The sequence below is a fragment of the Paenibacillus sp. 2KB_20 genome, from assembly GCF_052115765.1.
Lineage (GTDB): Bacteria > Bacillota > Bacilli > Paenibacillales > Paenibacillaceae > Paenibacillus_AQ.
The window spans coordinates 1-230,686 of sequence record NZ_JBFRHH010000002.1 but is presented as its reverse complement, the minus strand read 5'-3'; the positions used below and the strand labels follow the sequence as shown (position 1 = coordinate 230,686).

The 230,686-nt window shown below is 48.9% G+C and carries 234 protein-coding genes, 3 tRNA genes, 7 pseudogenes and 2 riboswitches (1 of these 246 cut by a window edge); of the genes and pseudogenes, 162 read left to right on the top strand and 82 right to left on the bottom strand.

The genetic code is table 11. From position 1 onward, the window contains the following. Positions 1–608, top strand: partial view of a nitroreductase family protein gene (locus AB4124_RS06925; protein WP_213646390.1) — the 3' portion only. The gene continues 19 nt to the left of window position 1, outside the view; 608 of the gene's 627 nt are visible here — the last part of the coding sequence; its start codon lies beyond the left edge, outside the window; its stop codon occupies positions 606–608. Between the two features lie 174 nt (positions 609–782). Then, positions 783–1,892, top strand: a complete 1,110-nt coding sequence (locus AB4124_RS06920; RefSeq protein ID WP_441971959.1) for a hypothetical protein — start codon at positions 783–785, stop codon at positions 1,890–1,892. A 123-nt stretch (positions 1,893–2,015) separates the two neighbouring features. Here the strand turns inward: AB4124_RS06920 and AB4124_RS06915 are convergent, their stop codons facing one another. The 6 genes from AB4124_RS06915 to AB4124_RS06890 form a co-directional block, all read right to left on the bottom strand. Further along, positions 2,016–2,450, bottom strand: coding sequence for a DUF6376 family protein (locus AB4124_RS06915; protein ID WP_076322354.1), 435 nt, complete (start codon positions 2,448–2,450; stop codon positions 2,016–2,018). An 81-nt stretch (positions 2,451–2,531) separates the two neighbouring features. After that, a complete protein-coding gene (locus tag AB4124_RS06910; RefSeq protein ID WP_441971957.1) occupies positions 2,532–3,029 on the bottom strand; it encodes a hypothetical protein in 498 nt (165 codons plus the stop codon). Between the two features lie 260 nt (positions 3,030–3,289). After that, positions 3,290–3,940 carry an amino acid ABC transporter permease gene (locus AB4124_RS06905; RefSeq protein WP_076322351.1) on the bottom strand — a complete coding sequence of 217 codons (651 nt, stop codon included), beginning with the start codon at positions 3,938–3,940 and terminating at the stop codon, positions 3,290–3,292. Positions 3,941–3,982: 42 nt separating this feature from the next. After that, positions 3,983–4,642, bottom strand: a complete 660-nt coding sequence (locus AB4124_RS06900) for an amino acid ABC transporter permease (protein WP_083397713.1) — start codon at positions 4,640–4,642, stop codon at positions 3,983–3,985. Between the two features lie 135 nt (positions 4,643–4,777). Then, a complete protein-coding gene (locus tag AB4124_RS06895) occupies positions 4,778–5,587 on the bottom strand; it encodes a glutamate ABC transporter substrate-binding protein (RefSeq protein ID WP_076322350.1) in 810 nt (269 codons plus the stop codon). 158 nt (positions 5,588–5,745) lie between these two features. Further along, complete coding sequence (locus AB4124_RS06890) at positions 5,746–6,519, bottom strand: amino acid ABC transporter ATP-binding protein (protein ID WP_339292264.1); 774 nt, start codon at positions 6,517–6,519, stop codon at positions 5,746–5,748. Between the two features lie 147 nt (positions 6,520–6,666). Here AB4124_RS06890 and AB4124_RS06885 point away from each other — a divergent pair, with 147 nt between their 5' ends. The 12 genes from AB4124_RS06885 (at position 6,667) to AB4124_RS06830 (ending at position 19,803) form a co-directional block, all read left to right on the top strand. Further along, entirely contained in the window at positions 6,667–7,848 is a 1,182-nt protein-coding gene (locus AB4124_RS06885) for an acyltransferase (protein ID WP_441971954.1), read from the top strand. A gap of 227 nt (positions 7,849–8,075) precedes the next feature. Then, complete coding sequence (locus AB4124_RS06880) at positions 8,076–9,725, top strand: glycoside hydrolase family 5 protein (protein WP_441971952.1); 1,650 nt, start codon at positions 8,076–8,078, stop codon at positions 9,723–9,725. Between the two features lie 20 nt (positions 9,726–9,745). Next, positions 9,746–10,210: a pyridoxamine 5'-phosphate oxidase family protein gene (locus AB4124_RS06875; protein ID WP_441971950.1), complete on the top strand. Its 465-nt coding sequence runs from the start codon at positions 9,746–9,748 to the stop codon at positions 10,208–10,210. A 304-nt stretch (positions 10,211–10,514) separates the two neighbouring features. After that, positions 10,515–10,715, top strand: coding sequence for a cold-shock protein CspD (cspD, locus tag AB4124_RS06870; protein WP_006207896.1), 201 nt, complete (start codon positions 10,515–10,517; stop codon positions 10,713–10,715). A 96-nt stretch (positions 10,716–10,811) separates the two neighbouring features. Beyond that, positions 10,812–11,048: a cold-shock protein gene (locus AB4124_RS06865; protein WP_071222231.1), complete on the top strand. Its 237-nt coding sequence runs from the start codon at positions 10,812–10,814 to the stop codon at positions 11,046–11,048. A gap of 187 nt (positions 11,049–11,235) precedes the next feature. Next, positions 11,236–11,409, top strand: coding sequence for a hypothetical protein (locus tag AB4124_RS06860; protein ID WP_179090623.1), 174 nt, complete (start codon positions 11,236–11,238; stop codon positions 11,407–11,409). A 342-nt stretch (positions 11,410–11,751) separates the two neighbouring features. After that, positions 11,752–12,741 (top strand): ABC transporter permease, encoded by a 990-nt coding sequence (locus AB4124_RS06855; protein WP_441971945.1) that lies wholly within the window; start codon positions 11,752–11,754, stop codon positions 12,739–12,741. A 31-nt stretch (positions 12,742–12,772) separates the two neighbouring features. Next, complete coding sequence (locus tag AB4124_RS06850) at positions 12,773–13,654, top strand: carbohydrate ABC transporter permease (RefSeq protein ID WP_441971943.1); 882 nt, start codon at positions 12,773–12,775, stop codon at positions 13,652–13,654. Between the two features lie 128 nt (positions 13,655–13,782). Continuing rightward, complete coding sequence (locus AB4124_RS06845) at positions 13,783–15,447, top strand: extracellular solute-binding protein (protein ID WP_441971941.1); 1,665 nt, start codon at positions 13,783–13,785, stop codon at positions 15,445–15,447. Positions 15,448–15,629: 182 nt separating this feature from the next. After that, positions 15,630–17,555, top strand: a complete 1,926-nt coding sequence (locus AB4124_RS06840) for a histidine kinase (RefSeq protein ID WP_441971939.1) — start codon at positions 15,630–15,632, stop codon at positions 17,553–17,555. Beyond that, complete coding sequence (locus tag AB4124_RS06835; protein WP_441971937.1) at positions 17,530–19,113, top strand: response regulator; 1,584 nt, start codon at positions 17,530–17,532, stop codon at positions 19,111–19,113. The genes AB4124_RS06840 and AB4124_RS06835 overlap by 26 nt, the downstream gene beginning before the upstream one ends. A gap of 135 nt (positions 19,114–19,248) precedes the next feature. Further along, positions 19,249–19,803 (top strand): hypothetical protein, encoded by a 555-nt coding sequence (locus AB4124_RS06830; protein ID WP_076322341.1) that lies wholly within the window; start codon positions 19,249–19,251, stop codon positions 19,801–19,803. Between the two features lie 138 nt (positions 19,804–19,941). Here the strand turns inward: AB4124_RS06830 and AB4124_RS06825 are convergent, their stop codons facing one another. Then, positions 19,942–20,094 (bottom strand): hypothetical protein, encoded by a 153-nt coding sequence (locus tag AB4124_RS06825; RefSeq protein WP_179090620.1) that lies wholly within the window; start codon positions 20,092–20,094, stop codon positions 19,942–19,944. Between the two features lie 184 nt (positions 20,095–20,278). Further along, positions 20,279–21,148 carry an AraC family transcriptional regulator gene (locus AB4124_RS06820; protein ID WP_441971935.1) on the bottom strand — a complete coding sequence of 290 codons (870 nt, stop codon included), beginning with the start codon at positions 21,146–21,148 and terminating at the stop codon, positions 20,279–20,281. 156 nt (positions 21,149–21,304) lie between these two features. Here AB4124_RS06820 and AB4124_RS06815 point away from each other — a divergent pair, with 156 nt between their 5' ends. The 12 genes from AB4124_RS06815 to AB4124_RS06760 all read left to right on the top strand — a co-directional run bounded on the left by AB4124_RS06815 (position 21,305) and on the right by AB4124_RS06760 (position 37,237). Continuing rightward, positions 21,305–22,696, top strand: a complete 1,392-nt coding sequence (locus AB4124_RS06815; RefSeq protein WP_430137933.1) for an MATE family efflux transporter — start codon at positions 21,305–21,307, stop codon at positions 22,694–22,696. Positions 22,697–22,849: 153 nt separating this feature from the next. Further along, entirely contained in the window at positions 22,850–24,208 is a 1,359-nt protein-coding gene (locus AB4124_RS06810) for an RNA polymerase sigma factor (protein WP_441971933.1), read from the top strand. 349 nt (positions 24,209–24,557) lie between these two features. Continuing rightward, positions 24,558–25,775 carry an asparaginase gene (locus AB4124_RS06805; RefSeq protein WP_441971931.1) on the top strand — a complete coding sequence of 406 codons (1,218 nt, stop codon included), beginning with the start codon at positions 24,558–24,560 and terminating at the stop codon, positions 25,773–25,775. Positions 25,776–26,092: 317 nt separating this feature from the next. After that, on the top strand, positions 26,093–27,133 hold the full coding sequence (locus tag AB4124_RS06800) for a LacI family DNA-binding transcriptional regulator (RefSeq protein ID WP_430202628.1): 1,041 nt from the start codon (positions 26,093–26,095) through the stop codon (positions 27,131–27,133). A gap of 331 nt (positions 27,134–27,464) precedes the next feature. Further along, complete coding sequence (locus tag AB4124_RS06795; protein ID WP_441971929.1) at positions 27,465–28,778, top strand: ABC transporter substrate-binding protein; 1,314 nt, start codon at positions 27,465–27,467, stop codon at positions 28,776–28,778. 80 nt (positions 28,779–28,858) lie between these two features. Further along, complete coding sequence (locus AB4124_RS06790) at positions 28,859–29,740, top strand: carbohydrate ABC transporter permease (protein WP_441971927.1); 882 nt, start codon at positions 28,859–28,861, stop codon at positions 29,738–29,740. Beyond that, entirely contained in the window at positions 29,733–30,563 is an 831-nt protein-coding gene (locus tag AB4124_RS06785) for a carbohydrate ABC transporter permease (RefSeq protein ID WP_076322332.1), read from the top strand. Before AB4124_RS06790 ends, AB4124_RS06785 begins: the two co-directional genes overlap by 8 nt. A gap of 16 nt (positions 30,564–30,579) precedes the next feature. Then, entirely contained in the window at positions 30,580–31,821 is a 1,242-nt protein-coding gene (locus AB4124_RS06780; protein WP_441971924.1) for a Gfo/Idh/MocA family protein, read from the top strand. After that, the gene (locus tag AB4124_RS06775) at positions 31,818–34,016 is read left to right on the top strand and encodes an alpha/beta hydrolase family protein (protein WP_441971922.1); all 2,199 of its coding nucleotides are present in this window, start codon (positions 31,818–31,820) and stop codon (positions 34,014–34,016) included. Before AB4124_RS06780 ends, AB4124_RS06775 begins: the two co-directional genes overlap by 4 nt. Beyond that, the gene (locus AB4124_RS06770; protein ID WP_441971920.1) at positions 34,013–35,287 is read left to right on the top strand and encodes a Gfo/Idh/MocA family protein; all 1,275 of its coding nucleotides are present in this window, start codon (positions 34,013–34,015) and stop codon (positions 35,285–35,287) included. Before AB4124_RS06775 ends, AB4124_RS06770 begins: the two co-directional genes overlap by 4 nt. 37 nt (positions 35,288–35,324) lie before the next feature. Then, positions 35,325–36,062, top strand: coding sequence for a glucosamine-6-phosphate deaminase (locus AB4124_RS06765; protein WP_441971918.1), 738 nt, complete (start codon positions 35,325–35,327; stop codon positions 36,060–36,062). A 14-nt stretch (positions 36,063–36,076) separates the two neighbouring features. Beyond that, complete coding sequence (locus AB4124_RS06760) at positions 36,077–37,237, top strand: N-acetylglucosamine-6-phosphate deacetylase (RefSeq protein ID WP_441971917.1); 1,161 nt, start codon at positions 36,077–36,079, stop codon at positions 37,235–37,237. A gap of 262 nt (positions 37,238–37,499) precedes the next feature. Here AB4124_RS06760 and AB4124_RS06755 read toward each other — a convergent pair whose 3' ends face one another. Further along, positions 37,500–39,500: a prolyl oligopeptidase family serine peptidase gene (locus tag AB4124_RS06755; RefSeq protein WP_441971915.1), complete on the bottom strand. Its 2,001-nt coding sequence runs from the start codon at positions 39,498–39,500 to the stop codon at positions 37,500–37,502. 303 nt (positions 39,501–39,803) lie between these two features. Here AB4124_RS06755 and AB4124_RS06750 point away from each other — a divergent pair, with 303 nt between their 5' ends. Continuing rightward, complete coding sequence (locus AB4124_RS06750; RefSeq protein ID WP_076322325.1) at positions 39,804–40,388, top strand: nitroreductase family protein; 585 nt, start codon at positions 39,804–39,806, stop codon at positions 40,386–40,388. A 101-nt stretch (positions 40,389–40,489) separates the two neighbouring features. Further along, positions 40,490–40,861: a hypothetical protein gene (locus tag AB4124_RS06745; RefSeq protein WP_213646409.1), complete on the top strand. Its 372-nt coding sequence runs from the start codon at positions 40,490–40,492 to the stop codon at positions 40,859–40,861. A 104-nt stretch (positions 40,862–40,965) separates the two neighbouring features. Here AB4124_RS06745 and AB4124_RS06740 read toward each other — a convergent pair whose 3' ends face one another. After that, positions 40,966–41,157 (bottom strand): hypothetical protein, encoded by a 192-nt coding sequence (locus AB4124_RS06740; protein ID WP_339269944.1) that lies wholly within the window; start codon positions 41,155–41,157, stop codon positions 40,966–40,968. 208 nt (positions 41,158–41,365) lie between these two features. On the opposite strand from AB4124_RS06740, the gene AB4124_RS06735 reads away from it, so the two are divergent. Beyond that, entirely contained in the window at positions 41,366–42,196 is an 831-nt protein-coding gene (locus AB4124_RS06735) for an aldo/keto reductase (protein ID WP_441971912.1), read from the top strand. A 96-nt stretch (positions 42,197–42,292) separates the two neighbouring features. On the opposite strand, the gene AB4124_RS06730 is transcribed toward AB4124_RS06735, so the two are convergent. The 12 genes from AB4124_RS06730 to AB4124_RS06675 form a co-directional block, all read right to left on the bottom strand. Continuing rightward, positions 42,293–42,877: a PadR family transcriptional regulator gene (locus tag AB4124_RS06730; RefSeq protein ID WP_441971910.1), complete on the bottom strand. Its 585-nt coding sequence runs from the start codon at positions 42,875–42,877 to the stop codon at positions 42,293–42,295. A gap of 4 nt (positions 42,878–42,881) precedes the next feature. Beyond that, positions 42,882–44,384, bottom strand: a complete 1,503-nt coding sequence (locus tag AB4124_RS06725; protein ID WP_441971908.1) for an MDR family MFS transporter — start codon at positions 44,382–44,384, stop codon at positions 42,882–42,884. Positions 44,385–44,630: 246 nt separating this feature from the next. Further along, positions 44,631–45,038 carry a VOC family protein gene (locus tag AB4124_RS06720; protein ID WP_441971906.1) on the bottom strand — a complete coding sequence of 136 codons (408 nt, stop codon included), beginning with the start codon at positions 45,036–45,038 and terminating at the stop codon, positions 44,631–44,633. Between the two features lie 271 nt (positions 45,039–45,309). Continuing rightward, on the bottom strand, positions 45,310–47,778 hold the full coding sequence (locus tag AB4124_RS06715) for a UvrD-helicase domain-containing protein (RefSeq protein WP_441971904.1): 2,469 nt from the start codon (positions 47,776–47,778) through the stop codon (positions 45,310–45,312). Between the two features lie 531 nt (positions 47,779–48,309). Beyond that, positions 48,310–49,563, bottom strand: coding sequence for an anti sigma factor C-terminal domain-containing protein (locus AB4124_RS06710; RefSeq protein WP_441971902.1), 1,254 nt, complete (start codon positions 49,561–49,563; stop codon positions 48,310–48,312). Then, positions 49,560–50,060 (bottom strand): sigma-70 family RNA polymerase sigma factor, encoded by a 501-nt coding sequence (locus AB4124_RS06705; RefSeq protein WP_430110630.1) that lies wholly within the window; start codon positions 50,058–50,060, stop codon positions 49,560–49,562. Before AB4124_RS06705 ends, AB4124_RS06710 begins: the two co-directional genes overlap by 4 nt. 203 nt (positions 50,061–50,263) lie before the next feature. Further along, complete coding sequence (locus tag AB4124_RS06700; RefSeq protein ID WP_076322314.1) at positions 50,264–51,025, bottom strand: stalk domain-containing protein; 762 nt, start codon at positions 51,023–51,025, stop codon at positions 50,264–50,266. A 55-nt stretch (positions 51,026–51,080) separates the two neighbouring features. Then, on the bottom strand, positions 51,081–51,305 hold the full coding sequence (locus tag AB4124_RS06695) for a hypothetical protein (RefSeq protein ID WP_441971899.1): 225 nt from the start codon (positions 51,303–51,305) through the stop codon (positions 51,081–51,083). Positions 51,306–51,476: 171 nt separating this feature from the next. Then, the gene (locus AB4124_RS06690; RefSeq protein WP_441972484.1) at positions 51,477–52,613 is read right to left on the bottom strand and encodes an ArnT family glycosyltransferase; all 1,137 of its coding nucleotides are present in this window, start codon (positions 52,611–52,613) and stop codon (positions 51,477–51,479) included. Positions 52,614–52,755: 142 nt separating this feature from the next. Next, positions 52,756–52,986: a hypothetical protein gene (locus AB4124_RS06685; protein ID WP_098741711.1), complete on the bottom strand. Its 231-nt coding sequence runs from the start codon at positions 52,984–52,986 to the stop codon at positions 52,756–52,758. A gap of 99 nt (positions 52,987–53,085) precedes the next feature. After that, positions 53,086–54,942 carry a bifunctional diguanylate cyclase/phosphohydrolase gene (locus tag AB4124_RS06680; RefSeq protein WP_430182992.1) on the bottom strand — a complete coding sequence of 619 codons (1,857 nt, stop codon included), beginning with the start codon at positions 54,940–54,942 and terminating at the stop codon, positions 53,086–53,088. A 265-nt stretch (positions 54,943–55,207) separates the two neighbouring features. Continuing rightward, complete coding sequence (locus AB4124_RS06675; RefSeq protein WP_076322309.1) at positions 55,208–55,825, bottom strand: DUF5317 domain-containing protein; 618 nt, start codon at positions 55,823–55,825, stop codon at positions 55,208–55,210. 296 nt (positions 55,826–56,121) lie between these two features. On the opposite strand from AB4124_RS06675, the gene AB4124_RS06670 reads away from it, so the two are divergent. The 3 genes from AB4124_RS06670 to AB4124_RS06660 all read left to right on the top strand — a co-directional run bounded on the left by AB4124_RS06670 (position 56,122) and on the right by AB4124_RS06660 (position 57,564). Further along, a complete protein-coding gene (locus tag AB4124_RS06670; RefSeq protein WP_076322308.1) occupies positions 56,122–56,325 on the top strand; it encodes a cation transporter in 204 nt (67 codons plus the stop codon). A gap of 190 nt (positions 56,326–56,515) precedes the next feature. Further along, the gene (gene nfsA, locus AB4124_RS06665; RefSeq protein WP_430137975.1) at positions 56,516–57,256 is read left to right on the top strand and encodes an oxygen-insensitive NADPH nitroreductase; all 741 of its coding nucleotides are present in this window, start codon (positions 56,516–56,518) and stop codon (positions 57,254–57,256) included. A 68-nt stretch (positions 57,257–57,324) separates the two neighbouring features. Further along, positions 57,325–57,564, top strand: coding sequence for a hypothetical protein (locus AB4124_RS06660; RefSeq protein ID WP_441971895.1), 240 nt, complete (start codon positions 57,325–57,327; stop codon positions 57,562–57,564). Positions 57,565–58,063: 499 nt separating this feature from the next. Here the strand turns inward: AB4124_RS06660 and AB4124_RS06655 are convergent, their stop codons facing one another. Continuing rightward, positions 58,064–60,382: a helix-turn-helix domain-containing protein gene (locus AB4124_RS06655; RefSeq protein WP_441971893.1), complete on the bottom strand. Its 2,319-nt coding sequence runs from the start codon at positions 60,380–60,382 to the stop codon at positions 58,064–58,066. 377 nt (positions 60,383–60,759) lie between these two features. On the opposite strand from AB4124_RS06655, the gene AB4124_RS06650 reads away from it, so the two are divergent. From AB4124_RS06650 to AB4124_RS06635, 4 genes are all read left to right on the top strand, one after another. Next, a complete protein-coding gene (locus AB4124_RS06650; protein WP_076322677.1) occupies positions 60,760–61,740 on the top strand; it encodes an ABC transporter permease in 981 nt (326 codons plus the stop codon). 32 nt (positions 61,741–61,772) lie between these two features. Next, positions 61,773–62,657 (top strand): carbohydrate ABC transporter permease, encoded by an 885-nt coding sequence (locus AB4124_RS06645; RefSeq protein ID WP_076322305.1) that lies wholly within the window; start codon positions 61,773–61,775, stop codon positions 62,655–62,657. Positions 62,658–62,725: 68 nt separating this feature from the next. Beyond that, the gene (locus AB4124_RS06640) at positions 62,726–64,276 is read left to right on the top strand and encodes an extracellular solute-binding protein (RefSeq protein ID WP_441972483.1); all 1,551 of its coding nucleotides are present in this window, start codon (positions 62,726–62,728) and stop codon (positions 64,274–64,276) included. 157 nt (positions 64,277–64,433) lie between these two features. After that, positions 64,434–64,610, top strand: a complete 177-nt coding sequence (locus AB4124_RS06635; RefSeq protein ID WP_076322303.1) for an aspartyl-phosphate phosphatase Spo0E family protein — start codon at positions 64,434–64,436, stop codon at positions 64,608–64,610. 32 nt (positions 64,611–64,642) lie between these two features. Here the strand turns inward: AB4124_RS06635 and AB4124_RS06630 are convergent, their stop codons facing one another. From AB4124_RS06630 to AB4124_RS06605, 6 genes are all read right to left on the bottom strand, one after another. Continuing rightward, the gene (locus AB4124_RS06630; RefSeq protein ID WP_441971890.1) at positions 64,643–65,458 is read right to left on the bottom strand and encodes a TatD family hydrolase; all 816 of its coding nucleotides are present in this window, start codon (positions 65,456–65,458) and stop codon (positions 64,643–64,645) included. Between the two features lie 79 nt (positions 65,459–65,537). Continuing rightward, positions 65,538–66,371: an ABC transporter ATP-binding protein gene (locus AB4124_RS06625; protein ID WP_441971888.1), complete on the bottom strand. Its 834-nt coding sequence runs from the start codon at positions 66,369–66,371 to the stop codon at positions 65,538–65,540. Positions 66,372–66,425: 54 nt separating this feature from the next. Then, complete coding sequence (locus AB4124_RS06620; RefSeq protein WP_441971886.1) at positions 66,426–67,181, bottom strand: ABC transporter permease; 756 nt, start codon at positions 67,179–67,181, stop codon at positions 66,426–66,428. Then, on the bottom strand, positions 67,178–67,471 hold the full coding sequence (locus AB4124_RS06615) for an MTH1187 family thiamine-binding protein (protein ID WP_441971884.1): 294 nt from the start codon (positions 67,469–67,471) through the stop codon (positions 67,178–67,180). Before AB4124_RS06615 ends, AB4124_RS06620 begins: the two co-directional genes overlap by 4 nt. A 91-nt stretch (positions 67,472–67,562) precedes the next feature. Beyond that, entirely contained in the window at positions 67,563–68,594 is a 1,032-nt protein-coding gene (locus AB4124_RS06610; protein WP_339269988.1) for an ABC transporter substrate-binding protein, read from the bottom strand. Between the two features lie 113 nt (positions 68,595–68,707). After that, a riboswitch (TPP riboswitch) is annotated at positions 68,708–68,819 on the bottom strand. Between the two features lie 171 nt (positions 68,820–68,990). Beyond that, a complete protein-coding gene (locus AB4124_RS06605) occupies positions 68,991–69,374 on the bottom strand; it encodes a VOC family protein (RefSeq protein WP_441971881.1) in 384 nt (127 codons plus the stop codon). Positions 69,375–69,610: 236 nt separating this feature from the next. Here AB4124_RS06605 and AB4124_RS06600 point away from each other — a divergent pair, with 236 nt between their 5' ends. Together AB4124_RS06600 and AB4124_RS06595 are read left to right on the top strand one after the other, a co-directional pair. After that, a complete protein-coding gene (locus AB4124_RS06600; RefSeq protein ID WP_441971879.1) occupies positions 69,611–71,149 on the top strand; it encodes a diguanylate cyclase domain-containing protein in 1,539 nt (512 codons plus the stop codon). A 205-nt stretch (positions 71,150–71,354) separates the two neighbouring features. After that, positions 71,355–72,389 carry an EAL domain-containing protein gene (locus AB4124_RS06595; protein WP_076322295.1) on the top strand — a complete coding sequence of 345 codons (1,035 nt, stop codon included), beginning with the start codon at positions 71,355–71,357 and terminating at the stop codon, positions 72,387–72,389. Between the two features lie 250 nt (positions 72,390–72,639). Here AB4124_RS06595 and AB4124_RS06590 read toward each other — a convergent pair whose 3' ends face one another. The 3 genes from AB4124_RS06590 to AB4124_RS06580 all read right to left on the bottom strand — a co-directional run bounded on the left by AB4124_RS06590 (position 72,640) and on the right by AB4124_RS06580 (position 76,841). After that, complete coding sequence (locus AB4124_RS06590; protein WP_441971876.1) at positions 72,640–74,943, bottom strand: glycoside hydrolase family 65 protein; 2,304 nt, start codon at positions 74,941–74,943, stop codon at positions 72,640–72,642. A gap of 92 nt (positions 74,944–75,035) precedes the next feature. After that, positions 75,036–75,686 carry a beta-phosphoglucomutase gene (pgmB, locus tag AB4124_RS06585; RefSeq protein WP_339269995.1) on the bottom strand — a complete coding sequence of 217 codons (651 nt, stop codon included), beginning with the start codon at positions 75,684–75,686 and terminating at the stop codon, positions 75,036–75,038. A gap of 120 nt (positions 75,687–75,806) precedes the next feature. Further along, complete coding sequence (locus tag AB4124_RS06580) at positions 75,807–76,841, bottom strand: LacI family DNA-binding transcriptional regulator (RefSeq protein ID WP_076322293.1); 1,035 nt, start codon at positions 76,839–76,841, stop codon at positions 75,807–75,809. A 616-nt stretch (positions 76,842–77,457) separates the two neighbouring features. Between AB4124_RS06580 and AB4124_RS06575 the strand changes: the two genes are divergently transcribed. After that, a complete protein-coding gene (locus AB4124_RS06575) occupies positions 77,458–79,155 on the top strand; it encodes an alpha-amylase family glycosyl hydrolase (RefSeq protein WP_430110669.1) in 1,698 nt (565 codons plus the stop codon). A 120-nt stretch (positions 79,156–79,275) separates the two neighbouring features. On the opposite strand, the gene AB4124_RS06570 is transcribed toward AB4124_RS06575, so the two are convergent. Beyond that, positions 79,276–81,543, bottom strand: a complete 2,268-nt coding sequence (locus AB4124_RS06570) for an ATP-binding cassette domain-containing protein (protein ID WP_441971873.1) — start codon at positions 81,541–81,543, stop codon at positions 79,276–79,278. A gap of 99 nt (positions 81,544–81,642) precedes the next feature. Here AB4124_RS06570 and AB4124_RS06565 point away from each other — a divergent pair, with 99 nt between their 5' ends. The 6 genes from AB4124_RS06565 (at position 81,643) to AB4124_RS06540 (ending at position 87,925) form a co-directional block, all read left to right on the top strand. Then, the gene (locus AB4124_RS06565) at positions 81,643–82,587 is read left to right on the top strand and encodes a helix-turn-helix transcriptional regulator (RefSeq protein WP_441971871.1); all 945 of its coding nucleotides are present in this window, start codon (positions 81,643–81,645) and stop codon (positions 82,585–82,587) included. Between the two features lie 249 nt (positions 82,588–82,836). Then, positions 82,837–83,511 carry a response regulator transcription factor gene (locus AB4124_RS06560; protein WP_441971870.1) on the top strand — a complete coding sequence of 225 codons (675 nt, stop codon included), beginning with the start codon at positions 82,837–82,839 and terminating at the stop codon, positions 83,509–83,511. Next, positions 83,508–84,896 carry a sensor histidine kinase gene (locus AB4124_RS06555; protein WP_379410813.1) on the top strand — a complete coding sequence of 463 codons (1,389 nt, stop codon included), beginning with the start codon at positions 83,508–83,510 and terminating at the stop codon, positions 84,894–84,896. Before AB4124_RS06560 ends, AB4124_RS06555 begins: the two co-directional genes overlap by 4 nt. 659 nt (positions 84,897–85,555) lie before the next feature. Further along, complete coding sequence (locus AB4124_RS06550; RefSeq protein ID WP_430110816.1) at positions 85,556–86,476, top strand: ABC transporter ATP-binding protein; 921 nt, start codon at positions 85,556–85,558, stop codon at positions 86,474–86,476. Then, entirely contained in the window at positions 86,473–87,189 is a 717-nt protein-coding gene (locus AB4124_RS06545) for an ABC transporter permease (RefSeq protein WP_441971867.1), read from the top strand. The genes AB4124_RS06550 and AB4124_RS06545 overlap by 4 nt, the downstream gene beginning before the upstream one ends. A 1-nt stretch (position 87,190) precedes the next feature. Then, positions 87,191–87,925, top strand: coding sequence for an ABC transporter permease (locus AB4124_RS06540; protein WP_430110679.1), 735 nt, complete (start codon positions 87,191–87,193; stop codon positions 87,923–87,925). Between the two features lie 89 nt (positions 87,926–88,014). On the opposite strand, the gene AB4124_RS06535 is transcribed toward AB4124_RS06540, so the two are convergent. From AB4124_RS06535 to AB4124_RS06510, 6 genes are all read right to left on the bottom strand, one after another. Further along, positions 88,015–88,881, bottom strand: a complete 867-nt coding sequence (locus AB4124_RS06535; RefSeq protein WP_441971865.1) for a hypothetical protein — start codon at positions 88,879–88,881, stop codon at positions 88,015–88,017. 34 nt (positions 88,882–88,915) lie between these two features. Continuing rightward, on the bottom strand, positions 88,916–89,998 hold the full coding sequence (locus AB4124_RS06530) for a Gfo/Idh/MocA family protein (protein ID WP_441971863.1): 1,083 nt from the start codon (positions 89,996–89,998) through the stop codon (positions 88,916–88,918). 150 nt (positions 89,999–90,148) lie between these two features. Next, positions 90,149–91,090, bottom strand: coding sequence for an AraC family transcriptional regulator (locus AB4124_RS06525; protein ID WP_441971861.1), 942 nt, complete (start codon positions 91,088–91,090; stop codon positions 90,149–90,151). Between the two features lie 275 nt (positions 91,091–91,365). Continuing rightward, positions 91,366–91,950, bottom strand: coding sequence for a TetR/AcrR family transcriptional regulator (locus AB4124_RS06520; protein ID WP_441971859.1), 585 nt, complete (start codon positions 91,948–91,950; stop codon positions 91,366–91,368). Positions 91,951–91,957: 7 nt separating this feature from the next. After that, positions 91,958–92,707, bottom strand: a complete 750-nt coding sequence (locus AB4124_RS06515) for an alpha/beta fold hydrolase (RefSeq protein ID WP_441971857.1) — start codon at positions 92,705–92,707, stop codon at positions 91,958–91,960. Positions 92,708–93,052: 345 nt separating this feature from the next. After that, positions 93,053–93,910, bottom strand: coding sequence for a glycerophosphodiester phosphodiesterase family protein (locus AB4124_RS06510; RefSeq protein ID WP_441971855.1), 858 nt, complete (start codon positions 93,908–93,910; stop codon positions 93,053–93,055). A 141-nt stretch (positions 93,911–94,051) separates the two neighbouring features. Between AB4124_RS06510 and AB4124_RS06505 the strand changes: the two genes are divergently transcribed. The 7 genes from AB4124_RS06505 to AB4124_RS06475 all read left to right on the top strand — a co-directional run bounded on the left by AB4124_RS06505 (position 94,052) and on the right by AB4124_RS06475 (position 105,141). Next, a complete protein-coding gene (locus AB4124_RS06505) occupies positions 94,052–96,217 on the top strand; it encodes an extracellular solute-binding protein (protein WP_441971853.1) in 2,166 nt (721 codons plus the stop codon). A 320-nt stretch (positions 96,218–96,537) separates the two neighbouring features. Next, complete coding sequence (locus AB4124_RS06500; RefSeq protein ID WP_441971851.1) at positions 96,538–97,617, top strand: extracellular solute-binding protein; 1,080 nt, start codon at positions 96,538–96,540, stop codon at positions 97,615–97,617. A gap of 110 nt (positions 97,618–97,727) precedes the next feature. Continuing rightward, on the top strand, positions 97,728–98,741 hold the full coding sequence (locus AB4124_RS06495; RefSeq protein ID WP_379410791.1) for an ABC transporter ATP-binding protein: 1,014 nt from the start codon (positions 97,728–97,730) through the stop codon (positions 98,739–98,741). Positions 98,742–98,757: 16 nt separating this feature from the next. Further along, positions 98,758–100,470 carry an ABC transporter permease gene (locus AB4124_RS06490; protein ID WP_430110699.1) on the top strand — a complete coding sequence of 571 codons (1,713 nt, stop codon included), beginning with the start codon at positions 98,758–98,760 and terminating at the stop codon, positions 100,468–100,470. Positions 100,471–100,856: 386 nt separating this feature from the next. Next, complete coding sequence (locus AB4124_RS06485) at positions 100,857–102,836, top strand: peptidase U32 family protein (protein WP_441971848.1); 1,980 nt, start codon at positions 100,857–100,859, stop codon at positions 102,834–102,836. 109 nt (positions 102,837–102,945) lie between these two features. Then, positions 102,946–104,253 (top strand): aspartate aminotransferase family protein, encoded by a 1,308-nt coding sequence (locus tag AB4124_RS06480; RefSeq protein ID WP_441971847.1) that lies wholly within the window; start codon positions 102,946–102,948, stop codon positions 104,251–104,253. A gap of 12 nt (positions 104,254–104,265) precedes the next feature. Then, entirely contained in the window at positions 104,266–105,141 is an 876-nt protein-coding gene (locus AB4124_RS06475; protein WP_441971845.1) for a UbiA-like polyprenyltransferase, read from the top strand. Between the two features lie 65 nt (positions 105,142–105,206). On the opposite strand, the gene AB4124_RS06470 is transcribed toward AB4124_RS06475, so the two are convergent. Then, positions 105,207–106,955: an alpha-glycosidase gene (locus tag AB4124_RS06470; protein WP_441971843.1), complete on the bottom strand. Its 1,749-nt coding sequence runs from the start codon at positions 106,953–106,955 to the stop codon at positions 105,207–105,209. Positions 106,956–107,299: 344 nt separating this feature from the next. On the opposite strand from AB4124_RS06470, the gene AB4124_RS06465 reads away from it, so the two are divergent. Beyond that, positions 107,300–107,560 (top strand): metal-sensitive transcriptional regulator, encoded by a 261-nt coding sequence (locus AB4124_RS06465; RefSeq protein WP_076322276.1) that lies wholly within the window; start codon positions 107,300–107,302, stop codon positions 107,558–107,560. A gap of 225 nt (positions 107,561–107,785) precedes the next feature. Beyond that, the gene (locus tag AB4124_RS06460; protein ID WP_430138049.1) at positions 107,786–108,799 is read left to right on the top strand and encodes an NADP-dependent oxidoreductase; all 1,014 of its coding nucleotides are present in this window, start codon (positions 107,786–107,788) and stop codon (positions 108,797–108,799) included. Between the two features lie 293 nt (positions 108,800–109,092). Here AB4124_RS06460 and AB4124_RS06455 read toward each other — a convergent pair whose 3' ends face one another. From AB4124_RS06455 to AB4124_RS06445, 3 genes are all read right to left on the bottom strand, one after another. Next, positions 109,093–109,584 (bottom strand): cytochrome c biogenesis protein CcdC, encoded by a 492-nt coding sequence (locus AB4124_RS06455; RefSeq protein ID WP_076322275.1) that lies wholly within the window; start codon positions 109,582–109,584, stop codon positions 109,093–109,095. Between the two features lie 126 nt (positions 109,585–109,710). Then, entirely contained in the window at positions 109,711–110,271 is a 561-nt protein-coding gene (locus AB4124_RS06450) for a TetR/AcrR family transcriptional regulator (RefSeq protein WP_441971841.1), read from the bottom strand. Further along, positions 110,268–110,987 (bottom strand): MBL fold metallo-hydrolase, encoded by a 720-nt coding sequence (locus AB4124_RS06445; RefSeq protein WP_430110712.1) that lies wholly within the window; start codon positions 110,985–110,987, stop codon positions 110,268–110,270. The genes AB4124_RS06450 and AB4124_RS06445 overlap by 4 nt, the downstream gene beginning before the upstream one ends. 229 nt (positions 110,988–111,216) lie before the next feature. Here AB4124_RS06445 and AB4124_RS06440 point away from each other — a divergent pair, with 229 nt between their 5' ends. The 3 genes from AB4124_RS06440 to AB4124_RS06430 all read left to right on the top strand — a co-directional run bounded on the left by AB4124_RS06440 (position 111,217) and on the right by AB4124_RS06430 (position 113,466). Then, on the top strand, positions 111,217–111,408 hold the full coding sequence (locus tag AB4124_RS06440) for a hypothetical protein (protein WP_076322272.1): 192 nt from the start codon (positions 111,217–111,219) through the stop codon (positions 111,406–111,408). A 137-nt stretch (positions 111,409–111,545) separates the two neighbouring features. Beyond that, a complete protein-coding gene (locus tag AB4124_RS06435; RefSeq protein ID WP_379410764.1) occupies positions 111,546–112,076 on the top strand; it encodes a sigma-70 family RNA polymerase sigma factor in 531 nt (176 codons plus the stop codon). After that, a complete protein-coding gene (locus tag AB4124_RS06430) occupies positions 112,069–113,466 on the top strand; it encodes a DUF4179 domain-containing protein (protein WP_441971838.1) in 1,398 nt (465 codons plus the stop codon). The genes AB4124_RS06435 and AB4124_RS06430 overlap by 8 nt, the downstream gene beginning before the upstream one ends. A gap of 116 nt (positions 113,467–113,582) precedes the next feature. On the opposite strand, the gene AB4124_RS06425 is transcribed toward AB4124_RS06430, so the two are convergent. The 3 genes from AB4124_RS06425 to AB4124_RS06415 all read right to left on the bottom strand — a co-directional run bounded on the left by AB4124_RS06425 (position 113,583) and on the right by AB4124_RS06415 (position 115,894). Then, on the bottom strand, positions 113,583–114,029 hold the full coding sequence (locus tag AB4124_RS06425) for a hypothetical protein (RefSeq protein WP_339270034.1): 447 nt from the start codon (positions 114,027–114,029) through the stop codon (positions 113,583–113,585). 146 nt (positions 114,030–114,175) lie between these two features. After that, entirely contained in the window at positions 114,176–114,559 is a 384-nt protein-coding gene (locus AB4124_RS06420) for a cytochrome-c oxidase (RefSeq protein ID WP_213646466.1), read from the bottom strand. A gap of 174 nt (positions 114,560–114,733) precedes the next feature. Continuing rightward, entirely contained in the window at positions 114,734–115,894 is a 1,161-nt protein-coding gene (locus AB4124_RS06415) for a stalk domain-containing protein (protein WP_441971836.1), read from the bottom strand. Positions 115,895–116,129: 235 nt separating this feature from the next. Between AB4124_RS06415 and AB4124_RS06410 the strand changes: the two genes are divergently transcribed. After that, entirely contained in the window at positions 116,130–117,203 is a 1,074-nt protein-coding gene (locus AB4124_RS06410) for a lactonase family protein (protein ID WP_441971834.1), read from the top strand. Positions 117,204–117,378: 175 nt separating this feature from the next. Here AB4124_RS06410 and sleB read toward each other — a convergent pair whose 3' ends face one another. Then, positions 117,379–118,038 carry a spore cortex-lytic enzyme gene (gene sleB, locus AB4124_RS06405; RefSeq protein WP_441971833.1) on the bottom strand — a complete coding sequence of 220 codons (660 nt, stop codon included), beginning with the start codon at positions 118,036–118,038 and terminating at the stop codon, positions 117,379–117,381. A 360-nt stretch (positions 118,039–118,398) separates the two neighbouring features. Here sleB and AB4124_RS06400 point away from each other — a divergent pair, with 360 nt between their 5' ends. From AB4124_RS06400 to AB4124_RS06385, 4 genes are all read left to right on the top strand, one after another. Then, the gene (locus AB4124_RS06400) at positions 118,399–119,475 is read left to right on the top strand and encodes a sulfate ABC transporter substrate-binding protein (RefSeq protein ID WP_076322263.1); all 1,077 of its coding nucleotides are present in this window, start codon (positions 118,399–118,401) and stop codon (positions 119,473–119,475) included. Positions 119,476–119,513: 38 nt separating this feature from the next. Then, positions 119,514–120,362, top strand: coding sequence for a sulfate ABC transporter permease subunit CysT (cysT, locus tag AB4124_RS06395; RefSeq protein WP_441971831.1), 849 nt, complete (start codon positions 119,514–119,516; stop codon positions 120,360–120,362). Between the two features lie 13 nt (positions 120,363–120,375). Beyond that, positions 120,376–121,239, top strand: a complete 864-nt coding sequence (gene cysW / locus AB4124_RS06390; RefSeq protein ID WP_076322261.1) for a sulfate ABC transporter permease subunit CysW — start codon at positions 120,376–120,378, stop codon at positions 121,237–121,239. A 145-nt stretch (positions 121,240–121,384) separates the two neighbouring features. Then, a complete protein-coding gene (locus AB4124_RS06385) occupies positions 121,385–121,606 on the top strand; it encodes a YezD family protein (RefSeq protein WP_076322260.1) in 222 nt (73 codons plus the stop codon). 299 nt (positions 121,607–121,905) lie between these two features. On the opposite strand, the gene AB4124_RS06380 is transcribed toward AB4124_RS06385, so the two are convergent. Continuing rightward, positions 121,906–122,817, bottom strand: a complete 912-nt coding sequence (locus tag AB4124_RS06380) for a hypothetical protein (RefSeq protein WP_441971829.1) — start codon at positions 122,815–122,817, stop codon at positions 121,906–121,908. A gap of 149 nt (positions 122,818–122,966) precedes the next feature. On the opposite strand from AB4124_RS06380, the gene AB4124_RS06375 reads away from it, so the two are divergent. Further along, entirely contained in the window at positions 122,967–123,950 is a 984-nt protein-coding gene (locus AB4124_RS06375) for an alpha/beta fold hydrolase (RefSeq protein WP_441971828.1), read from the top strand. A gap of 21 nt (positions 123,951–123,971) precedes the next feature. Beyond that, the gene (locus AB4124_RS06370) at positions 123,972–124,724 is read left to right on the top strand and encodes a MerR family transcriptional regulator (protein ID WP_076322257.1); all 753 of its coding nucleotides are present in this window, start codon (positions 123,972–123,974) and stop codon (positions 124,722–124,724) included. A gap of 392 nt (positions 124,725–125,116) precedes the next feature. Here the strand turns inward: AB4124_RS06370 and AB4124_RS06365 are convergent, their stop codons facing one another. Continuing rightward, entirely contained in the window at positions 125,117–126,007 is an 891-nt protein-coding gene (locus AB4124_RS06365; RefSeq protein ID WP_339270055.1) for a hypothetical protein, read from the bottom strand. 364 nt (positions 126,008–126,371) lie between these two features. On the opposite strand from AB4124_RS06365, the gene AB4124_RS06360 reads away from it, so the two are divergent. Beyond that, positions 126,372–127,004, top strand: a complete 633-nt coding sequence (locus AB4124_RS06360) for an NAD(P)-dependent oxidoreductase (protein WP_441971825.1) — start codon at positions 126,372–126,374, stop codon at positions 127,002–127,004. 66 nt (positions 127,005–127,070) lie between these two features. Further along, positions 127,071–127,911 (top strand): annotated as a pseudogene (locus tag AB4124_RS06355) (NAD(P)H-hydrate epimerase); the annotation flags it as partial. A gap of 294 nt (positions 127,912–128,205) precedes the next feature. Here AB4124_RS06355 and AB4124_RS06350 read toward each other — a convergent pair. Then, complete coding sequence (locus AB4124_RS06350) at positions 128,206–129,090, bottom strand: LysR family transcriptional regulator (RefSeq protein ID WP_441971823.1); 885 nt, start codon at positions 129,088–129,090, stop codon at positions 128,206–128,208. Between the two features lie 102 nt (positions 129,091–129,192). Between AB4124_RS06350 and AB4124_RS06345 the strand changes: the two genes are divergently transcribed. Continuing rightward, positions 129,193–130,395 carry an MFS transporter gene (locus tag AB4124_RS06345; protein ID WP_441971821.1) on the top strand — a complete coding sequence of 401 codons (1,203 nt, stop codon included), beginning with the start codon at positions 129,193–129,195 and terminating at the stop codon, positions 130,393–130,395. Positions 130,396–130,438: 43 nt separating this feature from the next. Further along, the gene (locus tag AB4124_RS06340; protein WP_076322253.1) at positions 130,439–130,765 is read left to right on the top strand and encodes a DUF6506 family protein; all 327 of its coding nucleotides are present in this window, start codon (positions 130,439–130,441) and stop codon (positions 130,763–130,765) included. Positions 130,766–130,941: 176 nt separating this feature from the next. Here the strand turns inward: AB4124_RS06340 and AB4124_RS06335 are convergent, their stop codons facing one another. The 3 genes and pseudogenes from AB4124_RS06335 to AB4124_RS06325 form a co-directional block, all read right to left on the bottom strand. Continuing rightward, on the bottom strand, positions 130,942–131,226 hold the full coding sequence (locus AB4124_RS06335) for a hypothetical protein (protein ID WP_441972481.1): 285 nt from the start codon (positions 131,224–131,226) through the stop codon (positions 130,942–130,944). Between the two features lie 212 nt (positions 131,227–131,438). Next, positions 131,439–131,894, bottom strand: coding sequence for a hypothetical protein (locus tag AB4124_RS06330; RefSeq protein WP_076322252.1), 456 nt, complete (start codon positions 131,892–131,894; stop codon positions 131,439–131,441). 56 nt (positions 131,895–131,950) lie between these two features. Then, positions 131,951–132,858: pseudogene (locus tag AB4124_RS06325) on the bottom strand (SDR family oxidoreductase). 537 nt (positions 132,859–133,395) lie between these two features. Between AB4124_RS06325 and ssuE the strand changes: the two are divergent. The 14 genes and pseudogenes from ssuE to AB4124_RS06255 all read left to right on the top strand — a co-directional run bounded on the left by ssuE (position 133,396) and on the right by AB4124_RS06255 (position 145,979). Next, positions 133,396–133,941 (top strand): NADPH-dependent FMN reductase, encoded by a 546-nt coding sequence (gene ssuE / locus AB4124_RS06320; protein WP_339270063.1) that lies wholly within the window; start codon positions 133,396–133,398, stop codon positions 133,939–133,941. Between the two features lie 60 nt (positions 133,942–134,001). Next, on the top strand, positions 134,002–134,592 hold the full coding sequence (locus AB4124_RS06315) for an AAA family ATPase (RefSeq protein WP_339270065.1): 591 nt from the start codon (positions 134,002–134,004) through the stop codon (positions 134,590–134,592). A gap of 289 nt (positions 134,593–134,881) precedes the next feature. Then, the gene (locus tag AB4124_RS06310) at positions 134,882–135,640 is read left to right on the top strand and encodes an AAA family ATPase (RefSeq protein ID WP_441971818.1); all 759 of its coding nucleotides are present in this window, start codon (positions 134,882–134,884) and stop codon (positions 135,638–135,640) included. A gap of 323 nt (positions 135,641–135,963) precedes the next feature. Further along, complete coding sequence (locus tag AB4124_RS06305) at positions 135,964–136,389, top strand: MarR family winged helix-turn-helix transcriptional regulator (RefSeq protein WP_441971816.1); 426 nt, start codon at positions 135,964–135,966, stop codon at positions 136,387–136,389. 82 nt (positions 136,390–136,471) lie between these two features. Continuing rightward, positions 136,472–137,890, top strand: coding sequence for an MDR family MFS transporter (locus AB4124_RS06300; protein WP_441971814.1), 1,419 nt, complete (start codon positions 136,472–136,474; stop codon positions 137,888–137,890). 311 nt (positions 137,891–138,201) lie between these two features. Further along, positions 138,202–138,999, top strand: a complete 798-nt coding sequence (locus tag AB4124_RS06295) for a DUF817 domain-containing protein (protein ID WP_441971812.1) — start codon at positions 138,202–138,204, stop codon at positions 138,997–138,999. A 165-nt stretch (positions 139,000–139,164) separates the two neighbouring features. Beyond that, complete coding sequence (locus AB4124_RS06290; protein WP_272914349.1) at positions 139,165–139,299, top strand: hypothetical protein; 135 nt, start codon at positions 139,165–139,167, stop codon at positions 139,297–139,299. 130 nt (positions 139,300–139,429) lie between these two features. Further along, a pseudogene (locus tag AB4124_RS06285) lies at positions 139,430–140,372 on the top strand (GNAT family N-acetyltransferase). Positions 140,373–140,583: 211 nt separating this feature from the next. Further along, on the top strand, positions 140,584–141,435 hold the full coding sequence (locus tag AB4124_RS06280; RefSeq protein ID WP_339270076.1) for a CPBP family intramembrane glutamic endopeptidase: 852 nt from the start codon (positions 140,584–140,586) through the stop codon (positions 141,433–141,435). Positions 141,436–141,453: 18 nt separating this feature from the next. Further along, a complete protein-coding gene (locus AB4124_RS06275; protein ID WP_339270078.1) occupies positions 141,454–142,062 on the top strand; it encodes a TetR/AcrR family transcriptional regulator in 609 nt (202 codons plus the stop codon). Positions 142,063–142,385: 323 nt separating this feature from the next. Beyond that, positions 142,386–142,787, top strand: coding sequence for an Rrf2 family transcriptional regulator (locus tag AB4124_RS06270; protein WP_441971809.1), 402 nt, complete (start codon positions 142,386–142,388; stop codon positions 142,785–142,787). Positions 142,788–143,023: 236 nt separating this feature from the next. Next, a complete protein-coding gene (locus tag AB4124_RS06265) occupies positions 143,024–143,665 on the top strand; it encodes a ThuA domain-containing protein (protein ID WP_430110770.1) in 642 nt (213 codons plus the stop codon). Between the two features lie 142 nt (positions 143,666–143,807). After that, positions 143,808–144,278, top strand: coding sequence for a DinB family protein (locus AB4124_RS06260; RefSeq protein ID WP_076322243.1), 471 nt, complete (start codon positions 143,808–143,810; stop codon positions 144,276–144,278). A 246-nt stretch (positions 144,279–144,524) separates the two neighbouring features. Beyond that, entirely contained in the window at positions 144,525–145,979 is a 1,455-nt protein-coding gene (locus AB4124_RS06255; protein ID WP_441971806.1) for an MDR family MFS transporter, read from the top strand. On the opposite strand, the gene AB4124_RS06250 is transcribed toward AB4124_RS06255, so the two are convergent. From AB4124_RS06250 to AB4124_RS06240, 3 genes are all read right to left on the bottom strand, one after another. Then, entirely contained in the window at positions 145,958–146,113 is a 156-nt protein-coding gene (locus tag AB4124_RS06250; RefSeq protein ID WP_430138141.1) for a hypothetical protein, read from the bottom strand. The genes AB4124_RS06255 and AB4124_RS06250 overlap by 22 nt on opposite strands. A 67-nt stretch (positions 146,114–146,180) precedes the next feature. Continuing rightward, positions 146,181–147,212, bottom strand: a complete 1,032-nt coding sequence (locus tag AB4124_RS06245; RefSeq protein ID WP_076322241.1) for a ribonucleotide-diphosphate reductase subunit beta — start codon at positions 147,210–147,212, stop codon at positions 146,181–146,183. A gap of 483 nt (positions 147,213–147,695) precedes the next feature. Then, a complete protein-coding gene (locus tag AB4124_RS06240; RefSeq protein WP_098741781.1) occupies positions 147,696–150,029 on the bottom strand; it encodes a ribonucleoside-diphosphate reductase subunit alpha in 2,334 nt (777 codons plus the stop codon). Between the two features lie 194 nt (positions 150,030–150,223). Further along, positions 150,224–150,456, bottom strand: a riboswitch (cobalamin riboswitch). A 368-nt stretch (positions 150,457–150,824) separates the two neighbouring features. On the opposite strand from AB4124_RS06240, the gene AB4124_RS06235 reads away from it, so the two are divergent. Both AB4124_RS06235 and AB4124_RS06230 read left to right on the top strand, forming a co-directional pair. Next, on the top strand, positions 150,825–151,130 hold the full coding sequence (locus tag AB4124_RS06235; RefSeq protein WP_076322239.1) for an MTH1187 family thiamine-binding protein: 306 nt from the start codon (positions 150,825–150,827) through the stop codon (positions 151,128–151,130). A 108-nt stretch (positions 151,131–151,238) separates the two neighbouring features. Then, positions 151,239–151,310 (top strand) — tRNA-Thr (locus AB4124_RS06230). 91 nt (positions 151,311–151,401) lie between these two features. Here AB4124_RS06230 and AB4124_RS06225 read toward each other — a convergent pair. The 3 genes from AB4124_RS06225 to AB4124_RS06215 all read right to left on the bottom strand — a co-directional run bounded on the left by AB4124_RS06225 (position 151,402) and on the right by AB4124_RS06215 (position 153,538). Next, on the bottom strand, positions 151,402–152,538 hold the full coding sequence (locus tag AB4124_RS06225) for a tyrosine-type recombinase/integrase (RefSeq protein ID WP_441971803.1): 1,137 nt from the start codon (positions 152,536–152,538) through the stop codon (positions 151,402–151,404). Between the two features lie 119 nt (positions 152,539–152,657). Then, entirely contained in the window at positions 152,658–153,074 is a 417-nt protein-coding gene (locus AB4124_RS06220; RefSeq protein ID WP_441971801.1) for an ImmA/IrrE family metallo-endopeptidase, read from the bottom strand. 20 nt (positions 153,075–153,094) lie between these two features. Then, positions 153,095–153,538 (bottom strand): helix-turn-helix domain-containing protein, encoded by a 444-nt coding sequence (locus AB4124_RS06215; protein WP_441971799.1) that lies wholly within the window; start codon positions 153,536–153,538, stop codon positions 153,095–153,097. Positions 153,539–153,729: 191 nt separating this feature from the next. Here AB4124_RS06215 and AB4124_RS06210 point away from each other — a divergent pair, with 191 nt between their 5' ends. The 20 genes and pseudogenes from AB4124_RS06210 (at position 153,730) to AB4124_RS06115 (ending at position 166,870) form a co-directional block, all read left to right on the top strand. Beyond that, the gene (locus tag AB4124_RS06210) at positions 153,730–153,930 is read left to right on the top strand and encodes a helix-turn-helix domain-containing protein (RefSeq protein ID WP_441971798.1); all 201 of its coding nucleotides are present in this window, start codon (positions 153,730–153,732) and stop codon (positions 153,928–153,930) included. Between the two features lie 20 nt (positions 153,931–153,950). Then, positions 153,951–154,133: a helix-turn-helix transcriptional regulator gene (locus AB4124_RS06205; protein WP_441971796.1), complete on the top strand. Its 183-nt coding sequence runs from the start codon at positions 153,951–153,953 to the stop codon at positions 154,131–154,133. 9 nt (positions 154,134–154,142) lie between these two features. Further along, positions 154,143–154,322, top strand: coding sequence for a hypothetical protein (locus AB4124_RS06200; RefSeq protein ID WP_441971794.1), 180 nt, complete (start codon positions 154,143–154,145; stop codon positions 154,320–154,322). Positions 154,323–154,331: 9 nt separating this feature from the next. Beyond that, positions 154,332–154,472, top strand: coding sequence for a hypothetical protein (locus AB4124_RS06195; protein ID WP_441971792.1), 141 nt, complete (start codon positions 154,332–154,334; stop codon positions 154,470–154,472). Between the two features lie 77 nt (positions 154,473–154,549). Continuing rightward, positions 154,550–154,822: an AbrB/MazE/SpoVT family DNA-binding domain-containing protein gene (locus AB4124_RS06190; RefSeq protein ID WP_441971790.1), complete on the top strand. Its 273-nt coding sequence runs from the start codon at positions 154,550–154,552 to the stop codon at positions 154,820–154,822. 27 nt (positions 154,823–154,849) lie between these two features. Continuing rightward, entirely contained in the window at positions 154,850–155,278 is a 429-nt protein-coding gene (locus AB4124_RS06185; RefSeq protein ID WP_441971787.1) for a hypothetical protein, read from the top strand. Continuing rightward, positions 155,275–156,480: a DUF2800 domain-containing protein gene (locus tag AB4124_RS06180; RefSeq protein ID WP_441971785.1), complete on the top strand. Its 1,206-nt coding sequence runs from the start codon at positions 155,275–155,277 to the stop codon at positions 156,478–156,480. The genes AB4124_RS06185 and AB4124_RS06180 overlap by 4 nt, the downstream gene beginning before the upstream one ends. Positions 156,481–156,637: 157 nt before the next feature. Continuing rightward, complete coding sequence (locus AB4124_RS06175) at positions 156,638–157,237, top strand: DUF2815 family protein (RefSeq protein ID WP_441971783.1); 600 nt, start codon at positions 156,638–156,640, stop codon at positions 157,235–157,237. A gap of 79 nt (positions 157,238–157,316) precedes the next feature. Further along, positions 157,317–157,922, top strand: a complete 606-nt coding sequence (locus tag AB4124_RS06170; protein ID WP_441971781.1) for a hypothetical protein — start codon at positions 157,317–157,319, stop codon at positions 157,920–157,922. After that, positions 157,919–159,865 carry a DNA polymerase gene (locus AB4124_RS06165; protein WP_441971779.1) on the top strand — a complete coding sequence of 649 codons (1,947 nt, stop codon included), beginning with the start codon at positions 157,919–157,921 and terminating at the stop codon, positions 159,863–159,865. Before AB4124_RS06170 ends, AB4124_RS06165 begins: the two co-directional genes overlap by 4 nt. A 132-nt stretch (positions 159,866–159,997) precedes the next feature. After that, positions 159,998–160,513: a hypothetical protein gene (locus tag AB4124_RS06160; protein WP_441971777.1), complete on the top strand. Its 516-nt coding sequence runs from the start codon at positions 159,998–160,000 to the stop codon at positions 160,511–160,513. A 119-nt stretch (positions 160,514–160,632) separates the two neighbouring features. Next, positions 160,633–160,803: a DUF6877 family protein gene (locus tag AB4124_RS06155; RefSeq protein WP_441971775.1), complete on the top strand. Its 171-nt coding sequence runs from the start codon at positions 160,633–160,635 to the stop codon at positions 160,801–160,803. A 20-nt stretch (positions 160,804–160,823) separates the two neighbouring features. Beyond that, positions 160,824–163,181 (top strand): VapE domain-containing protein, encoded by a 2,358-nt coding sequence (locus tag AB4124_RS06150; RefSeq protein ID WP_441971773.1) that lies wholly within the window; start codon positions 160,824–160,826, stop codon positions 163,179–163,181. A 252-nt stretch (positions 163,182–163,433) separates the two neighbouring features. Next, positions 163,434–163,730 (top strand): annotated as a pseudogene (locus tag AB4124_RS06145) (VRR-NUC domain-containing protein); the annotation flags it as partial. Continuing rightward, entirely contained in the window at positions 163,727–165,103 is a 1,377-nt protein-coding gene (locus AB4124_RS06140) for a DEAD/DEAH box helicase (RefSeq protein ID WP_441971771.1), read from the top strand. The pseudogene AB4124_RS06145 and the gene AB4124_RS06140, both read left to right, overlap by 4 nt. Next, the gene (locus AB4124_RS06135; protein ID WP_441971769.1) at positions 165,100–165,708 is read left to right on the top strand and encodes an RNA polymerase subunit sigma-24; all 609 of its coding nucleotides are present in this window, start codon (positions 165,100–165,102) and stop codon (positions 165,706–165,708) included. The genes AB4124_RS06140 and AB4124_RS06135 overlap by 4 nt, the downstream gene beginning before the upstream one ends. Positions 165,709–165,805: 97 nt before the next feature. Further along, positions 165,806–165,878 (top strand) — tRNA-Pro (locus AB4124_RS06130). Between the two features lie 133 nt (positions 165,879–166,011). Next, positions 166,012–166,272, top strand: a complete 261-nt coding sequence (locus AB4124_RS06125) for a hypothetical protein (protein ID WP_441971767.1) — start codon at positions 166,012–166,014, stop codon at positions 166,270–166,272. A gap of 127 nt (positions 166,273–166,399) precedes the next feature. Further along, on the top strand, positions 166,400–166,600 hold the full coding sequence (locus AB4124_RS06120; RefSeq protein ID WP_441971765.1) for a hypothetical protein: 201 nt from the start codon (positions 166,400–166,402) through the stop codon (positions 166,598–166,600). Between the two features lie 93 nt (positions 166,601–166,693). Beyond that, entirely contained in the window at positions 166,694–166,870 is a 177-nt protein-coding gene (locus tag AB4124_RS06115; protein ID WP_441971764.1) for a hypothetical protein, read from the top strand. 65 nt (positions 166,871–166,935) lie between these two features. On the opposite strand, the gene AB4124_RS06110 is transcribed toward AB4124_RS06115, so the two are convergent. Next, the gene (locus AB4124_RS06110; protein WP_441971762.1) at positions 166,936–167,160 is read right to left on the bottom strand and encodes a DNA-binding protein; all 225 of its coding nucleotides are present in this window, start codon (positions 167,158–167,160) and stop codon (positions 166,936–166,938) included. 614 nt (positions 167,161–167,774) lie between these two features. Then, positions 167,775–168,032 (bottom strand): hypothetical protein, encoded by a 258-nt coding sequence (locus AB4124_RS06105; RefSeq protein ID WP_441971761.1) that lies wholly within the window; start codon positions 168,030–168,032, stop codon positions 167,775–167,777. A gap of 95 nt (positions 168,033–168,127) precedes the next feature. Here AB4124_RS06105 and AB4124_RS06100 point away from each other — a divergent pair, with 95 nt between their 5' ends. From AB4124_RS06100 to AB4124_RS05945, 32 genes are all read left to right on the top strand, one after another. Beyond that, positions 168,128–168,337, top strand: a complete 210-nt coding sequence (locus AB4124_RS06100; RefSeq protein WP_441971759.1) for a sporulation protein Cse60 — start codon at positions 168,128–168,130, stop codon at positions 168,335–168,337. Between the two features lie 80 nt (positions 168,338–168,417). Further along, positions 168,418–169,131, top strand: coding sequence for a phage terminase small subunit (gene terS, locus AB4124_RS06095; RefSeq protein WP_441971757.1), 714 nt, complete (start codon positions 168,418–168,420; stop codon positions 169,129–169,131). Continuing rightward, on the top strand, positions 169,124–170,398 hold the full coding sequence (locus AB4124_RS06090) for a PBSX family phage terminase large subunit (protein WP_441972479.1): 1,275 nt from the start codon (positions 169,124–169,126) through the stop codon (positions 170,396–170,398). Before terS ends, AB4124_RS06090 begins: the two co-directional genes overlap by 8 nt. A 15-nt stretch (positions 170,399–170,413) precedes the next feature. Next, complete coding sequence (locus AB4124_RS06085; RefSeq protein ID WP_441971755.1) at positions 170,414–171,889, top strand: phage portal protein; 1,476 nt, start codon at positions 170,414–170,416, stop codon at positions 171,887–171,889. After that, positions 171,886–173,652 (top strand): minor capsid protein, encoded by a 1,767-nt coding sequence (locus AB4124_RS06080; RefSeq protein ID WP_441971753.1) that lies wholly within the window; start codon positions 171,886–171,888, stop codon positions 173,650–173,652. Before AB4124_RS06085 ends, AB4124_RS06080 begins: the two co-directional genes overlap by 4 nt. Continuing rightward, positions 173,652–173,855, top strand: coding sequence for a hypothetical protein (locus tag AB4124_RS06075; protein WP_441971751.1), 204 nt, complete (start codon positions 173,652–173,654; stop codon positions 173,853–173,855). The genes AB4124_RS06080 and AB4124_RS06075 overlap by 1 nt, the downstream gene beginning before the upstream one ends. A 65-nt stretch (positions 173,856–173,920) precedes the next feature. Further along, the gene (locus tag AB4124_RS06070; RefSeq protein WP_441971749.1) at positions 173,921–174,193 is read left to right on the top strand and encodes a hypothetical protein; all 273 of its coding nucleotides are present in this window, start codon (positions 173,921–173,923) and stop codon (positions 174,191–174,193) included. 127 nt (positions 174,194–174,320) lie between these two features. Continuing rightward, complete coding sequence (locus AB4124_RS06065) at positions 174,321–174,980, top strand: phage scaffolding protein (protein ID WP_441971747.1); 660 nt, start codon at positions 174,321–174,323, stop codon at positions 174,978–174,980. Between the two features lie 7 nt (positions 174,981–174,987). Beyond that, positions 174,988–175,926, top strand: coding sequence for an SU10 major capsid protein (locus AB4124_RS06060; RefSeq protein WP_441971745.1), 939 nt, complete (start codon positions 174,988–174,990; stop codon positions 175,924–175,926). Positions 175,927–175,944: 18 nt separating this feature from the next. Further along, on the top strand, positions 175,945–176,301 hold the full coding sequence (locus tag AB4124_RS06055; RefSeq protein WP_441971743.1) for a head fiber protein: 357 nt from the start codon (positions 175,945–175,947) through the stop codon (positions 176,299–176,301). Positions 176,302–176,316: 15 nt separating this feature from the next. Further along, positions 176,317–176,568: a hypothetical protein gene (locus AB4124_RS06050; RefSeq protein WP_441971741.1), complete on the top strand. Its 252-nt coding sequence runs from the start codon at positions 176,317–176,319 to the stop codon at positions 176,566–176,568. Next, positions 176,555–176,947, top strand: a complete 393-nt coding sequence (locus tag AB4124_RS06045; RefSeq protein WP_441971739.1) for a DNA-packaging protein — start codon at positions 176,555–176,557, stop codon at positions 176,945–176,947. Before AB4124_RS06050 ends, AB4124_RS06045 begins: the two co-directional genes overlap by 14 nt. 3 nt (positions 176,948–176,950) lie before the next feature. After that, positions 176,951–177,307, top strand: a complete 357-nt coding sequence (locus tag AB4124_RS06040) for an ABC transporter ATP-binding protein (protein WP_441971737.1) — start codon at positions 176,951–176,953, stop codon at positions 177,305–177,307. Further along, a complete protein-coding gene (locus AB4124_RS06035) occupies positions 177,307–177,732 on the top strand; it encodes an HK97 gp10 family phage protein (protein WP_441971735.1) in 426 nt (141 codons plus the stop codon). The genes AB4124_RS06040 and AB4124_RS06035 overlap by 1 nt, the downstream gene beginning before the upstream one ends. Before the next feature lie 9 nt (positions 177,733–177,741). Continuing rightward, on the top strand, positions 177,742–178,149 hold the full coding sequence (locus tag AB4124_RS06030) for a phage tail terminator family protein (RefSeq protein WP_441971733.1): 408 nt from the start codon (positions 177,742–177,744) through the stop codon (positions 178,147–178,149). Next, positions 178,146–178,334 (top strand): hypothetical protein, encoded by a 189-nt coding sequence (locus tag AB4124_RS06025; RefSeq protein ID WP_441971731.1) that lies wholly within the window; start codon positions 178,146–178,148, stop codon positions 178,332–178,334. The genes AB4124_RS06030 and AB4124_RS06025 overlap by 4 nt, the downstream gene beginning before the upstream one ends. 3 nt (positions 178,335–178,337) lie before the next feature. Continuing rightward, on the top strand, positions 178,338–179,654 hold the full coding sequence (locus AB4124_RS06020) for a phage tail sheath family protein (protein ID WP_441971730.1): 1,317 nt from the start codon (positions 178,338–178,340) through the stop codon (positions 179,652–179,654). A gap of 13 nt (positions 179,655–179,667) precedes the next feature. Next, positions 179,668–180,138, top strand: a complete 471-nt coding sequence (locus tag AB4124_RS06015) for a phage tail tube protein (protein ID WP_441971728.1) — start codon at positions 179,668–179,670, stop codon at positions 180,136–180,138. Positions 180,139–180,176: 38 nt separating this feature from the next. Beyond that, the gene (locus AB4124_RS06010) at positions 180,177–180,599 is read left to right on the top strand and encodes a phage tail assembly chaperone (RefSeq protein ID WP_441971726.1); all 423 of its coding nucleotides are present in this window, start codon (positions 180,177–180,179) and stop codon (positions 180,597–180,599) included. 241 nt (positions 180,600–180,840) lie between these two features. Next, positions 180,841–181,203: a hypothetical protein gene (locus AB4124_RS06005; protein ID WP_441971724.1), complete on the top strand. Its 363-nt coding sequence runs from the start codon at positions 180,841–180,843 to the stop codon at positions 181,201–181,203. Between the two features lie 58 nt (positions 181,204–181,261). After that, a complete protein-coding gene (locus tag AB4124_RS06000; protein WP_441971722.1) occupies positions 181,262–183,298 on the top strand; it encodes a hypothetical protein in 2,037 nt (678 codons plus the stop codon). Next, complete coding sequence (locus AB4124_RS05995) at positions 183,298–183,978, top strand: LysM peptidoglycan-binding domain-containing protein (RefSeq protein ID WP_441971720.1); 681 nt, start codon at positions 183,298–183,300, stop codon at positions 183,976–183,978. Before AB4124_RS06000 ends, AB4124_RS05995 begins: the two co-directional genes overlap by 1 nt. A gap of 4 nt (positions 183,979–183,982) precedes the next feature. Further along, on the top strand, positions 183,983–184,948 hold the full coding sequence (locus AB4124_RS05990) for an XkdQ/YqbQ family protein (RefSeq protein ID WP_441971719.1): 966 nt from the start codon (positions 183,983–183,985) through the stop codon (positions 184,946–184,948). A gap of 2 nt (positions 184,949–184,950) precedes the next feature. Continuing rightward, positions 184,951–185,313, top strand: a complete 363-nt coding sequence (locus AB4124_RS05985) for a DUF2577 domain-containing protein (protein WP_441971717.1) — start codon at positions 184,951–184,953, stop codon at positions 185,311–185,313. Next, positions 185,310–185,711, top strand: a complete 402-nt coding sequence (locus tag AB4124_RS05980; RefSeq protein ID WP_441971715.1) for a DUF2634 domain-containing protein — start codon at positions 185,310–185,312, stop codon at positions 185,709–185,711. The genes AB4124_RS05985 and AB4124_RS05980 overlap by 4 nt, the downstream gene beginning before the upstream one ends. Before the next feature lie 2 nt (positions 185,712–185,713). Continuing rightward, positions 185,714–186,793: a baseplate J/gp47 family protein gene (locus AB4124_RS05975; RefSeq protein WP_441971714.1), complete on the top strand. Its 1,080-nt coding sequence runs from the start codon at positions 185,714–185,716 to the stop codon at positions 186,791–186,793. Beyond that, entirely contained in the window at positions 186,786–187,373 is a 588-nt protein-coding gene (locus AB4124_RS05970) for a putative phage tail protein (RefSeq protein ID WP_441971712.1), read from the top strand. Before AB4124_RS05975 ends, AB4124_RS05970 begins: the two co-directional genes overlap by 8 nt. Next, positions 187,370–187,654 carry a ketopantoate hydroxymethyltransferase gene (locus tag AB4124_RS05965; RefSeq protein WP_339295933.1) on the top strand — a complete coding sequence of 95 codons (285 nt, stop codon included), beginning with the start codon at positions 187,370–187,372 and terminating at the stop codon, positions 187,652–187,654. The genes AB4124_RS05970 and AB4124_RS05965 overlap by 4 nt, the downstream gene beginning before the upstream one ends. A 3-nt stretch (positions 187,655–187,657) precedes the next feature. Continuing rightward, positions 187,658–188,920: a hypothetical protein gene (locus AB4124_RS05960; protein WP_441971710.1), complete on the top strand. Its 1,263-nt coding sequence runs from the start codon at positions 187,658–187,660 to the stop codon at positions 188,918–188,920. After that, complete coding sequence (locus AB4124_RS05955) at positions 188,920–189,189, top strand: hypothetical protein (RefSeq protein WP_441971708.1); 270 nt, start codon at positions 188,920–188,922, stop codon at positions 189,187–189,189. The genes AB4124_RS05960 and AB4124_RS05955 overlap by 1 nt, the downstream gene beginning before the upstream one ends. Positions 189,190–189,253: 64 nt before the next feature. After that, positions 189,254–189,715 (top strand): phage holin family protein, encoded by a 462-nt coding sequence (locus tag AB4124_RS05950; protein ID WP_441971707.1) that lies wholly within the window; start codon positions 189,254–189,256, stop codon positions 189,713–189,715. Continuing rightward, positions 189,712–190,332 (top strand): glycoside hydrolase family protein, encoded by a 621-nt coding sequence (locus tag AB4124_RS05945; RefSeq protein WP_441971705.1) that lies wholly within the window; start codon positions 189,712–189,714, stop codon positions 190,330–190,332. The genes AB4124_RS05950 and AB4124_RS05945 overlap by 4 nt, the downstream gene beginning before the upstream one ends. 156 nt (positions 190,333–190,488) lie before the next feature. Here AB4124_RS05945 and AB4124_RS05940 read toward each other — a convergent pair whose 3' ends face one another. The 4 genes from AB4124_RS05940 to AB4124_RS05925 form a co-directional block, all read right to left on the bottom strand. Further along, positions 190,489–191,370, bottom strand: coding sequence for a DUF3037 domain-containing protein (locus AB4124_RS05940; RefSeq protein WP_441971704.1), 882 nt, complete (start codon positions 191,368–191,370; stop codon positions 190,489–190,491). A gap of 1 nt (position 191,371) precedes the next feature. Further along, complete coding sequence (locus tag AB4124_RS05935) at positions 191,372–192,193, bottom strand: HipA family kinase (protein WP_441971702.1); 822 nt, start codon at positions 192,191–192,193, stop codon at positions 191,372–191,374. 915 nt (positions 192,194–193,108) lie between these two features. Next, entirely contained in the window at positions 193,109–193,867 is a 759-nt protein-coding gene (locus AB4124_RS05930; RefSeq protein WP_430110776.1) for a site-specific integrase, read from the bottom strand. A 194-nt stretch (positions 193,868–194,061) separates the two neighbouring features. Then, positions 194,062–194,574: a hypothetical protein gene (locus AB4124_RS05925; protein ID WP_441971700.1), complete on the bottom strand. Its 513-nt coding sequence runs from the start codon at positions 194,572–194,574 to the stop codon at positions 194,062–194,064. A gap of 110 nt (positions 194,575–194,684) precedes the next feature. On the opposite strand from AB4124_RS05925, the pseudogene AB4124_RS05920 reads away from it, so the two are divergent. The 3 genes and pseudogenes from AB4124_RS05920 to AB4124_RS05910 form a co-directional block, all read left to right on the top strand. Further along, a pseudogene (locus AB4124_RS05920) lies at positions 194,685–195,005 on the top strand (N-acetylmuramoyl-L-alanine amidase); the annotation flags it as partial. Positions 195,006–195,056: 51 nt separating this feature from the next. Next, on the top strand, positions 195,057–195,215 hold the full coding sequence (locus AB4124_RS05915; protein ID WP_441972477.1) for a stalk domain-containing protein: 159 nt from the start codon (positions 195,057–195,059) through the stop codon (positions 195,213–195,215). A 432-nt stretch (positions 195,216–195,647) separates the two neighbouring features. Continuing rightward, the gene (locus AB4124_RS05910) at positions 195,648–195,755 is read left to right on the top strand and encodes a YjcZ family sporulation protein (protein ID WP_430110786.1); all 108 of its coding nucleotides are present in this window, start codon (positions 195,648–195,650) and stop codon (positions 195,753–195,755) included. A 759-nt stretch (positions 195,756–196,514) separates the two neighbouring features. On the opposite strand, the gene AB4124_RS05905 is transcribed toward AB4124_RS05910, so the two are convergent. Continuing rightward, a complete protein-coding gene (locus AB4124_RS05905) occupies positions 196,515–196,916 on the bottom strand; it encodes a DUF4367 domain-containing protein (protein WP_441971698.1) in 402 nt (133 codons plus the stop codon). A 296-nt stretch (positions 196,917–197,212) separates the two neighbouring features. Here AB4124_RS05905 and AB4124_RS05900 point away from each other — a divergent pair, with 296 nt between their 5' ends. The 4 genes from AB4124_RS05900 (at position 197,213) to AB4124_RS05885 (ending at position 198,865) form a co-directional block, all read left to right on the top strand. Beyond that, a complete protein-coding gene (locus tag AB4124_RS05900; RefSeq protein ID WP_441971696.1) occupies positions 197,213–197,329 on the top strand; it encodes a stalk domain-containing protein in 117 nt (38 codons plus the stop codon). A gap of 360 nt (positions 197,330–197,689) precedes the next feature. Beyond that, positions 197,690–197,803: a YjcZ family sporulation protein gene (locus AB4124_RS05895; RefSeq protein ID WP_430110790.1), complete on the top strand. Its 114-nt coding sequence runs from the start codon at positions 197,690–197,692 to the stop codon at positions 197,801–197,803. A 550-nt stretch (positions 197,804–198,353) separates the two neighbouring features. Beyond that, positions 198,354–198,470 carry a YjcZ family sporulation protein gene (locus AB4124_RS05890; protein WP_430110792.1) on the top strand — a complete coding sequence of 39 codons (117 nt, stop codon included), beginning with the start codon at positions 198,354–198,356 and terminating at the stop codon, positions 198,468–198,470. Between the two features lie 179 nt (positions 198,471–198,649). Further along, a complete protein-coding gene (locus AB4124_RS05885; protein WP_441971693.1) occupies positions 198,650–198,865 on the top strand; it encodes a hypothetical protein in 216 nt (71 codons plus the stop codon). Here the strand turns inward: AB4124_RS05885 and AB4124_RS05880 are convergent. After that, entirely contained in the window at positions 198,862–199,023 is a 162-nt protein-coding gene (locus AB4124_RS05880; RefSeq protein ID WP_430110794.1) for a hypothetical protein, read from the bottom strand. The two genes, AB4124_RS05885 and AB4124_RS05880, sit on opposite strands and share 4 nt — an antisense overlap. A 168-nt stretch (positions 199,024–199,191) precedes the next feature. After that, positions 199,192–199,425: pseudogene (locus AB4124_RS05875) on the bottom strand (ATP-dependent DNA ligase); the annotation flags it as partial. 200 nt (positions 199,426–199,625) lie between these two features. On the opposite strand from AB4124_RS05875, the gene AB4124_RS05870 reads away from it, so the two are divergent. Next, positions 199,626–199,701 (top strand) — tRNA-Thr (locus AB4124_RS05870). Between the two features lie 91 nt (positions 199,702–199,792). Here AB4124_RS05870 and AB4124_RS05865 read toward each other — a convergent pair. Together AB4124_RS05865 and AB4124_RS05860 are read right to left on the bottom strand one after the other, a co-directional pair. Beyond that, the gene (locus AB4124_RS05865) at positions 199,793–199,915 is read right to left on the bottom strand and encodes a tyrosine-type recombinase/integrase (RefSeq protein ID WP_441972475.1); all 123 of its coding nucleotides are present in this window, start codon (positions 199,913–199,915) and stop codon (positions 199,793–199,795) included. Continuing rightward, entirely contained in the window at positions 199,870–200,544 is a 675-nt protein-coding gene (locus AB4124_RS05860) for a tyrosine-type recombinase/integrase (protein WP_441971691.1), read from the bottom strand. Before AB4124_RS05860 ends, AB4124_RS05865 begins: the two co-directional genes overlap by 46 nt. 121 nt (positions 200,545–200,665) lie before the next feature. Here AB4124_RS05860 and AB4124_RS05855 point away from each other — a divergent pair, with 121 nt between their 5' ends. After that, positions 200,666–200,776, top strand: coding sequence for a YjcZ family sporulation protein (locus AB4124_RS05855; RefSeq protein WP_379410644.1), 111 nt, complete (start codon positions 200,666–200,668; stop codon positions 200,774–200,776). A gap of 69 nt (positions 200,777–200,845) precedes the next feature. Here the strand turns inward: AB4124_RS05855 and AB4124_RS05850 are convergent, their stop codons facing one another. Further along, positions 200,846–201,619: an ATP-dependent DNA ligase gene (locus tag AB4124_RS05850; protein WP_441972473.1), complete on the bottom strand. Its 774-nt coding sequence runs from the start codon at positions 201,617–201,619 to the stop codon at positions 200,846–200,848. A gap of 261 nt (positions 201,620–201,880) precedes the next feature. Here AB4124_RS05850 and AB4124_RS05845 point away from each other — a divergent pair, with 261 nt between their 5' ends. Together AB4124_RS05845 and AB4124_RS05840 are read left to right on the top strand one after the other, a co-directional pair. Then, positions 201,881–202,942: a DUF4183 domain-containing protein gene (locus tag AB4124_RS05845; RefSeq protein WP_441971689.1), complete on the top strand. Its 1,062-nt coding sequence runs from the start codon at positions 201,881–201,883 to the stop codon at positions 202,940–202,942. A gap of 129 nt (positions 202,943–203,071) precedes the next feature. After that, positions 203,072–203,356 (top strand): DUF4183 domain-containing protein, encoded by a 285-nt coding sequence (locus tag AB4124_RS05840; RefSeq protein ID WP_076322235.1) that lies wholly within the window; start codon positions 203,072–203,074, stop codon positions 203,354–203,356. 545 nt (positions 203,357–203,901) lie between these two features. On the opposite strand, the pseudogene AB4124_RS05835 reads toward AB4124_RS05840, so the two are convergent. From AB4124_RS05835 to AB4124_RS05815, 5 genes and pseudogenes are all read right to left on the bottom strand, one after another. Continuing rightward, positions 203,902–204,036, bottom strand: a pseudogene (locus AB4124_RS05835) (tyrosine-type recombinase/integrase); the annotation flags it as partial. A 316-nt stretch (positions 204,037–204,352) separates the two neighbouring features. Further along, entirely contained in the window at positions 204,353–204,898 is a 546-nt protein-coding gene (locus AB4124_RS05830; protein ID WP_441971687.1) for a cupin domain-containing protein, read from the bottom strand. A 518-nt stretch (positions 204,899–205,416) separates the two neighbouring features. Further along, entirely contained in the window at positions 205,417–207,225 is a 1,809-nt protein-coding gene (locus tag AB4124_RS05825; protein ID WP_441971686.1) for a LamG-like jellyroll fold domain-containing protein, read from the bottom strand. Positions 207,226–207,451: 226 nt separating this feature from the next. Then, complete coding sequence (locus AB4124_RS05820) at positions 207,452–207,673, bottom strand: DUF6199 family natural product biosynthesis protein (protein ID WP_441971684.1); 222 nt, start codon at positions 207,671–207,673, stop codon at positions 207,452–207,454. A 62-nt stretch (positions 207,674–207,735) separates the two neighbouring features. Further along, positions 207,736–207,939, bottom strand: coding sequence for a hypothetical protein (locus AB4124_RS05815; protein ID WP_213646492.1), 204 nt, complete (start codon positions 207,937–207,939; stop codon positions 207,736–207,738). A gap of 306 nt (positions 207,940–208,245) precedes the next feature. Here AB4124_RS05815 and AB4124_RS05810 point away from each other — a divergent pair, with 306 nt between their 5' ends. Beyond that, positions 208,246–208,974 carry an N-acetylmuramoyl-L-alanine amidase gene (locus AB4124_RS05810; RefSeq protein WP_430110832.1) on the top strand — a complete coding sequence of 243 codons (729 nt, stop codon included), beginning with the start codon at positions 208,246–208,248 and terminating at the stop codon, positions 208,972–208,974. Positions 208,975–209,183: 209 nt separating this feature from the next. On the opposite strand, the gene AB4124_RS05805 is transcribed toward AB4124_RS05810, so the two are convergent. Continuing rightward, a complete protein-coding gene (locus AB4124_RS05805; RefSeq protein WP_076322226.1) occupies positions 209,184–209,516 on the bottom strand; it encodes a hypothetical protein in 333 nt (110 codons plus the stop codon). Between the two features lie 246 nt (positions 209,517–209,762). Here AB4124_RS05805 and AB4124_RS05800 point away from each other — a divergent pair, with 246 nt between their 5' ends. From AB4124_RS05800 to AB4124_RS05775, 6 genes are all read left to right on the top strand, one after another. Further along, positions 209,763–210,365 (top strand): DUF4352 domain-containing protein, encoded by a 603-nt coding sequence (locus AB4124_RS05800; protein ID WP_237566277.1) that lies wholly within the window; start codon positions 209,763–209,765, stop codon positions 210,363–210,365. Between the two features lie 230 nt (positions 210,366–210,595). Further along, positions 210,596–212,341, top strand: coding sequence for an ABC transporter ATP-binding protein (locus AB4124_RS05795; RefSeq protein ID WP_441971680.1), 1,746 nt, complete (start codon positions 210,596–210,598; stop codon positions 212,339–212,341). After that, positions 212,338–214,143, top strand: coding sequence for an ABC transporter ATP-binding protein (locus AB4124_RS05790; protein ID WP_441971678.1), 1,806 nt, complete (start codon positions 212,338–212,340; stop codon positions 214,141–214,143). The genes AB4124_RS05795 and AB4124_RS05790 overlap by 4 nt, the downstream gene beginning before the upstream one ends. Before the next feature lie 334 nt (positions 214,144–214,477). Next, entirely contained in the window at positions 214,478–214,777 is a 300-nt protein-coding gene (locus tag AB4124_RS05785; RefSeq protein WP_379410527.1) for a phage holin family protein, read from the top strand. Positions 214,778–214,890: 113 nt separating this feature from the next. Beyond that, positions 214,891–215,409, top strand: a complete 519-nt coding sequence (locus AB4124_RS05780; protein WP_430110847.1) for a DinB family protein — start codon at positions 214,891–214,893, stop codon at positions 215,407–215,409. A 188-nt stretch (positions 215,410–215,597) separates the two neighbouring features. Further along, complete coding sequence (locus AB4124_RS05775; RefSeq protein WP_202618862.1) at positions 215,598–215,756, top strand: hypothetical protein; 159 nt, start codon at positions 215,598–215,600, stop codon at positions 215,754–215,756. Between the two features lie 50 nt (positions 215,757–215,806). Here the strand turns inward: AB4124_RS05775 and AB4124_RS05770 are convergent, their stop codons facing one another. Together AB4124_RS05770 and AB4124_RS05765 are read right to left on the bottom strand one after the other, a co-directional pair. Further along, entirely contained in the window at positions 215,807–216,037 is a 231-nt protein-coding gene (locus AB4124_RS05770; RefSeq protein WP_071222107.1) for a hypothetical protein, read from the bottom strand. Next, complete coding sequence (locus AB4124_RS05765; RefSeq protein WP_076322219.1) at positions 216,038–216,613, bottom strand: 5' nucleotidase, NT5C type; 576 nt, start codon at positions 216,611–216,613, stop codon at positions 216,038–216,040. It lies immediately after the preceding gene. Between the two features lie 288 nt (positions 216,614–216,901). Between AB4124_RS05765 and AB4124_RS05760 the strand changes: the two genes are divergently transcribed. From AB4124_RS05760 to AB4124_RS05750, 3 genes are all read left to right on the top strand, one after another. Next, positions 216,902–219,154: an ATP-binding cassette domain-containing protein gene (locus AB4124_RS05760; protein ID WP_441971675.1), complete on the top strand. Its 2,253-nt coding sequence runs from the start codon at positions 216,902–216,904 to the stop codon at positions 219,152–219,154. Positions 219,155–219,452: 298 nt separating this feature from the next. Further along, positions 219,453–221,129, top strand: a complete 1,677-nt coding sequence (locus AB4124_RS05755) for a glycoside hydrolase family 13 protein (protein ID WP_441971673.1) — start codon at positions 219,453–219,455, stop codon at positions 221,127–221,129. Between the two features lie 39 nt (positions 221,130–221,168). Continuing rightward, positions 221,169–222,230 carry an NAD(P)-dependent alcohol dehydrogenase gene (locus AB4124_RS05750; RefSeq protein ID WP_441971671.1) on the top strand — a complete coding sequence of 354 codons (1,062 nt, stop codon included), beginning with the start codon at positions 221,169–221,171 and terminating at the stop codon, positions 222,228–222,230. 127 nt (positions 222,231–222,357) lie between these two features. On the opposite strand, the gene AB4124_RS05745 is transcribed toward AB4124_RS05750, so the two are convergent. Both AB4124_RS05745 and AB4124_RS05740 read right to left on the bottom strand, forming a co-directional pair. After that, positions 222,358–223,206 carry a DUF4179 domain-containing protein gene (locus AB4124_RS05745; RefSeq protein ID WP_339270117.1) on the bottom strand — a complete coding sequence of 283 codons (849 nt, stop codon included), beginning with the start codon at positions 223,204–223,206 and terminating at the stop codon, positions 222,358–222,360. Continuing rightward, positions 223,203–223,721: a sigma-70 family RNA polymerase sigma factor gene (locus AB4124_RS05740; RefSeq protein WP_430110857.1), complete on the bottom strand. Its 519-nt coding sequence runs from the start codon at positions 223,719–223,721 to the stop codon at positions 223,203–223,205. The genes AB4124_RS05745 and AB4124_RS05740 overlap by 4 nt, the downstream gene beginning before the upstream one ends. Positions 223,722–224,047: 326 nt before the next feature. Here AB4124_RS05740 and AB4124_RS05735 point away from each other — a divergent pair, with 326 nt between their 5' ends. The 5 genes from AB4124_RS05735 (at position 224,048) to AB4124_RS05715 (ending at position 227,965) form a co-directional block, all read left to right on the top strand. Beyond that, positions 224,048–225,298 (top strand): MFS transporter, encoded by a 1,251-nt coding sequence (locus tag AB4124_RS05735; protein WP_441971668.1) that lies wholly within the window; start codon positions 224,048–224,050, stop codon positions 225,296–225,298. A 253-nt stretch (positions 225,299–225,551) separates the two neighbouring features. Next, entirely contained in the window at positions 225,552–225,872 is a 321-nt protein-coding gene (locus AB4124_RS05730; RefSeq protein WP_430110863.1) for a PadR family transcriptional regulator, read from the top strand. Positions 225,873–225,942: 70 nt separating this feature from the next. Then, a complete protein-coding gene (locus AB4124_RS05725; protein WP_215163257.1) occupies positions 225,943–226,284 on the top strand; it encodes a DUF1048 domain-containing protein in 342 nt (113 codons plus the stop codon). Positions 226,285–226,453: 169 nt separating this feature from the next. Next, a complete protein-coding gene (locus AB4124_RS05720) occupies positions 226,454–227,215 on the top strand; it encodes an ABC transporter ATP-binding protein (RefSeq protein WP_076322210.1) in 762 nt (253 codons plus the stop codon). After that, positions 227,216–227,965 (top strand): ABC transporter permease, encoded by a 750-nt coding sequence (locus tag AB4124_RS05715; RefSeq protein WP_441971665.1) that lies wholly within the window; start codon positions 227,216–227,218, stop codon positions 227,963–227,965. Positions 227,966–228,054: 89 nt separating this feature from the next. On the opposite strand, the gene AB4124_RS05710 is transcribed toward AB4124_RS05715, so the two are convergent. Further along, positions 228,055–230,686: WIAG-tail domain (locus AB4124_RS05710; protein WP_441971663.1), on the bottom strand; the 2,632-nt coding region annotated here is incomplete at its 5' end.

The window sequence follows — 230,686 nt, the reverse complement described above, 5'->3', positions numbered from 1 at the left end:
TAATTAAGAGCCGGAGATCGGCTAATCTGTTTATGGAAGGGATTGAAATCCCGGATAAGGATTTGAATGATATATTTAATGAAGTTAAATATGCACCTTCGGCTTTTAATTTGCAGCATACACACTATGTTGTAGTTAAGGATCCCGATATCAAGCACAAAGTTTATGAAGCCGCCAACAAGCAGCATAAGATACTCACCGCATCGGCCGTTGTCGTTGTGCTGGGGAATAAGCAGGCCTACCGGGAAATCGGGAAAATGAACGAGGGCTTTCTGAATTTGGGCGTGATCGACAAGCTCGAATATGACATGACGGTTGAATCCGTCACGAACTTTTATGAAGCGGGTGGAGAATCCTTTATGAGGGATGAAGCCATTCGCAATGCCAGTCTATCCGCGATGCTGATGATGATGGTAGCCAAGGACAAGGGGTGGGATACCTGTCCGATGATCGGTTTTGATCCCGTGGCTCTGCAGAAGGAACTGGATATCCCGGATGCTTATGTGCCTGCCATGCTGATCGCGATCGGCAAGGAAGATGCAAGAAAGCCACGTCCCCGGGGTTACCGCAAGCCCGTACTGGAATTTGTAAGCTATAATCAATTTTAAATGATGCATGATATGAGAGGGAGCTCCCGCTGCAGGTCTTTAGATCTGACGGGAGCTTTTTTTCATCCGCTTTGATAAACATTCCTCTCCGTTTTGACGATGATGAATATAAAGAGATCGGTGCAGCGCCAATCCTAAATATGATTGTATTCATTATATATGGGGGTGAACGAAATGAAGACGAGAAAGCGGGCGTATCAGCGATCCGGACAGATCATAGTGCTGGCTGTCATGACAATTATGTTACTGGTGGCATGCACGAAGGAGGTGCCGGGATCCATACCGCAAAATAGATCGACTGCCGCCGAGTTGAGCGCAGGAGAAGCTGGGAATCCATCGGAAATGCCGGCAGCGGCAACGGTAAGCTCGCGTACGGCATTCCAGCCGGAAGATCAAAGCAATCACCAGGTTAAGCAAGAAGCGGAGTCGCCAGAGGGGGAGTCCAATTATGACCCGATTGAAGCAGTTCTCAATATGTATGAGGCGCTTCAGGCTAACGATTCGACATTATATTTCCGTTATGCTGACATTCCGAGCGTTCGTATGTCCCCCGCCAAGCTGAAGGTGTTATTCGAAGAGGCTGGCAAGCGTGAAGTGAGACCGGAACGGTTCAAGCTTTTTGATAGAGAAGGGCTGGATCGGGAGAGCCGTCAGATGTTAGCTCTTACGTACGGCAGCCAAGCCGAAATTGTACTGGAAGAGCTTAGTCAGGGCGATCATAACCTGTGGTTTGTGACGGCGTTTACGGATGGACTTAAAGTGGTAGAGCAATCCACGGTCTATCCCGGAGCCTACGAGCTTGGAAGAGAGGCGACAATGGAAGAACTTATCGCGATAGAGATCCAGCATACGGCTGAAGATAGGGAATTTCTTGCGGCAAAAGCGAAGCAGCCTGTATGGAACCCGGTGCAGACCGTTTCCTTACTGTACCAGGCAGCGCAGGCGGAGGATGCAGAAGCCTTTTATGAGATGTCCGGTGGGGGCGAGGGATACTTTTCGGGTCAGTACGCCCGGGACATGGTGGAATTTACGGAATGGATGAAGTCTTTTGAAAGCGTGCAGCATATTTCAATCGAATCGGTTCCGCCGGAGAATATGGCCGGGAGTTATAGAGAAGAATATAATAAAAGCTTTGGCGACACATGGCAATTCATTGTGGCTTGGGACCCGAAGCATGAAGCAGGCTACCAAGGGACATACTGGATTATGGCGCCTAGCAAAGACGGAATTCAATATGTGGTAAAGCAGACGCTTACCGCCAATCTGGAATCTTTTTTCAAGTGAGGAATGGAATACATACATAGCGAAGACAAATATAGCAGCGCCGCTCATGAAGTGAACGATGACCAAATCGGGTCACAGTTCAAGAGCAGGGCTGCTATATTATCGTCAATGGGCTTGGTTGAATTACGGCTGAAGATTTTGGAGCATATCCATCGTTTCGTTTATTTTAGTAATGGTTTGAACGATGTTGGAATTCTGGAAGTCGGTCACTCCGTTTTGAATTTGATCCATGTAGCCGTTGATGTCAGTCAGCAGCGTGTCATTTAAACCGACCAGCTGTTCATGGATGTTCTGCGCAAAAGCAGGGGCTTCAATGCCGTTAAACTCCGAGATTCGGGTTTTCATCGCTTCGAGTTCCTTGGTCAGCGTTTCCTTGGCATCTGTATTCGTAGCGGCTTGTTGGGCAAGCTCCGGAATAGACTCGGCAAATTGGGATGTTTCATTAATAAACGTGGTAGCTTCTTTTGTATAATCCAAAGAATTGTTCACGCTGTCCACCAAGGAGCAGCCGGAGAGAACTCCCAGTACAAGTGAAATCAACAATAATCTTTTGATCATTCTCATCCTCCTGTCGTCTAAACACAGTTCTTATACGTTGTATACGTATGGCCAGGAGAATGGTTGTATTTTTTTCGCGGATTAATATTTCCCCAGCAGCCAGCGAATAAGCTCAATCAAACCCGCCAGGATGCCGCCGGACCAGGGGCTTTCGACTGAAGGAGCGGGCTTCTTTGGCTGGATGCCTTTCCCCAGCGAAGTCACGTCAACGGAAGAGTAGGAACCGGTATTTCCGCATAGATGGGGCTTGAGCTTCTGCCCGTTTTTGTCGGCGAACACGATATATTCCTTGCCTGTTTCAAAGGATTCCCAGCCATTGGAATAAAGGGTGACGGTAGGGGAATCAGAATCTCCTTTCCACCATTCGGCAACCTGAAATACATAGCTGCTTTTGGATATATCGGCTTTAGGGTTGGACGAGGTCAACGTGCCCCTGAATACCGCATCCGAGGTTTTTAATTCTTCGGTAACCTTTCGAGGCTCCGCGCATGACAATGCGGATGCCGTGGAGTGATCTGCACCAAGCCATAATCCGACAGTAAGGGAAAGAGCGATCATGGCGAGAAACCCTTTTTTCATATCGACGCCTCCTTTCGGGATGATTATGTATTTAGACGAGGAGGGTTTCACCATTGTTGCAGCGTTACTTGGAAATAAATTCGACGCAAAATGGCTCCGAGGAGGATTAAGTATTGAATTCTTAGTTTCTGCCAGAAGCGCAAATACCCCGCAAGCCAAAATGGCTGCGGAGCAGAATTGAACCTGGGCGCGCGTATCGCGGGTCGATTGCTTTTGTCACGATCATGATTAGTGGTCCAGCATGTGAGCGGGAATAGCAGTTAGATCTGCTTTGCTTCCAGCCGTTTGGCGATGATGGACAGAAGATAATTCAGCGTGAAGTACAATAGCGACGCAAAAACAAGGGCGGGAATAACATAGTCATAGCTGGAACCGCTAAGAATTTGTACGTTGCGCATCAGCTCAGGCAGCGAAATGATCACGGCCAGCGAGGTGTCTTTAATGAGCGAGATGAACTGGCTCACCATGGGCGGGGACATCCGGCGCAGCGCTAGCGGGAGAATCACGTGCCGCAGTGTCTGCATATAAGAGAGACCCGACGCCCGGGCCGCTTCGATCTGGCCTTTATCCACCGATACGAGGCCGCTGCGGACAATTTCGGCGATCATGGCTCCTTCAAAAATGCTCAGGCCGACGACGGCCGCCCAGAAAGTGGGGATTCGAATCCCGGTCTGCGGCAGAACCATGCCGATGAAGAAAATGATCAGCAGCAGCGGCAGATTGCGGATTATATCCACCAAAAAGGCCGTTGTCCTCGACAGGAAGGGCGTTTTCGTATATCTCACGGTCCCGAGCACGGTTCCAATGATGAAGCTGAACACAATGGATAAGCCGGCAACCTGCACCGTGATCCAAAAGCCTTGAAGGAGATATCGCAGATTCGGCCAGGAGTACGCACCGATAAAATCCATCTCATGCCACCTCCTGTTTATTGGGCAAACTTGCGTTTAACGTCAATTGCTTCTCGCAAAGCGGCGCTCCATATAATGGACGGCCAGGCTAAGCGGTATGGTCAGGAGCAGGTAGAACAGGGCTACAAACGTATAGACGGGAATGCCTTTGAAGGTGCTCAGGTTAATCAGATCGGCATAATACATCAGGTCGAGTCCGGCGATAACGCCGAGGACCGAAGAATTCTTAACCAAATTGATCAATTGGTTGCCGATGGCCGGCAGTACGATTTTGATCGCCTGCGGAAGTATGATATAGCGCATATTCTGGATATAACTCAGCCCGGAAGAGCGGGCCGCCTCCGACTGTCCGGAGGGCACTGCTTGGATCCCCGCCCGAATGGCTTCGGCAATGAAAGCAGCCGTGTACACCATCAGCCCAAGCGTACCCGAAGTAAACGGGTCAACCGGTATGCCGAGAGAGGGCAGGCCCAGGAAAAAGAAAAAGACAACCACCAGGAGTGGAATGTTGCGGATAAACTCTACATAGATGGCACCAATGGCTTTCAGTATGCGGAATGGGGCAATCCGCAGGATGGCGATCAAGGTGCCTAGCACCAAGCTGCCGATCAGCCCAAGCAGGCTGGCGAGAATGGTCTGGCCCAGGCCAGCCATAAATTGATCCCAATGCTGGACCAGGATGTTAAAATCCCACAAGGTCAAAATGCCTCACCTCCAATGGGGGATGTTGATCGGGTGGCCGGTCAAAAGAAGCCAGGCAGTTCCGCCCCGCAAAAGGGAGGAACCTGATTGGAGCCATGATGCCTTAGGACCGGCCCGACCATTACATGCTTGCGGTTATTCCGGTTTCACGCCCATCCATTGCTCATACAATTTGTCGTATTCGCCGCTATCCTTCAGCTCCTTCAACAGCTCATTGACGGTTTTCACAAACTCCGGATTCCCTTTTTTGATGGCCATGCCGTATGGTTCATCCGTAAAGTTTCCGCCGACCAGCTCGAAGCTGGGGTCCTGCTGCTGCATACCGAGGAGGATGGAATTGTCGGTGGTCAGGGCATCGCCCTGTCCCGCCTTGAGTGCGGTGAAGGCGTCCTGATAATTCTCGAATTCGAGAATGACGGCGTCGGGCGCTTTCTCACGGATATTTTGCGCAGAGGTAGAGCCCTTTACCGTGAGCACCTTCGTATCCTTGTTCAAGCTTTCCAGACCCGTGATCGGGCTGCCCTTCTTCACCAGCAGGGATTGGCCGGCTTCAAAATACACATCGCTGAAGTCCACCTGCTCCTTGCGCTCCTCTGTTATGGTCATCGTGGCGATAATGATGTCGATGTCCCCGTTCTTCAGCATGTCGATCCGGGTTTTGGAGGTAACCTCCTTCAGCTCGACCTTGGTCTCGTCACCGAGAATCTTTTTGGCCAGCGCTTTGGCGATGTCGATATCGAAGCCCTCTACATTGCCGGTGGCAGGGTCCTGCAATCCGAACAACTTCGTATCATATTTCACGCCAGCTACAAGCTTGCCGCGTTTTTTGATCGCCTCGAGGGTATCCGTATTGCCGGAACCCCCGCACCCTGATGCCACCAGCATCATCACTAACACCAGAAGGGCCGCACTCCACCTGAAAGGCCTCGTAAATCTTTTCTTCATACACCAGATCCCCCTTAAAGATATGAATTCTCTGAACAAGCAAACTCCTAACGGCGCGTTGTCCGAGCATGGACTCCTTGTCTCTTGCGGCAGCCATCATGACAATCCTAAAAAGCAAAGCGGCAATTCCTTTTCCACCCCTACGCACCAAGTCCAGGTTAGTGATGCAGCAGGCGGCTCAGGAACGCCCGTGCTCTCTCTTCCCGCGGCTGATTGAAAAAATCGGAGGCGGGTGTATCCTCGATAATCCGGCCTTCGTCCATAAAGACGATTCGATCTGCGGCTTCGCGGGCGAAACCCATCTCATGGGTAACCACGGCCATAGTCATGCCTTGATGAGCGAGTGAACGCATGACATCCAGCACTTCGCCGATCATCTCCGGGTCGAGTGCGGACGTCGGTTCATCAAACAGCATAATCTTCGGATTCATGGTCAATCCGCGCGCAATCGCCACCCGCTGCTGCTGACCACCGGAGAGTTGGGAAGGATAGCTATCCGCTTTGTCCGCAATTCCGACTCGCTGCAGGTACGTCATCGCTTTTTCCGTCGCTTCCGCTTTGGACATCCCCAGCACCTTCATGGGTGCGAGAATGATGTTGTCGATCACCTTTTTGTGCGGGTACAGGTTGAAATGCTGGAAGACCATCCCGATATCTCGCCTAAATGTATTGATGTCGATCTTTCGGTTATGCAGCTTGACGCCATTAACGACAAGCTCGCCATCCGTAATGCTTTCGAGCCGATTGATACACCGCAGCAGCGTACTTTTACCGGAGCCGGAAGGTCCAACGATGACAACGACTTCCCCCTGGGAAATGGTTAGGTCGATTTCTTTCAGAACATGGAAGGTTCCGAAAAATTTGTTGACGCGGCTAAATTCAATCAGTAGAAATCCCCTCCTATTCATTTCGAATTGGACGCTTGCATGCATGTAAGCTTGTGACCTGTCTTGGTGCCAGGCCCTTTTTACACTGGTATGGCAAAGGGAGCTTGTTCCATGCCACTTTTAGGAAAATTTAGTATCCAAGCGGTGGGGAGTGAGATATAATAGGGGGCGTATTCATATGAAGGAGGCCACATGGATAAACGTGCAAAAATAACTGAAATCGACCTGGTTCGGGGCTTTGCGATGATGGGCGTGCTGATGGTGCATGCGACGTCGTTCGCCACAGTTCAGATGCGCGGGGACGATTTTTTTGGCTTGTATAACTTCCTGAACATATTCTCGAAGGTTGGAACGACGACTTTCATATTTCTGAGCAGCTTTGTGCTCTTCTATAACTATTATCACCGCCCGTTCAAAGGCCGTGACTTGGCACGGTTCTTCAAGAACCGGCTGATGTATATTCTGGTGCCGTATCTGCTGTTCTCGGTGTTATTCTTTACGGTGGCCTGGTATCATCGCGGGGGGGAGTCAAATCTGGCGGCAATGCTGGAGAGCTTCTGGCCCAAGCTGGCGACGGGGAAATCCTACACGCACTTATATTTCATCTTCATTAACATCCAGTTCTATCTGCTGTTCCCGCTCGTGCTGATGCTGCTGAAGCGATTCCGCGGCTTCGCGGCGGTCTGCGTGCTGGTCGGCATTGTACTGCAGTGGGTGTTCTATATCGGCAATGATGCCTGGTGGGACGTAACGAACCGGAACAGCTGGTCGCTGTCGTTTCTGTCGTATTATTTTCTCGGGGCATGGATCGGCATTTATTATGACCGGGTCAAGGATTGGCTGACTTCAGCGCAGCATGCCGCAAGACCGGCCCTGCGCAAGCTGGGCTGGGTCGCGCTCTGGGCGATATGGCTGGGCGCCGCCCTGGTGCATATCGGCCTGCGATACAATCAGCGGCTGCTAGGGACGGAATATCATCCGCTGCTCTACGATGCCTTCTGGAATGTGCATACGCTAACCACTGCCCTGGTCATGCTCCAGGTCGCGCTGGTATTCGGGAATAAGAGGGTATGGTGGTTGAACGGATTCAGACGGCTCGGGGTGTATTCCTTCGGCGTTTATCTGGTGCATCCGCTGGTCCTGCTCTTCTACCGGGACTTTCCTCCGCAGACGGAGAATTCCTGGCTGATGCTGGCTTGGTATGCCGGCGGGCTCGTCTGCGCACTGGCGGTTTCGTATGTGGTGGTCTACAGCATTAGCCGTCTCTGGAGCTGGACCTGGATCTTTTTCGGCAAACTGCCGGGCAGCTTGCGGACGGGAAGATCACCAAATCCTCCTGTTCCGGCTCAGCCGGTTACGGAGGTATCATCGTAAGTTCGATAAAGTGGAAAAGGCGCAATCTTCGCAAAGAGGAGAGCGCCTTTTCTTTTTGCCCGAGTGGCGATATTTCAGAATGATTCCCTGATTTTCGGAATGAGGCTTATCATCTCGGATGTCATGCTATATTTGGTTTGATACTCGGTCTGTGGGTGGTACGAAGACGTTGCTAAGTACAGGTCAATTACATTCGTTACAGACATGAAAAGCGAGGGAGTGCCAATATGAAGGATAGCGGAGATTCCTTAGTAAACGGTTTCATAAAGGCGGACGGCAAGCGCATAGTTAATGGAGATGGTCAGGAAATTCTGCTGCAGGGAGTCGGGCTTGGAAGCTGGCTGCTGCCGGAAGGGTACATGTGGAAGATGCCGGAGCAAGGAGATCGACCTCGGCGCATCGAAGGCATGGTTAGGGACCTGATCGATGAGGAAAAGGCGGCGGCTTTTTGGGAAGCCTATTATGAGCTTTATATCGCGGAAGCCGATATTCGGAAGATCGCTGCCGAGGGCTTTAACTCCATCCGGGTGCCGATCAATGCCAGGTTTATGATGGCGGAAGGACAGCAGCCGCCTTTTGTATATCACGAAGGCCATTTGAAGCTCATCGATCGGGTGATCGATTGGTGCAGGACGTATTCGCTGTATGTTATTCTGGATTTGCATGGCGCGCCAGGCGGACAGACCGGCGCGAATATCGATGATTCCGAGCGGGATTTGCCGGAGCTGTTCACGGATCGGCTGAATGTGGAGCGAACCGTGGCGCTGTGGCGTATGCTGGCAGAACGCTATAAAGACGAGTGGATCGTGGCCGGTTACGACCTGCTTAACGAGCCGCTGCCAGACTGGTTCAGCGAGTATCATGATCGGGTGATGCCGCTGTATAAGGAAATCACCGCGGCTATACGCGAAGTGGACAAGCGCCATATGATCATTTTGGAAGGTGTCCACTGGTCAACGGACTGGAGCATTTTCGACGAGAAATTTGACGATAACCTGATGCTGCAGTTCCATAAGTACTGGAATAATCCCGACACGGAGAGCATTCAGAAGTATCTGGATCTTCGCGAAGAATGGAATGTGCCGATCTTCATGGGTGAAGGCGGCGAGAACAACCCGCAGTGGTATACGGGCGCATTCCGGTTGTTCGAGGATCATAACATATCCTGGAACTTCTGGACCTGGAAGAAGATGAACACTCAAAACTCGCCGTTCTCGATCCGCATGCCGGAAGGCTGGGAGAAGCTGACGGGTTACCTGGAAGGCGGAGAGAAGCCCTCTTCAGCCGAAGCGGAAGCGATTCTGGGCGAATATCTGGATCATCTTCCACTGGCAGCCTGCGATGCTTATCCGAACGTATCCCGGTCATTGCTGCGCCGGCTGCCCATTCAGATTCCGGCAGAGTTTTACGGATATCGGGGTGAGGGTGTCTCTTATCATATTGAGGCGAAGGCCAGTCAGGATATCGGGTTCCGGGTTCATGACGGTGTTCCGATGCGGATGATGACGGGCAAGGCGGAGAAACCAAGCTACGCTCCGGAAGGCGGCAAGCCATGGATAGAGGATAACCTGGTATGCGTGCAGCTCCGGGAGGGAGATTGGCTCGCTTATGCTGCGAATTGCGCTTCCGCAGACGTTTTTCATCTGGACATTCGGGGACGCATTCCCGAGGGGACGGTGGATTTGATGCTCCAGATTGGGGATCGGGAGCCTGAGCTTATCTCCTTGTCGGACTCTGGCGAAGGACAGTGGCGCATCCATAGGGTGGCTGAGGCTATGCCGATTGTGGAAGGCCCAGTGGATCTGGTGTTCATGGTGAATAAGGGCCGAATCGAGCTGGATTGGCTGGAATTTACCGAAGCGCGTTTAAATTTATAAGTTGAAGGGGAGATGGCATTATGACGGAACAGGCCGCAATATCGGAAAGGCTGTACCAATGGCTGGATGGAAGTAATCTGGAATCGAAGCAGCACGAAGCGATGATGCTATTGAGCGCAACGGAAGATGGATGGCCGCATACGGCCATGCTCAGCGTGGGGGAGGTTTTGGCCTTAGACCGGAACCGGCTACGACTTGCGTTATGGCAGGGGACGACTACGACTGGCAATCTTCTTCGGTCCGGACAGGGTACGTTGGTGGCGATTCATGATGGAGCGGCCCATTATGTTCGGCTGCGTCTTCAAGGGCTTCCCGATCTGCCGGATGCCCGGCATCCGCTGCAGCGTTTTGAGGCCGAGGTAGTGGCTGTTCGCGAGGATATCGCGAAGTATGCGGATATTAAATCGGCCGTGAAGTTTCAACTGCACGACCCGGAAGAAGTCTTGCAGCGCTGGAAGGAAACGCTGGAGGAATTACGAAAGTAAACGTTTACGGCGTGAAAAACCTGCTCAAGATCTAGCTCCCGGCATATGCCGGGAGTTGTATATGCCTACTCATGCCTAATCGGAATGATGCCGAAGAAAATAACTTTAATTTTTCCGCAGAATCTTTTGCATTGGTATTTGCTATCGGCAGTAAAATGTGTTAAGATATGAATATCGAAATCGACCTGAATTCACATATTGTAGAGGGTTGTCATTTCTGGTAACCTTGTGCAATATGTGAATTTTTTTATTCCGTCTGCGAAGAAAAAAGGTCATGTAAATATATATCAAGGAGGATTCCCCCATGCAAACAGGAACTGTTAAATGGTTTAATGCTGAAAAGGGCTTTGGTTTCATCGAAGTTGAAGGCGGTAACGATGTATTCGTTCACTTCAGCGCGATCCAAGGCGACGGCTTCAAAACGCTTGACGAAGGCCAACGCGTTGAATTCAACATTGTTGAAGGAAACCGTGGACCACAAGCTGAGAACGTTGTTAAATTGTAATTACAATTGAAGACTGCCCTTAATGTGTGACATTAAGGGCAGTCTTCTTTTATACGGCGTTTCTATTTTCTAAGACGAGAATAAGGAGGAGCGTTCATGTATTCGCGTAAAAACTCGATGGAGAGTATTCCTGAAGAAATAACAGAAGTATGGGCATGCACGAAGGAAGACTGCAAAGGGTGGATGCGGGACGATTTTGCGTTCGACACGGAACCAGTATGCCATTTGTGTCAATCCCCTATGGTCAAAGAAACGAGAAGCCTGCCGCAGCTAGTTAATACCAATAAACAACAGAAATCTCTGGCTAAGGGGATTCAGATCGAGCGCAAATAGCAGCTAATACCTAGAGAAAGCGCTGGGCAAACACAAATTCTTCTTGAAGCTACCTTCGGATTTTATGGTAAATCCGTCTATTTCTGTTTCATTTGAAGGAGAATGGTTAGTAATATGTGTACCCTTTCGTTCTCATTCAGAATGATTTACAGCATAAGGGACGCAAAATTCAAAGGAGTGAAATGTATTGAACACGCAAACCGAGGTACTGAAGCGAAACATTGACAACATGATCAGCCAGGATAACCAAGGCGGCTTGAACGATCAGGAGAAATTCATCATGCAAAAGCTGATGCGTGAGAAATACCAACAGGAACACGAAAGCAAACAGGAACAACGTGAGGAAGACAAAGGGGAATAACTGGGGAACCGTTTGATATACTTGAGGATATAAACGATAAACGTCGCCGCGACGATCCAAGGGATCGCTTGTGGCGAACAATCGTTAGCAAGAGGGAAGGCATGAATGGCAGCTATGGAGGCTGCTGTTCATGCCTTTTTTTGTGCCAGGAATGAGCACGCACAGGGCACAATATTTCGTTTTTTAGGATGCATTTTTTCGTAAATGCCGAAGCCTACCCGAAAAATGAGCCCCTTGAAACGAAATCTGAAACCTTTCGTGCAGAGAAAGGACGATCTACAATATAAACATAGATAATGTAAAGGTTTTCAAAATGATAGGATCAACTTGGAGGTCATAACCATGCAAAATCAACTTCATGCCGATGTTTCCGAAACCGGTGTCGGTCCCGCAATGGAGCCTTCTGTACAGAAGAAGCTTGACAGAAAAAGATGGCTCAGAAAGCTCTATGGCCAACGACATCTTCAAATTATGGCGCTGCTCGGCGTTGCGTGGATGATCATCTTTAACTACATTCCGATGTACGGTGTCATCATTGCATTTAAAGAATTCAATATCGTGAAGTCCATCGGCGAAGCTCCATGGGTTGGACTTGAGCATTTCAAGGAGTTTTTCTCAGACGAGGACTTTACGAACGTGATGCGGAACACGCTCGGGATCAGCTTGCTGAAGCTGTTTATCGGATTTCCGCTTCCGATCATTTTTGCACTCTTTCTGAACGAAATCCGGTCCGTTCGCTACAAGCGGACCATTCAGACGATATCTTATCTGCCTCACTTCTTATCATGGGTCATTCTGGGCGGCATCCTGATGACCTGGCTGGCGGATATCGGGATTATCAACAATATCTTGCTGGCTCTGCATATTATCGATGATCCGATTACGTATCTGGCCGAACCGAAATACTTCTGGGGCATTATTATCACTTCGGATATATGGAAGGAGCTTGGGTGGTCCGCCATTATCTATCTAGCGGCCATAGCCAGCATTTCGCCTGAAATGTACGAGGCATCGACGATTGATGGCGCAGGTCGGTTTCAGAAGATGTGGTACATTACGCTTCCCAGTATCAAATCGACAATATCGATCCTCTTCATTCTTGCGGTTGGTGGTGTGCTGAACTCCAACTTCGATCAGATTTTGGTGCTCCGAAACACGCTGAACGAAAGCGCGAGCAACGTAATCGATATTTTCGTCTACCACACCGGGATGCAGAACGGACGATACTCCTACGCGCAAGCCGTTGCATTGTTCAAGTCCGTCATTGCGATTATCCTGCTGTTGATCGCGAACAAGGTGACCAAAAAACTGAACGACACATCACTATTCTAGCGAGACCAGCGAGAAGGGAGACGAATAATCCATGTTTAAACGCAGAACCAAAGGCGAAGCCTTCTTCGATATATTCAATAATTTCGGCATGCTGATCGTATGTTTTCTGACGATCTACCCGATCTGGTACGTGCTGGTGAATGCCTTCAATGACGGGCAGGACGCCATGCGCGGAGGGATCTACTGGTGGCCACGGGTGTTCAGTTTCGAGAATTTCAGCGCGGTGTTTCAGAGCTCTGGCATCATGACGGCAATGGGCATTACCGTAGCCAAAACCGTGATCGGCGTGTTCATTCACGTCCTCTTCACCGCCATGGTGGCTTATGCATTTTCGCGGAAGGGGCTGATTGGCGGTAAATTCTATATTCTGCTCGGAACGGTAACGATGTTTTTCGGCGGCGGACTGATTCCTTTCTATTTGCTGATCAAGGATTTAAATATGCTCGACAGCTTCTGGGTGTACATTATTCCATTTATGTTCAGTTTCTTCGATCTCATCATCTTCATGACCTTCTTCCGAGAAATCCCGGACGGTTTGGAGGAGGCTGCGAAGATCGACGGGGCTAACGACTGGTCGATCTTCCTCCGGGTCGTGCTGCCGGTATCCATGCCGGTTATTGCGACAATTGCGTTGTTTCACGGGGTGTTCCAGTGGAATGACTATTTCACTGGCGTCATCTACATCAACAATACGGATCTGCAGCCGATCCAGACGTATCTGTATAAGGTCGTCGCACAATCCAGCTCCAATCAGATGATGGCCCAGGTGCCAGGCGGCGTTGCCAAGACGGTCACCTCCCAATCGATCAAGATGGCGACCATGGTCGTAACGACGGCGCCGATCGTATTCGTCTATCCGTTTCTGCAGCGGTACTTCGTCAAAGGGATGATGATCGGCTCCATTAAAGGTTAATTCTCGGTGTCTGATCATGCAGCTTCCCTCTCCCGGGGGGAGGGGAAGTTCTTACAGGTAGCTTCTCTTGCCTAATTTGGCGGGAGTTCTATATAATCATATTTTTAAATAAGAAAAGGGGTAAACACATGAGCAAGATGCTTAAGCCAAAGAGCCTTCTGTTGTTGATGTTCGCACTGGTTATGGCCTTTACAACAGCATGCTCGTCCGGCGGTGATAATAGCGCGTCGGAAAAAGAGGAAGAAAAACCGGCAGAAGAAGTAAAACTGACCCAGGACCAGCCGGGATGGGAAGTCGACACATCCCCGATTACATTTGACTGGTACATCAACTTTGCCTGGTTCCCGAACAAATGGGGCGAGGACATTACTTCCCAATACGTAACCAAAAAGACGGGGGTTAATCTTAACCTGATTGTACCGGCGGGGAACGAAGCCGAGAAGATGAATACGATGATCGCTTCCGGTACACTGCCAGATTTTATTACGCTGGGGTGGTATGAAGACGCTGTCAAAAAGATGATTGAAGGCGATCTGGTCCTGCCGCTGAACGAATTGGCTGATCAATATGATCCGTATTTCTATAAAGCATCTGACCCTGCGAAAGTGTCATGGTATACCAAGGATGACGGCAACATTTACGGTTATCCGAATGCCTCCTCATCACCGAAGGACTATGAGAAGTTTGGCGACAACATCACATCGAACCAAACCTTCTTGGTACGCAAAGACATGTATGAGGCGCTGGGAAGCCCGGATATGCGCACACCGGAAGGTTTCCTGAAAGCGCTTGAGGACGCCAAGAAAATGTTCCCGAATGTGAACGGTCAGCCGCTCATTCCGTTTGGATTGCATGATTTCCATGAAAAAGGAAACAGCTCTTTGGAGGGTTACCTGCAGAACTTCCTTGCCATTCCACAGGATAAAGACGGGAAATTGAATGACCGTTCAACAGATCCGGAATATGTAAAATGGTTGAAAACCTTGCGTCTTGCTAATGAAAAAGGATTGATGTCTAAGGATATTTTCGTGGATAAACGTCCGCAGATGGAAGAAAAAATCGCACAGGGACGCTATTTCGCGATGCTGTACCAACGAAGCGATATGGCGAACCAGCAGAACGCGTTGTATGCAAACGACCCGAATTCCGTCTATATCGCTGTGGATGGGCCGGCTAACACCAATCTGGATCAGCCGACGCTGTCGGGTCCTTCGATCTCCGGTTGGACGGTAACCTTGATCTCGAAAAACGTAAAAGACAAAGCGCGTGCCATTCGCTTCCTGGATTACCTGATCTCCGAAGAAGGTCAGCGTGATACTTACCTTGGCGAGAAAGGCGTGACATGGGATACGATCGATGGCAAAGACCAATTCCTGCCAGAGGTTGCAGAGCTGTTGAACAGCGACCGCGGCGCATTCGACAAGAAGTATGGAGCATCCCATACCTTCTGGATGATGATGGATAACAACGTTACGCAGCCTTGGGCGCCTCCGGCCGTGGAACCGTTCAAGCAGATGGAAGACTGGACTCGTGGAAAGACCGAGAGCTTCTCACAATTTGATCAACTGGATCCGGATGCAAGCTCCGAGGAAGGCATCATCAACGACAAGGTGTTGAACGAGTGGGGTAAAATCCTGCCGAAGCTGATCTTTGCCAAAACGGATGCCGAGTTCGATCAGATTTGGAACGATTACCAAGCGAAGCGTGAATCGCTGGGGTTTGCGAAAGTGCAGGAATACAGACAGAAAGAATACGAAGAGAACGTGAAGAAGCTTGAGGAATTCTTGAAGTAAGGATCATCCGCTCAGGCGGATGAACAAAATGAAGACTCAAGGTACCCTATTATCGATTTTGTCGAAATAGGGTGCCTTTTGTCGCATCACGAGCTAATATAGGAGGGTATCCGATCGGCTGATGCAGCCTTACCATTCATGGCTCGGCTGCAGCCATACATAGAAAACGGGAAGTGACAGTCATGGTGACACGAATAAGATCGCTTATTCAATCGTTTACTTATTGGTTTGGCCGCAGGTCGATGCAGAGTCGTTTGGTTGCTGCGTATATCTTGATTTTGCTCATTCCGAGCATTATCGTATCGAACTATTTTTTCAAGCAGATCCGCGATACTTATATCAGTGATGCGCTCAACCAGAACTCGTTCCTGTTAGAAATTGAGAAGATGAACATGTTGAACCAGATTGAGGCGATTGAGATGGCCGCTCAGCTGGCAATTTCGGATGACGGGATCAAGGATTATCTCCGGATCAATGAAGAACCGGAGCCGGCGTGGTTAATCGATTTGGCTTGGGGGCCCTTCAAGGATATCCAACGGATCCAAACCAACAATCCGAATATCACGCACCTACGGTTATATACGAATAATTCCAATGTAACGGAAATGTGGCCTATCATTTTCCAGGAGAAACGGATCGCAAGCGAGCCGTGGTTCCCTAAGATCAAGGATTTGAACGGTGGGGAACTCTGGGTATTCAACTACAGCGATCCCGATATTCTGCAGCGTTACGCTGCAGATGCCTCCGAGGAGCTGCCGAAGGTGTCCTTGATTCGCCAAGTCCTTAGCGGGAGTTACCGTGGCGTGATCCAGGTGGATATGCTGCTCAAGCACTTTGCTCCGAAGACCTTTGCCGGCATCATGGATGAAAGCTCGCAGATGGCCATTGTCGATCAGGAAGGGCAGCTGTTCATGGACAGAAGCCAATCGTTCATGACCAGTCATGAAGGACTGCGGGACGAGGTGGCAATCCAATTCGCGAATCTGAAGCAGCAGGCGGGCGACTCCGAGGAGACCATGCATGCCCGCTTCAGTTTGAACGGCTCCTCGTACTTGCTGATTGCGACGCCGATGGAGCGGCTTCATGCCCATGTGCTGAATGTCGTTTCGCTGGAGGGGGCGCTGAATAACGTATCCAAGGCCCAGGGGCAGATCATAGCGGCGAACATCGTGCTGATCTTTCTGCTGTCGATCATTACGTACTACCTGAATTCCATTATCCTAAAGAGTCTGCGCCGTCTAACCGAGGCAATGAAGAGAGTCCGCAAGGGAGAAGTGACCGCGGCCATAGCGATCCAGGGCGGCGGGGAGGTAGGAGAGCTGGCGCATCATTTTAACAAATTGATCCGAACCATCAATGAACTGATTGCCCAGGGAGTACGCAAGCAAGCGGTGACCAAGGAAGCGGAGCTGCGAACGCTGCACAGCCAGATCGACTCCCACTTCCTGTACAACACACTTGAAAATATTAAGATGCTGGCCGAAATCGAGGGGCAGCGCACAATTTCAGACGCGCTGACCTCCCTTGGAGGGATGATGCGCTATAATTTCAAATGGTCGGGGGAGTACGTCAAACTGAAGGATGAAATTCGCCATATTCGCAATTATATTGATGTCATGAATATCCGGTTTGATGAGCCGATCCGGCTTGAACTTAACATTCCGTCTGAATTCATGGAGCTCGAGGTATTGAAAATGTCGCTGCAGCCCATCGTGGAAAATGCCGTCAAGCATGCCTGGCCCGAGTTCCCGGATCAGGAGAAGCGGATCAAGATCGATGCTATTGCCTGGGAAGAGAACCGGATCACGATTAACGTCACGGATAACGGCATCGGGATGGAGCCTTATCGGCTGGGCAGGCTGAGCGAGATTCTGCGAACGGCGGACAACGAGGAACTCCCCTCCGTAGATTACGGGCGAGGTGGAGTGCAGGCTGGAGGAATCGGACTTCGGAATGTGCACCAGCGAATCCGGTTGTTCTACGGGAATGAATATGGAATCGAAGTGAAGAGCGAAGAGGGGGAGTTCACGCAGGTGACCATGACATTCCCTAAGGTTCTGTTAACAGGAGGAGGCAGTGGACATGAGAAGTCTGATGATCGTGGATGATGAGAAGAATATCCGGTATGGGCTGAAAACGATGATTGAACGGGAATTCCCGGATCAATACGAGATCCGCTTGGCTGCCCAGGGGCAGGACGCGCTGGATTCCTTCCGCGAAGAACCGGCCGAGATCGTCATTACAGACATTCGGATGCCGGTCATGGACGGGATACGCCTCATTGAGGCGCTTGCTGGACTGGAAGAAACAACGGGTGTTAAACCCGTCGTTCTAATCCTGAGCGGATATGACGATTTTGAATATGCGAAGGCGGCGATCCGTTACCAGGTGAAGGAGTACCTGCTTAAGCCGATTCGACGGGATGAGCTGTTCGCTGCCCTCCGAAAGACAGAAGAAGCCTTGATCCGGCAAGCGGAAGTGAACAACCAGGTGGCCGCCAGTGAATTATATCTTCAGCAGCTGCAGACCCATCGGCTGAAGGAGCTGCTGGAGCTGCCCCAAGGGCTGGGGATGGACATGGAGGCTGCCGCGAGCGAAATCGGGTTTGAATCATTCGTGAAGCCATTCCGGGTAGCGGTGATGAAATACAAGTACGAAGACGGCAATTCCATGAATAAGGATGAGCTGAAGCAATTGATTGATAACATGAGGGCTTCAGTGGAAGGACGGATCAACGCTTGCTTTCTGGACAGCAAGGGGAGGGTCGTGCTCATCGGCAGTCCGGACGGGCAATTCGAGAAGCTGGCACGGCAGTTTACCGAGCGGGAGATGGACGGGCTCTTCGTTGGCATTAGCCGGGAAGGCTTCCGGATCGAAGATATCCGCATCTGTTACATTCAGGCGCTGACCGCCCTGAGCTATACATTCATCCATCCCAACGTCAAGCTGATGAGCCATGATGATATTCAGGGAGAACTGCGCACGTATCCGGTGCCGGAAGAGAGTATCCGCAAGCTGGGCAACATGCTCGGCACAGAGCGGGAGCGGGAGATCCAGGCGCTGCTGCTGGATATTTTTCATATCGGAGATATGCCGCATGTGGCTATCGATTATTTGGAGTTTGTCAGCAAGCGGATCAATGAGCAGGTGCTGGATGAGGTATTCCGTGTGTACGGGGAATCCATGGTGGAAGTGTTGAAGCTGTACCGAAAGGTGGGAACGATGGACAATTACCGTCATTTTCACACCTATTTCAGAAATCTGGAGCATTTACTGCTGCACGTGAATGAATATGTTAAAGGGATTCGTTCCGCCCACAGTGAGCATTCCGAGATCAAGGCAGCGGTGTGTTACATGGAGGAGAATTATCACAGGCCGCTGAACATGGCGATGGTCAGCAATTATGTGTCTTTGAATTATTCTTATTTCAGTGAAGCGTTTAAGGCCCATACGGGTGAGAACTTTGTGGTATATCTTAAGAAGCTGCGGATTACGAAGGCCAAGGACCTACTCCAGGACGGTGCCATGAAGCTTGCCGACATTGGCAAAGCGGTCGGCTTCGAGAACACCAAGCAATTCTCGCGCGTATTCAAAGAGCTGGAAGGGATCTCACCGCATGAATACCGGATCAAGGTACAAACGGGTGCGGGATTGCAGCATGAATAGTCCGGCTAACGTTTTGGCATGGTCCTGCCGCATATGTTGAATTGGCGGGATCGATTTTATTTTTTGCGCTGGCGACGATAGATCGCATCTCGTTTTATCCTTAATATGGTAAAATAGAAAAATCGGAGGTGCGTTATGTCGAAAGCAGCGAAATGGATCTGGGTATGGATTGTAGCATTGGTGCTGGTATGCACCGTGTTTCTGATTGAACATCAGAAGAAGATCGAACAGGGGACACAAATGACCTTGCAAAGCATATTGGGCACATCTCTATTTCAAATATGGAGTCATTACACCGACATTCTGGAGTTGAAGTCCATGCCCCTTCATGAAGCGCGCCTTGCAGAAGTACGGCTGAAGCTGGCAGCTATCGAGGCGTATTCCAAGACAGCGGATGAAGCCGTCCGTTCTCAGCTGCTTAACCCCATCGCTGCAAAGTTCCTGGCTCTGTCTGACAGCATAAGGGAGAGTTATGTGGAGAACGGGCGCTTCTCGGACGAAGATATCGAGAAATACGCGATTATTATGCGGGATTCGGAAGCATTGATTCCTCTGATGTACAAGGTCTATTACGTTTCGGAATCGGTTGAGGGGGGCGAAGTCAACCTGGACATCTCCGATTACGGCGAATTGGTAGCGCTTAACAACCGGTTAAAGCATGATCTGGATGGTTTTACTACGAAGAAGTAATTTAGTGAATCCAAGGACCCAGAGAAGAACGATATGGATGACAGAAAAAAAGACACCGGATCGGCTTTCCTGGGACATACCTGGAATTCGCGATCGGGTGTCTTTTCTATATGCAGGATTATGTAATCCCCATGTTATTTATTGAGCTGCAGTCTCTAATGTGGACAGCGTCATTTCCATTTTGCGGGTGATTTCTTTCTGCCATTTCACATCTCCAAGCTGGATCGCAAGGTTCAGCAGGTCTAGATAATCATCGATTTGCAGAGAACAGCGGCGGGAAGTCGTCTTCATAAGTCAATCGGCTCTCCTTTATATATAAACTCTCCAAGCGAAGCGTGTAGGAGCTCAAACGTCCATTCTCAACACATTCTCACTTGTCCGGTAATGATAATCATTATCATATGGCTAATTCTCATTATAAAGAGTTCCCGCACAGGTTGCAAGTCACTTTCTTAGATTTTTGCGTAAAAATGAATTAATTCATAAAGAACCGCTGCCTGTATTTACGCGGCGAGATCCCTTCCTGCTTCGTGAAACAGGAGGTGAAGTACGCTGCATGATTGAAACCGACCTCTTCAGCGACCCGGCTGATGCTGTAGTCCGTCTGCATGAGGAGCATTTTGGCCTGCTCGATCCGGTAGCGCTGCAAATATTCAACAGGCGAACAGCCGAATTCCTTCTGCATGCAGCGTGCGATATAAACAGGGTGGAAGTTAATGCGTTCGCCAAGATCCTGCACCTTGAACTCCTCACGGTAATGCTTCCGCAGATACGCCGCGGCCTGCTCGGCACAGGCAGAGGAAGGGGAGGACACCGGTGTATCCAGTGCGGCGGCCAGCTGTTCGATGAGCTCTTGGAACACCACCTGCTGCCGCCATAGAAATTTGGCCTGGTGACCGTACTGAACGAGCGAAGACATGGTAGCCAGGAGCTCCAGGGCCTTTTCCGGTTGAGGAAGGGTGCCAAATTGGGGGATATTAACGGAAAAATAGTTCGGCGTCATCGCCTTCAGCTCCGGAGCCTCTTCTCTTCTAGGCGTTTGGCAGGCCTCGTCCGCATGCCACTCCCCGGAGGTTTGGAAATGAAGCCAGTAATAATCGGTCTCCACCGTGCATCCCTTCGTGCCGAAATGATGCGTATCGGGACGCAGGATGAGGAACATGCCGGGTTCGATTTCATAAGGAATGCCATTCTCCGTGACATGGAGCTCCCCCTTCATGACCACGAGCAGGTCAAAGATACCGATGTTTTTACGGTTGGGATGTCCGCTGTGAATAGGAGCGCGGGTGAGCCCGCTATTGATATATTCCGGCAGCGGCGGAACGGTAAAATTCAGGATTGTCATAAGAAAGCCCTTTCGTGATTCTCGAGGTTTGAATTTTGATAGTTTTCGTTCGGAAAATGATATTATAACTCCAGTATACCATCTATAATTTGAGAAGGTTAAAGACCGTTTCATCATGAATTGTGTTTAACCCTTACATCATGGGCGGAGGTTGGAATGTTGGATAAAAACACAAACAAATTTACATTATGGGTTCTCGCATGGCCCATATTCATCGAGCTGTTCCTGCAGTTTTTGCTGGGAGCGGTGGATACATTGATGGTCAGCCGGATTTCCGATGATGCGGTTGCGGTGGTTGGCTTCTCCAATCAGTTGTTTCAGGCTATGACAACGTTGTTCATGACGGTTGCCAGCGGTGCCGGCATTCTCATCGCTCAGAAGATCGGTTCGCATAAAACGGGCGATGCCCGAACGATCGGCATCATGGCGGTGAGTGTCACCACGATCATCGGATTGGTGTGCAGCGGGATATTATTTGCGATGCCGGAGGCCATCGCTTCGGTCCTCCAACTGCCGGACCATTTGCTTCCGCTTGCCGGAACGTATATCTCCATTGTCGGCGGCGGGATGGTGCTGATTGCCATGATGGCTACGATGAGCACTGTCATCCGGAATACCGGCAATACGCGTGCACCGATGTATGTCGCGATCGGAATGAATATCATTCACGTTGTTATGAACTATGGGTTTATTTTCGGCGCTTTCGGGTTCCCGCAGTGGGGACTTACCGGTGTCGCGATCTCGACGGTGGTCAGCCGTCTGCTCGCTGTGCTCTTACTGCTGTATATATTCCTTCGTTCATTTGAATATCGGATCAAATGGAAGGAATTCCGTGTGTTCAACCGTCCGCTGTTCGGCGAAATTCTGAAGATTGGATGGCCGCTTGGCATCAATATGTCTTGCTGGGTGTTCACGCAGCTGATCATCTATTCCTTCATTGCAACGCTGGGCGCTGCCGAGCTGGCTGCGCGCACGTATATGAATACACTGGAATCCTTCTGCTTCTTGCTGGGTTCTTCGATTGCAATGGCTGCCCAGATTCAGATCGCGCATCTGTTTGGCGCGGGCCGGATCAAGGAGGCTTATCGGAGCGCGTATCGCGCGCTGGGCGTCGGGGCTGTTTATGTTGTAGTCAATGCCTTCCTTCTGTATGTGTTCGGGAAGCAGCTGCTGGGGCTGTTTACGGACGATAAGACGATCATTGCGATAGGCGCATCGCTCCTGGGCATGAATCTAATTCTCCAGCCGGGCAAAATGCTCAACATGGCCCTCGGCAACTCACTTAACGCCGTCGGAGACACGAGGTTTACGATGTATATTTCCCTGGGCTCGATGTGGCTGGTCGCCACCGTGCTCTCTTATGTACTTGGCATTCACATGGGATGGGGGCTCATCGGCATATACTCCTGCATGATTGCCGACGAGTATTTGCGGGGCGTGCTGTCCTTCTTCCGCTGGCGCGGGCAAAAACACCTGCGGAAGGCAGAGCGAGTCGAGCCGGTGAGTCATCAGGGGGCGTCAATGGAGCCAATGCCAGCGCAAGCATAATGACGGGCTATGATATGAAAAAGGATACTTCGGCCATGCGGCATCGGGGTATCCTTTTTTTGCCATACTATAAAAATAACGCATTCGAAAACTTTTTATCCGCATGGCGGGGTATTGTAAGTGATTGGCCAAGTGAAAGGAGGCAAGCACGGTGTGGTAAACGACCTTATACAACGATTAAAGATGGAATACAGCGATGAACTGTTTGAACAACTGTATCGGTTATATGCGGATCGGGCGATTCGAACGGCAACCGCAATCACCGGGAGTCCGGCAAGCGCCGCCGATGTGGTCCAGGAAACGTTTATCCGGGTTTACCGCAATCTGGAGTCCTATGATTTGAGCAGGCCCTTTGATCCGTGGTTCAACCGGATTCTCTATAACGAGTGCAACCGGTATTTGAAGAAACATGCGAGGGTGGTGCCTTCCGAGATTTCGGAGGAGAGGGATATTCCCTCGGAGAACGACACCTACGATTTTGACCGGCACGGCGAGGTATATGAGCTGGTGCAGCGGCTGGATGACCAGCACCGGATTCCCGTCATTTTGAAATATTTGAATGATGTTACCGAGAAGGATATCGCGAACATGATGGAGCTGAACGTCAACACGGTGAAGTCCAGGCTGTTCAAAGCGAGAAAGAAATTAAAGGAATGGATGCTGCAGAATAGGGGAGGGAATCAGCATGGGATCAGCATGGGACGTGATCCATGGGATCAAGAGATTGAAGACGGCCTGAAAAAGGGTACGGATGACGCGATGCGACATAAAGACGAGATTTGGATGGCGATCAAGGAGCGGATCCATAGCGAGCAAGCCCGGCGGCCTGCGGAAGCGGAGATTCCCTTCGCACCGCGGGAATCGAAAGGGCGCCGCCGTTCGGGACGAAGAGCGGCAGGATGGATTGCGGGAACCGCCGCTGCGGCAGCCATTGTGCTGACCGTCAGCTTCCAGACGGCACCGGTTCAGGCGTTTATTGATCAGGTGAAGGAATGGTTTGCTCCCCAGAAAACGGTCGAGCAGGAGCTTGAGGGCACGCCGGAAACAAGCGTAGATCAGCTGCATGAGGGTGCGGATTACGTCATTTACATTGATGAGAGCCGGTTTAAAATGGTTCATGAATCGGGCGTGGACCGCATTGAATTGAAGGAGAAGCCGACGGATGATCGCTATCCGGAAGTGTTCATGGAAATTTCGCAGGAGGGCATCGATCCAAAGACCGCCGCGGATCGGATCCAGGCGGAGCTGCAAGCGTATCCGAAGGTCGAGTCGAATTCGGTGGATGAACCGATTCAAGGCTGGGAAGTGCGTGCCGTTGGCGGAACCGGCGGCAAAGAGTGGGATGATCCGGTTATACGGTATTACGTATTTGATAACGGGCAGGGCGGCAGCTTTGTCGTGAAGCAGCAGTATTTCCTGGAGGCTTCCGAAGGCTTCGGTGCGCGTTTTCATAACATGATGAAGGAATTCCATATTACGACCAATACAAATGCAGAGTCTGACAGTAAGTAGATAGCTTCAGTTCATGATATAAACAAGGATAGTCCAATCGAATGATGAGAGGCTATCCTTTTTAAGTGATTAAAGATCGGTTAGAAGTGCTAGCAGATAACTATATGTTATGTTATATAACATTATCAAGGTCTAATGAATATATTGAGCACTCCCTAATTCTGGGATATATTATTTTTAATTTATTGAAAATTCCCATAAATCAAATGATAATGATGGATATCTTTAATTGGAAACGCTTTTCCTATTGCATGTTCGATTTGTTATATTAAATAACATTAAATAGAATAACTCTAACGAACACATGTTTTAATGTTATGTAATATGACATAAAAAGGAGAGTTCCATAATGAAACCAAAGTCCAAACGTCCTTTAGCGGTCTGGAGTACCGCTGCATTCACCGCTTTTGTTATTTCCTTATCTCCTCTTGGAACCTATGCGGCGGATGCTGTCACGGTGACGGAAGTGAAAGGAACGGTTAGTACGGCTGCACCCGTACAGACTCCTGCAACGCCGGGAAGGAATACGACGGTACCTCCTCTATCGGAAGCTTCTAAGCAATCGACCAAGCCGAACGTGCTGGTCATTGCGACAGGCGGGACTTTGGCAGGCCAATCGACGGATGCCACCAGTTTTCAATCTTATCGGGCGGGTACGCTGAAGATTGAAGATATGGTGGGCGAGCTTCCGAATACGGACAAGATTGCGGATATCAGCACGCTCCAGTTCGGCAACTCCGGGTCAAGCGCCTATACCATGGCGGATTTATACGATCTTTCCCGGACCGTCGACAAAGCGTTGGAGGTATACGATGGCGTCGTTGTGACGACGGGGACGGATACGATGGAAGAGATCGCGTACTTCCTCGATCTGACGGTGCAAAGCGACAAACCCGTCGTTATCACGGGTTCCATGAGACCTTGGACGGTGATTGGTTCCGATGCCCAAGCGAACCTGTACAACGCGATCAAGCTTGCCGGAAGCGGCCGTACGGAGTCCTTCGGCACGGTGCTGATGCTGAATGATACGATTCATCTGGCACGCGGCGTAACCAAGACCAATGACTACCGTACCGACACGTTCGAAACGCCTATGCTGGGCGCAGTCGGATATATCGATGACGAGAATATCCGTATCTACCGGGCTCCCCTCCGTGCAATGAAGGGGGAAGGTCAAGGCAAACCGGTGTTTGACCTGAGCAAAATCTCGAAAGGGGATCTGGCGAAGGTTGAAATTGCGATCTCCTATCAGGAAGCGGGCGGCGGTGCGATTAAAGGCTTTGTGGCAGACGGAGCCAAAGGCATCGTCACTTCCGGCACTGGTGCAGGCGGCATCTCGAAAGAGATGAGCGCGGCCCGCAAAGAAACCATCGAAAAGGGGGTGGTTTTCGTAACAACAACCCGTACAGGCTCCGGCAGCGTATACGGCGGCGGAGAGGGTATCATTTCAGGTGACAATCTTAGCCCTCAACAAGCCCGCGTTCTGCTGCTGCTCTCCTTGTCCTTTACGGATGATTTCAATACCATTAAGGGTTGGTTCGCAACCTACGGAACACCTGAAGTGTAATCATAGTTACTCTATTTGGCTACTCCTTATTCCTACTGAACCATGAAATTCCTTCCACCAATATATTTGCCGCCAGGGATAACCTGGCGGTCTTTTTTTGTTCGCAAGCACGAAGGGACAAATGGCTATTTGCGGCTGTCAGATTCAGCGGCTGAAAATAACATTCCTGCCAATCGGATTATAGCCGAGGAGTTCGGGATCAACCGGATGGTAACAGGGGCGTGAGCGTTGAGGATATTTTCATGGATTTATTGCTTTCTATGTCAGCTATTTGTATACTTTACAATAGTAAACGATTACTATAAGTGAGGGATCCTATGAAGAAGCCGACCACGATACATGATATAGCGAAGATGGCAAATGTTTCTTCGGCGACGGTTTCGCGCGTGTTAAGCAACAGCAGTTATCCTGTCAGCAAGGAGCTTAAAGAGCGCATCCAGCAAATCGCGAAGGAGTCCAATTATATTCCGAATATGCTCGGCAAACAGCTGAAGAAGAATAGCAGCAATACAATCGGAGTCATCATACCTTCTATTGTGAATCCATTCTATTCCTCCGTCATATTCGGGATCGAAGAGGTGGCTCGGCAGAATAGTTTTACGGTTATCGTATGCAATTCCCTGCAAGACCCGGCGCTGGAAGATGAATATTTAAGGACGATCATGGAGAAACAGGTCAAAGGCCTGATCATCTCCTCGATCTCCAAGGATAAGAGCCAGTTGACTCAGTTGATGAAGCTTGGACTGAACGTCATCGCCATCGATCAGAAGATCGACGAGGATAACATTAACCAGATAGAGTTCGACTATCACAAAGCCGGTTACATCGCAACCAAGCATCTGCAGGAGAAGGGGCATGAACGCATCGGTTACGTTACTTCAAAGCTGGATCGCCCAAGTCGCCGAAGCATCCATCAGGGTTATATGTCGGCGATGAAGGACGCGGGTCTCAAGCCGCTGGTGGTCGAGTCACCGACCGAAGAAGTGTATAATGCGATTACCGAATTCGATACGGGCAAGCAGCTCACGCAGAAATTGCTGGAGCATTCTTCGCCGCAGCCGACGGCGATTTTTGCATGCAACGACATGATGGCCTTCGGGGTGATCAACGAATTGTCACAGCGTGATATCCAAGTGCCGGAGCAGATTTCAGTTATGGGCTTTGATGGCATTGATGTGGGGCAAATGATTCATCCGCCGCTTACAACGATTAAGCAGCCCGATTACGAGATGGGGAAGATGGCCTGCAAAATGCTGCTGGATATGATGCAGGGCGACGACAGTCCGATGTTTGATGTTATGCTGCAGCCTAAATTGCTGGAGAGAAAATCGGTCCGGGATATCCGGGAAAACAAGTGAATACAAGGATGGTATAAAGCCCGGGCATCACTGCTCGGGCTTTATTTGTTTTCAGAATAAAAGATATCGATTACTAACTAATTACTTGTCCGTGTCTGAATCAACCAAGTGGGAAACAATTCCTGTAAAACCTCAGAATGCCTTATGCATCGCCTGAAGTCAGACTTATAAAATAAAAATAATCGATTAGAGCATAGAAAACTCTATTCAAGAAAGTGCTTACATGCTATACTCGTTACAGAAATCGATTACTATAAAAATAATGCCTTTTGGAATGAGTTGGAGCAGAAAACACGCAATCCTGTTTTTTAAACAAAAAGGAGGGTTTTCAATGTCAAAAAAGGTAAAGGTATTCACCCTGATGCTGGCGTTTATGATGATTTTCACGGCATGCTCCTCATCCGGAGGGTCAACCGACGGGGAAACTCCGCCGGGCGAACCGGGAGGCAGCAAAGACAAAGTGACGCTCAAGATTGGGCTTCCCGGCAGTTATGAGGTGACGAGTAAGGAAATTATCGATGGCTTTATTGCTTCCCATCCCCACATCAACGTTGAAATTCAAGAAGCGCCATGGGGGGACTTTACGTCCAAGATCGCCACGCAGATTGCAGGCAACACCATGCCGGACGTCTGGTTCCAAGAGAACGCCACCATACTTAGCTACGGACAGCGCGGTATAGCAGAGGATTTATCCTCTTACATTGAAGCTGATCTGAAGGCAGACGAATACATCGATGGCTTGTTCTCGGCCAAAACGCCTGAAGGCAAGATCTGGGGTGTACCTCACGGTATTAACCCGATTGCACTCGCGTATAACCAGGATGTTTTTGAGAAAGCCGGCGTGCCAGTGCCGACCGACGATTGGACCTATGACGACCTGATTGAGGCCTCCAAGAAGCTGACGATCAAAGAAGGAGACAAAACGAGCCAATTCGGATTTATCGGATCCTTTTCCATAACCAATGGCTGGTTCCCTTGGATCAAGCAGGCAGGCGGCTCTGCCCTGGACGATACCCTGACGAAATCGCGGTTTGACGATCCCAAGACTGCGGTCGGTTTACAGCAGCTGTATGATGGGCTGGACCAGGGATATTTTGCGGATATCGACTTTCTAAAAGCGAACGGCGGCGAGCTCGAAGTATTCGCAAGCGGCAAGGCTGCGATGTACTTCCTCCAATACAGCTTGCAGGTGAATATGAACGAGAGTTTTGCCGATACGAACTGGGATGTTGTCAAAATTCCGAAAGGCGTTGACGGCAAACGTTATGTTCCGATGGTAGCGAACACGTGGCTGGTCTCCTCCAGAGCGAAGCAGGAATCGAAGGATGCCGCCTGGGAGTTCCTGAAATATTACCTCGGCGATGAAGTGCAGGACATGATCGTCAAGACGGGATCCACGCTTCCCGTGAAGAAGTCGGCACTGGATCAATTGAAGAACAGCACAACCAAACCGCTGAACAAAGAGGCTTTCACGGACGGGATTAACGAAGGCGGCGTTACCCTGGATGAAAATGCTACTTGGAGCGAATGGCGCATTCTGGTGCAGCAGGTGGTCAATGAAATCATGGTAGGCAATGTCTCGGTTGAAGACGGCGTGAAAGATATTCATACCAAAGTTCAGGACGTACTGGACTCCAGTAAATAGCTTCATGGGATAAGAGCGGTGCAGTCTTGACGACGTATCGGGTTGCACCTCTCTTCCCGCTATCGAAAGGTAGGTGTGTCATGCAGAAACAAGGGTACTGGGGCTATATATTCACATTGCCGTTTGTCATTAATGTCGTGGTATTCCTCTTATTTCCGATTGTATTCTCCACATATATTTCCTTCACGGAGTGGGACTTGTTTAACGCACCGCGCTGGGTCGGGCTGGATAACTGGGTGCGTGTATTGAACAAACATGAATTCTGGGTATCCATCCGAAATGTCTTTATGTTTGCACTCATCTTCGTGCCGATTCAGACGATCATGGCGTTTGTGATCGCCTTTATGCTGAATCAGGCCATTCGGGCCAAGGGGTTGTTCCGCTTGTTCTATTTCCTGCCTGTCGTTACTCCGTGGATCGCCGGCGGCGTGGTCTGGGTGTGGATGTTCAACTACCAATACGGCGTCATCAACTGGGTGTTGGAATCCATCGGCCTTGATCCTGTGAAATGGATAGATAGCAGCAATTGGCTGATGGTCGTCTCCAGCATCGCGATTGTTCAGGTATGGAAGGGCGTTGGTCAATCCATGATCATGATCCTGGCTGGGATGCAAAATGTTCCAAAAGAGGTGCTGGAAGCCTCTCAAATCGACGGTGCCAACGGCTGGAAGCAGCTGACGAAGGTGGTGTTCCCGATGGTAACGCCGATGGTATATCTCGTCATGATTCTGTCCACCATCTCGGCGTTTCAGGCATTTGATGTGTTCCTCGGCCTGTTCGGTTCCATTACCACGGGAATTCCGGAACGGAACATGGTTCCGAACCTGCTAGTGTACCGGGATGCGTTCCTGCTCTTCAAAATGGGACCGGCATCCGCAACGGCCTGGCTGCTGTTTGTCATTATTCTAGGCTTCACCTTGTTTCAGAAGTATTTTGAGAAGAAGTGGGTGCATTATGACTAAGACTACTCACCCCTTACTTAAGGTGCTCATGTACCTGCTACTCATTGTCGGTGCGGTATTCATGGTGTTCCCATTCATATGGATGCTGTCCACATCGCTGAAAACGGTAGGCGCCATCTCGCAGATGCCGCCGCAGTTAATCCCGAATCCGATGAATTGGGATAACTATGTGACGATATGGAATAAAGTCGACTTCGGTCGATACACCCTGAACAGTTTTTTCATCGTCTCGATCGAGATGGTTGGATCCTTGATCTCCTGCGCGTTTGTGGCTTTTGGACTTGCGATGTTCACCTTCCGGCTGCGGGGGCTCATCTATATGATCATGCTGGCAACCTTAATGATTCCGTCTCAAGTGACCATGATCCCGACCTATTTCATCTGGAAGGAATTTGGCGCATTGAATTCGTATTACCCTTTGATCGTGCCCAGCTTTCTGGGCGGGGCGTTCGGTATTTTCCTGATGCATCAGTTTATCAAATCTTTGCCTAAAGAGCTGTATGAATCGGCTACGATTGATGGCTGCAGCCCGCCGGGCATATTCTTCAGAATTTATTTGCCGCTGTGCAAGCCGGCGCTGGCGGCGCTAGGGGTATTCACTTTCATGGGGGCGTGGAACAACACGCTGGGACCGCTGATTTACCTGCAAGACAAGGAATTATATACATTGCCGCTCGGCTTGCTCTACCTGAAATCGGAGAACGTCAACCAAGCGCTGCTGATGGCAGGGGCCGTCATTACGACGCTTCCAGTTGTCATCGTCTATCTGTTCGCGCAGAAGCAATTTGTTCAGGGTATCGCTTCGACAGGGATGAAGGGCTGAAGGAGGAACTTACGACATGAAGAAGTACGTACTGGTCGGCGCTGGGTCAAGAGCGCTGTATATGTTTGCTAAACCGATGGTAACCGATTGGAAGGGGAGCGTTGCCTTTGAAGGCGTGTATGATGCCAATCCGGTGCGGGCGCGCTTTCTTAGCGAGGAATGCGGGGGAGTTCCCGTATATGATGATTTCCACGGCATGCTTGCGGCTGTGAAGCCGGATGTTGTCATTGTGGCGAGCACGGATTACACGCACCATACCTATATCGTGCAAGCCTTGAGAGCCGGCTGTGATGTCATTAGCGAGAAGCCGATGACGATTGATGAAGATAAATGCCGTGAAATTTTGCAAGCGGAGCAGGATAGCGGTAAGAGGGTGACGGTTACGTTCAACCTCCGGTTTGCGCCTTATTTTGCGACCGTGAAGGAATTGCTGCTGCAAGGGGTCATCGGGGATGTCTACCATATTGATCTGGAGTGGTTTCTGGACCGCCGGCATGGAGCGGATTATTTCCGTAGATGGCATGCCGAGATGAAGAACAGCGGCGGACTGCTGGTTCACAAGTCCACGCATCACTTCGACATCATGAACTGGTGGATGAACAGCCGTCCTGTGGAGGTCCATGCCTTTGGAACGAGACGGGTGTATGGGGACGATCGGCAGGATCATGGAGAACGATGCCTTACTTGCCATCGGAAAGACGAGTGCGAGTTCTATATGGATATCGAAAAGGATCCGTTTCTTGAAAAATACTATCGCCAGGCTGAAGAAGTGGACGGATATTTCCGGGACCGGTGCCTGTTTGACAGCCGGATCGACATTTATGACACGATGTCGGTCAATGTCCGGTATGACAATAATGCGATGCTGACCTATTCCCTCGTCGCCTATAGCCCTTATGAGGGCTGGCGCGCTGCGATCAACGGCAGCAAAGGCCGGATCGAGGTCTCGAATATATACAGCAACGCGGATATGAAGCAAGGGGAAGCGAGCAGGATTCATATCTTCAGAACCGATGGCACGGAAGAGGTGGTCGAGGTCAATACATCGGCCGCCGGTCATGGCGGCGGGGATGCGAAGTTGCGCAAGGCGCTGTTCGAAGGCGGAATCGAAGATCCTCTAGGTCAACAAGCCGATAGCTCGGTAGGCGCCGAATCCCTTCTGATTGGTGCCACAGCCAATCGTTCCATTGCCGAAGCCCGGGCGATGAAACTTCCGGACGTTTCGCCGAAGTTTGTCAACGGGAGTTCACCGAGATGAACACCGTTCAGGAACTGGAGCAGTATATCTGCACATTATACGACACGAGGGATCAGTTGAAGGCGCATGTGTTTGAGCGTTCCGATGCCGCATTTGCAGCCGGGGATGTCATTCGGGATGCCATCGTCACACCCGAAGCGGCGAGAAAGCGGCAGGAGGAGATCAGGGGGGCTTTCCTGAGGTCCATCGGCGGGCTTCCTGATACGTTTACGTTTGCCAACCTGGAAAGGGAAGAAGGGACGTCATTCGTGGAGAGGATACAGCCTGGCGTTTCTTTGCCGAATGTATACACGAACAAGGCGGCAGGGCGAATCAGTAAAAAGGCAGAAGGGACTTCAGAGGGCGCGTCGCTCGTCAGGCTCCGTTCCGGGCGCGCAGCGGGAGAAACAGGTGATGATGGAGCGCAAGCCAAACATCAGCCTCCGCTTAATGCACATACGGCGGGTGTCGTTAGCGGAGACGGCTTTCAGGTAGAGAAGGTCATATTCGAGTCCAGTCCGGGGTATTATGTCACTTCGAATCTGTACCTGCCCGATCACCGGGAAGAACGTTCCGCGGCCGTCCTGTTTCTGAGCGGACACGAGCTGGGGGCGAAGCATGATGCCTATTATCAGCGCGTGATCCAGCACTTCGTTCGGGCCGGCTTGATTGTGTTGGCAATCGATCCGATCGGGCAGGGCGAGCGCCTTAGCCTTCATGATTTCGAAGATCGGAAAGGAAGCGTCATATGGGGAACGAAGGAGCATCAGCAATACGGCGTTCAGTGTCATATGCTCGGCGACAGCGTAGCCCGCTATTTCGTTCACGATGCCATGCGTGCCGTCGATTACTTATGCGAACGGCCCGATGTTGATCCGGCCCGGATCGGCGTAACGGGGAACTCCGGCGGCGGAACGCAGACGGCCATGATGATGGTTTGCGATGAACGCATTGCGGCGGCGGCTCCCGCCACATTCATCATGAACCGGCAGCTGTACATGCATGCCGGCGGCGTGCAGGATGCCGAGCAGGTATGGCCGGGTCTGTCCGGGCTGGGTTACGACCATGAGGATCTGCTTATCGCTTTTGCGCCGAAGCCGCTGATCGTGCTGGCGGCGGAGTACGATTTCTTCCCGATTGAAGGCACGCGGCGTACCGTGGAGCGAGGCAGACGCTTCTGGGAGCTGCTGGGTCAACGCGATGACCTGCAGCTTGTGACCGACGCCTCGACGCACCGCTATACGGACCGGCTGGCTGCGGCTGCGGCGGCATTTTTCGTCCGGCATCTTGAGGTGAAGGTTGCCGCCAGTCATGCAGTGAAGATAGAGGCGCTTCCGCCGGAACAACTGTGGTGCAGCCCCAGCGGTCAGCTGTACCGGGATCAGGTGGGTGCAATATCGATCCGGGACTTCAATGCCGATCGCTGCGACCAACTGGCCGCAGACCGGTCGCTGCTGCCGACGCAGCAAAGACAAGATCAAGCAAGGCAGTGGCTACAGGAGAGAATCTACGCCTCCCGCAAGCCTTGCGAATTGAACCCGCGCATCATTCGGCTGGGCGCAGTGGAGGGCCTTGAGGCCGATTATCGCCTGTGGTGGTCACAGGAAGGCATCATGAACAGCGGTTATGTATTCCGACTGGCCGGGGATATAACCGAACGAAAGCAGCCGCTGACCGTTGCGGTTTGGCGGGGAGGGACCCGGCGATTGAAGGATCACTGGGCCTGGATTCAGGAGGCCTGTCAATCCGGCCGCGCCGTACTGGTGCTGAATACGTCCGGAGTCGGTCCGCATGAGCCTTATCCGATATACGAAAAACCTGCGCATTCTTATTTTGGCGTGCTGCATAAGCTTGCCGATGATTTGATCTGGCTCGGGGACAGTCTGGCTGCGCTGCGCACGTACGATGTCCTCCGGTGCATGGAGGTCATCTCCCACTTTGATGAGTGGCAGGGGGGAGCGATCCCGTTCTATACCGTGGGTCGGGAAGGGCTTTACGTGCAGCTTGCCGCGGAGATTGATCGAAGAATCGGTGCGATCACGGCCATTCATCCTTTGAGCAGCGCAGCCGATCTGGTCAGGGCACGGCAGTTTGAGGAGGAAGAAGCGATGAGCGTTGTGTTTCCCGGCATTTTGAAGGTGCTTGATCCCTCCGAGCTGAACGAATCGGGGAGTATATCGCGGGCAACTAGAGGGAAAGGAAGTGGAAGGACATGAGTAAACCAAAACCATTAACGGTCACGCTGGTCGGAGCCGGCCTTCGCGGCATGATATACAGCGATTATGCGCTCCAGCGGCCTGAGGAGATGCAGATTGTCGCCGTTGCCGATCCGGATGAGGTGCGGCGAAGCCGCTGCCAAGCCAAGTACGGGATAGCGGATGAGCGGTGCTTTACGAGCTGGGATGAGCTTTTTGCTGGGCCCCGTCAATCGGATGCGGTCTTCATCTGCACGAGGGACCGGGACCATTATGAGCCGACGATGAAGGCGCTGGCCGCCGGGTACCATGTGCTGTTGGAAAAGCCGATGTCGCCGGAATGGCAGGAATGCATCGATATGGGTCGGCAGGCAGAAGATTGCGACCGTACATTAACGATTTGCCATGTTCTCCGTTATGCGCCTTTTTTCCAAGAGCTTAAACGTTTGATTGATGAAGGACGGATCGGTCGTCTGATGTCGATCCAGCACAATGAGAACGTCGGCTACTGGCACCAGGCGCACTCGTACGTGCGGGGATATTTCAATAACAGCGAGTCATCCAGCCCGATGATTTTGGCCAAATCCTGCCATGACTTGGACATCATGCAATGGCTGGCGGGAGGACAATGCCTGAGCGTTGCCTCCTATGGCCACCTGTCGCATTTTCGTCCGGAATCGGCTCCGCCTGGCGCGCCGAAGCGCTGCCTGGATGGATGCCCGGTATCCCATGAATGCCAGTACTATGCGCCGAATACGTATCTGATCGAGAATGCGGGTTGGAAGGGCGAGGCCGCGAGCAACGATCCGAGTTACGAAGCGCGTTACCAAGCGATGTTGGAGGGTCCTTTTGGCCGGTGCGTGTACCATTGCGATAACGATGTCGTGGATCACCAGGTCGTCAGCATGGAATTCGAGCATGACATTACGGCGGTGTTCACGATGAGCGCGTTCACGGAGAAATGCAACCGTACCATCAAGCTTATGGGGACTGAGGGCGAGATTCGGGCCACGATGGAAACCAACGAGATCGAGATCCGCCGCTTTGGCAGCGGCAAGCAGGAAATGATCCAACTCGTCGATCCGGAAGGACATGTAGGACATGGAGGCGGGGATATGCGTTTAATTGAGGATTTTGTGAAGTCGGTCAGATCCCAGGGGCAGCATAACAGCTCAACTTCTGCCCAAGCGTCGATACAGAGTCATCTGATGGCCTTTGCCGCCGAGCGTTCCCGCGTAGAGAAGCGCATGGTGAGGCTGGAGGAATTTATGAATAGCGACGTTCTGGCTTAAATTTACAACGCTGTACAACAAAGGAGGAATTATCATTATGCAATTAAACATATTGGAACATGCGGATCAAGCAGGTTTGGAGGCAGCCCGCGCTTGCGAGGCGATTCTCCGCGACACGATCGCGGAAAAAGGAAAAGCGCGCATCGTCCTGTCAACGGGCGCGTCGCAGTTTGAGTTTTTGTCGCAATTCGTGAAGCTGGATATGGAATGGGATAAGATCGAGATGTTCCATTTGGATGAATATATCGCGTTGCCGGAATCTCACCCCGCGAGCTTCCGTAAGTATTTGAAGGAGCGTTTTCTGAAATATGCGAACGTCGGCCAGGCATGGCTCATTGACGGGGAAGGAGATCCTGAGGAAACGGTGAAGCGGTTGAATGAAGAGATCGCCAAGGCTCCTGTGGATCTGGCCCTGATCGGTATTGGGGAAAATGCGCATATTGCCTTTAATGATCCGCCGGCCGATTTTGATAATGAGTCGCCTTATACCATCGTGAACCTGAGCGATACGTGCAAGAGCCAGCAGGTAAGGGAAGGCTGGTTTGCATCGAATGAGGAAGTGCCGAAGCAAGCGATAACGATGACAGTCCAACAGATTTTGAAGAGCCGCCATATCGTCTCGGTCGTGCCTCATCAGGCCAAAGCGGCTGCCATTCAGAATACCATTCAAGGCGCGGTGGACAACCGGGTGCCAGCTACCATCTTGAAGACGCATCCCAGCTGGATGCTATATCTGGATAAAGCATCGGCAGCGCCGATTTATCAATGGGCGTAGTTAGGGGGACGCCTATGTTGTGGCGTGGAAAGCTCCCGCATACCGGCGAATCGGTTGAGGTAGAGGCGGCGTTAGACGGACGGATCGCGGCTATACGCCGGTTGGGACAGAACGAAAAGACGGCGTTACCTTGGATCAGCAGCGGCTGGATCGATGTGCAGGTCAACGGCTTCGGGGGATACGACTTGAATGGGACCGTGACGTCGCCGAGCGATATTGAAGGCGTGACGCGTGCGCTGCATCGGCGAGGGGTTGCCGCATACTTGCCAACGGTTATCACGGGCAGTTATGACCGGATGCGTCAAGCATTTAGCGGGTTGTCCCGGTATGTCCAGTCCGGGGAGTTCGGAAGTGCCTCTATTGCCGGCATTCATATGGAAGGTCCATATCTATCCGGTGAAGACGGCAGTCGAGGGGCGCATCCGAGGGAGTATATCCGGAATCCGGATTGGGATGAGTTTCAGCGGCTCCAGGATGCGGCTGGCGGGCTTATCCGGATGGTGACGCTCGCGCCGGAGCGCGAAGGCTCGGTTCCTTTTATAGAGAAGGTAGTCAAGGCGGGCGTGGTTGTGGCGATCGGGCATACGATGGCTACAGGGGAGCAGATCGATCGGGCGGTGCAGGCAGGAGCGACGGTATCGACTCATCTGGGGAACGGTTCACAGACCGTTCTGCCGCGCCACCCCAACTATATCTGGCATCAGTTGGCGGACGACCGGTTATGGGCAACCTTTATACCGGACGGCCACCATCTGGCGCCCCCTGTGCTGAAAGCGATGCTGCGGGCGAAACGGGACAAATCGCTGCTTGTCAGCGATGCCGTCATGTTCGGCGGCATGGCTCCCGGACGGTACAGCAGCCTCATCGGAGGCGTGGTCGAGCTGACGGCAGACGGGCGCCTGTATACGGTAGAGAATCCGGCGATACTGGCCGGATCCGCTTCTTCGCTGGACGTTGGCATTGCGAATGCGATCCGCTATACGGATATGACGCTGGCGGAAGCGGTAAGCGCGGTCACCATCCGCCCGGCTGTAGTACTGGCTATGCCGCAATTGGGCGAGCTTACGATCGGGAATCCGGCGAACTTGACGCTGTTCGACTGCGATTCAGACGGATCGGACATGGCTATCCGGGAGACAGTTGTGGCGGGCGAGACGGTGTACGGTCCTATTTGATATGAGGGTGTAGGAGGCTGCGGGAAAATGAACAGCGTCCGCGAACAACACGTCCTGATTCTTGCAGGGGACTTGGAGAAGTGCAAAGAGTCACGCTCACCGATCGAGAAAGTCCTTTTATGGGACTTTGGGCAGCAAATCTGCTGCCCTCCAGCAGACTACAACTCTCTTTGGCCATCGTCTGGCGGAACCAATACAAAAAACCATCCTTATGCGAGCGATCATTGCGTTAGCTCGCACAGGGATGGTTTTTCTTTTGTTTTTATTTTTCAATATGCTCCACAAACCAACGGACGATATGACTCAAGCGTTTCACCCGCAGATGCGGATGGCCGCTTCGGGACAAGTTGTGATCCGCACCAGGGAAACGGATGAACTGAGTTTCCCGGCCGAGTCGCTTCAAAGCGATAAACAGCTGTTCTCCCTGTTCGATCGGGCAGCGGAGATCCTGTTCTCCGTGAAGGATGAGAAGCGGCGTATGGACGTCCTTCACGTAAGCGAGCGGGGAATGCTTCCACAGCTTCTCCAGATCGTCCCACGGATTGCCCCAGATCTGATCCTGCGTAAAGGTGTAGCCGATATCGCTGACGCCGTAGAAGGAGATCCAGTTCGATATCGAGCGCTGGGTTACCGCAGCCTGGAACCGGTCGGTATGACCGACGATCCAGTTGGTCATGAAGCCGCCGTAGCTGCCGCCGGTCACGCCAAGACGGGAAGCGTCGATATAAGTGTAGGTATTCACAACATAATCCACGGCTTCCATCAGATCCTGGTAATCCCGTCCGCCGTAATCTCCTCTAACGGTATTAACGTGTACCTGACCGTACCCGTGGCCACCCCGAGGGTTGGTGTAGAATACCGCATAGCCGGCTGCAGCAAGCAGCTGGAACTCATGCATGAACGTATGTCCGTACATGGCTTGCGGACCGCCGTGAATCTCAAGCACGGCTGGGACCTTGGTGCCTTCCGTAAAGCCGGCAGGCTTCATGATCCACCCTTGAATCGGCCAGCCGTCCGACGTCCGGAACGTAAAGGACTCCGGCGTGCTTAACGCAAGCTCGTTCCACAGCTCCTCGTTGCAGTTTGTCAGACGCTTCTCCTCGTTCTTAGCGATAGAGAAGCTGAACAGATCGCCAGGCTGCAGCGGGTCGGCAGCGGCGAACACCACGTTCTCCTCCGGTGTCAGAGCGAATTGGTACACCTCTCGTTCGCCCGATACGACCAGCTCATAGGATGAACCGTCCAGAGCAAAACGTCCAATATGAACACTGCCATCCTGGCTGAGCTGGATGTATACGGATTGGCCGTCCTTACTGAACAGCGGAGGCGTTCCGGCTCCGGCTCTCATGTCGCTGACCGCGGCGTGCCCCAGCTGAATATCCATGTCCGTGAAGAGCACGCGGGATTTTCCGCCCGATAGCGGAACCAGGTGGATTTTGGTCAGGGTGGCAAAACCGCAGCTGAGGTCGCTGGCAAGCATGAGCATATACTGCCCGTCCGGGGTGAATGCAATGGAACCGATCGAGAGGGTTCCATCCGTCAATTCGGTTACGGATCCGCTATCGAGGTCCATGACAAACACATCGCCCGTCAAACGAAAATCCGGATCCGGGAATTGCTCCGTGGCAAGGCAGGTGCTGTATGCGATGCGGGTGCCGTCCGGTGACCAGGCGAAGGCATGTATATCAAAATCTCCTTCTGTAATTTGCTTGCATTCTTCCGTTGCCGGATTTACGAGGTATAGATGATGTCGACGTTCATTCCACAATCCTGCGCCATCGGCTTTATATTTAATGCGATTAATGATTTTTTCCTCAGGGAGCTTGTTTTTGTCGTCTTTGTCTGATTCTTCGCTTTCCGTAGATTCGGCTGCTTCCGCCTCGCTTCTAACAAGTAGGCGTGCGCTATCCGGGGACCATTTAAAAGTGCTGACACCGTGCTTCATGTCGGTAACCGGCCTTGCTTCCCCGCCGTTGGCAGGCATGATCCATACCTGCGGCTTATCGCCCTTTTTGCGCAAGAAAGCAAGCTCCGACCCGTCAGGGGACCAAGCGGGTGCTGCATCCGCCTCGCCGGACGTGAAGGGAACATCCTGGTCTCCTTCTGCAGGAAGCAGGCGGATATGGGAACGGTAACCGTCGTACTTTTCGCTGACGGATTTATGTACATAGGCTATGGCTCCACTAGCTGGAGATACGACAGGGTCATTCACCCAGTGCATCCGGTACAAATCCTCTGGCGTTATGAGTCGCTTATCAGTCATGAATCATCCTCCTAATCTTCTTGTGTGAGTTAAACATCATTATCCCAGATAATGGCATGGAAATCTAGATGAAAAGTGAAAGGGGAAATGTGAACGTTTCGTACCAAATGCTAGTAAAACAGAGGGGAAATTACAATAATTCTAGATTGTAAAATGAAGCTCTAGTACTGAAAACAGCTCATTAATTTTCAACTGGTCAATTTAGAAGCGATACGGTGTGCTTTTTGTTATAATTGAGACAGGCTCTCAATTAGGAGTATGTAAAATAAAACCAACTATATATAGCTCAGGAGGAAATAAGATATGAACGTAAGTGAAGCTATCCGCACGCGCCGCAGCCTTGGCAAGGTCAAGCCTGACGCTGTACCGCAGGAATGGATTGAACAAATCGTAGAAGCGGGAACCTGGGCGCCGAACCATAAGCTCACGGAGCCGTGGAAATTCTTTGTCATGCAAGGGGAGGGCCGCGACGTGCTCGGCAACGCACTTGGTGACATTCAGGCGGCAGGTGGTGATGATACGAGTGAAGAGGCTGTAATTGCAGCACGCGAGTCAGGACGTACGAAGGCGTACCGGGCTCCGGTTGTTATCGGTGTGGCGGTCGAACCGTCCACGGACCCCAAGGTGATTGAACTTGAAGAGTACGGAGCGGTGTTTGCCGCTATTCAAAATATGCTCCTGCAAATTCATGAGCTTGGCTTGGGTGCAGTGTGGAGAACGGGCGAGCCGTGTTTCCATTCGCTGATGAATCAAGCGTTCGGATTGAAGCCTGAAGATAAAATGCTGGGTTTCCTATACATCGGATATCCGGATATGGAACCTAAGCAGGGGAAACGTCAACCGGCAGCGAACAAAACGGTATGGCTGAATAGTGCTGCAGACCTGTAGTTGATCTACCCTCCACCGCAAAAATCCGGTATAATGAACCCTAAGTTTGTCTTAAGGGTGTTACGGCATCCGGGCGATTGACACTAGGGGAGTGTACGGGAATGAAATTTCGGTTCAAGCAGTGGGATCTGGGGAGCAAGTTTATTTTTATAGCCACCTGTTTAGCGATAGCCTCTTTCTTTTTTAAATGGCTGGATATCGGCGTGGCTGCAGAGAATGGTTTTTTGCAGGGCGGCGTGTTTTTCATCGTATGTTTCATCTATCCATTTTTGAAAGTGGTCCGCGAGAAGAAGATGAACAAGCTGATTGCCTACATTTTTGCGCTGGTCGCTATATTTTTGACGATGACGTACGTGTCATCCAAAACCGTAGATTTCTTCGGCCAGACAATAAGAGGGGCGGCGGCAGGGCCGTATTTGTTCTTGGTGTCATGCGGACTGCTGAGCTTCGGTATTTTTAGACGCAGGTACTAGACTCGCTGCGCATGCTTTTGTATATGGCGTGATAGGAATGAAGGGCTGAACCCGGAGGCGACATACCTCTGACAGGGACGGCCCTTTTTCTATTTTGAGACAGATCACCACTGGGTGAGAAGGACAAAGCCGCTGATCGACACCGCGTAAATGATTAACAGCACCACGGCGTACTTTTTGGCACGGATGTTCAAGTTGAAGACGGCGGAGAGTCCGTTGTTGATTATATTTCCGATGAATAGAATGAGCATGAGCGCGAGTGCAGTGATCGCAACGATGAGCGTAGCGGTTTCCATGGGTTCGTGAATCCTCCTGTTTTAGCTGTTAATGGCGCATAAGATATATTCCATTGTAACGGACGAAGTTTAAACCCCGGTTAAATGAAGTTAAAAAATGAATGGAACCTGGCAAGTGGTGTAACGTTGAGCGGGATACTGGGATTTTGATATACTGGAGAAAGCGACTTTACAACCGCTGTATTACATCAACAGGAGGGATTTCAGAATGGCCAATCAAACTTTTACCGATGGACCTACTTTGAATGACGGCGTAAAAATGCCGTGGCTGGGTCTTGGCGTATGGAAGACCAAAGAAGGCGAAGAGGTTATTCAGTCCGTAAAATCAGCAATCGCTGCAGGGTACCGCAGCATCGATACAGCTGCCATCTACGGCAATGAAGAGGGCGTAGGGCAAGCCATTCGCGAATCCGGAGTTTCGCGGGACGAGCTGTTCATCACCACCAAGGTGTGGAATGATGACCAGGGGTATGAGAAGACGCTGCAAGCTTTTGAGACGAGCCGCAAGAAGCTCGGGCTGGATATCGTTGATTTGTATCTCGTGCATTGGCCGGGAAAAGATAAATACCTCGATACGTGGAAAGCATTGATTCATCTGCAAAAAGAAGGACTTGTGCGTTCCATCGGGGTCAGTAACTTCCAGATCCGCCACCTGCAGCATATCATCGAGGAAACGGGTGTCGTACCGGTTGTCGACCAAGTCGAATTGCATCCGCTGCTCTCCCAGAAGGAGCTGCTAGGGTATGCACGCGAGAATAATATCGTCCTGGAGGCGTGGAGTCCGTTGATGCAGGGCAATCTTGATCAACCAGTGCTCGCGCAGATCGCGGAGAAATACGGAAAAACCACGGCGCAAGTCATTCTGCGCTGGGATATTCAGAACGGTGTCATCGTCATTCCGAAATCGATTAAAGAGCATCGCATTCGCGAAAATGCGGGCATCTTCGATTTCGAGCTTTCGGCGGAGGATGTGGCAGCCATTGACGGCTTGAACCAAAACAAACGTTTTGGCTCCAATCCGGATGAAGTCCTGTTCTAAATTTCGCTTCCATATAAAAAGAGCGAGCACAACCCGGAATGAGGGAAGTGCCCGCTCTTTTTTACGTTATTTATCAGGATGGAGTTCCTCTTGCAGTTATCGTTGTTCTTCGAGCCCATCCACAGGAAACAAAGGTTCACCAATCGTACCGAGCTTTCCCTGTATTAGATCTTCGTGCAATCTTTTCAGCCAGTTCAGGTCGGTCTTGGCATGTTCATACATCCCGATCATCAGATGCTGGGCGCTGCGGGGGACGATATGTTGGTGTTCCACGTATAATTGATATGTCTGGTTCACCCGATGCTCTGTTTCCCGGATACGGGACTGCAGGATCGGGGCCAGAACGGCCGGGTCCGCGAGTCGCGAGAACGGCAGCGCAATATAGAGCGGGTGATGCACGGGCTCGATGTCCCTGAATTTTTTGAGCAGCAGCTGCTCAAAAAGCTTGCGTCCGGCATCCGTGATCCGGTAGATGGTTTTGTCCGGGCGGCTATCGCTCTGTATGGTTTCCACTGCTTCGATATATCCGCTCTCGGCAAGCCGGTCTACCGCGTAATAGAGAGAGCCCATCTGAAGCTTCGTATACTGATCCATGCCGCGATCCTTCATCTTGATCCGGATCTCGTACGGATGATGGTCTCCTTCCAGCAGCAAGCCCAGGATGGCCAGCTTCATCGACATGACATTAGGCTCCCTTAACCTTGGCAGGCACGGTCACCCGCTCGTTGCCCATCATGAGCACAAACACGAGAGCCAGTACCGCCGGCACAAGCGCCCACAAGAACGTATTCGCAATGGAATCCGCCAAGGAAGTCGTAATCTGTTCACGCACGTTCGGCGGAAGCTGCCCCATCACTTCAGGTGAAAGAACGGCATCCGCATTTAACTCGGCACCGGCCGGCGCGTTTCCTCCGGCTTCAGCAAGTCGGCTGTTAAGGCCGTTGCGCTGGATGATCCCGAAGATCGTAATCCCCACCGTCATGCCGAAGGAGCGAAGGAAGGAGTTCGTCGATGTTGCCGCGCCACGCTGTCTGGCATCAAAGTTATGGATGGAGGCCATGCTGAGCGTGGAGAACGAGAAACCGACGCCAAAGCCGGTCAGGACCATGAAGATCGTCAACAGGTAGCGCGGCGTATCCGGGCTTATCGTGCTCAGGCAGAAAATGCCTGTGATAAAGCACAAGACGGACAGAATCATGATGTTTCTAAACGAAGTCCGGGTCGTCAGCATACCGCCGCCTTGGCTGCCGAATACGCTCCCGAGCATCATCGGCATCAGAATGAGGCCCGAATTGGTTGCTGATCCACCGTACACGCCGCTAACAAAGATCGGGATGTAGATGGTTGCCACAATAAAGGTTGCTCCATAGAACAAGGCAACGATATTGCTCGAAGCAAACAGGCGTTTACGAAACATTTGGAACGAAATAATGGGTTCGGCTGCCCGGGTCTCTGCGAACAGAAACGCAATAAACAGAGCAATGAATCCCCCGAACAAGCCTAGAATTTGCGGTGAGTCCCATGCATAGGTTTGCCCGCCCAGTTCCAGACCGAACATCAGGCAGATGATTGCCCCTACAAGCGTTGCGGCTCCCGTCCAGTCAATCTTTTGCTTGGCATGGGAACGGGTCTCCTTATAGGAGGTCATGATGAAAATAAAGGATACGATCCCGATTGGAACGTTGACATAGAATATCCATTCCCAGCCGACGCTATCGGTAATAAAAGCACCCAGCAGCGGTCCCAAAATGCTGGAGGTACCGAATACGGCACCGAGCAAACCCGTCATTTTACCGCGCTTCTCCGGCGGGAACAGGTCAAACACGATGGTAAACGCAATCGGCATTAGAGCACCGCCGCCGATTCCTTGAATCGCCCGGTAAATAATAAGCTCTGTCATATTGTTGGCCATCCCGCAGAGGGCGGAACCGATCAGGAAGACAACCAGCCCGAATATAAAGAACCGTTTCCGCCCGTACATATCGGACAGCTTGCCGAAGATCGGTGTGCCGGCCATTACGGCAACCATGTAGATTGAGGTTACCCAGACGACTTGGTCAAAGCCCTGGAGATCGCGGATAATCGTCGATAAAGCCGTGGCTACAATCGTGTTATCGATGGCGGCCATGAAGATGCCGAGCAGCAGACCGGCCACGACCAATTTGATGTTGCTTTGTTGTGCATTCATGTTAAGAATACTCCTTTTCCATATTCAACTATGTACATATTATTCAAATTTGAATAATTCGGTGGTTATATTGTAGCCGGATTAACAGATGTTGGCAAGATGTTTAATGGCACTGCCTGTCTCTACATTCTGGACAAAAAAAACAAGGCCAACCCAAAGCTCACGGGATGACCTTGCAATAATAGGGAATCGGCTGCCGGGATGCCTTCGCGTCAAGACGCGCTGTTAGCTGCCTCCAGTTAATACTTAACAGTTCATCTGCGGCGATTTGGGATCCAACTGCATAAATTCGATCCGATTGCCGTCCGGGTCCCTGGCCCAGCACTGCCAGTTGAAGTCTTTTCCTTGGACCGGCGGGACGTCGAGTTTCACGCCCTGATTGCGGAGATGTTCCGCGATGCGCTCGATATGCTCCACCTCGAGGCAGAGATGGGAGAATCCGACGGGCCGTTCTACTTGCCCCGGTTTCTGTTGCCCACCGTAAAACAATTCGATAAACTGTCCGTCACGCACCTTAATGTACTCGATCCAGGGTTCACCTTGATCGTTAGGAATATCGAAAGCACGGGTGAAACCAAGAATATCACAGTAAAAATGCAGAGACTTCTCCATATCGGCGACATCGAACGCCAGATGGGCGATTCCTTTAATCATGGCAGCATTCCTCCTTGGTATGTATCAACGCTTAAGGATCAGGCGAGTTCATAAATCTATTGTAGCTTATTCTGTATACGCTTCCATATATATTTGAAAAATCGGAGGAATAAAACAATGGAGAGAAAAAGGACCGACCTGTTACGTTCGGTGAAGAACGATAAGGGGCGGTCCTTATTTGTATATTGGATAGCAGCCTACAAACACATGGATTAATGATTGCAAAATGATCGATGTAATTGTTTTCGGTGACTCCAGAAATTAGGCGTTCCTAGCGCCTCTGATGCACCGGAACTTCTTTACGCCCCTGTTTCATGGGCGACTGGCATAAAGGACAGGCCTTGCTCTCCCGATCCCGTGCGCCAGCGGCGATTCTCGCGTTGACTCGCTGCCAGCCTTTGCAATTAGCGCTGGTGCACAGCCACACGTCGACGATCTCCGTTGCAGCGGGTGCAGTCTGATGCTGTAAGCTGGGAGCGGAGCCTGAACCTGAACCTGAACCGATGCGTTGGCTCCTCTGGCTGGCAGTGCTTACAGTTGCCCGCCCAGCAGGTGAAGGCAAGGATGAGCGCTTGGCTGAGGTTGAGGTCTCTATGCGGACCGTACGCTTTGCCGTAAACGTCGATCGCGGCGTTGACCCGCCGCCCTTGCTTGGTATGCTGTTGCCTTGCTTGCTCTGCTCGTCCGTAACGAACACATCGCGGAAGAAGCGGGAAACCTCCGCTTTTCGCCCCCGATAAAAGCCAGGCGAACTGACAATCAATTCATCCCGAGCCCTAGTGATAGCGACATAAGCCAATCTGCGCTCTTCTTCCAGCGCATCCAGCGCCTTATCTTCTTTGTCCGACAGCGGACGCTGATCGTCCCTGCGCTCGGCGTCCAAAGCGGACGTATGCGGCAGAATGCCCTCGCTTGCCCCGATCAGGCATACCGAGGGAAACTCCAGCCCTTTGGATTTATGGATCGTCATTAAGCGGACAGCATCGGCATGTTCGTCCCGTTTCATGGCCGCCATTTCCTTATGAATGATGATCAGCCGATCGACAAATTCGACGAACTCAGCGATATCGCCAAAGCGTTTCGCTGAAGCCTCCAACTCATCCAGTCCTTCCTGAATGAATTCCTTATGGAGGGTGATCTCCTGCCGCTCGTCTGCCTCCAGAAACTTGTCATAGAATTGGCGCCTCATTTCCTGTACGGCCTGAAGGGGCTCCATCGCCTTTAGTCCCTTAATGAGCTTTGTGCGATCTCTAATATTCTCGATCTGGAAATCCTTGAGGCCAGGAAAGGATAGAAGATGAGATAGAGGGCCCTTCTTGGGACGCGGAGCATCCTGCTGCCGGATGAAAGCCATACCTTTGTCCCGGTTCATGTACAGCGTATGGAGCATGCCCTCCATGGCCGTGAAATTGCGTCGGTCCAGCGACAGCCGCAGATGGTCCATGAGCGGTTTGACAATCCACTGTTCGTAGAACAGATCTCCATTCTCGTAATGAATGAACGGAATCTCCCGCATCACGAGCTGTTCAAAGATAGCCCGGCTGTTGTTCGCGGTCCGGTACAGAATCGCATGATCGCGGTACTGCTTTCCGTGCTCCCGGACCTGCTCAGTAATATGGGTCAGCAGTTGCTCCGCTTCTTGGTCTGGATCGCCTGGACGAAGATACAGCGGCACGCTGCTGCTCTTGCGGGTCGAACGCAGTTGCTTGGGGCGGCGCCGTTCATTGACGCGGATAATTTCGTTCCCCAGCCCGACGATCGAGGAGAGAGAGCGGTAATTGATATCGAGCGTCACGACCTTAGCCCCGTGAAACGTCTGGTCGAATTCCAGGATGAATTCGTTGCGTGCCCCGTTGAAGCCGTAAATGGTCTGGTCATCGTCACCCACAACCATTAAATTGCGGTGCGGGGCGACGATTTTTTTGAGCAGCTCATAAGGCAGCAGTCCCGTATCCTGGAACTCGTCGACCATGACATAACGGTACCGCCTCTGAAGGGAAGCGAGCAGACCGAGATCATGGGACAGCAGACGATAGGACAAGACCAGAATATCATCAAAATCCATCTGGCCATGGTCTTCCTTCCACGCTTCATAACGGGCAAAAATTTGCCTTTGCTCGACTTCTGCAGGTGTTTTGACAGGCAGCTCGTCAAGTCCGGTCATACTCATTCGATGGGCAGACCAGAGCGATAGCAGCGTCTCAGCTTCGTAGCTATCCTGCAAGCCCATTTCCCGCAGAATGCGCTTCATAATAAATTGCTGATGTCTGGAGTTGCTCAGGATTTCCTGCTTGTAGCCACGGGTTCGCAGCAAGTACAAGAAGAAGGAGTGGAAGGTTCTGGCCGTTACTTTGGCGGCTTCGCTAGCCCGTAAGCCGGGAAGCGCCATGATGCGTTCTTTCATCTCGGCTGCCGCCTTGGATGAGAAGGTGACAAGCAGGATGGAAGACGGATCAATCTTCTTGGCCGCAATGAGGTAGCCTGTCCGGCTGACCAGCACGGAGGTCTTCCCGGAGCCGGCGCCTGCAAGCGTAAGCAGCGGTCCTTGGGTATGTCGTACAGCTTGGATTTGGGCGCGGTTCAGCAGCAGTCCCCGGGATTCCAAGCCGCGAAAAAAAGCCGCATCCGGCGCGTCATCGCTGATCAGGTCCTGGCTGTTCTCGAAGGAAGCCAGCTTGGCAAACGGAATATCCTGACGCTCTCCGCCGTATGGGCGTTTATAGAAGGGGATGGATGTCATGAAATTCACCAATCATTTCGTATTTCGATTATCGTCCTACCAGTTTACCGGATTCTCGGAGGTCTGGCAAAGCGCAGGATATGGATAAGAACCCCGGGATGCGAACACTTATGAATTCATGATGTGAATTTCAGAGGCGCACGCCAGAATTGCACTGATTTGCTTTCGACTCGTTTAGCCTGCCAGATCCGCGGATTCGAACGAAGCCGCGAGACTATATTGCTGAAGCGATGGAGAGGGACCGCCGAATCCGGGAGGAGCGGGAGAGGAAGCGGCAAATGGAGTTATGGTCACATGAGGCAAGTGCTGACAGCGCAGATCATTCATGACCTGAATCATTTATATGAATAACAAAAATCCCGGGCTCAAAATAGGGGAGTCCGGGATAGCTGTTGCCCTTATGTGATTTTGTACATCGTGAGCATGGCTTCCTGTGGTGCACGGTGCGTAGTCCGGGGGAGGCCTGGATGGCTGTTGACATTATTCATGTCAGCAAGCCTGTTGAAGTATACGGCATTCGCCAAAAGACCATCACTCGGTCCAATTCCACAGCCGCACTTCTCCGACCCGCAGGTCGCGGACCCAGGATACCTCACGCAGGGTCAACAGCTCCTTAACGGGGCCGGTAATGACAGCACCATAGAGACGAACGCCGTTCTTTTCCACGTAAGCTAACGAAGCATCTACGTCAACAAACGGAGCCACCCGGTCGGCAATCAGGTCATACTCTTGCAGCAGCCGCAGCGATTTGACGAAGTGCTCATTCCGCAATTCCCCGTCCCCATAGGTGTCTATTGAAGGGTAATGTCCGCCGCTGGACACGATTTTGCCAAACCAACCGCGTTTTTCTTCCTTATAGGAGGTAATCGTCAAATCGTCATGATGCCAGACGGGATAAGACGGAAAGCCGACAGGATCGGTGATTACTCCATTATGACCGCCGAATCGGTCATCCGGCCCGGTATCGACGGCAAACCAGACAGCCTCCATATCCCGGTTCTCGAGCTGCTTCAGCAGCTCGTCGGTCGAGAAGAAGCGGTTAAACGATACATAAGCCTCGGCCACGGTACCCTCTGGGAGTTTTTCAAGCCTGGACCAATCACCGCTCTTGGCGGAAGAGGTGCTAGCGTGCTGTTCTTTCGACTGTTCCTTGGGATCTTCTTCTTGATTTGCGGAAGAAGTCTCCGCAGAGCTATCCGGCCGGTAGAAAATCTGTGATATTCCCGAGCTGCCTTCTTTCCAGTCCATGTCGACGGACGGCAGCCCGAACAGGAAGTTCACGGTATATTCGCCGACGGTCACTCGTTCTGTCCCTACTTTCTTGTCTATATCCCCATACACTTCCTGCATGAAGAAGACTTTGCCCTGACTGTTGAGTCGAACGTCGATGTTAGGCTGGGATATCGAGATAGCGGAAGCGATGGCATCCCGATATTTATCGTTTCGGCTTGGGTCGCCGACACCGTAGAATAACGCTGTACCAATTGAGCTAAGGATGGATACAACCAGAAACACAGAAATAACCGTCAGCGTATTCGAGATTCGGGCCTTCCATTTGCCCCTGCGCACGATTCGCTTTTCTTTCTTGGGCGAGAGGCCGGTCTGATCGTCAGCGCGCTTGTGCAAAGCTCTATTAGAAATAGAGCTTGTGTTATCCATCATTTCATCCAGGTAAGCCTGGTATTCCTCCAGCTTTTCCATTTCCCGCTCTACTTCGATTTTTTCCTCGTCACTCAAATTGCCATCTGCGTAATCCTTCAGCCGCTGTTTAAATTCTTCGCTCATAGTGCCCCTTCCTTTCGTTTCATTTCCCGCAGCCGCTGCCTGGCCCGAAATAACGTGATTTTGATATGGGATAAGGTGAGGCCCATAATATCCGCCGCCTCCTGGTAGGAGAATTGATGGAAATCCACCAAGATAACCGCCTGCCGCTGCTTCTCTGGAATATCCGTCAGCATTTGCCCGATTTCTCTTTGGGCTTCTTGCTGAAGTAGGATGTTCTCCGGGGTATTGCGGTCGATCATCTGATCGAAAAAACCAGCGTCCCTCACGATGCTGCGGCTGGCCTTCCGCTGATAATCCACATAAGCGTTATGGGCAACCCGAAATAGCCATGGCTTGATTCGTTCTTCCTTCCAATCCTCAAGGAACAGGTAAGCGCGATAGAAGGTTTCCTGTACCAGGTCTTCCGCCGTATGGTGATCATAGGAGAGGGAGTACAAATAACGATAAACGTCCTTCACGTAATATTGATATATCGATTCCAGACTGTTCAGTTTCATGTCCTCCCCTCTAAGTAACACACGTTTAACCAGAGCATAAAGTTACACTTTCGGCTATAAAGAAATGAAGCAGCGATTGAGCCCCTTAGTCGCAAAAAACAAAAGCCCGCCAGATGAGCGGGCTTCCGATAGAATATGAAGTGCTGTAGAAAAGGGGGTTACCGTAAACGGTGGGACTCACGCGCCTCTGCAGTATTCGGAAATCACTTGCTATTCTTGTCTATGTAGGCCGTCAGCGTTTTGTATTGCTTGCTGTCTTTTTCGGCATAGTCCAGCGCTGTTTTTCCGGACGCGTCTTGGATGGAGGCATCCACTTTGTGCTGGTTCAGCAGCTTGTCGATGAAAAAGTCATTCTTGTGGATGACAGCCAGATGAAGCGGTGTCTGACCATCGAAATTTGGCAGGTTGTAATCAAGCTCACCAGCTTTTCCGTCCATCTGTACAAACGGGTCGTAGAGGGAGGAATCGCCGTTTAGAATCAAATAGTGCAGCAGGCCGTTGCCGGTTGCTTCGTCTTGGGAATACAACTTCGCTTCACCGGCAGCGATAACAATATAAATCTTTTGCATATTCAATTCGCCGTTCACTTCGATCAGCTTGCCAAGGTTTTTCACCAAATGGCGTTCTTGAGCAGGTGCTCCTTCGGACTCGGAAGGCGTAGTCGGGCCAACCGGGATTGCCTCTCCATTCGAGGATTTGGGAATAATCCCGATCTGATCGGCACCAACAGAGCCGACCTGATATCCAAGCGCTTCCGAGAAGTCCCGGACAGGGACATAGAGCTTGTTCTGAATGACAACGGGGGACTCGGACAGCTTGGCCTCCGAACCGTTGACCAGGATCTTGGAATGGGACGGTACGGCCTTCAGATAAACGGCAGCGCCAACAACCGTACCTGCTGTTAGTGCCACGCCGACGATTGCGCCAAGTGCAAAAGCAGGAATAGAAGAGAAACGTTTTTTCATAATATCCTCCCATGGCGGTATATGGACTTTTACACCATTATATACCAATACAGCGTTACCTCAATTGAATACTCGGATCCAACACGATAATTCGCTGTTCATTTAGCGCGGTGTGTAGCAGATCATCTTCCAGACTCGCCGCAACGCCTTGTTCATCGTTCATGCGATGATCCTGGCCTGAGCGATTCGAAGCATCCGTAAAGAAGAGTATGATGCTTACCGTCAGGACGCTTGCCACAGCGATGCTGAGAATGGTGATATACTTACGGTTTATTTTCATACCTGACACCTCTCTTGGCAGGGATATATGAAAACGAAGATATATTATAGACGTTTCGTCAGCCTGAAAGGTTCTAGAAAAATGTGAAAAAAACGCCTAAAGGCACAAGGTATAAGTGCTTTCAGGCGCAGAAGTTGCATGATGATGGAATGACAGGCTTCACGTTGAAACTTACTTACGAAGCAGTCGGGTTTTATGTGCATAGATAATCGCTTTGTCCGCGAGAAAGGCAGCGTAGAGGAGCAGGAAGACCGAATAAGGAAATCCGGTACCGTCGAGGCTCGGAACCAACCATTCGGCGGCAATAAAGTACAGCAGGGTCAACAGCACCGGGAGCTGCCGTTTCAGGTGGTATTTCCAAACCGACCAGATGACACCGGCAGTCCCGGCAAACAGCATGAGGAGACGGACGGCGTCCAATGCGGATTGCACGACCTTTCTGGCTTCCTCATTTCCGATCGCAGCCGCATATTTGGAGGTGCGGCCAGCAAATATGCTCCGGAAGAGATGAACCAAAGGGTTGCCTTCGATGTATCTCGATTCGAGCCACAGCGAGGCAAGGTTCCACGGACCGGACATATACATCAAACGATTGAAAAGCGGGATGTTCAGCCACCATGGGGACAAGATGAGTAAATAACCCGCGCTAATAAGAATGAGCCCGCCGGTTACAATTTTGACCGGACTGCGGTACTTGACCCAAAAGGCAATGAACAATACCGGGTACAGCAGCGCCTGAAGGTTGTAGCAAGCCATAAGCGCCGTAAGCGCGCCGGCAGCCGCGTACCAGCCAGCCTGCTTCAATTCAAGCGCTCCGATGACGGCGCAGACCAGAAGAAGCATTAGGGTCTGCATGGTCGTATCCGGCAGGATCAGCCGGACGGCGCCGTAAGCCGGCCAGAATAGCGCGTAGATCATGCATGACAGAAAAGCGATTCGCGTATTAAACATGTAGCGGGACAGCACAAAAACCAAGTAGACGGAAAATGCATGGAAGAGACATTGGAGCAGCTGGTAGGCAATCAGGGCAGCATCCATGCTTCCGAACAAGGCGGTAAGTCCGGCAATCATAAGCGGCACACCGGGCATGACGCTGGAGGCATGTTCTTCCAGGTCTCCACCGGGGTGGCTGATCATGGCCGCACTTTGGATATATCGTTCTTCGATTACGCTGCTTATGCTCGGGGAACGTTCATGAAGACCGGTAAGAACCAGCAGACATGACATAACCAGAACGGCAGCAATCAGTACCAGCAGCATCCTTCGCTGCACACGGTTTAACGTCCATATGGAAAACAAAGGGTCCACTCCACTCTGTATATAATCTCTAGGGTTCAAATCAGAATTTATACCCTTATATATTAAAGAATAAACGGTGAAATAAAAAGGCTCCGCCAAAACGGAGCCCATAAGTTCAAGTTACGCTGCAGCGACAAGATCTGTCCCACGATTAAAAGCCGCTGTGATACTTATCGTTACTGGATGAACGATCCTTTGACGTCCCGTCCCGCTGCTTCTCTTCCTGGCGCTCCAGCCTGGCGTCTTCCATCGGAATCGGGTCCACATGCTGTTCACTCTCAAACTTATCGAACAGGCTTTCTTGTTCCGTCGGGTATTGTTCAGGGTGATCCATGTTGCCGGGACCGTTGTGAAGCGGAAGATCCTTTTTCTTGTCAGCCACCGTTTCTCACCTCATTTTATCGTTGTGATACTACCTTTATACCTTATTTGGGGAAGTATCAAACATGAAGAGGCGATAAAGGGGAGGGGATTGGTTTCTTTAAGACGTCTCCGAACTGGCTGCAGGCTGCTGCTGCGCTTCTGCCTTAAGTCTTAAATAACGGATAAACAGCTCAACAAGCTCCGGATCGAATTGCGTGCCCGAGCAGTGGAGCAATTCTTCAATTCCCTCCTCGAAGGTTTTCGTTTGCTGGTAAGGCCGTTCCGTTGTCATCGCGTCAAACGAATCGATAATGGTCAGCATCCGGCACAGCTTGGGGATTTGGCTACCCTTGAAGCCGTGCGGATACCCACCGCCATCATATCTTTCATGGTGCAATTCGATGTAAGGAACCAGTTCCTTGAACTTCTCGTTCGTTTCTGCAATGCGTTTCCCCCAGCTGACATGCCGTTTGACGGTTTCCCATTCGCCGGCCGTGAGCTTGTCCCGTTTGTTCAAGATCCCCCAAGGAATCTCAAGCTTGCCGATATCGTGAATGAGTGCGCCGAGTACGAAATTGCGTCGCTCCACACTATCAAGCTCGAGCACTTCGCTGATATCCATGGCATAGCGGAATACCCGTTTGGAGTGTTTGAACGTATCCACATCTTTATACAAGAACAGCTTCAGCTGCTGCTCGATATCACGGACGTCTTCCGCGAAGTCGATCTCGGATTCTTTTTCGGCGCCGCTCCCGTATACATGCACATTATTCTTACCCTGCTTCTTGGCATAGTACAGCGCCTGATCGGCAAGCTCGACGAGTTGTGACTTGTCATGGATGTCAATCCGATAGGACGCAACACCAGCAGAGAATGAGAGACACCCCGAGGGAAAAATCTCGACGCCGTCAAAATAGGTATCGTTCAGTTTTTTGCGAAGCCTGTTAATGAAGGAGCGTGCTTTGTTGTCATCGTAACCCGGCATGAGAATCGTGAATTCCTCGCCGCCGAAACGGGAGGCTACCACCTCGGCCATTTCGGATTCTACCTTGAGGTAATTGCCGAGAAATCCGAGCAGCATGTCGCCTTTCAGGTGTCCGAATTGATCGTTGTATTTTTTGAAATCATCAATATCGATCATGGCCAGTGACAATGGCGTCTCATTGGTCTTGGCTTTCTTGATCTCGTCTTCCAGCAAATTTTCGAAATAACTGTGATTGTACAATCCGGTTCGTTGATCCTTGATGGCTTTCTCTTGTACCTGTTTATACATCGTGAAGAGCTGCTTGAAGGAATAGGATAGCATCACGCTGAGACCTATAAACAAGGTTAGTCCGAATACGCCGTTATGTACGATGAGTATGGAGAGAACCAGCGAAAGAATGAGCGTGCTGAGGTAAACTAGCAGTGTATCTTTCATGAAGGTTTTCAAAATATCATATAACGATCCCTTGTATAGAAGGTAGTAGTAGAAACCGACAAGGAAGACGTTGATAACAAAATAAACAACCAACGCTGCAACATACGCGCCAAATTGATTATTGTGAATAGGGCCTGCTTGTCCGCCTGCCATTTTGAAAATGAAGGAGGATCCGACGATCATCACGGTATACACGGAGAAATTAACAAAATGCTTCCAAAAGGGGATTTTTCTGTCGTAAAGCGCCATGGCAAGGGAGACGAGCAGGATGACGGACAGCGCAAAAGGTGCCCCATAGATAAAGATGCATGCCAGGTAAACAGAGGAATCCATGGACTGTAAATTACCCTCTGGCGGCAGCTGGAAGGTGAAGTAATTTAAGATGAGGGCGGCGCCTAACATCGCATAGACCCATACCCACTGTGAAGGAGTATAATGGAGAATTTCCCCTTGATGCACCAGCAGGAAGATGGAACAGCCCAGAAGAGAAAGAAAAACAAAATACAGCTGTCCCGCAAAGCCTTGAGAGAACCTAGGACGCTTAAATATGGACATAAATGATTTCTCCTCAATAAAAATCAATGGTGTATTCTCCACATTTTAAGGTATATTGCGATGCAAAACAACGAAAAAGATGTAAAAAAACAGGCTGAATTTTCCAGCCTGTTTCTTATGGAAGTCTATTATCCGAATCTGTAACCGGAAGTCAGAGCGACAACAACAGAAGCAACGATGATGGCATTCAATACGATGCGGGAATACTTGATTTTATCAGTTTTCTTCACAGTTCTCCCTCCTTTCCAGGTGGTATGATGTATGATTAATTTTGTGGTTCCACACGTTCATTGGTATCGGATTTGCGTATTAAGGTTTGAACAGGGGTATTCTTCCCGGAAGTCATTAGATGGACGATGTAGAAGAATATACCGACATTCATGATGATATCTCCGATACTGATCACCTGTGTTCTTGGGTACGGCGGGGATAACGGTATAATGTCTCCCAGGAACGGCAGGCGGGTAGAGGCGTCCATCAGATAGTGTTTGGTGATGACGGTGCTGTTGCTCAGCATGTCCACGTAATAAGGATCCAGAACGGAAGTGGCGCTCATCGATACGGGCATTCTGCCACCGTTCACTGCCATGACAAGGAAATTCAGAAAGACACCTGCCAAGATGCTGCCAAAACCTTTCTGATCCCGGTTTATCCAGAGAAAGATCATACCGGCGACGTAGATGAACATAAAGACGTAGCCGCTTGCGGCTGCCAACCAATCAGAGTTCACTTGAAAGCGGAATATCAGCAGCTGCACAATCAGGAGTATGGGGAAGATTAAGCCGCCCTTCAGACGGATCTTACTGAATTGCTGCAGTCCATGACGGAGTCCGCCACGTATCAGTCCGACAATTAATCCGAGTATAATGCCGTCAAATACCATGATAGAATTCCTACTTTCATAGTTCATTATCTCTGTAATTAATAGTTCGACAGCAAATTGGTAATTCCTTCAACAAAAATAAAATTTTATGAAAAAATTAGAAGGTCGGATAAAAAGCTTGTCCCTTCCTGTATGAATCTAATGATTTATGTATATTATAGCAGATAAAAAGGATAAATCTTCCTACTTTTTTCGTGTTTCTGTTGCAGAAAAGAGCAAATTATCGAACTTTACATACCTATGGGGGGTATAGTAAAGTTAAATGGTACAATATTATATGATAGGAGGACGACAGCATGAAACAAGTGACTTTGACAGTGGAAGGCATGTCCTGCAACCATTGCGTGAACTCGGTGGAAGGCGCGCTGAAGAATGCGGGAGCTTCTGGTAAAGTCGATCTTGCATCCAATACAGTGGCCGTAGAATACGACGAAACCAAGGTCAGCCTTGAAGCATTGAAAGAAGCGATTGAAGAGCAAGGCTACGATATCGTGTCCTAACGAAAGATTCCCTGGAACAATCCAAAGCCGCGAGCTTTGGCTAAAATAGGAGCCGGCTGCTGCTGAAGCGATCGACAGCAAGCCGGTTTTTTTGCGCTGCCAATCTCCTCCCGCGTGAACTTGCACTGCTCATGCCGAGGTTTCATAATAGATGAAACAATTCTTTCAGAGCCTAAGGAGTGGAAACTCGATGAATGATACCCTATCACTTCTGATGAACCATCGATCGATTCGTAAATATTCGGATCAGCCCGTGTCCGAGGAGCAGCTTAGGGCAGTTGTGGCAGCAGGTCAGATGGCATCAACCTCAAGCAACGTCCAGGCATACAGCGTGATTGCCGTTACCGATCCAGAGAAGAAGCAGCGGTTGGCCGCTTTAGCGGGAAATCAGGCGTATATTGTGGAATGCCCGGTATTTCTTGTGTGGTGCGCGGATCTGTATCGTTTGAAAAAAAGCACAGAGTCGCACGTGGTTGATCAAGAGACGTATGAAGATTCGACCGAGAATTTCATCGTGGCCACGGTGGATGCCGCTTTGGCTGCGCAGAATGCCGCGATCGCCGCGGAATCGCTCGGTCTTGGCATCGTGTATATAGGCGGGGTCCGCAACTCCATTGCCGAGTTCTCCGAGGCTTTGGAACTGCCGGAACTGGTCTATCCGGTATTTGGCATGTGCCTGGGCTACCCGGATCAGGAGCCGGGGCTTCGCCCTCGGCTTCCGGTGGAGGCTGTTTTGCACCGCGATAGCTATCATCGCGCGGCTACAGAGGAAGTGAAGAATTACGATCGAACCTCTTCCGAATACTTGTCCCAACGTACCCATGGCAAAAATAACACGCCGTGGTCGGCGCTTATGGCTAAACGCCTGGCAGAGCCGGTAAGGCTGCACATGAAGGACTTCCTGAAAGGGAAGGGTTTCATGGGGCGTTAGACATGAATAGAGAAAGCCGGTACGGCGCTCTCGTAAATTAATAGATAGAGGCGGGTACGGCTGCTCTCGTGGGAATACTCTTCGAGGGTACGGTGCTAGGAACTAAGCTCGGCCGCCTAACCGAACCCGGCCGCGGAACCAAGCCAGGCCGCGGAACCAAGCCAGGCCGCGGAACTAAGCCCGCCTCGGAATCAATCCCACGCCAGTGGGCTTTCGGAACCAAGCTCGGCTGGCGTGGGATTGGTGGAGTCGTAGACGCAATGCACCGTAGCTTCCAAGCCGAGCAGTGCACCGTAAGTTTGCCGTAGCTTCCAAGCCGCAAGCCGGAACGAGTTACGGCCCGGCAGTAGCAGTATCGGACAGCAGATCCATTATTTTCGCTATGGGCTCGTTTTTGCCGGATCTATCGGACACACGTTCCGTTAAGTAGGGTATAAGCCGAAATATGAGAGCCTTATTCGGTGAATAACGGACCTCATGTCCGCTACCATTCGAAAAATGGCGCTTTTGATCAAAATAAGGTCCGCTGAGTCCGCTAAAATGTGCAACTATTTTGTACATCGTGCGCAATGCTCCCTGTGCGCGATGCGTTGTTCGGGGCATGCTTGGATGACTGGTCGGCACTAAGCGTGCCGCCATGTACGACGCTGGAACGTAAGTCATAACACAGTACGGGGCTGTCCCAAAAGGTCATGAAATACGGACCAAGGGACAGCCCTTTTTCAGTGGTCTCCTTTATATGGAGATTGCTGATCAGGATCATGTGTCGGCAAATCTATCTTCTCCGCATGCTGAACCCAGTCTGATCTATTTGCCAATGCCCTGCTGACGGTATTGTCCGGGCGTGATCCCTTCAAGCTTCTTGAACATTCGATTGAAGTAGGGAGGCTGATATCCTGCAGCTTCCGCAATCTCGTGAATGCGAAGATCCGTGGTCAGCAGCAATTCTTTACAGCGGTTCATGCGTACGGTTGTCAGATAGTCTATATAATTCGTGCCCGTCATCTGCTTAAACGCTTTGCTCAGCTGGGATACGCTGACACCGGCTTCCATGGCCATGGTATCCAGGGACAGGTCTTGCATCCCGTTTTGCTCGATTTGCTCCAGTACGTTTTCGACCAGCGATTTCATGGAGCTGTTGAAATTTTTTGTTAACTGATCGAGGTAGGGTTCGATGATTTCTTTCTGGAACCAGGTCACGCAGGCCTTCGGATCCCGAAGCAGGGACAGCTGTTCCTGCAGATTGGAGAAATTGTATACCTGATATGGGTTTAAGCCAGCCTGCAGCATAGACCGGTGAACGCTTGTGATTAACCGCATGAGGCCATGGTGGACATGCCACTCCGAACCTCCCCCGGCCTGAAGCGCCGTTACGAAGCGGCTTAGGGAACGCAGCGCATCTCCCTGAAGCCCAAGATTCAAGGTGTGAATGAAATCCTGCTCCAATTCCAGCGGAAAGTCGATCCAGTCGTTTTTCTGGGAAAGCACGGTTTCTGCCTCCAGCAGCTGACTGCCTGCATCAAAGGATCGGTAATGCAGCGCCCGCTTGGCCTGTTCGAGAATATGGGGAACATCCGTCCAGGTTGAGCTTGGTCCTCCCAATACGATGGTTGCCGACATGCGGAGCGTATCGCGCAAAGCCCGCATGATCTGATCGCACAGCTCCCTCATCAAAAGCGACTGTTCATCGGCTTGATGGGAAGCCGGAACGATCAAGATGACGCCGAATGAGCCGTCGAAGAAATTGATGGGATGCATATACGCGCTTATGTCCTCTGCCAGCTCCTGGATCACGTTCAGGGCGGCATAGGTGAGAAGATGCTGATCGTTTTCCGTCAGAGGCGTCCGATCCTCCCCGTGGGTATGCTGCTGAAGCACGATGGCCGAGAACTGTTTATGGGTAATGTCAAGATCCATCTCTTGCAGCTTAAGGACGTATTCGGGCTCCGTCAGGTGGGCGGCTTGTCCACTCAAAAATTGATTGATATAAGCCTCCCTGATCGCGGGCAAGGACCGCTTCCATTGGCTTTGCAGCGTATCGTGCGAGAATCGGTACTGCTTCCACTCGTGTTCAATAAAATCAAGCTCATTGTATCGCAAGCTCGGTTTGGCCTGATCACCGCCAATCATATTCAGCATCTTGCTTATAGGACGATACATGCTCTTAGAGGCAACCCAGCTCACAGCCAGTGATGCCGCAAGCGCAAAAGCAAAGCAAATCAGAATGATATGGGTGTACGGCTTCGTTGGCGCAATGATCTTGGATTGCGGCGTGCCTGAAACATAGGTCCAATTTTGTTGCATTTTTTCAAATTGAACGGTGTTCACCAGCAACACATCTTGGTCCACCGGAACCTTCAACCGCAAATGATTCGCACTTCGGGCATTCTCCGGAAGCTTCAGCTGTTCCTGAATCGCGCTCATCGCTTTCGGCATGCTGCGGCTCATTCCCGACTCCCCGATGACGTGACCATGGTCGTCCAGCAGGAACGAGAGATTCTCGCTATTGCGAATGACGTGCAGCTTCGACGGATCAATATAGATGACGATCGCGCCATAGGGCGTATGACCGTTGAAGGGAAGTCGCATGACGAGCGCGTGGGAAGATTTATCCTTGTTAAAAGGCCGCTCCAGGTCATGGACCCAGAACATGTCCGAATCTCCTTCCATGAGCTTGTTGAAGCTTATCGCATCCTGTTCCTGATCCAGCGTCCGCAGGCCGATATCAGGCTCCATGATTTTGTTTTGCTTTTTGATATACAGATAGACCTGATCCACCAAGGGATCGGCATTCCCCACTAGGTTGAGCGTACTGAACAGCTCGTTTGTCTCCTCGACATTCGATACAAAGTCCATATCCGACAACGAAGGCTTGAAATGGGGCTTCACCACCATATTGAGGGCGTAGTGGACCAACTGGGTAAATTGCTCGTCTACTTGTCTCGCAGCGTCAACCAGGGCTTCTTCGTTCCGCTGCTGATATTGGTTAATCATATGCTGGTTGCCCACATAAAGGTAAACGGCCGTAATGGCCGAGATGGGGAGGCATGTTAACAACACGGCCAGCGCGATGCTTCTCCAATACATAATACCTTTGAAAACGGATTCATGATTCTGTTGCCTCATTACTTTAACCCCCTGTTGGCATAGACAAATCAAAGGCTTAATCAAAGCGAGCCGGTAAATGATTACTTCCTATCATAGCGAATGAGTGGATGAGTTGAAAAGATCATATCTTCCCAATTGAGGTTGGGACAACGTTATCGATTAACCGAAGCGGACGTTCATTCGTCGTGGAAAAAAAGTGCAATACAAGGAAACGAAAGGGTCCTCAATACCTTAGAGACAAAGCATTTCCCTGTGTTGTGCAGGAAGATACGGGCGATTGGAAACGGCGGAAAAAAAGTGGAATTGCAGGGAATGTTGCAAGCGTTTACATTAGAACTACATTCCGTGAACGGTATGTTGAACAAGATGACAAGGCTGAAAGTGAGGGAGTATCGATGAAAGCACAAGAAACCGTTCAGTCGGCAAAAGGAAGCGGGAGCCCCCCCATTCCCGTGAGATCCAAAACGAAGTGGGGGCGGATATGGTCGGATGTTTCGCGCGACAAATATTTGTACGTGCTGGCCTTGCCGGGTCTGATCTTTTTTATCATTTTCAAATATATTCCGATTACGAATCTCGTAATTGCCTTCCAGGAGTATTCTCCATACTTTGGGGTGCTCGGAAGCCCCTGGGTAGGGTTTGAGCATTTCACCCGGTTTTTCTCCAATCATGATTTCTGGATGCTGCTGCGTAATACGCTGGCGATCAGTTTTCTGAGCTTGATTTTCTTTTTTCCGGCACCGATCATTTTATCTTTGATGCTGAATGAAGTGCGAAACTCCTTCTATAAGCGGACCATTCAATCCCTGGTGTATATCCCCCATTTTTTATCCTGGGTATTGATCTACGGTCTAACCTACCTCATGTTCTCGCAATCGGAGGGCTTGTTTAATAAGTGGCTCATCTCCATGGATTGGGAGACAATCGATATTCTCTCCAACCCGAACTATTTCTGGGGTATGCTGACGGGACAATCCATCTGGAAGGAAGTCGGGTGGGGGACCATCATCTTTCTCGCGGCTATCGCTGGAGTAGACCCGCAATTATATGAAGCAGCCGTCATGGATGGCGCGGGCCGTATGAGACGGATGTGGCATATTACCCTGCCGGCGATGCGCAACGTGATCCTGATTCTGTTGATTCTCCGTCTGGGAACGATTCTGGATACGGGATTCGAACAGATTTATCTGATGATGAATGCACCTGTCACCAATGTAGCCGAAGTGTTCGATACCTATGTATACCGGGTGGGGATTCGGCAGGGTGAGTTCAGCTACAGTACGGCCATCGGATTGTTCAAATCGATAGTCGGCGTCATCCTGGTGGTCACGGCCAACCGGTTGGCGAGACGGTACGGTCAAGAAAGCTTGTACTAAAGGATTGGCGAAGAGACAAGGAGGAGAAAAACATGCATGAGAAAGGATGGAAAACCAGGCTGTTTGGTTTTGTGAATAACGGACTGCTGCTGATCATCGGTTTGGCAACGATATTTCCGATTTACTATACCGTTATTTTGTCGTTTACCGATCCGGTGGAATATTATCAACGAAGCTTGATATTATGGCCGCGGGTTTGGACGCTGGATGCTTACAAGCATTTACTGTCCAACGGATTGTTTGTCACCTCGATTTCCGTGAGCGTGTTCCTGGCTACGGTTGGCACGCTGCTCAGCCTGCTTGTTACCGGGGGCTTGGCTTATGCGGTGTCCCGTAAACGCCTTCGGTTTCGCAAGGCCATCATGATTATGATCCTAATCACCTTTCTCTTTACGCCGGGATTGGTGCCGCTGTATTTGGTCGTCCGCAATGTGGGACTCATTGACAGCGTCTGGTCGCTGATCTTGCCGAGCTTGACCAGCGCATGGTATGTGCTGCTCATGAAGGGATTCTTCGACAGCATTCCGGAAAGTCTGGAGGAAGCGGCGATGATCGACGGCTCGAATGATATCGGCGTATTCTGGCGAATCATTCTGCCGTTGTCGCTGCCGGCGTTGGTGGCGTTTGGATTGTTCTTTGCCGTCGGCTATTGGAATACGTACTTCAACGCACTGATGTTTATTAACGACCAGAAGATGTGGCCGCTGCAAGTATTGCTGCAAAATATGCTTGTGGACCCAACAACGATGGGATCGGGGAGCGGCGGCGGATTCGCCTTCCAAGTGAACCGTCCCGTCCCAACAGAAACGTTGAAGATGGCGGCGGTCGTGATTGCAACCGTTCCGATCATGTTAGTGTATCCATTCCTGCAGAAGCACTTCGCCAAAGGGGCGATGGTAGGCTCTGTCAAGGAATGATCCGATATACGGTCTAACTGCCATCATGATCAGTCAGACGAGATGTAAATTAAAAGGGAGGTCTAATGATGAAAAAAAAGGAAACCAAGCCGGGCAAGTCGTTTTTAAAAATGTCGGGGGTGCTGCTCTTGGCAAGCTCGCTCTTGCTTAGCGCATGCGGCAGCCGAGACGGAAGTGCACCGAGCGATAACGGAAGCGGAACAGACAACAGTGAACCAACCAGCATTACGATACAGACCCTGAATTATGCCACCGAATTCATAGACAACACCAATGTACTATGGAAAGAGCTCGAGAAACGCACCAATACCAAGCTGAATATTACGTGGCTGTCGCCGTCCACGGCCGAAGAGAAGATCAATGTCATGCTTGCATCCGGCGATCTTCCGGAGGTTACTTTCGTGGAAACGATGCAGAACCCGCAGCTGCAGAAAATGCTGAAGCAGGGCGTCTTCTGGGATCTGACGCCGTTTCTTAAAGACTATCCGAATTTGAACCGCGAAGAACTGAAGGAAATGTGGGAAATCACCAAGGTGGATGGCAAGAACATCGTCATTCCTCGTTATTATCCTAGCTATGGCGGCGGAGTGTTCCCGATGATCCGCAAGGACTGGCTGGATGCCCTTCAGCTGGAAACGCCCAAAACGCTGGATGAGTTCCATAACGTGTTAAAGGCTTTTAAGGAACAGGATCCGAATGGTAATGGACAGGCCGATGAGATTCCATATGCCGCAAATCCGGGGGCTCTCGCTTATATTTACAATATATTTAATGAAACGCAAGGGTCCTGGAAGCTTCAACCCGATAATACCCTGACTCCGATTATGACGTCGGACGAGTCAAGGGAGGCCATGCTGTGGATCAAACAGGCTTATGACGAGGGCTTGTTCCCCAAAGACTTCGCGATCATGAAGTTCTCGCAGGTGATGGATACGATGCGAAGCGCCAAGGCAGGGGTAGGGGGCATGTCCATGAACCATGCCTGGGTGACCGGCGAAGCCGTGAAAGGCGTTGACCCCAAGGCGGATCTAATGCCGCTTGCTTACTTGGAGAATGCAAACGGGGTGAAGTATACGCCTTCAGGATCGCCGTACTATGGAGTGTACCTGATTCCGAAGAAAGTGCCGGAGGCGAAAGTGAAGAAAATCCTCGAGTTTTTCGATTACGGTTATAGTCAAGAAGGCAATGAGATGCTGACCTACGGAATCGAAGGTGTCCATTATAATGTGGAGAACGGGAAGAAGGTTGCAACGCCGCAGGCCGCCGTGGATAAGACGGGTGACGGCAACTTGAACAATATGATTCACCTCGTCAGCGACGATATGGCCATTAGCGCGGTAGGGATGCCGGATGAAGTATATGAGCGGAACGTAGAGATTGTCACAGAGCGCAAGACGGTCAAGGTTCCGAATCCTTCGGGAGAGCTGTATTCGGAAGCCTATAACAAATACTATCCCGAGATTTCCAAGAAGGTGGAGGATATGCGGGTCATGGTCATCACGGGCAAAGAACCGGTTGAATCGTACGATAAACTGATTGAAACGATCAAGAGTGATCCGAAGATGAAGGAAATTACAGACGAGATGTCAAAGGCGTATCAGGAGAAGTACGTTAAATAATGGAATCCAAAACCACAATGCTGCAACTTGCATTGTGGTTTTTTGGCGTGAATAACAGGAATAGCTCCTCCATGTTATATTTCTGATGTCTAATATTAAACATCCTATAATTTTACATTAAAGCATAAAATATTACATGAGGGGAGGATATAAAGTCATGGAAACGAAGGAAGGCATAAAGTTTAATATCGAGCAAGAACGGCATAAGCTTCATAAGATGAAGCAGCGGTATCGTGATTTTAATCATCCTAAAGTCCTCGGTCAATCGATCGTGCTTGATGAGTTGATTAATCAATATAACCGATTTCTTAAAGAAAACAAGCCGATTGCGTAAACAACCGACTTAAAGCTGAATGAAGATTCTTTTTATAGATCGTAAAGTCTCGCGGCGTTCTCATAAAAAATCCTGCGAGCCTCGGATATGGACAGCCCCTGAAGCTCCGCCCATGCCGCAGCCACAGCAGCCGTCATCCGAGGATGGGTCATCTGTCCGGTGAACGGACCTTCGAACGGCCAAGGACCATCGGTTTCGGTCATGACGAGATGATCCGGATACCTACATGCCATATCCCGAATTTCTTCCTCATAGAGGATGTCAGGCGTGAAGGAAATATAGTATCCGTTACCGGCCATCCGCTGCAAGGTGTCACGGGGGCCCTTGAACCAATGGAAATGGGCACGAGTGACGCCGTATTTTTCGAGCAAATCACATGCGATATCCGCATCTTCATATACAGCGTGCAGAATCACCGGTTTATGATGCTTTTTAGCAAATGCTATAAATTGCTCCAATAGATAGGCGTAAGGGCGGTTATCCCAAGGTCGGCCCTTCGATTCAGCCTCCAGCCTGGCGTAATAGGGGAGACCCACCTCTCCTACGGCGACCATCTCATCGGCATGCTCTGCCATCCAATCCAGCAGCTCTTCGGTTTCGTTAGTGGAAGGGAGGTGCTGCTCCGGATGATAACCGAAAGCCGGCCGCACCATCGGTCCGTACTGCCTGGCCAGCTCCAGGTTTCGCTTGCAGGAAGCCAGATGCATGGAGACGGAGATAACGGATTGAACCTCATGATGACGGATATCCGCGAGAATCGCTTGTTGATCGGATAACGAATAGCTGTCCAGATGAATATGAGTATCCAACAGTGGGAAATTGGCTTCACTTTGCGTAAATGATTTCATCGTTACATAACCTCGCTTGTAAGCTTCCACGAAGCGCTTGGCTAATCATGGATGTATGTATTCCGCTGGCCTTAATCGGTCAGCGCTTATGCTGTTCTTCCCGCATGATGGCGGAAATTTCAGTTTTTAATGCGATGAAGAACGGATCCATCAGGATGTTTTCCCGGCGCGGACGGGAGAAAGGGACTTCTACCCGTTTCAAGATGGTTCCGGGCCGGGCTGACAGGATATAGATGCTGTCCGAAAGGAGCAGCGCCTCCTCGATATGATGGGTAATCATCAGCACCGAACGGCGCGTATCCTCCCAGATATCGAGCAGCCAGCGCTGCATATCACTGCGCGTCAGCGCATCCAATGCGCTGAACGGTTCATCCAGGCACATGACTTCCTGGGGACTCATCAGTGCGCGCAGAAAAGCCGCCCGCTGCTGCATTCCGCCTGAAAGGGTGTGGGGATACGCTTTTTCGAAGCCGGTGAGACCGGCCCGTTCCATCCAGCTGCGGGCATGTTCCCTGGCAGTGGCTTTCGTGGTGCCTCTCAGCTCCTCGGGAAGGAGCACATTGTCCTCCACCGTACGCCAAGGGAACAGGGCTGGCTGTTGAGGCATATAGGCGATGCGGCCTTTTTCCCCGGTCACGTCCTGACCATCCATGAGGACCGAACCCGTATCCGGAGCGGTTAATCCCCCGATGATATGGAAGAGTGTGCTCTTTCCGCTGCCTGAAGGACCGATCAAGGAGACGAATTCCCCGGGTTGTACCTGAAGCGAAAGGCCATCCAGTACATGCACTTCGCTGCGCCGGTCGCGGAAGGTTTTCCGAAGGCTGCGAACCTCGAGGGCAGGTGCTGATGAGACCGACGCAGTGGACGGGTCAGCCCCGTCCTGGAGCGGCAGGGGGATTTGATGTGTCATATCGATAAATGGCCTCCTTTCATATAAGATTCGAAATGTCTATTCACAGGGGGCTCAACCTTTTCGATTCCAGCGAATGAGCCGTTTCTCCAGCAGGGTGATCAGCAGCACCATCAGCAGGCTGAGCAAGACGATGACCAGGATGGCAACAAATACCCGATCCGTGCGGTAGCCGGATTTTTGCAGCATCATGTAGTAGCCGATTCCCCGGTCCGAGCCGATCCATTCCCCGATAACCGCCCCCATGACCGAATAGGTGGCCGCAATTCGAATCCCGGAGAAGATGGAGGGAAGGGCATGCGGCAGCTCCAGCTTGGTGAAAATTTGCCACGAGGTAGCCCCCGCCATCTGCATATAATTCATCATGGTGCGGTCGGTACGTGCGAGTCCATCCAGGGCCGCAACAGCGACAGGGAAGAAGCAGACCAGCGTAATCACGATAACCTTGGGCAGCATGCCGAAGCCGAACCAAATCATGAGAAGCGGGGCTAGGGCGATTGTCGGCACATTTTGGCTAAGAATAAGAAGCGGATAAAGGGCGGTTTTGAGAAAAGGCACCATGTGCAGTGCCAGCGAGATGATTAGACCGATTGCCGTACCGATTATAAAGCCGATCAGGGTTAATTGCAGGGTGGCCGCTGTATGCTGGAAGAGGCCGGAAGCTCCGGTAACGGCCTCATGCCCGATGGCCGTCGGTGCAGGCAAAATAAAGGGTTCAATGTCGAACACGGATACTGCCGCCTGCCATACCAGCAAAAAGAAGAGAACCGCCACAACGGGCGGCCAAACAGAACTCCACCAGCTTCTCATGGACGGTATTTCTCAGTCAGCTTATCCATACTGATGCCGCTTGGATGATGCGCGATTTTGACCTGGGATATGATGCTGGGACTGCCCGCATTCACCAGCGCCTCGTGCATGCGCTCAACGATCTTGAGCAGCTTGGAGAGCTCTCCCTCCATGGTCGTTTCGAGTGCATGAACCTCGTATTTCACGCCTGATTCCTGAATAACCTTGATCGCTTCATCTACATAAGGGATGCTGTCGGTCCCGTTTGGCGTTCTCGGTATTACTTGAATGCTCAAGAGAGTATTCGCCATATAAACTCATCCTTTCGTGCAAGCTGTATTGTAATGGAAGAGAGGCGGCCTGCTGCAAAGGCCGTCTCTCTTCTTTTATATAGAAATAACCTTATGGCTTCTCCGGTAAAAATTCATTGGTAAATGCGCTGTCAGCGTCAAGTTCCTTCTCCAGCAGCTTGCGCTCAAACATCCAGTCTGCGTACCCCGACCATACTTCGGCTTTCTGTTCGCCCCAGCGGGATGCATCATCCTGATAACGGGGGCTCAGCCATTTCTGGCTAGCTAGAACCAGTTCGGCATCCAGGTCGGGAACAGCCTTCGTCAGCAGGGCTGCCGCATCTTCGGGATGTTGAATCGCATAGTCGTATCCTTTTGAAGTCGCCCGCATGAACGCTTTGACAAGCTCAGGGTCTTCCTGGATCTGCTTCTCGTTCGTTACGATCACCGGTGTGTAATAATCAAGCTGCTTGGAGTAGTCCTTCACATAAATCATGTCAAGCGGCTCATTGCGAAGCTCGGCTTCAATACCCGTCCAAGCATAGAAAATCCAAGCAAAATCAATGTCGCGTTTGACGGCCGTAAAATAATCGGCATCGCCCATATTGACCATATTCACCTTGCTGACATCGGCGCCATCGATCTCCATGATGGACTTCATAACCGCTTCCTCCACAGGCGAGCCCCAGCCGCCATAGGATTTCCCTTCAAAATCGCCTGCCTTCAAGATGCCTTTATCCTTGGGAGCCGCAAAGCCGGATGTATTATGCTGAATGATCGCTGCGATGGAAACGAGCGGTAATCCTTGGGTTCTGGCCAGCGTTACGCCTTCCTGATAGCTGATGCCAAACGGCACATTGCCGGATGCGACCAGCGTGTCCGTTCCGCCTGCTCCCGGCTGGACGATCTGGACATTAAGCCCTTCTTCCTCATAATACCCAAGCTCCTTCGCTGCATACAGGCCGGTGTGATTCGTATTGGCGGACCAATCGAGCATCAGCTGTACGTCACGGAGCTTCCCGGAAGTCTGACTGTCCTCACCTGCGGCGCCTGTCTTCTTGTTCTCTCCGCTTGTACCGCATCCGGACGCAACCATCAGCAGGACGCAAGCGAGAAGCAGCGGAATCCATCTTCCCTTCTTCATCGTTTCTTCTCTCCTTTGAATTCTCTTTCTATTACCTCGCAACTCCACAAAAAAAACGCCCTGATGATATCAGGACGCATGACGGCGTAAGTGTATACCACGGCAAATAAAAGCTGCCGCAAACATGGGCTTCCTACGCTGGCATTACCCAGATCAGGTGTAAGGGTCAGTATCATATCGGATACACTCTCAGCCGGCCAAATTCCAGCTCCCCCGGTATTTATGAAGTTTCGATCATTACATCCGCTATTATAGTCCTAACACAGCAGACCTGTCTAGTTCGAAGAGGCGCGAACGTGACAGGTCTTTGTTAGAACACTAATGCAATGGGAGAATTAATTGATGCTATGAACCTTTCACAAGATAAAGTATTTGAATACGGCTTCTACGCAGAGGTTAGCGCTGGAAAAACTCAATCCATTCTCCTTCGGGACCGTGCACGAAGAAATAGCGGTACCCGTTCGGAAGCGTCATGATTTCCTCGTCCAAGTGAGGAACGTCAAGTCCCTGCACACGGGCATATTCCTCTTCAATGTTATCCGTGCTGACTGCAAAATGATGTACAGTTCCTTCCGAAGGAAGCGTGTCGCTGTATCCCTGAATAAGCTCGACTTCCGTCTCGTTGCTGCCGTTAAATCCTAGGAACGCCAGCTGGATGACGCCATTGGTATGGGTCAGGCGATCCTTCAATTCAAGTCCAACTACGGATGTATAGAAGGCGATTGTAGCTTCAAGGTCCCGGACAACAATACCAACATGATCCAATCGTTTCTGTGACATGGTTCAACACCCCTTCCGATTCATATAAGATATGACTGAAATATTATCATATAATTCCTATACGTCAAGTGGGTGTTATGTTGTTCGTGCACGGACTAATAAGATGATTTTTCTTTCATTTCCTCATCTTTACTTTTGGGTGGGCAAAAAGTATCATGAGAAATAGATATGTTAATTCAAAAGACCTAACACACTTAAAGTGAACCAGCTTACCTTTTGGCCGAGGAGGAATGCTTATGAGTCCAACTCCAGCAGATCATCTGTGGATTCGACTCGCCATAATATATGCATTCATTCAGATAATGATCGCTCTGTGGATGCCTGATGCTTTATCGCTTCAGCGTGTACTAGTCATTATTTCTCCTGCAGCCGCTTCCGTTTATTTAATGCGGATCCGTCGGCGTTATGAGGTTCATCTTCGCAGGTTTTGGCTTATTGTGAGTCTCGGATTGATGGGGGAGGCAGTGGCCCGAACCCTCCACGCATGCAATATCTGGTTTGGAAAAGAGAGCGCTTTCCTGTCAGTTCTAACCCATTTGTTCTGGGGGCTCGAACTTATCCTGTTCGCAAGTTCTCTCATTTATTTATTCCGGCATGTTCAGGGTTCGTTTCGGGGGCTGCGGTTTATGCTGGATATCGTGATTGTTGGCATAGCGGTCATGACGGTAGGATGGGAATATTTCATCAAGCCTGAGCTTCAGGGTCTGGCCCATGAGACAGTATGGGGAAACCTTTGGGTGGACATGCTGTATCCACTGTGCGCAATGGTACTTATTTTTTTTACAATGGTGTTGTATTTTAATACCGGACAGTTAAGGAAATGGGCGGCCATCCTGTTATGTCTTGGCGGAAGTACATTTATTGCCGGAGATGTTCTGTACATCTATCTCGTTGATCTTTTGGATATCGAGGTTCGCTCTTACCTGTATCCACTCTATACGTTATCGGTATTTTTCATTAGTTTCGCAGGCGGACATTCCGCTCCTGATACCCGTAATCCATCTGTTGGCGAGCGGGAGCCTCGTTCAACCGGAAACCTGATCGTAAGGTACCTGCTTCCCTACAGTGTGCTCGGCGGGATGTTTGCCCTTATGGCGCAGCATTTTGGAGGGTGGACTGGACTGTTTACCGGCCTTTCCCTGTGCGTTATCCTGATCCTATTCCGGCAGATTTTGATCCAGTTCGAGAACGACCGCTTGTTGGATCGACTGCATGAAAGTCTGATACAGAGTGAATCCCTGGCACATCGCGATGATCTTACGGGTCTGTATAATCGTCGTTATTTTAATGCAAGGCTGTCAAGTTCGCTGAAGGAGGCGGACCGCACAGGTTCCCGTGTAGGCTTGCTGTATATGGATATGAACCGTTTCAAACGAGTCAATGACCGATACGGCCACCGTGCCGGCGATTTGTTGATACGAAAGGTTGCAGACCGGCTTCAATCACTCGAATCCAAGGGAGTTTTGGTTTCCCGTTTAGGTGGAGACGAATTCACCGTCATGATCCATCCAGCAGGCGATGATCAGGAGCTGATCTGGATGGCGGAGGAGATCTGGACGATGCTTAGTGAGCCGTACGAGCTGGAAGGGCATGAGGTCCGAACCACGCCGAGTATCGGTATTGCGGTTTATCCAGATCATGCCAGAAATGACCAGGAGCTGATTGGTCGTGCGGATGCAGCGATGTATGCGGCGAAGGAACGGAACGCCCCCTGGCATTTTGATGTAGAGCGGACGATGCTGCTGCAGCTTTTGGATCAAAAGGTGAGTAGATGAATGTATGACCATAGTATCGACAATAGGTTGTTAAAAGCAATATAAGTCGATTTTTGTAGAATTTGGAGCAATCATTGCACGAATCTTGCGCATTTCTCTTAAAATAGGTCATAACTTCGATATAAAATCCATAAAATGCAAAGAAATCATATTCAAAATGCCGATAAGAAGCATAGTGAGAGCTAGCTTGCCAAGGAGGACGAACATGATTTGCGACAATTGCAGCACCTTTGAACCGATTGAGGACCAGGGGACCATTCATATGAAGCCTGCAAGTGGTGAGCTTATTCAGTTGCTGGCAGTGAACGGCTACACGGTACAAGAGAACAATGAGGGTTGTGCTGTGAACTACAAGGTACGTGCGGACCTGATCTCTATGATGAAGTGTCTGCAGCCCCTTCCGCTGAAGATTCGTCAAGAGCTGTCCTTCTGTGTTACCGGTGGAGAAGCTCCGCAAATCCGGCATTCGTGGACTCCTATGCAGAAGTTCGAACTGCAGATGGAGCATTACGATATGGTGAGTATCATTTTACATAAGCAGTTTACGAGCTACATGCAGCCCATCGTGGATACATCCGAGCAGATCGTGGCCTACGAATTTCTCCTTCGTCCGGTAGAGTGGGGAGCCAGGTTCCAGCCGTATGAGCTGTTTGAGACAGCCCGTAAAACCGGATTGCATGCATTTCTGGACCGGGCAGCACGAACCAGTGCCATTGAGACCAGTGCCGAGTGGCTTCCTATCGGCGTGAAGCGATTCGTGAACTTCCTGCCATCCTCCATATATGATGCGGAGATGTGTCTAAGCCACACCTTTAATACCATAGACAGGCTCCATCTGGATCCGAGGGATTTCGTATTTGAGGTCGTGGAAACCGAGAAGATTGATGATGTTAAGCATTTGCAATCGATTTTCGAGGTTTATCGCAGTCATGGAATCTCGGTAGCCATGGATGACGTAGGAGCAGGGTATTCCACATTGGAACAGATGATTAAGCTTAAGCCGGATTATGTGAAAATCGACCGGAGTCTGATCGACCATTGCGATCGTAATCCCGCCCAGCAGAAGCAGCTCAAAATGATCACCAACATGGCTCATGATTTTGGGGCCATGGTGCTGGCTGAAGGCATTGAGAGACGGGAGGAGTTTCATTTTTGCCGAGAAATCGGGATCGAGCTCTCGCAGGGGTATTTGTTTGGGAAGCCATCTGAACGGCCTCCGCGTGACCTCATTCTCAACTAATCTATTCATAGCATACATAATCGGCAATTCCCCCGCCATCTTGATGCGGAGCTTTGGCATCTGGTTGCCGCAGCCTTCGGCTGAGTTCGGACAATACAGATGCTTGGGATGGATGAAGATGGGTCCTTCAAGAAGGAGTAATGATGTCTGAAGGAGCCCGCTTTCTGTAAAAACAAGAGCCCTGGAGTGTTCTCCAGGGCTCTTGTTTTTACATAGTTCGGGGTAGCCATTGATTGAACAAGCATGCTTGTTATCTTGCGGCTGTTACCTCTCCAAATCCGCTGATACTGTATTCCTTGCCATTCACGTTCAGGACAGCCGGCGTATCCGTTTCGTTCACGATGATGGTTTCCTTGCCTTTGACGTTGACCTTCAGGCGGGACCCGCGGAACATCACCTTGAAGGAGAAGGAAGACCAGTGGCCTGGAATGAATGGATTCAAATGCAATACGCCGTCCTTCACGCGCAAACCGCCGAAGCCATGCACAACGGACATCCAGGTTCCCGCCATGCTGGTTGTATGACAGCCGTCCTCGGTATCGTTGTTGTAGTTGTCCAGATCCAGGCGAGCTGTACGGAGGTACATCTCGTACGCCTTCTCCTGGTACCCAAGCTCGCACGCGAGAATGGAGTGTACGCATGGCGAGAGGGAGGACTCGTGTACCGTGAACGGTTCATAGAAGTCGAAGTTGCGTTTTTTCGTAGCCAAGTCGTACTGATCGCCAAGGAAGAACAACCCTTGCAGCACGTCAGCCTGCTTAATGTATACCGAACGCAGAATGCGGTCCCAGGACCAGTTCTGATTCAGGGGCAGGTGGACTGGGTCCAGTTCCTTCACCGGAACAAGCTCCTTGTTGAGGAATCCGTCCTGCTGCAGGAATACGCCGAGCTCCTCATCTACCGGGTAGTACATTTTGCTGATGATATCCTGCCATTTGGTCGTTTCGACATCCTGGAGTCCAAGCTTCGCCGTAAGCTCGGCATAGCGGGAATTCTCATTCTCTTTCAAATATTCGAGCACGTCGAGCGTGTATTCCATCGTCCAGCTGGCAATCCGGTTTGTGTACCAGTTGTTGTTCACGTTGTTCTCATACTCGTTCGGACCGGTAACGCCGAGCATCATATACTGATCCTTCGCCGGCACGTAATTCACGCGCTCTTCCCAGAAACGGGAGATTTCCACGAGCACTTCCAGACCGTATTGGCCGAGGTAAGAGAAGTCGCCGGTATAGTTGACATAGTTGTAGATGGCATAGGCAATCGCCCCGTTACGGTGAATTTCCTCAAAGGTAATCTCCCATTCGTTATGACACTCTTCGCCGTTCATCGTCACCATAGGATAGAGAGCGCCTTTGGTAAAGCCGAGCTTCTTGGCGTTTTCCTTCGCTTTTTCCAGGTGCTTATAACGATAAATCAGCAAGTTGCGCGAGATGCTGGCATCCGCGGTGCTCAAGTAGAACGGCAGGCAATACGCCTCGGTATCCCAGTAGGTACTGCCGCCGTATTTTTCCCCGGTGAAGCCCTTCGGCCCGATATTCAGACGGTCGTCTTCGCCGCTGTAGGTTTGGTTCAGCTGGAAGATGTTAAAACGAATCGCTTGTTGGGCTGCTACATCGCCTTCAATGACGATATCACTTTCCTTCCATTTATCGCCCCATGCATCGGCCTGTTCCTTCAGCAGCAACTCAAATCCGGTCCGGGCCGCCGGCTCCAGCACAGCACGTGCAGCATCCACCAATTCGCCGAATCCATGATTGCGGGAAGTAACATTAGCCACATATTTATAGATGGTGATGACTTCACCTTCAGACACGGGTATGCCCACGCGGTTCCCCGTATATTTCTCTTTCTCCACCAGTTCCGCTTGAAGTTCCAGCTTCTCGTCGTTCTTTAAAATAGCATAAGACATGACGGAGGTTACATGGAAATCGAGCTTCTTGGTTTTTACAGTCAATGCGGCCGAACCTTGCGCAGCTTCCTTGAATACTTCAAGCCAGAATTTCTCGTCATAGTTGGAGTCCTTGTTCTTCACATCGCCATCGAGATAAGGGGTAATCGTAAGCTCACCACTGAAATTGAGTGGGGTAACTGCATAACGGATGGCACCAATCTCATGGCGTACAATGCTGACAAAACGAACAGCTTCAACCTTGAGTTCTTTGCCGTCTTCCATGACAGCGGTGAAGCTGCGGGAGAGGAAGCCTTCCTTCATATTCAGCTCACGCACAAAATTCTTCACCGTGCTCTTAGCCAGATCAAGCGGCGCGCCGTCGATTTCAATGCCGATGCCAATCCAGTTGGTGCTGTTCAGCACTTTGGCGAAATATTCAGGATAACCGTTCTTCCACCAGCCTACACGGGTTTTATCCGGGTAATACACGCCGGCCATATAACTGCCTTGCAGGGAGGAGCCGCTGTAGGATTCCTCGAAGTTGGCGCGCTGGCCCATAAATCCATTCCCGATACTGAAGATACTCTCCGAGATCTCATGCGTGTGAGGATCAAAGCCCTCCTCAATAATTGACCATTCATCAAGCTTTAAATATTGTTTCACAATCATCGGCTCCTTTGTTTTTAGGAAAAATGGTTGCAGATCTATATGGGAGATGAAACTACCGGATGGCGTAAGCATGTGTACACATTCGCTTACAACTCCTGTAGACGATCCACTGTGAATCCTTCCAGGGAGGGAAGAACGATGTTGGCCCGCCCCAAGGTTTCAGGGGAACCGATGCCGACGCTGCGCATTCCCGCGCGCGTGGCAGCTTCGATACCGGCTTCAGCATCCTCGAATACGACGCAGGCGTCAGGCCGGGCGCCAAGCTCATGAGCGCCCATCGTAAATACCTCTGGATCCGGTTTCGCTTGGGCAGTCTTCGTTCCATCGATAATGGCGTCGAAGTAAGGCGTGAGGCCGGTATTGTTCAGGATCAGCATGGCGTTTTTGCTGGCGGAGCCCAGCGCAACCTTGATGCCGCGGTCCTTCAGCGCTTGGATAAATTCGAGGGCTCCAGGCAAAATCTCGGATTCATCCATGTTGGAAATATACTCGACATACCAGGCGTTCTTCTTCTCGGCCAGTGCCAGCTTGGCGGCCTCATCCAGCTTCACTCCGCCAACCTCGAGCAGAATATCGAGGGAGGCCATGCGGCTTACTCCCTTCAGGCGTTCATTGTCCTGCTCCGTGAATTCAAAGCCGAGTTCCCCGGCAAGACGCTTCCAGGCAATGTAGTGATACTTGGCGGTATCCACCAGAACGCCGTCAAGATCAAATAAACAAGCGGATATGGATGACATGAACATCCTCCTTAACGAATTAGTGCAAACGTTTGAACCAAGCTGCAAAAATAAAGGAAGCACCACGATGCTTCTTTATTTTGAAATACTTCGTGTATCTTCCGCGATTCGATCCGGACCTTAAGATTTCGGCAGCGAAAACATCGAGGATTCGCGGATCATCAACCGGTGCGGAATGATATAACGGTGCGGCAGTATCGTGTTGTCATCGTTTCGAATGGTCTGGATCAGCGCTTGGGAAGCGGTATAACCCAGGTTATAAATCCCGATGTCCACACTGCTCAGCGGCGGGGTCGATAGTTCGGTCAAAGAGATATTGTTGAAACTGATAATGGATACATCTTCGGGTACCTTATACCCCAGCTCGTGCAGTCCCCGAAGCACGCCGAAAGATACAATATCATCAACAATGACAAGCGCCGTCGGACGTTCAGGCAGGTTCATGAAAAAGGACATGGCGCGATAGCCGCTCTCCTGAAGGAACTCGCCTTCCACAATCCACTCTTTTCTCATCTCCAGACCCGCATCGGCAAGCGCTTTGCCATAGCCTTTCATCCGGTCCTGAGATACGATCAGGTTAGGCGGGCCGCTGACAAAGCCGATCCGTTGATGTCCAAGGGAGATCAGATGCTTGGTTGCATCATAGGCAGCCTGCACATTATCGGTATCGACGGATAACAGATCCGGGTATTTCTCGCTCCGGCCGACAAGCACGAACGGATAGTTGTTGGACTTGAGAAAATCAACCACCTTATCGTCCTGCCTGGAGTATAGCAAAATGGCGCCGTCGACGCGGCGACCGTTAAGCAGCCGGGATACGGCTTCGACTTCTTCCTTCTCGTTGCCGCCCGAACTGAGAACGACGTCGTATCCGGAGCGGTTCGCTTGGGTTACGATACCGCGGATCAGTTCCATGAAGAATAAGTTGAGGAACAATTCTTCCGCAGGTTTCGGCAGAATGACACATATGCTTTCCGTCGTTTTGGAAACAAGGCTCTTGGCCATAATATTGGGATGGTAGCCCATTTCCTCCATGATCTCTTTCACCTTACGCGAGGTTTCGCGGCTGATTCTAGGATGATTGGAAAGCACCCGCGAGACGGTGGAGGGGGATACGCCCGCTCGTTTTGCGACATCTTTAATCGTTACAGACATAATAGGACCTCCAGTGGAACCGTTTGCGTTTTTTTGAAAATAAGAAAGCGACTACTGGAGTTCTCTCTTGCTTCAGAAGAGTAACTTCCGCTAATCGCGGACCGTTCTGCTTTATTTAATTGTGGGTCTGTCAGGCCCTGAGTATACATGATACCTATTGATCTAAAGCCATATTGATCCGGTAAGTTAAACGGTTTCACACTGCTATATTAACGTTAATCGATAGGCTTGTAAATACGTATCCAAGTCAGTCCAGCGCAATTATTTCACAAATGCATCAAAAAAGAAGCAAGGGTTAGAAAACTGGAGAAAGGCCGGTATTATGGCCAGAAAAGTCCGGAAAACAACTTAAAACGGCATTGTGCAAACGATTTAACAAAACAAAGAAGTGAGTTATGATATGGATGGATAAAAATGGGCCGCCTATCGGCGGAACAAGATGGAATTCAAGTTGTGCCATGAAATGTAACCGTTTTACTGGAAAACACTAGTGGTTTTGAATACAAACGTTTGCGCTTTCTCGGAATGCTGTAGAGATATGAAGAGATACATTTGAATACATAAATGCAGTAACTGGATGAACTTCTGCTGCTGCAGCGAACAGGAGGTAAATAATGTGATACGTTTTACATGGGGAAAACGCAGAGCTCTGCCTATATGGCTTGCCGCCATTACGCTTACCGGAAGTCTGCTGGCAGGCTGTAGCGGTACAGCGGCTCCACAGCAAGAGGAGGCCAAGCCGCCAGCGGCGCCGGAAACGAAAGAGTCGGATCCGAAAGTTCCTGCAACAGTGAAGACAGAGGAGGTGGATGAGCAGCCCTCCGACGTCTATTATGAAATTTTCGTGCGCTCATTCTATGATTCCGATGGGGATGGGATCGGTGATTTACAAGGCGTCATTGAGAAGCTGGATTATCTGAATGACGGAAATCCGGACACTACTGACGATCTTGGCGTGACGGGGATTTGGTTGATGCCGATCAATCCTTCGCCAAGCTATCACGGCTATGACGTGACCGACTATCGTTCCATCCATCCGGAGTACGGGACGCTTGATGACTTCAAAACGCTGCTTGCTGAAGCGGATAAGCGCGGGATCAAAATTATTATGGATTTGGTAGTCAATCACACAAGCACGGAGCATGTCTGGTTTAAGCAGGCTGCGAAAGACAAAGCTTCGGCGACCCGCGATTGGTACATCTGGGCCGAGGATCAAGGGAAGACCCCTTCGGGGGCCAGCGCGGCCGGCAGCGGCTCGCCTTGGCATGAGATGAACGGTGCCCATTACATGGGCACGTTCTGGGGCGGAATGCCCGATCTAAACTTCGATCATCCCAAGGTCCGCGAGGAGATGAAGGATATCGGGAAGTTCTGGCTGGAGCTCGGTGTCGATGGATTCCGGATCGATGCAGCCAAACATATTTATGAGGATCTGATGTCCGATAAGGGCGAGGCAACCACGGCCAAGAATACGGCCTGGTGGCAGGAATTCCGCGCCAGCATGAATGAGGTGAACCCGGACGCTTATATCGTAGGTGAGATTTGGGATAATTCCGCAGCGGTCATTGCCCCGTATCTCGATAAAGCGTTTGATTCCGGGTTCAATTTTAGCCTGGGTGAGAGCATCATCGGTGCTGCGATGAACGAGAAGGATAACAACCTGGCCTTCACCCTGGAGCGGACTTATGGTTTGTTCAGCCAGGTATCAGGCGGCCAGTTTACGGATGCCGCATTCTTGACGAATCATGACATGAACCGTGTCATGTCGCAGCTGAAGGGCGATGAGAACCACGCCAAGATGGCCGCCGGCATTCTGTTGACCATGCCGGGCAATCCATTTATCTATTACGGAGAAGAGATCGGGATGAAGGGTGCGAAGCCGGACGAACAAATCCGCGAGCCGATGATCTGGTCCAATACGGGCAACGATAAGAGACAGACGACCTGGGAGCCGCTTAAGCATAACCGGGGTGATCAGGTACAGGGCGTGGAGCAGCAGACGGGCGACCCGGATTCTCTGTTATCCCGGTACCGCACGTTGATCCGTTGGCGGAATGATATGCCTGCGCTGAACAGCGGCACGATTGAATCCTATACTTCCGGCAATGGGCTGGTGATGGCTTATATCCGCCGTACCCAGGACAACAAAGCCCTTGTTGTCCATAACCTGTCAGGCGAAGAGCAGACGGTCGATTTGGCGGCAAAGAGCGGGGAATCGCCATTCCAATCCTTGTCGAAAACAACGGATGATAGAGCGACATTAAACGGCAGCAGCTTAACGCTGCCGCCTTATACGACCGTCATATTGGAGTAGGTCGCAGCTTGTCTATTGCAGTGGAACACCCAAAGACCCCGAGCCCCTTGGAAGGAGGTGTGCTCGGGGTCTTTTTGACCGTTAGGATGCCCTCCGAATGAGCCTGGAAGGCGTAAATGTCTAGGTTTGAAACTGCCGTAAATATCTGGCTGTTAGGGAATGCGGGTTCTTCAGCAGATCGGCCGGTTTGCCAGAGAACAGGATATTCCCGCCGTCTTGCCCCGCGCCGGGTCCCATGTCAATAATCCAATCGGCCTGGCTGATGATATCCAGATTATGCTCGATCACAATGACCGTGCTGTTCTGACGGACAAGGCGGTTGATGATGGACATTAACCGCTCGCAATCGGACAGATGGAGGCCTGTCGAGGGTTCGTCAAGCACATAAATTTCACCTTTCTTATCAAGCTCTGCCGCCAGCTTCACCCGCTGCCGTTCCCCTCCCGACAGCGTGCTTAAGGGCTGACCGAGCGTCAAGTAGCCCAGTCCAACATGCTGAATACGCTGAAGCGCGGATACGATGCCCTTTTCCGCAAAATAATCCAGCGCTTCGTCGGTGGTCATAGCGAGTACGTCACTGATGTTTTTACCGCGAAGTTGATAGCGCAGAACGTCATCATGAAAGCGGCGGCCTCGGCAGGCTTCGCAAACGGTAACCAGGCTGTCCATAAAAGCCAGATCCATCGTAATCGTGCCGGAGCCGTTGCACACCGGACAAGCCCCCTTGGCATTAAAGCTGAACAGGGATGGGCTTACCTGATTCTCGTCGGCGAACAGCTTGCGAATGGCATCAAAAATGCCGGTAAACGTAGCAATATTGGAGCGGTTGGATGCCTGAATCATGTCCTGATTAATAATGATGGCCTCCGGATAAACGTTCGGCAGCACCTGGTTAATGAGCGTGCTTTTGCCTGACCCGGCAACGCCTGTTACCACCGTCAGCACCCCGGCTGGAATGCTCACAGACACCTGCTTCAGATTGTGAAGGGAGGCGTCCTCAATGTGCAGCCATCCGGCCGGCTCCCGGACCGAGGACTTTAACCGGGCGCGTTGACTGAGATATTTACCTGTCAGTGTGTTGGCGTGCTGCAACCCTTCCGGATCCCCCTCATACACGATCGTACCGCCAGCGGAGCCGGCTCGGGGTCCCATATCTACAATATGATCCGCAATCCGGATGACGTCGGGATCATGCTCCACGATGATGACCGTGTTTCCCTTATCCCGAAGCTGTCGCAGCAGGCGGTTCATGTTGTGCACATCGTGCGGATGCAGGCCGATGCTGGGCTCGTCAAAAATATACGTTAAATCCGTCAAGCTGCTCCCCAGCTGGCGGACCATTTTGATGCGCTGGGACTCGCCGCCGGACAGGGTCGAGGTTTCCCGATCCATCGTCAGGTAGCCGATCCCGACCAGAAGCAGCTGCTCCAGCCGAGTTATGCAGGTTTCCACGATGGTTTCTGCCGCCGGATCCTGGATTGTGTGCAAAAAGGCGATCAACTCATTGACCTGCATCCGTGCACAGTCGGCGATGGAGGTTCCGTTGATTTTGCAGGAGAGCACCTCCTGATTCAGTCTTCCGCCGTGGCATAACGGGCAGGCGGTCTCGGCCACCACTTGATCGATGGCTTCCCTATATGTCCTCGCATCCCGTGAATCCTTACTCAGGAATGTCCGCTCGAATCGGGGGATAATGCCTTCATAATACGAGGTGGGCGGCCATTCCTCCGTCGGGTTCGGCGGTTTAAAGCCGGTTTTGTACAGCAGCGTGTCCCATTCTTCCTCGCTGTAATCCTTCAGCTTCTTATCATTATCAAACAGGCCTGTGGCGACATAACGCTTCCAGCGGAACTCCCCCGGCCGGAATGTCGGGAACCGGATGGGGCCTTCGTTCAGCGATTTCTCCTTATCGATCAAGTTCTCGATCCGAAAGCTGTTCACTTTGCCCAGTCCCTCGCAATGAGGGCACATGCCTTGCGGGTTGTTAAAGGAAAATACGTCCGAATATCCGACGAAGGGCCGGCCGATCCGGGAGAATAACAAGCGCAGCAAGGAATGGATATCGGTGATGGTTCCCACGGTTGAACGGGCATTGCCGCCGATTCTTTTCTGATTGACTACGATCGCGACCGACAGGTTCTCAACCGAATCGACCTCAGGCTGCCCGTAATGCGGGAGGCGATGACGGATAAAGCTGGAATACGTCTCATTCAGCTGACGCTGGGATTCCGTGGCAATCGTATCGAAGACCATGGCGGATTTGCCGGAACCGGACACGCCGGTGAATACCGTGATTTGTTTTTTGGGAATGGTCAGGCTCACGTTACGCAGGTTTTTGTTTCGGGCACCGTTTACCTTGATGAACTGTTCTATGTGGTTGCACATCATGAGGGCTCCTTTCTTGTATCGTTTTGACCTGGACACAGCAATAGCATATCTTATAAACATGACAATTCTTGTCTAGTTATTGCGTGTGAGGTGGGTATTATGTCAAAAGCGAAACAGCTTATGGATGTCATCATGTATGTCAATGCCAAAAGGAGTTTTACCGCTCAGGAAGTGGCCGATGAATTCGGCGTTTCCGTTCGCACGGCGCACCGATATCTTACCGAAATCAGCGATATGGGCGTTCCCTTATATACGGAGCAAGGTCGGCACGGGGGATACCGTACATTGAAGAGTCGCGTTCTTCCGCCGATCTTATTCGATGAAGATGAAGTGTTTGCTATATTTTTTGCCTTTCAAGCCTTGAAACGTTATACCTCGTTACCGTTTGAGCTGAATATCGACTCCGCCTCCCGCAAGCTGCTGGCCGGATTTCCGGAGGATACCAAAATGATGATCAGCCGTCTGGAATCGGTGCTGACGTTCTGGAGTCCAAGCAGAACCGCAGGGTCCCCTTATCTAAAAGATGTCATTGAAGCCGCTCTTCATCAGCGGGCTGTTCGGATCAGCTATCGTTCCAAATCGGGCACGAGCGACCGGGAAGTGCTGCCGATCGGCATTTATGCTCAGGATGGTTTATGGTATATGCCCGCGGTGGAACGCGAGAAGGAGGGTGTGCGTGTGTTCCGCATGGACCGGATGGAATCCTTAGCCCTAACCGATCACACCTATGAGGTGGACTTTAGCATGCAAGAATGGCTCGAGGACTATCCCATTCGGGAGCCGGTTCGATTATATGCCGAGCTGACAAGAGAAGGGGCGAGACAGTGCGAGAGCATTCCGTGGCTGGAGAACGAGGTGGTCATGCAAGATGAGCACCGGGGCATTGTGGACACCATCGTAGATCGCAATGATTTTGAATATGTCGCTCAGGTCTTCCTGCGTTTGGGTATGGAGGCGAAAGTCATTGAACCTCAGGAGATCGTGGATATGCTGAGGGAGAAGGCAAGGCAGCTGAGCCTGCATTACGGAGTGGCGGATACATAGGTGCCAGTGTCACCTAAGGGCCGTAAGATCAAGTGGCGTGAAATGTTTGGAGTGAGATTCAGAGAAGGTTGATGAAGGATCAAGGTAGGTTAGCGAATCAGATGCCTGCACGCTTGGTATCCCATGATACAATGACAAATGATGGATCAATATATACATAAATAGATACGGGAGTTTATTTCTCTTAAAGGATCTAGGGAACCCCTTCACAGGGGATATGAATATTGGCACGAGAAAGGAAGATGGATCATGAGCGCATGCATTCTATATATCGAGGACGACCGGGAGATCGGCGGGTGGGTCAGTGAATTTCTCAGGGATAAGGGCTATGAGGTGCGGTGGCTGCTGACTGGAGAGAAGGCCGTAGAGGAAGCGGCTCCGTGTGCGGTCGTTGTTCTGGATGTCATGCTCCCGGGGCTTGACGGTTTTACAATAGGGCAGCGCCTCAAAAAAGCCTATCCTGGACTGCCTATCCTGATGCTGTCGGCCCGCACCTCTATTGACGATAAGCTGCAGGGGCTTGAGTTTGCCGATGATTACTTAACGAAGCCTTTTCACCCGGACGAGCTGGCTGCCCGCCTGGAGGTGCTTCTGCGCCGGTCTGTCGTGAAATCAGCGGAGCCCATGAGAGTAAAGCACTTATCCGTATATGAAGCCGAGAATCGGATCGTGAACGAAGATACCGGCGAGGAGACGCTGCTGACCGGCAAGCAGTATCAAATCTTTATGTACCTGCTCCAGCACCAGGGGCGTGTCATGACCAAGGAGCAAATTTACGAATCGGTTTGGGGAGAGTCTTATATCGATGGGGACAAGACGCTCATGGTCCATATCCGGTATCTGCGCGAGAAGCTGGAACGGGATCCCGCCAACCCGGAGATTATTGAGACGGTTCGCGGGCTTGGTTATCGGGTGAGAGCATGAGATGGAGAAGGAAGCAGGGCAGGTTCCGCAATTCGTTGACCAACCGTTATCTGCTGTTAATCTCAATGGCGATGATCTTCATGCCGATCATGTTTCCGTTAGCGTCGATTTTTTACTGGTTCGTGAATGATACGTTCTCGGATCGGCCGCCGGCCCCTGTCGGGAAGTATACCAGCGGTGCCGTGTTAGAGAAAATGTGGCATGCGGAAGCAGCCGGATTAAGCGGAGCCTCACCGAAGGTTATTGAGCAGAAGCTGAATTCGATACGGCAGGAGTATCCGGAAATCTCCATGTTCTGGGTGGACGGCAGCAATGAGACCAGGCTGCAGCTGCCTGTACAGTCTAACATTCCCGAGGTATGGAGCGCGCCCTATACCGTGCAGTTTATGAAAAACTCCCTGGATAGCGACCCGTTCACATCCGTCGCTTTTATCGGGGGAGAGGGATCGGGAGAAGGCTTTATGGTCATGCAGCTGCCGAGAAAATATATCAGCGTCCAGCAGCCCATTGCCAGTGAAACGGCGCTGTACGGCCTGTTCATGGCCTTGATGTCCGGCCTGTTCATTCTGGTCTCCTGGCTGTTCTTTGTGCGTATCCGCAAGCGGCTGCTGCGACTTCGCTTTGCCATGACGTCACCTCATACGGTGACAGGCATTCCGCAGCCGGTTACCTTAACCAAGCATGACGAGATTGGGCAGCTGGAGGCGGGCTATAACGATATGGTCATCCAATTAGAGGAAGGTCAGCGCCGCCAGCGCGAGGAAGAGGAGCTGCGCAAGTCGCTGATTGCCAATCTATCTCATGATCTGAGAACCCCCTTGACGGTGATTCGAAGCCATATTTTCTCCATGGAGCGGGAGCCGCTGAGCGAGAAGGGGAAGGCATCGTTGTCCCTCATCGAATCGAAAATTGCGGATTTAGGCGGGCTGATCGACAACCTGTTGTCCTACAACCTGCTCACCAGCGGCAGAGTGCAGCTGAGCATGGAGCCGACCGACGTTCTGCGAATCGTCAAGGAAAGCGCAGCGGCCTGGTACCCCGTATGGGAGAAGGCGGGGATCGAACCCGATATCCAGGTGCGTGACGAGCCACTAAGCTGGAACGTGGACGTGCTGTGGTTCCGAAGGCTTCTTGATAATCTGTTCCAAAATGTCGTCCGCCATGCCAAATCCGGGAAGTACATCGGAATACACACCGAGGAGAGAGAGGGGCTTGAGGGCGTGCTTGTCATTTCGGATCACGGACCGGGAATCGAAAGCGACTCCGGCAACAAAGGAACAGGCATCGGCCTGGCCATCGTGGATCACCTGACAAGGGAAATGGGACTTGGATGCCAAGTGGAAAGCTCGGATGAGGGAACGAGGATCCGCATCTGGAAGCGGTGAAGAATCAAGGGCTGGGTTATCAAACATTATCTCTGGGATGATTACATCTAGATCGAATATATAGAAAGAGGAACCGGCATTTTTACCGGTTCCTCTTTTTTGCTGTCTATAACAGAGACGGGGCACCCTCCCTGTAGGGCGTCCTCATACAATTGTTTTGCTCGAGTTTCACGAGCTCGTTAGGTGAACTGGGGTCATTAGAAAGGCAAGCTATACAGTTGCTAGACTGAGAGAGAGCCATTTCGAAATCCAAATGAACTAGAACATTCATATTCATAGTTAACCGCGTTCTAATCGTAACTGTTAATTAGGCTGCGACAGGTACGAGTTCTCAAGCTTTGTCAGTCGGCAGGAGCAGATGCAGGCTCTATCATTCGTATTAGTTTATGTGAAGGAACCCCTTGCACTCTTGCAGATACACCAGCGGAGGGGACGGAATCGTTGCTGGAGAAGCGAAGCGTTCACCTTTAAAACCGGGAAACCACCGCTGGGTAAATTCCAGTTTCCCGGTTTTAACAGCGATCGGAAGAACGATCCGGCCACGCAGCGCCTTAGCTGCACGAACTCACTCTACGAGTCTGCCGACTTTTTTAAAGAAAATTTAAACTTGAGGTCGACCGGCATTTAACCTTGGACATGTAGGATTTATACCTGAGGTGATGAACGTGACGGAACTCGTCATTCAAACAAAAGGCTTATATAAAATATACAAAAAGCGCGCAGCCGTTGTGGATTTGAATCTGGAGATCGCCCGCGGTGACATTTATGGCTTCCTCGGACCGAACGGTGCCGGGAAAACAACGACCATCCGCATGCTGCTCGGACTCATTCAACCAACGCGTGGCGCGATTCATTTGTTCGGCAAGGATTTGAAACGCGAAAAAATGGACATTTTGCGCCGGACCGGATCGCTCGTGGAATACCCATCCTATTACGGCCATTTAACGGCCATAGAGAACCTGGAAGCCATTCGCCGGATTACCGGCGGGCCGAAGTCCCGCATCTCGGAAGTGCTGGAAATCGTCTCCTTGACGAAGGAAGCCAAGCGTCCGGTCAAGGGGTACTCCCTTGGGATGAAGCAGCGGCTTGGCATTGCAGCCGCCTTGCTGAACAATCCGGAGCTGCTCATTCTGGACGAGCCGACCAACGGTCTGGATCCATCCGGTATTCATGAAATCCGGGAGCTGATCAAGAATATGCCGCGCCAATACGGAATAACCGTGCTGGTATCCAGTCACCTGCTGGGCGAGGTCGAGCAAATGGCTGATAAAGTCGGCATCATCCGTGAGGGACGCATGGTGTTCCAGGATACGATCAGCAACCTGGTATCCACGGCGTCCAGCGGCTTCCGTCTATCGGTGTCCGAGCCGGAGTTAGCGCTCGGATTGGCGCTGGACCTGGGCTGTGAAGGAGTTCTGCGTAATCAGATGCTGGAGCTGGAAAGCATGCAGGACGCCAAGATCGCGCTGCTCGTGAAGCGGCTGGTGGAGAATCAGCATGCGGTGTACCGAGTGGAAGAACAGCGGAAGTCGCTCGAGGATATCTTCATGCAGATCGTAGGGGAGGGAAGCCGGGTATGATGTTCCGTGCGCTTTCCGCCGATTGGCTGAAAATCCGGGGCAAAGGCATTTGGTTTCTAGCTGCGCTCGGTCCCATCGGGCTGGCAGCGATGCAAGGGCTGAACTTCGGACTTCGATATGATTACCTGATGAAATCCTACGCGGCCGATCCATGGGGCGGGCTGCTGGAGAACGTACTGTTTTTCGTGCCGATTGCCCTCTTTCTTGGGATCACGCTGGTCTGCTCGCTGATGGCCAACGTGGAGCATCAGCTGAGCTCGTGGAAACAGCTGCTCGCATTGCCTATTTCCAGAACGGCAGTATTCAGTGCCAAGTTCGTCCAGGCCTTCCTAATTCTATGCGTATCCTGTCTCCTTCTGTCGATTAGTACTGCCGTGCTCGGCATCATACTGGGGATGGGCGCAGATCAAATGCCGTATCTAGATCTGCTGCGCATCGGTTTTGTACAATTAATTGCTGCGCTTCCCATGCTGGCCTTTCAGCTGTGGCTCTCATTGACGCTCAAGAACCAGGGGATCGCGGTCGGAATCGGGATTACCGCCTCCGTTGTATCGATGTTTGCCCTGCAGTTCCCCGATTGGATGCCGCTAAAGTGGCCGCTTCTGGCTTATTTGGGCCCGGGAGAAGTCAAGGTCATCGGAGCGGGTTTGCTGCTGGGTGCAGTGATCACATGTGCCGGCTTGATTCATTTTAACCGAAAGGATGTGGACTAAGATGGCATCCTGTATAAGAGCGGTGTCCGCAGAGTGGCTTAAGCTGTCAAAATCCAAATTGTGGCCGCAGATTTTCCTGTGTGCGATCCTGGTCATGCTGGTGGGCATATTAAATGGAAAGCCTGAGGAGCTGGCACCATGGGAGCATTTGATCAGCATTATGATCATCCTGCATGCGATGCTGCTGCTCCCGATTCTGACGGGGATTTTTAGTGCCATGGTGTGCCGGTATGAGCATACGGGCGGGGGGTGGAAGCAGCTGCTCGTCCTGCCGGTTTCACGCGGCGCCGTCTATTTTGCGAAATTCTCGGTGGTAGCCATGCTGCTCGCCGTGGTGCAGTTATTGTTCCTGGGAGCCGTCCTGGGGGCAGGTTTGATCCATAAGGTGGAAACTCCGATTCCGTGGGAAATGCTGCTGCGCTGCGTGCTGGGCGGATGGGTTGCCTGTTTGCCGCTGGCCGCGCTGCAGCTTGGAGTCTCCACAGCTTGGAGCAGCTTTGCTGCTCCGCTGGCATTGAATGTGGTCTTTACTATACCGAACATGCTGATAGCCAACTCGCAGACATATGCCCCTTACTATCCGTGGACACAGCCGTTTCTTGCGATGATGCCGGCGGGTCAAGCCGATTTCGGTGCATTCAACCTACCGTTTCAGAGTCTCATGACCGTCGTGGTTGGCGGGTTTCTTCTGTTCTTTCTCGCGGGCTTCATCTATTTTCAGCGGAAAGAAGTGTAATCCAGAACGAGAAAATCCGGCTGTTTTCATGCAAAAAGAGCTGCCCCGGGCCCTTATGGCCTGCTGGAGCAGCTCTTTTTCTATATTTTCTAAAGTGTCACTAACCCGTGATTACGTAATCGAGGCAATTCTACCCACGTATATGGCGTGTCGGCTGCCTTTAATCCATACTCGATAATCGTGATGACAGCAATAGTTTCCGCTGAGTTGACGGCTGGCTTGCCCGATTCGAAGAAGTTCACCAGATTCTCAATGAACAAGGCGAAGAAATTCGAATTGGCGGTGACCTGGGTGAAGCTCCCGGCGTCATTTTTTATCCCTAAGGTAAATGGGCAGTTCTCCCCAAGATGATTCACGGTGGCTTGACGCCCATCCCCAAAATCGATCAGCAGGGCGGGGGAGTCAGGCGTTCCGATGTACATCACCCTCTTCGGGCTGGCCCCCATCAGGCTAACGATCGGCTCGATCTGATGGATCGAGTAATTGGCGAATCCACCGGGGCCCCAACTGCTGATGGTTTGGATATCGCTCCGGTTCAGCTCCGTATATTCGCTCGCAAAACGAAGGGCCGACGTTGAATACATCGGCGTTCCATGCTGTGCCGCCAGATCGAACAGGCGGATAGCCGTGTCCCGGTCAGGCGCGAACGTTTTATCAATATAGGTTGGTTTGCCGGATTGCAGCGGAAGCTGGGACAGCTCCTCATGGAATTCCGGGTTATCCGGGGACAGCACGATCAGGTAATCGCTGCGCTCCACCACCTCTTCGATCGTGGGCAGCAGCTCAATTCCATTCTCCTTGCTCCAGGCTTCGTTAGTGAGCCCGTTCTCTTTGTCTCTTTTGCCGTAGGCGTACACGACCTTCATGGCACTTTCCGTAGCCTGTTCAATCCAGCCAGGATATTTATTCGCATGGAATTGGTCCAGATGCAGGTCGATGAATCCGATTTTTTTCATGATAAAAGGTCCTCCCTGGCGTTCAAACTATAGGTTAAAGGCTGTTCTGGGCAACGGGCTGCAGCGAAACCTCTTCGCCTTGGTCGGACGAGTCGTAAATCGCCTGGATGATCTGGGAGGAGAGGATGACCGTATCGATATGCGAAGGCTGCTTCTCCCCGGTTTGAATGCAGCGGATGAATCCGTCGATTTCATTCTGGAACATGCTGCCGAGATTGAATTTCGGCGTGGTTTCGATCAATGCGCCGTCCTCCGTAGTGTAGAAGGTGAAGTCTGAGCCGTACTTCAGCCGGATGCCGCCTTTGTCGCCGAGGAAGTCGATGAACATTTCTTCGGCGCCAATATTTTGCGCCCATGCACCGTTCAGGGAAATGGTCGGGCCTTCGGTGCGGACGAGAGCCGTGACAAAATCATCGACGTCATATGTGCCGTCATATTTCGGTGGACCTGCCCACATGTTGAGGAAGGTGTAATTCTCCATATCTTTGCCCAGCTTGCAGTAGGCCTGCCCGGAGACGGTCTTCGGTTTCGGATCGCCCGTACAGTACATCACGACATCGAGGAAGTGAACGCCCCAATCGATCAGCGCGCCGCCGCCAGCGATGGCCTTGGTCGTGAAGGCGCCGCCGAGTCCCGGGATCGAGCGGTGGGAACGGAAGCTGGCATATACGTGATACAGCTCGCCAAGATCGCCGTTTTGGATCATTTTTCTGATTCTGTTTACGCTTTCATTGTAGCGGTTGACCACCCCGATATTAAGCGTCTTGCCCGTTTCGTGCTGAACCTTCTGCATTTCCAGCGCTTCCGGGTAGGTGCGGGCTGCCGGCTTTTCGCATAATACATGCTTGCCTGCGCGTAAACAATCGATGGCGATGGAGGCATGGACGTCATTCGGCGTACAGATGGATACGGCATCGACCTCAGGATCATTCAGAATTTGTTGGTAATCCTCAATGGCTTGACCGCATTCGTATTTGGCGACGGCGGTTTCGGCCCGGTCCTTGACGATATCGCAAAAGTATTTGATCTCGGCGTCTTCGTTGGCCATATAGGCGGGAATATGGGCACTGTTCGCAATCGTGCCGCAGCCAATCACGGCAATTGTAATTTTGTTCATCGGTTCTCCTCCAAAGTCGTGGATTGATGATGCAGGGATTACATGAGCCTGACACTTGATTCTTCGTTATTGCTTGCCCCGAGTATAGCATGGGAACGATCGCTTCGATTTCACTATCGTGTTTATTTATTGGATTATCGTACCGGGGTGTTAGTCCACCGTTTTAAAAGCATTCTTTTTATAGTATGCGGGAGTCGTCCCCGTATATTTCTTGAAAATGCGGCAGAAATAGGGAAGCTCGTTAAATCCGACCTTGAAGCACACGTCGGTTACCGTGAGTTCAGGCTCCGTGAGCAGCCGCATGGCCATCCGTATCCGGTAGTTGGCCAAGTATTGGCTGAAGGTCCGGCCTGTAACCTCCTTGAATCGGCGGCAAAAATTAGTCCGGGACATCATCGTCCGGGCACACAGATTCTCCAGCCATAGGGGCTGGTCGTAATGGTCATGAATATACTGGACTGATTCCAGGATGGGCTCCCGGTACTGGTCGCTACCGACGGATGTATGCTTCCCTTGCTCGGCATACTCGCGGTTCACGATCGCCAGCAGCTTCAGCAGATTGGCTTTCAGCAAAATATCAAAGAATGGGCCCCGGCTTCCGTATTCGGCCAGCATTTCGGTGAGGAGCTCTTTCACGGCGAGGTCGCTGCTGCCGGTCAAGGTGATTTTGAGCGGGACGCGGTCTTCGGTCGTTACAAAAGGCTTGATGAAGGAAAGGTCGAACAGCTGCGCCTCGGTCGGCGTCTCATTCAGTCGTTCATTAATGAAGGCCGGCATGAATTCGCACCCCAGCACCTCCAGCTCTTTGCCCGGTATCATCTCCACGCGATGGACGCTATAAGGTGGAAGCACGAATATGTTGCCTTGGACCATCCGGTATTTTTGACCATAGAGCGTATGGATGAATTCACCTTTGCTGACATACCAGATCTGAAGATAATCGTGCATATGGTCGGACAAACTCCCGAACTTTTCGGTAATTCGGTACATTTTGCAGGGCAGGCCATTCGTCATTTCCAGCTCCGATGTAAAGTAGGCGATTCCTCTTCGGGTACACTCGGCGATATCCGGTGCCAACCAGTGAATAGCCATGATTCATTACCTCCTCATGCGCGTGTTGATCCTGTTATTAACAGCATAACTGATTAAGGACATGAAGGAAGAGAAAAAGTAGAAAAAGTTAATCGAATTCAAGGCGTTCAGGAGAGGAACGATGTTACAAGGAGATTAATTGGTGGGGACGGTACGTTGTATTAGGCTAGGCTCATTTCTAAAGATCAAATCCTCTTTCGCGTGCGAAGATCAAGTTTCGTGTTGCAAAGAGCCGAGGCGTCCTGAAACACAGGTGCAACCTCGGCTCTTTTTTGTTACGGGCAAAACTCCTTCAGCATCTGCTCCTTCACTTCATCAATGGGGAAGTGCTGGGGATACGTGGATATCATCAGCATAATCCCCTGCAGAGTAGAAGAAAAGTACAAGGAGCGCTTGTGCGGGTCGGGAACTCCGAGGCTTTCGAATATACGGCATTGAATCTCAAACTGTCGTGCAGCCTCTTCCACAAGACGCCTGCTGTAGGGGAACAACTCTTGATCCGCTTCGGGTTGGGTTTGAAGATGCAAGTAAAACCGGAATACTTCCGGCTGCTGATAGACGTTGTCGATGGCTTGCTCCAGAATAAATTTCAGCTGCTCTGCAGGTGCTTGGAGTGAAGCGGCATTCTCTATGACTTCCGCAACGCCTGCGATTCGCTCCTCAACCATGGCGGCCAGTAGTCCTTCCTTGCCTGAAAAATAGTTATAAAGCAGCCCTTTGGATATCCCGGCTTGCTTGGCGACATCACTAATGGAAGTGGCATGGTAGCCCTGATGGATAAACAAATCCATGGCGGCTTCTAAAATTTTGTCTTTTGCTATCTGGCGTATGCGCTCGTTCTCGCTGGGTGTGCGTGGCATGAAATCTTCATTCCTTCACAAATTTAGTGATATGGCGGGATAACTCCTCCGGATGCGTTAATGTGACCATGTGATCCGCTCCCGCGATGGTGGCAAAATCAATGCTCGGAACCCTCCGAAATTGTTCTCCTACCTGCTGGTTATCAGGCAGTTCATGATCTCCTATGATAAACAGCGTTTTGGCCGAGATTTCCTGTAATCGCTCCATCGCCGACGGCTCCGGCCAAATCGAGTCAAAGGTAGACCAGGTAAACGTACGTTCAAAATGGTGCCGAAGCATATGGATCATAAGCTCCCGCTCGGGACGGTTTCTTGTAATTTCATAAGAGGGCGGCTCTATGCACAGCTCGATCATTTTCTCGATGTCAGGGGCAGCAGCGCTTACCCGGAGCATGTAAGTTTGCATTTCCTCAGAATAAGGAAACCCGGACAGGGCTGGTGCAATGACAATCAGTTCCGATACTCTTTCAGGATAATGGATCGCGAACTCCGTGGCAATCCGGCCGCCCATAGAATGACCGATAACCGCAGCTTGCGAAATATTCAGATGATCAAGAAGAGACAACAGATCTTCAACATAGTTTGGCGGCTGAACGGGAGAGGGAGATCGTCCGGCTCCGCGGCCGTCAAAGGCAATCACATAAAAGTTCTCAGATAAGAGAGGGACAAGATAGCCCCAATCCCGCATATCCGCTCCACCGCTGTGAACAAGGATGACAGGCTTACCGTTGCCGTGAACTTCGTAGTGCAGATCCAATAGAATACCCTCCAATCGATTTCCAATCATTTGGAACACTTGATAAGGCTTATTTTATTATTGAATGAACGTTTAGTCAATTTAAAATTCAATATGAATCCTCCTACATCCGAGTTGATGATTGGATGCTCTAACAAGGCAGATTAGCTAGCCATACGGGTGGTGTTATATCACACCTGCGGTCATTTGGAAAGACTGTCAGATATAATAAAATGAAGGGCTGTCTTATCAGAGCGAACGTGATCATGCAGCTACATATTTGTAGTAACCGCTTGTACGTTATGCTCTAATGACTAACCCTTCACTTTCATAATCGATTTAAGGCCTGTCATAAAAGAGCAGGCATCATGAGTTCCGTTTTTTCGTGCGGTATGCCGACAGCAAAGCAGGCCAGTCGGTCTGAATAACATCAATTTTTTTATCTATCAATCGACCCCAGCCATGATCCGGACTTTGCATAAGGGAGGTATCATCGTCCAATCTGGCAAACAGCATCGTAACATCATCCAGATTGATTGCATTCGCCCACACGAATAGGTTCAGGTTATGCAACCTTTCAATCACTTCATCCTGAAACAATGGGTGTGCTTCCGTATCGGCGATTAGCTCCATGCCAACCAAATTGATATGTGGATACTGCAAGACGGTGTCGATCTGCTCCATGGTATGGACAATGGGCATAAACATATATTTTGTCGGGTAATCATTCAAAAACTGCAAATGCTCTTCTGTTACTGGCCCTTTTAATAGAATTTGGTCTGTCATATCGGATTGATCCAATAACTCCAGCACTTCTGGCCATATATCCCAGCCTCTGTCGATATTTATCAAAGTATCGCCTTTAAAATAGGAAAGGACGTCCTTCAAAGTCTCAACTTTATAGCTGGTTTGGTGGTAGATGCTATTAAAATAGGTTAGACTTTCTATCTCTTGTGAACTCATCGTTTTAATGTTTTCCGTTCTGTGCAGCAGCTTTCGTTCCTGTCCGTCATGAAACGTATATAATTTCCCGTCTGTTGATTTGATGACATCGACTTCCAGCATATCGCCGCCTTGCTTGAGGGCGACTTTATAGGCAGGGATCGTATTTTCAATAATGTTGCCACCCGAGCTGCCTCTGTGCACCGCAATTAAGACGCCATGAGCATCTAGCTTTCTTTGCAGCAAATGATTGATTTCACCATACTCATACTTACCTATCATATGCGTATCTACCTCGCTCCTGATGTTGAATATCGACATCGTACATTAAATATTGGAACGTGTCAATCTTAATGATTGTTTTCGGTGAGCCTGATTTGAGCTAGAATGTAAGAGAATATCGTAAGGAGGTCTGCGGGGAATATGCCAACCATAAAGGATATTGCAAAGGAAGCGGGAGTTTCTCATGGAACAGCATCCAATGTATTAAATGGGAAGGGCAATGTCAGCGTCAAAAAAATTCAATTGGTTGAAGAAGCTGCGAGAAAATTAGGATACAAAATGAACTATAAAGCGAAATCGTTGCGTTCAGGAGCGACCCATTCTGTTTCCATTATCATTCCCAGCATCGAATCCGATATTTATATTCAATTGTACAAAGGCTTGGATAAAACACTGACAACCTTGGGTTATCGCACCCATCTATACATTACTTATGATCAGCCCCATAACGAAAAAAAAATTATCAAGGAAATCGCGGAGGAGCGGGTGACGGGCATTGTGTCCATATCCTGCCTGGATGATGCCAATGCATATTATGAGGAGATCCAAATCCCGCGTGAACATATCATTTTCGTGAATCGGGAAGTTCAAAATGCGGAGAAGTTTATTTCTTTTGATTTTCAGAAAGCCGGAACGGACATCCGTTCCTATATCCGAACCAATGGATACACGACCGTGGGCATATTTGCGGATGATCATAAATATTCTTGTGAGCGTTGGTTTGTGGAGGCGATTCTTCAGGATTTGAAAGAGATCGATACGAAGGTGCTTCATGTTCCTCTGAACCAATCGTATCGCAAATCGTTTGAGTTTTTTGAGAAAGAACTGCCGGAAATCATCATTACTACAAGTTTAAGCAGGGCTTCGCTTCTTAAGAATGCGCAGTTTTGGGGAAGCTTACAGAAACTTCCTGAAATCGTATGTCTAGGTGCGACTTCATCTACTTATATGGATTCTTTCACGGTTTATCGTCAAAATTATCATCTGTTAGGTCACAACATTGCGAATTTAATGATTCAGCAAGTTAAACATGAACGAGAGATTGACTCTAAAATCATGGTGGAAAACGACGGAATTGCAAGCTGGGAGCATGTCATCCAGCAAGCGGATCAAAAGACACTTACGATCCTTACGATCCCCAGTCCAACTACGGATGCGCTGCATAAGCTGCTGCCTCACTTTACCAAAAACACTGAAATTAAAGTACACTTGGCTATCCATTCATATGAGGAAATTTATCAAATATTAACGGATCCGAACAACGATAGTCATTATGACATTATCCGTATGGATATGGCCTGGCTGTCATGGTTCGGTAAAGAAATATTTCGACCCTTGCTGGGCCTGAATGATGATTTGGACCGGTTGATACAATCATTCCCACCGCATATGCGCGACAATTACTCCCAAATCGAAGGGGTACCCTATGCGATACCGTTTGATCCTAGTATTCAGATGCTTTTCTATCGGACAGATTTATTTGAGGACCCCAAAATTAAACGGATGTATTATGAGGCCAATAAAAAGCAATTAAGTCTTCCTCAAGATTTTGATGCTTATAATGAATTGGTGCGATTTTTCTCGAAATCTCATTTCAGTCATTCGCCAACCGAGTATGGCACCAGCATGACATTGGGCAGAGCTGAGATTGTTGCTGTAGAATTTCTGACGAGGTATTATGCGGCAAATGGAAAACTGGTTGATGAGAACGGCGTGCACTTAAATACAAAAATCGCGGCCAAAGCTCTTCAAAGTTACCTGGACACGATGGAGGCAGCGCAGTTATTGGATGAGTCATGGTGGGGAGAGGCTGTAAACAGCTTTGCCAGAGGCGAAACGGCCATGGTCATCGGCTTTATGAACCATGTATCACGGATCGCGCATAGTGAAATTGGCAATTTTATAGGTTCGGCATCTGTACCGGGAGAAAAGCCCCTTCTGGGCGGCGGAGTCATAGGTATATCCAGGAATGCTATAAACGTTCAGGAAGCAGTAGCTTTATTGCAATGGGTCAATAGGCTTGAAGTGGCGGAGCAAATCAGTTTGCTCGGCGGAACATCAGCCAATTCCCTGGTGTGCAATAATCAAGCGGTTCGTACATTATACCCTTGGCTGCATGAAGCCCATAATATGAATGAAAAGGGTGTCCGCGATACCAAGTTTCTGAACGGAGGCGGCTTTAACACGAAGAAGATGGAGCAGATCATTGGCCGTGCCATTGAAGATATGTTGAAAGGTCCGGGAGATATCGGCGAGACCATAGACCGCATAAATTCGGAATTACGTGCTTTCACGCTTGAATTTTAATAATGGGATTCCTTTCATGCGAACCGCCCTCAAAAGGGGCGGTTTTTTTGAGATTAAAGCGTACTATGTCAAATAAGCGAAGCGTAAGCAATTCTTTAATCGCACTTATATATTTTGGGGTCCCCGCAAAGTATTTGGAATAATCATCGAAGCATAGGCTCCACTTTGCGGGGCTATTTTGCTTTATTGTAAATGCGATGTATAGCTTGTGTAAAAGATGTGTTAAATCATTTCTGGCGTATTGACGCACTCTGAGAGTCAAAATATAATAAACTTGAACAAAAATTGATACGTTCCAATTTTGAGGGGGCTGATGGTTTATGAATAAGACAAACGCAAAAAAAATGAGGTTCGCTATCATTGCAATGGGATTGATCACTAGCCTTTTGACTGGCTGTATGGGCAATGGCACAGCAGATTCTGGCAATAAAGCAGAGGGTGGAAAGAAAGCTCTTGTTGTTTATTCAAATTCAGCATCGGACGGGAGAGGGGACTGGCTAAAAGAGAAAGCGGCAGAGCAAGGCTTTGCCATTGAAATCGTTGAAGGTGGGGGCGGTGAAATTGTAAACCGTTTGGTTGCCGAAAAAAACAACCCGATTGCAGATGTCGTCTTTGGACTCAATACAGTAGATTATGAAAATTTCAAAGAAGAGGGCCTGCTTGAGCAGTACAAGCCGGTCTGGGCATCGGAGGTTTCGGACGGGCTGAATGATCCGGATGGCTACTATCATGCCCTGGTGAAACAAGCGATCTTCCTGATCTACAACTCGGAGATGTATGACGTGAACACAGCCCCGAAGGATTGGACTGATCTATGGAACAACGATCAATTCCATAACAAGTATGCTGCTCCTTCCAGCTTTGGCGGAGGCACGACAAGAGCGGTACTTGCAGGAATATTGGTCCGTCATCAGGACCCGAATGGGAAATACGGCATTTCGGAAGCGGGCTGGAACGAAGTGAAGAGTTATTTGCAGTATGGATTTTATGCTGCGGAAGGTGAGGATTTTTACGCCAACCTGGCGAGCGGAAAGTCTCCACTCGGTCCGATGTGGTCAAGCGGCATCGCGGAACGCGAGAAGCAATATGGAGTGAAAGCCGGAATTGTCAGACCGGAGATCGGCGTACCTTATGTGGTTGAGCAAGTTGGTATTATCAAAGGAACTAAAAATCTTGAAACAGCGCAACAATTCATTGACTGGTTTGGCAGCGCGGAAGTACAAGGCGAATGGTCAAAAACGTTCTCTTCCATGCCTGCAAATGCCAAAGCACTGGAGCATGCGCCGCAAGAGATCAAAGATATGGAGGCATCCTTAAAGCCGCAAGATATCGATTGGTCGTTCGTTGCCAAAAACATCAATCAATGGGTGGAGAAAATTGAGCTTGAGCTAGTACCATAATAAGTTGGAAATACGGCATCTCTCTGCAATCTGGTTTTTCATATACCGTCGAAACAACCGGATTGGTCGGATAGATGCCTTGTTTTTTCCGCAAAGAGGATGTGAACGCGATGATTGAATTTAGAGATGTTGAAGTGAAGTATGGCGATTATACCGCATTGCACCATATTAATCTAAAGATCGAAGAAGGTGAATTTTTCACACTGTTAGGTCCTTCCGGATGTGGCAAGACGACAACGCTGCGGAGTCTGGTCGGTTTTGTGAGCCCGTCACGCGGGGATATTTATGTGAATGGACGCAATGTGACAAGCCTGCCCGTGGAAAAAAGAGAAATCAGCATGGTCTTTCAAAATTATGCGCTGTTCCCGACGCTCAATGTGTATGAGAACATTGCATTTGGTTTGAAAGTAAGAAAAACATCCAAGCAACAAATCGATGCGGAAGTAAAGGATATCGCAAGGAAGGTCGATTTATCCGATCAGCAGTTAATGAAAAAAGTATCTGAGTTATCCGGCGGACAGCAGCAACGGGTTGCAATTGCAAGAGCGCTTGTGTTGAAGCCAAGTATTCTTGTGTTGGATGAACCACTCTCCAATTTGGACGCAAGCTTGCGCGTACAATTACGAAATGAATTGAAGAAGCTGCAGAAGAAGTTTGGCATCACTTCCATTTATGTTACGCATGATCAGGAAGAAGCGTTGACACTATCCGACCGAATTGCTGTATTTCATAACGGGGCTATTGAACAGGTTGGAACACCTTTTGAAATATATAATAAATCGGCTACAGAATTTGTCTGCAATTTTATTGGCGATATTAACAAACTGGATACAACCATTGTAGATAAGATACAACGTCAATCGGGTGTTCCTCTTGATATGACGAAGGAGGGATATTTACGAACCGAAAGAGTGCATACGTCTCTAAAAACAGTTGAATCCGGCTTTGCTCACTTAAAAGCAAAAGTTGTAGATATCGATTATTACGGTCTGTTCACGAAATATACGTTTGATGTGGACGGGTCGACCATTCGAAATATTGAAAAAGAAGACGGCATGATCAAACATGAACTGGGTGACGATGTTGATTTATTTATTAACGCCGCTGACATTTTGCAGTATTAGGAGACGATAATTTCTTATGTTAAACATAACAAAGTGGAAGAATGCGTTGTTTTCCGGCAAAACGACGGCAGTTGTCATTGGAGTGTGCTTGGCATGGTTTGTTGTTGCCTTTTTACTCTACCCTAACCTTAACCTGCTCAAATCGGTGTTTTTTTCAGACGGCGGATTTTCATTGGAGCCCTTTCAGAAATTGCTTGGTTCAGAGAGAGCGCTGAGAAGTCTGCTGAACAGCTTTGTCTTGGCGATCTCTTTGGTGATTACCGTTAATGTTATTGGCATTTTCCTGGTGCTTGTCGTTGATTACTTTGATATTAAGGGAGCAAGAATCCTGCGTTTGGGCTATTTTACTACGCTCATATACGGCGGGGTTGTGCTGGTATCAGGTTACAAATTCATATACGGGGAGCAGGGGATTATTACAAAAGCGTTGATGGGGGTATTCCCTGATTTCAATCCTTCATGGTTTCAGGGCTACGGTGCTGTTTTGTTTGTCATGACGTTTGCGGTGACTTCAAATCACATCATATTTCTGTCCAACGCCATCAAGAAATTGGATTATCAAACGATTGAAGCGGCCAAAAATATGGGAGCATCCACATTCTATATTTTAAGAAGAATCGTACTGCCCGTATTAAAACCGACCCTGTTTGCTATTACGATCCTGCTGTTCCTGACAGGACTTGGTGCCACCTCTGCGCCATTAATCGTAGGGGGAAGGAACTTCCAAACGATAACGCCGATGATCCTGTCTTTTGCACAAAGCGTTACATCCAGAGACATGGCATCCCTACTGGCCATTATTCTCGGGGTATCTACCTTAATTTTATTGACCTTAATGAGGAAAATTGAAAAGAATGGTAACTTCATATCGATCTCCAAAGTGAAATCGGAGATCAAGAAGCAGAAGATTAACAACAGGTTTGTAAATATAATCGTTCATATGACAGCGTATCTGTTGTTTGTTATCTATGTATTTCCCGTTGTGCTTATCATAATCTTTTCCTTCACGGATGCATATAGCATTTCAAATGCAACGTTATCCTGGAATCGTTTCACACTGGACAACTATACTATGCTGTTCACCCAGGCCGATGCTTATAAACCGTATCTGGTAAGTATGCTCTATTCGGCGATGGCAGCCATTCTGGTCGTAATTCTGGCGCTGGTCGTCTCACGTATCCTTCATAAATACAATAATAAGTTGTCGGCCGCTTTGGAATATTCCATGTTGATTCCATGGCTGCTGCCTTCAACACTGATTGCACTTGGGTTGATTATTACGTATGATACTCCGCGGTTCATTATGGGCAACAACGTGTTGACGGGAACCATGTGGGTACTGCTTATCGCTTATGTCATTGTACAGATTCCATTTACGTTACGTATGCTCAAAGCTGCGTTCTTCACGATTGACAGTTCACTGGAGGATGCGTCCAAAAGCTTGGGTGCAAGCACATTCTACACCTTCAGAAGAGTATTGCTTCCGATCATCTTGCCATCGACATTAGCAGTGCTCGCACTGAACTTCAATGGACAGCTAGCCGATTATGATCTGACCGTCTTCCTGTATCACCCGCTGCTCCAACCGCTCGGCATCGTGATCAAGAATAGTACGGATGCTCAGGCATCTGGTGATATGCGGGCGCTCGTACTTGTTTACTCTGTCGTGCTGATGGCCATCTCAGCGGTTACGCTATATCTTGTTTATGGCAGAAAACCAAAGCATTAATTACAAAACTCCCTTTGATCAACCAAGCTCGGATTAAATACGTGCCTGGTAGTAGTCGAAGGGAGTTTTGATAAAGAAAAACGTATATCGACGTACATCCATGAAGACAGACGGCGGTTAGCTGTAATTTTTCTTGCGATATCAGGAAGGACATGCTTCGAAAGTTGATACCTTAAAAAAATCCTATAAGGCAACACTGCTCCCTGTGCGTACGATCCGTGGTTCGGGGCATGCTTGGATGGCTGTCGGTGATATTGCTTTTGTTATCTCCGTAAATACCTGCATACGACCCGTGCGAATCCGGCTGTGAATTAATTCACTTTTATTGATTGTGAATTATGTTACAATCAATAAAATTAAAATTTACGGATTAGGAGGAACGGACAATGGCTCGTTATTTTAACGGTAAAGAAGTGGAACTGTTGGCTCCTGCCGGAACATTCGAGATATTCAAAACCGTCATTGACGCAAACTGCGATGCCGTATATTTCGGGGGACCATCCCTAAATATGCGCATGATGCGCAAGGGCTATAACTTAAGTTATGAGGAAGTCAGAGAAGCTGTTCAATTGGCCCATGAGCGCGGTAAACGCGCCTACATTACAGTGAACAACCTGATGGATGAAGAGGACCTGGAGGAAGCGAAGCGTTACTTCGCCTTTTTGAACGAGGTTGGCCCGGATGCTATTATTGCGCAGGATCTGGCCGTGTTTCCCCTGATTCAAGAGATGAACTATACGAATATTCCGGTTCACTCCTCGGTCATGATGAACGTGCACAATCTAGAGATGATTGAAGCCGTCAAAGCATTGGGCGTTTCCCGTATCGTGGCTTCCCGCGAGATGGACCTGAAAACGGCGGAGGTGCTGCACGCTAAGAGCGGCATGGAGTTCGAGTACTTCGTGCACGGCGATATGTGCACCGTTCACGGTGCGAACTGCCTGTACAGCTCCATGCTGTTTGGCAACAGCTCCAACCGGGGACGATGCATGAAGCCTTGCCGCTGGGATTATCGGGTGAAAAAAGATGGATACCTCTATCCTACCGAGTACCCGCTTGCTGCAAAAGATATGTATATGTACGAGCATATTCCGGAGCTGGTCAAGTCCGGCATTACCAGCTTCAAAATTGAAGGACGCATGAGAGATACCGAATTTTTGCTGATGGTTGTTAATGCTTACGGAGATGCCATCGATCGTTACATTGCGGATCCGATAGGCTTTAACCGCGAAGCCGGGGCAGATACGCTGCATAAAAACCGGAAGCGTGATTTCACGACAGCTTATGCCTTTGGCAAGCCGGGACTGGAGTTCATCAATCACCGTTATGAAGGAACAGGCAAGTTTTACAGTACGGGGAAGGTGTTCAGCACGCCTACCGCGGAACGCGAGATGAAGGAGGAACGGGTGCTTCAGGTGAAGGAATCGCTGCATCAAGCGAAGCGGGAGCAGCCGAGCACGTCGATTCCGCAAATTACGGTGCATGTCAACACGGTAGAGCAGGCCCGTGCGGCAATCGAAGAAGGGGCGAACGTCATCTACCTGACAGGTGACGTGTTCCAACCGGATCTGCCATTCGGCCGTGAAGATATCGAAGCTTTGACAGCGGATAAAGGGAACACCGAAATTATTCTTGGCATGCCCCGCATGATGAATGAACTTCATATGGAGCAGTATTATCAATTCCTCAGTGCAGGCAAGGAGCATAACCATTATGGTCTGGATGGCTTGCTTGCGTCCAACATCGGTGCCATGCACAAGTTTCAATCCCTAGGGCTGCCAATGATTGCCGATTTCAGCCTGAATATATACAACCATATGGCGGCTTCGTTCTATCAGAAGCATTTTGGCATATCCAGAATCAATCCGTCCCTTGAGCTTCAGCTCCATGATTTGACGAAATTGCTGCGTCATCCGGAAATTCCAATCGAGTTCATCGTTCATGGCTCGCCAATCGTCATGTATCTTGAGCATGACTTATACGCCAATGCGGCCGAGTTCGAGCCTATTGCGGAAGAGGATAACAAGTTTGTGGATAACCGTCATCTCGTGCTGCTGACGGACAAAGGGGAGAACCCCGTATACCGGGATGCTGCAGGGCGTAATCACTTGGCACTGTCGAAAGAGCTGTGCAATATGCCGTTCTTGAAGGAGCTGCACGAAGCTGGCGTGAATCATTTCCGCATTGAAGGAAAGACGTATACGACGGAGCAGCTTCGCGGCCTGGTGCGGATATATCGCCAAGCTGCCCTGAATCTGGATTCATGCAGCAGGCTGTATGCAGACATGACACCGATCTATGCCGGTTATACACTGGGTTCGCTCCAATTCGGCCATACCCTGCAGCTTGAGCTGACCGAAGTATGAGATGAGCTCCGAAACGGAGAATGAAGATGAGCCCGCATATGGCTATCATTTTTGATATATTTTCACGGAACATAGGAGAAACGAGATCAATTCAAAGAGGTGAATATCCATGACGCATGCAGATCCGACGTATATCGGTCCCGAAGCTATCGTGGCAAAACGTAGGGAGTACGGCTACCCCTGCACGGCTAATTTCTACAAAGAGCCGCCTCAGATCGTCAGCGGCAAGATGCATAAACTTTACGGCCATGATGGCAAAGCGTATGCCGACTTCTTCACGGGGGTGTCGGTTGTCGCTTGCGGTCACTGCAATGATGCCATTACTGCCCGTACGATCGAGCAACTGCAGAAGCTGCAGCATACGTCGACCATCTACCTTACCCAGCCGATGGTGGATTTGGCTGAGCGGTTGGCAAACGGCATTTTGCCTGGCAATCTAAAGCGTTCGTTCTTCGTGAACAGCGGTTCCGAAGCGAATGAAGGCGCACTCCTTCTCGCACGTTTGCACACGAAACGCCGCAACTTCCTGGCGCTGGAATACGGCCTTCATGGCCGCACTTTCCTGACCATGAACGTGACCGGCATCCCGATGTGGCGTACCGATGATTTCCTGGACCAGGATGTGACTACGTTTATTCCGCGTCCTTATGATCCTGCCATGGATCAGGATGCTGCCGCTCGCCGCTCCCTGGATGCGTTGGCGAGTGTGCTCGCTGCGAAAGGAGACACCTTCGCCGCAATGATCGTAGAGCCGATCCAAGGCAACGGGGGAATGATCGTACCGCCGGATTGGTATTTCCATGAGCTGAAGATGATGCTGGAGGAGCATGGGGTTCTTCTGATTGTCGATGAAATCCAGACAGGCTGCGGCCGTACCGGACGCATGTTCGCGATCGAGCATTACGGCATCGTGCCCGACATTCTGACCATGGCGAAGGCACTAGGCAATGGCGTGCCCATCGGCGCTTTCTCCACGACGGATGAGATTGCCGCCAGTCTAAACCGACCATCCGCCTCCACTTTCGGCGGCAACCCGGTGTCATCGGCCACGGCGCTTGCCGTATTGGATTACATCGAGCAGGAAGCTTTGGTCGAACGTTCTCTGCGTGTCGGCGGACGGCTCATCGATGGTTTGAGGGAGCTGCAGGGCCGATACGAGCTGATCGCCGATGTCCGAGGCAAGGGCTTTATGGCCGGGGCCGAAATCCGGGGAGCGACAGACGAGGAAAGCGCAGCATGGACGGATATCATTCTGGAGCGCATGAAGGAAGAAGGATTCATTATCGGCAAAAATGGCATCGGCCGAAACGTGCTGGCGTTCCAGCCGGCCATGATGATTCCGGAGGAAGATATCGTGGCCATGCTCAGCGCCTTGGACGAAGTGCTGGCTGGGTTATCCCAATTCGTAAACGAATGAGGTTGGATCCGGATGCAAATGATCAATAAAGTCGTTCATAAGACCAAAATGTTCGGAGAACTGGTCATGTTCTCCCACACGCTGTTCTCGCTGCCCTTTGCGATCATTTCCATGATCTGGGCCGCGGGCGGCGTACCGTCATGGCATGTCATGCTGTGGTCGTTGATTGCGCTGGTTGCCGCACGCAATGGGGCCAATGCCTTCAATCGTATCGCCGATTTGAAGTTCGACGCCGCGAACCCGCGAACGGCGAACCGCCATATGCCGAGAAAACTTCTGCTGCCTCGCGAAGTGTACGTGTTTGTCATCGTTAACTTTGCCATCTTCATACTCGCGGCAGGGATGCTGAACCAGCTCTGCTTGTGGCTCTCACCGGCAGCGATTATACTGATCTGCTCGTACTCGTACACGAAGCGCTTCACCTGGCTGTGCCATCTGTACCTGGGCTTCACGATTGCTTCGGCTCCGATCGGGGCTTGGTTTGCCGTAACGGGGCAATTTGCCTTCATTCCGTTTATCATCGGTACCGTTGTGATGCTGTGGATCGCGGGCTTTGATATCATTTACGCAACACAGGATATCGAATTCGATCGCAGCACCGGCTTGTGGAGCATTCCCCGCACGTTTGGGTTAGAGGGCGGACTGCTCATTTCCAGAATGCTGCATGGGATTATGGTCATCCTGCTGGTTTCCCTTTACTTTATCCAAGGCTTGGGCTGGCTCTACTTGACGGGAATTGCTGTCTCGGTGATACTGCTTGCCGTGGAGCATCGCATCATCAAGCCTTCCAGCCGCAGGCGGATGCATCTGGCATCCTATAACCTGAATCAGGTGATTAGTTTGACGATTCTGCTCTTTACCTTGGCCGACCAATTTTTGCTCGGATAAAAAAACTCCCTTCGACTGCCAGCCCGCATACACGGGCCATATGGCACTCAAAGGGAGTTTGATTTTTATTGACCGGCCTTTAAGATGGCAAAGCCATAGGCGGGCAGCTTCACGGTCAACTGGCCTTGCTTCGCACTAAGGCCTTCGCCGTTCCACAGGTTCGTCCACTGATGATCCAGCACAGGGACGGTCATTGTGTTGCCCGCCTTGTCGTTGTTGACGGCAATGAGGATCGTTTCGTTGTCGTCCTCGCGCAGGTACGACATTTTACCGCCGTTCTTCTCGGCCTTCAAGAATTTGAAGGTTCCCGTACGGAGAGCGGAATGCTCTTTGCGGAGCTTAATCAGCGTTTGATAGAAATGGAACAGGTCCTTATCATGCTTGGACTCATCCCATTCCATGCATTTGCGGCAGCCCGGATCGTGCCCGCCGTCCATGCCGATTTCGTCGCCGTAATAGATACAAGGCGTGCCGAAATACGTGAACTGGAACATCGCGGCAAGTTTCATCAAGCGTTTGTCGCCGTTCGCCTGCGTTAACAGTCTTGCAGTGTCATGGCTGTCCAGCAGGTTGAACATCACTTCGCTGGCTTGTCTTGGGTAACCGGCAAGCTGTTTGCCAAGCATGAAGGAGAATTTCTCGGCATCGGCGGTACGATTGATGAAGAAGTCCAGTACGGCATTCGTGAACGGGTAGTTCATGACAGCGTCAAACTGGTCGCCTTCCAGCCAGATGGAGGATTCATGCCACACCTCGCCAAGGATGTAAGCATCCGGGTTGGCTTTTTTCACGACTTGACGGAATTCGCGCCAGAAGCTGTGCCCTACCTCGTTGGCTACATCCAAGCGCCAACCGTCGATACCCGTTTCCTTGATCCAGTACTCGGCTGCCTTGAGCAAGTAAGCTCGAACTTCTGGGTTCTCCGTGTTCAGTTTCGGCATCAGCGGCTCGAATGCAAAGGTATCGTAAGTTGGGATGCCATCCACCACTTCCAGCGGCAGGGAGCGAACGTAGAACCAATCCTTATATTTGGAGTTCATACCGTTCTTCTGCACGTCAACGAATGGCGCAAACGTTCTGCCGGAATGATTGAAGACTGCATCCAGCAAGACTCGGATTCCGCGTGCATGGCACAGATCGACGAGTTTCTTCAGCGTGTCCTTGTCGCCGAACTGCGGATCGATTTCCATATAGTCTTCGGTATCGTATTTATGGTTTGTTGTTGCCGTGAACAGCGGAGTGAAATAAATCGCGTTAACGCCGAGCTCGCTTAGATAATCGAGATGGTCGATAACCCCCTGAAGATCACCGCCGAAGAAGTTTTTCGGCGTCGGTTCGGCACTGCCCCAAGGCAAAGCGCCTACCGGGTCGTTGCTTGTATCCCCATTCGCGAAGCGTTCCGGGAAGATTTGATAGAAGATCGCATCTTTGACCCATGTAGGCGGGTGGAAAACGTCATCCGGATTGATGAACGGGTATTCGAACAGGCGGTCCGGATTGGCCGGCGGCTCCGTCAGGAAGTCATATTCGGTCATCCAGCGTTTCTCGTCGCCCTGCTGGAGCAGGAAGCCGTATTTCAAGCGGCGGTAAGGAGGGGTTGCCTCGCACTCCCAATAATCGAACATTTCATCCGAGGACAGCTTGGTCATCGGAATGTATTCCATCGTCTGATCCCACAGGTACTTGTCGCCTGCGAGGGCGTACACTTCGGTAATGTCGTCTTTTTTGGTGCGGATTCTGAGATGGATGGTCGTACCGTTATAGGCATAGGACCAGTTTTTACGCGGACGGTGATAGATGGCTTCCAAGAACATCGATAATTCCTCCTTAAGTAAGTGAAATTAAAAAAAGGCACAGCCAGGACTATGAATAGCCGAGGTTGTACCTTTGTAAGATAACATTGCCTTTAAATTATGAGGTTTGGATCTGGATGACTATGAATTCATTCGTTATTTAAAAATATACCATGTGCTCTTGGCGTATACAAGCCCTATAACGAAGTTGCTAATGCTATGCAGCAGCGAGCAGCAGGATGCAGATTTTCAAGCGGGATTCTGCCGGCGGGGCAGGTCGTAAGGAAAGAGCGGGCGTTTGTTGTATAATATAAGGACAAGGATAAGCCTGACAGTGCAGATACGTATTATAGGAGGACAGTCACATGCAATACGACGATCAGATGAAAAACCGGATCAAGCGGATTGAAGGACAGCTTCGCGGCATTTTGAAGATGATGGAAGAGAATAAGGACTGCAGGGAGGTCATCACGCAATTATCCGCTTCGCGTACGGCAATCGACCGGACCATTGGCGTTGTTGTCAGCTCCAACCTGGTGGATTGTGTACGGCAGGCCGAAGCGAACGGTGAGGATACGGAGAAGCTTGTGCAGGATGCCGTTAATCTGCTCGTGAAGAGCAGGTAAACGTTTGAATAGCAGGCAGGGTGAAGGTCTGGATGAACCGCTCCCCTCAGGTATCCGACTCATGATGGAACCACTTCAATTTTAGCGGAACCCTCGAATTAAAATGTACCCGAACGCAAAAGGATCACCGGTCGTTAACGGGTCTGGCGCTAAGGCTAGGAAATTTGTAAACGGACAAAATGGGTAAAGATAAGATGACGGTTTTTCTTAAAGGAGGGTACTCAGATGTCTGTGAACGAACAAATAATACTAGCCAAAAGGCCGCAAGGCATGCCGGATGAGTCGGATTTTACCTTTGAGGAGCAGCCTTTGCCCGTTCCGCAAGCTGGAGAAGTCCTGGTACGGACCGTATACTTGTCGGTGGATCCGTATATGCGGGGCAGAATGAGTGATGCCAAAAGTTACGCGAAGCCCTACGAGGTAGGACAGGTTATCGCTGGAGGCGCAGTAGGGCAGGTGATGGAATCGACGGACCCGACCTATCGGGAAGGCGATTTTGTTGCAGGAACATGGGGCTGGCAGCGCTTTGCCGCCGTGCGGACCGGAACGCTGCGTAAGGTCAACCCGGATCTGGCACCCGTATCGACCGCCTTGGGTGTGCTGGGGATGACCGGTTTGACTGCCTATTTCGGACTGCTGGATATCGGTCAGCCGAAGGAAGGCGAGACGGTGGTGATATCGGGTGCCGCAGGCGCCGTAGGCATGATTGTCGGGCAGATTGCCAAGATCAAAGGAACCCGGGTGATCGGTATTGCCGGTTCTGAAGAGAAAACCAAGTACCTGACGGAGAAGCTGGGGTTTGATGCAGCGATCAATTACCGGACCGAAGATCTGGCATCGGCTTTAGCGGAAGCTTGCCCGAATGGGGTGGACGTCTATTTTGACAATGTCGGCGGTGAGGTTTCCGATGCGGTGCTGCGTCTTATCAACAAAAATGCACGGATTCCGATTTGCGGCCAAATCGCACTCTATAACCTGGAGAAACCCGATACGGGTCCGAGAATCCAGAGTCTGCTGCTGACCAATACGGCACTGATGAAGGGCTTCTTGGTCGGCGACTACGCCAGTCGGTACAATGAGGCATTGCATGAACTGGCCGAATGGCTGAGGGATGGTAAAATTCAGTACGCCGAACATATCGTCGACGGTTTCGAGCAGACTATTGAGGCGTTTCTGGGGCTCTTCTCCGGGGAGAATCTCGGGAAGCAGCTGGTGAAGGTAAGCGAAGAGCAAAGCTAGTCTTTTGACAGACAAAAAATAAAAGAGTGTCGAATTTACGCACTTCGCAAGCCTCCTCATACGGGAGCTCTGCGAGCGGAAGGGTCATAGCCTTCCGGCTTGCGTGATCATCGGCACTCTTTTTTTTGCGCAGAAACGAAGTGGTCGCCTTTGCCCCCGGATTTTAACCATGATATGAATGTATCGAGAAATCTGGGGGCAACAGCGATTCGGAAGAATAATCCGCATTCGTAGTGATGCTTAGGCTAAGAATCTTTAATTCAACTTATATAGTTAACGATGGAACATGTCCGCTATATAGCCGCTTCTGGTGTCGTAAATTGCTGATACTGGCGATACATCGAAATGCGCCAGTGGACAATCATGCCGTAAGCCAGCATGAAGAACAACGCCGCGGTCTGCGGGATGGAAATATGCTGCTCGATATATCCGTGGAGCAGAAGCCGGATTGCCAGTAGGCCGAGCAGAATGTAAATAAAGCTTTTCGATTTCTGCATGAAAATCTGGCCATCGACCTTCTCGAATTTGGTGCTGCGAATCAGTGGATAGGAGAAGATGAACCAGCCTACCAGAAAGGCAATACCCGCCCACCATATGGGGATGCGTACTTGCGGCTCAACGAACATCAGAAACCCGGTGCTCATGGCAACGGGAGGGATGATGATCTTCTTGACGGTGACGGGTCGGTGACTCGCTTTCATTCGAATGAAAATAACGGTCAGTGCCATAACCAGCATCACAATCGTAGAGCCTATCTGAAGAATTGGGGAATCGAAATTAACCACAATTCAGAACCTCTTTCCATAAATAAAATGACATGACAATGTGCTGCCTTCTGATTATAGCACATTCTGATGCCAGGCAAAATCAGGCAGGTGCGGGAGGAGCAGCGCTGTTAGCGCCGGCTGTCTTTAAGATTGGAGTCCATCGATGAAAATCCGGATCATGAAATTGAGGCTTTCGTCTACATCCAAATCCATGGCGAATTGACCCCCACGTTCCAGAGATGAGAAGCCATGGCACAGGCTGCGAAGTGTCCGCACAGCATGCAGCGCCTCCGGCTCACTGAGCTGGTAAGGAGCTAAGATTTGGAGCAGAAGCTCGACAATCTGATTGCCTATTTGCTGCGTCTCCTGCTGTTCCGGACGGAGAGGCTGCAATGCGGCTTCGTATAATCCGGGGTGAGATCTGGCAAAGTCAACATAGGTAAGGCATACATAACGCAGGGCATCTTCGCCTGACCGACCGGCGACAGCGTTCAGCAGCCGATCATGCAATGTCTGGAGGCCATACAGCATCAGGGCGGCATGCAGACCGGGCAGTCCGTCTACGTGGTTATACAGGGAAGGCGACCGAACGCCCAGCTTACCTGCAAGTGCGGCCAAGGTTACGGTATGAAGCCCATCCTGATCCGCTAGTTCGGAAGCGGTTTGAAGCAGTTGAAGCCGGTCGATTCCGGGTCTCGGACTCATTTTGCATTCCTCCTCATAATAGATTCCGCATGCGCAACGGCCTGCTGCATGGGAGCCGCCGGATTCTTTAGCATCCGTCCATGGCCGACAGCCAGAACGGCGGGCTTCCGTGCGGTTAGCATTTTGGCGCTTTCCAGAGCAAGATCCTTGCTCCAGGTTGCCATGGCAGGGAAGGGAAACCAGGGCTTGAACACACCGGATACGGCTAATCCGCCCCGTGTCTGCCAAGCATCGCCGGCAATCAGGATACCGCTGCGCTCATCAAGGAATGCCATATGCCCCGGCGTATGTCCGGGAGTGGCGATGGCCTTGAGCGAACCAACGGATTCCCCGTCACCCAGAAGCACATCCGGAACGGTGGTTATGTTTTTGGGAATATCTCCGCGAATCGGAGTTTGCAGCTCTCCAGGTTGGAGCTCGGCATTTCCCTTTAGCAGCAGTGCATCACGCCGCGAGATGTAAACCGAAGCATTCGGAAGCTCTTTCTTTAACCCGTCGAGCGCCCCGACATGGTCGCCGTGAGCATGGGTCAGCACGATCCGGGTGATGGGCTTTCCTATAGCGGAGGCCGCTTGAAGAATTCCCTTTTGGGAAAATGACATACCTGTATCAATCAGCGTAACCCCGTCGTTTTCTTCTACAAGATAGACATTTATMGGGAAAAGACGAGGAAGAAAAGAAATTTGAGTTACGTGTTCAATCGTTGTTATTAACATAATACAATTCCCCTCTCATTCAAAACTAATATTATTAGTATAATAACTAATAATATTAGTTTTATCAAGCCTGAATTTTAACATTTTCATGAATAGGCTCGTTTAACCCCTAAAATTTTTATAAATTTACCAAATTTTGAGTGCAATTTTCATCATTTTGAGTTACCATAAAGATAGATATACGGAAAAAATTGTAGATTATTGAGATAAAGGGTGAGGGGCGGACGACATGGATATTTTCAAACGCATCGTACTTCTGATGGTGATGTATGCCTTCTCCGCGGTACTTCTGTATGTAGCCAGTCAGCACACGCCATATCTGCTTCCTGTCATCTGGCTTTCTGCGCTTATGCTGCTGTTATGCGGCATCGGATATCTAGGATACCATTACTTCTTTAAAGGACGCAGAAAACGAAGTTAATCGAGAGATACGTTCAAGTCTGCCTGCCAGGGCGGACTTTTTTTGTGTGGAAAATAAAAAAACCGTTTGAATCGCTTCGCAGTCTTATATACAGAGATGAATACAAACGAGGTAGGTCGGAGGGGAAGGGTAATCGGATGATGGAAAATAAAGAGCTTGCGGCTGCTGCCTGCAGAGGGGACGAGGAAGCGTTCTATGCACTCGTTACGGAGCACCGAAGGCGCCTATACGGAATTGCGTACAGTTATTTGCATAACGAGAGTGACGCACTGGAGGTATTGCAGGAGACGGTATGCCGGGCGTGGATGAAGTGCCGGAAGCTGAAGCATCCAGAGGCATTTGTTCCTTGGCTCATTCGGATCCTGATTAACTGCTGCGTGGATGAGCAAAAACGAAAAAAGCGCATGGTTCCGGTTGAAGAAGTTCACAGCCGGGAGACGGCTGCCGAGATGGTCAGCGATAGCAAGCTGGATCTGGAGCGTGGGCTCAGCCGCATGAAGCCTAAATACCGCCATGTGCTGATTTTGAAATATTATCAGGACATGACGATTAGTGATATCGCCAAGATTCTCGATGTTCCGGAGGGTACAGTCAAAACCCGGCTGTATCAAGGATTAAAGATGCTTCGGCAAAAAATCGAGCCAGGAGGTGCCATATTCCATGTTTGAGAAGGAAGAGCGAATGCTGAAGGAGATGAATAGGGACGCGGAGATCAGCGCAGCTGTTGTATCCGATGAAGCATTGGACGCGGCGGTGCGAAGCGGGATGCGAAGAGGACGGCGCACGCAGCGGGGCCGGGCACGAATGGCTACCGTCTCTGCCGTGCTTGTAACGATAGCGGCTGCGCTGCTGTTCGTGGTATGGAGCGGGAACGAAGGGCTGGTGAATCCCCAAAAGCAAATGGCGGCTCAAGGGCCGTATCCGCCATTGACCGGGTTTGATTTCGGAGAAGATATTACGCTGAATACAGCCAACAAACACGGCATGATTCAGCCGGTGAATCAATCGGTGACCAAGGGGGATTATACGGTAACAGTGAACGGGATACTTGTAGGCTCCCAGCAGATGGAGGTGTTCTATACGGTCCAAAACCATGCGGAGAATCCTGCAGACTTAAAGAGGGTGGAGATGAAGCGCCGGGAATCCAGCGAATCGCTGCCTTATAGTATCGGGTCGTCGGGTGGAACTGAGATTAAGCCCGGCAAACTGTTCCGTTCCCGATCAGACATTCAGATGGGCGAGAATCACCCTATACCTGAGGAACTGACGTTATCTTTTAGGATCGCCCCCTATTCGACGAATACGGTTTATGAATCCGCTACAGAGAACGAGCAGATGCTCGATATTAACGTATCCGTTGATATGGAGACCGTTCAGAAGTATACCAGCACCATTCCGCTCAACAAAATGCTGCAGATTGAGAGCCAGAGGTTCTATTTGAAAGAAGCTGTGTTGTCTCCTGTCGGAATCGTCTTGAAAGCGAACGTCCCGTCCAGTAATACGATGAAGGTAACCGGCTTATGGGATGTATATTTGGAAGCTGTGGTTAACGGCGAGAAGATCAGATTGAACAGTGATTCCGCATTCTTACCCGGTGCCGGGGGAGGGGATATGACTTACTTCTTCGACAGCAATATATTGGAGAAGCCAGAATCAATCACGCTGAAAGCAAGCGGATTCCAGGCGGTGGACCCCTCGAAGATGAAACTCGTGGTGGATACGGATAAGAAAGAGATCATCCGTTCACCGGACGGCGACCTTCGGTTCGGAGAGTACACGGGCCATACCCTGACATTTGAATACGAAGAACAGACTGACCGGCATATGGGCAGTGTGTCAATTGAGCCGGAGTTTGTGGATGGAGAGGGGAAAAAGCATAGGATCAATGAAGATGCTGGGGGGCTCAGTTCCTCGTCCCGATCCTCTTCGGATACCGAAGTAAGCCTCATCACACAGTATATCCACCTTAAACCCGGGGATTACCCGCAGCCGCTGACGTTTACGTTAAGCAGCTACCCTGGTGTCATGGAGCAGGCATTCGAGGTGCCGATTCAATAAATTTAGAGATGCTGAAAGCTCATCAGGATAACCACAACGCCGAATGCGATGGTCATTTTGCCGGCGCGAATAAGGAACCGCCCCCGACCATGTTGGCCGGAGGACGGTTCCTTTTTTCATTTATGATATCTTGTATCATGGGATTGATTACACGATTCCCTATGCTCGGTAGAGGAGCTGCCTTCAGGTCCCTTAGCATCCAGGAGTTCAATAAGCGCTTTGGGCACCCCGTTAAGCAGCAGCCACTCACGAAGCGTTTCGATGGCGCGGATATGGCCATTTCCTTCATCCCGCCAAGTCAGCAGCTCGACGACCTTGATGACGAGGAGCATCAGTTCCATTTTGTCATGCTCGGTTTGATCCGCGCGGATTTTTTGGAATACGGCTTCTTTCTCCCAATCCAGCAGGATCTCTTCCCCAATGGTTGGTCTCATGAGTGAATAGCTGTAATCGCACTGCGGGCAGAGTACCGTGGTGAACTGTTCTGATTTGAACGTAACCCCGATATCCGCTTGGCACTGACGGCAGTGAAATTGGACTTCAATTGCTGAGTTTGTTTCCATGACTATGATGCCTCCTTCGAAGAGAAAGGTATCTACTTATACCCATTAGTCGGTAACTATGACCCATCTTCCGATGAAAGAGGCCTATGAAACATGAAGAAGGAACCGCCAAATAGAGACGATTCCTTGAGGATCCAAGCCCAAAATCAGCGTTTCCTTCTATGCGTACTTTTAACATGGGTTAGCACATTATAGAGGAAAGCGAGAATGCCCAGCGTTACCAGAACGCCGCCAACAGCAATGACCGGCTCTACCGATTCCATACCGCTTACCAGCAGTGCGAGACCGATCATCATGACAGGCAGACCGATATTGTGCAGCCAGAAATGCACTTTGCCTGCGGTGGATTCTCCGGCTGCGGGGAACAGAACATAAATAACACCTGCAAGAGCCAGGGATGCCCAGCCCAGAAGGTTGACGTGTGTGTGAACTGAGGCGTAATCGTAGCTGTGGGAGATCGACATGTACATGCCGAGCAATATCCCCAGTACGAAGTATACAGCGGCGATCTTGATTAATTTAACACCCATATAACCCCTCCTCTTATGGATTACTACTATGATATATGTCAGCTTTGGTGAAGTAGACCAAGAGGGAGGAAGATTTAATGAAGAACGACGTTTTATAGCCAGCAAAAAAGAAACCGTGAACTCCCTCGCCGGGAAATTCACGGTTCATTTGTACGCATTCGTTATGCCAGTGACTTATTCAAGCTCCAGCACATCATAGATCAGCCATTTGCCTTCGGCTTTCTTGAGCCAGTAAAGAGAGGTCGAACGGATGATTTCACCGTCTGCATCATCGCTTTCTTTGGCATAAACAACGGCGTCTTCCCCTTGGAAAAAGACCGTCCGAATCTCCTCGGACTTGATGTTGAAATTTACCTCATCAAAGATGCCTTCCGCAATGCTGGTTCGGAATATCTCGTGGTAGGCTGATTCCGGATGAATAACCGACATAAGCAGTGGACCATCCTCCTCATTGAAGCCCTTGGACTGGGTATCAATGGTAGCCACGATGGCTGTTTGATCCGCTGCTGGCACTTCTGGACGAGCTTCCAGCAGTTCATCTCCGACCAGATATTCCGTCTCGTAATGGACCAGATCATAGATTTTCCATGCTCCCGAAGCATCTTTCTTCAAGAGATTTTCATAATGGAGTGTAGCATCCCAAGCAAAAGGTCCGCCGGTGCGGTCGAGGGTCACGCTGGTGTAGGCATGGATTGACGTTCCGGCTACGGTTACTTCCCATACATCAGCAGATACATGCAGATCGTTCTTAAATTGGTTCTGATAATATTGTTGCATTTCCGCAAAAACAGGAGATTTCGGATGGAAGGCGCTCATGACAGCATCCAGTTTCTTGGCACTTCCAGCTTCTTCAATTGTATGGTAAAGCTTCTTTACCTCATCGGTGGCTTTATCAATTGCACCCTCACGGTCGATCTTGATGGTACGTGCCTTGGAATCCCACTTCACGGGGAGTCCGGTGGCTTCAGCTACGAAACGAAGGGGAACCAGCGTGTTGCCGCCATCGGTGAATGGGGCAATCTGAAGCGTGGTTGTTGCACCATTGACATAAGCGGTTTTCTGTCCGATGGTCATCTGCAGCTTCTGATCGAGGTATGTACCCGTTACCTGTTTATTCGTGCTGTTCCAATTGACTTTATAATCCAAGGCCTGGAACAGAGGGCGGAATTGCACGAAGGTGACTCCATTCTTCATAATAGGCGCTGCCTGAAATTTGATTTCCTGGTTATCGAGGTAGACCCGGATATTCCCTTGATTCTTTGCCGGAGCGGCTTGTGTCGCACTTGCGAACAGAAACAGGAAAGCGATCGTCAGTAGGCTGATTTTTTTCTTCAATTGGCTGTCATCTCCTTCAACGAATGATAGAATAGAGTGGTAATTGTGGTAATCGTACATGATAAAACCAATGCTAGCAATACATTTCTTTATGAGTAATAATTGGTAGAGCAACGCGGGACGGCTTGCCGGATTGAATTGAAAAAAGGCGGTAAGCGCGGAGCCCTGATGGGTAATACATAATAAGAATTAGACCGGTTCACCGGATCATTCATTAGACAAAGGAGTGGATCACATGACAGCAGGACAGGAACTGATATTTTACATAGGAACCTATGGTTCGGAGGAAGAGAATCGAATTCATTGGGGGGCGATGGATCGAGGTACGGGCGAGCTGCGTATCTTAGGTGGTACGGCTGGAATAGAAAACCCTACCTATCTGGATTTCGATGATTCGATCTCTGTATTGTATGCAGCGAGCGAGAAGGGCGAAAGCGATGTGTCGGCTTATTCGGCCAATCTGGTCACCGGTGAATTAACGCTGCTGAACGTTCAGTCTACCGGCTCGTCCGGTGCATGTCATGTATCCCGTACATCGGACGGGAAGTATCTGCTTACGACAGGGTATAGTGATGGACATATATCGGTGCTGGCATTAGAAGAAGACGGCCGGGTTGGAGAGCTGGCCTCCAAGATCAAGCACAGCGGACGCGGTCTTCACGATGACCGTCAATCCGAAGCGCATCCGCATTCAATATTTGAAGACCCCGTCAGCAAGTATATCGTGGTCAGTGACCTGGGCATGGATGATGTGAACCTGTATCGGCTGGAGGAAGGCAAGCTGGTGACCCACCGCGAGATCAGTTTGCCGCCAGGCTCGGGTCCGAGGCTTGTGTCTTTTCATCCATCAGGCAAGTGGGTGTATGGCACGAATGAGCTGAACAGCACGGTAACGGCTTACGCAAACGATGGAACATTTGGAGATTTGAAAATATTGCAGCACATATCGACCTTACCAGAAGACGTCGTGATGGATAACAACACATCTGCCCATCTGCTGGTATCTCCATGCGGTCGTTATCTGTACGCCTCCAACCGGGGCCATGACAGCATCGCTCAATATGTAATCGACCAGGAGACCGGTACGCTCCGTGCCGTCAACTGGGTGTCTTCCGGTGGTAAAACGCCGCGCCACTTCAATATCATGCCGGACGGCTTCCTGCTGACGGCGAATCAGGACAATGGTTTGATCGCAAGTTATCGGATCGATCCGGACACGGGCAACCTGGTTTCTACGGGTTATACACTAGAAGTTACGCGCCCGGTATGTATCTGTCCCGTGGAGAAGGCGAAAGCTAATAAACGTTAACGTATATAAAGAAGAAGCAGCTCGAAGACCCGAAAATGGGACTTGAGCTGCTTCTTTTGTTAAGCGTCCTGCCGGCAGCACTGGACTAGAACACGGTGTTCAATCTCCAACTAGCGAGGAAGCTGGCTGCAAGGTTATAGAAATTCATTGGTTTAAAGATTCATTCCATGAATCATTAATGCGCAAAGATATGATTGCCGATCTGCAGCACTTGTGGTCTGGACCAGATCCATTTGCTGGTCGCTGTTTTAGGATTGAAATAATAAAGGGATTCATATGTCGGATCCCAGCCGCGAACGGCATCCAGCGCGGCAAGATAGGCGGTCCGGTCCGGGGTCAGCCAGTATTGTCCGTCATCCACGGCCGTAAAGGCCCCTTTTTGAAAGACGACGCCCCGAATGTCATTCGGAAATTCGCTGGATTGAATGCGGTTCATGACAACAGCCCCAACGGCAACCTGTCCTTTGTAAGGCTCACCGCGGGCTTCGCTGTAAATGACTTTGGCCATGATGTCCATTTCGGATTGATTTAACGTATATTTTTTCAGCTGTCTCCAGGTTTGCGCTCCGGTAATTCCATCGGCTGGCACACCGTATTCTTTTTGAAAACGGATAACGGCTGCTTTCGTGTTTGCGCCATATTTGCCATCCAGCGGCAACGTGTAGAAGTCCAGCGTTTTTAGGCGATATTGAAGGTCCCATACATCCCCGTTTTCACTGCCTGGTTTTAACAGCGGAGCGGCCTCCGTCGTTTGGGCGAATGCAGGCAGGAACAGAAGAATACTTAGGAAAAGAGTAAATATTATTTTCCATGTTGGCTTTCTTATGGTGATCAACTCCTTTGGGATAGAATTATAAGGTTGGAAACGGGTTCATACAACCATCAGTAAATGGAAATCCGCGCCGTGAATGCGTTCGCTGCACCAAAAATGGTTCTATGGTCCGTGTGGTCCTAAACTTCAAATTTGCCTAAAAAAAGGTTTGACAGCTGGAGATGGACTTATTACAATAACAACATAACATACTAAACAGGTAGGAATTATAATATATTGTTCTCACCGTATCGACGGAGGAACGCTCGAAGACTAAGAGCAGGCACGGTTGCAAACCGGCTTGACTCTGTTCTGATGAGCTTTCCTCCGTCTTTTTTTGCCATACGGCCTGTTTAGTAGAGAATAATAGGGGGAGTGATCCATATGAAAAAGGTGTTGAAGCAAGGGGTTCTCATCGGATTAACAGTGATGCTGACGGCGGCACTTACAGCTTGCGGTGCAGAGAAAACAGAGACAGTCGCAACCGCCAATGGAGACGCGCCTGCTTCGGGTTCAAGCAAGCCGAGCGTGGAACTGCTCAATGTTTCTTACGATCCGACCCGAGAGTTATATGACCAATACAATAAAGCATTTGCGGCGCATTGGGAGAAGGAACAAGGCCAGAAGGTAACATTTAAGCAATCGCACGGGGGTTCAGGCAAGCAAAGCCGTTCGGTTATCGACGGTTTGGAGGCGGATGTGGTGACACTGGCCCTCGGATACGATATCGATGCGATCCGTCAGGCCGGATTGATCAATGAAGGCTGGGAGAGCAAGTTTGAGCATAACAGTGCGCCTTATACCTCAACCATCGTTTTCCTCGTCCGCAAAGGCAACCCGAAAGGCATCAAGGATTGGCCGGACCTGATCAAGGAGGGCGTGGAGGTGATCACGCCGAACCCACAGACCTCCGGCGGTGCTCGGTGGAACTACCTGGCGGCGTGGGGGTACGCACTCAAGGTTAACAATAACGATGAAGCGAAGGCACAGGAATTTGTGAAAGAGCTGTTCACCCACGTACCGGTGCTGGACAGCGGAGCCCGCGGTGCGACAACCACTTTTGTAGAACGCGGAATCGGGGACGTGCTGTTGGCTTGGGAGAATGAAGCTTATCTCTCGATTAACGAGCTGGGACCCGACAAATTCGAGATCGTGAATCCGTCCGTCAGTATTTTGGCGGAGCCTCCGGTTGCCGTTGTGGATAAGAACGTTGACAAACGTGGGACCCGCGAGGTAGCGGAAGCCTACCTGCAATATCTTTACAGTGAAGAGGGGCAGACGATTGCGGCTGAGAACTACTACCGTCCAACGCTTGCCAGCGTGGCTGACAAGTACAAGGAGAAATTCCCGGCTATCGAATTGTTTACGCTCAAGGATGTGTTTGGAACATGGGAAGAGACACAAACGAAGCATTTCAATGACGGCGGCATCTTTAATCAGATTTACGTGCCAGGCAGCTGATCGGCATAACCGCCGAAGGCAGGAAAGGATGAGTGGATATGGCAGTACTCCCCGTACAGAAGCAAAGCAGAAACAATCGCAGCGTACTCCCGGGTTTTGGAATCGGCATGGGACTGACCGTCCTTTATATGAGCTTGGTTGTGCTCGTGCCGCTGTCGGCGCTGCTTCTCAATCAAACCGGACTAACCTGGGAGAAGTTCTGGTCGGTTGCAACCGATCCGAGGGTACTGGCCTCCTACCGGGTTAGTCTGACGACAGCGGCGCTGGCCGCATTCGCGGATACGATATTGGGGCTGCTGCTGGCTTGGGTGCTGGTGCGGTATGATTTCCCCGGCAAAAAATTGTGGGATGCCCTGATCGATTTGCCCTTCGCCCTGCCAACGGCAGTAGCGGGGGTGGCTTTAACCGCGATCTATTCCGCTAACGGCTGGATTGGATCGCTGCTGGAGCCGCTGGGGATCAAGGCGGCATTTTCTTCCTTAGGCATCACGCTGGCCCTCATGTTCATCGGCATACCGTTCGTTGTGCGGACGGTACAGCCGGTGCTGGAGGACGCGGAGCGGGATACGGAAGAGGCGGCTGCAACGCTCGGGGCACGCCGATGGCGCACGTTTTGCACCATCATTCTGCCGACCTTGATTCCGCCGCTGCTGACCGGATTTGCGCTTGCTTTTGCCAGAGGCATCGGTGAATATGGCTCCGTGGTTTTCATATCGGGGAATATGCCGATGAAGACGGAGATTGCGCCGCTGTTAATCATGACGAAGCTGGAGCAGTTTGATTATGCCGGCGCGACGGCGGTTGCCTTGATCTTGCTGCTCATCTCTTTCGCACTGCTGCTCGGCATCAATATACTACAACATTGGACACGGAAAACCGCCCGTTAAGGAGGGGATACTAATGGCTGGAACTGTACCTGCCGCTCCTGCAGCGAAACGAAACACGCCGTCCTCTCTGGCGGCTGCGGAGAAGCCGTGGGTGAAATGGACATTCATAAGCTTGGCTGGGCTTGTGCTGCTGTGGCTTATTGTGCTGCCTCTGATTACGGTGATGTCGGAGGCGCTTAAGAAGGGCTGGGAGGTCTATGTAGCCGCCTTATCCGATCCTGATGCTCTGTCTGCGCTTCAGCTGACTTTACTGGTGGCGGCTATTGCGGTACCGCTGAATTCGATATTCGGCGTTATTGCAGCATGGACCATAACGAAGTTTCGTTTTAAAGGCAAAAATCTGTTGATTACACTGCTGGATCTGCCGTTTGCGGTATCGCCTGTGATCGGGGGGTTAATCTTCGTGCTGATCTTCGGTCGGCAGGGATGGTTTGGCCCTTGGCTTGAAAGCCATGATATCAAGATTATTTTTGCCGTGCCCGGCATTGTTCTGGCTACATTATTTGTCACGTTTCCTTTTGTGGCCAAGGAGCTGATCCCGCTGATGGAAGACCAAGGGACGAAGGAAGAGGAGGCGGCAGTAACGCTGGGCGCCAAGGGCTGGCAAATATTCTGGAGGGTCACCCTGCCCAATATCAAGTGGGGGCTATTGTACGGCATCATTCTGTGCAACGCCAGAGCGATGGGCGAGTTTGGGGCCGTGTCCGTTGTATCCGGCCATATCCGCGGCGAGACCAATACGCTGCCCCTTCATGTCGAAATTTTGTACAATGAGTATCAGTTTTCGGCATCGTTCGCGGTGGCCTCATTATTGCTGTTATTAGCCGTCGTAACCCTGCTGCTGAAAAATTGGTTTACGCGAAAAAATGCCCATTGACAGTCGTTTCCAACCCATGCTAATGTTAATTCATACTATGTAGGTTGGAAAAGAATGAATAATGCACGCGTGCAGGTAAAATGTCACTTCGACTTGTGGGGATGAGTAAATATATTTGGGCTTTGCCCGGTGAGGAGGCGTATCCATGGCTAAACCTTTAAAAGTGGATGAAATGTGGCTCGAACGCATAGCCAGCCTGCTGAACGACATGGAATTCGGTTCGCTGCAAATTGTAGTGCATGAGGGTCAAATCGTTCAGATGGAACGAACGGAGCGCAAGCGTTTCGAGAATACGGCCTCCGGAGCGGTCAAAACGTCAGGACCGTCCCGGGCATCCGGCCAACAACGAAGAACGAATGCAAGATGATCCCTAAAGGGTTATCGAGTACCGAGAGAAGAATTTCCTTAGATGCCATAAGCACACTTTACCCAGTAGACTTTGGGGAACACCCTGAGTGTTAACCGATGTAGACTATAGGAGTGTGCTTCGGTAATCATACGGAAATTCTTTTTTTTGTATGAACACAGGGATCCAGGATTGTGGTAGGTAAGACCGTAATATCGGGTAATGACTGCCTGCCGCACAAGGATTGTGAAGATATAATAACAGCCCGGCCGTTGAATTCGGCACGGGCTGTATCTCGTAATATTCATGTCGTTGCTATCTTATCTGGATCGCAGAGGGCTGTTAGTGATCTCTGGATCGCAGGAACCTCCCGTCTCATTAAGAGGGTCATTCTCTCCCGTAGGATGAAGGAATTGTTCCATTAGTTCCGGGTGTCCGGCATAGGGCCGTTCACGGCGCTTGCGGGTGGCTGTAACCCGGAAACCCGCCAGATACAGCAAGCATTGGGTAGCCAAAACGTATGGTGAGGCCTCGTTCCAGATCAGATTAAACAGGGCTGAAGCTACAATCAGCAGATGCAGTATGGTATAGATCACACCATGCGTTCTTCTTCTGGAATCCATCAATAGTCGGTAGAAGGAGATTGTGGCAATCATGTTGGAGAGCCATAAGCACCATACCTCGGGGTTTGTCCAGGCAGGGGATTGCCTTAGTTCCTGGACGAGAATCATCGTCCATAGGATCGCGGCACCCAGTGAAAGGGCAGGTACGGCAGGTTTCAAGAGCAGCCACAATCCCATACCCCAACCGGGTTTCTCGAGCCGCCCAACCAGTTCGTCGCGCTCCTTCATAAGTCTGTTGATCTCGCGGTCCAGCAGCTTGTGAAGCGTTGTTAATCTGGATTCATCACGATCGCTAAGAAAGGTATCAATCTGTTCGTGGAGCTCCCGCGTCAACAGGTCAGCGGATTTGCATTCCTGCAGAAGCCGGATCAACAGGTCGTCGGGGACAGCCGTTCGGGTCGGTCGATTGATGAGGGTTCCCAGAGGTCCGGCCAGTCTGGTATAAATCGTCAAGGACTGACGAATGCGAGCGAGTGAATCCTTCCGTGCACCCAATAGCCGGGATGCACTGTATATGTACAGGCCCGAAAATATTGCAGTGGCAAGAAGCACGGCCACGAGCGTGTCCAGTGAGCCCAAGATATCAACCATCCATTCCGTAAGGGACAAGCGGACCCCTCCTTCAATATTCTACCTTTCACTATTGCACAACAAGGGAGGGATTTCAAGCCGATTCGGTAACAGGCAGCTAGGGAGAGCATAGGGGGTTGCGTATAACGTTACGTCATATCCTATAGTCATCTTAGGAGGGGATTGAAGTGAAACGAAAAAAAGGATGGGTGATCTTAGGTAGCATTCTCATTGCGATACTAGCTATACTGACGGTAATAGGCTTTCTATTCAGAGATGACGGGTCGTTAAGCGGTTTTGTTACAGAGGATGGGCAGAAGGAATATGCGGTGGCTTATGATGAGGCGATGAATCACTTACCAGAACCGGTTGAATCGATTAAGGTTAATACCGATTTTGGCGTGGTGCAGCTCTACAAGTTCCGGGAGAGCGATACACCGTATAAAACACCCTTGTTGCTGCTTCCCGGAAAAGGATCTGCTACACCCATGTGGGAGGCCAATCTAAGCGGTTTTTTAGAACACCGGCCTGTATATACCCTTGATTTGATAGGAGAGCCGGGTTTAAGCACAGAAACCAGACGGATTGAAACTGCTGCGGACCAAGCAGCATGGTTAGGGCAAGTGCTGGATCAGCTGCCGGAATCAGAGATCCACCTGTTAGGGCTGTCGTTCGGCGGGTGGAGTGCGGCGAATGTGGCGCTCAAGCATCCTGAGAAGATTCAATCGCTCATATTGCTGGACCCTGTCTATGTGTTTGGCCCCATTCCACTGAAAATGATACTGGTATCCATTCCGGCGTCTGTGCCCATGGTACCCAAACCGATCCGGGAGAAAATGCTCAGCTATATATCCGGCGGGGCTGAAGTTGATGACAGCGACCCGACCGCCAAATTAATCGAAACCGGTATGCGGACATTCAAGAGCAAGCTGCCCATGCCGGAAGCCATCAAGCCTGAACGATTAGCTGAGCTGACGATACCGGTGCTCGGTATTTTAGCTGGACAATCGACGATGCACCATGCCGAAAAGTCGTATCAAACGGGGATGGATTCCCTGAAAGACCCTAATAGCGAGATGGTCGTATTTGAAGATGCCTCGCATGCAATTAACGGGGAATACCCTAAAGAGTTACTGGAAACGATAGAAGCTTTTTTAGCAAAAGTCGAGTAAGGGACGGGAAGGGATGGGTTCATGGGAAGAAAATATTCCGTAAAAGAAATCAGTCAATTGTCGGGAATAACTCCGCGAACCATTCAGTATTACGATAATGAAGGGATTCTTAAGGCGGAACGAGATGAGCTGGGGCATAGAGTATATTATGATAAACAGCTGTATGTACTTGAACAGATTATGTTCTATAGAGCCATTGGTTTCTCTATAAGAAGGATCAAAGAACAATTGATCGTGGGCACCGAGGAGCAGGATATCGAGAACATTCTAGATTACCAGGCATCGGTCCTCTATTCACAGAAAGAGAGTATCCAGGCCAAGCTTGACGGATTGCATGTCGCAAAGGAAATGATGAAAGAAGGTTACAACGTACCCTGGGAGCTGTTAGCCCATCTCATGCGTTCGTTGAATGAGGTCGATATGTCGGCTTGGAAAGAATACGAATTTTCGGAGGAAGACTGGCGGCTATTTCAAAAGGTATTTAACTCTGAGCAGGCGGCATTGGATTTTTACAATACGTTCCGAAAAATATCGCTGCAAGCTGCAGCTTATAAGGCTTCAAACGTTCCGATCGAGTCCCGTTTAGCCAGGACCTTGGCCCAAGAATGGCATCGGATGGTTCAACGTGTGACACATGGCGATGAACAGATTCATGCTGCCTTCTTAGCAGTCGATAGAAATCGGGATCAATGGAACGCTGGAGAGCGTCAGCTTGTAATGGAAGCAGAACAATATTTGCAGGACGTCTTGAAGCGCTATCCTGATCGTGAATGAGCTGCATTGCAGCTCGGGTTCTGCTTCCTATGCATGAAGCTTAAATCGTATTCTACTGTTTACATGGCTAATCGGTTTTTTTCTTGGCAAACAATTTTTCCTCAAGGCAACATAAGAGACCGAGCCGCATATAGTATATGAATAAGACGGTAGCATCGAAAGAGAGGGAGGGGCCGGGGTGATGGAAGTGCAGGTAAAAAAAGCGCCGCTGCAACGCGCGAAATTGACGGTCGGTTATGTACTGCTTCTCATGTTGACGGTTTAAGAGCGATCAGGCCTTTACCCGGATGGAGAGGATGAGTTCCTTCATCTAAAAATATAAAGATGGCGCCAGAGGAAACACCCTCTTGAAACGCCATCTTTTTTATTCCTATTATGAAATAATCTCGATGTTATCGATCGGAGTCATGTAATGCCTTCCAGTACCTGTAGTCATGAATGGCGAACCCGGAGAACGAAGGGTGCTTCTCCGCTTTGATACATACTTTGGACAACTGCTCTTCCATATAGGACGTGCCTTCCTCAAAAAAGGTAATATAAGCTCCCTCATTGCTCGATTTGGTCTCTACGGCAATCAGGGCTTCCTTGCCAAGTTCATCGGCTTCCTTAAGCTCGGCAGCAGCGACGCTGTAAATGTTATCTGCCTGATCACGATAGGCCATAATGACAACCTGGTCGAACTGCTGGATCATCCACCGACTGATCGACATCGACTGATCCGGCAGCTGGTAGCCATGCAGCCAGAATGTCATGTCAGAACCGATGGGTAGATTCATTGTGTGCGCTTCATGGACCAGATAGCGGACGCTCGCTTGCCATTGCTTTACCAAGGAGGGCTGGTTTGTTTTCCACTCGGCCAGCACATGTGGTTCGATATCGACATGAATGCCGGTGAAGCGCTCATTCGGAGCAGCGGAAGCCTGATATGCAGCGGTCCATTGAATGAAAGTTTCTAATCGATGACGCTCCGTTTCCAGCGCCCAGTTAGGCGCGCCGCCAAGGGCATGAACCTCGATCCCCTGTTCACCTGCTTGGCGGATAAAGCTGCGGTAATATTCGGGCCGAACATCACGGTTCATCTGCAGATAGAGCACATTGACGCCTTGACTGGTGGCGAAATTCAGAATGTCATCAGCCGAATCTTGAATCTGCGGGGTATCCCAGAACCAGGTTGCCTTCTGGCGGGATTCGGCTGCAGCCGCATCAGGCTGAAGGGAGAAGCTGCTTAGCAGCAGACTGCTTGCGAGACAGAGGGCCAGCAAGTGGACGTATTTTATTTTCATTGTATGGATAATCTCCTTTGCATTACGATAACGTCATAGAAAAACGACAAATTCCAGCAAACACACGACCTTAGTAATGCGAATTAAGTCATTATGCAATAATATATATTCATAAAAATGCATCTATGTATTCTATCGGTGAAAATAATATTGTGATACATAGGTCTAAAGATCTATTGTTTTGAGGAAAAATGAACGAGTGGAGTTTGAAGAGGTCTGTAAGGGGATAAGTAAATAGGAGGTGCGACAGCCCGGAACGGCTATAGTTGGCACTAGGTGTTTATAATACTACTTAAGATTCAGTAAAGAGCCATTCATCACCAGGGGTGATATAGTATAATTTCTAAGCGAAGGAGCGATGAACATGAAGGTAGCATTAATTGGAGCAAGCGGAACGATCGGGAGACGAATTACGGAGGAAGCGCTGCGCCGGGGGCACGAAGTCATGGCGGTATTGCGTAATCCGGATCGATTGGATTCAGAGCATGAACGATTAAAGAAAGTCAAAGCGGATGTCATGGATCCTTCATCATTAGAAGAGGCGATTCAAGGGCATGATGCTGTCATTAGCGCTTTTGGTCCGAAGTTCGGCCAGGAAGAGGAGCTCGTTGCAGCCGCACGCACGATTGTAGAGGGAACGAGACGCGGCGGCGTTACCCGTCTATTGATCGTTGGCGGTGCTGGCAGCTTGATTGCCGATAGCGGCGTACCGCTTATGGACACCCCGGAATTTCCGGAGGAGATCAGGCCGCTTGCCCGTGCGCATGCGGATGCTTACAACCTGTATAAGGAAAGCGATCTGGAATGGACGTATATCAGTCCGGCGGCGATCATCGAGCCGGGGAAACGCACCGGACAGTTCCGGATCGGCATGGATCGCCTGGTGACCGATGATAGTGGAAGCAGCCGAATTTCGGTTGAAGATTTCGCGGTAGCCGTGATCGACGAGCTGGATGATCCGCAGTTTATTCAGTCCCGTTTTACTGTTGCTTATTAATAGAGGGGCATCCTGAGTCGACGGAACGTTTGTGTAGGATATATCGAAGCAAAGGGGAGAGCTTGGATGTATGTTGTAACGTCTGAACAGATGAGGGCACTCGACAACCATACGATTCATCGAATCGGTATTCCGGCGATTGCGCTGATGGAGAATGCGGGTAGGGCAATTGCCGAGGAAGTTCTGAAGCTGTGCCTAGAGCATGATAAGTGAGCCGTTCGCATTCCGCAACAGCCGCTCGGACAGCTGGACATGCTCATGCATTGATGCGGGAGGATGGGCGGTATGAACAGCGGGTATCCATATCATATCATTCGGCAGCGGTGGAGCCCCCATCCGCCGGGAATGACCGGGTTCTGGAGATGAGCCGCCCGTCGCCTGTCGTAGACGGGGAGGTTCCACTGCCCACCGCGCTCGCGGCGCAGGAGCACTGGCTCATTTTGGTGGGCAAGGGCAATAACGGCGGCGACGGCGTGGTCGCCGCCCGGCATTTGCGTGACGCCGGCGTACGCGTCACGCTGCTCTACGCCGCCGAGCCGTCGGCGCTTGCCGGCGAGGCGGCGGTACAGCGGGAAGCCGCAGCAGCGCTCGGCATCCCGGCTCTTGTCCACGGCAATGCTGCCGTGGACTATGGCGCGTTCACCGGCATCGTGGACGTGCTGCTCGGCACGGGCGCGTCGGGCGCGCCCAGCGGCGCTTACGCCGCGCTCATCCAGGCCGCCAATGCAGCGGCCTGCCCATCGTGTCCGCGGATATTCCGAGCGGACTGGACGCCGATACCGGCGCGCGGCACGAGCCGTGCATCTCGGCCGGGGTGACGGTATGCCTCGCCTTCCTGAAGCGAGGCTTGGTGCAGTACCCCGGCGCCGAGGCGGCAGGCCGGGTGGTGGTCCGCTCCATCGGCATCGCTGTACCGAACGCAAACAAAGGAATCTTTTTGAATACATAAAACCAATGCTATATTCATAACTTTTCTTTCATTTAAAACCTCAAAAAAGCTTAGGAACAACTCCTAAGCCTTTCTATTATTGAGTAATGCTTGATTGAAATCAGATTTTTTTAATAGCTAATTTAAACAAACTCCATTCTGAAAAATATAAATCAAAATGGAGTTTAACCTTTTTTATTTAGTATTAGATTTTTAATAAAGTTTGATTATTTTTGTACTCCTTATTTCACTAAAGCCGTTAGATTTGAGAGTCTAAGTATTATTGGACTCAATAAAAGCATTTTTAGCAACCATAAGAAACTCTTTTACAGCCGGAGATGCTTCAGAAATTGCAGAACAAGCTAATGCAACATATAGGTAACTTGTTAAATTAAGTTTTCTTATCTCGATGTTTTGTTGACTTTTTAAAAATAACTCTGTACCGATGGTAACGCCAAGCCCTTCTTGTACCATACTAGCAATGGTAGTGCAATCGCGTACTTCAAAACGGATAGATGGTTTGATTTGTGATTCTTTAAATAACTCCTCTATATGTGATTGGTACATTCCAGTTGGCATAATAAAAGGCTCTTTCTCTAAATCGTGCATATCTATCGTTTCTTTATGAAGGAATTTGTGCTCGGGATGAAAAGCTACAACCATATAGTCTTTCATGAGAGGAACTAGATCAAAGTTAGGATTTGCCTTCCCTTTTACAACAAACCCAATGTCTATAATTCCAGATTGTAACCATTCCGTAATCTCTTCATATGTCCCTTCATAAAACTTAAATTCTATTTTAGGATGTTTTTTCTGAAATTTCGCAAGCAATTTAGGTAATAAGCAGGAAGAAGCGCTCGCAAAAGTACCAATACGAATGGTACCCGTTTCTAAGTTCGTTGCTAATGCAACTTCTTGGTTAATTGCATCAATTCTTTTCAACAATTCTCTTATATGTGGTAGTGTTCTTTGTCCTATTTCTGTGAGTGCTATTCCCTTTCTACGGTCCCTAATCAATAATGGGGCTCCTAATTCTGTTTCCAAACTGGAAATAGCATGACTAACAGCTGATTGAGTCATACTTAATTTTTCAGCGGCTTTTGTAAAACTTCCTAACTCTATTACTTTAGATAAAATCTCGAAGCGAACGATGCTCATGAGTAATAACTCATCTCCATTATCAAAAATATCAATTTTACTTATGTTAACATGGCATTTAAAATAAATTCTACCCAAGAAATACCTAAGGAGATGTAAACGTTGGTAAAGAACATCAATCAATTTATTATTATTCTCTTAGCTTTAGGAGCCTTTGTTACAGGAACGGCAGAGTTTGTTGTTTCTGGAATATTAGAAACCATTTCTTTCGATTTAGAGGTATCAATCTCAACTGCAGGACAACTAATAACCATTTATTCGTTATCGTATGCAGTTGGTGCATTCGCACTGGTTTCGTTAACCGCCAAGTTTGAACGTAAAAAAGTATTATTATATGCTATTTTTACTTTTATTTTAGGGAATCTTGTAGCGTTTATTAGTAATGATTATATTATACTAATGTTGTCAAGAATCATTATGGCAATGAGTGGTGGGCTTTACATTGTTGTTGCAACAAACTATGCTGCTCAAATAGCTACAGTAGATAAACGTGGTAGTGCCATGGCAACGATTATCACTGGCTTTACCGTTTCATTAGTACTTGGTGTACCTATAGGGACATTTTTAGCTGCTTATTTAGATTGGCGTAATATTTTTCTAATTATTGCTTTCGTTACAGTACCTCTTTTACTTTTACTTTATAAATTATTACCTAGTATAAAAGGTAATAAGCCCGTACCATTAAAAAAACAGATACAAATTATAAAGGATAAACGGGTCATCACTGCATTAACAACAACTATCCTTTGGATATTAGGATACACCATGGTGTTTGCTTATATCTCTCCGTTGTTAAGTAATTCTGCAGGCTTTTCAATAGAGATGACTAGTATCGCCTTATTTGTTTTAGGCACGTTTTCTTTTATTGGCTCACGTTTTGGTGGATATGCTGTAGACAAATGGGGGCCAAATCAAACGATATCTATTAGTTTATTCGTTCATGCAGTTACTTTACTTGTATTAACATTTACACAGCATTCGATAATATACTTATTTATAACGTTAGCATTTTGGGGAGTAGTGTCTTGGACAGTAACACCTGCCAAGCAATTTTATTTGATTTCACTAAAACCACAATCATCTGAAACTGTACTCAGTTTTAATACAGCATTAATGAACATCGGGATGGTGATAGGCTCTGCTTTAGGAGGTATCATTATAAAGTATACTAACATTATAAATTTGAGTTGGATTGGTAGTTTATTTGTTATTCTTGCTCTCGTTTTTATCAAATACTCTTTTCACTTAAACAACTCTGATTCACGGAATATTGAAATGAAACTACAAACTAGTCAAGAGGAATGACACTTGAATAAAAGTTGCGTAAACAATTAAGGAGTGATTATATATGACTTTAGAGAATTTAAATAAATGGGCGTTTTTCTACTTTTCTCCCGAATTTTCCCCTAAAGAAAATACTGTCATTAACCGTAATGCAATGGGAACATGTGAAATGATAACAATTGGTTTTGATCCTAACGCTAAAAAAGATGGAAGTATTATTGAGATGGCTAAAAAGTTAAAAATGGAAGGTGTCCAATTCATTGAACTATGCGGTGGTTTTGGCCCTACTTGGGTTACTAAAATTAACGAAGCTTTAGATTATGAGATTCCAGTGGGGACCGTAACTTATGGACCCGAATTCAGAAAACAACTATATGATATTATGAATTAAATTAAGCTCCACTACTTATGATGAAATTATGGCAATAGTAAAGGAGGGATTTCATAATTTCACCACTACTTACAGCCAATAAAGCAAAGATTAAGTGTTGAACTCCATATAATGACCGTAAACACAAAAAGCCCAGTTGGCTGACATTACACAACTCTTCACAAATTAGAGTTTCTTTATATGGATGAAAAATCAATATATAGATCCCACGTTTGCATCAATTGAGTGATTGCTTTGTCGATATTTTCATATGGAACAGCATCCCATGCTTGTGTAGATATACCTTGAAGAAATGTATCAAAAAGTACAATCAACATGGAAATATCTGTTGAATCAGGCAACTCCCCATTGGCTACAGCCCGTTCAATACAGTCTTTTAACCAACCACGGCGCCTTTCTCGTTCCTTGACCAGCATCTCTGTGATGTGTTTTTGCTCAGGAGAACAGTTAACGGCTGTCAGAACCAGTAGGCAACCTAAAGGATGAGATTTGTCCGTCTGCAGCCGCGCTTGGCGTGTGGCTGCACGGCCGTGCCGGCGAGCGAGCCGCGCGGCATCGGGGACATCCTGCCTCGGTCATCGCCGGGGATGTCATCGCAGCACGTTGAAGCGAAGAGCAAGGGAAGGGCCCTCGGAGGGCCCTTTTTGCATGGAAGGAGCTATGGGCACTTGAATCAGATCACCCAGCACAAGAGGGGAACGGCCAAGGCAAAGAACGGGGTGGCCAGAGAATTGCTGGAGAACGTATGCTTTCCCCACAAGAAGAGCAGCAGTGTCAAGGCTCCCGCTGCTGCGCGAAGCCAGAGCTGCTCCGGATTCCCGCCTGTGGATAAGGCGAAGAACAGAAAACCGACCGCTCCGTACACGGCGGCTTGTTTACCCTTATGCAGGGAAGGTAGGAACGAGAGAATGGCATCCGCTGCAAGAGACGCGGTCAGCGCGTAACCGTATACCCAGTGCTCTTGCGGCATATAGAGGCCTAACCATTCCGAAGCTTGATCAGCGCTGGAAGGCCACACCCAATCAAGCAGGCTCAGCAGCAGCACAACGATGCCGGCACTGGCGAGCTTGTTTAATGCATAAAACCCCATGTCCATCCGGGCAGACCGTTTGGGAATTTCGGTGTTCATTGTACACATCCTCTGCTCGTTATTCATAGAATTCTCAGATGCTTGCGACATCCATGCTAGCTGGTTACCATCTGCCCTCCGTTGACGTGAATAGCCTGACCCGTGACAAAAGATGAGCAGATGGATGACGCCAGGTAAACATAGGCGGGTGCCAGCTCGTAGGGCTGTGCGGCCCGCTTCATCGGTGATTTCGTTCCGAATACGGCGACCTCTTCAGCGGAGAAGCTGGATGGGATGAGTGGCGTCCAGACTGAGCCGGGAGCGACGGAATTGACGCGGATGCCTTGATCGACCAGCGAAAGGGCCAGGGATCGGGTAAGGGAAACAATGGCGCCTTTGGTTGAGGAATAGTCGATGAGCTCCTTTAAACCGTCATAGGCGGTAATGGAGGCCGTGTTGATGATCGACGCCCCGGATTTCATGTGGGGCAGCGCGGCCTGGATCATGAAGAAGAAGGGGAAGATATTCGTTTGATAGGTGTGATGGAGCTGTTCTTCCGTGATGTCCAAGATGCTGCGCTGCACATACTGGACGCCATGGTTGTTCACGAGAACATCCAGCTTGCCGAAGCAGGCTATCGTTTCGTTAACCACGGCTTCGCAGTTTTTTTGTATCGCAGATCAATCTTCATTAAGAGGCATCGTCTGCCGAACGATTCAATCCGTTGTTTCGTCACCTCCGCATCCGAAGTCTCATATAAGTATGGGATGACCAGATCGGCACCTTCCTTGGCGAAGGCAATGGCGGCCGCTTTGCCGATACCGCTGTCCCCCCCGGTCACAATGGCGATTTTGCCATCCAGTTTACCGCTGCCTCGGTACGCGGGATCTTCGCTGATCGGACGCGGAGACATTAGACTCTCCAGGCCCGGCTGGCAGTGTTGATGCTGTGGAGGGAAAGCGATGGGCTGTTCCTTGCATTCGGTTTTGGAGCCTACGTAGGGAATGGGCTGTGGGGGATTCATTTCAGTCCTCCTTTTAGGTTGTTATCGTTGAACGTCGATGCTTTATCTCTATGCATTCGCCTAGTCCGGGGTGCCGTTTGTGAACAGAATAGGTGAAAGGTCGTGCTTTTACGTGTCGGCGCTATTGGGAATGGATGAAGAAGAGTGGCTGATCGCGGAATGGCGATCCAGCGCCGCTTTCGCTGCATCGCTATGAAGTATATGAACGGGATCATCACATTACCCAGGAAGTTTGGGGAGGAAATGGGCGTAGTGGTTCGCGAAATGCCAAGGTTCAATTGCCGGTGCTGCTGCATTGACAAAAGCGCGGACACATTGATACGATGATATTAATTCTGACAAATTTGCTCTGATTTATATTGGTAAACATCGGATTTAAGAGCGACTGCTTATGGAAGACTTTGCGGTTCTTTGTAAAGTCCTCCTTTTCTGAAATGTTGGCTATGGCCGTCTGACTTTAAGTCGAGAGGATCTTACATAGCGATCGTATGAATGGATGAGATGGCGACACTATAAGATAAGCCGAGGTGAATGATTATGGCGAAAGCTGTTATTATTAACGGGAGTCCCACAGCCGGATCCCGATTGAATGCGATTATGGAGTATGCGGAGCAGGCATTGACTGCTGCGAATTTCGAGGTTAGCCGGATCGATGTGGCCGGGCTCCCGCCTGAGGATTTGATTCATACCAAGTTTGAGAGTGAACATATTGTCAAAGCGAACGGGCTTGTGGCCGAGGCTGATGCCGTGATTGTGGCAAGTCCGGTTTATAAAGCTTCGTTTACGGGCGTTCTGAAAACATTTTTAGACCTGATTCCGCAAAAAGGATTGGCCGGCAAAATCGTGCTTCCGATGTTCATCGGCGGCAGTCTCGCGCATCTGCTGGCGATTGATTATTCGCTTAAGCCCGTGCTTTCTTCGATCGGAGCCCGTCATATTCTAGGAGGCGTGTACGCGGTGGATGCCCAAGTGGCACGTACTGAAGATGGCGGATTCGATGTAGCGGAAGTTCTTCAGGAACGTTTGGCCTCCGCAATGGAGGAGTTAATTGAAGAAACCCGTTACCGGGCAGAACGTGTTTAAGAATGCCCGAGTGAACGACAGGGATATAAAACCGATAGAGATCATATGGAGGGATACCATTTGCAAAAGCTAGTGTTTTTTGTCGGCGTGGCCGGTACAGGCAAGACAACCGTAGCCAAGAAGCTTGCAGTCCGTATACCGGCTGCATTTCTCGATCGCGATACGGTGGGGGGACGCTTTGTTGAAAAATTCCTGGAAAGTAACGGACTGGATCCGAACGATCGCGACTCTTCCTTTTATAAAGAGAACCTGCGTGATCTGGAATATGACACGACCAAGGACATTTGCATCGAGAACCTGGGTGCCGGACAAAATGTCTTTATGATTTCTCCGTTTACCGCCGAGCTCAAGAATCGCGAATGGATTGAAGAAGTCATCGCATCGGCTGGATTAACGAAGAGCGACGTTGACGTGAAGGTCATCGTGGTCGCCCTCAAAGACATGGATTTGCAGAAGGAACGGATCGTTGACCGACAGACCGAGCGGGATCAGTGGAAACTGGATCATTGGGACGACTTCAAGAAGCGCGTCGATTTCGTTCCGGAAGTGAACTGGGACATTCCTCAGACGTCCATTAAGGTATTCGATAACAGCGGCGATCTGACGGAAGAGAAGGTCGAGGAGCTCTATCAATTTATCGTAAGCGAATAGCATATCGGAACAACCGCATTCGATATAATATAAAAAAGTGCGTCATTCCAGGTGCCAATGAGCCCTGTTATGGCGCATTTTTTGAGTATCGATGAGGCAACAAACAACTCCAGGGAATGCCCTCCTGTTTACGCGTAGGCGCAAACAGGCTGCACGTGTTCATTCTTCAGGGAAATGTCCTATGCTTATGCTCATATATATCGAGCGATGATCCTGAATTGGAACCATTGCTGGAATAATATATAGTAGACTAGTAATTATAGGTTTCACAATCAAGGAGGGGAAGCGCTTGGATAACGCTGCTATGCTTGCCTATCTGCGAAGCGTTGTGTTAATGAGGGACCGTGTCCCGTCATTTCATGAATATCCTTTTAATTTGCCGGCGGTTGCGGCTTTGGACGGACTCCATTTTCATCCGAAGGTCACTTATATCGTGGGCGAGAATGGTATGGGCAAATCCACGCTGCTGGAGGCGATCGCCACGGCCCTTGGGTTTAATCCGGAAGGAGGAACGATGAACTTCTCGTTCTCAACCGAGGAGACGCATTCCAAGCTTCATGAATATATACGAACCGTTCGAGGCGTACGCAAACCGCGTGACGGGTTTTTCTTTCGGGCGGAGAGCTATTATAATGTCGCCAGCGAGGTAGATGCGTTGGAGCGGGAACGCCCTGGGCTTTATGATTCCTACGGCGGCAAATCGCTTCACCAGCAATCGCATGGAGAATCGTTTTTCGCCACTTTTTTGAACCGGTTTTGGGGGAATGGCCTGTACATTATGGACGAGCCGGAAGCGGCGTTGTCCCCGTTTCGCCAAATGGCGCTGCTCAGACGCATCCATGACCTGGTCCAGGAAGATTCGCAGTTCATTATTTCCACGCATTCGCCTATTGTTATGGCCTATCCGGATTCCGTCATCTATAAGCTGACTTCCGAAGGGGTGGAAGAGTCGAGCTTGGAGGAAACGGATCATTATATGATTACGAAGGAATTTGTGAATCGCCGGGAAGCGATGCTTCATGAATTGTTTGCAGACGATGAAGAATAGCCATATATCAAGTGTGAAGGGTTCCGAAGGCGTTAGTTGGCCTTACCGGGCCCCTTTTTTGTATAGCAGCGGGGATTTAGACTAGGCGAATCGTTATGAAGGGCATACCTTGGGGAGTTTTTCTGGAAGGGTGTCTTCTTTAGGGATTCAGGCGGCTCAAATCCCCGCAGTAAACTTCGAATAATCTAAGTAGTTTAGTGATAAAACATGAATTAAAAGGGAAATTCGGAAATGAAAACATGAAAATGGTGTTTACAAGTTAGAATCATTGAACTAAAATAAGATCGAGGTGAAATGCTCTGGAGAACGGAAGAGAAGCAAGCGTGGAGAGACTCATGGATATGTACCGTGAGTTATCGGATAAAATGACGAGGCATCGCGTCGTATCTTTTTTGAGTCACTTGAGAAAGAACGATTTAACGATGAATCAATATAAGATTTTAAGTTTGATCGAGCAGCAGGGTCCTCTGCTTCCCAACCGGTTGGCTGAGCATATGGAGCTTAAGGCTGCAACAATCACGTATTTGGTGGACGCTCTGGGACAGCGGGGATTGGTGGTTCGAACGCCCAATCCCAGTGATGGACGAAGCCATTATGTCAATCTTACGGCAGAAGGCCGGCAGCTTGTGCTCGATGCGCGCAGCGAGGGGGATTATGCCGTCATGGAATCCTTCAAGCAGCTGGATGAGGATGAAGCGGATAACCTGTATATTTTACTGCGATTGCTTGGCAAAAAATTATTTCCATAACCCTAGGACTGTACTCTTCGAATCCCGCCTCCAGCTCTGTTAATCAGATCCGGGCGGGGTTACTTTGTTTAGGAGGCTTCATGTGAATACACAAGATAAATCTTCATTTTGGCTTATTATGAGCGCTATCTTTTTCGGTAACTTTCTGGCGGTGCTCAGCATCACCACCATCAATGTGGCCTTTCCGGTTGTGATGGAGCAGTTCGATGCCACGCTGAGCACCACCCAATGGCTGATGGCCGGGTACCTGCTCGCCACGGGAATTGTGGCTCCCATCGTAGGCTACATGGGGGACCAGCTCAGTTATAAGAGGCTGTTTGTCCTGGCATTGATGGGTTTTACACTCTCGTCGCTATTATGCGTCGTAGCCTGGAATATCGAGACCTTGATTGCGTTCCGGATTACGCAAGGTGTGTTCGGCGGGATGATTATCCCGATTACGATGACGATCATCTACCAGGTATTTCCCCGGGAACGGCAAGCCTATGCCATGGGGCTATGGAGCCTGGCCTCCATGCTGGCACCAGTGATTGGGCCGACACTTGGCGGATGGCTGGTGCAATATTTTGGCTGGAAATCGATTTTCATTCTAAATATTCCGATCGGCCTGATCTCGATTGTCATCGTAAGCAAATTCATTCCTTTTTACCGACTGACCGGGAAGAAATCGTTTGATTTCCTCGGATTCTTGACAGTGGTGGCAGGCAGTTCTCTTTTGTTGCTTTCCTTCAGCCATGGTAACGACTGGGGTTGGGGATCCTGGAAGACCCTGTCTCTACTCATCTCCGGAGTCTTACTGCTGCTGTTCTTCGTTAAGTGGGAGCTGCGGATTTCATCCCCGTTATTGCAGCTTAAAGTATTCAAATTCCCCCGATTCCGGTACAGCTTGATCCTGAACTGCATCGTGACAATATCCCTGTATACGGGAACCTTGCTGGTGCCGCTCTATTTGCAGACTGTGCTGAAGCTGTCCCCGATGGATACCGGCCTGATCATGCTGCCGGGCGCGATTGTCATGGCAGCAGCGTCGCCGCTTATCGGTAAATTTTATGATCGGATCGGCCCATTCCGGCTGGTGATCACGGGAGTTCTCATCATTGTGGCAGCCACGCTCGCTTTCAGCGGAATCGGCACCAACACCTCGGTTATGTACATTTCCTTGCTGCAGCTGGTTCGCTGCCTTGGCATTGCTTTATGCAATATGCCGTTAACGAACGCAGCAATGAGTGCGGTGTCCAGCGAATATTCAGGTCACGCATCGTCCATCACGAACTGGGCACGACAAGGGCTTGCTTCATTATCGATCGGCATATTCAGCGCACTGGTGGTATCCAGAACATCCTATTACATGGGAGCGGGGGTTTCGACCCAGCGTGCCGCAACAACGATGGGCATTGATGATGTGTTTATGATCGGAACGATGGTGGCTGTTATTGCCATACCTCTTACATTTTTGTTACGGGTCAAAAAGAAAAAATCGGTCCACCCTGTCGCCCTCTGACCCAGCGTTCATCGGCCATGCTGGAGAAGATGATCCTTCGGGCTGTTTAAGCTTAGCGCAAGACAGGGTAACTCGAAAGGTATCAAGCGATTGAACGGGGTTTGTTGAACTGCATCATTGGCGTCATGCACAACCTCAAGTTATAGTCAAATAGGACGTTAACCGATGAGAGGGCAGCTGAAGGGCTGCTCTCTTTTTTTGCTATACACCCGTCAATGGATTGGACGAATTATGACAACGCTGTTCTTTTATTGAATTCGCGGTCTGTGGTAGGGTGAAGTATACGAATGTGCAGGTGGTAGGAGGAGCTTATGAAATTTATACGGAAGCTGTGGATTTTCGGTTATCAGCAGGCCTTGTCCTGCATATTTCCAGTGATTATCTTCGGCGCGCTGGGACTGACCAAGGTGATTGAAATTCCCGGTTTGGCGCGGTATGATCTCATCCTTCTCATATGTGTACTGGCACAAATCGGGATGTTGGTGAGCAAGCTGGAGACATGGGATGAGCTGAAGGTCATCTGTGTCTTTCACATCATCGGTTTGATGCTGGAGCTGTATAAAGTGCATATGGGCTCATGGTCTTACCCGGAGGAGGGCTGGAGCAAAATCGGCGGCGTCCCGCTGTACAGCGGCTTTATGTACGCCAGCGTAGCCAGTTATATATGCCAGGCATGGCGCCGAATGAATTTGCGCATCACCGGCTGGCCGCTGCCTGTGCTGACCGTGCTGATCAGCGCAGCGATCTATGCCAACTTCTTCACCCATCACTACGTGTGGGATGCACGCTGGCTTCTCACGGCATTGTTGTTCGTGGTTTTTGGCAGAACCATGGTGTATTTTGATGTGGACGGAAAAACCCTGCGGATGCCGCTGGTGCTGTCGTTTCTGCTAATTGGCTTTTTCATCTGGATCGCTGAGAATATTTCTACGTTTCTTGGGGCTTGGACCTATCCGGGTCAGGAGCGGACATGGAGCATTGTGCATATCGGCAAAATCAGCTCGTGGTTTCTGCTGGTGGTGATCAGTGTCATTATTGTGGCTCAGCTGAAGCATCTGAAACAGGGCAGAGGACCGGCCAAAGACAATCCGAAGGGAACGGTCATGTAAATCCAGTTTAGCGAATTTGACCATTCATTCGAAATCATGTATTCTATGGCTAATTAAGGTATGGAAGACTAACGTTGCGACTCGAGCTGTAAGGCGAGAGACTTTGTATGAACATAGATGTTTGGAACAGATGAACCGCGCGAAGCAGAAGGGAGGAGTATTCACATGAAAAAAAGATCATTGGCGTCTTTGGCAAAAGGCATGGGATACTCCACCGCTGTTTTCTTTGATCCGTCCGATAATGGGAGAAGTGTGTCCAAAATCGGATATTCAGCGATCAAGGATCCTTCCATTCGGTAACCGGATGAGGATGCAGTGGAATTAACACCACAGGTCGCTTGCTTGTGGTTGCATAGATCGGCATGTACACCACAGGTGCGCTGTGGTGTTTTTTTGTGTTTCTAATGCTTCAAACAAAGGAGAGGATACCATGTTTATGCAAGGGAAACAGATTTATGTCAAGTCGGTAGAGGAATCGGATGTAGAGGCACTGCTGAAGCTCGAGAAGGATAACCGGGACTTTTTTCAGCGGTTCACGGGCTTAAGGGAAGAGAGCTTCTACACCCATCAGGGTCAGCTTGAGCGGATCCGAAAGGCCATAGAAGCCAGTAAGGCAGATCAAGGGTATGTTTATGTGATTGGACTGCAGGACACCGGAGCGACTATCGGCGAGATTATGCTGACCGAAGTGGTGCGGGGGAATCTGCAGAGCTGCTGGATCGGTTACTTTCTGGACCAAGACCACAACGGAAAGGGCTATATGACCGAAGCGGTTCAATTGATTGTGAAGTTTGCCTTTCAGGAATTGAAGTTTCACAGAATTGAGGCGGGTGTGATGCCGCACAACCTGGGCTCGATCCAAGTGCTTTTGAAAGCTGGATTCCATAAAGAAGGCATTGCCCGGAAAAACGTGAAAATCAACGGGACATGGGAAGACCATCAGACGCTGGCTATTTTGAATGAAGCCGATGAGGAACAGCCGTCTCCAATTCAGCGGTACAATCCGCCAGGTATCGCCCCACCGATCGGGCCTTATACCCATGTAACCCAAGGTTCCGAGAGGGGCTGAGTTGTTGGTCTTCTCCGGTCAGGTGGGAACCGATAGGGAGGGGAACTTGCCGGAAGATATGAAGCAGCAGGTGGAGAATACCTTGACGAACATTGAGAGGTTATTGGCAACGGAAGCGATGTCGGCGGATCATATCGTCAAAATCAACATTTGGGCGGTTCAGGAGGTCGACTGGGATCACTTCCACCAGGTATGGGAGAAATTCCACGGGGGGAAGGCGCCGGCAATGACGATGGCCTACGTACCGGCACTGGCGATGCCGTCCATTCAGGTAGAGATCGAGGTATGGGCAGCGAAGGGGTAAAACGACCAGGAGGATAGATCGAATCTTCAGCTCCTTGGTTTATTCAACAAAATTAGCTGCTGATCAAGCAAAGAAGTGATGGTTTTTAAAGGCAACCACGCAATAACAAGCGTCAAAATCTTTGTTCATTGTTGACAGACATATATTGGGTATGTATATTGTAGTTACCGACTATTTAGTCGGTAACTACAATGAGAGATGGGTGCATGTCATGGAAAAAAAATATGGCCTTCAACCGCCGATACCATTCAGCTTCAAATCTGTAGCAGGGTTCATCGTTATTTTTATTATTTGGCAAGGCGGCACTTTATTATGGTTAAATCTTGTTAATGCTTTGATTCCCGCTACTCGCTCAGGATTACCTAGTTTAATCACACTTTATTTGTCTTTTTTATTCCTTATTCTCGGCATCTTCCTTGTCACCAAATATTTCTTCAAAATTCGTTTTAGAACATTTTTGTTTGAAGGTAAAAGGCCCGATTTCCGAAAGTTTGCGATTTATTTCTTGTGGTATTTTATGGCGCTTATTTTGTATTTGCTTGTCGATATCGTCGTGCATCCTCAAGCTTTTACGCTTCATTTTGACCCGCTTCCATGGTTGGGTGTACTCATTGTTACCGCTCCTTTGATTTTGGTTCAAAGTGCTGCTGAAGAGATTTTGTTCCGAGGTTATATGTACCGTATGTTTAGATCATTAAGAGGCGGTGTATTCTGGTCCATTTTCATCACTTCCCTAATTTTTGCCCTGATCCATGGTTTTAACCCCGAAATGCTAAACTACGGGATTTTTGGACCGTTGTATTACCTGCTGGGGGCATTCTTTCTGGGAATCGTTGCCTACCACACCAATGGTCTGGCTGCTCCCATCGGGATCCATTTTGCCACGAACATTTTTAATACATCCATTTGGGGATATGGATCATCGACGCTGGAAAACATGGGGTTGCAAAGCATTGTATACCGCCACACGCTAGATATGCCGTTTGCATTCTTTGGGATTTTTGCTATCGTTATCTCATATGGTGCTTTTCAATTTTTCAAGTATAAAAGGAACCGTTCATAAGGTTCCAGGAGGAGCTTTATGACCAGAAGACGATTGCCGGCAGAAGAAGCAAAAACGATTATTTTAAACCATGCCAAGTTGTTATTTATCGAAAAAGGTTATGATCGAGCTACAATGGACGACTTATGTGCATCGACACAGATGAGTAAGGGCAATTTGTATCATCATTTTAAAAATAAAGAGGTACTCTTTCTCCAATTGCTTACCCAGCATGCCGAAGACATGTCACAAAAGTGGCTTCGTTCGGCCGAGCAATCCACGTCTCCCAGCGAACAGTTGCTTGAAATGGCTGATTTATTCGGACGAGATTGTGAAAGTCCCTTAATCCAAGCACTCGAAGAGTATGCTAAAACACTTTCAAGCGAATCCGAAGCATTGGCTACATTGAGAGAGATCACAGAAGTAGCCTATCGTGCGATTAGACAAGTGCTGCAAAAAGGGATCGAGCAAGGCGTTTTTATTAATGAAGATATCGAAACGTTGAGTTTTGGTGTGATGTCCACATTAGCTGGAGCAACGCAGCTCTGCCTAACGATGCCAAAATTAAGCGGGGACGAATATGCAGCCCTGCATGTCAATGCGATCAAGCTGCTTTTAAAGGGAATATCGATTGATGATCCCAACTGAAAAAAGAGAACACACTTGCTGAAAAATATTCATTGCTCGGACAATCGATGGTCGATAGATGTGCATCGTAGGCTTTCTTTACCCAGGCGATCTACTAGGCACTTCCCCCATCGATCCGGGTACAGCTTTTTTAGCAGCCTTCGGCTCTGCCTGGCGAATTCATCCGGAGCGGTGTCTTCAATGACGTGGCTGTTTCTAAACCGCTCCTTTTTCTCCTGATGAAACTTCGTGAGATTCCAAGAAAAGCGCATGTTTTATGCTTGACGTAATGAAATGTAATAGTTATTATAGATCTGCAAAGTCCTTAATTGAGGTGATGTTGAATGAAGTACTCCAAGGCTACCGATTATGCCCTCCATACGATGCTCTTTCTTACTGCGGCGACGCCCCAAAAACCAATAGGTGTACAGCAGTTGGCGGAGCGACAAAGTGTCTCTCCAACCTATTTGTCCAAAATACTGACAAAGTTGGTGAAGGCGGGCATGATTGAATCGATAACGGGGGTGAATGGCGGCTATCGACTCAAACGAAATTGGGAAAATATTTCGTTCCTAGATATTATTCATGCGATTGAAGGTTCGGCTTCCTTTTTCGATTGCAGTTTCGAGCATGGACCAGGATGCCCGATTCAAAAGGTGGTGTTATCGGCAGAAGAGAAGATGGAAGAACAGTTGAGAAATCAGAAAATGTCGGATCTTGTGCGGGAACATAATATAGTCATATGACACTTCTTTTTTTTAAGCCAATTAGTGACAACAAGTGTCTTTAAAATCTACAATATCGATTTATAACTAACCGGGGTGACTGTCCTACATGAGCCGCGATTTGGATCAAGAAGCGGCCGTGCCGCCGGATGTGTCTGCCGATCGCATCATGAAACTTGTGATGGACCAAAAGGCGTACCTTGGCGAACAGCATGAAGGACGAGAGTGACCCTGGCAAACGGGAAGGAGAGGAGACCATGAATATGAAAGCAATTGCGCTTGGACAATACGAGGGAGCGAAATATCATCCTTTTACGAATATTGATCACGAATTACAAACCATATTTGAACATATGGACATGGACGTTGAATGTACGGATGATTACGCCGTGCTTCAGGAGGATAAGCTGGAGGGCTATGATCTGTTTATATCGTACGCGGATTTTTCGGATCTGGAGATACCCGAAGATCAGGTACAAGCGCTCATATCCTATGTGAGAAACGGCGGAGGACTGCTAGTTATCCACAACGGTATCTCGCTGCAGCAAAGCAAAGAACTGGAAAAGTTAATCGGCGGCAGGGTTACGGGACATCCGGAATATACGTCACTGCCAGTTCGATATAATCAAGGGAGTCACCCTATTGTGGAGAACTTAAGCGATTTTACGATAGATGAAGAACCGTTTCGGTTCGAGCTGAGTCCGCATGAATCGGCGGTTATACTTGCCGAATATGTGCATGATGGCCAGCGGTGGCCTGCTGCGTGGGCACACACATATGGCTCTGGCCGCGTGGTATATCTGATGCCGGGGCATCATCTTCCATCTTTCCAGGTAGAATCCGTGCGTAAGCTGATTCGGAATAGCGGAATGTGGGCTGCCCAGGGGAGTGTAGAGTAGACATTCGACACACTAATTTTATGTAAACGTGCACCACTATTAAAGTGGTATTTTTTTATTGCGCTACGCATGGCGATTAACTAGGTGGTGAAATCCACAATTTAACCCATACGTATCTTATTTTCAAAAAGGGAGCGAGAAGATGGATGTATTCGAAAGCCAGTATGAATTGATCCAACGTACAAGGGAATCATTATTTAGTTATTGCGAAACTATGTCCCCCACAGATTATGTTAAAGAAGTTGAAACCTTAGGCGGAGTTTCTATTCGCAGTCTGCATGCTCATGTAGCCGATTGTTATAGGGTATGGTTGGGGAGTCGTGCCCTTGGTCAATCACTTCCCAAAATAAAACCAGAATTCGTTGACAATGTACAGGAAATGCGTGAAGTTTTTAAGAAAACGGATGCCCTGGTTCATGAATTTCTGAATGAATTTAAAAACAAATGGGACCCTACCATTCCAGCATCCTGGCAGAGTAGCAGCGTAGAGTTAACCGAATTATGGCTTTTTACGCACACCATCACCCACGAATTTCATCATAGGGGGCAAATTGTAAAAATGGGCAGGCAACTCGGGTATATCCCGCCGAAAATGAACCTCGTTAAACCTTAGTGATCGTCATAGAAATACTTTCGGAAATGAAATCGAAAAAAATATTACTTTTAAGATGCCCGATTCAAAAGGTGGTGTTATCGGCAGAAGAAGAGATGGAAGAACAGTCGAGAAATCAGAAAATGACTGATCTTGTGTGAGAACTGAATATAGTTACATAACAAGCAATTCTTTTTTTGACTAATTAAAGACAACTGATATCTTTAAAGTCTATAATATTGGATTATTACGAGGAGAGTGGAGAATATGCAAGCAGCGACGCCAGAAGCACAGCATAATGCGGTGCAAAAATATAAAGTTATTCCAATCATGGTTTCCTTACTATTAAGCGGATTTATTGGGATGTTTAACGAGACAGCTTTAAACGTAGTGCTCAGCGATTTAATCAACCAGTTTCATATCACCGCCGCAACCGCCCAATGGCTGACAACAGGTTACTTACTGACCCTCGGCATATTGGTTCCGATATCCGGGTTGTTTCTCCAATGGTTTTCAACCAGACAATTGTTCACGGCTTCGCTCTTATTGGCTTTACTCGGCACAGCGGTGGCGACCGTTTCCACGGGATTTGAGTTGCTCATGATTGCACGAGTCATTCAAGCTGCGGGCGTAGCGGTCATCCTGCCGCTGATGTTTCACACAGTGCTTGTCATTGTTCCACCTAAGAGGCGGGGGACGACCTACGGGCTGATCGGGCTTGTCCTTGTGGTTGCTCCTGCTGTCGGCCCTACCCTTTCCGGTCTGTTGATCGAGCAGCTTAGCTGGAACTGGATTTTCGGATTGACCCTTCCCGTTTTGGCGTTTTCTCTTCTGTTTGGAATGCGATATATGCAAAATATATCGACGATTACCAAGCCGAAAATAGATATCTATTCGCTTATCTTATCCACGCTTGGCTTCGGCGGAATTGTATTTGCTTTTAGCAGTGCAGGGGAAGGAGAAGGAGGATTTGGAGCGCCCAAGGTCGTGATTCCGATGATTGTCGGCATATTGGCGATTATGATATTTGCGGTACGGCAATTGCGAATGAAGCAGCCTATGATGGATTTGAGGGCATTCAAACAGCCTATGTTTACGGTTGGCACTGTTATGCTTATGATTGCCGTAATGGTGATGATGGCAGCCATGATTATGTTGCCCTTGTATTTGATCAGAGGCCTCGGCCTTAACGCTTTTTCGGCCGGACTTGTTTTGTTGACCGGGGGGATTGTGAACGCGATCACGCAACCGATTATGGGCAGAATATTCGATAAATTTGGGCCGAGATGGGTTGTTCCCGCGGGTATGGCCTTGATATCCGTCGTTCTCTGGTTTATCTCAGGAATTACGGCAACGACGACAATAACCCAAATCATTGTGCTTCACACCTTTTTGATGATCGGGATCTCCATGGTCTGGATGCCTTCGCAGGCGAATGGACTGAACCAATTGCCTCCTTCACTTTACCCGCACGGTAGCGCAATTATGAATACGGTCCAGCAGGTGGCGGGTGCGATCGGCATAGCGGTTGCGGTAAGTATCATGTCTGTGGGCATGAGCAGCTTTCTGAAGCAAACGGCAGACCAGGCGGACCCTGCTAACGCCGCGCTTGCTTTGACAGAAGGGATACAACATGTTTTTGATATTGCTGTTGTCGTTGCGATTGTAGGTTTCATCTTTTCTCTATTCATGAAGCGTGTTCACATATTGGAGCAGAAATAATCCTCAATATTTGAAATTTGAAAATCAACCAGCGCGGCCAGCAGTTTCAGCGGCATGGAACCGATCACGTACAGAAATGTCACCTTCATAAATGATGACACATTATTGTATTTCATTTTATTGTAGCCGATCATATGATATAAAAAACCTCCGAGATCCCTGGTAAGGGAATCCCGGAGGTTTGTGTATTTGGAGAGGTTTTTATAGATCGTCAAAACCGTTGTCGTCGCCAACTTTGCCGTAGTTACGGGATTTAGCTTCGAAGAAGTCGGTCTTCGTCGCGTTAAGGGCTTCATCGGAGAAAGGCTTGATCCATGGCATGCAGTTAACGTCCACACCTTCGTAAGCTTTTTCCAGACCCATCATGGTGATGCGACGGTTCGCGATGTACTTGATGTAATCGCCCAATTCGTTCAGATCGATGCCGCGCACATTGCTGAGCGTGTAGTGGGCCCAGTTGGTTTCGAGCTCGACGGCACGGTCAATGGTGCGGTACAGGTAGTCGATGTTCTCTTTGGAGTTCAGCTCAGGGAAATCCTTGAGCAGCTGCTTGAACACTTCGGCGAAGAAGTAGCAGTGCTGGTTCTCATCACGCTGAATATAGGAGATCATCTGGCTGGTTGCCATCATCTTCTGGTCACGAGCGAGGTTGTAGAAGAAGGCAAATGTACTGTAGAAGAAGATGCCTTCCAGGATCAGGTCCGCGACCATCGCTTCGAAGAAGGATTGCGGCGACGGATTGTCACGGAAGTTCTGATAAATGTTCGAGATGAACTGGTTGCGTTCCAGAAGTACCGGGTCATGCTTCCAGTATTCGAAGATGTCCTTCTGCTCTTGCTCCGATACGATGGAGGATAGCACGTAGGAATAGGATTGGTTGTGAACCACCTCTTGCTGACCGATGATAGCCGAGATGGCTTCGAGTGACGAATCAGTGAAGTAACGCTTCACGTCACTGACAAACATCGTCTGCATGGAATCCAGAACAGCGAGCAGGGAGATGTTGATCTTGAAGGTGCGCTGCTCTTCAGGGTCCAGGCGCGGGAACTGCTGCGCATCCTTGGACATCGGAATCTCGTCCGCGATCCAGTGGTTCAGCAGCAGGACTTTGTACAGCTTATACATATGAGGCATCCGAATGTCGTTCCAGTTCAAGATCCCGGAGCATTCACCTTCAATGACGCGAGTGGAGCGGTTGGGTGCTTCGGTATTAAATATCTTTTGCATTTGCATGCCGTTTTTCTCTCCTTGTATATCATAGTAGGGCGGAAGGTTGAAGGGACCTGCGAGCCTATTCGAGGGACGGGTATCCACTCTCCAGCCGCTGTTGTCCGCCCTTTGCTTGAATGTATTTTTAAGGTTGCAAAGGGCTCCCAAAGGCGGACGTAAACTCTTCCGATTGGATCCCCTTACCCTTGTAGTCTTTTATTAGAAAGCATATTCAACATTGCTTACAGCCGTTCGATGTGAGCCAAACATGCAGCGATTCCCAAGGGGAGAGCGATCCCAGCAGGCAGTAACTCACCAATCGCACGAAGTAACTCATTAGCTTTCGCGCTAAATTCCAGCGTTCCCGAAGGGAGAAAGCGCTCCTAGCCACTAAAGTAACGTAGAAGCGCCTCATTCAGAACCTAAGCACCTTGCGGGTGTCCAGAGGGCAGAGCCCTTGGGGCCCTCCCTTGGAAGGGAGGGTTTGGGTGGGTTCGAAATTAAAGGTTAGCTAGCACAGCTTTCGCACTCTTCAATCGTCAGCGCACGGCTGCGTACATAATAAGTGGACTTGATGCCGGCTTTCCAGGCATGCAGGTGCAGCTCCAGGAATTCCGAAGCCCGGATATCAGGGCGGACGTACAGGTTAAAGCTTTGCGCTTGGTCAACGTGACGCTGACGGGCGGCAGCCATTTTGATGGACCAATGCTGGTCGATCAAGAAAGCCGTTTTATAGTACCAGATCGTTTTTTCGGACAGATCCGGAGCCGGGTTAGCCACTTTGTAAGTGGTTTTTTCTTCATAAGACAGAAGTTCGTACAATGGATCGATGCTCGCTGTGGAACCCGCGATGATCGATGTGGAGCCGTTCGGCGCGATGGCAAACAGCCATGCGTTACGGACCCCGCTTTCTTGTACTTCTTGCTGCAATTCGCGCCATTGTTCGGTGGTTACGAACTTGCCTTCATGCTCGCCGTCGGTGTAACCGCGGAACGTGAAGTACTCGCCGCTCTCCCAGTCGGAGCCTTTGAATTTCGGATAGTGGCCTTTTTCCTTGGCCAACTCCATGCTGGATTTAACGAGCAGGTAGTTGATGTGCTCATACAGGTTGTCGTTATATGCAACGGCTTCGTCGGATTCCCAGCGGATGCCTTCCAGCGCCAGCAAGTGATGCAGACCGAAGGTGCCGAGACCGACCGCACGGTATTGGCTGTTGGTATATTGAGCTTGCAGAACTTCAATATTGTTAATGTCGATAACGTTATCCAGCATGCGAACCTGGATCGGAACGAGACGCTCCAGCACACCAGCAGGTACAGCACGAGCCAAGTGGATGGAGTTCAGGTTGCAGACAACGAAATCGCCAGGGATTTTGGAAATTACGATCCGGGTTTGGCCGTCTTTCGTAACCAGTTCCTCTTGCTCAACAACTGTCGGAGATTGGTTCTGCATGATCTCGGTGCACAGGTTGGAAGAGTAGATCATGCCATGCGCAGAGTTCGGGTTCGCACGGTTGACCGTGTCGCGGTAGAACATGTACGGTGTACCCGTTTCAAGCTGGGATTTCATGATGCGCTTCATAATGTCGATAGCCTGTACCGTAATGCGCGGCAGCAGCGGGCTCGCCACGGCTTCAGCATACTTTTGACGGAATTCGCCTTCGCCTTGTCCTTGATCATAGAAGTCTTCCAGGCCCAGCGGACGGCCGTTCTCGTCTTTCCAGCCCATGATTTTCTTCACTTCATGTGGACAGAAGAGGCTCCACTCTTCACGTGCTTCTACAGCTTCCATGAACAGGTCAGGCAGACATACGCCGTGGAACACGTCATGTGCTCTCATGCGCTCGTCACCGTTGTTCAGCTTCAGATCCAGGAAGGACAGAATGTCTTTGTGGAACACATCCAGGTAAACCGCGATAGCGCCTTTACGAGTTCCCAATTGGTCAACGCTAACAGCGGTGTTGTTCAACTGGCGAATCCAAGGGATAACGCCGGAGCTGGTGTTTTTGTGACCGCGAATGTCAGAGCCGCGTGCACGAACTTTACCGAGGTACACCCCGATGCCGCCGCCCATTTTGCTGAGACGGGCGATATCCGTATTGGAATCGAAGATTCCTTCCAGGGAGTCGTCCACGGTATCGATGAAGCAGCTGGAAAGCTGGCCGGCTACTTTTTTACCTGCGTTAGACATGGTCGGCGTAGCGGCCGTCATATACAGGTTACTCATGGCCCAGTAGGCTTCTTTGACAAGGTCAAGACGCTTGTCAGCTGGCTCGTTGTGCATGAGGAACATCGCGATGACCATGTACCGTTCTTGCGGAAGTTCCATGACGCGACCGTCAAAGTCGTTTGCCAGGTAACGCTCAGCCAGTGTCAACAGCCCGATGTAATCAAACAGCAGGTCGCGGCTTGGATCGATGCATTCGCCGAGTTCTTCGATTTGTTCTTTGGTGTAGCTGGTCAGAAGATCCTCGCGATAAATGCCTTTCTGTACAAGCTCTGTAATGAGCGGGTAGAAGGCACCGTATGGTTCTTCCGGGTATGCTTTGTATCGGCGGTTGGTGGCCGCTTTTTTATATAAAGAGGTCAGAAACGAACGCGCAGCTGCAAACTTCCAATCCGGCTCCTCTTTGGTTACAAGCTCAAGGGCGGACATCGTGAAGGCGTTGCTGATTTCTTCGCCGGTAACTTGCTCACCGCGCAATTTGGCATTGACGCCGCGAAGCAGGCGCTCTTTATCGAGCATGTCCAATCCTTTTAGAGTCCGGTCGGCATAGACGGAGAGACGAATTTCATCAAAGGCGAGCTGACGGTTGTTCGGTTTAACTACGAGCTGGGGCATGAATAAATTCCTCGCTTTCTTCGGGGGAAATATGAAAAAGGACATCAAAAAAACATTTTCTAAAACCCGCGGGCAGGCTTGAAAATGTCCGTGCGCTGTGATTCGAAAATGACGTTTGCCATAAGCCCATGAATGGGCATGATGTTATGTACAGACGCAAGCTTAACGAACACTTACCTAAAACCCCGTAGGTTGGTGTCTGCTGCATATAGGCAGGTCTCCTGACTTGAGCTACTTTCCTCGGCATTGCCTCCCCTGAGACCTTGATCCGGTTCCTCGGTGGCATATGTCGTATGTGGATGGCTGATAGATCATAAACAGCCTTAGGCCCTTACAGTGGCGGGACCGTGATGGATTTACACCATGCTTCCCTATTAAGCCGGACTGCCTTATAGGTTGATCCGGCACCTACACACACTATATTTGGTTGTTGTTAATCTAATTTAACCCAATATATTGTGTTTGTAAACTATATTCTTAAAATTGAACGCAAAAAGAATTATAGCAAACGAGCGGCCATTGTGCCAGTTAAGAAACTGCCAAAAGGCCATAACATTTCCTGAATTGTGACCAAATGCGACCTTTTCTGCGCAGATACCACGTATATTATCGTTTTGACAAAATAGGATATATTCGTACGGATGAAACGAGGAAGATACACCATATCTTGTATGAAGTTACAGACAGACGGACTTTGATATGGAGGGTCAGAATTGATATGATAACTGTATCCGGGAGTTTAACGCATTCGGAAGCATTCCATATTAATGAGATGCAACGAGGGAGGTATTCAGGATGGCTATAGCGGAGGTAACGGTGATTCCGATCGGAACCGCAACAACGAGCTTGAGTTCTTATGTTGCCGAGATGCAGCGTATATTGAAACAACAGGATGGAATATCCTATGAGCTAACTTCGATGAGCACCATCATCGAGGGAGAGCTTAACATGATCTGGCGGGCGATTGAGGCTTTGCATGAAGCGCCTTTTCTGTCCGGTGCGAAGCGCGTATCGACTTCCGTGAAGATCGACGACCGCAGGGATCAAGTCTCCTCGAGCAAACAGAAGATCCAGTCCGTGCAGGAGAAATTAGGCGGGTAATACCGCCAGTTACGGAGGATATTTCCGTAAGAATAGGACTTGCATTTTGCTGCTGAAGTATTATAATAATTTTTGTTGTTTCGTGAGGAATATCATCGAACCACATTTGCTGGTGTAGCTCAGGGGTAGAGCAACGCACTCGTAATGCGTAGGTCGGGGGTTCAATTCCCTTCACCAGCATCTTTATAAAGTCAATAATGGCGCGGCTTTCCGGTGAGATGGGGGCTGCGCCGTTTTTTTGGGTGCAAACCAATTGCAAACCTTTAGTTTGTTAAAGTGGTTTATTGTCATCATCATCCCCAAGAATGGACCCTCCTAAACTTCTCAAAGCAGCCTCCTGCAATCCTGGTAAAACGTGCGAGTAAGTATCTAATGTTATTGTTATAGATGAGTGGCCTAAGCGTTCTTGGACAATTTTAGCATGGACACCACGTTTTAGAAGAATTGATGCGTGAGTGTGTCGCAGGTCATGAAATCTTATTTTGGGCAGGTCGAGTTTGTCCAATATTTTATAGTACTCTCGGGATAGATTTCGAGGACTTACTGGCGTACCGATATGTGTCTGAATGACCAATCCATGATCGTTATAGATAGGTCGGTTTTCATTTTTTTCTCTTTCTTGTTCAGACTGGTGTTGCCTTAGTAATTCAATAGTGTCAGGAAATAAGGCAACCGACCTTTCGCCACTAGCTGTTTTCGGTTCGTGAAATTCATAACCGGAATGAGCCTTCGTATATGCCTGTCTGATTGAAAGCTTGCCAGCATTTAGATCTACATCCTTCCATCTCAGCCCAAGTATTTCACCAATACGCATTCCAGTGGACGCCGCTAGATCAAAGACAACGTGAAAACGGTTAGTTTTTGCTGATTCTAAAAAGACTTTTAATTGTGCTTCATTCCATACTTCAAACTTCACTTTTTTAACTCTCGGTGGAGTCACCGCATTGGCTACGTTTTTTGATATATCACCAAAACCAATGCCTTCATCTAGAGCATCTTTAATAAGCCCATGAAGCTTTTTAATTGAATTCGCAGATATTGTATTTAATAGCTTTTGATTATAGAGATCGTTTAGATGTCTAGGTTTAAGGTGAAACACTTTTACTTTTCCGAGATGTGGAATTAAGTGAGTATTTATTAACCAAGAATACGATTTCCATGTTCCAGGGCGGACTTGGTTTTTTTTATTTGTAAGCCAATTAGTCATAAACTCAGACACAGTTTCTTCAGATTCTTCAATAAATACGCCGTCGTTAATTTCTTTTATTTTTTCGATCATAGCCCGTTCAGCGTCTTTTTCTTTGTCATATCCGGAAAACCATTTCTGCCTTCTTTCCCCGTTTTCGTCTCGTCCGATATCTAGGACAAAACACCACTTCTTACCTCTTTTTCTTACGTGACCTTTCATGTTTGCTCCTCCTTCTTAAATTAATTTAGTTTGATTTACATTTAATAGGCAACACCGCCTTTCATGGGGAATGTATGTTCTTGTTTGGGCGTGACGAAATAAGCCTCTACCGATAAGTCTTAATAGAAGCTATGAAATTTTGTAGGGATTTGACATCTGAGTAAAAATTGTTCCCTCGTTTCAAAAGGTTCTGGTCTATTATTTCCAACAAGAAGATGAACTGCAAAATAATTGGCTTCCCGTTCTATTCGATCAATTGAAAACAATGTATTCGATTTCAAAAAGGGTGTGCTTATGTTCGGATGAAATATGTAGTGCCCTAACTCATGGGCTATAGTATGACGAGTGTTCTCTTCGTTGAGTCGATGATTGATATGTATGATCGGAATACGCTTGTAAAAATGAAAGTATCCCCAAATATCACCTAATTCTTCATAAATGACTTCAACCTTCATATTTGATGTTATTTTATGAGGATCATTAGTTTGATGAGATTTAATAATCTTCTCCACTTTACGATCTATTATTATGTTCATTTGTGAAGCCCCCAAATAGATTAGTCCCGATATTTTTTAGGAGTGAACTTCTTTTTTGCTATTTGTTTAGCAACACGTAACGAATTTTCAAATGAAATTCTTAATAATTCTCGATCGTTCTCATCCATTTCAAGTGGTTCTCCAAGGTATGAGATACCACTATCCCCCTCTAATTTCTTCATCATTCTTTCAAGCTCTTTTGCTATATCTGCTTCATCCTTCTCAGTAAGTACATAATAACTACTTTTTTCATTTTCAGAATCAACCTCACCTTGTGTGAAGTAATCAACCTTTTTGTCAAAGTAATTGGCGATTAATTGAAGTGAATCTATTTGGGGATTCTTAGTTGTTTTATTCAAAATCTTGGTGAGTGTAGTGTACGGGACTCCCGTTTCTTTAGAAAGTTTGTAGGCGCTTATTCCTTTTTCATTCATTAGACCTTGAATTCTTTCTGCTATCCCCAATTTTAACAACCTCCACTATAACCTAATTCGGATATAACCTAATAAGGGGATAATAAAACAGAATAGGGAGATAAGTCAAGTATAAAAGAGAAATCAAAAGTAAATCAGGTATTATATGACCGTAAAGGGTTATAACTAGGCTTTACTATGACCGTAAAGGGTTATAATATGTGATCAAGGAGGTGGTAAACATGGGGCTGAAGATTGAAGGGAATATACAGAACCTGCTCAATGAGAAGGGATGGACAATTTATCAACTAGGAAAAGAAAGCGGAGTTTCCCTAACTGTATTGTATGGTCTGGGCTCAAAAAAACAAGGCCCAAAAATAGAAACCCTTGTTAAGATTGCCGATGCTTTGGGGGTTACATTGGATGAACTTGTGAGAGAGTAAGCAGCTTAGGAGGGGTACTATTGTCAAATCATGAAGAGTTACTAACCATTCCTCAATTGGCGGATCGTCTAAAAATTAGCAAAAGAAAAGCTTATGAATTAAAGCACAGAACCGGATTCCCGTCGTACAACGTAGGTCAAAGGCAAACAAGAGTGATTTGGTCTGAAGTTGATAGATGGATGAGGGCAAATTGCCTGAAATGAGGTGACTAAATGAGCAAGGTAAGGGACCTGATAGCCGATGAGGTTATCGACTACTGCGCTAATGAGTTATGCGGTAAGGAAATCTACTTCGGTCAACCCGCTTGGAAAATCGATTTTGAGCTTGTTTGCTCCGCACCGTGTCTGATTAAGAAGCTCGGCGCAGTAACAGTAATTGCCGGAAGGGGGTGAAACAGGAAGGTGAACAAGAGGTTACGGATCCGCAGCTGTAAAAACCTGATGGAGCTGATCGAGACAACAAAGTCTTCGCTGCTCCGGGAAGTGTACCGCCGACAATATATCAGCCTGGCTTCACGTCTTAAAAAGAAAAATGCAGCTTGAACGGGGTAGGAGCCGTCAAACTGCAAATCATTCAACTAGTTAAGGTCAGTTTAACACTGGTCGGAAGGAGAAGCAATATGAAAGCTACAGGAATTGTTCGCCGGATCGATGATCTGGGGCGCGTTGTGATCCCTAAAGAGCTGCGCCGCACGTTTGGAATCGCAGAAGGGGACCCGATGGAGTTTTACACTGAGGCTGACAAGATCATCATCAGTAGATATGCACCTGGTTGCTTTATCTGTGGGGAGTCAGAGCCTACAAAATTAAAAGAATTCCAATCAAAACTAATCTGTACTGATTGCATTAAATCGGTCGTTGAGCATTATAGTCAACACCCTGCTAGCAATTAATAATTCAATTATCAGGAGGACTTATACATGCCCGTACAAATTACGATTAACGGCGATAACGCCGCACAAGCCATAGAAGAGTTTGCTACATTGTCCGCTGCATTCGGCGGGCCAGCTGCTCCGTCTGCTACCGTTTCTGAAGAACCGAAGTCACGTCAACGGAAAACCTCTACTGTCAAGAAAGATGAAAGCAAAAATGTAGATGTCGGTCAGAAAATTGACGTTGACGCCATTGAGAAGGAAATCGAGGAAGAAGCTGAAGATGGTCGATCGACTGAAGAAGAGGAAATTCCAAGCGTGGTGGATCTCCGGGCTAAGGCTCAAGAAGTCGGCAAGGATCCGAAGAAGAAGCCAGCCATCAAAGAACTGCTGGGCAAGTTTGAAAGTGCGTCGATCTCGGATGTACCAGAAGAGAAGCGAATCGCCTTCATGGAAGAGCTGGAGAATCTTCTATGACGCAGCCAGCACATGCTGAACGGGCCCATGCCTTATTGGGTGCGTCCAAGGCGGATCAGTGGATAAACTGTCCGCCCAGCGCCCGGCTGCAGGAGAGCATCCCCGATAAACGTAGCGAGTTCGCCGATGAGGGGACCGCGGCCCATGAGCTGTCCGAGCTGATCCTACGCCGGAGACTAACCCCTTGTAATGCGACCGAACGTAAACGGCTTGATAAGGCCATTGAAAAATTCAAGAAAACCAACTCCTATTACGGACCGGAAATGGAAGACGCAGTGGCTGCCTATGTGGATGTTGTAGAGGAACGCTTCATGGCGGCCAAGACTCGAACGAAGGATGCAGTGATACTTTTCGAAGAGCGTGTGGATTTCTCGGAATGGGTTCCGGATGGATACGGTACCGGTGACGTTGTGATTATCTCGGACTGGATGCTTGATGTCATTGACCTCAAATATGGTAAGGGCGTTCCGGTCAGCGCGATCGGTAACCCTCAGCTCCGGCTGTACGGTCTGGGCGCCTGGTCGAATTGGAATTATCTCTATTCGATCAAAGAAGTCAGTATGACAATTGTTCAGCCACGACTGGATAGCGTCAGTACAGATACGCTTCCGCTTGGTGAGCTAATTGAATGGGCCGAGGTCGTTGTTAAGCCTGCAGCTGCGCTGGCAGACGCTGGGGAAGGTGAATTCGAGCCCGGTAGCCATTGCCGATGGTGCAAAGTGAAAGGGAACTGCCGTGCGCGTGCTGATGAGAATATGAAGGCTCTTGCGTATGAATTTCAGGATCCGGCTCTTTTATCCATGGACGAAATCGGCTCGGTTTTATTTGTAGCTGAGCAATTGAAAGTGTGGGCAAAGGACGTTGAGGAATACGCCTTCGATCAGGCTAAAGCTGGCGCGAAGATCCCATCGTGGAAACTAGTTGAAGGCAGGAGCAACCGAGCCATTACCGATAAGGTTGCTGCTCGTAAAGCATTAGAAACTGCTGAGCTTGAAGCTGAAAAGTATCTCAAGCCGCAGGAGCTGCTTGGCATTGGTGATCTGGAGAAGAAGATCGGCAAAAAGGAGCTTGCTTCCTTGTTGGACGGTCTAATCGTGAAGCCTCCAGGTAAACCGGTACTGGTGCCGGAGACTGATAAGCGGCCGGAGCTGAATAGCGTGGATCAAGATTTTGCAAATGAGGATTTCTCGGATGCTATGTAGTAACTGTCGGCATTTAAGGTCAAAGAGTGTTGGTTACATCTCAACTGTTTACTACTGCGGCCTCAGAAAAGGGCAAATCGGGGTTCATCCTTGGAAAGAAAAGCCCCATCCTCGGTGTCCGCTTAAAAATAAAACAATTAAAGGAGTTCGAACAAATATGGCAATCGATAATCAATCAACCAAAGTAATCACAGGAATGGTACGTCTTTCTTATACTCACGTTTTTGAACCGCAATCTATCGATGGTGGAGATGAGAAATACAGCACGGCGATCTTGATCCCGAAGTCAGATAAGGAAACACTTCGCAAGATCAAAGCTGCTGTCGATGCTGCAAAGGAGCTTGGAAAGAGTAAATGGGGCGGCAAGATCCCGGCAAACTGTAAGACACCGCTGCGTGACGGTGACGAGGAACGGCCAGATGATGAAGCGTATGCCGGTCATTACTTCCTGAATGCTTCGAGCAAAAACAAGCCTGGGATTGCTAAGCCGATCGGTAAGGATGGCAACGGTAAAACCAAATTCCAAGAGATCACGGATACAACTGAAGTATACTCCGGCTGCTACGCCAAAGTGAGTTTGAACTTCTATCCATTCGATGCTAAAGGAAACCGTGGCGTTGCTGCAGGGCTGAACAACCTCGTTAAAGTGCAAGATGGAGATTTCCTGGGCGGACGAAGCAGCCTGAATGATGACTTTGCAAGTGAGGACTTCGATGACATTGTGGACATCAGTGACGATGACGATTACTTGAACTAATCAATTTACTTCTTTGGAGGGGCTTGGGATACAGGCCCCTTTTTATAACCGCAAAATCTCAAATCGGAGGGACTAATCCATGCAATACAAATATGCAGTAGTGAAAATCGCTGACATTGATACACTGCTACTCGAAGTAGATCGAAAGAAGATGTACCAGCTCCTTAACATAATAAACGATGAAAGAGAGTTGTTGGGTAAAGGCATTAATTCATACATCGTCGTTAACACGGATGAACCTTATGCTACTGAGATTGTTGAAATTCTAAAGCGTAATGGGCATTGGGGAACAGAACGTAATGAGCTGCCTGAAGGATTGACCATTAGCCGATTGGTTGAAGAAGCACATCGTAATGCAGTCGAAAAGGGCTGGTGGGACGAAGACTGCAGTTTTGGGGAAATCATTTCTCTGATTCACTCGGAAGCATCAGAAGCTCTGGAGGATTACCGGAACGGTCGGGATATTACCGAAGTTTGGTATGAAAATAAAGAATTAAAAACAAGAATGAATGACCCTATTACCCCGAATTGCAAACCCTGCGGCATCCCGTCAGAGTTGGCTGACATCGTGATCAGAGTATTCGATGTATGCGGACGGCACGGTATCGACCTGGAGACTGCAATCAGGGAGAAGATGGCATACAACGCAACACGGCCACAGCGTCACGGTGGGAAGAAGCTATGACGCTTCTCCAAATTGACCTTGAAACATACAGCAGCCTTGATATTAAAAAATCGGGCGTCTATCCCTACGTTGAGGCTCCTGACTTTGAAATTCTTCTGTTCGGTTTTGCTTTCGATAATGATCCGGTGACGGTTATCGATCTGATGGACTTTGAGGCAATTCCAAGCGATGTGATCAAAGCCTTGAAGATGGATGTGATCAAAACCGCCTTCAATGCTAACTTCGAACGAACTGCGCTGGCGAAATACATGGGCTATCTGATGCCGCCAGAACAATGGCGCTGTTCAAGTGTTCATGCTCTGACCTTGGGGCTGCCTGGAGATCTGGCCGGAGTTGCCAAGGTGCTGAAAGTGGATGAACAGAAAGACAGTGCTGGTAAGGCGCTGATTAAATATTTTTCTACGCCATGCAAGCCGACCAAGGTCAACGGTGGGCGGACCCGTAACCTCCCATATCATGACCCGGAGAAGTGGCAGCAGTACAAGGAGTATAACCGGCAAGACGTTGAAGCCGAACGGGCCGTTCGAAAGATGATCGAGAAATACGAGATATCCGAATTTGAACATAAGCTCTGGGCTTTGGATCAGAAGATCAATGATAACGGGATACAGCTTCATCCGGAGCTAGATACTCGGGCCATCGAATGTGATGAAGCCTTTAAGATTCGAACGGTTCAGGAGGCCAAGGAGCTCACTGGTCTGGACAATCCGAATAGCCCGGCGCAGTTGAAGGCCTGGCTGGAGGAAGAGGAAGGGATCCAGATCGACGGCTTAACCAAAGACACTATACCGGGTCTGATCAAAGAAGCGAAGAGCGAAAAGGTTAAAACGATGCTGAAGCTCCGGCAGCAGCTGTCCAAAACATCGGTGAAGAAGTTCGAAGCCATGCAGCGCGCACGCTGCCAGGACGGCCGGGTTAGGGGATTACTACAGTTCTATGGAGCTAACCGGACCGGGCGCTGGGCAGGAAGGCTGGTGCAAGTGCAGAATCTCCCGCAGAACAAATTGCCGGACTTGGATCTCGCAAGGGATCTACTTTTATCCGGAGATTATGAGCTGCTGGAAATGCTGTTTGGCGCTCCGCCATTTGTCCTGTCTCAGTTGATCCGGACGGCCTTCATTCCTTCGCCGGGATGTCGCTTTATCGTTTCAGACTTCTCTGCGATCGAGGCGCGGGTGATAGCCTGGCTGGCGGGTGAGACCTGGCGGCTGGAGGTATTCAAGACCCATGGCAAGATTTACGAAGCCTCGGCGGCGCAGATGTTCCACTTGACCCTTGAAGAGATCACCAAGGACTTACGCCAAAAAGGGAAGATCTCGGAGCTTGCATTGGGTTATGGTGGCGCTGTTGGCGCTCTGGAGCAGATGGGGGCTCTTAAAATGGGGCTCACTCCGGATGAGCTGCCGCCACTAGTTAAAACATGGCGTGCAGCTAATAAGAAGATTACTCAGCTCTGGTGGGATGTGGACAGGGCCGCTATGACGGCAGTCCAAGAGCGAAGAACGATCAAGCTGCAGTATGGTCTGACATTTTACTGCGAAGGCGGCTATCTGTTTATCCGGCTGCCATCTGGTCGCCGTTTGGCCTATGTAAACCCACGGATTGTTGATGGGAAATTTGATAAGCCGGCACTTGTCTATGACGGTGTGGACCAGACAAAGAAGACATGGGGCAAGATTGACACTTACGGACCGAAGCTAGTCGAGAACATTGTGCAGGCGATCAGCCGGGACTGTCTGGCCGTGAGCATGCTTCGCTTGGATGCTGCAGGCTTTGAGACTCGGATGCATGTCCATGATGAGGTCATAGTCGATGAGCCTTACGACAATGGCAGGGACTCGTTAAACGAGATAACTGAAATTATGGGGCAGCCGATCGAATGGGCGCCGGGACTTCCACTTCGTGCCGAAGCCTTTGAGACGGACTTTTATAAGAAGGATTGATGGAATCATGTATGATTTTGATCCTTATTTTCAAGATATCCCTTGGGATTTGATATATGACGATAACGGTGAGCTGATCGGCGAGGTCTATATGGCCTTACCGGTACCATCACCCAGGAGGTGTAAAGCGGTATGGGACACTACTTCTACATTACCCCTGAAGAATACGCCATTGCCGAAAAGAACGGGATAAGCTCCATGTTGCTCGATTGGCGGCTTCGAACGGCAGGATGGCCGAAGGAAAGGGCTTTATCAGAACCACCTCGTAAGATGAACGTCCGTAAACACTGGATTGCCTTGGCGGAAAGTAACGGGATTAAGCGGCAGACTTTCAATAGACGCTTGGAGTATGGATGGGATCCTGAACGGGCAGCAACAGAACCTGTTGCGGATAAGTACGCACGTCAGAAGCTTTGTCTCTATGCTAAATCGTTTCAAGGCAAATACTCGGATGAAATCATGGCGACGGCAGCGAGTAACGGGATAAGTCGGGAAAACTTCTACGCGAGAGTACGCCGCGGATGGTCTCAGGAAGAGGCAGCAACAAGGCCGCTTATCTCCTATGCAGATAACGGGCGGAGAAGCATTCAGAAGATGAAAGAGCGTTATGGCGATATAAATAACCCTGTATTTCGAAAGAGAGGTTAGTGGGATATGAATTACGTCGTGTGTTCAGCGTGCGGCACTTATGAATATAGACACTCATACGCAGCTTGTAGTGGATGTGAGTCGGATGAAGACTACGAAGAAGATTCGGAGCTCGAAGAATGACAAAGCCGAATCCAATGGATGAGATTCTGAAAATCTCAGATCAGCTACCCATGGTTGTCCTGGAGGACATTAATAAGCGAATAGGCGATTGGCTGGCGATGGGCGGTCAGTATACGGATCCCTATATTGAGCAGCAGTTAAGATTTGCAAGAAGGTTTGTGAAATAGAACGTAATAGGGGTGGCATCATGCAGGAACTGGACATTAGCTTCGGCAAGCACCGGGCTGATACGAACTGGAAAACTGAATATTTGACCTGGGATGAGTTCGTGGACCGGCTGCGGAAGGTCCGGCGGACAGCAGAGACGATGGCCCAGTATGACAAGATGAACAATGTCTCCCGCGGTAAGGTGAAGGATGGGCCCGCTTTTGTTGGCGGGCTTGTCCGCACCGGGCGCCGGAAAAAGGAGAATGTCGATAGCCGGAGCTTGATTACTTTGGATGTCGATCGCGGAGACGAGGATTTTATATTTTCGGCTGAACTTGTGCTGGGAGGGACGGCCTATGTTATCTATTCCACGCATAGCCATCGGCCGGAGAAACCGAAATACCGCCTGATCATTCCGGTGGATCGGAACATGAGCCCGGATGAGTACGCAGCCGTCAGCCGTAAACTGTCGGAGCATATCGGCATGGAGTATTTTGACAAGACCACGTTTGACGTCCACCGGCTTATGTACCTGCCGAGCTGCAGCAAGGACGCGGATCCGGTCTTGGAAGTTTTCGAGGGGGAACCGCTCTCTGTGGATCGGATCCTCGATGAGTATTCCGATTGGCATGACGTCATGATCTGGCCGCGGCACCCGGAAGATAAATCTCCTGCTCAGCTAGCAGCCAAGAGAGCGCAGGATCCTCGGGAGAAGTTCGGGACCATAGGCCTCTTCTGTAGGGCATTCACCATTGAAGAAGGCATTGAAACTTTTCTATCAGATGTTTACGAAAAGGGTTCGATGCCGGACCGGTACACATACACCAAGGGCTCGAGCGGTAACGGTCTGGAAGTCTATCCGGATCAGGATCTCGCTTTCTCCCATCAGGACAGCGATCCGATCGCAGACGGACGTACTTATAATCTTTTTGACCTTGTACGAGTTCATAAATTCGGCCATCTGGACGAACGGGTGAAAGAGCATACGCCTGACGTTAAGAAGCCGAGTCACATGGCTATGGAGCAATGGGCAATACAACGACCGGAGGTTAAACGTCTGGCCGCTATTGAGAAGCAAGCAGATTTCGCCGAGATGGCTGCCGCGTTCGATGATGAGGACAGCAGCCCTGACGATCCGGAGGATGACAGCTGGACGGAAAAGCTTGAGAGGCACCATAAAAGCGGTGAGCTACTGCCGACTGCCGGGAATGTGGAATTGATCCTAACGTATGGCTTATGGCATGGAACACTTGCGTATGACGCTTTCGGTAATACGGAGGTTATCCGGAGCCCGCTGCCGTGGCGTGAACAGGAACGTCTTGGGCGGTCATATGAGCCTTGGCTGGGTGCAGATGATAAACGGCTCCAGCATTGGTTTGCCAAGGTTCACGGAATCAACTCGGCCAAGACCATACAGAATGCATTCACAGAGGTGGTGCATCGGAATACGTTCCATCCAATCAAGGCTTATGTGGAGAGTACCGTATGGGATGGCATGCCCCGGGCTGAACGGATTTTTATCGATTACCTGGGTGCAGCTGATATCCATTACACCAAACAAGTTACGCGGAAGATGCTGCTGGCAGCCGTCGCAAGGCTTTATCGTCCAGGATGTAAGTTTGACCAGATGCTGGTCCTAGTCGGGCCACAGGGGGCCGGGAAAAGCTCCCTGCTGGCGAAGCTTGGCCGTGAATGGTTCTCTGACTCCTTACGGACATTTGAGAATAAGGAAGCCGGCGAACACCTGCAGAGCGGCTGGATCTTCGAGATCGGCGAGCTGTCGGCCATGAAAAAGACTGAGGTTGAAGAGGTCAAGGCGTTTTTATCCAAAACAGAAGACCGGTACCGGGTGGCCTATGACCGTCAAGTCTCGGAGTTCCCGCGGAAGTGCGTCTTCTTCGGGACGACGAATACAAGGGATTTCCTCCGGGATGCGACCGGGAACCGTCGTTTTTGGCCCATCGAGATATTTCCGGATCGTGCTTCATTGAGTCATTGGGATCATTTAACAGAGGAAGAAGTGAGCCAAATATGGGCCGAGGTTGTGAGCTGGTTTAAGGCGGGGGAAACCTTGGAACTGGATAGCGAGGCCCGCATGGAGGCGGAACGACAACAAGCTGCACATATGGAGATGGATCCAAGAGAAGGCATTATTCAGGAATGGCTTGATATGCCATTAGAGGATGAGATGGGGCGACCTACCGAAGATCTGCGTGACCGAGTCTGTGCAGCCCAGATATGGACGGAGTGCCTTGGTAAAAAGCGCGGTGATATGCGTACCTGGGAGGCAAAAGAAATAATGGACATCATGCGTAATATCCCAGGGTGGGCTGAACGAAAAGGAAAAGCCAAGCTTCCCGGTTATGGTGTACAAAGGGTTTTTGAACGGTTGCCGTAAAGGGTTGCCGGAGAGGTTGCCGGGTTGCCGTGACCCGTTTCCGAGGTTGCCGAAGATTTGCCGAGAAGTGAATTTTACAGCAACCACGGAAACCCCAATCGTACCAAGGGTTGAAGGGCTATCGTTGCCAGAGTTGCCGTAAATTCTACTATTTTAATAATAATATTAATTAACCCATATAGGGGATACGGAAATATAACTTAAACGCGTAAAAACGCAGTACGTGCGTGTAGGGGGCAATTTGGCAACCTAACGAAAGGAGTAAATATGAGAGAGTCTGCACTGGAACGCCGTTTGGTCCGTGAAGTCAAACGGATCGGCGGGGAAGCGCCAAAGTGGGTAAGCCCAGGAAATCGAGGAGTACCGGACCGGATTGTCCTTCTTCCTAACGGTCAAACAATATATGTCGAGATGAAAGCACCGGGTAAGCAACTGGAGCCCTTACAGGAACGTTGGAAGAGAAAGCTGCTTAGCCTGGGTCACAGACATTATAAAATTGATTCGAACGAGGACATTGACCGGTTTATAGACGAGGTGAGAGTCAAATGAAGTTTAAACCGCACCAATATCAGGAGTATGCTACCCAGCGGATCCTGGACACACCCTTCATTGCGCTACTGCTTGAGATGGGGCTAGGCAAAACCGTTAGCACCCTGACTGCCATGGATTTATTGCTGAATGATTATTTCGAGGCTGGTCGTGTTTTGGTTATTGCACCCTTGCGGGTAGCAGATGACACTTGGGCCCGAGAGATTGAGAAGTGGGACCATTTGAGGCATCTCCGGATCAGTAAGGTTTTAGGGAGCGCCGCAGTTCGACGCAAAGCCTTGAAAGCAGAGGCTGATATCTATGTGATCAACCGGGAGAATGTGGAGTGGCTTGTCAGCGAGTACGGCAGCCAATGGCCGTTTGATACCGTGGTGATCGATGAGCTTTCCAGCTTCAAGAACCCACAGGCCAAACGATTCAAGGCCCTTCGCCGGGTCCGGCCAATGATGAAGCGTGTGATCGGCCTGACAGGTACGCCAGCCCCGAACAGTCTTATGGATCTATGGGCGCCGATGTATCTGATCGATCAAGGGGAACGACTAGGTAAGACGATAACCGGTTATCGCGATCGTTATTTTACACCCGGTAGTCGTAGCGGCCACGTGGTTTATGAGTGGAAAGCCAAACAGGAAGCAGAGGAACGGGTATATGAGGCCATTTCTGATATTGCCGTCAGCATGAAAGCAGAGGATTGGCTGGAACTGCCTGAACGGATTGATCGGACGATCCAGATCTCTTTAAGCCCGAAAGCGCGGGAGCTGTACAAGAAACTGGAGAAGGAGTTACTACTTCCGTTCTTGGATGCTGATGTCGTGGCCAACACTGCGGCCGTCCTGTCAAATAAACTGTTGCAGATGGCTAGTGGCGCTGTGTACGACGAGGACAAGGGCGTTAAGTTGATTCATGAAGCCAAACTGGACGCCTTGGAAGATGTGATCGAGGCAGCCAACGGCAAGCCGGTTATGGTGTTTTACAATTTCAAGCATAGCCTGTCACGGATTCAAGAGCGGTTCCCGCAAGCGAGAATCCTACGGAAAGGTAAAGACGGGAATGAGGATATCCGGGCTTGGAATAATGACGAGATACCGCTGGTGCTTTTGCATCCAAAGTCAGCCGGTCACGGCCTGAACCTACAAGATTCAAGCTGTCGGACGGTTGTCTGGTTTGATCAGATATGGAGCCTGGAAGAAGACCAGCAGGCTAATGCAAGGGTCCACCGACAAGGTGTTAGGCACAACATCGTGGTTATCCGCTTGGTAGCCGAGGGCACAATGGACGAGGACGCCGTGGCAGCATTGGAGCGCAAGGCCGCCGGGCAAGATGCCTTGATGGAAGCCGTTAAAGCCAGAATAGAAAGGATGAAGGCATCATGACAATAGAACAACAGGTGATAGAGCAGCTTTCCCAATATCGCCAAAAGAAAGCCCGCATACAGGCACTATCGACGTATAGCGTGGGTGCCGGAATCACGGTATCCCGACTGAATGAGGATGACCAGTTGCAGGAGCTGCACCGCAAATTGAGAGGGCTGCCGTCGTATATGTATCTATCCGGATACGAGCAAAAATTGGAGAGTGTAGCCCATACCTATATGACCTGGTATCCTGCCGGTGTAAAGGCACAGAAGCAAGCCGTACCTGTTCAAGTCATGGACCCTGAAGACACAGATCTGCTGCAGGAGCTGCGACGAAAGATTCAAAAGGTGATCGAGGCGAGAGGATATGATATCCGGAATGGAATCGAGGAGATTATGGAGCGTCTGACCGAGTTGCAAGATCTACAGGCAGAAGTGAACCGGATCGATGCGGTGTTGGATGCCCTGGAACAGTATAAACCGGATTATGCGAAGCTGCTGCGGATACACTTGATTGATGGGATATCGTGGGATAAAGCCAGCAAGGAAATGAATATATCCAAGGACGTGTTCTACCGCTGGAGAAAGAAGGCTTTGACGGAGTACGAAAAATTAGCGAATTAATTGCGAACAGAACGAGAACAAACGTCTGATTTTCCGTGTTAATATGATATTGTGCCCTTCATGTAAGGAGGCGGTCAAGCGGCCGTCTCTTTTATAACCGGATGTAGTGTAGCTGGGTAGCACGCTTGCCTTGGGAGTAAGTAGTGTGGGTTCAAATCCTGCCGTTCGGATTATTCGTTAACCTTTTATTCGTTATCTCCCCTTCTTGCCGTCTCGGATCGAGGCGGTCTTTTATTCTTTTCAAGCTAGAGAGGAATTTGGATAAATATGTCGAAGCTATTAGGGAATAAGGAGGCGAGTGATTTGAATGTGGATAAATTTGGAATTACCATTTATTTTAGTGATGAAAAAAGTATAAATCTATCTTACAAAGATAGAGAAGAACTTGATGATGCGCTTAATAAGATAGAGACATCAAAGTGGTTTCGTGTAAAGGATAATTACGGCGAAATGATAATTCATTCGAGTAATATCAATTACATACGAGTTATTGAGTATGCAAGCTCTGTAAACGATGAAGATGATGACTTTATTGAACAGGGCGAAAATAAAGGCTTTTGGTAGAAAAAAGCATCCTAGCGGGTGCTTTTTTGTTTTTTCATTTTGCCGTCTCGGATCTAGGCGGTATTTTCTTTGCAGGAAATATATCCCTTGATGTCGAAGTTTGATATCTGGAGGAGGTGTGGGTGTCGTGACGGGCTATGTCGTTCTATATACTACAACCGTTGGTTTAGAGAGCTTTATTCTAACTGGAAGTTGCCATGCAAATATTAAACCGGCCGAGATTTGGAACCAACAGATTATTGTTCCTCGGGAAGGGATTAAACCTTTTGTATTAGACGAAGACGATCAGCTAGTAGGTCATATCAAAGTCGATGTTAGAAGTTTATAATAATTAAAGAACAACTTGAGGTGGCTTTTGCATAACGCCTCAGGTAGAGAAACAAATGTACGGGAGTTAGGTGACCAGATGAGGATATCGCAAGTGTACAATGTAAGTCTATTAAGTCTGATTAAACAACATGAAGAAGGGCTAACCCTCGAAGAAATCAAAAAGACATGGCTAGGTGATGGGATTGCCCCCGGAGCGATTGATAAGGATTTAGACATCCTTTTGAGTATGGGGGAAATCAAATTAACTGAAAATGGAAAGTATGTTTAAGCATCCTTTAGGGATGCTTTTTCGTTGTGTTCGAGTCAAAAGAAAAGACCCGCCATAATGACGGGTCATTTACGGTTGTACTTGGCAACTTCATCTTTGAGGTTTAAAACCTCTGACTTCCAAAATAAGCGTTCCCGGTTCGTCTCTTTGACCGGCACGAGTCTTTCCCGCTTAACGAAGGAATGAAGGTTCTGACGAGTGCAGCCCAGAATCTCAATAGCTTCGGCTGTGCTAATGAGCTCTTGAGCTATCCAGGCAGTCAGTTGTTCTTTGGATTCAAATTCAAGCATAATGTCACCACTTTGCAATAAGGATGGCTATGGCTGTCAGGCTTATCAAAATCGATAATACACTGATAATCATCGTTGCTTTATTCATCTTGGAGACGTTCATACGATCAGCTCCTTTGTGGTATAATCGAGTTAAGAAGAACGACACCTTATATTTCACCCACCCTTTCAGGAAGCCCTTTGCAGGGCCTCCCTTCCGGGTTGTCTGATTAGCGAACCAGCGTGGTGATGAGGGTGATGATCGAACCCATCAAACTTATGATTGCCGTCATAAGTAAGATTTTAGCCGTTCGTTCATCGCGTCGTTCTTCTTTTCTCGTTTTTGACATCTTGTTCACCTCCTTGTCTATATTATACCATTTTATATTTACGTACGTCAATAAATATTTCTGTTTAAGTCGCTTTCTTAGCGGCTTTTTCTTTTTGGAAAAAGCAAAGTATCGAGACGAGCTATTAGCACAACTGAATAGGGAAGGGGTGAAAGACATGATTATCGATATGGAAATGGTGGCGAATGAATTACTTGAGGTGTTGAGTCGAAACAAAATCACTTACAGCAATATGGAGTATGTATTTGAGCGCACTAAGGAGATAGCGCACTCAAATACGATTAATCAACCTTTAAAATTTTCAACAAACGATAAACCTTCATAGCTTAACCGCGGGTTATTTTTTGAAAACATTACATGATTACCTGCTGCACGCCTGAGTGTGAGTCCATTGATAAATCCCAGTTCAATAGCCCTTTCAAGAGCGTCAACAGCATCCGTTTCATCGATATTCAAATTAGCGAAGAAATCGGACTCGCCATTTTGGATATTATTGAGGATCGCATGCATAGCCTTATCAAAATCTTTGGTCGACTTAAACAAGAAAAAACACCTCCTTTCGAACCACTACTTTCGACATAAAAAGAGGGAATTCCTTCCTGTGGGTCGAAGTATGCTGGCGAGAGGAGGTGGAATGTATGTTCAGGGTTAAGACATTTGAAAGTACCAATCTTGCAACACTAGAACAATACGTCAACGAATTCTTAGCTGAATTTGATAGTGGTAATAAGGCAAACATTGGGGTAACGTATGTTGCAGTTCCTTTAGCTATTAGTACCCATACAGAATATGGCGTGTACTCTGAGGTTAATTATACTGCGATGGTATCTTACACCAATAAAGATTAATTATCAAAATCAAGCATCCTTCGGGGTGCTTTTTTCTATGTTACAAAACCAACACAACGCCGGGGGTGGTGATCGTGTAAATGGCGGAATTGCATAAGCTGGCCGAGCAGGATTATTTGCTAGGCATGAAATATCAAGAGATTGCTGACAAACACGGCGTCTCAATTAACACCGTCAAGAGCTGGAAGCAGCGGCATGGTTGGTCCCGTGAAAAGGGTGCACACAAACCGAAAAGGGTGCACACAAACAAAGGCGGAGCGCCCAAGGGCAATAAGAACGCTGTAGGGAATCGCGGTGGACCTGGTGGCCCTCCAGGAAACGATAAGGCCGTTACGCATGGATTCTTCCAGAAGTATCTGCCGGCGGAATCGCTGGAGATTATGGAGCAGCTGCAGATAAGGGAGCCACTGGACATCGTATGGGATAACATCATGATCCAGTACACGGCGATCATCCGAGCCCAGCAGATTATGTACGTTAAGGATCGGAAAGACGTGACGACGACCAAGATCGAGGAGAAGGGCGGCAACGTTTGGGGTGAGCGCTGGGAAGTTCAGCAGGCTTGGGACAAGCAAGCCACATTCCTTCAGGCGCAGAGCCGAGCCATGGGTACGCTTCAAAGCCTAATCAAGCAATATGACGAGTTCCTGAAGACGGATCTAGCGACCGAAGAACAGGAGCTGCGGATCGCCAGGCTGAAAGGTGAGATCGCTTTGCTTGAACAGAAGGCTACGAAGGATGACGACAAACCTATTGAAATTGTCATCAAGCGTAAAGGTGATTCCAGTGATTGAAAAAGAAGTAAACCCACACTTTGAAGACTTTCTATTTGACTGGTCAACGAAATTTCAATTCCTAGTGGGTGGCTATGGATCATCGAAGAGTTATCACGTAGCCCTGAAGCTCATCCTAAAATTACTGAGTGAGAAGCGTACGGCCTTGGTAGTTCGGGAGGTGTATGATACTCACAGGGATTCAACATATTCTTTGCTTGAAGAAATCGTTATTGATTTGGGATTGGATCATAAGATTAAGTGTTTAACATCCCCTATGCAGCTACGTTTTCCAAACGGTAGCAAGATTATATTTAAAGGGATGGATAAGCCGACTAAGCTGAAATCCATTAACAACATTTCAATTGTTTGGCTGGAAGAGTGCTCTGAAATCAAGTATGCAGGATTCAAGGAGCTTCTAGGACGGTTACGGCACCCGAAGTTAGAGCTTCACATGCTGTTGTCTACAAACCCTGTGGGAGAAGATAACTGGTCGTTTACTCACTTCTTCAAAGATGACTTGAACAAACGTTTTATACTGGATGATCATGAGTTATACGAAAAACGAACAATCATAACGAATGATACCTATTATCATCACTCAACAGCAGATGATAATTTATTTTTGCCTGAAAGCTACATCCAGCAACTAGACGAACTGAAAGACTATGATCCAGACCTTTACCGGATAGCCCGTAAAGGTCATTTTGGCATTAATGGAATTAGAGTACTGCCGCAATTTGAAGAGTGGCCTCATGAAAAGGTCATAGATGCAATAGAGGCTATAAGGCAACCTATTCAACGTGTGGGGATGGACTTCGGCTTTGAAGACTCTTATAACGCTATTGTTCGTATGGCAATAGACCATAAGGCAAAGATCCTTTATATCTACTGGCAGTATTACAAGAATAAAATGACTGATGACTTAACAGCGGTGGAAATAAGTGAGTTTAAGGAGTCGCAGGAATTGATTATCGCTGATAGTGCGGAGCCTAAGACAATCCAATATTATAAGCAAATAGGCTTTCGTATGAAGGGTGCTAAAAAGTTTCAAGGTTCCAGGCTTGCAAACACCAAAAAGGTGAAGAGATTCAAAAAGATCATTTGTTCGTCCAATTGCCCGGATGTGATACGAGAATTGAAGTATTTGACTTACGAAGTAGATAAAAACGGGAATATCATACCTGATGAATTCAAAATAGATCCACATACATTCTCAGCAGTTTGGTATGGATTAGATGGGTATGAGGTTTCTGATCTTAAAGGCGGGAGTATTTCATTCGACTAAGAAAGGAGGAAGCAAATGTTTTTTCATGGATCTACCGCAACGGATTCGATACTGGCCAACCTTACACTTAACGCCCCGATGGGCATGGACCAGATTATCTACAGCGCCGTAAAAGACTGGTTAAAATCAGATGAGCGTGCATGGATGATCACGGGAGAGCGGTATTATCGAGATTACCCGGATATTGTATTCCGCAAGAAGTACACCATAGGCGCTGACGGTAAGCCCGTTATAGTGGATAATGTGGCGAATAACAAGCTGGTCAACAACTTCACTAAAAAGCTAGTGGATCAAAAGGTGGGATATCTACTTTCTAAGCCCTTGACCGTTCAAACGGAAAATACACAGTATGAGGAGCTGCTGACCGACACTTTTTTCGAGAAGGAGTTTCAGCGATTACTGCAGCGTGTGGGTAAAGAGTCCATCCAAAAAGGGAAGGCCTGGATCCATGTTTACTACAATGAGAACGGCGAGTTCAAACTGAAGCGCATCCCGAGTCACGAAGTCATTCCGCTATGGAAGGATGCGGACCATACGGAATTAGATGCGGTCATACGAGTATATTCGTACACCACATATGAAGCCCAGAACCGTAAAGAAGTCACCAAGGTTGAGTATTGGGATCAGTCAGGCGTCAAGCGGCTCGTCTATCAGGATGATCAGGTGGTTCCCGATCTCGCGACATACGGCAATGGATGGGCAACCGCACACTTTACGCTTATGAATCCAGACGAGACGGAGGCACCGTTTAACTGGACGAAAGTTCCGTTCATCTGCTTCAAGTACAACGCTGAGGAGCTCCCGCTTCTGCATCAAATTAAATCACTCATCGACGACTATGATAAGCAGAAATCGGATAATTCGAACAACCTAGAAGATACGCCTAATAGCATCATGGTGCTGAAGAATTATGACGGGGTGGATCTGGGCGAGTTCCGGGAGAAGTTGACGCTTTACCGTGCGGTGAAGGTTACAGATGATGGGGGCGTGGATAAACTCGATGTAACGATCAATACCGAAGCACACACCAAACACCAGGACCAGAACCGCCGAGACATTTACGAGTTTGGCCGAGGCGTAGATACCCAGGCCAACAACTTCGGCGGGGATCCGTCAGGCATCGCGCTCAAGTTCCTATATGCGGATCTGGACATGGATTGCAATCTGATCGAAACCGAATATCAATGGGCATTTGAGCAGCTGCTATGGTTTATCGATGTCCATTTAGCCAATTCCGGTCAAGGTGACTTCTCAAATGAGAAAGTCACTTTTATTTTTAACAGGGATATTGTGATCAACGAAACCGAAGCAGTTGAGAATGCCCAGAAGAGCGTGGGGATCCTCTCTGATGAGACGGTCACGGCAAACCATCCATGGACAACAAATACCAAAGATGAGATGGATCGAAAGGCAAACGAAGAGGCAGCTGCTCAAGCGAAATTTGACCAGGGGCAATATGATGAACTGCCTACTGAAGATGATGAATCATGAAGTCGCAGGAATATTGGCGCAAACGCTCCGAGCAGGTTGCCCATAGGCAGTTTGAAAAAGCTGATCGTTACGAGGCGGGGCTAAGGCGACAATATGAATTAGCCCAAAAATCCATCCAACGGGATCTGGAATCCTTTTACGCACGGTTCGCTGAAAACAATGAGGTCAGTATGGCCGAGGCGAAGCGACTTCTGACAGCTGGTGAACTGGCCGAGTTCAAAATGACGTTAAGCGAATTCCGGATGAAGGCCAAGAACAACGCAGACGGCCAGTGGACCAAAGAGCTAGATAACGTCTATTACCGGACCCGTGTTACCCGTTTGGAGGCGTTACAGCTTCAGGTGAGGCAACAGGTCGAAATGTTGGCCGCAAGCCAGAAGGCGGGCACTGGGAAGCTGCTGGGTGATATTTATGAGGACACTTATCACCGCACCCTCTTCGAAATCAACAAGGGTGGTAAAGGGATCCTGGCCTCGTTTGCTCGTGCCGATAAGGAAGCCGTGCAGGAGGTCATCAGCCGGCCATGGTATGGGAAGAACTATAGCTCCCGGATCTGGGACGACCGCGATAAGCTGCTTCGAGAACTCCGAACAGCTTTATCACAATCCTTCATTCGAGGCGACAGTGCCAAAAAGGTCAGCGCGCTGCTGGCGAAGAGGATGGGCGTAGCGACTTCTACCGCTGAAAGGCTAATTCAAACTGAAAGCGCCCATATCATCAACGAAGCAACCGCCGAAGGTTATAAGAATAGCGGCGTCGTCCAGCAGTATGAGATATTGGCAACGCTCGATAAGCGGACCAGCGAAATCTGCCGCGTCATGGACGGCAAAGTGTTCAACTTGAGTGAGCGTGAAGTCAGCGTAAACTATCCACCGTTCCATGCCCGCTGCAGGACCACGGTTACGGCCTATTTTGATGACGAAGTGGATCCAGGCAAACGGATCGCCAAGGACTCCACCGGTCAGCGGATTTATATTTCCGGTGACATGAAGTATGAAGATTGGAAGAAGGAGTATATCGACTCGCCAAACACCCAGAAAAAGGATATACTCAAGGCAGATGACCAATTTAAGTCGATCATGGACAGAACCGATGCAACGCCGGAATACAAGAAGGTTCTGACAGATCGGTTCAGCGCGGGTTCAGATGTAGCCAAACGTGTTTTCACCGAGTATGTTCTGGGCAACGTGATCAAGGATTCCCGCTTCAAGCAAGGAGCCCATTACTCGCCGGTTTCCCAGGTCGTAAATATGGACTTTGCGGATGACCTAAAGAATCCTAGGGGAAGCGGAGCGACCTATTTCCATGAGCTAGGCCATTATGTTGATAATATGGCGGCGATCAAGTTAAAAGGTGCGACGTATGATGGCGTATCTCATATAGATCTGAAGGGTATCGACGCGAAGGACTTCAAGAAGACTGTTCTTCGAGACGTCCAGGATTATATGCAGAACTACACCAAAAATAAAGGCGTGGATTTGAGACAAGCACAGCTTGAGATTTCCATGATTCTAGGACAGGGCGATGGTGCGCTTCATTCAGCGATTTCAGATATTTACGGTGGGGTGACACGGAGAAGAGTCCAAGGGAAGTACGGTCACAGCCCGAAGTATTGGCAGCAGCTGCCTAACGCAATTGAAAAAGAGGCGTTTGCACACATGTTTGAAGCTAGTTTTGACCCTAGCGGTAAGCGGGCAGAATTGATGAGGGAGTTTCTTCCGAAGTCATTTGCTCTATTTCAACAAATACTGGAGGAGATCTGATGGTCATCGTGACAGATGAACTGTGGGCCAAGATGCAGGAGTTTGAAAAGAAATTTCCAGACTCATGCGTACCGCTGGAGATGATCCCAGGTAGTGAGACAACGGAAGGCCTGATTCAGAAGATCGACAAATGTCTGGAAGCCGGCGAGGATCTACTACCGAAGGAATACGGATGGAAGTTTGATGGCAGCGAATTATACTGATAAGCACTCTCGAATTTATGAGGGTGCTTTTTTATGCCCAAAAACCATATTTAGGAGGCGTTCTGATGGGAGCTAAAATTTATGAGAAGCGTATTACGGTACAGGCGATTCAGTTTCAGGGGCTGGACACGGCGCATATCACTGAAATCATCGCGTTTGTAGGGATGCCCATTTCGGTTGAATTCGGAACTTATGGTGTGCGCTTGCGTGTGATTCGTAGCAACTTTGACGTTATCGAAGCTTATCAAGGAGATTACATTGTCAAAGATACAGCGGGAGTTTTGAAACGAATGGACAAGGTAAGCTTTGAAGCTGAATACAAAGAGGTTACACCGTAGCAGGGCTGTGAATGAGACTTTCGCAGCCCTTTTATATTGCCCACTTTAAAGGTTCGGGGTAAAACTGAACGGAAGCCGAGTGCTGGCGGGTTACCAGTCAAAAAACCTAATCGGGAGCGTGTTGAGAATGCCAGATTTGAAAGAAGTATTGGGAGAAGAACTGTATAAACAGGTTGTTGAAAAGGCTGGGGATAAACATAAAATTGCTGTCGTTTCAGACGGCCAATGGTTCCCGAAAGAAAAATTCGACGAGGCGAACACAGCGAAGAAAGCGGCAGAGGATGCCTTGAAGGATCGGGATAATCAGTTGGCCGAATTGAAGAAATCTGCAGGGGATAACGAAGCGCTCAAGGAGCAGATCAGCAAGCTTCAGAACGACAACAAGACAGCAGCAGACCAGTATACCAAAGATATGCAGGATCTGAAACTGGCGACAGCCTTGAAGCTTACGCTTGCCGGGGAGGCACATGACCCTGATCTGGTTGCGGGGCTTCTGGACAAAGACAGGATTGAACTGAATGAGGACGGCAGCATTAAAGACGGCTTGGACGATCAACTTAAGGGTCTTCGTGAATCGAAGGCTTTTTTGTTTACCGAAAAGCCAAAAGGTCCGAAGTTCAAAGGTATCCAGCCACCAGAAGGCAGCGAGCCAAACCGGGAGCAATCGCCGCAGATGGCTGAGCTTACAGCACAATACCAAAAGGCGGTAGAGTCCAAAAATTTCACGCAACAAATCGCACTGAAAAATCAAATGTTCGAGCTGCAAAAAGCCGAAGAGAAAGGATGAATTTTAAATGCCAAACGTACCAGGTCAAGGTAATACTTTTAATCTTCCAAACTATGCGGGAGAGCTGTTCACAGCGGATGCGGAGAACACGCCGTTTCTTTCCGCTATTGGTGGTATGACCGGAGGTCTTCAAACCCAGAATTTCGAGTTTGCGACTTCTTCGTTGTATGTATACCCTACTGCTGAACAGCCGGCTATCTCAGAACAAGCTTCTGTGACAGCTCCGCAAGCTATCTCGTATGCTCGAGATCAAAACAAGAATGTTACTCAAATCTTTCATGAAAGCGTGTCTCTTACGTACGCCAAGCAATCCAATTCAGGGCGCTTGAGTGGTCTTAATACGCAGGGCCAAGTGAACAATGCGCCTAGTGAAAAAGACTTCCAAATCGCCAGACAACTCGGAAAAATTGCCCGTGACGTTGAATGGACATTCCTCAATGGTGAATACCAACTAGCCACGAAAGTTGATGAGGCAAACAAAACCCGTGGTATGTATCAAGCAGCAGGCACGGCTATTGATGCAGCAGGCGCCGACTTGAAACGCGACATCCTACAGAGTCTGTGGAGAGAGATGTACAGTAACGGTGCTGTGTTCTCCAATATGGTGCTGTGGACGAATGCTTATCTGAAACAGATCATCACCGACCTGTATTCCTATGCTCCTACGGATCGTAATGTAGGCGGTGTGAATATCAAGCAGATCGAAACCGACTTTGGCAACATCGGTATTATGTTGAATCGTTTTAACCCTACTTCTGGCATTCTTGTTGCTGAGATGTCGGTTATTGCACCTGTCTTCCAGCCGGTCCCTGGAAAGGGTAACTTCTTCTATGAGGAACTGAGCAAAAAAGGAGCAGCGGATGACGGCCAAATCTTCGGCCAGATCGGTCTGGATCACGGCCCAGCATTCATGCACGGCAAAATTGAAAATCTAGCGACAGCCTAATAAGGAGGACAGGGAGCTATGGATTTAAAAGATGTAATTGCTCAAGCAGTCGGATTGCAACCTGAGTTGCGCCGGCTGCTTATTGATATTGTGAAAAATGCGGAGTCGGGCGGTCCGGTTAAGGTTGCATGGGTAGACATTACAGGGAAACCAGCAACTTTCGCCCCACAAATCGGAACGACAGCAACAACAGCTGCAGCGGGTAACCATACTCATGCTGTGGCAGCAATCACGGGGTTACAGACGGCGCTTGACGCAAAGCCAAACAAGGCGGCTGCACAAGCTAACAGCACGGCTACCGATATAGCTGGTTTGGTGACAGACTTTAATGCGCTGTTGGCAAAGCTCCGAACTGCGGGAATCATTACCAATTAAGGAGGATGAACATATATGAAATTCGTTGCAAAACCAAAATTGATTGTACTGGATAAAAAGAATGGTCACCCGATTGCGCGTTTTGATGAAAAAGGGGTATTTGAAACTAAAGATGCAGGCATCGCCAAAAAACTGAAGGCTGCAGGGTATCAAGGCGACGGCGAGGTTGACGAGAAGGAAGAAAATAAAGGCTCAGCTACGCCTGGCAAAGACCCCTCTGCTTCCGACGATCCTAATAATCAGGTGAATCCTGATGATCCCAAGTAATCCTGAAGATCAACAGACTATATGGGCGATCATCAAGGGACGTTTGCAGCTTCAAGATGACGCCCTAAAAGGGCTTGTCGTTTCTTATATTCGTGAAATCGGATATCGCATCATGCATTACTGCAATCTTGAGGAGATCCCAGAAGAATTATCCTTCACCTGGGCAGCTATGTCGCTTGATGCGGCCAGGGTGGATTTACCGAATGTGGATGAGATCAGTGACGGAGCTGGCGGGGGCGATAACATCAAGATTGGTGACACCTCGATTTCCCCTGCCAGTTCTTCCGCGGGTGTTACCAACACGACCAAGATGTCCCTTGATCAAGTGGTTTTGAATTATCGCATGGATCTGAATCGGTTCCGAAAATTGAGGTGGTAAGCGATGAATTTGCGGCAGTATCGCAGAAAGCTGGAGAAGACCTACACGGATCGGGCTATCATTCAGCGATACGAGGATTACGAGGTGGATTCCGAAACCAAGCAGCGATTAATCACAAAATACCAGGATGAACCTTGCAGGGTCTCACAGACTGGCCTTGCTCGGAACGGACAAACCGAAGCCGAGAACCAGATTGATTATGACGCCAAGTTGTTCATCGCGCCGGAAGTCGAAATCCTGCAAGGCGATGAACTAGAAGTCACCCGCAACGGCCGGAAATATCATTTCACGGCCGGCGAACCGTTTCCGCCTTATTCGACCCACCAGGAAGTCAATTTAACCCGGAAGGATCGAGCCTGATGCCGAGATGGGGAAGCTTTGATTTTGACGACCTGGAGCGCATGGCGAAAGCATTTAAGAAGGCGCTGGATGAACGGGTGATTGATCGCTTCATTCAGGACTTTTTGCTGGAGATGGCCTATCGTGCCGAGCGAAAGATCAAGAAGCGTACGCCAGTGGATTCAGGGGAGCTCCGGAGGAATTGGCGAGTAGGCCGAGTAGAGCGGCGCGGCGATTCTTATGTTGTTGAGATATTCAATAATACCGAATATGCTTCCTTTGTTGAAAACGGCCATCGGAACCGCGATAAAACCGAATGGGTGGAAGGACGGTTCATGATGACCATCTCCATGAAGCAGCTCGAAAAGGAGTTGCCGGTTTATCTGGAACGCAGGCAAGGGGAGCTGCTGAAACAAATAATGAACGGCCGTGGGCCAAGTCGATGAGGTGATTCTATGGATGCAGACCAATTGACACATGCCGTCATGAATAAGCTGAAGATAACCTTCGGCTGGAAAGTATATGGTAAAAGAAGGCAGGGCCTAAAGGAGCCCTGCTTTATTGTGTTGCTTCTGAATGCAGACCATGGCCGGATCCAGGGCAGGCGCTATGGACAAAACCATTATTTCAACGTGCATTACTTCTCAGCCACGAATGAGGACTTCATTTCGGTCGCTAGCCAACTGCTGGACGTCCTGGAGTGGATCGAGATCGACGGCATGAAGTTTAGGGGAACCGGCATGAACTTTGAGGTTATCGATGACGTGCTGCATTTCTTTGTTGATTACAACTACCACGTCATGCGAGCCAAAGAGCCTGGAATTAAAATGAAACAAATGGAACAGGAGGGGCGCTTGAAATGAGTACAAAAGAGAGTAAGGCACAGACGCAACCAGAGCCGCGTTACACCAAGGAGCAGCTGGTAGAAGCCAAACGGTTTACCACGTCAGAAAAAGACATCCTTACGGGCCTGCTGTCGCCAGACAAGACGTATACGCTGGACGAGGTAGCAGCCGTAATCAAATCATTCAAAGAGAGGAAGGTGTAGGGCATGGCAGGAGGAACATGGAAAACGCAAAACAAGGACCGTGCTGGTGTGTATATCGTCTTTGAAACGACCGAGCAAACGTTGGGTACCCTTGGTGAGCGCGGCGTCGCATCATTGCCGTTGTCGCTATCCTGGGGGCCGTCCAAACAAGTCATTACTGTAGAGGCAGGTGCCGATACAAAAGGCGTCCTGGGATACGACATTTCGGCTCCCGAGCTGTTGCCACTGCGGGAAGCGCTGAAACGGGCCAGCAAAGTCTTGCTGTATCGATTAAATGCCGGTACCGCCGCGACAGCTACGAATACAGGGCTGACGGTGACAGCGAAACACGGAGGGCTCCGTGGGAATGACATTCGGATTATCGTTCAGAACAACATCGATGACCCAGCGAAATTCGATATCATTACGCTGCTTGCCGGCGAGGTGATGGATACGCAGATCGTGGCCGAAATCGAGGAGCTGGTCGAAAACAATTGGGTCAAATTCAGCGGCACCGGCGCGCCGGATGTTACCGCAGGCCTGAACCTGACCGGGGGCGCAGACGGCACCGTAACCAATGGAGACCATACGGATTATCTGACCAAGATCGAGGGATATGATTTCAACACCATCGGTCTTCTGAGTTCGGACGCCACACTGAAGCCGGTATACACGGCTGCCATCAAACGGATGCGGGATCAAGAAGGCAAAAAAGTGCAGGTGGTCATGTCTGATTATGCGGCAGCCGATTATGAGGGCGTGATAAGCGTCAAAAACGGCGTCATCCTCTCAGATGGTACCGTCCTGGACAAAGTGAAGGCGGTCGCATGGGTGGCCGGGGCTACGGCGGGAGCTGCTGCAGATGAGTCCCTGACGTATTCCGCCTATGACGATGCCGTGGATGTGGATGTCCGCTACACGAACAGCGAGATCGAAGCGGCACTGAGAGGTGGCGAGTTCGTATTCATCCACGCTTACGGCCGCGCCGTCGTAGAGCAGGACATTAATACATTCCGAAGCTTCACAGCGACCAAGGGCCGGGAGCGCTCCAAGAATCGGGTGCTTCGTGTACTGGACAGTCTTGCGAACGACCTGAAACGTATATTTCAACTGTATTACATCGGCAAGGTAGACAATAACGTGGATGGACGGGCGCTGTTTAGAAAAGAGATCGTCACCTACATCGATACACTCGTAGGGATCGGCGCAGTTCAGAACTTTGACGCCCAGACAGACGTCACGGTACAGCAAGGAAAGACAGCTGACAGTGTGTATGTTGAACTCCGCGTGCAGCCGGTGGATGCGATCGAAAAAATCTATATGCGGGTATTTGTCCGATAAGGAGGGTTAAAGCATGGGAGGATTTTTGAAGGCCCAGGATACTATCTCCGGCCAGGAAGGCCGGGCCTACGCTACAATCGAGAACAGGGTTCATGAAATGTTCTACGTTAAGACGCTGGAGGCTACGGTAGAAAAGAATAAATCGGAAGTGAAAACGTTGGGCCGCCGTGGTGTCCAGCACAAAGCTACAGGATGGAACGGTACCGGGACGATGACGATTTTTTATATGACGACTTTGTTTCGTCAGCTCATGTACGATTACATGAAAACAGGTCGGGATGCCTTTTTCGACATCACAATCACCAACGAAGACCCATCGTCTAGCATCGGTGCTCAGACCGTAACACTCAAAGGCGTAAACCTAGACAGTGTGGTCATGGCATCACTTGATACAGAATCGGAGGCGCTGGAGGAAGAGGTTAGCTTTACGTTTGATGACGTTGATCTGGGTCAGTCGTTCCAGGAGCCAGTCCTAGGCACGTAATTATCTAAAAATCTAACAAATAGAAAAGGAGAATAACTATGTCTGATATGTCTATGTTTTTTGCAGATAATGCCGCATTGGAGGTAACGGAGGATTTCACTGTATCGGGGCGCTTTAAGGACGCGGAAGGAAAGCCGGTCAAATGGAAGCTCCGCAGCATCACAGAAGAGAAGAACGCCGAGATCCGAAAGGCAGCCACTCGGAAGGTAAAGGGTAAAAATGGGGTATACCTGCCGGAGATCGATCCGAACGATTACGTTGCTCGGGTAACAACCAGTTGCGTCGTCTTCCCGGATCTGCAGAACGCGGATTTGCAAAAGTCCTACAGTGTGACAGGTGCGGAGGCACTTCTTCGTAAAATGCTGCTGCCTGGAGAATACGCTGCGCTGACCGAACGAGCTCAAGCCATGAACGGTTTTGACCGTGATGTTAACGAGCTGGTGGACGAGGTAAAAAACTAATCAAGGAGGGCGATGGTGACGCGAACTATGCGTACTACGCCCTCCATGAGTTGCACATCCTTCCACACCAGCTTATGGCGATGTCAGTCCGGGAACGGGCTGCCATCTACGCTATGATTTCAATCCGGATCGAGAAGGAAAAGGAAGAGGCCAAAAAGCTCAAAGCTAAAAAGCGGTAGACCCAAGCCTGTAAAATTTGGTAGAATGATTGGGAAATATGACCTATTCAGGGGGACGGTTTATGAAAAAGTCATTGGGCTTATTGGCATTGTTAATGTTATTTCTGGTCGCAGTTGTTGGTTGTGGCTCGGCTGAGTCGGAGAATAAGGATCTGACGCTCGACAAATTTATTAAGGCCTATCAAGATGAAGGTGTAGAGGTGGATCCAGAAGAGAAGCCAAAGCTTCAAAGCACAGAAGCGATTGATGGTGTATTATTCTATGTTGATAAGCAAAAGGTAGCCATCTATGAATATGAATCTTCTAAGGATATAGAAGGCGAGATTGCTATTTTCGATGTGATGAAGGATTGGCCGAGAAATGGTTTATTCATATTAGAGACAAAAAATGATAAAGCGATTCAGATTTTTGAAAATGTGAAGTAAAGTATCGACGCTCTCATAGTTGGGAGCGTCTTTTATTTTTCTTGGAAGGAGGTATGTCATGGCGACGGTATCCTCTACGCTCAAGATGTTTGACTCAATGACAGGGCCTTTGAAGAACATTACGAATGCCCTTAACATCGTAATCAGTACGATGGAGCAAATGCAGCGGGCTACGAATCGGAACGCTAATATCGACCGTCAGTTGGCTGCTGCAAAAAACCAAATTGCATCTGCTGAAAGCCGGATTACTGAAGCGATCGAAGATTCTACAAGGCGGCAAGATCGATTTAATGATTCCGTGCGAAGGGGTCAAAGGGAGACAGGGCGACTGGCCAGGACGATCAAGGGGGCTGTTGCTGCATATCTTACGTTTCATGGCGCTCAGCAACTCGGCGGCGCAACGATCGGAGGGGCGATGAAACAGCAGGAAATGCTGAACACCTTTACCTCCAGATCGGGTAATGACGCCCTTGGTAGGGCGATATATAACCAAACGGTTCAACAGGCCCTCAAGTACGGCCAAGACGTTGACGCGAGCTTGCTAGGGAGTATGTCATTTATGTCGGCAACAATGGATCCAAAGCAGTTAACAGACATTAATAAACTAGCTATGCGCCTTGCAAAGCTGAATCCGACTGAGGGTCTTGAAGGGGCAGCGTTTTCACTGAAGGAACTCCTGAGTGGCGACTATACGTCCATCTCGGAACGCTTTAATATCTCTCGAAGCATGCTCAAAGACAGTGAGGCTCGGCTAGCCGGGATGAGAGGCGATGTTGACGGATTCATCAAGGGCATGGATAAAATGCTGGATCAGCAAAACCTGACCGAAGAAGCATTTGAGAAAATGCTTGATTCCCCTGCCGCAAAGTGGAATCGAATTCTCCAAACCTTCAAGTTTAACATGGCGTCCGCGGGTGAATCTGGACTGCAGTCCCTAGCTCCTCTATTTGACAAGATCAATGCCGGTTTCGAGTCCGGAGAATTCCAGAAAACGTTTGATATGTTGTCATGGGCCATAGGGGGAGCAGTCCGGTCACTCTTATGGTTTTTAGATATGGCGACCCAGGTATTCACGTTCATGAGGACCAACTGGCCGCTGTTGCAGCCTATTGTATACGGATTGATTGGAGCGCTTGGATCATTGGCCTTAATCATGGCTATAAACAAGGTGGGTATGATCGTAGGTGCCGTTGCGACCGGCATTCAAACCGCTGCTTTATTTGTTCAAGCTGCTGCTGTAAACGGCCTAAAGTTTGCATGGGCCGGATTGAATACGGTGATGAAAGCTAATATCTATATTCTTATCATCACGAGCATAATTGCATTGATTACTTGGCTTTATAACCTATGGCAAACGAACGATCAATTTGCCGCCGCCTTCATGCGGGCATGGAATGCGATCTTAAACTTCTTTGACCAGATCCCTGTGTTCTTCTTACGGATTGGAGTCGGTATATCGAATGCTTTTCATGACGCAAAGGTTGAATCTTTGAAAGCAATTGATTCTTTGGTTAACGGAGCTATAGACAAGTTGAATAATATGATTGCAAAGCTCAATGAATTAAGATTTGTTTCTATCGACTTCATCGACGGCGTCACATTTTCTGCCGAAGCCCAAATCCAAGCCGAAGCGGCACGCCAAGCAGGAGAAGCTAAGATAACGGCAGCTCAACAGAAGGCTCAGGGGAAAGCAGCTGAACGAGAGGCTAAGATCGAGAAGTGGCTGGATGACCGTGCGGCCAAACGGGCTAAGGCGCAAGCAGAAGCAGAGAAGAAGCAGAAGGGTGCAGGTCAAGGCGGCGACTATGTAGTACCAGAAATGAAGATGCCTAAATCGAATGACATTGATAAAGTCGGCAAGGTAAAGCAGGTAGACAAGGTTAAGGGTAAGGTGGACATCAGTAGCGAGGATTTGAAGATTATGCGGAATATCGCCGAGATGAAGAATATTCAGTATTTCACCACCTTGACGCCTACTGTCAATCTGAAGACGGGCAATATCAACAACAGCGGTGACTTGGATTCGATCGTAACGAAAATTACAACTCGACTTGAGGATCAAGTCGCGGCCAGCGCCAAAGGGGTGTACAACTGATGGCGGATTACAGCATCGAGCTGAGCTTTAATAACCGAGCGGTGGTATTTCAAATTCCGGTCCTTCCGGAAGAAATCGAGATCGAGGGCGAAGGTGATGGGGAAGAGCACAACGTCGCCGGCCTTGGCTGGATCAATGCGATCGATGCGCCAAAGCTCAAGGAAATTACATTCAGCGGCGTGTTTCCCGCAGATATGTCAGACGCTATTCCATCTAAAGGGTTTGACGCCCCCGCTGACTACATTCGCCGGATTGAGGACTGGATGAACAAGAAGAAGCCGATCCGGTTTATTTATATTAGCCAGGGCTTGAAGATCAACATACCGGTATCCATCGAGGAGTTCAACTATAAAGAAGTCGGCGGAGCGCCTGGAGACTTCGAATACACGTTGTCCCTTAAGGAATATGTTTTTTATTCGGCCAAAAAAGTGACGATCGCGAAGACGTCCGCCGCATCTGCCGGCAAGAAGAAGCAAGCCGCAGCCACCAAGCCAAAACGGCCAGACGAACGAGCCAAGCCAAAAACGGTCAAGGTTAAAAGCGGTGATTCGCTTTGGACAATCGCGAAGGCGAATCTTGGAGACGGCAGCCGGTATAAGGAGCTCATGAAACTGAACAATATCACGGAGGCCCAGGCGAAAAAATTGAAGGTCGGAACCGTGATTAAGCTTCCGGGGTGATGAAATGAAAATCGTGATCGATAACAAGGATGGGAACGTCTGGGACGTATCGAATGTGGTTAAGGATATCCGATATTCTACGTCCCGGATCGGGAAGGCCTCTTCATTGGAGTTTACCCTGGTTGATAGCGGCATTTACCAGGATAAGAAATTCAATTATCAAAACGGGGATATCGTTCAGTTTACCGACGGAACAAACAAAGTGTTCATGGGCTACATCTTCAAATTCGAGATGAGCAGGAACGGAGAGGCGAAGATACTGGCCTATGATCAGCTTCGCTACCTGAACGCGAATCATACTTATGTGCTGACAAACGTGACCGCGACCCAGATCATCCAGCGGATCGCCAAAGACTTCAACCTGAAGACCGGAAAGCTAGCCGATACTAAGTACAAGATCCCAAACTTCCTGCAGGATGATCAAACCCTGATGGATATGGTCTGTTGGGCCTTGGATACAACGCTGATCAAGTACAGCACTAACTTCGTTTTTTACGATGACTTCGGGCAGCTGACTTTAGAAAACATTACACAGATGAAGTACGGCTTTGTCATAGGAGAAGGCAGCCTGATGACAGACTTCACCTATTCGAAATCCATCGACGAAGATACCTATAACCATATCGTGTTGTATCGGGATAACGAGAAGTCTGGTAAACGGGAAACCTTTAAGATCGAGGACAGCAGCCGCATTAAAAAATGGGGGAAGCTTCAGCTGTATCAAAGCGTTAACGAGGACATGAACAAGGCTCAAATAAATGACCTATTGACCCGCTTGATCACGGCCAAGAACCGGGAAACAAGGAAGCTGAAAATCGAGGCGGTTGGTGACTTCCGGCTGCGTGCTGGAATGTACGTCAATATTCAGATTCAGCGCTTCGGGATAAATAAATTCTTTTTGGTTGATGAATGCACACACAGCGTATCTGGTTCAGTCCATACGATGTCGCTGGATTTAAGGATGGTGTAAGAATGCTGGACATCATAAAAAAAGCGGCCTTGGATGCGGTAAATACCGGTAATCCTGTCGCCGTACAAATAGGAACAGTGGAAGCGATAAGCCCCTTGGAGATTAGCCTAGATCAAAGGCTAACACTCTCGGAGGCTTTTTTAATTGTACCGGAATCCTTGACACGCTACGAGATCGATCTACATCACACACATGAATACACGGATGACACCGGCACCGGATCTAGCACGAAGATAACCGAGCCCTCTCTCCCGGTGAAGCCCATCGTCATACGCAAGGGACTAACCGTGGGTGACGCAGTGATCATGCTCCGGGTGCAGGGCGGGCAGAAGTATTTAGTGCTGGATAAGGCGGTGAGTGAATGATACCTCAAAGCGATGTAGAAATGACCGAAGAGGAATTGGAGCCGGTCCCGTTACCAAGCAGAACCTACAGTTTCGATTGGAACAATGGCAGGGTTAGCAGCCGCAAAGTGGATGGGATAGAGGCAGTTAAGCAGACGGTGTTTAAGATCCTTTCGACCCGGCGTTTTGAACATCTCATATACAGCGGTGACTACGGGAATGAGATGGATTTAAGCGCCGTTCGTGGCCGCGCGGTGTTTGAATCCGAGGTAGAACGTTGGGTTCGGGAAGCTTTAACACAGGATGACCGGATATCGGCTGTTACAGGATTCCGCTTCAATTACCAGCTAGACACCGCTTTGGTCCAATTCACCGTTGAAACCGAGTTCGGGGCTTATCAAGAGGAACGGGAGGTGTAACCATGTACGAGCATCAAACATACGAAGCCATTTTAGAACGAATGCTGGACCGGGTGCCGGAGGGAATCGACAAGCGGGAAGGTAGCATTATTTATGACGCTTTGGCTCCGGCAGCCGCCGAGCTGGCACAAGTCTATATGGAGCTGGATTTTAATTATGCCTTGTCCTATGCGGATACGGCTACCGGCGAGGACTTGGCCCGAAGAACAGCGGAGTTTGGCGTCAACCGGGAGCCAGCAACAAAAGCAAGGTGCGAGGGGAGATTCTACAACGCTGCAAATCAATTGTTTGACATTCCAGTTGGCAGCCGGTTTGCCATAGAGGATATCAACTATGTTGCAATATCCAAAATTCGTACAGGGGTTTTTTTGCTGGAGTGCGAAACGGCGGGCGTGGTGGGGAATCAGAAGTTCGGTGCCATGCTACCGGTAGACTACATTAATGGCCTTTCTCGGGCGGTCCTTGAAGAGATTCTTGTACCCGGTGCAGATGAGGAAAGCGACGAAGATTTAAGGGCTAGATACTATCAAACGGTTAACGAACCAGATTTCGGCGGGAACGTCTCGGATTATAGGAAAACAATTAACGGGCTGGATGGTGTCGGAGCGACGAAGGTATCCCCGGTTTGGAAGGGAGGCGGCACCGTCAAATGCACGATCATTGGAGCGGATTGGAAAACACCGTCCTCTGTGCTGCTGGAACAAGCACAGACTACAGTTGATCCTATCGTTAATAGCGGGCTGGGATACGGCACAGCACCTATTGGGCATCGGGTGACGATTACAGGGGTAACAACATCCCTTATCGACATTGTTACTACCGTTACCCTTGAGCCAGGTACGAGTCAGGGGCAGGTGCAGGGACCCATAGAAGAAGTCATTACGGATTATCTGATGGGTCAACGGAAAAGCTGGGCGACTCAAGATCAAATTATCATCCGGGTAGCTCTAATAGAGGCGGCCATCTTGACTGTGCCGGGTGTAATCGACATTGCCAACACGACCTTAAACGGTGCAGCCGCGAACGTCATCTTGGGAGAAGAGGAAATCCCGGGTATAGGGACGGTGACGGTTCATGTCTGATCGCATTTTGCCATATCTCCCGGAGTATTATCAGGAATTTCTTGAATTCAAGGAGCTGGACCAAACCGAAGATATAGAGCTGGATCAACTGGAAACGGCCGTTCAGCAGCTATTCGATGACCAATTTGTTATGCGGGCAAGCCTTCAGGCGATTAAACGGCGGGAGCTGATGTTGGGTATTCAGGCCAATCCTACGACCGAGACGATAGACTTCCGACGTCAAAGGATTCTGAACCGATACCAAACTAAGCCCCCGTTCACCGTTCGATGGTTACAAGAGCAGCTTGATAGACTTGTGGGCCAAGGGATGACCATTGTATCCGTGGACGTGGATAACTTCATCCTGTACGTGACGACAAACATCGAGAATGCCAACGTGTTCAGGGAAGTTCAACACACCATACAAACGATCAAGCCCGCCAACATGGTCTATCAACAAAACACTTCCTTAAATGATGTGATTGACCTAAAAGAACGAATCGTTAAGCAGGATATCACATGGAATTATAAATTGGATGGGTCGTGGAAACTGGGAGAAAAACCATTTGCTACTTTAGGCACGGAGGTGTTAATTAAATGATCTCATCCCAAGTCTTAAACGATGTTGCTGAGTACGTCGATTCGAGAGTAAGCAAGGTGGTCCTTAACGGGACGTACGAGATTACAGATTTTGAAGTTAAGCAGGTAACCGGATCAATGATGGCCCTTAACTATATCGTGCCAGCAAGTAGCATTTCCTTGGTAACTCAAATAGATTTAACGGGTGAAGCAGGGGAGCTCATCTCTTCAAATCCTGTTTACTTGCCTGTTTCATCAGACACACTCATATTACAAACAATAGAGGTTAAGGAGGGGAACTAACTGATGGCAAAAACTGACTGGACCATTAAAGATAGTGTACTTCCCAAAGATATGAATCAGATCGGACAGGAGATCAATGACTTGGGAATGAGTGCTACGGTGTGGCTTGGGACTACGGAGGGGTCAAGCGCGGCATACACCGTAACAAGCAGTAAGGTGTCGAGTTTATTTGAGGGTTTGCGTGTGTCCTTCCGCGCTCATATAGCCAGCGGCTCAAACCCTACATTGCAAATTAACAGCCTTGGTGCAGTACCAATAAAAAAACCTAATGGTCGTGTGGCTAAACTTGATGCAAACGGAGTCTACACGCTTGTTTTCGATGGCACAGCTTTTATCTTACAGGGTGAAGGGGGTGAATACGGAACGGCTACAGCGGCCGACGTATTAGCACCTAAAACGATAGGGACAGAAAACGGGATAGTGACCGGAACAATTCCGAGAATTGACCGAGCGATAAAATTCGGAAGTTGGAAAAACCCGTCTGGAGGGAAAGTAGTAAACGCATATACCAATCAAGGCGACGGTTTCCCGGCTGGATACATTGATCCGAACAGCGAACTTACAATCGAAATATTTGATAATAATTTGGTGCCGGGGAATATCCGGGGCGGTACGACTGTGCTTGGTGTTCAAGGAGATACAAGGGTAGTGGATACGTGGACGACTAGCGCAGAAGCGGCAACAGCGGCGGACATATTGACCACTAAAAAGGCATTTGTGAATGGGGCGGCTATTGCCGGAACAATGCCTAACCGAAGCGCCGAAAACAACCATATGCCAGGACTTGCCAAAGATGTTTTCCCCGGAGATCGGTATTTCATTCAACCACCTCATGGCTACTACAACGGGCAAACGTGGGTAGCTGCAGCCGAACCGAATCTAACCGCAAATAACATTCGCGCCGGGGTTAGTGTTGGGGGCTTGGTAGGTACGTTAGTTGAGGGCAAGCCTTTTGCGTCAGGAAGCGCTATTGTGAAGGGACCTATGGAAATTGGTACGGAGCTCGGCGGGAGGCAAAACACCGCATATATAGAAGTTAACGGACTTGCCTTTGTTCCGAAAAGAATTGTTGTCCATAATGGTGCCTATGTTTCGGCGATACATGTCGCGGAGATTGGCATAACTGGAATTATACAAAATCATTGGAATCTCCTTTACGGAAATTATTTTGCACAGGTCTTCAGTGGCACATACTTTACAATTCCGGTGTCATCCAAAAATACCGCCATTATCGGTAGTACAGTGTATTGGGAGGTGTATGGCTAATGAATATAGGGGCTAAAATTTATTTTGATAAGAGTACGGGCGATGTAATAGAAAACACTGGTGAGCGCACCGGAGGTGTTGTTGAGACGACGCGCGAACAAGACTTCGAAGCATATACATCTTTATCCAAGCGCGTACCGGAAACGGTCGGAATGATACAACTTGAGTATGGGGCATATGAAAAAGACTACGATGCAGGCGGACGAATAACACGGGTTGACTTGGAGACTCTTAAACCGCTGTTTACCTATCCTGATCCGGCAAAATAAATATTATTGATGTTTTATGCCCACGGGTGGTCCGGGGGCTATTTAACTTGAGAGGATGAAGTGAATGGATAAGATTAAATCTTTTATTATCGCAGCCGGTGCCGCATTGGTACCGGCTTTTGATTTCTTGTATGGCGGGGGGGATGCGGTGGCCGCCATCATGGTTACTCTTCTGTTCTTCGTTATTATGGATTGGATTAGCGGAGTGAGAGCCGCAAAGAAAGACTTTACCTATGCAAGCCGCTACGGTTTGGATGGTGTTATTCGAACATTTTTTATTCTCTTACTTCCTGCAGGTGGTCATCTGCTTGATGTCGTGCTGTCGTTACCTGGCGTAATTTTTGGTGCCCTAGCATTTGGTACTTTATATCACATTGTACAAAGTATGACGGCTAACAGTATCCGAGCAGGATGGGGCGACTTTCTGCCGCTGCCGGTACTCAATGCAATTATCGAATGGGTCAAGAGTGAGCTGGACAAAAAGATTAAACGGGCCGAGTCAAGAAAGGAGCGTGATGTGCAGTGAGCCGTAAAATATCACAAGCAGGCGTCAAGCTTATTAAAGACTTTGAAGGATGTCGTTTAACAGCGTACAAGCCAGTGTCCACGGAAAAATACTGGACAATAGGCTGGGGGCATTACGGCCCTGACGTCAAGGTAGGCATGACCATTACACAAGCACAGGCTGACAGCATGCTGATTGCTGATCTTGCCAAATACGAGGCATACGTAAACAACGAGGCTTACGCCCCGGTGACGGCCAAACTGAACCAAAACCAATTTGATGCGCTAGTTTCGTTTTGCTACAACTGTGGTGCGGGGAACCTTAAAAAGCTTTGCGCCGGCCGGACAATCGAACAGATCGCACAAAACATCACGGCATATAACAAAGCAGGTGGCAAAGTGCTGAACGGTCTGGTACGCAGACGTCAAGCTGAGTTGGAACTATTTAATCAGTCGGGTAAGGAGGCCGAGCCTGTGAGCGACAAGGTTAATGTCATTGTGAACGGGAAAAAGATCAAAGACGGTAAGCTCGAAAACGGTGTAACCTATGTCCCTCTGCGGGCTGTTGGTGAGGCGCTTGGTGCAAAGATTGGATGGGATAAGGGTACCAAGACAGCCACGCTCGACATGAAGGTATAAATCAATTTTGAGTGGCAATATCATAATGAGTAATGTTTCTCCCTGATGAACATTACTCATTTCCACTTACTATGAGGGTAAAGATGGAGAAAGAACCCCGCGGCTTCGGCTTGCGGGGTTCTTTTAGTTTCAAGACGTTATTGATTTTTTAAGGAATTAGGAATGTGTTGTTTCAGACTCCTTACTAATCGATGACTCAGCCTCGCTCGAAATTTTATCAGCAAAGCTTATAATTTCTTCTTGTTTCTTTCCTTCGATCGTCATTGTTAATTCTTTTAAAATCTTGATTGCTGTTGTCGTATTTTTATTTGACGATTCCCCTGTGTAAATGAAAGTGATTAAGTCTAAATCCTCACGATCGACACCAAACAATTTTCTCTGTCTGCTTCTTGACATTAATTTTTCGAAATTATAGATCCATTCCTTTGCTATCGTTGGTGCTTGGGCGCTGCCCTTAGGGGTATAGTCAAAGGAAAATGTCTTGATTATCTTATATCTATCTTTCGCTTTGTAAGCATAATCTAATTGAATCTCTTGTGGTCCTATATCTACCAATATGTTACGATCTACATTCTTGAAGGAGTCTTTCGTTCTTAAGATTCTATTCATTAATATTTTTACTTCATCCTCAGTAATTCTCGAGCGCTTTTTTCCTTCAAAATATACATATGTTCTAAACAAATCAGATAAGTCTTGTTCATAATTTTCGGTGCTAATCAAGTAAGTTGGAGAAAATTGAATTTGATTTGCATAATAAAAAGTATTTTTTTCGATGAAATTAATATCATCCAAATCTTCATCGGATGGTCCTGAAATGGTGCTTTTTACGAAACTCTCTTTGATTCCTTCCAGCACTACCTTGAAAAAGTTAACATCGATTTCATCATCAAAGGCATGAACTCTTTTGAAATTTTTTGTGAATTTCACATCAATGTATCTTAATTCTGGTGAGTGAAAAATCATTCCGATGTTAATAAATTCTTCGCGTATTTCATCCGGAACATATCTTATTATAGAGTATTTAAATAGGTAACTCATTTCAGACCCCTCCTTTCCAATTCGGCATGTGTGGTTTAAGTAATGGCAATACCTCTTCAATTCGCTCTTTGCGATCTACAAGGTATTTGTGTAAGGCCATTTTATCCTCTTCAAGTAGCATCCATTCTGAGGGTACACTGTTTATAATATGCCAAATGTGTTCAGATGTCATACATTTTAATTTATCTAAAATGGATTTAAAAGGGCTAAAACCTGTGACATATGGAATCAATCTCCTGTATATAAATCCCGATGGGTTGATTATTCTGAATGGTTCTCCAATCCGAATATTCAACTGTTGCGATTCCCAGATTGTTCCTAAATCAAACACATGTGTGTGATCAAGAATAATTATCATCTTCTCGTTCATATCAAATAACAGGTTCCCACCATTACTATCTCTGTCGTTATTGCATATAAAAAGGTCGAAAATAAACAATTCAGAAAGTACATGAATATTTTTAGCATAATCAAGCATTGCACCTAACGACCCAGAATCCTCAATGGGTAATGCTTTCTTGATTTTTCTCGTACCAAAGTGTATTCCTGGTTTAATCTCCTCGCCAACATAACCACTTAACTTTTCTCCATACAAGTCGTGGAAATCATCACTGGTCTTTATTAATACTGGTTTCGGCACGGGGAGGCTAAGGTGGGTCGCTAATTCTGAACAAATATATTCATTTATAACCGCTTTAATTCCTTGTGGATTTTGCTGGAACTTAACTGCGTAAGTATCACCATCGTCACAAACAATATAATATGGCCGTGTAGAACCGATTTTAATGGGTGTTGCAATTCTACTGGCTTTAACTAATTCCATGTAGTTGCCTCCGAGAATTAAATGGTAAGAAGCACTACAAGATTATACCAGAGTCTTAGGTATCGATTAAGTCTTTTTTTACCAGTATTGCATCATGCTACAAGCATTAAACATAAAAACATCGTATATATAGGAAAGAATCCTTGTTTTGATCAGTCATATCCTTATAATATAACACGAACGTACGTTTGCCAAGAAAGGATGATAAATATCATGCTGCCCGATCCTGAGCGTAAACTACTTCGAATATTGATCAATTACCCGAGCCCATTACATAAAAGTCGTATGCCTGATTTTAAACGGTTAGAGGTGATGACTGGACGGAGGCGACCGGATTTACTGAGAGGGCTCCAATACTTGGAGGACGAAGGATTTATAGTATGGCCGGATAAGTCCATGACAGACGGGATCCAGATCATCAAGACAGAGGTTCTGGAGAAGTCACCGCCTAGGAAGGGTAACATAGACTACTGGACAAAATACTGAAGACAACTCAAAGCCTGTCGGCGTTATGCTGGCAGGTCTTTTAAGTTTCTATATAATCCCATTCAATGATATACTGAAAGTAGAGGAAGTTTAGGCATGAATTAAAAAAAGACGGAACAGTAGAAGCTGATTCAGCCACTCAATTCCGTCTTTTTTTGCAAACAAAATTGCAAACGCGCTTACATTAATTTAAGTGAATCTAAGTTAACTTATAGTTTGACTAAGGATGCAAAAACCCTTGATTCATAAGGATTTTTGTTCTTAGGTGCACTTACGGAAATCCAGTTCTACAAACTCGTAATGCGTAGGTCGGGGGTTCAATTCCCTTCACCAGCATCTTTATAAAGTCAATAATGGCGCGGTTTTCCGGCATTCGGGAACCGGGCCATTTTTGTTATTTATTTTGTTCTTCTACCATTTTTCTACCCTTTAGTCTGATGAAATGTTATTTTCACCGTCGATAGGATCACTTTTGTTCTCGATCAAAGCGTCAAATTCCTTGCCGAGTATAGAATCGCCAATATTATTCAGGACAGCTTCCTGAAGGTTGGGGAGAACATGTGAATATGTATCTAGGGTAACATTAATTGAACTATGACCGAGTCTCTCCTGGACAATTTTAGGGTGGATGCCGGCCTTCAACAGTAGTGTAGCGTGCGTATGTCTGAGATCATGGAATCGAATACGCGGGAAGTCAGGAACTTCCTTTTGGATCCTCTCGATGAGACGGTAGAAATTACGCATTAGATTACGAGGACTTACTGGAGTTCCAGCGCTGGTTTGAATAACCAACCCCGAATCTTTATAGAGTTTATTATTACATCTTTCATATTCCTGTTTATCTAAGTGATCTCTGAGAAGTTCTACAGTGTTGGCGAAAAGTGCGATCGATCGTACGCTACTATCATTTTTGGTATCGTCAAAGTCGTGACCTTTTTCTGCAAGAGTGTAAGCTTGGCGGACGGAAACCATTTTCCTTGAAAGGTCGGTATCTACCCTGCGTACGGCTAGGATTTCACTTTGCCTCATGCCCGTTGATGCAGCCAATTCGAAGGCCGTGTAATACTGGTCAGTCTTTGCTGCATCAAGGAACAACTTCAGCTGCTGCTCGTTCCAAACTTCAAATTTTTTCTTTTTTCCTTGGGGAAGGTTTACGTATTGAGCGACATTCTGTATACCAAGCCCCAAATAACTGCTCGATTAAGTGCATCCAAGATGATGACATGTACTTTTTTTATGGATCCTACTGCGAGCTTTGGAAGTAGGGTTTTATGATATAAGTCATGGAAGTGTTGAGGTTTTAGCTTCAGAAAATGTATAGTCTGATAATCCGCCTAAACAGGCGGATTTTTAATTTGTATCTGCACAACAAAAGAGCCTCATCAGATTTGATTCAACAGTGCCGTGGCAACAGCCGCGTTGGCTTGAGCTTGTACGCCAGCGCTAACGATACCACCAACCATTCCCCCAACCCGTGCCAAAGACCCCTTACCTTCAGTCATTCCGATGTCTAATGCCTTGCCAGAAATCGAAGCCATCACACGCGCCAGGGCTGGGTAGTTTTTGATTTGGGCTTCCACAGCTGCTTTTTGCGCTTCGGTTGTCTCCTTAAGATTGGTAATCTGAGCCTTAGCAGACTCGACCGAAGCCGTGATCATGTTCCTCTCAACACCGATCTGATCTTCAACATACCCGATGTTTTCAATCCGGAGCCGGCCTTCTTTGTCCATATGCGCTTGCAAGCCAGGATATTGTTTCGCGAGTGTATTGGTGACTGTAACAAGCTCTTGTTTCTGAGCTTCATCCAGCTTTTGAACCCCATTGAGTTCTTTGTAGCGTTTCAGCGTTTTCTCCATTTCGAGAATCTTGCTATTCTTCGCAGCAACGTCTTGCAATTACGGTGTCCTTGGGCGTAAAGAAGCGTCTGGAATCCGAATATGAGGGCGTACAGGCTCTTCTGACACGTAGCAGGGATGTATTCTATGAGCTGTAAGATAGGACGACTGTCGCCAACAAAGCCAGTATGGATCTTCTCGTTTCCATCCATTGTAACGCCGGAGGTGGCGCTGGTGGCTTCGAGTCTTTCCGGTATACCAATGCTTCAGCTGCCTCACGGTCCCTACAAAATGTGCTCCACACCGAGCTCATGGCAGCCTTGAAGCCGTTTGGTGTAATCGATCGCGGCCAGAAAGCGGCGAACCTGCACATGTGCCGTGAATCTAAAATGCCGGCAGTCTTGACCGAGAACCTGTTTATCGATGTGGCAACACATGCAGCAAAGCTTAAGCGGCAAGAGGTCATTGACAGTTTGATTTTCGGGCATGTCGCTGGGATCGCGAAATACTGGGGATTGAAGAAGAAGGAGGCTGTAACTACTGTGAGCGATAAGGTGACTGTTATTGTGGATGGAAAGACGATCAAGGATGGAAAGCTTGAAGGGGGTACGGTCTATGTTCCGCTTCGGGCCGTTGGAGAAGCGATAGGGGCTAAGATCGGATGGGATAACCAGACAAAGACGGCTAAACTGGATACGTAAGGGTGAATCAGCCAAAGGAGATAACGCACATTGGCGACCCTTTGGCTTACATGCTGACTGGGTCTTTTTTTTAATTTATATGGACATTAGCCTTGTCAATAGTCAAGAACCTGAATACCTTATGGCATAACCCTAATAAAGGAGGAAACGTCTTGAGTGAAGTAAGACACGGTCATCATTGTCATCACGGTTACCATAATCCAGTTGGAGCAATATTGGTTCTATTTATCCTTTTGGTTATAATAACTAGTGCTTTCTGTGGTTGGATATAATTTCTCGCCAAGATGACTTGATTTATGGATGGTTTCACACAGAAAAAGAACTTCGTTAGCTTAGGCTGGCGAGGTTTTTTTTTGTTAAAGCATATTGGCCCTGACATTGCATGAGATTTTGAATATTTTATATTGATAACGTAGAAAAGGAGGAGACCTCATGGGCGAAGTTGGTTACGATGGAGGATACGGCGGTAAAAACTCAGTCGGAGCGGTTCTTGTTCTCTTTATCTTGTTGGTTATCATTTTAGGTTCTTTCTGGGTTTAATTTCTCCAGTTTAAGCAAAGACCCTACCTGCAATTAGGTGGGGTTTCTTCACATGAATAAAATGTTGATTTTTTGCTATTTGATTTGTTCTTGAATGTAAGAAGGAGAATATAATAAACAAGGAATGTACTCACCGATAAGAGGACATTCTCCACCTTTTTGCACTCCGCTGGCATAGGCTGGCGGGGGAATTTCATCTTTGTGCTACATTCCCCTAGTCTCACATAAATAAGACGTTGAATAATATGCCGCATAGCTCCTAACACACGTGGCAAGGTTTGGTTACGGAGAAGCTAAATTTTCAAACTGAGCCTGTGTTAGCAGTGTCATCAATGTAAGTATTCTTCCGACTTAAGGCTAAGTGGTTTCTGTTCCCTGGACTACCCTCAAGTTGAGCCGGACGCGTCATCTGATTATGTGAGTGGGCAAAAATTTACTCCGTTGGTAGAAACCAGCGGGGTCTTTTTTTGCACATATTCTATTGTACTGGAATAAACTGCTTTAGAGATCGTGCATTCCTCCTTTTTGCATAGAACTCAATATTGGAACCGTTGCTTCCGTTGAGGAAAATCCCCTTAGCTTAGGCTGGTGGGGGTTTTAATTGTTCTACTAGCAGAGTAGACTGATTATTAATTAAACGGAAGTTATTTACAACATATCTCAATTGACTTTAATCGTCTTAATACCAACAGTAACACTGTGGTGTAATCCGATGGCATCGGTAATAGACCCCGCTGGCTTGGCGGGGTCCTTTTGTTTTCACTTGATTGTTTCAGCGATTCTAATCATCTCTCTTACAGTTAATTGATCACTATTCATTTCATAATAAACCTCTCCTCTAATCCACCTAATCATCCATCCAGCGTCCCTGCTAATCCATGCATCATAATAATAAGTGGTATTTTTAACTATAGTAGTCTTTGTACTGGTCGTAGAGTGTATTGGCTTTTTGTTTTCTTGTGAAATACTCATTATATAATCGCCTTTTGGGTTTAGGTATATTAAGACAACAGAGTTCTCGAATGATTTTTGATGCCATTTCCATTCTTTTGGAATATCAGGAAACTTGGGTTGTATTTTGAAAGGTGTTTGCTTCGATTCGAGTTCGGTTATCTTTGGTGCTGCACAATCTACACTGTAATCAGCAAAAATCATTATCATACATATGACTCACATGCTTTATTTCATCTAATGGCACCCAGACTGGCCCATAAACACTCCGCATCTTTAAGCGATCTGTACAAGAATCTGGTATACCTTGTAATACTGCGCCATCAATAAGGTATATCGTCACGCTTTGCTTCTTCTGTATGGCTATTTTTAGTTCTTTATCCCACATTTGATTGATCACTCACCCATGACTAAAGTAATGATGTCAGTATATCAATGGGGGGTGAAATTTACTATAATGCATTTGGGCATAAGTAGATTTAATCTGAAAAATACCCCATTCCCTTATGATGTTAGTAAATGGGGTTACCTATGTACCTCTTCGGGCTGTTGGTGAGGCGTTTGGTGCAAAGATTGGGTGGGATAAGGCTACCAAGACAGCCACACTCGTCACGAAGGTATAAATCATTGTTGAACGGCTATACTCATATTGAGTGATGTATCCCCAATTCACTCCCTCTATATGGCTTAATCGCTGGCTGGGTTTTGTTTATCTTTATTACGCGTCTTCATCCAATCAAATAGTGACCGTGTTTGTTCCAGTGTGTAAAAATTCTTGAAGAATTCAATACTGATTGCCATGTCGGACATATCCAAATATTCTTGAAGTAAATCCTCTGTAACATAAAAACAAAATTCTCCATATACGTTACCAGCTGGCATAGGCTGACGGGGTTTTTTTTTGTCCTTAAGTACATACGCCTTGTCATCTAAATGAGAAATTGAATATCTTATGACCATACCGCAGAAAAGGAGGAAAACACATGAGTGAGGTTGGAAATTACGGTGGATACGGTGGTCATGGTTCAATTGGGGCAGTATTGGTTCTGTTTATCTTGTTGGTGATAATTGTTAGTGCTTTCTGTGGTTGGGTATAACAAACTCGTCAAGGCTTTTTTGCACGTTTTTTAATGTCATGAAATAAACTATCAGAAGAGTCTTGCACTCATCCTCTGCATGAACTCTGCTTCCGGAAACCTTTTCTATGTGTGGGAGAGCCCCCCCGCTGACTAATACTGGCAGGGGGCTCTTTATATTTGAAGGCTGATGATCAAACGTTCATATTATTAATTGAAGGATCTGAGCTCGTGTTTAACCAGCTAATGCATACATTACAGTGTGAAAGAACTGGCAGGGTTCTTTTTTTTTTGCATTTGTGTTTTTCCTCAGAATCTTGATCAGACAGGATTGCCTGAATGGAACATAATGTGACGACATACCGATACATGTACATAGGGAGCGAGTAGTCATACCTCGATGCTTCCTGACTCGCTGAAATAAATCCTGCGCTTCTTTTAGTCAGAAATTAAGAAGACTCTACCGTATATGTGCTGGTAGAGCATCTTTAAAATTTTTTTCTCATATGCCTTAGTCAACAAATAAGAAACCGAATACCATATGACATACCAAAAAAAAGGAGGGAAAAACATGAGTGAAGTTGGCTATGAGTATGGAAAAGGCGGATACGGTGGTTTTCATTCAATTGGTGCAATCCTGGTCCTTTTTATCTTACTGGTGATAATCACTAAATCCTTCTGGGTATAATACTTCCAGCATAACAAAGACCCTACCTGTATAATGCTGGTGGGGTCTTTTCACATGAAAGAGATAATTTGTTAATTGTTCATTTGGGATGTAGAGGCACATACTAATAAAATTTATCATACATTAAGAAAGTATAACGGTAAGGGATTAAGTCTATATACAACGAAAGGAAGTGATGTATGTATTCTTTAATTAAAAATTTCGAATTAATGAATGTAGACTCAGAAGCTCGAATAATAATCGCTGATCTGAAGGAAATAAAACAGAAAAGTGAGGTCTACACAGATAAAATAGCAGAAGAAATTACCGGAAAAGTTGTGACAATTACCGGTAATTACTCACGGATATTCATTGATTTAAAACGTGAAAATGATGGTGCTAATACAGGGTATTAGATGATGACTTCTTCATTCTCCCCTGTGGTCAAATCATCATAAGCAATATAAAGTCCAATAGCGGAAGCAATTACTACCAATATAGCTGCAATAAATGCCAATTGTTTTACTGTTGCTTTATTCGATCTCACACCATATCTCTTAGCTGATTGGCTCAATAATACCAACCTCCTATTTAGCACCGATACAATAGGATATGATTTAGAAATCAAAATGTTGTTAGGTATATAAGCATTAAAACGGATAGAATCTAGAGTGTCTTTTTAACAACACAAGTTAAGCCCTACTGATCACTTATCAGTAGGGCTTTATCTATACTGAAAAACCTAAACAATAAACTCTGTAAACACTGGACTCCGTAGCATTCCCGATCTCGTCCAATTACACATCTTCACACGCGCTCTAATTCGCGGCTCAACGTAGACGAAATTGCGATCCTCTCCGGTAATTAACGGCTTTACAACGTTATAAAAAGCCTTCTTATGCGTAGGATTTGCGCCTGGCTCGATAATACCGGCTGGGCGCATTCTTGCGTTGTCTAGCGCAGGCACGGCCGCCAGTTTTCAACAGGAATATATGCGAAATTAGCAACACCATCGTTATGCTCACTGCTAGCCATTAAGTAAGTCAAAAAGGAGCAGTTCTCTCTCAACAACTGCTCCGTTTATATAAATTCAACTATTTTGAGTGATCCTTTCTTAAAAAGATTCCGTAATCAAGAATTATTTGTATAGTCTTTGGACCAATGTTCTTCTTTTCTCGTGCAATTTGAGATTCATCGAACAGCATACAACGCACTCGTAATGCGTAGGTCGGGGGTTCAATTCCCTTCACCAGCATCTTTACAAAGTCAATAATGGCGCGGTTTTCCGAGTTTTTTCAGAACCACGCCATTTTTGTTTAATAACCTACACTTCTAACATTCTTCTAACCTTTAGTCGAGTAAAGTGGATTTTTAGTCCAGCCTAGACGTTCCTGAACGATTTTATGGTGTATACCTGCTTTTAGAAGAAGTGTAGCGTGGGTATGGCGGAGATCGTGAAATCGAATCCTCGGAAATTCCGGGTGTTCCTTAATAATGCTGTCAAGAATGCTATAGTAATCCTCATGAGGTTTCGCGGTCCAAGAGGGGTACCCAAGCTTGTTTGTACGACTAAACCCGAATCTGTGTAGAATTTGTTTGTTTCTTTCTCTATCCGCTGTTTTTCAAAATGGTCATGAAGCATTTGTACAGTGTTAGCAAATAGAGCGATTGATCGAATGCGGCTATCATTTTTTGTATCATCAAAGTCATGTCCAACCTCAGCAATTGTATATGCCTGTCTTACAAATATGCTTCTGATGTTTAAGTCTGCATCAATACGTCTTAAAGCAAGGATCTCACTCTGCCTCATGCCGGTAGATGCCGCGAGCTCGAAAGCAACGTAATACTGATTATGAGCTGCTGTATCCAAGAAAATTTTTAGTTGTTTTTCATTCCACACTTCAAACTTTGCCTTTTTCCCTTGGGGAAGATCGACTGATCTTGCTACGTTTTGGACTATCTCACCCCAGGTCACGGCTCGATCTAAAGCGTCCATAATGATTACATGGGCCTTTTTAATGGATCCAACTGCTAATTTCGGTAACAGCGTTTTATGATAAAAATCGTGGAAGTGTTTTGGTTTTAATTTTGTCATCTGCACCTTTCACTAGCTTAAGCTAGTGGGGTTCTTTTTTGTCTCCAAGAAGTATATTCGCCCTGACATTCCATGAAATTTTGAATACTTTGTATCGTACTAAAAAAGGGGAGGGGACAACATGAGCGAAGTCGGTTATGAAAGAACTGGGGGATACGGAGTTAATAATTCAGTCGGGGCAATTCTTGTTCTCTTTATTTTGTTGGTGATCATTACAAGTGCCTTCGTATAAGACTCCCCGAATAACAAAGACACTACCTGCAAATCCTGGTGGGGTTCTTTCACATAAACGAAATTTTAATTAATAGTTGAGTTCCGTTAATACTGGCGTTCGCAACATCCCCGATTTGAACCAGTTTCTATATTTCACCCGCCCCTGGATCATCGGATTCAAATAAACGAATTTTTTATCCTCACCTGTGACAAGGAATTGACTCTTCGAATAAAACTCTTTCCTGGTTGCCTTTGTAACATATTCGACAATCCCAGCCGACCAAAGACCACCAGACTCATTCTGAACCGCGGCAAGTAATCCGAATTCGTTTTTTCGATACCCGGTTATGATCACGTTAGTATACGACCAATTAATAACCTTCTGCCAGGCTGGTGATCGGCTGCTTACATATAGACTATTCTTTCGTTTGCCGACCATCCCTTCAAGTTTTCGGTTCACCATCTGTTCAAATAAAGCTTCGCCTGCGCCTTCCACGAAGGGAATGACGCCAAATTGCTGATTTGGCATTTTTATGCCGGCAAGGATCTCTTTGCGCTGCAGCAGTGGCATCTTCCGAAGGTCTTGCCCTTTGTATTGCAATATGCCGAACACAACAAACGTAACTGGAGAAGATATGGTCAGCTGCTTGATGCATTGGTCCTTACTTGCTTTAAACCGGACCATAACTTCCTCAAAGTCCACGCCGTCGGGACCGGCACATGCTACTTCACCATCCAGAAGGATGTCATCATCAAACGGAACCAAGAGTTCAGGGTATTGTTGTGTACATTCCGTCTCATGACAAGTATAAAGCCGGATCCGGCCGGACTGTTGGGAAAACAGGAGCCTGTGCCCGTCAATCTTTGGTTATAATTATAACGTTCAAGGATATGCTGATCAGGCGGTAAGTTATGTCATAACAGATAGCGGCGCTGATTTTTGGGCTCAATACTTAAGTATAACGAAATAGGATATCCCTAAATAAAACGCCTATTTTTTATCTGGAATGGTTCCGGTTTGTTTGATACAAGTTATTCGTCCACCCCCATGGTGTGCATTTGACATATAGATATGACTATACACACAGTTATAAAGTCTAAGAGAAGGTGGCGAAAATGAAGGGTGGCAGCTGAACGAAAGTACAAATGTTTAAAGGCAAAAAGAAAGTACAAATGTTTAAAGGCAAAAAGAAAATACAAATGTACCAAAAGAATTAAAAAAACAGTTTTTCTTAAGAAACTCCTTTGTAAAAGGTGCATATCAAAGTGGTGTTTATTAAATAGAAGAAAGCAAAATCTTCAAGCTCTAATTAACCAGAAAGCCTTACAAGCTGCAATACAGGAAGCTAAATCCAAAATGAAAGCTGAGTTAGCTAAATTGTGTGAAATGCAGAAATCCCTAAGCCAGCCAGGTATTCAAGGGATTTCAGGTCCGCCAGGGCAACAAGGACCACAAGGAGAAAGAGGGTTGGATGGATCACAAGGTCCTCAAGGACCGTCAGGGCAACAAGGACCACAAGGAGAAAGAGGGCTTGATGGATCACAAGGTCCTCAAGGACCGCCAGGGCAACAAGGACCACAAGGAGAAAGAGGGCTTGATGGATCACAGGGTCCTCAAGGACCGCCAGGGCAACAAGGACCACAAGGAGAAAGAGGGCTTGATGGATCACAAGGTCCTCAAGGACCGCCAGGGCAACAAGGACCACAAGGAGAAAGAGGGCTTGATGGATCACAAGGTCCTCAAGGACTGCCAGGGCAACAAGGACCACAAGGAGAAAGAGGGCTTGATGGATCACAAGGTCCTCAAGGACCACAAGGAGAAAGAGGGCTTGATGGCCCACAAGGACCACAAGGCCCTCCTGGAGAAGTAGTCATTCCTGAAGTTACTGTCACTACTGCAATTAACCGTTATTTTTATGAACCAGAAACAGATCTGGATCTAACTATGTCAGCTATGATTCCAGCCGGTCAATTCACGAACGATATGGGAGCCCCCGTGGTGGAATTCTCGGCCCTTGGCCCAAACAGCTTTAACAATCTTTATATAAATGGAATTCTTCAGCTCAGTAACTCGTACGATGTAAATTCGCTCAGCTTATTTTTTCCAGCCCAAAGTAGCACAATCTATGCAGGTACTCCGATCGTTTTAGAAACAGTAGAGTTAACGGCTAATGTTATTGTCTAACAATTTTTGGTAGTATGCCTGCACAATCCCTGAACTCTTGCATTAAATGTATAAGAGGATCAGGCATGCTTTCAAAGATTTCAGCTTGAGTTTCAGCATGATCCTCAACAAAGAAGGGAGGCGATGAAAATGCCAATAGTACCACCGTATCAAAACAGTAGAAGATTCACTTCTACAGTTGGTGCTGGAACGGGAACAGGAGCAACATTCGCAATTGCAGCCACAGCGTTTACTAATGATGCAGGAACAGCTGCCACGGTATTTCCGAGTACGTTCAACTATTACAACCTTTATGTGAATGGTATAATGCAAACGGCTGATGTTTCTTCTGTTACAACAACGACGATTACCATCCCTGGCGGCGATGCGTTAGATCCCGGAACACCTCTTGTAGTTCAATTCGTTGTCTCTTAAATGTTGGTATATTTGCTCTTATCCAAAAGCCCTGCTCTGTTTTTAAAGGAGCAGGGCTTTTTCTAAATTCAAAAGGGGATGATCTTCCCAGATAGTGCTTTCTGAAACAAAATGCACTATTACATTGTGGCTGTTCGATGAGTATGAAGGTAGAGAAAAGCAATGGATAAAGATTGATGAAATTGTTTCTGCTCACTAGAAAATTGCCCGCTAGCATTTAGCTGACGGGCCTCAGTCTTCTAACAGAACTTCTAACAGAACTTCTAACAAATCTTCTAACGGCCAAGAAATACTTCAAGAACCTTAAACGGATCTAGGCTTATAAAAACCAATAACTAAAAGGCTTCCGGAACCCAGTAGAACCTTACCGAAATCTACAGTGTCGCACTCGTAATGCGTAGGTCGGGGGTTCAATTCCCTTCACCAGCATCTTTACAAAGTCAATAATGGCGCGGTTTTCCGAGTTTTTTCGGAACCGCGCCATTTTTGTTTAATAACCTACACTTCTAACATTCTTCTAACCTTTAGTCGAGTAAAGTGGGTTTTTAGTCCTCGATTTGGTTCCCTAAGATTGAGTCACCGATTGTATTAAGAACAGCTTCTTGTAAGTTGGGTAGTACGTGGGAATACGTATCTAAGGTTACATTAATAGAAGAATGGCCTAGATGTTCCTGAACGATATCAGTTTTATACTCATCAGCTTCGGAGAGCATTCAGCTTGATTCAGGATGACGACTCGAGGAAAGCTGTAGACTATAGATATATGTAAGGTTATTCATATAAAGAGACGATGCTGTTCTTTCGGCATGGTCTGAGTGACAGCACTATTCGTCGGAAGATAGCTGAGAGCACAGAGAGCATGGCCAACACGCTTAAGCTCATGGGGTTCTTTGATCAAGATAATGTGGAATTTTGAAAGGGGAAATACAGCGGCTAACTGAGATGTCAGAACCCCAGTTTGCCGCTGTTTTAATTTTAAAGGTTCTATCCTTTATTTTACCTAGCAGACATGGCATCTGCTTTGGTTTCTTGAACCGTGCCATATGGATGCTCTGGAGGAGCATAGATCACATATACTTTTAGTGGTACATTCCCCATATTGGTCACATTGTGCCATTTTCCAGCCGGTATCATGATTGCATAGTCATCATAGGCCATTTCTTGAAAATCCAAGTTATCTTTACTATCACCCATTTGAACAAGTCCTTTACCTTGTTCAATTCGTATGAATTGATCAGTTGTAGGATGAACTTCTAAACCAATGTCATCTCCAACATTAATGCTCATTAGTGTCACTTGAAAGTGCTTTCCTGTCCATAAGGCGGTTCGGTAAGTATTGTTTTGTTTAGCTGCTTGATCAATATTCAACACAAGAGGCCTTTGTCCATAATCAGTTAATTTCATATTTTCATCATAACGATGCCAATTGTTATTGTTCCAACTCGAATAACTAAAATTCAAATTATCGCTCCAAGGTTGGTTATTCCAGTAGTTATGCGCAGGATTATACCCTTGGTAAGGGTGGCATGGATAACGGTACATATTCAATCTCCTCTTCATGGTTTCGTAATTTTCTATCTATCCTATGCAGTAGCCTATATAGAGGAGACAACAATGGGCTGGAGCCTATGGCTTATAACAATATTATCGACCGTTTTTTGGAAATGATATTTTTTCCTTTAAAACGGCTCTTAACAAGATATCTGGTCGCTGGGATGAAGGAGCGCTTTTCCTGGTTATTGGAAGAGTCATCCAGGGTATCCCCCGGCCAAGTAGGATATGAAAATCGAAGGAAAAAAACAATTATTGTTAAACTTTCTTGTCTATTCGTCTAATAAGTCCAATATCGTACCAGCATTAATAAAAATTGCCTGCCGGCTTTTAGCCAGCGAGCCGTAGTCTTCTACCAGAACTTCTACCAAATTTTCTACCCAAATCAGGAACCATTGATCAGCTCAGCAGTAGCAATTCAAAAATGTCTGGAAGATGAGACCATCATAAAAGCAAGCAGGAGCGCTTCAAGCGCCGGGAATCGTCCCGGCGCTTGCGCATACCTCTAACTATTGTAAGAAATCTTTCTTGTTCAGCGCATGATCGACGATACGAATTTCGCTGATCCATCCGTTAAATACGCCGTCCAGCTTATTGGCATATTGGCTCGCGCCGATGATCCACGGTTTGCCGGTCGTGGCGATGCCCTGCGGCTTTGTGTCGGGATTGCGCAATACTTCTACGCCGTCGATATACATCTTTGTCGATTGTCCGTTGTTTACCAGCGCGATATGATGCCAGCTGTCGTCCATTTCCCACGACCAACTTGTTTGCTCGCTTCCGTAATTGAGCGGGAAGGACGCCCATTGAATCTCCCGTAAGCTTGACACAGCTAACGTTGCTAGCGGAGCGTCGGCGTCACCTTCTTTCTTGCCGACGTCTTGTCCGGTGCCGTACCGTCCCAGAATGCCCATCCAGGAATGTTTGTCGGCATCAAAGTCAGGCCCGAGCTTCACGACCGCTTCAATCGTATATCCGTTCGGGAATGTTAGTGCATTGATAGGCGCTTGATCGGATGTTTTCAAATACGAGCCTTTCTTTTGTGACTTGTTATTGAAGAAGCGAATGCCCGAATTACTTTGCGGATTTTGCGCATTTCCTTTGTACCAGATCAGATCGCCTGGTTTGGCGTCGCCTTCGTCGATACGGTACAAATCGTTCCCTTTGCCGGAAAGATCTTTGACCGCTGCTCCCTTGCCTGCCACAGCTTGCCCTTCAGCGGCCGAACGGTTGTCCATTTGCCAGTAAGCGACCGTACCTTCTACTTTCGGCACTTCTTTCTTGACGGAAATGATGGGCTGAAATCCGGAGAACCGTTCTTCAAAATCCATCGCGACTGTAAAATCGTTAAAATCGTCTACTAATTTCTCCTCATCAAACGCGGTTCTTTGTTTCTCCGGCATTCCCATGACCCATGGGGAGAAGGAGGATGTATGAATGCGGTTCTTGTCCATATCGAATTCAAGCGTTCGTAACATTCCGTTGCCGCCGTGAAAGGCGCTCTGATAATCAACGACCATCATAACGACGTCGTGACCTTTGTTGTTTTTCTTGACCGTATGAGCATAGCCATGATGATGACCGTTTACGGTGAGGAAGATTTGATCGTTTTTCGCGATCAGCTTGTCCCATAGTAATTGCCCGTGATCTGTCATGACGGCTGATTTTTTGTCGTTGGAAATGTTCAGCAGTTGGTGGGTGAACACCATGACCGGGTACGTTGGATGTTTGTCGATTGCTTTTTGCGCCCACTTCAACGTCTCTTCGGACGCTCTCCAATCCAGGAAGAGTGCCATGTACTTTTTCCCGGACCCTTCAAAAATATAGTAGGAATTAAATCCGTCCTCCGAATGGCCGGTAAAACCCGGGATGTTCTTCATCCGGTCTGTCGAAAAATAGTTCAAAAACGGTTCCTTGGCCAAATCCCGTTCGTTGTCGTATTGCTGCGAGTTGAGCACATCATGGTTTCCTGCCAAAAAACCGTATGAAAGCTTGGCTTTATCGAGTACTTTCATCGCCTCGTCGGCGTTGCGCCATTCGTATTCTTCATCGGCACGATCGACCAAATCGCCTAAATGTGCAGTGAACACAATATTTTCTTTTTTCGCGTTTTTTGCGATCCAATTCGTTTGCGACAGCCAAAGCTCGTTTTTGTAACGCGCATACTTTTGCGTATCCGGCAGTATGGCCATTTTGAAGCTATTGTCGCTATCTGGTGAAGTGGCCGGACTTGCGGACGCTTGAAAGCCCGACAGCAGCCCCGCAATCATCGTCGCTGGCAACAGCAGCGCGAGCAATTTCTTGAATTTCTTTTTCATTCTGTCATATCCCTTCATCGATGTAATGTGATAGGGACATTGTACGGAATGTGTGTTACCGGGATGTTAGGAAAGAAACGGATTTATGTAAAGTAGGGTGATGGTCTGTGCTGATTAAGTTGCCGTTAGCGGTCAACTGCCGGTCGCTTCAAGCGTGGAACAGTGGGCAGTACAACGATCATGGGAATCGGCGAGCACTTGGCCGCTAAGCTATATAAGGAGGAGTTCAAAGAGTCATAAGGAGAATGCCTAACACTAGAAAAAGGGCTCCTAGAACGATCCAGAGAAGCCCACTGGATTTGATATATTGAATGTAGTCCGAACTTGGCTCAGCCTCGTGGTTTACTTTCCAACTCTTATAAAACGAACCCCATGTGGGTTTGCGTATTCTCAATAGACCACGTATTAGAAAAACAACAGCGAACAGGATAAATGTAAACCCAGACATATAACCAGCCCCTCATCAATGGCTTAATGAAAAAGTTAAATGCGAGTAATACATATTACAAGTTAGAAAAAAGTAGATAACCCTACAAGAGCTAAAATAATACCAAAACCAACAACAAATACTCCGAGAAACTGCATTTTTAATATATCATTATCATCTATTTCATGGTATTCATCCCGATTCATGCGGATTGCCATTTCTTCAGGATTTCTGAATATTAATAGACCAAGCCAGATATTAATGGCACCGACGAACATGGTAAACATAGAATCTACCCCTTAACAGACAATACGCAAATCCCAATTTTAAGTTCCATTAAATGTAAAATACAGGGTTCGTATCTAAACTCAAAAGGTGACTAGAAACCGATCTAGGCCGCACAATATAGGCACAAGCAAACACCGAATGTGCTAAACAGGAGTATCTTATATATATACTCGTCCTTGCAGTAGGACTTACAGTTGCTTGCCTAATATAACCATTGAAACATTAGTTGGAAGCAATTGCTGCAGTTGCCTTCGCTGTAATGGATCACCGGGCTATTCAACAACCTACAAAGGCGGTGAATGATCGTGAAAAAGGTTTGGATTGACGCAGGGCATGGCGGGAAGGATTCTGGAGCAACCGGAAACGACCTGCAGGAGAAGGAAATCGTATTAGCGGTGTCTCTTGCTGTGAAGAAACGATTGGAAGCGGAATATGGCGATGTCCAAGTACTACTCTCCCGATCCTCAGATGTGTTCCTTGAATTGGCTGAACGGACCCATAAGGCAAACGCTGCTGGCGCCGATATCCTAGTTAGCATCCATTGTAACGCGGGTGGCGGTGCTGGGGGCTTTGAGTCATATCGATATACCTCGGCAAGCTCGGCTTCGGTAAAATTGCAGAACGTTATGCACACGGAAATCATGAGTACCATTAAATCCTTCGGTGTCATCGATCGGGGGCAGAAGGCCGCTAATCTGCATATGGTCCGTGAATCTAAGATGCCTGCTGTCTTAACCGAAAACCTGTTTATCGATGTGGCGGCAGATGCAGCCAAGCTTAAACGGCAGGATGTGATTGATTCTATTGCGATCGGTCATGTGAATGGCATTGCTAAATATTTGGGACTTCAGAAGAAAGAGGGGGGCGTTACGGTGGAGGATAAGGTACATGTCATCGTAAACGGGAAGCAGATCGCGGACGGCAAGCTTGAGAATGGCGTGACCTATGTGCCGCTTCGGGCTATCGGTGAGGCGTTAGGCGCCAAGGTTGTCTGGGATAACAAAACCAAGACGGCTACAGTTACAACCGAATAAACACCCGATTATTATAAAAGAACGGGCTATTTGTGCCGCGTCGAACAATTTATGTCTCTTTAATCATAATTTAAGCTTCCATTAATATTTGGAGCATATGATAAAAGCACCCCTTAAAAAATATATCAGAAGCCCCTCTAACATCGGTTAGAGGGGCTTCTTTGGTTATCGTCCCTCGCCTGCGTACAGGCGGATTTCTGATTGAATATTTAGAATCCCAGCCATTTCGTGATATAAGCGGATACGGCTAACTCCTGAAAATCCTGCCAGCTGCGAAATGGGGTATGTTCAACGATAAATGGGTTAATCGTATGTCCTTGTATGAATTCGTCAAACTCTTCATCTGTGCTTCCCTCATAACCTGCGGCTTTCAGCAAGTGACCGATTGAAGAAAACTTGGTATGTCTTTGAATAAATGATTCCGAGAACAATTCTTCCACGGGCACTTCTTGTTTCATGTCCGAGAGCCTTGCGGCATTTTCGCGAATTTCTGATAGCTTCTGTTCATCCAGTCCGTCTAATCCACTGATCCCAGTATTCATTATGCCCACCTCCAAAAAGTTGCACGTCACTCTATTATACATATACGAGTATGCTGAATTATTGGATTCGCTTTTTTTTGAAGCGGGTATTGACTTGCTAGTTTTATAGAGGAAGAGAATAGGAAAATTCGTTATACTGAATGGTTTAAATCTTGCATAAGAAAATGTCGAAATGTTAAGAAAATAATAGAAAAATCATATATGGTATGATAATGTGGTATATATTACCTACACGGAGGTTAGTAAATGAGAACAAAGTTTGGTTTGATTTTGATGATTTGTGCATTTTTAGTTATTTCGGCATGTGGAAATAATCCTACGAGCAGTGACTCCGCCAAGCAAGACGAAAGTGTCAATGCAGTTGGGGAGACCGTTAAGGATGAGCCGAGCAAAGAAGCAACAACAGAGCCAGCCAAAGAGGAGCCAAAAGAGGAACCAAAAGAGGCTTCTAACAAACCTGGAGAAAAATTCACCTTAGGTGATTGGGAAGTTGTACTTGATTCGTTTGAGTTTGATCAAAAAGTAAGTGCAGATATGTTTTCGTCGAGTGCTGATGAAGGCAACAAGTTCCTTATTCTAAATTATACAGTCACCAATAATGGTAAAGAGGCAAAGGATTTCACATCAATCATTGGTGGCGTTAGTATGAAAGCCATATTTAAAGAGGAATATGAATATAACTACACGGTAACCATGATTGATGGCGATCTGGGAACAGGCAGCATCAAGCCTTTGGCTACGAAATCCGGATTTGTTGTCATAGAAGTACCCGATGGCGTAGCTGATTCTAAAGAAAGCTTGGTCATCAAGCTTGAGGATCAGGACAAAGCACAAATCACATTACGATAACACCGAGAGAACGACCGACGCTATATTCAGCACAATAAACGAACGCCAACTCTGCATAGATGCAGAAGCTAGGCGTTCGTTTGCTTTTTCTTAGTACATATTATAATTATTCTTTACCTAGGAATGACTGTAGATATCATGTAGACTGGTAATGATTTACTGCCGCCATGCCTTGCTTTGTGGGGAGATGGAGGTCTGTACATACTTGCTTGCATATGGGGGTGGGCACTGTGCCCAAACAAGAAAAGGTTTCAATGTCATGGCTGCTGCGGTATTTAAAACCGGTTAAAGGACGGCTGATACTGCTGGTCATGATGCTGCTGACGTCGACAGGTTTGCAGCTTCTGAATCCGCAGATTGTCAAACGGTTTATTGACACGGCAGCCGAAGGCGGCGTTATAGCCACGCTGATTCAGCTGGCGGGATTGTTTCTGATCGTGGCTGTTTTTAATCAGCTGATTACCGTGGCTGTCAGCTATATGGGGAACGATATTTCATGGCGCGCAACGAACCGGCTTCGCGGCGATCTTTTGAAGCATTGCTTGCGGCTGGATATGCGATTTCATAATGTGAAAACGCCAGGCGAGATGATTGAGCGGGTTGATGGCGACGTGACGAATATTTCGAACTTCTTCGCGATGTTCATCGTGCAGGTTATCGGAAGTTTTGTGCTGCTCGCCGGCATACTAGGATTTATGTTCACAGTCAATCTGCCGATCGCGATCGTCATGACGGTGTTTACACTGCTGTCTATTTTGTTCATGGTGTTTATCCGGAATATGGGCGTCAATTCCTCGAAGAATGAACGGGAAGCCAGCGCTTCGCTGTTTGGCTTAATTGAGGAACGCATCGCTGGCATTGAGGATGTACAGGCGAACGGCAATGTGCCGTATGTGATGAATCGGTTTCATCGCATGATGCGCAGCGTGTTTCTGAAAGGAAGAAAAGCCTGGATGCTTCGCGTCGTCCCTTGGAATACCACGGTGATTCTGTTTGCCCTTGCAGTTACCGCTGTCCTGCTACTAGGGGTTCGTTATTATTTGATCGGTGAAATTACGCTAGGGACCCTCTTCCTAATCTATCAATATACGCAGATGCTGAATGACCCGATCGAAATGCTGGGTGACCAGGTACAGGAGTTCCAAAAGGCAAAATCCGGCATGCTGCGCTCCAGAGAGCTGCTGTCCAATAAGAGCGAGATTGTGGACGGAGAACAAGAAGAGCTTCCGGAGGGAGCGCTCGGTTTGAAATTTGAGGGCGTCAACTTCAGTTATAACGAAGATAAGCCGGTGTTAAAAGACATCAACTTTGAGGTCAAACCAGGCGAACGCCTGGGCATTATCGGACGTACCGGCAGCGGAAAGTCGAGTCTCAGCCGTATTCTGCTTCGACTGTATAACATCGACAGCGGTGTGATTCGCGTTGGGGGGACCGATATTACGAAGCTGAAGCTGCCTGCGCTTTACCGCCGGGTGGGGATGGTCACGCAGGATGTACAGCTGTTTGATGGCTCGCTGCGTGACAACCTGACGTTGTTTGATAACGGCGTGTCGGATGCATTTATTCTGGAAACGACGGAGCGTCTGGGACTTCGGCAATGGATCGATGCGCAGCCGGAAGGTCTGGATACGCATCTGACAACAGGTGGAGCATCGCTATCCGCGGGGGAAGCGCAGCTATTCGCTTTAACCCGGGTATTTTTGACGCAGCCGAGCCTGGTGATTCTGGATGAACCGTCCTCACGCCTAGACGCCGCAACGGAAATGATGCTGCAGACGGCCGTGGATCAGCTGATGAGCAGTTGTACGGGCATCATCATCGCGCACCGGCTGGCTACGCTGGAGCAGGTGGATAAAATTATGGTGCTGGGTGACGGACGAATTCTGGAATTCGGCGCACGGGAAGCACTTGCACAAGATCCGGCATCGCATTATGCCAGACTGCTGATCACAGGCAGAGAGGAGGAACTGGCATGACCATCACAGGTTTTATAGGGCGCCTATTTCGTTTCAAGCCTTCATTATTTTTATTCAACGGTCTGTTGTGGTGCATATTTCATTCCTTGCCGCTATTGATCGGGCTTGGGATGCAGTGGTTTTTTGACCGGGCTACATCGAATTCGACGGATTATGTATGGCTAGCCGTTCCTTTGATCTTCATTGCCGTAGTAAGGGTTGCGCGGGTGGGGACGTTCTTTGCGGCCTTTTATCAATGGGTAACGTATATTTACCACATTCAGGCCATTCTGCGCACGAACATGCTGGCTGGGATCATGCGCTGGCCGGGGAGGAATTTGCCGGCTTCTCCAGGGGAGGCGATGAGTCGCTTCCGCGATGACGTGGAAGAAGTTGTGGAATACGTGGAATCCTGGGTGGATTTCTGGGGGCGCCTCGTTTTTGCCCTCGTCTCCGTAGTCATTATGGCAAGCATTAACTGGAAGATCATGCTGGTGGCCGTGCTGCCGCTCGTAGTGGTCACACTCCTGAACAATCTGTCCGGCAACCGCGCGCGTCGTTACGGGCTAAAGAACCGGGAAGCTACGGGGCGCATTACAAGCTTTATCGCGGAAACCTTCGGTGCGGTTCAAGCCTTGAAGCTCGGGCAGGCCGAGGATCATGTTCATGAGCGCTTCATGAAGCTGAACGAAGACCGCCGGCAGGCAGCGCTGAAGGATAATCTGTTCAAACAATGGATGCGATCCTTGAATCAGCATGTGCTTAGCATCTGTACGGGACTAATTCTGCTGATGTGCGCTGCTGAAATGCAGGCCGGGCATTTTACCGTCGGAGATTTCGCTTTGTTTACGTCTTACCTGGCTAATATCGGCTTCAGTATTTCCTTGTTCGGGTATATGGTGTTCCAGCACAAGCGGCTGAAGGTTTCCTTTGACCGGATGCGCTCGCTGTTCCGTCCTGGTGAGGAAGACCGGATTATTGAGGCACGGGAAACGTATCTGAACGAAGAGCCGCCGGAACTGCCCGTCATTCACAGAGAACCGGGGGAGAAGCTGCAGGAGCTGGAAGTCAAGAATTTATCATATCATTATCCGAATTCGGATAATGGCATATCGGATATTAATTTCCGCTTGGAGCGCGGCAAGTTTCTGGTGGTGACAGGACGAATCGGAGCAGGGAAATCGACGCTTGTCCGGACATTGCTGGGTCTGCTGCCGAAGCAGGAAGGGACGATCCGCTGGAACGGGGAAGAGGTGGATCCAGCAACCTTCCTTATGCCTCCTCGGGCGGCGTATACACCGCAGGTTCCTAGGCTGTTTAGTGATCCCTTGAGAGAGAACATTGTTCAAGGGAAGAAAGAGCGGACGGAGGAAGCTCTGGAACGGGCCATCCGTCTGGCCGTCATGGAGAAGGATATCGAGAATCTGGATCAGGGACTGGAGACGTTGGTCGGTCCGAGGGGCGTTATGCTGTCGGGCGGACAAATCCAGCGGGCGGCTACAGCACGCATGCTGATTACGGGCGCGGATTTATTCATTTTTGATGATCTGTCCAGCGCGCTGGACGTGGAGACGGAGCAGCTGGTATGGGATGGGTTGTTCAAGGAGCAGGGCGTCACTTGCATCGCGGTATCCCATCGCAGGGCAGCCCTTTCGAAGGCCGATCATATCATCGTCATGAAGGATGGCCGGATCGAAGCGGAGGGCAGCTTGTCTGCGCTGCTCGCCACGAGCGAAGAGATGCAGCTGTTATGGCAGGGTGAGCAGTCCGCTGTCGAGGCTCAGGCCCTCGTAGAGGATAGAGTTGAGGTTAGCAAGGTATAACATTAAGTTTGGTTTGGAATTGGGGATGTTAGAACAGGTTTCGAGCAAGGCAGCTTCCGTTGGTATGGAGGCTGCCTTTTTTTGTATAATATGAATGGAAAATAATGGGCCATATATTCTGATATATCAGGGGGAGCTCTAAATGAAGAACCGCGCCATTCATATTGGATACTCACTGCGTATTTCCTCCACCCGGGAATACCGCGATTTGTGCTGCGTCTGCTCATCGTCAAACCTATCGAAAATTCCATTTCGCAGATTCTATTATTTTACTTACGAGAATAAGGATATAAATACAAGCCAATCGATAGGCTCGAGGAATAGGATGTAGAAGATGAATGGAAAGGGTGGGTTTACCATGGAATGGAGCGTCATTTTTCAATTGATCGACCCGCGGCTCTTCATGGTCGTTGCTGCCTGTTGGGTAATCGGATATGTGCTGAAGCAAACCCCCAAGGTTCCGAATTGGAGCATTGTATATCTGGTTATAGTCGTATCGGTTCTGTTCACAACCGGCTTGATCGGCTGGAGCGTGGAAAATATCATTCAAGGCATACTCGCAGGGGCGTTTGCGGTATTCGGGCATCAGGCCGTTAAACAAACAGCAGAGGCGATTGCGACTAGAAAGAAGTAAGAACGGCTGAATGACCCAGGGTGGTTTTTGCCTAAACCGAACTTTACCTGGCAGTCTGCCGCTTGAGCCTGTTATTCTTAGGTTCAAGAGATGATGTAAAGGAGCGTGAAGATTTGCAGAGGAAAACGTTGACGGTTGAGGCATTGCCTGGGTTTGAGCCGGAGATCGGCCGGTGGATATGGGGACTTGAAGATGTGCGGCGAACGATATTGAGACGGCTGGAAGGGATTCGGCATGAGTTTTTGAACCATAAGGTGGACGGTCGGCAGTCGATCGGTTCACTGTTGTATCATATCGCTTACATTGAAGCGGACTGGCTGTACGCCGAGGTGCTTGAATCCGATTGGGACCCGAAAATAAAGGCGTGCTTTCCCTGGGATCACCGTACCGAGGATAACAGTCTTTCTGAAGTGCCGGATCAGTCACTGGAGGAACACCTTCACCGTATGCAGAGGGTACGTCAGGAATTGCTTGCCCATTTCAAGGGCATGGACCTCTCGGACTGGAGGCGAGTCAGACAACTGGAACCGTACGATGTGACGCCCGAATGGGTCATCTATCATCTGATTGAGCATGAGTCCCATCATCGGGGACAGATATTTCAGCTGTTAAGAGAATTGGAGCACGCATAAGGATCGATTGTCCAATCAAGTAAGACTGGGGCCTTCGTTGCATAATGCCGGAGCCTTTTGAGGCTGCTGCTATAAGCGTTAAAATTCTCCGGAGCAGGGAGCTTTCCTTGCTCTTTTTTGTATATCCTGCAACGGTTCAGCATGTCAAAACGTAATAAGCAGATAAAGAGCACGGTATCGGAGGAGATATGATGAATAATGAATTTTACGTGGGATGGGGAACGCTGGCGTTAATTAATGCCGGATTGGCTCAAGGAAAAAACAGAACGGGATTAAACTGGTTTCTGCTATCCCTGTTGTTAGGCCCGCTCGCAACCCTGTTTCTTGTTCTGTCAGCTAAAAGATGATTTGAGTAATAAAAGAGCCGCCTCCCGGCAAGGGAAGCGGCCTTTATCTATTACATCCGTTGAAACATAGCGGTGTCACGGCTGTAGTGTGTCAGATAACCTGTCTCTTCGTTGCGGATGCGGACGACATCCGGTGTATAGCATTCAATGTAACCTCGCTCGATCTCCACGTATACGCTTGCGGGATCCTCTTCCCATACGGAAACTACCGTTTCCGACAGTGCGGCCGCGAAAAAATGGATGTCTTGCGATAGGTACCGACTATTGCGGTCTGTATTCATTTATTTCATATCCCCTTGATGGTTAGAATCAGATAAAATACGGTCAACTAACTCGTTCATTCCCTTCCAGGAATCCTTCAGAATAAATTCATGCTGAATATGCGCGTTCCACGGACGCGGAATCAGAATGGTTTGCTTTCCGGCTTTTCTGGCGGCAATTGCATTATGGGGACCATCGTCAATCAGAAGATCGAATTCCACTAAATCCTTGCGCTTGGCCACGAAAAAATTCTCGAACGGAATAAAAGGCATATGCCGCTGCAGCCATCTCCACTTCTCGGGCACCGAGGAGGGACGGGCTGCGGTAACGACAATAACGTCATAATCATGCGTCATTCTGTGGACTTCGTCAATCGTATATTCATCAAATATTTCAAGTTCTTCATATAAGCCCGGCTTTCCGAAGAAAAACTCTTCTGAGCAGTCAGGATGCCAGATTTGGTGCAGATTATAATCGGTAATCTGATCCAGCGTCAGCTGAGGATCTTTGTACTGCAGATTGTGATAGTGAATGGCCTTGGGTATGAGATGGCAGATGGTATCATCCATATCGATGGCGACTATTTTTTTGCTCATATCGTCATTACTCTCCTGTAAACATGAATTCTAAGAAACGATGATGTTCCGTAATTGTAAAGGACAGGATGCTTATTGGCAAACCGGAATCAAAAATGGGAGGGTGTAACATTTTCTCTCCCCAAACTCTTATAAACTAAGTATAGCATTAATACGGTCAACAACCTTCCTGATATTTACCGGTTGCGGGAATAACTTAATAATAGAGACCTTCACCCATTATGACAGTACATGTCATGATTGCCCTTTTATAATAGGAACACTACAGGGTATAAGGGAGGAGCGGCCATGGCGCAAGAATATATCAGCATACGTGGAGCCAGGGAGAATAATCTGAAGAATGTTTCGCTGCAAATTCCAAAACGGAAAATCACGGTCTTTACCGGCGTATCCGGCTCGGGCAAATCGTCCATCGTGTTTGATACCATCAGTTCGGAAGCTCAGCGATTGCTGAATGAGACGTTTACTGCTTTTGTTCGTAACCGACTTCCACGGCATAGCCAGCCGGACGTCGATTCGATCGAGAACTTGTCGACGGCCATCGTCATCGACCAGAAGCGTCTGGGGGGCAATTCACGGTCCACGCTAGGCACAATCACGGATCTGTACGCCATACTCCGTCTGTTGTTTTCCAGGGTGGGACAGCCATTTGCGGGATACTCCAACGTCTTTTCTTTTAACGACCCGCAAGGCATGTGTCCGGAATGTCAAGGTATCGGCAGGAAGGTCGAGCTGGATCTAAATAAACTGCTGGATACGAGCAAATCTTTGAATGAGGGAGCAGTCCGATTTCCTATATTCTCAGTGGATAGCTGGTATATGAAAAATTACACCATGTCCGGTTTCTTTGATAACGATAAGAAGCTGGCCGACTATTCGGAAGCGGAATGGGATCTCTTCCTATACGGCAAGGAGGGAAAGGTGACGTTTCCGTCCAAGGGTGGACCGGTACAGTCTGACTTCGAAGGTCTCGTGTTGAAGTTCAACCGGCTGTATATCCAGAGAGACAGCAGTGAGTTATCCGAGCGGACCTTAAATCACGTCAAAAATTTTATTACGCATGACACATGCCCGTTATGCGAGGGGACACGGCTCAGTCAGGCGGCATTAAGCTGCAGGATCAACGGGTATAATATCGCCGAGTGTGCGGCCATGGAGATTGGGGAGTTAAGAGAGATCATCCTGAATATCAAGGAGCCGGTGGCTGCCAGTATGGTGGCCAGCTTGGCCGAGCGGCTGCAGCACTTGATGGATATGGGGCTGGATTACTTAACGCTGAATCGGGAGACGACCACGCTCTCCGGAGGTGAATCGCAGCGGGTGAAGATGGTTAGGCATCTGGGCAGCAGTCTGACGGACATGATGTATGTTTTTGATGAGCCGAGCGTTGGTTTGCATCCTCGGGATGTTCACCGCCTGAACGACATGCTCAGGAAGCTTCGTGACAAGGGCAACACGGTGCTGGTCGTGGAGCATGACCGCGACGTGATTGAAATTGCCGACCATGTGGTGGATGTGGGACCGAATGCAGGTACCCGGGGAGGGGAAGTTGTCTTCGAGGGTACGGTTGAGCAGCTGTGCAGCCAAGACTCTACGTTAACCGGGCAGTATATGAAACGCTGCATGCCGATGAAAGAACAGTTCCGGGTACCGACAGGACAAATGCGGATTGCCAATGCCAGTCATCATAACCTGAAAAATGTAACGGTGGATATCCCGGAAGGCGTGTTAACCGTGGTCACGGGCGTAGCGGGGTCAGGCAAGAGCTCGCTGATTCATCATGCCTTCCTGTTCCAGCATCCCGAGGCTGTCGTCATCGACCAGTCCGCCGTCAGCACCTCGATTCGTTCCAATCCTGCTACCTATACGGGGATCATGGATGACATCCGGAGCATGTTTGCCAAAGCTAACGATCAGAGTCCATCCCTGTTCAGCTTCAATTCCAAAGGAGCCTGTCCCGACTGCCACGGTCTCGGGTTCATCTATACGGACCTGGCGTTTATGGAAGGCATCAAGTCTCCGTGCGACACCTGTGATGGCAGACGCTTTAAGGATGATGTGCTGCAGTATAAACTCCATGGAAAAATGATTACCGACGTATTGGATATGACGGTGCTGCAGGCACTCGATTTTTTCGAGAAAAAAGAAATCAGACGGCGGCTGGAGGCCCTGCACGATGTCGGCTTGCACTATCTAACGCTCGGACAGCCTCTAAGCACCCTGTCCGGGGGCGAAAGCCAGCGCATCAAGCTGGCCAGCGAGCTGCACAGACAGGGAAAGATCTACGTGATGGACGAGCCGACAACGGGGCTGCATATGTCGGATGTCGGGCATTTGCTGGACATGATGAATCGGCTCGTCGATAACGGCAGCTCGGTAATCGTGATTGAGCACAATCTGGATGTAATCCGTCAGGCGGATTGGATCATCGATCTCGGACCCGAGGGCGGCAGCAGGGGAGGCAGGGTCATGTTCGAAGGAACGCCTGCTGAACTGATCATGGCGGAACAATCGCTGACTGCAAAGTATGTACGGGGTTAGCGGGAGATCAAAGAAGTGGAGTGAATGGCGGGTCCTTATCGGAGTCTGACCAAACCCATGCAGTATGTTACATGGAGCAGGCACGAATTCATTTCCGTAGTTGTTTCATAGTGGACTTTATAGTGGCCGTGCCGCATATCCCCGCGGCACGGCTATTCTATGGTTGTTAGGCTTATATGATCGCTTAAACGGCAATACTGTATGCTGCGACAGACTAAGTTGGTTAATGAAGTACGTGTAATGACTCGGTCTGCATTCCTAATAAGCAGCATCTTTATTGTAAACGGGGGATACGACAATGCAGAAAGTATGGTGGAAAGAAGCCGTTGCTTACGAGATCTATCCACGCAGTTTTATGGATTCGAATGAAGACGGCATCGGGGATCTGCAAGGGGTTATATCACGCCTGGATTATTTGAAGGATCTCGGGATTGATGTTATATGGGTATGCCCCATCTATCGATCATCCAATAGCGACAACGGTTACGATATCAGTGATTATCAGGATATTATGACGGAGTTCGGATCCATGGCCGACTTCGATCAACTGCTGGCCGAAATCCATAACCGCGGCATGCGCCTTATTATGGATCTGGTGCTCAATCACACCTCGGATGAACATCCGTGGTTTATTGAATCCCGTTCCTCAAGGACTAATCCGAAGCGGGATTACTACATCTGGCGGGATGCGAGGGATGGGGCCGAGCCGAACAATTGGGAATCCATCTTTACCGGTTCCGCTTGGGAATATGACGAGTTAACGGATCAATATTATCTCCACCTCTATTCCAAGAAGCAGCCTGATTTAAATATGGAGAATTCTGCGGTCAGGGATGATCTGGTCAGGATGATCCGTTGGTGGCTCGATAAAGGGATTGACGGTTTCCGCGTGGATGCGATCACCCATATTAAGAAGCTCCCGGGTTTGCCGGATATGCCCAATCCGAATCATCTTCGATATGTCGACTCGAATCCGGCACATCGGAATATAGCGGGCATCCATGATTTTCTTCAACAATTCAAACGCGAAGCGTTCGCCCATTATGACATTATGACGGTTGGCGAAGCGAGTGGCATCCCGATATCGGAAGCAGACCGCTGGATTGGGGAAGAGAATGGGGCACTGAACATGATTTTTCAATTTGAGCACGTCAATCTTGATTTCGGACTCGAAGGGCGCTGGGATTATGCGATCTGGGACTTGGCCGAATTGAAGCAGATCATGCATAAATGGCAGACGGGACTTGAAGGCGTGGGCTGGAATGCCCTCTATATGGAGAATCACGATCAACCGCGCTCCGTATCCCGCTTTGGTGATCCGGTCCACTATCATAAGGAATCGGCCAAGATGCTGGCTACTTTTTTTATGCTGATGCAGGGGACGCCGTTTATTTACCAGGGGCAGGAAATCGGAATGACGAATGTTGAGTTTGCGGAGCTGAGCGATTATCGAGACGTGGAGATCTACAATTATTACCGCGAGCGGCTGTTGGACGGGAAGGACGTGTCCGAGACGATGCGCAGAATCGCGTACCGGGCAAGGGACAATGCAAGAACGCCGATGCAATGGGATGACACGCTTTATGGCGGCTTTTCCACGGTTGTGCCGTGGATCCGCTGCAATCCGAATTATCATGAGATCAACGTGAAGCAGCAGTTAAATGATCCCGATTCCATTCTCAATTACTATAAGGCCTTGATTCGTCTGCGCAAATCCAGTGAGGCGTTGATCTACGGAACATATGAAGCGGTGCTTCAGGAGCATCCGGAAATATTCGCCTATTCCAGGTCGCTCGGGAACGAGATGTACTTGGTCGTACTCAACTTCTATAGCGGAACACCGGATTTTCAATTCCCTGTCGAGTGGCGTGAGCATCAACCGGAAGTTGTACTCTCGAACTACAAGCGCTCGGAGCGAAGTTTCGGCGAATTCGCTCTACACCCTTATGAAGCGATAGTTTATCGTGTAAACTAAGTTCGTAAGCGATTTCTTGAGATGAGAGGTGAATGCAGCTTGTCACAACCAAACATGATGTCTGCCGCCGTTCTTGATCGCCCTTTATCCATTGGGGTGAAGCAGGTTCCCATTCCGGAGCCAAAGCCGGATGAAGCCTTGATTCAAGTGTATTGCATCGGCATATGCGGTTCGGATGTGCATTACTATGAGCATGGACGGATTGGCAGATATGAGGTGAAGGAACCGTTGATTCTGGGACATGAGCTTGCCGGCGTTGTCGTAAGGACGGGGGAGAAGGTGAGAAATGTCTCCGCCGGTGACCGCGTGGCCGTGGAACCGGGCGTTACGTGCGGGCGCTGCTCTTATTGTAAAAGCGGACGTTACAACCTGTGTCCGGATGTTGTATTTATGGCCACCCCGCCGGTTGACGGAGCTTGGGCCGAATACGTCGCGGTGCGAAGCGACTTCCTGTTCCGGCTGCCGGATGAAATGTCCTTTGAGGAAGGCGCTTTGCTTGAACCGCTGTCCGTAGGACTTCATGCCGTACGCCGCGGGCGTATCCACCCGGAGGACCGGGTGCTGGTTCTCGGCCTGGGGCCGATTGGCCTGCTTGCTATGGAGGCGGCCAAAATGTCCGGAGTTTCTCAGGTATATGGCAGCGACGTCGTGGAATACCGGCGTAATTTGGCCCTTCAGATGGAAGCCTCCGGCGTGATCAATCCGATGGATGAATCCGTTCCGCAGCGGTTGAACGAACTTACGGACGGCAAAGGGATTGATCTTATTATTGAAACGTCGGGCAACGCCGGTGCCATCGCGGATTCAGTCGGTTATGTGAACCGCGGAGGCCGGATCGTGTATGTAGGTCTGCCGACAAAGGATGCCATCCCGGTGGATATCGGCGCTTTGGTTGACGCCGAGCTGGATGTATACGGCGTGTTCCGCTATGCGAATACGTACCCGGCGGCTATACAGATGCTGCAAAACAAGGGAAGCCGCATACGCGATATCATCACCCACCAGTTTTCCTTGGATCAGATCGAGGAAGCTGTAGAGCTTGCTCGCACGCACAAGGACACCAGCGTGAAAGTCATGATCTATCCTCATTCAACCGCATAATATGGTTGCAGCCGGGAGAGCCGCTTCCGGGACCGGCATGTTCAATATTGCCCAAAAAACGTCATTGATCATCATAAAAAGGCACCACTCCAGCATTAGTCGGAGCGGTGCCTTTTCATAATCCAGGTTAGTTCGGGCGTTCATTGCTCATCCAGCTGTCGATACGCAGATCATCGCTGTAGCTGTCGCGAGCCGAAATTTCACCAAGCTTCTGCTCGGCTTCCTCACGGGTATCGAACCCGCCGATGACCGCGATGAAGTCACCGCCAGCGGTCTTAATGAAGGTCACGTCGTCTTCCATATAAATCTCTTCAAGAATAGCAAGGGATTCCCCTTGTGGCATAGCTTCACTGCGGATATAGAAGACCTCGCGCGGGTTTACCGGCTCGCCGGTCGAAGTGAGCTTCAGCTCAATATAGCCGGGGTCTTTATATTCGGATACGGTATGCTTCACGCCATCCTTCAGTTCAACGACAAAACGCATGGCCGAGTCGTCCAAAATCACATTTTCATAGACATCCTTCACCAGCGGCAGGGCCAGCATGTCTTTCTTGAGGGTTTCATAATCAAAGTTTCGTACACCGTTAAACGTGAAGATCAGACGGTTTGGTGCATCCCGATGATCCACGGTGTAGGACGGGACACTGGAAACGGACTTGCCTTCCTGATCAAATTGAATCTTAATCACGTCCTCGGAAGCTTCCGTACCCACGGTAACGCCGTCGGTCCGCTCGCCTCCGCCCCCGAACTGCAGAACCTGAACGATGCTGCCCACCACGGGGACTTTGGCTAAGGCGTTTGCCACCGTCGGGATGTTGACCACGAATAGCACGGCAATGGCAGCTGCAACAACGGACGAATATCTCGTCAAGCGCATGGATCGTTTGCGGGCAGCCGCCTTTTTCTGTGCTGCGGCCATAACATCGGTTAGCTGGGCAGGGATCTCAATGTGTTCGTAGCGTTCTTTTCCTGTCATAGATTATCGACCTCTCCCTCGATTAAATACGATTTTAGTTTTCCGATAATGCGGTAGAATCTGGTCTTGACCGTGTTTTCGGACAATGACAGCACATCCGCCATTTCTCGAAAGCGCAGGTCCTCAAAAAACTTCAGAATAATATAGGTTTTCTCTTCTGGCATCAGTCTGTCCAGCGCATCATATAAATCCATTTTCTCTTCCAGCGGTAGGGTATGCTCTGCGGCTGCATAGTCTTGCGTTTGGTCCTCCATATAAGTTACCCGCTTCTTGCGACCGAGATGGTCGATGGCAGCGTTAATGACAATCCGGGTCATCCAGGACTCAAAATACTGCGGCGTGTTCATCCGCTCGTAAGCGAGATATCCCTTATAGGTTGCCTCGGAGACGATATCGAGTGCCTCCTGCTCATTTTTGACATAGCAATAGGCCACCCGGTATAACTTGCTTTTGCATTTCTCAATATTTTCACTGAACTGTTTTGGCTTCGACTCTGTCGCTCTCAGTTCACTCACTCCTAACTACTAGCGCTAGTATTTTATGTCATGGCACGAATTCGTTTTGATCTATTCCTGGTTTAATGGGTTGGATCATGCTCAAGTACTTGAGTGCGCTTGACTGATCATTAGACCGTGGAGCGGGCCAAATAGTTTTAGCCGGGGATAAAAAAGTTGCGGTTGGTGAGATATGCCATCTGATTCGCTTGAAAAAATTAATCCGTGAACTTAACAGAAGTCCTTAACGGTGTTACTATATTAACCATATAAAATGTACGGAGGCCAGAACATGTAGGTTTTTCTACCCTAACCAACACAACTAAATACAGAATTGGGGTAGAAAGATGAAGAGGAAATCTTTTCGGTATCTCTGGATAGGTCAGGCGCTCGCCAATAGCGGCGATTTGTTTTACATTGTCGGCCTGATGGCAATTATCTATGGGATTACGGGATCCGCCATGTTGATGGCCATGATACCTTTTGTCACGACGATGGCACGGTTTATAAGCGGGAGCTTTGCGCCCATGTTGATGGATAAATACAGCCTCAAGTCGCTGCTTGCTTCGTCGCAAATCGGGAAAACGGCCGTGTTGTTCCTATTGTTAATGACCTACTATGTGCTGGGAGAGCAGGAGGTGACGGTCTATGCGATCCTCGGATTCGTATTCCTCATCTCTTTGCTTGATGGTTGGGCTGCACCTGCAAGCCATGCCATGCTGCCGCGTCTGGTGGATGCCACCGAGCTGACGAAAGCGAATAGCTTTGTTGCCATCGTGGATCAGCTAATTCAACTGGGAGGCTGGGCCGTTGGGGGACTGCTGGTCGTAGTCTTGGGCGGAAGCAACGTAATATGGCTGACCTTTGCCCTAGCCCTCGCCGCCGCAGTCTTCATGAAGCTTATAGAGGATCGGCATGAATCCACCCAGGAACAGAAAGAGAAGGCTCGCGTTTCGAATTGGCGCTCCATTCAGGAAGGCTGGACACTCATTTGGAAACAGCCTTCTCTTCGGGCAATTCATGTGATGTATGTATTGGAGACGATGGCGGGCGTGATTTGGATCGCAGCGACCATCTACGTGTATGTAGCCGATGTGCTGCACAGGGAGGAGGCATGGTGGGGATATATCAACGCAAGCTTTTTCCTGGGACTCATGCTGGGTGGACTGTTTGGAATGAAAAACGCGGGGCTGATCGACCGCAATATCCGCAAGTTCGTCATCTGCTCTTCCTTCGGCATTAGTATCATGACGTTCGGTTTTGGATTGACCTCGGTGCCTTGGCTGGCCCTGGTGTTCTCGGCAGGCTTCGGCGTTTTTGAACAGCTTAAGGCAGTCTCGCTTCAGACTACACTGCAGCGGGGCGTATCTGTCCATGTATTGCCAAAAGTGTACGCAGCTCAAAGCGCGCTTGTTTCGCTGGTATTCGGATTATCCACCCTGTTGTTTGGGTTCATAACCGATGAATTCGGCGTTCGGGCTACGTACATCATCGCTGCCACGGTATTGTTCATCTCGGGATGTTACGCATTACGGATACGAACGAGATTGCCGGAGTTAGGGGAGGGGCTTGAACAAGGACGGATCGGCATCGAATAATCAATAAACAAAAGGCGAGCTTAAAGCTCGTCTTTTTTGCATGCATAAATCGCGGGGCGATACTGGTTTGAAAATATTTTAAATAAGTTGTTGACACTCCCTGCTACTCAGTATTACAATGTACGTGTAATGAGTAATACTTAATAGTGTGTTTTTCCAAATGCTATTAAGTAAAAATTTCCTTCGGTACTATGTTATACTGAATATAGGTAATACTAAGTAGGGGAGGGCGAAATAGAGGAGGCTTTCGAATATGGAAAATTTAACTGAAATGCTGAAGGGTTCGCTGGAAGGCTGTGTGCTGGAAATCATTAGCCGCCGTGAAACCTATGGTTACGAGATTACCCGCCGTCTGAACGAGCTTGGGTTTACCGAAGTCGTGGAAGGAACGGTCTACACCATACTCGTGCGGTTAGAAAAGAAACAGCTGGTGAACATTGAAAAGAAACCGTCAGACATGGGGCCTCCGCGCAAGTTTTACTCACTTAATGAGGCTGGCCGCCAGGAGCTTGAATCGTTTTGGGAAAGGTGGGATTTCTTATCATCAAAAATCAACGTCTTGAAGTCAATCTAGCCTCATAAGATATTCCGTCCGATATTTTTGGAGTGCCTTGTTCCGCTTTATATAAAAGGAGGAAAATTATATGTTGGAAATATTCAAAAAAATGATTGGTGATAAAAAAGAGTACAAAATGATGATGGCACGGGTTGAAGCCCTGCCTGAGGACTACCAGTTTGTATTTAAGAAAATTCAAAACTACATGTGGAATTTCTCAGCGGGCAACGGGATGGATATGCTGCACATGCAGTATGAATTAATCGAGTTGTTCGAAGCCGGAGCAGCTGAAGGCAGACAAGTGCTGGAAATCACTGGGGAAGACGTGGCGTCCTTTGCTGACGAACTAGTAGCAAACGCTAAAACCTATGTAGCCAAGTATCGGGAAGATTTGAATCAGAGTATCATGAACCGATTGGGTAAAAAATAAATTCAATAGATCATACCGACTGATTAGCTGGTTACTAATGTGAATTGCCACCTTCGCTATTCAGTTAATTTTTAACCCGGTAGTAAGTTATACAGATTATCAGTATTACTAAATAGTTGGGTGCAGGCAACCTAGCTCCGCAAGGCGCTAATTATGAGGAGGAAAAAATATGAGGAATGCAGCGATTTCTGTAAAAGGGTTAAAAAAATCCTTTAAAGACAAGGAAGTCTTAAAGGGGGTGGATTTTGAAGTGCGGCGTGGGGAAATTTTCGCACTGCTGGGCTCAAATGGAGCAGGCAAGACAACGACAGTCAACATTCTCTCAACGCTGATGAAGCTCGATGGCGGCCAAGTAGGTATTTGCGGCTTTGACGTCCAGCGTCAACCGGATCATGTTCGCCAGAGCATCAGCCTGACAGGGCAGTTCGCAGCTTTAGACGGCATGCTTACCGGGCGGGAAAACCTGATGATGATTGCCAAGATGCGGGGAGTTTCCAATCCAGCTCAAGTCGCCGACGATCTGCTTGCAAGATTCAGCCTGACCGATGCGGCTAGCCGCCGGGCAGATAAATATTCCGGCGGGATGAAGCGCCGGCTTGACATCGCCATGAGCCTGATCGGGACACCAGCCGTCATTTTTCTCGACGAACCGACGACAGGGCTTGACCCCGAAGCGCGGATTGAGGTCTGGAATACCGTCAAGGAGCTTGCCGGCGGCGGCACGACCATCTTGCTGACGACCCAGTACCTGGAGGAAGCCGAACAACTGGCGGACCGTATCGCCATTCTGCATGGCGGAAAAATCATCACGACCGGTACCCTTACCGAACTCAAAGAGATGTTCCCGCCAGCCAAAGTGGAGTACATCGAGAAGCAGCCGACATTGGAGGAAATTTTCCTCGCGATCATCGGCAACAAGGAGGCGATGTAAATGAAAAGCAAAACAGGGGTGTTACTAGGGCGTTTAATGCGCAACATCATGCGCAGCCCGGACACAATTATCACGGTGGCGATTACGCCGATTATGATGATGCTGCTGTTTGTCTACGTATTTGGCGGCGCCATAGAGACAGGTACGGACAATTACGTCAATTATTTATTGCCGGGAATTTTGCTGATGGCTATCGCATCCGGCGTTGCTTACACTTCCTTGCGGCTGTTTACGGATGTAAAGAGTGGGTTGATGGCGCGTTTCATTACCATGCCGATCAAGCGCTCGTCGGTATTGTGGGCTCACGTATTGACCTCACTTATTTCCAATGCGCTTACTGTCGTGGTGGTTTTCCTCGTCGCGCTCTTGATGGGCTTCCGCTCCGGCGCCGATATCCTGGATTGGCTCGCGGTAGCTGGGATACTCGGGTTGTTTACGCTGGCGCTGACATGGCTGGCGGTCATTCCCGGATTGACAGCAGGGTCTATGGAAGGGGCGACAGCCTACTCGTACCCGCTAATTTTCCTGCCGTTTATTAGTTCGGCCTTTGTCCCCACCGAAACCATGCCTAAAATTGTCCGTGCGTTTGCTGAGAACCAGCCCGTGACTTCAATCGTGAATGCGATTCGTGCCCTCTTGTATGAAGGGGCGGTTGGCAACGATATCTGGATCGCGCTTGCTTGGTGCGTCGGCATCATGGTCATCGCTTACTTCTTCGCCAGTAAAACATTTAAACGCCAGTTAGGGTAAGTAAACCATTATGGGAATGTGGAGAAATTGACGTAAAAGAGGCCCTCCCGTGTTACCCAGGGGAGGGCCTCTTTTGGAATGCTATGGTGTTACCGTGAAGGACCGATCGCAATCCAGGACATGAAACCATAGGCGAGATTGCAGTTAGGCTGGCGGCTCACTTCAAGGACGGCGGTATCCTCGCGCTGGGATTTCAGGGAGATTTGGAAGCCAGGATTGTTGCTCATCCCCACAATGATATAGTTGATCCCAGCAAAAGCTTCCTCGAATTGGACGGTTACCTCGGTTAACGCCTCAGCTCCAAATACAAATGGCGTCATGCCGAATTGCTGCAGCTTCGGCTGGCCAGGTGTGCTGCGCACTGGTGTAAAGCATAAATGTTCTGCCGTTACTGCGCCTTTAGCCAATTGTTGTCCGGTAACGGCTCCTTCGGCCAGATGGGTGCTTGTGACGGCTCCGTTTGCAAGCTTATCGCTATCAATGGAGCCTTCGGCTAAGGTGAAGTCGTTGAAGGCATCTGGTCCGAGGTGCTTGCTGCCGATAGTTCCGTCGGCAATTTGCGCGCCCGTGAGCGAACCATCTACAACGTGCGATCCAGTGATGGAAGCCTCCGCAATCTTGCTGCCGTCTATAGAGCCTTCGGCTAACGAGAAGTTATCGAAGGCATCTGGTCCGAGGTGCTTGCTGCCGATAGTTCCGTCGGCAATTTGTGCGCCAGTCAGGGAGCCATCAACAATGTGCGCGCTAGTGATGGAAGCCTCCGCAATCTTGCTGCCGTCAATGGAGCCATCGACTAACGTGAAGTTATCGAAGGCATCTGGTCCGAGGTGCTTGCTGCTTATAGTTCCGTCAGCAATCTGCGCACCAGTGAGGGAGCCATCAGCAACATGCGATCCTGTGATGGAGGCCTTAGCAATCTTGCTGCCGCCAATGGAACCTTCGGCTAACGAGAAGTCGTTGAAGACATCCGGTCCGAGGTGCTTGCTGCTAATAGTTCCGTCGGCAATTTGTGCGCCAGTCAGGGAGCCATCAGCAACATGCTTGCCGGTGATGGAATCCTCCGCAATCTTGCTGCCGTCAATGGAGCCATCGGCTAACGAGAAGTTATCGAAGGCATCCGGTCCGAGGTGCTTGCTGCTAATAGTTCCATCTGCAATTTGCGCGCCAGTCAGGGAGCCATCAGCAACGTGCGCGCCCGTGAGCGAACCATCAACAACGTGCGATCCAGTGATGGAATCCTCCGCAATCTTGCTGCCGTCTATAGAGCCTTCGGCTAACGAGAAGTCGTTGAAGACATCCGGTCCGAGGTGCTTGCTGCTAATAGTTCCATCAGCAATCTGGGCGCCAGTCAGGGAGCCATCAGCAATGTGCGCGCTAGTGATGGAATCCTCCGCAATCTTGCTGCCGTTAATAGAGCCATCGGCTAACGAGAAGTTATCGAAGGCATCCGGTCCGAGGTGCTTGCTGCTAATAGTTCCATCTGCAATTTGCGCGCCAGTCAGGGAGCCATCAGCAACGTGCGCGCCCGTGAGCGAACCATCTACAACGTGCGATCCAGTGATGGAATCCTCCGCAATCTTGCTGCCGTCTATAGAGCCWTCGGCTAACGAGAAGTCGTTGAAGACATCCGGTCCGAGGTGCTTGCTGCTAATAGTTCCGTCGGCAATCTGCGCACCAGTCAGGGAGCCGTCAGCAACATGCTTGCCGGTGATGGAATCCTCCGCAATCTTGCTGCCGYCAATGGAACCWTCGGCTAACGAGAAGTTATCGAAGGCATCCGGTCCGAGGTGCTTGCTGCTAATAGTTCCGTCAGCAATCTGCGCACCAGTCAGGGAGCCATCAGCAACGTGCGCGCCCGTGAGCGAACCATCTACAACGTGAGTGCCAGTGATGGAATCCTCAGCAATCTTGCTGCCTTTAATGGAGCCATCGACTAACGTGAAGTTATCGAAGGCATCTGGTCCGAGATGTTTGCTGCCAATCGCCCCGTCGGCAATCTGCGCACCAGTCAGCGAGCCGTCAGCAACATGCTTGCCGGTGATGGAATCCTCCGCAATCTTGTTGCCGTCAATGGAGCCATCGGCTAACGAGAAGTTATCGAAGGCATCCGGACCGAGATGATTGCTGCCGATCGCTCCGTCGGCAATCTGCGCACCAGTCAGGGAGCCGTCAGCAACATGCTTGCCGGTGATGGAATCCTCCGCAATCTTGCTGCCGTCAATGGAGCCATCGGCTAACGAGAAGTCGTTGAAGGCATCTGGTCCGAGGTGCTTGCTGCTGATCGCCCCGTTGGCAATCTGCGCGCCCGTGAGCGAACCATCTACAACGTGAGTGCCAGTGATGGAATCCTCCGCAATCTTGCTGCCGTCAATGGAGCCTTCGGCTAACGAGAAGTCGTTGAAGGCATCCGGACCGAGGTGCTTGCTGCCGATAGTGCCGTCAGCAATCTGGGCACCAGTCAGGGAGCGGTCAGCGACGTGCGATCCTGTGATGGAAGCCTTAGCAATCTTGCTGCCGTCAATGGAGCCATCGGCTAATGTGAAGTCGTTGAAGGCATCCGGACCGAGATGCTGGCTGCCGATGGCTCCGTCAGCAATTTGCGCACCAGTCAGTGAGCCTTCGGCAATCTGTGTGCCTGTGAGCGAACCATCCGCAACGTGTTCGGCGATGATGGAAGCCTTAGCAATGTTGCTGCCGGTCACCGATCCCTCATCTAGAGTG

Excerpts from the sequence above, each read along its gene's own strand:
- AB4124_RS06920 (WP_441971959.1), top strand. The coding sequence starts at position 783 with ATGAAGACGAGAAAGCGGGCGTATCAGCGATCCGGACAGATCATAGTG.
- AB4124_RS06915 (WP_076322354.1), bottom strand. The coding sequence starts at position 2,450 with ATGATCAAAAGATTATTGTTGATTTCACTTGTACTGGGAGTTCTCTCC.
- AB4124_RS06910 (WP_441971957.1), bottom strand. The coding sequence starts at position 3,029 with ATGAAAAAAGGGTTTCTCGCCATGATCGCTCTTTCCCTTACTGTCGGA.
- AB4124_RS06905 (WP_076322351.1), bottom strand. The coding sequence starts at position 3,940 with ATGGATTTTATCGGTGCGTACTCCTGGCCGAATCTGCGATATCTCCTT.
- AB4124_RS06895 (WP_076322350.1), bottom strand. The coding sequence starts at position 5,587 with ATGAAGAAAAGATTTACGAGGCCTTTCAGGTGGAGTGCGGCCCTTCTG.
- AB4124_RS06890 (WP_339292264.1), bottom strand. The coding sequence starts at position 6,519 with ATGCATGCAAGCGTCCAATTCGAAATGAATAGGAGGGGATTTCTACTG.
- AB4124_RS06885 (WP_441971954.1), top strand. The coding sequence starts at position 6,667 with ATGGATAAACGTGCAAAAATAACTGAAATCGACCTGGTTCGGGGCTTT.
- AB4124_RS06880 (WP_441971952.1), top strand. The coding sequence starts at position 8,076 with ATGAAGGATAGCGGAGATTCCTTAGTAAACGGTTTCATAAAGGCGGAC.
- AB4124_RS06875 (WP_441971950.1), top strand. The coding sequence starts at position 9,746 with ATGACGGAACAGGCCGCAATATCGGAAAGGCTGTACCAATGGCTGGAT.
- cspD (WP_006207896.1), top strand. The coding sequence starts at position 10,515 with ATGCAAACAGGAACTGTTAAATGGTTTAATGCTGAAAAGGGCTTTGGT.
- AB4124_RS06865 (WP_071222231.1), top strand. The coding sequence starts at position 10,812 with ATGTATTCGCGTAAAAACTCGATGGAGAGTATTCCTGAAGAAATAACA.
- AB4124_RS06855 (WP_441971945.1), top strand. The coding sequence starts at position 11,752 with ATGCAAAATCAACTTCATGCCGATGTTTCCGAAACCGGTGTCGGTCCC.
- AB4124_RS06850 (WP_441971943.1), top strand. The coding sequence starts at position 12,773 with ATGTTTAAACGCAGAACCAAAGGCGAAGCCTTCTTCGATATATTCAAT.
- AB4124_RS06845 (WP_441971941.1), top strand. The coding sequence starts at position 13,783 with ATGAGCAAGATGCTTAAGCCAAAGAGCCTTCTGTTGTTGATGTTCGCA.
- AB4124_RS06840 (WP_441971939.1), top strand. The coding sequence starts at position 15,630 with ATGGTGACACGAATAAGATCGCTTATTCAATCGTTTACTTATTGGTTT.
- AB4124_RS06835 (WP_441971937.1), top strand. The coding sequence starts at position 17,530 with ATGAGAAGTCTGATGATCGTGGATGATGAGAAGAATATCCGGTATGGG.
- AB4124_RS06830 (WP_076322341.1), top strand. The coding sequence starts at position 19,249 with ATGTCGAAAGCAGCGAAATGGATCTGGGTATGGATTGTAGCATTGGTG.
- AB4124_RS06825 (WP_179090620.1), bottom strand. The coding sequence starts at position 20,094 with ATGAAGACGACTTCCCGCCGCTGTTCTCTGCAAATCGATGATTATCTA.
- AB4124_RS06820 (WP_441971935.1), bottom strand. The coding sequence starts at position 21,148 with ATGACAATCCTGAATTTTACCGTTCCGCCGCTGCCGGAATATATCAAT.
- AB4124_RS06815 (WP_430137933.1), top strand. The coding sequence starts at position 21,305 with ATGTTGGATAAAAACACAAACAAATTTACATTATGGGTTCTCGCATGG.
- AB4124_RS06805 (WP_441971931.1), top strand. The coding sequence starts at position 24,558 with ATGAAACCAAAGTCCAAACGTCCTTTAGCGGTCTGGAGTACCGCTGCA.
- AB4124_RS06800 (WP_430202628.1), top strand. The coding sequence starts at position 26,093 with ATGAAGAAGCCGACCACGATACATGATATAGCGAAGATGGCAAATGTT.
- AB4124_RS06795 (WP_441971929.1), top strand. The coding sequence starts at position 27,465 with ATGTCAAAAAAGGTAAAGGTATTCACCCTGATGCTGGCGTTTATGATG.
- AB4124_RS06790 (WP_441971927.1), top strand. The coding sequence starts at position 28,859 with ATGCAGAAACAAGGGTACTGGGGCTATATATTCACATTGCCGTTTGTC.
- AB4124_RS06785 (WP_076322332.1), top strand. The coding sequence starts at position 29,733 with ATGACTAAGACTACTCACCCCTTACTTAAGGTGCTCATGTACCTGCTA.
- AB4124_RS06780 (WP_441971924.1), top strand. The coding sequence starts at position 30,580 with ATGAAGAAGTACGTACTGGTCGGCGCTGGGTCAAGAGCGCTGTATATG.
- AB4124_RS06775 (WP_441971922.1), top strand. The coding sequence starts at position 31,818 with ATGAACACCGTTCAGGAACTGGAGCAGTATATCTGCACATTATACGAC.
- AB4124_RS06770 (WP_441971920.1), top strand. The coding sequence starts at position 34,013 with ATGAGTAAACCAAAACCATTAACGGTCACGCTGGTCGGAGCCGGCCTT.
- AB4124_RS06765 (WP_441971918.1), top strand. The coding sequence starts at position 35,325 with ATGCAATTAAACATATTGGAACATGCGGATCAAGCAGGTTTGGAGGCA.
- AB4124_RS06760 (WP_441971917.1), top strand. The coding sequence starts at position 36,077 with ATGTTGTGGCGTGGAAAGCTCCCGCATACCGGCGAATCGGTTGAGGTA.
- AB4124_RS06755 (WP_441971915.1), bottom strand. The coding sequence starts at position 39,500 with ATGACTGATAAGCGACTCATAACGCCAGAGGATTTGTACCGGATGCAC.
- AB4124_RS06750 (WP_076322325.1), top strand. The coding sequence starts at position 39,804 with ATGAACGTAAGTGAAGCTATCCGCACGCGCCGCAGCCTTGGCAAGGTC.
- AB4124_RS06745 (WP_213646409.1), top strand. The coding sequence starts at position 40,490 with ATGAAATTTCGGTTCAAGCAGTGGGATCTGGGGAGCAAGTTTATTTTT.
- AB4124_RS06740 (WP_339269944.1), bottom strand. The coding sequence starts at position 41,157 with ATGGAAACCGCTACGCTCATCGTTGCGATCACTGCACTCGCGCTCATG.
- AB4124_RS06735 (WP_441971912.1), top strand. The coding sequence starts at position 41,366 with ATGGCCAATCAAACTTTTACCGATGGACCTACTTTGAATGACGGCGTA.
- AB4124_RS06730 (WP_441971910.1), bottom strand. The coding sequence starts at position 42,877 with ATGTCGATGAAGCTGGCCATCCTGGGCTTGCTGCTGGAAGGAGACCAT.
- AB4124_RS06725 (WP_441971908.1), bottom strand. The coding sequence starts at position 44,384 with ATGAATGCACAACAAAGCAACATCAAATTGGTCGTGGCCGGTCTGCTG.
- AB4124_RS06720 (WP_441971906.1), bottom strand. The coding sequence starts at position 45,038 with ATGATTAAAGGAATCGCCCATCTGGCGTTCGATGTCGCCGATATGGAG.
- AB4124_RS06715 (WP_441971904.1), bottom strand. The coding sequence starts at position 47,778 with ATGACATCCATCCCCTTCTATAAACGCCCATACGGCGGAGAGCGTCAG.
- AB4124_RS06710 (WP_441971902.1), bottom strand. The coding sequence starts at position 49,563 with ATGAGCGAAGAATTTAAACAGCGGCTGAAGGATTACGCAGATGGCAAT.
- AB4124_RS06705 (WP_430110630.1), bottom strand. The coding sequence starts at position 50,060 with ATGAAACTGAACAGTCTGGAATCGATATATCAATATTACGTGAAGGAC.
- AB4124_RS06700 (WP_076322314.1), bottom strand. The coding sequence starts at position 51,025 with ATGAAAAAACGTTTCTCTTCTATTCCTGCTTTTGCACTTGGCGCAATC.
- AB4124_RS06695 (WP_441971899.1), bottom strand. The coding sequence starts at position 51,305 with ATGAAAATAAACCGTAAGTATATCACCATTCTCAGCATCGCTGTGGCA.
- AB4124_RS06680 (WP_430182992.1), bottom strand. The coding sequence starts at position 54,942 with ATGTCCATATTTAAGCGTCCTAGGTTCTCTCAAGGCTTTGCGGGACAG.
- AB4124_RS06675 (WP_076322309.1), bottom strand. The coding sequence starts at position 55,825 with ATGGTATTTGACGGCATTATACTCGGATTAATTGTCGGACTGATACGT.
- AB4124_RS06670 (WP_076322308.1), top strand. The coding sequence starts at position 56,122 with ATGAAACAAGTGACTTTGACAGTGGAAGGCATGTCCTGCAACCATTGC.
- nfsA (WP_430137975.1), top strand. The coding sequence starts at position 56,516 with ATGAATGATACCCTATCACTTCTGATGAACCATCGATCGATTCGTAAA.
- AB4124_RS06655 (WP_441971893.1), bottom strand. The coding sequence starts at position 60,382 with ATGAGGCAACAGAATCATGAATCCGTTTTCAAAGGTATTATGTATTGG.
- AB4124_RS06650 (WP_076322677.1), top strand. The coding sequence starts at position 60,760 with ATGAAAGCACAAGAAACCGTTCAGTCGGCAAAAGGAAGCGGGAGCCCC.
- AB4124_RS06645 (WP_076322305.1), top strand. The coding sequence starts at position 61,773 with ATGCATGAGAAAGGATGGAAAACCAGGCTGTTTGGTTTTGTGAATAAC.
- AB4124_RS06640 (WP_441972483.1), top strand. The coding sequence starts at position 62,726 with ATGAAAAAAAAGGAAACCAAGCCGGGCAAGTCGTTTTTAAAAATGTCG.
- AB4124_RS06635 (WP_076322303.1), top strand. The coding sequence starts at position 64,434 with ATGGAAACGAAGGAAGGCATAAAGTTTAATATCGAGCAAGAACGGCAT.
- AB4124_RS06630 (WP_441971890.1), bottom strand. The coding sequence starts at position 65,458 with ATGAAATCATTTACGCAAAGTGAAGCCAATTTCCCACTGTTGGATACT.
- AB4124_RS06625 (WP_441971888.1), bottom strand. The coding sequence starts at position 66,371 with ATGACACATCAAATCCCCCTGCCGCTCCAGGACGGGGCTGACCCGTCC.
- AB4124_RS06620 (WP_441971886.1), bottom strand. The coding sequence starts at position 67,181 with ATGAGAAGCTGGTGGAGTTCTGTTTGGCCGCCCGTTGTGGCGGTTCTC.
- AB4124_RS06615 (WP_441971884.1), bottom strand. The coding sequence starts at position 67,471 with ATGGCGAATACTCTCTTGAGCATTCAAGTAATACCGAGAACGCCAAAC.
- AB4124_RS06610 (WP_339269988.1), bottom strand. The coding sequence starts at position 68,594 with ATGAAGAAGGGAAGATGGATTCCGCTGCTTCTCGCTTGCGTCCTGCTG.
- AB4124_RS06605 (WP_441971881.1), bottom strand. The coding sequence starts at position 69,374 with ATGTCACAGAAACGATTGGATCATGTTGGTATTGTTGTCCGGGACCTT.
- AB4124_RS06600 (WP_441971879.1), top strand. The coding sequence starts at position 69,611 with ATGAGTCCAACTCCAGCAGATCATCTGTGGATTCGACTCGCCATAATA.
- AB4124_RS06595 (WP_076322295.1), top strand. The coding sequence starts at position 71,355 with ATGATTTGCGACAATTGCAGCACCTTTGAACCGATTGAGGACCAGGGG.
- pgmB (WP_339269995.1), bottom strand. The coding sequence starts at position 75,686 with ATGTCATCCATATCCGCTTGTTTATTTGATCTTGACGGCGTTCTGGTG.
- AB4124_RS06580 (WP_076322293.1), bottom strand. The coding sequence starts at position 76,841 with ATGTCTGTAACGATTAAAGATGTCGCAAAACGAGCGGGCGTATCCCCC.
- AB4124_RS06570 (WP_441971873.1), bottom strand. The coding sequence starts at position 81,543 with ATGATGTGCAACCACATAGAACAGTTCATCAAGGTAAACGGTGCCCGA.
- AB4124_RS06565 (WP_441971871.1), top strand. The coding sequence starts at position 81,643 with ATGTCAAAAGCGAAACAGCTTATGGATGTCATCATGTATGTCAATGCC.
- AB4124_RS06560 (WP_441971870.1), top strand. The coding sequence starts at position 82,837 with ATGAGCGCATGCATTCTATATATCGAGGACGACCGGGAGATCGGCGGG.
- AB4124_RS06555 (WP_379410813.1), top strand. The coding sequence starts at position 83,508 with ATGAGATGGAGAAGGAAGCAGGGCAGGTTCCGCAATTCGTTGACCAAC.
- AB4124_RS06550 (WP_430110816.1), top strand. The coding sequence starts at position 85,556 with ATGAACGTGACGGAACTCGTCATTCAAACAAAAGGCTTATATAAAATA.
- AB4124_RS06545 (WP_441971867.1), top strand. The coding sequence starts at position 86,473 with ATGATGTTCCGTGCGCTTTCCGCCGATTGGCTGAAAATCCGGGGCAAA.
- AB4124_RS06540 (WP_430110679.1), top strand. The coding sequence starts at position 87,191 with ATGGCATCCTGTATAAGAGCGGTGTCCGCAGAGTGGCTTAAGCTGTCA.
- AB4124_RS06535 (WP_441971865.1), bottom strand. The coding sequence starts at position 88,881 with ATGAAAAAAATCGGATTCATCGACCTGCATCTGGACCAATTCCATGCG.
- AB4124_RS06530 (WP_441971863.1), bottom strand. The coding sequence starts at position 89,998 with ATGAACAAAATTACAATTGCCGTGATTGGCTGCGGCACGATTGCGAAC.
- AB4124_RS06525 (WP_441971861.1), bottom strand. The coding sequence starts at position 91,090 with ATGGCTATTCACTGGTTGGCACCGGATATCGCCGAGTGTACCCGAAGA.
- AB4124_RS06520 (WP_441971859.1), bottom strand. The coding sequence starts at position 91,950 with ATGCCACGCACACCCAGCGAGAACGAGCGCATACGCCAGATAGCAAAA.
- AB4124_RS06510 (WP_441971855.1), bottom strand. The coding sequence starts at position 93,910 with ATGATAGGTAAGTATGAGTATGGTGAAATCAATCATTTGCTGCAAAGA.
- AB4124_RS06505 (WP_441971853.1), top strand. The coding sequence starts at position 94,052 with ATGCCAACCATAAAGGATATTGCAAAGGAAGCGGGAGTTTCTCATGGA.
- AB4124_RS06500 (WP_441971851.1), top strand. The coding sequence starts at position 96,538 with ATGAATAAGACAAACGCAAAAAAAATGAGGTTCGCTATCATTGCAATG.
- AB4124_RS06495 (WP_379410791.1), top strand. The coding sequence starts at position 97,728 with ATGATTGAATTTAGAGATGTTGAAGTGAAGTATGGCGATTATACCGCA.
- AB4124_RS06490 (WP_430110699.1), top strand. The coding sequence starts at position 98,758 with ATGTTAAACATAACAAAGTGGAAGAATGCGTTGTTTTCCGGCAAAACG.
- AB4124_RS06485 (WP_441971848.1), top strand. The coding sequence starts at position 100,857 with ATGGCTCGTTATTTTAACGGTAAAGAAGTGGAACTGTTGGCTCCTGCC.
- AB4124_RS06480 (WP_441971847.1), top strand. The coding sequence starts at position 102,946 with ATGACGCATGCAGATCCGACGTATATCGGTCCCGAAGCTATCGTGGCA.
- AB4124_RS06475 (WP_441971845.1), top strand. The coding sequence starts at position 104,266 with ATGCAAATGATCAATAAAGTCGTTCATAAGACCAAAATGTTCGGAGAA.
- AB4124_RS06470 (WP_441971843.1), bottom strand. The coding sequence starts at position 106,955 with ATGTTCTTGGAAGCCATCTATCACCGTCCGCGTAAAAACTGGTCCTAT.
- AB4124_RS06465 (WP_076322276.1), top strand. The coding sequence starts at position 107,300 with ATGCAATACGACGATCAGATGAAAAACCGGATCAAGCGGATTGAAGGA.
- AB4124_RS06460 (WP_430138049.1), top strand. The coding sequence starts at position 107,786 with ATGTCTGTGAACGAACAAATAATACTAGCCAAAAGGCCGCAAGGCATG.
- AB4124_RS06450 (WP_441971841.1), bottom strand. The coding sequence starts at position 110,271 with ATGAGTCCGAGACCCGGAATCGACCGGCTTCAACTGCTTCAAACCGCT.
- AB4124_RS06440 (WP_076322272.1), top strand. The coding sequence starts at position 111,217 with ATGGATATTTTCAAACGCATCGTACTTCTGATGGTGATGTATGCCTTC.
- AB4124_RS06435 (WP_379410764.1), top strand. The coding sequence starts at position 111,546 with ATGATGGAAAATAAAGAGCTTGCGGCTGCTGCCTGCAGAGGGGACGAG.
- AB4124_RS06430 (WP_441971838.1), top strand. The coding sequence starts at position 112,069 with ATGTTTGAGAAGGAAGAGCGAATGCTGAAGGAGATGAATAGGGACGCG.
- AB4124_RS06425 (WP_339270034.1), bottom strand. The coding sequence starts at position 114,029 with ATGGAAACAAACTCAGCAATTGAAGTCCAATTTCACTGCCGTCAGTGC.
- AB4124_RS06420 (WP_213646466.1), bottom strand. The coding sequence starts at position 114,559 with ATGGGTGTTAAATTAATCAAGATCGCCGCTGTATACTTCGTACTGGGG.
- AB4124_RS06410 (WP_441971834.1), top strand. The coding sequence starts at position 116,130 with ATGACAGCAGGACAGGAACTGATATTTTACATAGGAACCTATGGTTCG.
- AB4124_RS06400 (WP_076322263.1), top strand. The coding sequence starts at position 118,399 with ATGAAAAAGGTGTTGAAGCAAGGGGTTCTCATCGGATTAACAGTGATG.
- cysT (WP_441971831.1), top strand. The coding sequence starts at position 119,514 with ATGGCAGTACTCCCCGTACAGAAGCAAAGCAGAAACAATCGCAGCGTA.
- cysW (WP_076322261.1), top strand. The coding sequence starts at position 120,376 with ATGGCTGGAACTGTACCTGCCGCTCCTGCAGCGAAACGAAACACGCCG.
- AB4124_RS06385 (WP_076322260.1), top strand. The coding sequence starts at position 121,385 with ATGGCTAAACCTTTAAAAGTGGATGAAATGTGGCTCGAACGCATAGCC.
- AB4124_RS06370 (WP_076322257.1), top strand. The coding sequence starts at position 123,972 with ATGGGAAGAAAATATTCCGTAAAAGAAATCAGTCAATTGTCGGGAATA.
- AB4124_RS06365 (WP_339270055.1), bottom strand. The coding sequence starts at position 126,007 with ATGAAAATAAAATACGTCCACTTGCTGGCCCTCTGTCTCGCAAGCAGT.
- AB4124_RS06360 (WP_441971825.1), top strand. The coding sequence starts at position 126,372 with ATGAAGGTAGCATTAATTGGAGCAAGCGGAACGATCGGGAGACGAATT.
- AB4124_RS06350 (WP_441971823.1), bottom strand. The coding sequence starts at position 129,090 with ATGAGCATCGTTCGCTTCGAGATTTTATCTAAAGTAATAGAGTTAGGA.
- AB4124_RS06340 (WP_076322253.1), top strand. The coding sequence starts at position 130,439 with ATGACTTTAGAGAATTTAAATAAATGGGCGTTTTTCTACTTTTCTCCC.
- AB4124_RS06330 (WP_076322252.1), bottom strand. The coding sequence starts at position 131,894 with ATGAACACCGAAATTCCCAAACGGTCTGCCCGGATGGACATGGGGTTT.
- ssuE (WP_339270063.1), top strand. The coding sequence starts at position 133,396 with ATGGCGAAAGCTGTTATTATTAACGGGAGTCCCACAGCCGGATCCCGA.
- AB4124_RS06295 (WP_441971812.1), top strand. The coding sequence starts at position 138,202 with ATGAAATTTATACGGAAGCTGTGGATTTTCGGTTATCAGCAGGCCTTG.
- AB4124_RS06290 (WP_272914349.1), top strand. The coding sequence starts at position 139,165 with ATGAAAAAAAGATCATTGGCGTCTTTGGCAAAAGGCATGGGATACTCC.
- AB4124_RS06280 (WP_339270076.1), top strand. The coding sequence starts at position 140,584 with ATGGAAAAAAAATATGGCCTTCAACCGCCGATACCATTCAGCTTCAAA.
- AB4124_RS06275 (WP_339270078.1), top strand. The coding sequence starts at position 141,454 with ATGACCAGAAGACGATTGCCGGCAGAAGAAGCAAAAACGATTATTTTA.
- AB4124_RS06270 (WP_441971809.1), top strand. The coding sequence starts at position 142,386 with ATGAAGTACTCCAAGGCTACCGATTATGCCCTCCATACGATGCTCTTT.
- AB4124_RS06265 (WP_430110770.1), top strand. The coding sequence starts at position 143,024 with ATGAATATGAAAGCAATTGCGCTTGGACAATACGAGGGAGCGAAATAT.
- AB4124_RS06260 (WP_076322243.1), top strand. The coding sequence starts at position 143,808 with ATGGATGTATTCGAAAGCCAGTATGAATTGATCCAACGTACAAGGGAA.
- AB4124_RS06255 (WP_441971806.1), top strand. The coding sequence starts at position 144,525 with ATGCAAGCAGCGACGCCAGAAGCACAGCATAATGCGGTGCAAAAATAT.
- AB4124_RS06250 (WP_430138141.1), bottom strand. The coding sequence starts at position 146,113 with ATGATCGGCTACAATAAAATGAAATACAATAATGTGTCATCATTTATG.
- AB4124_RS06245 (WP_076322241.1), bottom strand. The coding sequence starts at position 147,212 with ATGCAAATGCAAAAGATATTTAATACCGAAGCACCCAACCGCTCCACT.
- AB4124_RS06240 (WP_098741781.1), bottom strand. The coding sequence starts at position 150,029 with ATGCCCCAGCTCGTAGTTAAACCGAACAACCGTCAGCTCGCCTTTGAT.
- AB4124_RS06235 (WP_076322239.1), top strand. The coding sequence starts at position 150,825 with ATGGCTATAGCGGAGGTAACGGTGATTCCGATCGGAACCGCAACAACG.
- AB4124_RS06225 (WP_441971803.1), bottom strand. The coding sequence starts at position 152,538 with ATGAAAGGTCACGTAAGAAAAAGAGGTAAGAAGTGGTGTTTTGTCCTA.
- AB4124_RS06220 (WP_441971801.1), bottom strand. The coding sequence starts at position 153,074 with ATGAACATAATAATAGATCGTAAAGTGGAGAAGATTATTAAATCTCAT.
- AB4124_RS06210 (WP_441971798.1), top strand. The coding sequence starts at position 153,730 with ATGGGGCTGAAGATTGAAGGGAATATACAGAACCTGCTCAATGAGAAG.
- AB4124_RS06200 (WP_441971794.1), top strand. The coding sequence starts at position 154,143 with ATGAGCAAGGTAAGGGACCTGATAGCCGATGAGGTTATCGACTACTGC.
- AB4124_RS06190 (WP_441971790.1), top strand. The coding sequence starts at position 154,550 with ATGAAAGCTACAGGAATTGTTCGCCGGATCGATGATCTGGGGCGCGTT.
- AB4124_RS06185 (WP_441971787.1), top strand. The coding sequence starts at position 154,850 with ATGCCCGTACAAATTACGATTAACGGCGATAACGCCGCACAAGCCATA.
- AB4124_RS06180 (WP_441971785.1), top strand. The coding sequence starts at position 155,275 with ATGACGCAGCCAGCACATGCTGAACGGGCCCATGCCTTATTGGGTGCG.
- AB4124_RS06175 (WP_441971783.1), top strand. The coding sequence starts at position 156,638 with ATGGCAATCGATAATCAATCAACCAAAGTAATCACAGGAATGGTACGT.
- AB4124_RS06170 (WP_441971781.1), top strand. The coding sequence starts at position 157,317 with ATGCAATACAAATATGCAGTAGTGAAAATCGCTGACATTGATACACTG.
- AB4124_RS06165 (WP_441971779.1), top strand. The coding sequence starts at position 157,919 with ATGACGCTTCTCCAAATTGACCTTGAAACATACAGCAGCCTTGATATT.
- AB4124_RS06160 (WP_441971777.1), top strand. The coding sequence starts at position 159,998 with ATGGGACACTACTTCTACATTACCCCTGAAGAATACGCCATTGCCGAA.
- AB4124_RS06155 (WP_441971775.1), top strand. The coding sequence starts at position 160,633 with ATGACAAAGCCGAATCCAATGGATGAGATTCTGAAAATCTCAGATCAG.
- AB4124_RS06150 (WP_441971773.1), top strand. The coding sequence starts at position 160,824 with ATGCAGGAACTGGACATTAGCTTCGGCAAGCACCGGGCTGATACGAAC.
- AB4124_RS06140 (WP_441971771.1), top strand. The coding sequence starts at position 163,727 with ATGAAGTTTAAACCGCACCAATATCAGGAGTATGCTACCCAGCGGATC.
- AB4124_RS06135 (WP_441971769.1), top strand. The coding sequence starts at position 165,100 with ATGACAATAGAACAACAGGTGATAGAGCAGCTTTCCCAATATCGCCAA.
- AB4124_RS06110 (WP_441971762.1), bottom strand. The coding sequence starts at position 167,160 with ATGCTTGAATTTGAATCCAAAGAACAACTGACTGCCTGGATAGCTCAA.
- AB4124_RS06100 (WP_441971759.1), top strand. The coding sequence starts at position 168,128 with ATGTTCAGGGTTAAGACATTTGAAAGTACCAATCTTGCAACACTAGAA.
- terS (WP_441971757.1), top strand. The coding sequence starts at position 168,418 with ATGGCGGAATTGCATAAGCTGGCCGAGCAGGATTATTTGCTAGGCATG.
- AB4124_RS06085 (WP_441971755.1), top strand. The coding sequence starts at position 170,414 with ATGTTTTTTCATGGATCTACCGCAACGGATTCGATACTGGCCAACCTT.
- AB4124_RS06080 (WP_441971753.1), top strand. The coding sequence starts at position 171,886 with ATGAAGTCGCAGGAATATTGGCGCAAACGCTCCGAGCAGGTTGCCCAT.
- AB4124_RS06075 (WP_441971751.1), top strand. The coding sequence starts at position 173,652 with ATGGTCATCGTGACAGATGAACTGTGGGCCAAGATGCAGGAGTTTGAA.
- AB4124_RS06070 (WP_441971749.1), top strand. The coding sequence starts at position 173,921 with ATGGGAGCTAAAATTTATGAGAAGCGTATTACGGTACAGGCGATTCAG.
- AB4124_RS06065 (WP_441971747.1), top strand. The coding sequence starts at position 174,321 with ATGCCAGATTTGAAAGAAGTATTGGGAGAAGAACTGTATAAACAGGTT.
- AB4124_RS06060 (WP_441971745.1), top strand. The coding sequence starts at position 174,988 with ATGCCAAACGTACCAGGTCAAGGTAATACTTTTAATCTTCCAAACTAT.
- AB4124_RS06055 (WP_441971743.1), top strand. The coding sequence starts at position 175,945 with ATGGATTTAAAAGATGTAATTGCTCAAGCAGTCGGATTGCAACCTGAG.
- AB4124_RS06050 (WP_441971741.1), top strand. The coding sequence starts at position 176,317 with ATGAAATTCGTTGCAAAACCAAAATTGATTGTACTGGATAAAAAGAAT.
- AB4124_RS06045 (WP_441971739.1), top strand. The coding sequence starts at position 176,555 with ATGATCCCAAGTAATCCTGAAGATCAACAGACTATATGGGCGATCATC.
- AB4124_RS06040 (WP_441971737.1), top strand. The coding sequence starts at position 176,951 with ATGAATTTGCGGCAGTATCGCAGAAAGCTGGAGAAGACCTACACGGAT.
- AB4124_RS06035 (WP_441971735.1), top strand. The coding sequence starts at position 177,307 with ATGCCGAGATGGGGAAGCTTTGATTTTGACGACCTGGAGCGCATGGCG.
- AB4124_RS06030 (WP_441971733.1), top strand. The coding sequence starts at position 177,742 with ATGGATGCAGACCAATTGACACATGCCGTCATGAATAAGCTGAAGATA.
- AB4124_RS06025 (WP_441971731.1), top strand. The coding sequence starts at position 178,146 with ATGAGTACAAAAGAGAGTAAGGCACAGACGCAACCAGAGCCGCGTTAC.
- AB4124_RS06020 (WP_441971730.1), top strand. The coding sequence starts at position 178,338 with ATGGCAGGAGGAACATGGAAAACGCAAAACAAGGACCGTGCTGGTGTG.
- AB4124_RS06015 (WP_441971728.1), top strand. The coding sequence starts at position 179,668 with ATGGGAGGATTTTTGAAGGCCCAGGATACTATCTCCGGCCAGGAAGGC.
- AB4124_RS06010 (WP_441971726.1), top strand. The coding sequence starts at position 180,177 with ATGTCTGATATGTCTATGTTTTTTGCAGATAATGCCGCATTGGAGGTA.
- AB4124_RS06005 (WP_441971724.1), top strand. The coding sequence starts at position 180,841 with ATGAAAAAGTCATTGGGCTTATTGGCATTGTTAATGTTATTTCTGGTC.
- AB4124_RS06000 (WP_441971722.1), top strand. The coding sequence starts at position 181,262 with ATGGCGACGGTATCCTCTACGCTCAAGATGTTTGACTCAATGACAGGG.
- AB4124_RS05995 (WP_441971720.1), top strand. The coding sequence starts at position 183,298 with ATGGCGGATTACAGCATCGAGCTGAGCTTTAATAACCGAGCGGTGGTA.
- AB4124_RS05990 (WP_441971719.1), top strand. The coding sequence starts at position 183,983 with ATGAAAATCGTGATCGATAACAAGGATGGGAACGTCTGGGACGTATCG.
- AB4124_RS05985 (WP_441971717.1), top strand. The coding sequence starts at position 184,951 with ATGCTGGACATCATAAAAAAAGCGGCCTTGGATGCGGTAAATACCGGT.
- AB4124_RS05980 (WP_441971715.1), top strand. The coding sequence starts at position 185,310 with ATGATACCTCAAAGCGATGTAGAAATGACCGAAGAGGAATTGGAGCCG.
- AB4124_RS05975 (WP_441971714.1), top strand. The coding sequence starts at position 185,714 with ATGTACGAGCATCAAACATACGAAGCCATTTTAGAACGAATGCTGGAC.
- AB4124_RS05970 (WP_441971712.1), top strand. The coding sequence starts at position 186,786 with ATGTCTGATCGCATTTTGCCATATCTCCCGGAGTATTATCAGGAATTT.
- AB4124_RS05965 (WP_339295933.1), top strand. The coding sequence starts at position 187,370 with ATGATCTCATCCCAAGTCTTAAACGATGTTGCTGAGTACGTCGATTCG.
- AB4124_RS05960 (WP_441971710.1), top strand. The coding sequence starts at position 187,658 with ATGGCAAAAACTGACTGGACCATTAAAGATAGTGTACTTCCCAAAGAT.
- AB4124_RS05955 (WP_441971708.1), top strand. The coding sequence starts at position 188,920 with ATGAATATAGGGGCTAAAATTTATTTTGATAAGAGTACGGGCGATGTA.
- AB4124_RS05950 (WP_441971707.1), top strand. The coding sequence starts at position 189,254 with ATGGATAAGATTAAATCTTTTATTATCGCAGCCGGTGCCGCATTGGTA.
- AB4124_RS05940 (WP_441971704.1), bottom strand. The coding sequence starts at position 191,370 with ATGAGTTACCTATTTAAATACTCTATAATAAGATATGTTCCGGATGAA.
- AB4124_RS05935 (WP_441971702.1), bottom strand. The coding sequence starts at position 192,193 with ATGGAATTAGTTAAAGCCAGTAGAATTGCAACACCCATTAAAATCGGT.
- AB4124_RS05910 (WP_430110786.1), top strand. The coding sequence starts at position 195,648 with ATGGGCGAAGTTGGTTACGATGGAGGATACGGCGGTAAAAACTCAGTC.
- AB4124_RS05905 (WP_441971698.1), bottom strand. The coding sequence starts at position 196,916 with ATGATAATGATTTTTGCTGATTACAGTGTAGATTGTGCAGCACCAAAG.
- AB4124_RS05900 (WP_441971696.1), top strand. The coding sequence starts at position 197,213 with ATGATGTTAGTAAATGGGGTTACCTATGTACCTCTTCGGGCTGTTGGT.
- AB4124_RS05895 (WP_430110790.1), top strand. The coding sequence starts at position 197,690 with ATGAGTGAGGTTGGAAATTACGGTGGATACGGTGGTCATGGTTCAATT.
- AB4124_RS05890 (WP_430110792.1), top strand. The coding sequence starts at position 198,354 with ATGAGTGAAGTTGGCTATGAGTATGGAAAAGGCGGATACGGTGGTTTT.
- AB4124_RS05885 (WP_441971693.1), top strand. The coding sequence starts at position 198,650 with ATGTATTCTTTAATTAAAAATTTCGAATTAATGAATGTAGACTCAGAA.
- AB4124_RS05860 (WP_441971691.1), bottom strand. The coding sequence starts at position 200,544 with ATGACAAAATTAAAACCAAAACACTTCCACGATTTTTATCATAAAACG.
- AB4124_RS05855 (WP_379410644.1), top strand. The coding sequence starts at position 200,666 with ATGAGCGAAGTCGGTTATGAAAGAACTGGGGGATACGGAGTTAATAAT.
- AB4124_RS05840 (WP_076322235.1), top strand. The coding sequence starts at position 203,072 with ATGCCAATAGTACCACCGTATCAAAACAGTAGAAGATTCACTTCTACA.
- AB4124_RS05830 (WP_441971687.1), bottom strand. The coding sequence starts at position 204,898 with ATGTACCGTTATCCATGCCACCCTTACCAAGGGTATAATCCTGCGCAT.
- AB4124_RS05825 (WP_441971686.1), bottom strand. The coding sequence starts at position 207,225 with ATGAAAAAGAAATTCAAGAAATTGCTCGCGCTGCTGTTGCCAGCGACG.
- AB4124_RS05820 (WP_441971684.1), bottom strand. The coding sequence starts at position 207,673 with ATGTCTGGGTTTACATTTATCCTGTTCGCTGTTGTTTTTCTAATACGT.
- AB4124_RS05815 (WP_213646492.1), bottom strand. The coding sequence starts at position 207,939 with ATGTTTACCATGTTCGTCGGTGCCATTAATATCTGGCTTGGTCTATTA.
- AB4124_RS05805 (WP_076322226.1), bottom strand. The coding sequence starts at position 209,516 with ATGAATACTGGGATCAGTGGATTAGACGGACTGGATGAACAGAAGCTA.
- AB4124_RS05800 (WP_237566277.1), top strand. The coding sequence starts at position 209,763 with ATGAGAACAAAGTTTGGTTTGATTTTGATGATTTGTGCATTTTTAGTT.
- AB4124_RS05790 (WP_441971678.1), top strand. The coding sequence starts at position 212,338 with ATGACCATCACAGGTTTTATAGGGCGCCTATTTCGTTTCAAGCCTTCA.
- AB4124_RS05785 (WP_379410527.1), top strand. The coding sequence starts at position 214,478 with ATGAATGGAAAGGGTGGGTTTACCATGGAATGGAGCGTCATTTTTCAA.
- AB4124_RS05775 (WP_202618862.1), top strand. The coding sequence starts at position 215,598 with ATGATGAATAATGAATTTTACGTGGGATGGGGAACGCTGGCGTTAATT.
- AB4124_RS05770 (WP_071222107.1), bottom strand. The coding sequence starts at position 216,037 with ATGAATACAGACCGCAATAGTCGGTACCTATCGCAAGACATCCATTTT.
- AB4124_RS05765 (WP_076322219.1), bottom strand. The coding sequence starts at position 216,613 with ATGAGCAAAAAAATAGTCGCCATCGATATGGATGATACCATCTGCCAT.
- AB4124_RS05760 (WP_441971675.1), top strand. The coding sequence starts at position 216,902 with ATGGCGCAAGAATATATCAGCATACGTGGAGCCAGGGAGAATAATCTG.
- AB4124_RS05755 (WP_441971673.1), top strand. The coding sequence starts at position 219,453 with ATGCAGAAAGTATGGTGGAAAGAAGCCGTTGCTTACGAGATCTATCCA.
- AB4124_RS05745 (WP_339270117.1), bottom strand. The coding sequence starts at position 223,206 with ATGACAGGAAAAGAACGCTACGAACACATTGAGATCCCTGCCCAGCTA.
- AB4124_RS05735 (WP_441971668.1), top strand. The coding sequence starts at position 224,048 with ATGAAGAGGAAATCTTTTCGGTATCTCTGGATAGGTCAGGCGCTCGCC.
- AB4124_RS05730 (WP_430110863.1), top strand. The coding sequence starts at position 225,552 with ATGGAAAATTTAACTGAAATGCTGAAGGGTTCGCTGGAAGGCTGTGTG.
- AB4124_RS05725 (WP_215163257.1), top strand. The coding sequence starts at position 225,943 with ATGTTGGAAATATTCAAAAAAATGATTGGTGATAAAAAAGAGTACAAA.
- AB4124_RS05720 (WP_076322210.1), top strand. The coding sequence starts at position 226,454 with ATGAGGAATGCAGCGATTTCTGTAAAAGGGTTAAAAAAATCCTTTAAA.
- AB4124_RS05715 (WP_441971665.1), top strand. The coding sequence starts at position 227,216 with ATGAAAAGCAAAACAGGGGTGTTACTAGGGCGTTTAATGCGCAACATC.